The organism is Christiangramia sp. OXR-203 (genome assembly GCF_034372165.1).
Classification (GTDB): domain Bacteria; phylum Bacteroidota; class Bacteroidia; order Flavobacteriales; family Flavobacteriaceae; genus Christiangramia.
Map to the genome: position 1 here is coordinate 634,386 of NZ_CP139698.1, position 230,686 is coordinate 865,071.

Sequence of the window (230,686 nt, forward strand, 5' to 3'; positions counted from 1 at the left end):
CAGATGAAGGAAATCAGGATCCGGTGGCGATCTCTAAAGCGGCAATCGCCTATGCTAAAGAGAATGGTCATAATGTAGTGATCATTGATACCGCGGGTCGCCTTGCTGTAGATGAAGCGATGATGACCGAGATTTCCAATATTCACAAAGCGATCCAGCCTCAGGAAACATTATTCGTAGTGGATTCCATGACGGGTCAGGATGCGGTCAATACGGCCAAAACATTCAACGAGCGCCTTAATTTTGATGGTGTTATCCTTACTAAACTGGATGGTGATACACGTGGTGGTGCGGCAATCTCCATTAAATCTGTTGTAAACAAGCCAATCAAATTTATTGGTACCGGTGAAAAAATGGATGCGATCGATATTTTTTATCCTTCGCGTATGGCAGACAGGATCCTTGGAATGGGGGATGTTGTTTCGCTTGTGGAAAGAGCTCAGGAGCAGTATGATGAAGAAGAAGCTAGAAAACTTCAGAAGAAAATTGCTAAAAATAAGTTCGGTTTTGATGATTTTCTGAATCAACTTCAGCAGATCAAAAAAATGGGATCCATGAAAGATCTTTTGGGAATGATACCAGGAGCTGGAAAAATGCTGAAGGATGTTGACATTGATGATGATGCATTCAAGGGAATTGAAGCGATCATTCACTCAATGACTCCGTTGGAAAGAAGTGAGCCTAAAGTTATCAACGCCAGTCGTAAGAAAAGAATTGCTAAAGGTTCTGGTACAACAGTACAGGAAGTAAATCAATTACTCAAGCAATTTAATCAAATGGGTAAAATGATGAAGATGATGCAAGGTGGCGGAGGCCGAAAAATGATGCAAATGATGAAGGGAATGAATTAATTCCCTTTTTTAATACAACGCAAACACAACACACAATGACAATACTCGATGGTAAACAGGTGAGTAGCGATATCAAAAATGAGATCGCTGCTGAAGTTACCAAACTAAAATCTCGTGGAGAAAAAGTACCACATCTTGCTGCGATCATCGTAGGAAAGGATGGAGCAAGTTTAACATATGTGAACAGTAAAGTAAAGGCCTGTGAAAGAGTAGGATTTCAATCCTCACTTTACAGAATGCCGCATACTGTAAGCGAGATCGAGCTGCTGGACAAGATCCAGGAATTGAACGACAATGATGATATTGATGGGTTCATAGTTCAGCTTCCTTTGCCACCACAAATTGACACTCAAAAGGTATTGAATGCAGTTGATCCAGATAAAGACGTAGATGGATTTCACCCTACGAACTTCGGAAAAATGGCACTGGATATGACCACCTTTATTCCTGCAACACCGTTTGGAATACTGGAACTTCTGGAGCGTTATGATATTCCTACTAAAGGGAAACATACAGTGGTGATAGGAAGAAGTTATATCGTAGGCAGACCTATGAGTATCCTGATGGGTCGTAGTGGTTTTCCCGGTAATTCCACGGTAACCTTAACTCATGAGTTTACAAAGAATATTACGCAGGTAACGTCTCAGGCAGATATCGTTATCATCGCAGTAGGAATTCCAGATTTTCTTAAGGCTGAAATGATCAAAGACGATGCTGTTATTATTGATGTTGGAATTACCAGAGTACCAGATGATAATACTGAAAAAGGTTATGTCATCAAGGGAGATGTAGATTTTGAAAACGTGAGCAAAAGAGCTTCATATATCACACCGGTTCCTGGTGGAGTAGGGCCTATGACGGTTTCAATGTTACTTAAAAATACACTTCTTGCAAGGGAGAGACATAAAAAAAGAGCAGATATTAAGTTGTTAGAACGATAAAAAAAAGGGAATTTAATTCCCTCTTTTTTTTAAGCTTCCTTCTCAATTTTCCAGTCGAGATAATTATGAAGATCAGACTCTATAAATCTCAATCCAAAAGTAAAGATTGCCATATCATCAATATATCCCAGACCTGGAATAAAATCTGGTATAATATCAAGTGGATTCAAAATATAAAGAAAAGAGAATGCGACAGTAGCAATTGTGAACCAAGGCACCTTGTTGTAAACACCTATTCTATAGTCTTTTAGCATCCCATACATTAACTTCGCTAGCTCGCTATATTTCTGTAATAACCCCGAATTGTTGATCTTATCATCAACTTTATCCTGGCTATCCATAGCGATGCTTACATCATTGTCGTCGATCTTTGTTACTTCAGTTTTAAAGTAATCTTCGTCTATTTTTTTCTTTAGGTTTCCAAACATAGTTTTTTCTTTTAGTTATAATCGGTGGTGAGCATTCCCATACTCTTTCTTGTAGATCTTCAGAATTAATAAAAACAAGGATACCAGTAATGGTCCAAATATCAATCCTATAAATCCAAATAGCGGTACTCCCACGATCACCCCAAAAAGCGTAATCAATGGATGAACACTTGCCAGTTTCTCAAGTACATAAAGCCGTATAATATTATCGGTTGAGCCTACAACGACTAGTCCGTAAATAAGTAGAGCTATTGCCTGGAAGTCATTTCCCTGTGCGAATAAAAGAATAACTGCGGGCAGTACTCCTATGGCAGTTCCTATAAAGGGTATCATCGAGCCAATCGCAGTAATCACAAACCAGAAGAAAGGATCTGGAACCCCAAATATCAAGTAACCTATAAGTGCTATTACACCCTGCACGATGGCTACCAGTGGAATTCCCAAAGCGTTACTTCTAACCAATTGATCACTTTCGTCGCCAATCACCCGAATATTATCCTTTCCTAACGGGATATATTCGATTAGGGAATGTCTCATTGACTTCTGATTCATAAGCATGTAGTACAGCATGAAATACATGATCCCAATCGCAATAAAGGCGTCAAATGTTCCGCCGGCAAGATTCTGAAGGTTGGAAGAAAGCCACCCGGTAATTGCTGAAGTATCTATACTCTCGCTAATGTTATATCCAATATATTCTTCAGCTATATTTAGTTGATCTTTAAGAGCACTAAGAACCCGTTCAGAATTTGCAACGGCTTTACCTATTTTACTGGTAAGCATAATTGCAATTAGAGTAACTGGGACTAAAATGCCAATGATACTTCCGGTCATTAAAAGCGTAGCTGCTAAAGCTGGTTTCCAACCTCGAAGCACCAGTTTTCTTTGCCAACCTTTCATAAGTACGTAAAGTGTAACCGCACCTAGAACCCCAGATAGGTAGGGAACGACCTCCTTGAAGATCAATACTGAAAGAAACAGTATTAATAGTAATACAAAAATTTGCCGTACAAGTGACGGTTTCAGTTTATCCATTTGGTTGGTTGGTGATGAATAAGGTTATTAACTCGCGAACAACTGACTCATATCCTTGAATGCCTTGAACTCCAACGCATTTCCGCAAGGATCTTTAAAGAACATAGTAGCCTGTTCGCCTGGTTTGCCTTCGAACCTGATATAAGGCTCTATGACGAAATCAACATTTTTTCGTTTTAGAAGACCAGCAAATTCATGAAAAACCTCCCATTGCAATACTACCCCAAAATGAGGTACTGGAACAGCCTTTCCATCTACAGGATTGGAAGTCGAACTGGCAGTTTCTTGTGGGTCCTGGTAATGTATTACCAACTGGTGCCCAAAAAAATTGAAATCCACCCAGTGATCACTACTACGGCCTTCGCCACAACCTAAAGTTTCTTTGTAAAATTTTCTACAGGACTCCAGATCAGATACTGGGATCGCTAAATGAAATGGCTGTACTTTCATAAAATTAAGATTGGTTGGTTCAAAATCGTGAACGCAAAAGGTTCATGATCTAAAATTAACAAGAACTACCAATATTAATACACGAAACAGCCTAATTCTGTGTTAAGATTTGGAAATTCTGGGACGCTTTTTCTTCCCAATTTGAATATCGTCAAGAAGAGAGCCCTCTTCAGTTTTGGTAGATTCGCCAGTAAGACCATTTATAGTATCAAGCTCTTCCTTCGTAAGATCACGCCATTCACCCACCGGAATATCCAGGGACACATTCATGATTCGAACTCTTTTTAAAGATGTCACCTCGTAGTCTAAATATTCACACATTCTACGAATTTGTCGGTTCAGACCTTGTGTAAGAATGATCTTGAAAGTGTATTTGCCAAGTTTTTCCACTTCGCATTCACGAGTTACGGTATCCAGGATAGGTATGCCGGAAGACATTTTCTTTATAAAATCTGATGTAACCGGTTTGTTGACGGAAACTACATATTCTTTTTCGTGATTATTACGTGCTCGCAAGATCTTATTCACGATATCACCGTCATTGGTAAGAAAGATAAGACCCTCACTAGGTTTATCTAAACGGCCGATAGGGAATATTCGCTTTGGATAATTGATATAGTCAACAATATTGTCTTTCTCGACTCTTGTGTCTGTAGTGCAAACGATACCTACAGGTTTATTGAAAGCGATATAAACATTAGGTTCTTTTAATTCGGCTTTGGAAACAGGTTCTCCGTTTACTTTTACCACATCGCCCGGTTTTACTTTAGTTCCCATTTCTGGAACTACGTCATTTATCGTGATGCGACCCTGGTCAATTAATTTGTCTGCCTCTCTTCGGGAACAATATCCTAACTGACTCAAATACTTATTAATTCGAACTTCTTCTGCCATGTCACAAAGATAATAGATACAATCGGGACGCCGGAATTTGAAAAAAAATAAAATCTTTAAAAGCTCAGGCAACCTTTCGTAACTTTCTCTCGTCTATATAAATAGAAGGCCTTTTGAAAATGGTAAAAGTAATACAGCTTTTTAAAAACGAATCCTCTCTCATTAAAAGAGCGAGTGCAGGTAACAGGGATGCCCAGAAGCAGATCTATGAAAAGCACGCTCCAAAAATGTTAAGTGTTTGCCGGCAGTATATAAAGGATCTGCATCATGCAGAGGATACAATGCTGAAAGGTTTTATGAAAGTGTTCGCTCACCTGGATACTTTCAAGGATGAAGGTAGTTTTGAAGGTTGGATTCGAAAGATCATGGTAAGAGAAAGCATTAGCTTTTTAAGGCAGTTCAAAGAACTACAGTTTCAGGAAGATGACGAATTTGGTCATGAAGTGGCAAATAATATAAATTCTGAAATGGACGTGGCAGACATACAATCGCTTATAGATAGTTTGCCAGAAGGTTATAAGGCGGTATTTGTAATGTATGCCGTAGAAGGATACAAGCATAGTGAAATTGCTAAGATGCTTGGGATAACCGAAGGGACCTCAAAATCCCAGCTGTTTAAAGCTCGAAAGATGCTTCAGCAAAAAATTAAATCTAATAATACATCTAGTTATGGCGCCAATTAAATTTGAAGAACATATCAGGGAAAAACTGGATAGCCGGGAGATTAGTCCATCAGCTGGAAGTTGGGATAAACTTAATGAACAGTTAGATAAAAAGGAAAGCTCGGGAAAGAATAATAAATGGTGGATTTCATCAATAGCTGCAATTTTTGTGCTTGCTCTCTGCGGAATCATTTACCTGAATATGAATAGAAGTGTTGAAAGCAATATAGTGAATACTCCGGAAATTCAGAGTCCTTCTGAAAATGCAGCCGAAGAATTCGAGAATCCCGTGCAAGTGGCAGAACAGCAAAAAACTGAAGAATCCCAGGCTCAGCCGCAATCAAAATCGCAATATATTCAGAAGGCAGCTTCCGAAGATTCAAGATCTACGTTAAACAATAAAGAGCAGATCGCATCAGTTGAAGTAGAGGAAATAATTAACAGGGAGCCTTTAAAAACTGCAACACCGGCTAGTTTTCAGGAATTGAAAATTTCCGAAGAGGTTAATAAAGTATTGGCTGAGGTTTCCAGGCTAGAGTCTCAAAACGGAGATGTGAGCGATACTGAAGTGGAAGCACTGCTCAACAGAGCCATTGCAACTATAGAAAATGAAAATATGCAAAAATCGAGTGAAATTTCAGCAGATGCTTTACTGGCCGATGTTGAAGCTGAAGTGTACGAATCATTTAAAGAAAAGGTTTTTGAGATCGTTAAAACAGGCTACCAGAAAGCTGCGGTGGCGGTGTCGAACAAACTTGATCATTCAGAAGAAAAATAATTATCCCTATCAGGGTCATTCATCAATCAATTCCTAAAAACCAAACATCATGAAATCATTACTAATTACATTCGCTTTATGCATTCTCAGCTTTAGTCCATGTGACGCACAAACTGTAGAGATCACCAACGGAAACAAGATCGAAGTTCTAAAGAAACAGCGAGAAAACATAATCAAACAGGAAAAGGAAGAGCTAAAGGCAGAAGTAGAAGCCATCAATGAGCGGCTGGACAATGAAGAAATTTCCATGCAGGAAGCTGATGAGCTGAAAGAGGAAGCCGCTAAAAAACATGCGCTGAACATCGAAAATCGTTTGGCTATCCTTGATAATAAGATCGCACTTCTGGAAAGAAACGAGGAGTCTAAAGTTGAAAGCGACAAAACATTTGTGTTTTCCTGGAAGGATGAGGACGATAAAGAAGATCCCAATTATGAGGATGAAAGAACTACTTCTACATTAATGATTGCTGCAGGATTCAATAATGCTCTATTAGATGGACAGTCTCTCAATGATTCAGATTTTAAGATAGGCGGTAGTCGGTTTTTCGAAATTGGTTGGGTTTGGAGAACAAGAGTTTTTGAGGAATCGAACTGGTTAAGACTTAAATACGGAGTTTCTTTTCAGTTCAACGGACTCAAACCTACAGATAATAGATTCCTGGTTGATAATAATGGAATTACAGAATTGCAAGAATTTGAATATGACCTGAACAAGTCAAAATTTAGAATGGATAACTTGGTTATTCCGGTGCATTTTGAATTTGGACCATCAAAGAAAATTGAAAATGATGGTGGCTATACGTTTTCAACTTATAAAAAGTTCAAGGTTGGTCTTGGAGGATATACCGGTTTCAGTTTAGGTGAAAGGCAGAAACTGAAATATAAAGAGGATGGTGACAGAACCAAGGAAAAATTGAAATCTGATTATAACACGAACGATTTTATATATGGATTGAGCGCGTATGTAGGATGGGGAAATACCTCGCTCTATGCAAAATATGATCTTAACCCGATCTTTGAAGATCCAAACCCAGAGTTGAATAATGTCTCTCTTGGAATTCGTTTCGACCTTGATTAATTAGCCAATATAGTTTAGTTTTGCAGGGCTTCAAAAGTATGTAATCGCTTTTGAAGCCCTTACTTTTTTGAAGCCTTTTCATTTTGTATTTTTCCATTAAATAGTTGTGAAAATTTGATCTCCAGAACCACCATAGATAACGTGTTTGAAACCGCCCGTGTAGAGGAGGTGATTGGGGATTTTGTACAATTAAAGAAGTCGGGTAGTAATTTGAAAGGGCTTAGTCCCTTTACAGATGAGCGTTCACCAAGTTTTATGGTTTCCCCGGTGAAACAGATCTGGAAAGATTTTAGTAGCGGAAAGGGCGGTAATGTGGTTGCTTTTTTGATGGAGCATGAACACTTCAATTACCCTGAAGCGATCAAATATCTCGCGAAAAAATACGGAATTGAAATAGAGGAGACGCAGCAGACAGATGAGCAGAAGGAGCAGGCCGATGAACGCGAAAGTATGTACCTGGTTTCAGAATATGCCAGTAAATATTTTCAGGCGCAAATGCATAAGACCGATGAAGGTCAGGCCGTAGGATTAAGCTACTTTAAGGAACGTGGCTTTACTTCTGAAACTATTAAAAAGTTTGATCTGGGATATTCTCCAGATGAATGGGATGCTTTCACGAAGAATGCGCTAGGTGATGGTTATAAACTGGAATTTCTAGAAAAAACAGGTCTCAGTATTGTTAGGGATGAGAAGACATTTGACCGTTTTAAAGGAAGAGTCATGTTTCCAATTCAATCAATGTCTGGACGGGTTCTTGGCTTTGGAGGAAGGATCCTTGGGAACACGAAAAAAGCAGCTAAATACCTCAACTCTCCGGAAAGCGATATTTACCATAAGAGTAAAGTTCTTTACGGGATCTACCACGCCAAGCAGTCTATTGCTAAAGAAGATAATTGTTACCTCGTTGAAGGGTATACCGATGTCATACAATTCCATCAAAGCGGTATAGAAAATACGGTATCCTCTTCCGGAACGGCTCTAACTTCAGAACAGATCAGGTTGATCAACAGGTTAACCAAAAATATCACGGTGTTATTTGATGGTGATGCCGCCGGAACCAGGGCTTCTATGCGAGGGATTGATCTAATTCTGGAACAGGGCATGAACGTAAAGGTTTGTCCATTCCCTGAGGGTGAGGATCCAGATAGTTTTGCCCGCTCGAATTCTGAAGCAGAACTGGAGGAGTTTCTAAAGGAAAACTCTTACGACTTCATTACGTATAAGGCTTCCCTGCTTATGGATGAAGCCAAAAATGATCCCGTAAAGAAGGCCGATCTTATTCGGGATATGGTACAGAGTATTGCGAAAATTCCTGATAATATTCAGAAGGAAGTTTATTTACAGGAATGCTCCCGGATCATGGATATTTCTGAAGACGTTCTGTTTGCAACCTTAGCTCAATTAGAAAAAAAAGACGGTAAAACTCCGGCAAGGGCTGAGAAAAAAACCATGCAGGTTGTTCGTAATGAAGAAGCTGCTCCAGTCAAAAAAGTAGATCAGCTTTATATTCTTGAGAGAAAAATCATTAGTCTCCTTGTTCTCTACGGAAGGCAGGAAGGTGAATTTCACGATGTTATTTTGAAACATAATGACCAGGGCGATCCGGTTTATGAATCTGAGGTGCAGGAGGCCAAGGTATTCGAAAAAATTTACCTGGATCTTCAGGATGATGAAATTGAATTTACCAATAAAGACTTCAGAGAACTATTTTCACTTCTTATAGAAAGACTAAATTCTGAAGATGAATTTGGAGTGGAAATGATTATCAATGACCTTGAGAAATCTCAGGCTGTTGAACTTACAGATATCCTAATGGAAGACGAGCAATATGAACTTCATGATTGGGAGCGGCATGATATTCCTGTAAAAAGCAAAACTCAGGGAGTTGCACAATTTGTTACCCAGACCATATTATCATTACGTAGGTTTTTGGTTGGTCGGAAGATCAACGAACTTATGGAAGAAATACGTGAAGTATCTTCAGAAGAAGAGCGTACAGAAAAGATCCAGGAGATCATGAGCTATACCAGTTTGAGTACGATTCTTTCAGACCGCCTGGGAAGGGTTATGTAGTGTTTAGTTGTAATAATCTGGATTGCGTGATAAGATCTGCAACATTATCCACTTTTAGTTTTTTCAGCAACCTGGTTTTGTAGGTGCTAACTGTCTTTTCGTTTATGTCAAGCGCTTCAGCAATATCCTTATTTCTTTTTCCGGAAGAAAGCAAATTTAATACTTCAGTTTCGCGGGTAGAAAGCTTCTTGAATTTTGTAATCAAACTCTTACCTCTGGTGATACCAGAATTTAGTTTCTCCGTGATCTTGCGATTTAAGTAGATTCCACCTCTTGCAACCTGGTAGATTGCCTTCTCCAGAGTCTCACTATCTGTATGTTTGGAAATATAACCTGCGGCTCCAGCTTTAATGGCGCTCAAGGCATACATTTCTTCTGGATGTGAACTGAAAATAAGTGTTTTTACCTCGGGAAATTCCTGTTTGATCCTTCTAATAGCGTTGATACCATTGATTTGGGGAAGATCCAGTTCCACGATCAAAACATCGGGAGCGTTCTTTTCTAACTGACTGAACAATTGGGTGCCACTGCTTACTCTGCCTGTAACCTGTAGTGCCGGATTGTTCTGAAGTACGCATTTGATCCCTTCAAAGATTATTGGATGATGGTCTGCAATTAATACTCGATACATGATTCTAAGTTAAAAACAAGTCCGGGGGTAACTCGTTGAGTTTGGTTTCTTTAACTTAAAAATACTGCTTTGACCCCTGATATGGGAAATCAGCTACACATATTCGACAAGATGATTATTTCAGCAGATGAACGGGTATGTCACAAACCGGTATTGGTACCATCTTATGTGTGTTTGCAGCATTCAAACGGGAATAGATCTGAAAGACTTCACGCTGCCTGCCTTCAAAATCTGAAGAAGTTTTTCCAGCTTCTTTTTGATTCATGGCCCATTCAAGTTCATCATACGATGCTCCTAATTGATCTTCATCACTTCGGCTGTCACCAAAAAGTCCGTCGGTTGGAGCTGCCGTCATAATATCATCGATGATGTTGAGGTGTTTTCCCAGCGCATAGACTTCACTTTTCATAAGATCTGCAATCGGACTAAGATCAACACCGCCATCACCATACTTTGTGTAGAATCCAACTCCAAAGTCTTCCACTTTATTTCCGGTGCCTGCAACAAGGTATCCATGTAATCCAGCGAAATAATAAAGAGTAGACATACGAAGTCTGGCTCTTGAATTTGCTAATGTAAGATCCAAAGAAGCAGATTGTCTTTCCTGGGGCATGGCAGATTTAAATTGTTCAAATACCGGGGTGAGATTTACTTCAAGATTACTAACGTTCGCAAAATTATGTTCCAGTTCGCTAATGTGTTTTCTGGCGCGGGTAACTTGGCTGCTCGCCTGGTGAATCGGCATTTCCAGACACAATGTAGGCATTCCGGTTTTTGCGCAAAGCGTTGAGGTTACTGCAGAATCTATACCACCACTCACTCCAACTACAAACCCATTCATATTCGCTTTTGTAGCGTATTCTTTTAACCAGTTTATGATATGATCAGCGACTTTTTCGGTTTGCATAATGTTGGGTGATTTAATTAGTAAGTAATACCTTTGCCTCACAAATCTAACACTAAAAGCCAATTTTTAAAAGATGGCTGCGTTAAAGCCTTCCTAATTGCCAGTTATGCTGAAAAAGATCCTATTCTTAATTACGATTATTTCGGTGTTTTCCTGTAATAATCAGTCAGAAACCGAAGAGAAGATCGATAAGATCGCTGTGGATATGGAAGTCATAAGATTTGAACAGGAATTTGCCAGTACAAAGCCTCAGCAGTTACCTAAATTAAAACAGAAATATCCATTTCTCTTTCCTGAGCAGTTTCCAGATTCGGTTTGGATAGATAAGTTATCTGATACCCTTCAGCTGGAGATCAATCAGGCTGTAGAAGATGAGTTTTCAGATTTCTCGAACCAGGAGGATGAATTATATGCACTTTTTCAGCATATGAAATACTACTTTCCGGAGTTTGAAGTACCTGTGGTGATCACGGTAACTTCCGAAGTAGATTATAAGAACAAAATAATTTATACGGGAGATTATTTATTTGTCTCTCTCGATACGTATTTAGGTACAGAGCACCAGTTTTATACCGGTCTTCAGGAATATTTGAAAAAGAACTTTAAAAAAGATCAGATCGTAGTAGATGCTGCGGAAGAGATTTCAAAAAAATACGTTCCACGTCCAGATTCCCGCACTTTTTTAAGTCATATGGTGTATTACGGCAAGATCCAGTATTTGAAGGAAAAGCTATTGCCAATGCTTGACCCTGCAAGAAGAATAGGTTATACTGAAGAAGAATTTGACTTCGCGGAAAGCAATGAATCTCAGATCTGGAGATACTTTGTAGAGAATGAACTAATTTACGATACAGATAACCAGTTGCAGACACGTTTTCTCTTTCCTGCACCATTTTCAAAATTCTATCTTCAGCTGGATGCTGAAAGTCCAGCCAGATTAGGTCAATATATTGGCCTTAGAATCGTGAAAGCATACATGGAAAAGAACGACGTATCTCTGGACAGAATGCTAAATACATTTGCTGAAGAAATTTTCAATAAAGCCAATTTTAAACCGAAGAAATAATGCCAGAATTTAAAAAATCTGAGATCAATATAGAAGTTGTAACAGACGATAATCACGTGCCTGAGAATATCACCTGGAGTGCTGAAGATGGGAATGTTTATAAAGAAGATGCAAAAGCACTAATGCTTTCTGTATGGGACAGTAAAGATCAGGAAACTTTAAGAATCGACCTTTGGACCAAGGAAATGCCGGTAGATGAGATGAAAAAATTCTTTCATCAGACATTAGTTTCTATGAGTGACACATATTATCGCGCTACACAGGATGATAAAATGCGTGATACCATGAAAGATTTCTGCGATTATTTTGCTGAAAAAACCGAAATCAAGAAGAGCTAATTGGAAAAACTGATCTTTGTTTATAATGCCGACTCGGGGAAGCTGAAATCGCTAATTGGAGCATTTCAAAAGATTGTGGATCCCGAGTCCTACGATTGTAATTTATGCAAACTTACTTACGGTGCTTTTGATGAAAAGAAGGCTTGGAGGGACTTTCGTAAAAATGGAGATCTTGATATGGAATTCTTGCACAGAGATGAGTTTTTGAAAAGCTATGCTTCAAAATTCGGACATAAGTTTGAATTTCCTATCATTCTCGCGCAGAACCAGAAAGGTCTGGAAGTCTTAGTGTCAACTTCAGAAATGACGGAAATAACGGAGGTTGAGGAGCTTATTTCGAGAATTAAGCAAAGAACCTAATTTTTCTGATTTTCTGGAAAAAATTGTGACCAGTTTGTTGGCTTAAGATGTTCTAATATTCCCTGCAATCCATATTCTCCGTTTCGAATGAGCATTTCTCCATTCGGTTTTATTATAGCGTATGAACCACATAAGCTTGGGTTCCTAAATATTTTTTTTCTCAAGAAATCATACTGATCCTTAAATATAAATTCAGACTGCTTTTCTTTGAGTTCAGGTAGCTTGATGCCATTTTCGAAATGACTGGAATATTTAACTTGAGGATACTCTTTTTCTAATTGTTTTATGTGTCTGGATATGTATCGATAACTATTACCAACTCGCTGAGAATTCCATTCATTTGGTGCTTGATTAGTGCAATAATCATCTTTGAAGGTGTAGTGTAAAATGAAGGTGGTTTTAGCAGTATATGTATTGCCGGTCAGAATAGTCATGGATTCCTTAAACTGCCGGTAATTGATGTTGTAGGTTTCGTAAACAGGATGACTGAATCTAATAACCATGCTGCTATCTCGAGCAGCATATTTCCATAATGCGAAATCCCCATCACCAGAAATCAATTTTGCATCAAAGGCTTCTTGAGAAATAGAATTCCCATTTTTATCGAGGTAGTAATTGGTCGAAGGAACTTTGTAGACACTGCAGCTATAGTTAATAAGAGCAATACCAAGAATTAATGCAATGTTGCAAATGTTTCCTGACATCTATTTATTATTCAACTGTTCATTGATACTTTCAATATAATCCAGTACTTCATCTTTTCCTAAACCTGCAGATGCTGAAGTAATAAAAAATTCCGGCATCTCTTCCCAGGTTTCCAGCATTTCAGCCTTATAGTTAGCAATATGCTTGTCAAGAACCTTCGGTTTAAGCTTATCAGCTTTAGTGAAAATGATACAGAATGGGATCGCGTTTTCTCCCATCCACTGCATAAACTCCATATCTATAGGTTGAGGGGAATGTCTTGAATCAATAAGAACAAATGCGCACACCATTTGTTTACGTTGCTCGAAATATGCGGTGATGAATTTCTGAAATACTTTTTTAGTAGATTTTGAAACCTGCGCATAACCATATCCCGGTAGATCCACCAGGTGCCAGTTCTTATTGATCAAAAAATGATTGATCAACTGGGTTTTTCCAGGTTTCGCTGAAGTTTTTGCCAGAGCCTTTCTGCCCGTAATCATATTGATAAGTGACGATTTTCCAACATTACTACGGCCAATGAATGCATATTCCGGCAGGGAGCTGTTTGGACAATGATCAACTTTGGAATTGCTTATAACGAATTCTGCAGTTTTGATCTTCATAATAAAAGATTTTTAGATAGCTCTTTCTTTAAGCCATGCGTGAAGCACTTCATTGAATTCCTGGGGATGCTCCATCATAGCTGCATGGCCGCATTGATCGATCCAGTACAGATCTGAATCTGGTAATAATCTCTGGAAATCCTCAGCAACTTCAGGAGGAGTGACAGTGTCATTTTTCCCCCAGATAATACAGGTAGGCGTTTTCATCTTTGGAAGATCTTTCGCCATATTGTGTCGAATTGCGCTCTTGGCAATAGCCAGTGTCTTTACAAGTTTATTTCGATCACTTACTGTTTCATATACTTCGTCCACGATTTCCTTAGTTGCAACCTGAGGATCGTAAAAAACGGCTTCAGCTTTTTTCTTGATAAATTCGTAATCACCACGTCTTGGATAACTCTCGCCCATGGCGTTTTCATATAATCCAGAACTACCAGTGATAACCAGGGCTTCTACACTTTCAGGAAACATTTTAGTAGCCAGCAATGCGATATGACCTCCAAGGGAATTACCAAGCAGAATCACTTTTTGGTAGCCTTTATGGTCCAGAAATTCCTTTAGATATTTGGCGAACGTACCTACACTGGTCTTGAGAAGAGACATTGAATAAAGTGGTAATTCCGGGATTAACACCTTATAGCCATTTTCCGGAAAGTAACTTACAACTCCGTCAAAATTACTTAGGCCTCCCATAAGTCCGTGAAGAATAACAATCGGGGTGCCTTCGCCTTTTTCTAGATATGTGAATTTCCCCTCCTGCCTTAAGTGATCTTTCATTGATAGCCTTTGCGGTTAGCAATCGCAAATATAGCGATTTCGATACAAGTATAATCATTTTTGATTAACTGCAAACTCATTTCTGGTAAGTGGGAATATAAGATTTCAGCGAAAATTTAAACTTATTGCTCCACTTTTTCCCACGAATTTTCAAGAGTCTGAATAATAAGGAAATAGAGCTATTTCGTAGGTTTTCAATCACATACGGTGGTAAAACTTATCAACATTGTGGTAGAAAGTGGTAAAATGTGGTATTATTTTCAATATATTTGACTTTATAAAGTCAAAGCGTGGTAAATCTCATTGGGACATACGAATGTAAAGTAGATGCTAAGGGCCGGTTAATGGTTCCTTCAGCATTGAAAAAGCAATTGTCTCCAATGTTGCAGGAAGGTTTCGTGATTAAAAGGTCAGTTTTTCAGCCTTGTCTGGAATTGTATCCTATGGAACAATGGAATATAATGATGGCGAAGATCAATAAACTGAACAGGTTTAAAAAGCAAAACAATGATTTTATAAGAAGGTTTACTGCCGGTGTTAAGACAGTGGAAGTGGACTCGAATGGTCGTCTCTTAATTCCGAAGGACCTAATGGGTTTCGCCGGTATTGAGAAGGAGATCGTCCTCTCGTCTGCGATTAACATCGTAGAGATATGGGATAAAGATAAATATGAAAACGCCATTGAAGGTTCTTCAGATGATGACTTTGCAAGTCTTGCTGAAGATGTGATGGGTAACGACGATCTTGATGGACTATCATAATCCTGTTCTTTTGAAGGAATCTGTTGATGGCTTGAATATCCAGCCAGATGGAGTGTATGTAGATGTAACTTTTGGAGGTGGTGGTCATTCCAGGGAGATTCTAAGCAGGCTTGGACCTTCGGGGAAATTATATGCCTTCGACCAGGACAAGGACGCGTTGGAGAATAAGATAGATGATGAGCGTTTTACACTTATTAATGAAAATTTCAGATTTCTGAAGAGATTTCTAAGATTCTATGGTGTTAAGGAAGTTGATGGAATTCTAGGTGATTTTGGTGTTTCCTCGCATCAGTTCAATGAAGCTGAAAGAGGGTTTTCAACCAGATTCGATGCCAGGCTGGATATGAGAATGAACCAGGGAGATAAGTTAAGTGCATACGAAGTCATTAATGAATACGAAGAGGAGCAACTAAAGAAGTTATTCTATGCGTATGCAGATTTGAAAAACGCACCCAAACTTGCCCGTACCATCGTGGAAGAAAGAAAGAACGGAGCTATAGAAACCAGTGAGCAGCTAAAGGATCTATTGAAGCCGCATTTATTCCGCGGAAAGGAAAATAAGATACTGGCACAGATCTATCAGGCAATTCGTATAGAAGTGAATCAGGAAATTGAAGTGCTCAAAGAATTTCTTCAGCAAACTGAAGAAGTGATCCGGAAAGACGGAAGGTTGAGTTTGATCTCTTACCACTCTCTTGAAGACAGGTTGGTGAAGCGATATATAAGGAGTGGACTGTTTGAGGGAGAACCAGAGAAAGACATGTATGGCAATATAGATGTTCCGTTCAGAAAAACCAGCGGACTCATCATTCCATCGAGAGATGAAATAAAACAAAATAACAGGGCGAGAAGTGCTAAATTAAGAGTGGCGCGTAAGCTTTAAGAATTATGAAGAAAGGGTTTTACAATATACTTAAGGCTAATTTTCTTATTAGCGAAGATGCTGTAAAAAACTGGCGGTTCATCGTTTACTGTACCGTTCTGGCAATTATCATGATCGCCAGTTCTCACAATGCAGAAAAGAAGGTGCACCAGATCGCAAGATTGAGCACAGAAGTCAAGGAGTTGAGAAGTGAGCATATTGAACGAAGATCAGATCTAATGAAGATCAAAATGGAATCCACTATCACCGAATCTATGTCGGGTAAAGGTATTGGGCCGTCTGATACGCCACCGAACAAAATTAGAGTCATCATAAAAGAATAAACCTTAAATGGCAACAACAGAAAAAAGCATCCTGAATCGTATGTATTTCGTGGCCGGCTGCCTGTTCCTCTTCGCAATTGCGGTAGGGGTGAAATTGCTAAATATTCAGTTTGTTCATGGTGAACATTACAAAAGTCTTGCGGAAGAGCGCACTCTAAGAAATTTCAAAATTCCTGCGAATCGTGGGAATCTTTATGATTCTAATGGAAATCTACTGGCTACTTCAGTTCCCAAATATGACATTCGATTTGATGCTGTAACTGTTTCAGACAAAAATTTTGAAGAGAACATAGGAGAGTTGTCCGCTAAACTTTCCAAAATGCTAGGACGTTCTGCTTCTTATTATTCCCAGAAATTAAGAACAGCGCGCGCAAACAAGCAGCGCTACGTATTGATCGCTAAGAATCTTGGATATTCAGAATACATGAAGATCAAGAGTTTCCCCATGTTCAATCTCGGTGCTTTCAAAGGTGGAATGATCACGGAACAAACCACGGTTAGAGAGCATCCACTTGGTAAAATGGGGGAACGAACCGTAGGCTATGAGCGTAGAGATGAGAATGGATATTTTACTCGCGTTGGTCTGGAAGGCGCATTTAGTAACTACCTGCGAGGAACAGATGGTCGTCGTTTAAAGCAGAAGATCGCCAAAGGACAATGGAAACCTATTAGTGATAATAACGAAATGGAGCCAAAAGATGGTTATGATGTTATTTCTACCATCGATGTAAATATTCAGGATATCGCGCATCATTCACTATTACGACAATTAGAATATTTTGAAGCAGATCATGGAACTGTAGTGGTTATGGAAACCGCAACTGGTGAGATCAAAGCAATGTCAAATCTGGGACGTACAGACGACGGTACTTATTTCGAAAAAAGAAATTACGCAGTTTACGAGGCCCACGAACCTGGATCTACTTTTAAATTAATGGCGATGGTGGCTGCACTCGAGGATGAGGTAGTGGATACCAGCCAGGTTATTGATACAGAAAAAGGTGTGGTGCGGTTTTACGGTCGCCCTGTACGTGATTCACATCATGGTGGTTATGGTGAAATTTCGGTTGCGAAGGCATTTGAATTGTCTTCGAACACCGCATTTACCAAAATGATCACTGAAGGCTATAAAAATGATCCGTCGAAATTTGTGGACAGATTATACGACATGGGTCTCAATGATAAGATTGGTCTTGAAATTAAAGGTGAGGGCTCTCCCCGAATTCCTCACCCTCAGGACAAATCATGGAATGGCTTAAGCTTGCCCTGGATGGCATTTGGTTATGGGGTGGCAATTACGCCTTTGCAAACGCTAACTTTTTACAACGCGATCGCAAATGATGGTGAAATGATAAAGCCGCGATTTATTAAGGCGGTGAAAGATCGAGACAAGTCTATTATAACTATGGATAAGCAGGTGATGAACCCATCTATCTGTTCTCCAGAAACTGCTGCCAAGGTTCGTGAGATGATGAAGAATACGGTTGAGCGCGGCACAGCTGCCAATATCTATACTGAAAACTTTTCGATGGCTGGTAAGACAGGAACATGTCAGACTGAATACTGGATAGAGCCTGGTAGATATATAGCTTCTTTCGCCGGATATTTTCCTGCGGAAGATCCTAAATACTCATGTATCGTAGTGATTCATAAGCCAAACAGAAGAAAAGGATATTACGGAAATATCGTAGCGGCACCGGTTTTTAAAGATATCGCCAGGAAGATTTATACCGATACACCAGTGATGGATGAGCTCGAAAATCTTGATTTTGAAGACGAGGATATTCAAGCCGACTTTGACACTTACTACGCAAGCATACAGGATGAAAAAATGCTGATGCCAGATGTTACCGGAATGCCGGCAATGGATGCGATCTCCATCCTGGAGAATCTTGGAATACAGGTTCGATTAAATGGAAAGGGTGTAGTGAAAAGACAGTCTGTTTCAGCAGGAAAAAAAATAGATAATAACGCCATCGTAAATCTTGAATTGAGTTAATGCAGGTTTTAAAAGACATACTCTATAAGGTGAATATTAAGTCGGTTTCCGGAGATACCGGGGTGACCATTCGTGATATTCATTTTGATTCCAGAAAAGTTTCTCTAAATGATGTTTTCATCGCGATTCGAGGAAGCTTAAGTGATGGTCATGACTTTATCAAAAATGCTGAAAATCAGGGTGCACTTGCTATTGTATGTGAGGAGCTTCCGAAGGAAAAAGTAAATGGCGTTACTTATATTGAAGTAGCAGACTCCAAGAGAGCGCTGGCGTATATTTCAGCTAATTATTACGAGAATCCTTCCGAAAATTTAAAATTAGTTGGAGTTACGGGTACCAATGGGAAAACAACCATTGCGACTTTGCTATATGACCTGTTTACCAAGGCTGGATTTAAATGCGGATTACTTTCTACCGTGAAGATCATGGTTGGAGATGAAGAACGTACTGCCATTCGAACGACTCCAGATTCCATAAGTATCAATTCTCACCTAAGCGATATGAACGATGCCGGTGTAGAATTTTGCTTTATGGAAGTGAGTTCACATGGAATTGATCAGCATCGTACGACTGCTCTTAAATTTAAAGGCGGAATTTTCACGAATCTCTCGCACGATCATCTTGACTATCACAAAAACTTTGCAGAATACCGTGATGTGAAAAAGAGGTTTTTTGATGAATTGCCAGCTTCAGCTTTTGCACTTACCAATATCGATGATAAGAATGGTGATATAATGCTTCAGAATACAAAAGCGAAGAAATACAGTTACGCTTTAAAATCCTATGCAGATTACCAGGCTCAGATCCTTGAAAATAACTTTACAGGGTTGCTTCTGAAGGTAAGAGATCAGGAATTATGGTCCAGACTGATAGGTACTTTCAACGCTTACAATGTACTTGCGATTTATGCTACTGCGGAATTATTAGGCTTAAAAACTCTGGAAACACTTCGAATTATAAGCGAATTGAGTTCTGTTAGTGGAAGGTTTCAGTATATAATTTCAGAAAAAGAAAAGGTAACAGCAATTGTTGACTACGCACATACCCCCGATGCATTGAAGAATGTATTGGAGACCATCAACAGTATTCGTACAAAAAATGAGAATTTGATCACGGTGGTAGGCTGTGGTGGTGATAGAGACAATACGAAGAGACCAAAAATGGGACATATTGCGTCTGCTTTAAGTACCAAAGTGATCTTTACCAGCGATAATCCAAGAACCGAAGATCCGGATAAGATCATCGAGGATGTGGAAGCAGGAGTAGAGCCACAGAACTTCAAAAAGATAATGAGTGTAACCAACCGAAAACAGGCAATTAGAACTGCCTGCCAAATGGCTACAAACAACGATATTATATTAATTGCCGGGAAAGGTCATGAGACCTACCAGGAGGTAAACGGAGAACGATTTGATTTTGATGACCTCAAAATTGTAAAGGAATTTCTAAAAACTCTGGATAAATAATGCTGTATTACCTGTTTAAATTTTTAGAAGATAGATATCAGCTGCCAGGAGCACAGTTATTTGAGTTCCTGTCATTCAGGTCTGCAATGGCGATCATATTATCGCTGGGAATTTCTACGATCTATGGTAAACATATTATCAATTACCTGAGAGCTAAACAAATAGGTGAAAGCGTTAGAGATCTTGGGTTAAAAGGTCAGACGGAAAAGGCAGGTACACCAACCATGGGGGGTGTGATCATTATAGTTGCGACGCTAATCCCTGTTTTATTGTTCGCCAAGCTGGAAAATATTTATGTCATTCTGTTGATCATTACCACACTTTGGATGGGTGCGATTGGTTTCCTGGATGATTATATCAAGACATTTAAGAAAGATAAAGAAGGATTAAAGGGCATTTTTAAAGTGATAGGCCAGATTGGACTTGGTCTTATCGTAGGATGTACCATGTATTTTCATCCACAGATAACTACAAAGGAAGTAATGACCGAAACCAATCCTACTGAAAATGTGATTGCCAGAGCTGAGGTTGTGGATATGGGGCCGGAAGTAAAGGATACCAGTACAACTATTCCGTTTGTTAAGGACAACGAATTTGAATACTCCAGTTTAATAAGCTGGATAGATGCAGACCTTGTAAACTATGCGTGGCTGATATTTATTCCTATCGTGATCTTTATAGTAACTGCAGTTTCTAATGGAGCGAATCTAACCGATGGTATCGATGGACTTGCCGCTGGATCATCGGCTATTATAGTGCTAACACTAGGGATCTTTGCCTGGGTTTCGGGTAACATCATATTTTCAGATTACTTGAATATAATGTACATCCCACGATCTGGTGAGATGACCATTTTTATAACGGCTTTTGCCGGTGCTTTAGTCGGTTTTCTTTGGTATAACACCTATCCAGCCCAGGTTTTTATGGGAGATACTGGAAGTTTGACCATTGGTGGAATTATCGCAGTACTTGCGATCGCCACAAGAAAGGAATTGCTGATACCATTACTCTGTGGAATTTTCCTGGTGGAAAATCTTTCAGTAGTACTACAGGTAGGCTGGTTCAAATGGACTAAGAGAAAATTTGGTGAAGGAAGAAGGATTTTTTTGATGTCACCTCTTCATCATCATTATCAGAAAAAAGGTAGACATGAAAGTAAGATCGTAGTAAGATTCTGGATTATCGGAATTTTCCTGGCGATACTTACCATCGTCACCTTAAAAGTACGCTAGGATGGAAAGACTGGTCATATTAGGAGGTGGAGAAAGTGGAGTTGGTACGGCAATTCTCGGGAAAGAGAAGGGCTACGAGGTTTTTCTTTCAGATAAAGGAAGGATCAAGGATAAGTACCGTGATGTTCTTACAAAACTGGAAATAGATTGGGAAGATGAGAAACATACAGAAGAAAAGATTCTGAATGCAAACGTGGTGATGAAAAGCCCTGGTATTCCAGAAACTGCTGCACTTGTTGTAAAACTTCGGAAGAATGATATTCCTGTTATATCAGAAATTGAATTCGCTTCCTGGTTTTCTGAAACTCCCGTGATCGGGATTACAGGAAGCAACGGTAAAACAACAGTGACCAACCTGATTCAACATTTACTGAAGAGTGGCGAGGTAAATTCAGGAATGGGTGGAAATATTGGAAACAGCTATGCGAAAATGGTTGCTGAAGACGAGCATGATTGGTTCGTTCTTGAATTATCCAGTTTTCAGCTGGATGGAATCGAGGATTTCAAACCGCATATTGCCATTTTAACCAACATTACGCCAGATCATTTAGATCGCTATGATTACAAATTTGAAAATTATATAGAATCAAAATTCAGAATAACAAAGAATCAAACAGCCGAAGATTATTTCATCTACGATGCAGATGATCCAGTGATCACAGAATGGCTTGAGAAAAATCCTGTGAAAGCACAAAAGTTGCCATTTTCAATGGAAAAGAAACTTGAAAACGGCGCTTTCTTAGAAGATACAAACATTGTTATAAAAATAAATAATACCGAGTTTACTATGTCAACATCAGATATATCCCTACAGGGCAAGCACAACACCAAGAATGCAATGGCTGCGGCCACCGTTTCTCAGTTGCTTAGAATTAGAAAGCAAACCATTAGAGACAGCATGGCTAATTTTCAGGGTGTGGAACATCGTCTTGAAAAGGTGCTAAAGATCAACAATGTGATGTATATCAACGATTCCAAAGCGACCAATGTAAATGCCACTTATTATGCATTGGAAAGTATGGAATCTGAAACTGTATGGATCCTTGGCGGTGTGGATAAAGGCAATGTTTATGATGATCTACTTCCTTTAGTGAACGAAAAAGTGAAGGCGATCATTTGCTTAGGAGTTGACAATGAGAAAATCAAAAGAGCTTTTGGAAACATCGTGGAAAACCTGGTAGAAACCGGATCTATGGATGAGGCAGTTAAAATGGCTTACAGATTAGCAGATAAAGGTGATAATGTGTTGTTGTCTCCGGCATGTGCGAGTTTCGATCTATTCGAAAATTATGAGGATAGAGGTAGACAGTTTAAGAATGCCGTGCGTAATCTATAAGAACTAATAAAATTATTGAATAGCGTATAATGAGCAACATATTTGCAAATTTAAAAGGTGATAAAGTGATCTGGGCGGTAGCAGCTTTGCTGGCGATCTTTTCCTTTTTGCCGGTGTACAGTGCCAGTAGTAATCTGGCCTATCTCCATGGAGATGGTAGTACTACTGGATTTCTTATCATGCACTTTTTTCACTTGCTACTTGGTTTTTGCCTGTTATTCGCGGTACATAAAATACCTTATCATTACTTTCGGGGAATAAGTATTTTACTGCTCCCTATTGTAATTATTTTACTGATTTTCACAATTGCCCAGGGAACTACCATTGATGGTGCTTATGCCAGTAGATGGATACGTATCCCGGTATTAAATGTATCCTTCCAGTCTTCAACTCTGGCTTCGGTCGTTTTGATGGTTTATGTTGCCAGATATCTCTCTAAGATTACCGAGAAAAAAGTAACATTTAAGGAGACAATAATTCCGCTATGGGCCCCTGTTTTCGCTGTATTAGTGCTAATTTTGCCGGCCAATTTCTCCACAACGGCGATCATTTTTGTCATGACGCTGATACTGATGTTTTTAGGAGGTTATCCTATCAAATACCTATCAGCCATTGTTGGTGTCGGTATTGTAATGCTGGGTATTTTCGTGCTTACAGCTAAAGCATTTCCAGGTTTATTACCCAACAGGGTGGATACCTGGTCCAGCCGAATTGAAACCTTTTTCGATGGAGAGGAAGCAGATGAGCAATATCAGGTAGAGAAAGCTAAAATTGCGATCGCTCAGGGTGGTATAACAGGAACTGGAATTGGTAAAAGTGTACAAAGAAATTTTTTACCCCAATCTTCTTCAGATTTTATTTACGCGATCATCGTGGAGGAAATGGGGCTGATAGGGGCTTTTGGAGTGATGCTAGCCTACTTGCTTCTGTTATTCAGGATTGTGATCGTTGCTACCAAAGCGAGTAGCATATTTGGTAAACTGGTGGTGATGGGTGTAGGATTACCTATAGTTTTCCAGGCGCTTATCAATATGGGTGTTGCGGTGGAATTATTTCCAGTAACGGGACAAACCTTGCCGCTGGTTAGTAGTGGGGGAACGTCCATCTGGATGACTTGCATCGCACTTGGAATTATACTGAGTGTAAGTGCTAGAAGAGAAGAAATTAAAGAATTTGAAAATGAGAGCCTGAATGGCGAGGAAGAGAATCCTCTGGATATTTTGAGCGAAGCGATATGAAGAAGAACATGCGAGTTATATTATCAGGTGGCGGAACAGGTGGACATATCTATCCTGCGATCGCTATTGCAGATGAGATCAAAAGTCGTCATCCAGAAGCTGAGATATTGTTCGTAGGTGCGAAGGATCGTATGGAAATGGAGAAGGTGCCTCAGGCTGGTTATAAAATCGAAGGTCTGTGGATCACTGGGATCGATCGTTCCCTAAGTCTAAGAAACTTATCTTTTCCTTTTAAGTTAATTAGCAGTATCTCAAAATCACGAAAAATCGTAAAGAGATTTAAGCCAGATGTAGTCATTGGTACTGGTGGATTTGCCAGCGGACCATTACTGCGTATAGCGATCTCCAGGAATATCCCAACGCTGGTACAGGAACAGAATAGTCTTCCAGGTATCACCAATAAAATACTGGCCAAAAATGCAAGTGTTATCTGTGCTGCCTATGAAAAAGTAAAAGATTATTTCCCTGCGGAAAAAACTGTCATCACCGGTAATCCGGTTAGACAGGATTTGCTTAAGGTGAATACGCTAAGGCAGGAAGCTCAGGAATACTTTAAACTGAAGCCTGGAAAGAAGACGGTGCTTATTCTAGGAGGGAGCCTGGGAGCCAGAAGGATCAATAAACTTATTGAAACCTATTTAAAAAGATTCGAACAGGAAAATGTGCAATTGATCTGGCAAATTGGGAAACTATATTATTCAGATTATAAAAAGTATGCTTCAGACAAGGTGGTGGCAAAAGAATATATCAATCGTATGGACCTGGCTTATGCAGCTGCAGATGTGATCATCTCCAGAGCTGGAGCTGGAAGCGTTTCAGAATTATGCATTGTGGGAAAACCGGTATTATTTATTCCGTCCCCTAATGTTGCTGAAAATCATCAGGCAAAAAACGCCATGGCGGTAACAGATCATGACGCGGCATTGATGATTACTGAAGATGAACTTACAGAAAAATTTGATCCATGCTTTTTTAGCTTTTTAAAAGATGAAAGAAGACTGGAAAGATTTTCAAGAAATATAAAACAACTTGCGCTGCCTAACGCAACATCAGATATAGTAAACGAAGTAGAAAAGCTTGTAGAAAGAAACTAATGAAGAATCCTGACCACATAGAACATTTTTATTTCATCGGTATCGGTGGAATTGGGATGAGTGCGCTCGCCAGATATTTCCAGGCGAAGGGTGCAACGGTTTGTGGTTATGATCGTACACCTTCGAAACTTACAGCAGAACTGGAGAAGGAAGGGATTGTTATTAGTTATGCAGATGAGGTTGAGACTATTCCACAGAATATTTTAGAGGATGTGGAAAATAGTCTCGTGGTGTATACTCCTGCAGTTCCAAAAGATCATAAACAGTTTGGTTATTTTCAGCAGGAAGGATTCCAGGTCGTGAAAAGATCTGAATTGCTGGGAATGGTTACCTCTAATAAATACTGCCTGGCCGTTGCTGGTACTCATGGAAAGACTACCACAACCGCTATTTTAGGTCATTTGCTTAAAGAAACTGGCGCGAAAGTAACTGCATTCCTGGGTGGCATTAGTGAAGATATTCAGTCAAACCTGATCATGCTGGGCGATGAGGTTGTAGTAGTAGAAGCAGATGAGTTTGATCGTTCATTTCTTCGGCTTTCGCCCAACATTGCGGCGATCACCTCTATGGATGCAGATCATCTCGATATCTACGGAAGTAAAGAAGAACTGGAAAAATCGTTTAAGGAGTTTGCTGCAAAAATACCTGAAAACGGCACTTTATTCGTTAATAATAAATTATCTCTAAGCGGAATGACACTTGGCATAAATGATGCGAGTGATTATTCAGCTAAGAACGTAAAAATTGAGAACGGCACTTATGTCTTTGATCTAAAGACTCCTTCTCAAACTATAGAAAATTTAAGATTTAATCTACCCGGCAATCACAATTTGCTGAATGCTATAACAGCCCTGGCGATGGCGATCGAATACGGATCCCCAACCATCGATCTGGCCAGGGCTTTATATTCTTTCAAAGGTGTAAGACGTAGATTCAATTATAAGATTAAAACCGATAAACTGGTGCTAATTGATGACTATGCTCATCATCCTACAGAGATTTCTGCAGTACATCAGGCGGTTCGTGCAATGTACCCCGACAAAATTGTTCTTGCGGTTTTTCAACCCCACTTGTTTAGCCGTACCCGTGACTTCGCTGAAGATTTTGCCTCCAGCCTTTCAGAATTTGATAAGGTCTTTCTCATGGATATTTATCCCGCGCGAGAAACCCCAATCGATGGCATCACTTCAGCCTGGTTACTGGAACAAATAGAAAATGATTACAAGAGACTTGTTAGCAAACATGATCTTATTGATTCTATAAGGTCTGAATATGCAGATGTTGTAGTAATCATGGGCGCTGGCGATATTGGAGATGAAGTTGAATCTGTTCAAAAAGCCTTACAGAATGAAGCGTAGTCTAAAGTTTATACAGCCTTTAATTTTAATCCTGCTAATAGGAGGGCTTTATGGTTTTGCAGAACATCGCCATAAGAACAGAAAATTAACCAATATCAAGGTTAGTTTTACCGAGACTGAGAACCTCTATGTGACTGAGGAAGTGGTTAATAAATTGTTAATACAATCTAATGACAGTGTCTCGAGCATAGATAAAGAAACTTTAGATTTGAATAGAGTGGAAGCTATGCTGAACGATCACGACATGATTGAAAATGCAGAAGTATTTCTAACACTCGACGGAAAATTGAAAGCGACCGTAAGTCAGAGAAAGCCAATAGGCAGGGTAGCTGGAAATTCTTCATTTTACCTGGATAGAAATGGAGAGATCATGCCATTATCAGAATATTACTCGGCTAGAGTGCCGCTAATGTTCGGATTTGATGGAAGTACTGTAGCTGAAGTTTACGGAATAGTAAGTTATATTCAGAATGATGATTTTCTAAGGAAACATATAACGGGAATTACTCGTTTAAACGCTGAAGCCTATGCTTTAGAACTTAGAGAGGATGATTTTCAAATTTATTTTGGAGATACTACGGAGATAGATCTCAAGTTTAACAATTTTAAGGCCTTTTACAAAAAGGCTACCAAGGAAAAGAAATTAAATACCTACAAAAAAGTGAACCTACAATTTGGAGATCAGGTTGTGTGCACGAAAAAATAGTTTATGGAACAGAACGATATTGCAGTAGGATTAGATATTGGAACTACCAAGATTGTGGCTATGATCGGCCGCAAGAATGAGTATGGAAAAGTAGAGATCGTAGGCATAGGAAAATCAAAGTCCCTGGGCGTACATCGCGGAGTGGTGAATAATATCACCCAGACGATCCAGTCTATCCAGCAGGCAATACAGGAAGCAGAAGCCGATAGCGGTTTAAAGATCAGTGAAGTGGTAGTTGGAATTGCAGGACAGCATATTCGAAGCCTTCAGCATAGTGATTATATTACCAGGCAAAATCCTGATGAGGTTATAGATTCTGAAGACATTCATACGTTATGCAACCAGGTTCATAAACTGGTTATGTTGCCGGGAGAAGAGATCATTCATGTGCTTCCGCAGGAATTTAAAGTAGACGGGCAGGCGGAGATCAAAGAACCTATCGGGATGTACGGTGGAAGACTGGAAGCTAACTTTCATGTCGTTGTAGGACAGGTTTCTTCGATCAGAAATATTGGTCGATGCGTGAAAAGCGCCGGACTTGAACTTTCAGCAGTAACGTTGGAGCCGTTAGCTTCAGCAAATGCAGTTCTTAGCCAGGAGGAAAAAGAGGCAGGTGTGGCACTTATCGATATAGGTGGTGGTACTACAGATCTTGCAATTTTTAAAGATGGTATCATCAGGCATACTGCGGTAATTCCTTTTGGTGGAAATGTGATTACTGAAGATATTAAGGAAGGATGTTCAATTATTGAAAAGCAGGCAGAATTACTAAAGATCAAATTTGGATCTGCATGGCCGGGTGAAAATAAGGATAATGAGATCGTTTCTATCCCAGGTTTACGTGGAAGAGAGCCGAAGGAGATCACTTTGAAGAATCTCTCCAAGATCATCCATGCACGAGTAGTAGAGATCATCGACCAGGTTTACCTGGAGATTAAGAATTACGGACACGATGAGCAAAAGAAAAAATTGATCGCTGGAATCGTTCTTACCGGAGGTGGTGCTCAATTGAAGCATCTTAAGCAACTGGTAGAATATATTACGGGAATGGATACCAGAATAGGATATCCTAACGAACATCTGGCCGGGAATAATGATTCAGAAACCACCAGTCCGGTATATGCTACGGCAGTTGGATTGGTAATGAATAGCCTTGAAAAAGGGAATAACAAGTATCAGGAGGAAGTTGTGCTCTCTAAAAACCAAATGGTAGAAGATGAGGTTGAAGAGCAAAATCATGACCAGGATGATGATGAACATGATACTTTCAGGGAAGAGCCCTCTTCCAATAAGGTTGCACGAAAAAGCATCTTTGATAAATGGGCAGAGAAATTCAAGGATTTCTTAGACAATGCAGAATAAAATAGATACAATACAACCAGTAAAACAGAGTTTATGAGCAGTACAGAATTTGGAGACATCTCATTCGATTTACCAAAGAACCAATCGAACGTCATCAAAGTGATTGGAGTTGGAGGTGGAGGAAGCAACGCCATTAACCATATGTTCCAGGCAGGAATTAAAGGGGTTGATTTTGTTGTTTGTAATACCGACTCCCAGGCTTTGGAGAACAGTTCGGTTCCAAACAAGATCCAGTTAGGGGTAACTTTAACTGAAGGACTTGGAGCAGGTGCAAATCCTGAGATCGGTGAGAAAGCGGCAGTAGAAAGCTTTGAGGAAATAAAGCAAATGTTGGATACCAATACCAAGATGATCTTTATCACTGCAGGTATGGGTGGTGGTACCGGGACTGGTGCTGCTCCAATAATAGCAAAACAGGCAAAAGAACTGGATATTTTAACGGTTGGTATCGTGACCATTCCATTTCAGTTCGAAGGAAGAAACAGAAACGAACAGGCACAATTAGGAGTTGAAAGATTGCGCAAGCATGTAGATTCGCTAATTGTGATCAATAATAACAAACTTCGTGAGGTTTATGGAAATCTTGGTTTTAAAGCCGGATTCTCGAAAGCTGATGAAGTGTTGGCAACTGCATCCAGAGGAATTGCAGAAGTTATAACGCACCATTATACTCAGAATATTGACCTTCGCGATGCGAAGACTGTATTGAGTAATTCTGGAACTGCGATTATGGGTTCTGCCCAGGCTTCAGGAGCCAGTAGAGCTACAGATGCGATCATGAAAGCACTTGATTCGCCATTATTGAACGATAATAAGATCACCGGAGCCAAAAATGTTTTACTGCTTATTGTATCTGGTAACGAGGAGATCACTATCGATGAAATTGGAGAGATCAATGACCATATTCAGCTTGAAGCTGGGCATAGCGCTAACATCATTATGGGTGTTGGAGAGGACGAATCTTTAGAAGACTCTATCGCCGTGACTATTATCGCTACTGGGTTCGATGTAGAACAGCAAAATGAGATCACTAATACTGAAACTAAAAAGATCATTCATACCCTGGAAGACGAGCAAAGAGCTGAGCAGGAATTGATCGCTAAAAGAACTGGTTCAGTTTCTGAAGTAGCTCAGGACAGGAATGATGACATTGAAGATGCTCAGATAGAATTTGAGGCACCGAAAAAGGAAGAAAAGATCGTTCACACTCTGGACGAAAATGTAGAGGAAGTAGACGAGGTTGGTAAAATTCAGAAAAAGGTAGAAGATATTTACAAAACACCAGATTTCGCAAGAAAGCTTGATGTTGTCTACGAGGAAGTGAATCCTGAAGAGTTTATCATCAATGATACTTCAGAAACACTGGATACTGAAAATTTCAAAGAATCTGAAGAAGGTAAATCTGAAAGCGAAGAACAGTTTATGTTTACTTTCGATATCCCAATGAATCAGAAGGAAGAGAAGAAGCAGCTTTCAGAAAAGAAAGAAGAGGTAAAGCGGCATTCTTTAAATGATGAAGAGGAAGAGTCTACAAGAAATATTCATGTGAACGAACATGTAGAGATCGTTCCCGTAACCGAAAATTCTGCCAAGGGAGTAAAGCGATATAGTCTTGATGATTATATGGAGATCGAGCAGAAACTTGAAAGTTCCAAGGCTCCGGAAAAGGAGGAAGAGAAGGACGAAACAGTAGCTTTTGAAAAAAAGACTGTAGCTCCGGCTCCTTCAAGAGAGAATGACAACGATGAGCATGATCCATTCGACAATCCAATTTCTTCTGAAGTTGTGCGTCAACGTACGGCAGAGCGTAAAGCGAAGATGAAGGAATTCAATTATAAGTTTAGAACTGGTTCAGCTCAGATCGATGAGATTGAAAAGCAGCCAGCTTATAAAAGAGCAGGAATTGAGTTGAATAATTCGAAGCATGGTGAAAGTAAACTTTCAAGAACCAGTATCGAGCAGGATGATAATAACGAATTACATTTTAGAAAGAACAACTCTTTCCTACACGACAATGTTGACTAAGAGTCAATATGGTTAAACAAAAAAAGCTGCCTAAGGGCAGCTTTTTTTTATGTTCATATTTTGCGAACTAATTACTTTCTTACTGGAACTTCATCTGTATCTCTTCGATATTTAAGCATGGAAATTCCTGCTACAAAGAATACAAATCCCAGGATGGTAAGTGCCCAGGGGCTTAACATAAGTGCTATACTGCCAAAGATTCCTAATACTCCCATTACCAGTGCGATCGCACCACCAATGGTCATAATCATTGCTAAAACTTTAATCATAATATGTCAAAATATTGGTTATCAGAATTAAAAGTATCTATTTAATGTATTCACAAATCAATATTAACAAACTTTACAATTTTAGCCGAAGCCTCTCAATTTCTTTAATTGCATCCGTTTCATCACCCCAACCTTGAATTACGGTATCGTCTTCCAGGTCATAATTTGAAAACCAATTCTCAAGAATATTCAGTGCTCCAGGATAATTCTCGTATAGTTGCTGGTAATTTTCAGCCTGTATTGTTCTTAATTCCATTCTGGCTGGGATGGCAATGATTTTAAAGTCTTCTTCGCCCGCATCTACCATTTTAATGATGCCAATTGGAATGAATTCCACGATATCCCCAGATTTCAGTGTGCTACTAAGTATCATGATGTCCAAGGCATCGCCATCACCTCCATTCGCTGGATCTGAATAAGTGGAAGGTATAAACCCATAGTTCGCAGGGTAAGCCAGGAAATCTATGATCCTTTCCTTACCATTACGAAGGGAAGTACTAAAAAGTCTTAAGTCCTTATCGTATTCTACTTTAGCATTAGTGCCTGCCGGTATTTCGATCACTGCCTGGTAATTCCCATTTTTTGAAAGTAAACTAGTAGCCAACAGGTCCTGCCTAGATTTGCAGGATGCAACCAATATGAAAATAAGAATAAGCAGACACTTTCTCATTCTAGTTCCAGTAGATCATAAAGTATTTGATCTTTGCATCATCTGGAATTTGCGAAGCCATGATCTTACTATCCGTATCATAACGGAGATTGGACGGTAACTGTGTCTTGTCTATTGTAATGTAAGCATTGATCTCATCCAGAAATACTACGGCAGAATTTATCGTATTCTCGATCCTTGAGATCGTATAGTTCTCCATGATATCCTTGAAGGTGCTATTCACATTAAGTCCGTTCTTAGTTTCGTAACGAGCATCAAGTATGCGAATATTTCCAATGGTACTGGTAGAGTCGAATTCCTGCAAGGGTTCCAGACTCATTAATGCTGCGCCATCCTCACCGAAAATCTTGATCTCGTCTGTAGAACGAAAGTCATCAGGACCGCTCGTTTGTCTTACGATACTGTCATTTTGAAAAATACTATCTAACTGGTTGATCTTAACCTCCTTTTTCAAGGGTCCCACTTGCGTTGGAGTTATTAGAAATGGATTTTCTTCATCATTCGTGCATGATACCATCGCGGCGCAAAGGCCTAGAAAGATTAGAGCTTTTTTATACATAGATTTCGGTTTCCTTTATTTTAAAAATTTATTCAATATTCCCATTACGCCGCGTATAAAAGTTGCACTGGTTAGCACTTTGATGATCGCACCTTCACGGGAACGTCCACTTTTACGACGGCTACTGGTTTTTGTTACTTTTTCTCGTTGTTCTTTAGCCTGTTGTTTAGCCTCTTCACGATCTGCTTCTTCGATCTTTTTATTCAGTATCTCGTAAGCACTTTCGCGGTCAATTTTCTCGTTATATTTTCGAGCAAGTTCAGAATTTTTGTTGATTTGTCTTAATTCTGAATCACTTAATATGTCCATTCTACTCATTGGTGCGCGCAACATGGTCGCTACCAGAGGAGAAGGTCTTCCTTTTTCATCTAATGCTGAAACCATGGCCTCTCCAATACCTAACGAGGTAAGCATATCTTTGGTATCGTAAAATTCGGAAATCGGGTAATTTTCAGCAGCAAGTTTAATAGCCTTTCGATCCTTAGCCGTGAAAGCCCTTAATGCATGCTGAATTTTAAGTCCCAGCTGTCCCAGAACTTCTTCAGGAACATCGGCTGGATTCTGAGTAACGAAGTAAAGTCCTACGCCCTTGGAACGTATCAGTTTTACGATACTTTCAATTTGATCAAGCAATGCATCTGAAGCTTCATCAAAAATGAGATGTGCTTCATCTATAAATAAGACAAGTTCCGGTTTATCCATATCGCCTTTCTCTGGAAAGGTTGAATAAATTTCAGCAAGTAATGAAAGCATGAATGTTGAGAATAACTTTGGCCTGTCCTGAATATCGGTAAGCCTCAAAATATTCACGTATCCCTTTCCGTCTGATGTTTTTCTTAGGAGATCGTTTACCTCAAAAGATTTTTCGCCAAAGAACTGCTCTGCGCCTTGTTGTTCCAGTGCAATGATCTTCCGAAGAATAGCACCTGTAGATGCGCTTGAAATTCTACCATATTCCTTACTGATCTCCTCCTTACCTTCCTCTGTGGTATACTGAAGCATCTTTTTAAGATCCTTAAGGTCCAGAAGTGGCAATTGATTATCATCACAATATTTGAATATGATCGCCATGATCCCGGATTGGGTATCATTTAAATCCAGTATTCTGGATAAAAGCACTGGGCCAAATTCACTTACTGTAGCTCTAAGTCTCACTCCATCCTGTTCTGAGAGACTTAGCATTTCTACCGGTGCAGCATCTGGAGTGAATGGAAATCCAAGTTTTTCATGACGTTCATCTATAAAAGTGGCACCTTCTGAAGCTTTCGCGATTCCACTCAGATCTCCCTTTACGTCCATCAGTAAAACCGGCACTCCTTTCTGAGATAGGTTTTCAGCAAGGATTTGCAGGGTTTTTGATTTTCCGGTTCCTGTAGCACCTGCAATTAGTCCGTGCCGGTTCATTGTTTTCAACGGAATCTTAACTGGAGCATCGGCAAAAACTTGTTCGTCAAGCATTCCTGCGCCCAGATAGATATAATCACCTTTAGTGTTATATTCCGAAGATATGTGATCTACAAACTTTTCTGATGTGTTCATTTAACTGCAGGTTTTAATATTTTGATAGTACCGGTGTTGCTGTTTATTTCAGCTTCAATTCCGTTAGGGATGGTGCTGTTATCGTCTATATGGCCAATCATTGCACCTGAGAATGCCGGGATATTTAAAGGTTTGATATAATGGTCTATAACTTCCTCCATGGTAAGTGAACCATAGCCACTTCCACCAGGATCACAGCCTGTACATTTTCCGAAGACAAATCCGGAGATCTTATCCAGTATACCTCCAAGTTTAAGTTGGGACATCATCCGGTCTACGGCATAAATCTTTTCTCCTATATCTTCGAGATACAGGATTTTATTCGACCAGTCAGTAGGAAAATAAGGTGTTCCCATGATCGAAGTAAGCACAGAGAGGTTTCCACCTAGTAATTCCCCTTTTGCGTAACCATTATTGATAGTTCTTATTCTATTGTTGGTTTGGACTTCCAGAAAATTCAGGTTTTCAGGATTGGTATATTCGATCTTTTTTCCTTCGAATAGCAACTGGCGAAAAATATCGTAATTAAATGTATTCCATGAAGAGCTTGCCATGGGTCCATGAAAAGTCACTAGACCCGTTTTTTCGTAGATCGCAAGATGCAATGCTGTAATATCACTGTAGCCTATGAAAATCTTCGGATTCTTACGAATGAGCTCATAATCAAGTTTATCTATGATTCTTGCAGCTCCCGAACCACCCCGAAGTGAAATGATTGCATCAATTGCAGGGTCACCAAACATTTGATTCAATTCTGAAGCGCGTTCTTCATCAGTGCCAGCGAGGTGACCATACCTGCTTTTAGCAAATTCTCCAAATCTTACTTTTAGTCCCATCGCTTCCAGGTTTTCCCGGGCGATCTCATAAGGTTCACTGTCAAAGATTGCTCCTGCAGGACTTGTTATTCCAATAGTATCTCCTTCAGAAAGTCTTTTCGGTAGAAGTTTCTTATTAGTTGAAATTTGCTGCTCTGCAGTTGCTGAAAGTGATTGTAGTGGAATACTTAAACCGGCAAGTCCCAGGCCGTAAACGAAATTGCGTCTTTTCATAGGTATATATACTGTCTCGAAAATAGGGAATATTTGGAACTTCTAAAATTCAATAGTTGTTTCTAATGTGAATAAGAAGCTTTAAAACTTCAGCTTTTATTTCTTCAGGAGAATTCATATGATTGGAATTCATTATACTGAAAATTAGAAGTCGGTCGCTATTCGTTCTCAGATAGCCGCTAAGGCTATAATTATTTTTTAAACTTCCTGATTTTGCAAATACAAATGCTTCTTCGTCCGTTAGTAAGTTTGTAAGAGTTCCATGCTTACCAGCTGTAGGAAAAATGGTCGAAACCCAGTCCTCACCTTTTTCATCCAACAAACGTTTCAAAATGCTCGATAAGTTAGCAGGAGTGTTCATATTATATCTTGATAATCCAGAGCCATCTACCCATTGAAATTCATCAGGCAGTCCTTTGAAAAAATTATTTTTAGCATAGTCTATAGCGATCTCTGTACTCATGGTATCCGATATTTTTTCTGAAATCATGATAAGTAATTGTTCCGCAATTAGATTATCGCTGGTATGCATCATTTGTTTGTAAAGACTATCGGAGGCTGTGGATTTTATAATATGACTGGCTTTTGGTCCTGGTGGAATGATTTTTATAGTTCGCCCAATTTCTTGTTCAATGATCCTGATGCTTAAGTCTTCTGAAGTTTCAAAAGGAATTCTTAGCGTATCGTTCTTCTGAAGTTTCTTTGGAACCCTGAATTGATTCGTGCCCTTAAGCTTTTCCAGTGTTTCAGAATTAATAGTTTGGGCGTAATTGGTAAAAATTCCCGGAGATACTTTTAGATCTTTATTCACCATCGTAAAACTTACTGTATTCCCATAAATCGGCATTGCAGATATTTGTGGTGAGAACGCGTATTCAAAATCATCCCAGCTCCATCCGGCACCATAAACCTCCTGCTTCCAGTTGGCTTTTTGATAATAGATAGAATCTTTAGAATTCCGTAGAAATTGCAAAGTTGTATTGGAAGACACTTCTGGATCCAGTAATCCGGGATCTCCGGTAGCTGAAAAAATGAGAGAATCTTCAGTTTTCCGGTATCTAAATGTAAAGATGCTGTCCTCGAGAGATTTTATGGCGGAATAGAGGCTCAATATTTTGGTATTGGAAGCTGGAGTAAAAGATTTGTGGGCATTATACTGATAGATATTCTTCCCTGATTCGGCATCTAAAAGTATGATCCCGGTAAATCCATGGTGAATCTTTTCAAACTCAGTTGTTTTCCGCAATAAACCTGAAGCACATGAACTCAGGCCGAGAATGGATAAAACTGCTAAGAAGACCTTCAGACGCATATTAAAAATTTTGATTTAAATATATACTTTCTCGTACTTAGAATTAAATCGATCGATCGCAAACTCAAAAAACAAAGGTTATTTATCCTGAAGTATAATGATTATCTTTGCCGGCTATGATTTCAGAAGAGACAAAGAGCCTGGTTGATAAAGGAATAATGCTTCCACTCATGGAAGAATTTTATACGATCCAGGGTGAGGGATTCCACAAAGGAACGGCTGCATATTTTATTAGGATTGGTGGTTGTGATGTAGGTTGTCACTGGTGCGATGTGAAGGAAAGCTGGGATGCCAGTACGCACCCGCCTACGCATATTGGGGAAATCGTCGAGAATGCTACCCGTCATAGTAAAACTATTGTGATCACGGGAGGTGAACCATTAACCTGGGATATGACAGCTCTAACTCAAAATCTTAAAAACCAAGGTTGTGATATTCATATTGAGACTTCAGGAGCTTATAAACTTACGGGTACCTGGGACTGGATATGTCTTTCTCCAAAGAAAATCAAATTGCCAACCGAGGAGATCTATCCTCTGGCCAATGAGTTAAAGGTTATTGTTTTTAATAGACATGACCTGAAGTTTGCTGAAGAGCAGGCAGCGAAAGTCAGTGAGAACTGTATCTTATACTTACAACCAGAATGGAGTAACCGCGATAAAGTGATCCCAATGATCGTTGATTATGTAATGGAGAATCCGCGGTGGAAAGTATCGCTACAAACCCATAAATATTTGAACATACCATAAAAAAAACGCCCGATAGGGCGTCTTTTCAATTATAAGCTGCCGTACTAAATTTTAGTTAGCATTCTTGAATGGAACTTTTACATAGCTGTTATCCCATCCAATCAGAAGGTCTGCACCGTTCTTAGCTTCCTGGAAAGCCATAGATAGAGATTCGATGGTATTAGGAGCCTTTCTTACCGGCACATTAATTCTTACCTTATCTTCCTTATCTGTGTATTCATAAGAACCCCATGTATTGGTTTTGCTGTTAAGAATAACAGTCCATTCCTTTTCGCCTGGGATCGTGTATAAGGTGTAATTCCCAGCTTTTACCGTAGCGTCTGCAACTTTCATGTCCTTATATAAAGTAACTTCAGTTGCTTCATTTGCGCCGGTTCTCCATACCTCACCATAAGGCACCAGTTTACCGAAGATCTCACGATTTCTTTTTTGTGGTCGGCTATAAATTACCCTCGCCACTGCGGCGTCATCCTGGTCTCTGTAAAGCGCAAGATCCATTGGACTGGCATCTACTTTGGAAAATTTAAGTTCTTCCTTTGAGTAGTTTACCTTATCGTCATCCTGTGCGTTAATAGGGCTTGCAACGAAGAAAAACATTGCACTTAAACCACCTATGATCAATTTTTTCATAATTCTAATATTTGAATTTTAGTTAGTATAAAGATAAGACGCATAGAGGTGTGAATTGTTAAAGAAGCACCAATATGCTGTTAAAATTTTAGCTGAGGTTTTCAAATGGAAGAAAAGTTTGAAATTTATAATGGTATACTACCATTTGGTATGTAATTTTTAGTTTAAACTTTTCAAATATTATTATTGTTAGCCATTATGTTTTCATTTAGATAGCTTCAGTCCATATTTGTCTCATAATAATAAACAAATTAAGTCATGTGTGGAATTTTAGCAGTTATCGGAAAAGATCTTGACAAGAAGAAGATCGCTGATCTTTCAAAAAGAATGTCTCATAGAGGCCCTGATGAAAGCGGACTGAAAATTACTGAAAAAGGTTATGTGTTAGCTCACGAACGCCTATCAATCGTAGATCTCACCACAGGTATTCAGCCTATACAAGGAACTGAATCTGCCTGGATGGTACACAATGGAGAGATCTATAACCACATGTCACTTCGAAATAACGAATTAAAGGATCATACTTTCAGAACTACCGGAGATTCTGAAGTAATCGTGCATTTGTATGAAAAGTATGGTCTTGAATTCGTAGACAAATTAGATGGCGTCTTCTCATTTGTGATCATTGATGGTGATGAATTTATGGTCGCCAGGGATCCAATTGGAGTAAAGCCACTTTATTATGGGAAGGACGAAGCAGGTACCATATGGTTTGCCAGTGAAATGAAATCTCTTGCAGATAGCTGTATTGAATTTCATGCTTTTCCTCCTGGACATTATTATACACCAGAAACCGGATTCGTAAGATATTATTCTCCAGAGTGGTTTGAATCTGAAGTTGCTACGCAGCCTGCAGACTTACAAAAGCTACGTGAAAGTTTGATCGAAGCGACCAGAAAGAGATTGATGGCAGATGTGCCTCTTGGAGTATTGCTTAGTGGTGGACTCGATTCTTCACTAACAAGTTCTATCGCGGCCAGATTGATGAAAGATAGTGGTCAAACATTGCATTCCTTTTCAATTGGTTTGGATGAAGCAGCACCAGATCTAATTGCTGCGAGAAAAGTTGCAGACTTTCTGGGTACCGAGCATCATGAAATTCATTTCACTGTAGAGGAAGGTATCTCTATTCTTAAAAAGCTTGTATGGCATCTTGAAACTTACGATGTTACTTCAATTCGCGCCAGCACTCCAATGTATTTTCTCTCTAAAGCAATTGCTGAAAAAGGGATTAAGGTTGTATTGTCTGGAGAAGGCTCTGATGAGATCCTTGGTGGATACTTATATTTCAAGAACGCTCCTTCTGCGGAAGAGTTTCAGAAGGAAACCATTAGAAGAGTACAGCGTCTGGCTACTGCAGATTGCCTGAGAGCAGATAAGTCAACGATGGCACACGGTCTTGAAGCAAGAGTGCCATTCCTGGATAAAGCTTTTTTGAAAACCGCAATGGAAATAGTTCCTGAAGAAAAAATGCCGGTTACTTATGATGGTATTGAAAAATTTATTTTGAGAAAGGCATTCGATACTCCTGAAGAACCTTTCCTGCCAGAAGAAGTATTATGGAGACAAAAAGAACAATTTAGTGATGGTGTGGGTTACAACTGGATCGATCAGCTAATTGATCATGCTTCAGAACAGGTGACAGACGTTCAAATGGAAACTGCGGCAACTAGGTTTCCGGTAAACACGCCAACTTCAAAAGAAGCTTACTTCTACCGTGAGATCTTTCAGCAGCATTTTCCTCAGGATTCCGCAGCGAAAACAGTTAAACGATGGATCCCAAAATGGCAGAAGGATCTTGATCCTAGTGGAAGAGCCAATGAAACTCACGTAGCTCCTGGAATGAAAAAAGTAGTTGTGTAAAATTCGTTCAAATATTTGATTTTCCTCAAAACCCGAAATGTGAAAATAATCTTAAACATTTCGGGTTTTTCCACATAATTTGTTGATAACTTCGAGCCTCATCGCAGGTCTACAACCTGTTAAAAGTATGCGAATTGTTATATTTGTTCGTTATCCAAAAGAGACAAAATTAATTAGCATAATATGAGCGAAGAAGCTAAGAAACATAATTATTCTGCCGACAGTATTCAGGCGTTGGAGGGGATGGAGCATGTTCGAATGCGGCCTTCCATGTATATTGGAGATACTGGGGTTAGAGGACTGCATCACCTGGTTTATGAGGTTGTTGATAACTCCATAGATGAGGCCCTTGCCGGTCACTGTGATAATATAAAAGTTACTATCAACGAGGATAACTCGATCACTACTGAAGATAATGGTAGAGGTATACCTATTGATCTACATAAAAAAGAAGGAGTTTCTGCACTGCAGGTTGTAATGACCAAAATTGGTGCCGGTGGTAAATTCGATAAAGATTCTTATAAAGTTTCCGGTGGACTTCACGGAGTTGGAGTAAGTTGTGTGAATGCACTTTCTGAGCATCTTACGGCAACCGTTTATCGTGATGGCCAGATCTGGCAGCAGGAATACGAACTTGGGAAGCCACTTTATCCTGTAAAGCCTACAGGGGAAACCGATTTAAGTGGAACGATCGTTACGTTTAAGCCAGATCCTAGCATTTTTCAACAAACTCTGGAGTATAATTATGATACTTTGGCCAGTCGTATGCGAGAGTTGGCATTTCTGAACAAAGGAATTAAAATTAGTCTTACCGATAAGAGGAATAAAGAAGACAATGGCGAGTATGTTCAGGATCATTTTCATTCTGAAGAAGGACTGAAGGAATTTATAAAGTTTCTGGACGGCAATCGTGAGCCAATTATCAGTCATGTAATTTCGATGGAAGGTGAAAAGAATGATATTCCTGTTGAGGTTGCCATGATCTACAACACTTCATTCAGTGAGAATCTGCATTCCTACGTAAATAATATTAATACTCATGAAGGTGGAACCCACCTTTCCGGGTTTAGACGTGGTTTGACAACTACACTTAAGAAGTATGCAGATGCTTCTGGTCTGTTGGATAAGATTAAATTTGAAATTACCGGCGATGATTTTCGTGAAGGACTTACCGCGATCATTTCTGTAAAAGTTGCTGAACCTCAATTTGAAGGTCAGACTAAAACAAAATTGGGTAACCGTGAGGTTACTTCAGCAGTATCTCAGTCGGTTTCTGAAATGCTGGAAAACTACCTGGAAGAGAATCCGAATGATGCTAAAACCATCGTTCAGAAAGTAATCTTAGCAGCGCAGGCTAGAAATGCCGCGAAAAAAGCCCGTGAAATGGTTCAGCGTAAAACTGTCATGAGTGTTGGCGGTTTACCTGGGAAATTATCTGACTGTTCCGAGCAGGATCCGGCACAATGTGAAGTGTTTCTGGTTGAGGGAGACTCGGCAGGTGGAACAGCCAAACAAGGTAGAGATCGTAAATTTCAGGCGATCCTTCCATTGCGAGGTAAAATTCTGAATGTTGAAAAAGCGATGTCTCATCGTGTTTTCGAGAACGAGGAAATCAAGAATATTTATACAGCACTTGGGGTAACTATAGGTACCGAAGAAGATAGTAAAGCTTTAAACCTTTCAAAACTGAGGTATCATAAGGTAGTCATCATGTGTGATGCCGATGTAGATGGTAGCCATATTGAAACGCTAATTCTCACTTTCTTCTTTAGATACATGCGCGAATTGATCGAGAGTGGTCACATTTATATCGCTACTCCGCCACTTTATTTGGTGAAAAAGGGGCAGAAGAAACGTTATGCGTGGAGCGAGAAGGAACGTGATGAAATCGCAGAAAGTTATAGCGGAGGTGTTCAGATCCAAAGATATAAAGGTCTTGGAGAGATGAATGCTGAACAGCTTTGGGATACCACAATGGATCCTGAATTCAGAAAATTAAGACAGGTGAATATCGATAATGGAGGAGAAGCCGACAGGATTTTTTCTATGCTAATGGGAGACGAAGTTCCGCCAAGACGTGAGTTTATCGAGAAGAATGCTAAATATGCGAATATCGATGCATAATTTTCACTAAATAATATGATCTTAACCCACACTAAAACTAAGTGTGGGTTTTTTTCGTTTAATATTTATGGGACTGCTATCTTTACAAACCTTAACACCTATAATTTAACCTAAATCAATTAACGTGAAAAATTTTAAAATTATAATGCTACTCCTAGCTGTTTTTAACGGCGGAATGGCACACGCTCAATCGGTACCTGCAGAAGGTCAGGAGATTATTGATGATCTTTTGTTTATTGCAGATGGATTCGCTACTCCTGCAGCAGAGAGTGCAGCTTATCAGGCAACAGCCAGCTGGTTTACTTCTGCGAAAGCTTTGGAGCCATGGAAGGTCGACGTTTCCTTGCATGCAAATGCTCTTTTCGTTCCTTCAAGTAAGAAAGAATTTACTATAAATAATAATGATTTTTCGAATTTGACTATCGCCGGCGGTGGTAATGGTGCGGTTGTGCCAACTGCCTTTGGTAGTGATTCAGATGTGATGTTTAATGGGAACTTTCTTGGTCAGGAATTTGCGTTTCAGGCGATTGAGGGGATAGACACCGGAGCTTTGATGTATCCATTCGCACAGGTTTCTGTTGGATTGCCTTTAGGTTTTCAATTAGGAGTAAGAGCTTTGCCAGCGTTAGAGGTGAGTGGATCTGAATTCAGCACTTATGGAGTTGGTTTAAAGCATAATTTGAGTCAGTATTTTGGTAGAAGAAGAACCAGAGATGATGATCTAGAAGTGGCAGCTATAGTTGCCTATGATATTTTTGATGTGAAATATGAGTTTGAGCAAATTTCTGTGCCTAATCTACTTAATCTGAATTTGATCGATGTAAGTTCAGGGGTATGGATGGCTGAGGTCATGGCTTCAAAAAAATACGAAAACTTTGAAATATTTGGTGCGCTTGGTATTGCACAATCAGACTTCGAATATGAATTCGGGGGTAGTGGATTAGCTTTAAATCTGGTGAATGATGAGATTTCCAGACTCAATGATTCACAAGCTCAGTTCAAAGGAGATATAGGATTCAATTTATACTTCAACAGTTTTAAAGTTAGTGCTATGGCTACTGCTGGAAAGTATGTAAATCTTAATGTTGGCTTGCACTTCATCCTCTAGGCAATACTTGATTTAACCATTCCTTATTATTAAAACTGCTTCGTAATTCGTAATTTCGCAGTCATTATTAATAGAAATTAAATATAATTTTAACATGAAAGTTACCATAGTAGGAGCAGGTGCAGTTGGTGCCAGTTGTGCAGAATACGTAGCCATAAAAAATTTCGCTTCAGAAGTAGTATTGCTTGATATCAAAGAGGGATACGCTGAGGGAAAAGCAATGGATCTAATGCAAACGGCGACACTAAACGGTTTCGATACCAAGATTAGTGGCAGCACAAATGATTATTCTAAGACAGCAAACAGTGATATCGCGGTAATTACCAGTGGTATTCCTCGTAAGCCGGGAATGACAAGAGAAGAGTTGATCGGGATCAATGCAGGAATTGTAAAAGAAGTATCTGCGAATTTGATTAAACATTCTCCAGATGTAACTCTAATCGTGGTTAGTAATCCAATGGATACCATGACTTACCTGGTTCATAAAACTACGGGACTACCTAAAAATAAAATTATTGGAATGGGGGGAGCATTAGACAGCGCTCGCTTTAAATTCAGATTAAGTGAGGCTCTTGAATGCCCACCATCAGATGTTGATGGTATGGTGATTGGCGGACATAGTGATACTGGAATGGTGCCGTTAACTCGTTTGGCTACAAGAAATTCTGTACCTGTATCGGCGTTTCTAAATACAGATCGTCTTGATCAGGTTTCAGAAGATACAAAGGTTGGTGGAGCTACCTTAACTAAACTTCTTGGAACCAGCGCATGGTATGCGCCTGGAGCAGCAGTTTCTGGTCTTGTACAGGCGATTGCTTGTGACCAGAAAAAAATGTTCCCGTGTTCGGCTTTACTGGAAGGTGAGTTTGGATTAAATGATCTTTGTATTGGAGTGCCTGTTATTTTAGGTAAGAACGGTATTGAAAAAATCGTTGAGATCGAGCTGAACGATGCTGAGAAAAACAAAATGAAAGAAAGTGCCGAAGGTGTAAAAAAGACCAACGGATTGCTAGACGTTTAAGTCTATATTAAACTTTCCCGACTTTACTCTAAAGCCACATTCTATGTGGCTTTTTTGATGCTTTTAAAAGTTAAAATTATCCAAAAAAAAATATTGGGATTTGAATTATGAAGTCCTATATTTGTCCGTTTTTAAAATAGACCTAATAATCAATAATTTGAGGAATAATGCAGAATAAAGGACTGATTAAAGTTTTTGCAATTTTGTTTGGGCTGGTATGTCTATATCAGTTGTCATTTACTTTTTTGACAAACAACGTTGAGAGTGATGCGGAGGAATTTGCCATGCAGAAGGTTGGCGAGGATGTAGAAAACTACTCAGAACTTCGTGACCAGGCAGAAGCAAGGTATCTTGATTCTATTGGAGATAATGAAATTATCGCCGGGATCACTTACGACTCAGCAAAAGACAAAGAACTGAACAAAGGATTGGACCTTAAAGGTGGTATCAACGTAATTCTTCAAATTTCAGTTAGAGATATTTTAAGCGGATTGGCGAATGATTCTCAGGATCCGACTTTTAGAAAGGCGATCGCTGAAGCAGATAAAGCTCAAACCGACAGCCAGGAGAACTATGTAGATCTTTTCTTCGAGGCTTTCAATAACATTCCTAATGCTAAGCTTGCATCTCCAGATGTATTTGCTAACAAAGCATTAAGTAGTGAGATCAACTTCAACATGAGCAATGAAGAAGTTGAACCAATTATCAGACAGAAAATTGACGAATCTATTACGTCGGCTTTTGAAGTACTTAGAAAGCGTATCGATAAGTTTGGTGTAACTCAGCCAAACATTCAGCGTTTAGGGAATTCAGGAAGAATTCTTGTTGAATTGCCAGGTGCTAAAGATATCAGCAGGGTGAAGAATTTACTTCAGTCTACTGCACAACTTGAATTCTGGCATACTTACAAAAGCAACGAGCTAGGTGGGTTCCTGGTTCAGGCGAACAATCGTCTTGCTGAAATGAAAAAGTCTGAGGAAGTTACTTCCGAAGAAGAAATAGATTCAGCAGCAACTTCAGGTGACAATGAGATCGATGATCTACTTGCCGATGCTGAAGACAGTACAAGTGTTGAAACTGGAAACAATCCGTTGTTTGACCTAATGGCTTCTCCAGGTTTTCAAGGCGGGCCGGTTCTTGCAAACTTCAATGTTCAGGATACTGCGCAGGTAATGGATTACCTTCAAATGCCTCAAGTAAGATCCTTACTTCCTTCAGAAATGCGTTATGCTAAATTTGTATGGGGTGTTGCAGATGAAGACACAGAGACTGCTGCATTATATGCATTAAAAGGTAACCGTAACATGGAGCCACCACTTAGTGGAGGTGTGATTACAGATGCACAACAAACTTACGATCAGTTAGGTCGTATTGCGGTGAGTATGCAAATGGATGGAACCGGAGCTAAGATCTGGGAAACCATGACAGGAAAAGCTTCTGCGGAACAAAGCCAGATCGCGATCGTTCTTGATAACATCGTATATTCTGCACCAGGTGTTTCTACCGGAGCTATTGCTGGAGGTAGAAGTGAAATTACTGGTGATTTCACAATTACTGAAGGGCAGGATTTAGCGAACGTACTTAGAGCAGGTAAACTTCCAGCTTCAGCAGATATTATTCAAAGTGAAGTTGTAGGACCATCTCTTGGTCAGGAAGCTATCGATAGTGGTATCATGTCATTTGGTATCGCACTTATTCTGGTATTATTATGGATGATCCTTTACTACGGTAAAGCGGGAGTTTATGCAGATATCGCTTTGATCGTGAACATCTTGTTCATCTTTGGTATACTTGCAGGTCTTGGAGCAGTATTAACACTACCTGGAATTGCCGGTATCGTATTGACCATAGGTATGTCTGTAGATGCGAACGTACTTATTTTTGAGCGTATCAAGGAAGAACTTGCCAAAGGTAAGGCTCAGAAAGAAGCAATAGCAGATGGATTTAAGAATGCATTGTCTTCTATTCTGGATGCCAATATTACTACAGGTTTAACCGGTCTTATCCTATTCTTATTAGGAACAGGTCCTATTAAAGGTTTTGCTACAACCTTATTAATTGGTATTGCTACTTCTTTATTTACAGCAATCTTTATTACCAGATTATTTATTGACGGATATGGAACCAGAGGGAAGTCTTTAGATTTCTCAACTTCTATAACTAAGAATTTGTTTACTAACATGAATATCGACTTTCTTAAGAAAAGAAAGATCGCATATATCGTTTCAGGAATATTTATTGTTCTCAGTTTAGGTTCTTTACTAACACAGGGACTTAACGAAGGTGTAGATTTTGTTGGAGGTAGAACTTATACAGTAAGATTTGCTGATGATGTAAATCCAACTGCCGTAGAGAAGGATCTTACTGAAGTATTTGGAAGTGCAGAAGCTAAAACTTTTGGTCCGGATAATCAATTAAAGATCACCACCAAGTATAAGGTTGACGAAGAAGGTGCTCAGGTTGATGAAGAGATTCAGAGATCTTTGTTTGATGCACTTGGATCATACCTTCCAGCTGACATTTCCTATGAAGAATTTGTTGATGGAGCTGATGATAAGCAAGTTGGTGTTATGCAGTCTATGAAAGTAGGGGCTACCATTGCAGATGATATTAAGAACGCTTCATTCTGGGCAGTATTAGGATCGTTAATCGTGGTATTCCTTTATATTTTATTGCGTTTTAGAAAATGGCAATTTAGTTTAGGAGCTGTGGCTGCGGTATTCCACGATGTGTTGGTAGTATTGGGTATCTTCTCTTTACTATACAAGGTGATGCCATTTAACATGGAAATAGATCAGGCGTTTATAGCGGCGATCTTGACGGTTATTGGTTACTCTCTGAATGATACGGTGGTTGTGTTCGATAGAATTCGTGAATTCGTGAACGAGCATTCTACATGGCCATTAGGAAAGACGGTAAATGCAGCGCTTAACAGTACTTTGAGTAGAACCTTAAACACCTCCCTTACTACCTTGGTAGTGCTTCTTGCTATCTTTATTTTTGGAGGGGAAAGTATTAGAGGATTTATGTTCGCATTGATTATTGGTGTAATCGTAGGTACTTATTCTTCGCTATTTATAGCTACTCCGGTAATGTTTGATAGTGTAAAAAAGAAAGCCTCTTTAGAATCTAAGAAAGAACCGGTTACTGAAGAAGCTACTACAGTTTAGAACTAACCGAATATATATCGAAAAAGGCTTCCAATGTGGAAGCCTTTTTTTATGCTGATTCATTGCTGAATTTTTTTATGCTAGATCATTGCTGAATCATTACTGAATTTTTTTAGTCTAGAATCACTTCTGAAGGCGAGCTTCAAACTTTCTTCTGAATCGCTAAGGAGAATTGAGATTTTGACTACGTTATAAGGTAGCCGATAGTTTTGAATATCCTTCTAATAACGTTTTATGCCTTCATTGCGAACGGAGCGTACTATTCTGATTTTGCTGGAAATGTATGAATACCAACATCACTTACGAAGATTTTGGGAGAAGCTTATCTGTTGACTTTGTAATAATTCGTAAAGTTAGATTAGTTGCATTCTTTAAAGCTGGTTGCTACCTTCTATTCAAGGTGGTAGTTTGCCTTCCTTTTCAGCGATAAAATTTTTCAGGTATAGTCAATTAGAAAATTTATGACAATAGTCATAATACCCACAATGATGGCTAGTCTTTTACATTTGAAGGAGTAAAGAAGCAACACCACTATCAAACCTGAAATATTGGTCAGTACATTTTTGAGAATAGGAGCGTTAAATTCTGCCTTTAATTCTTGGTCGATTAAAGGATTGTCAAGGTTTATATTGTTCCCTAGGACTTCGGCAAGTGATACTATGATTAGAACAATTATTGAACTGATTACAATTAAAAAGATCAATTTGATTGCTTTTCTGTCATTCACTCCAGAATTCGTATTTGAAGACGCATCCATTTTAGAGAAATTCTTTCGTTACGCGTCACTGCTCAGAAGCAATGAATAAATATTAGAAATCACTAGTCTCTAACTACACTAAACGTACTTTGTGAAGTAACTCCCCACTCATCGGCAAGACCGGCATTGATCTCTAGAACAAATTGTGCTGGTCCATCTGAAGGTAAATTAGTTTCATCACGCGGAGTCGCGTTCTTTTGTATACTCACTAGAGTACTGTCTTTGTTGTAATAGAGAATGTCCAGAGGTATATAAGTGTTTTTCATATAGAAGTTCCTTATACGCTCGCTATCATATACAAATAACATTCCCTGGTCGTTTCCCAGGCTTTCACGGTGCATCAGTCCCTTTTGCTTTTCATAATCAGTTTCTGCAAGTTCTACATCAATCTTTCGGAGCGTGTCACCATTAGAATGAATTAAGTACACTTCCGCTTCCTTATTAAATACTATAGGATCGGTTTCAATAGATTCTTCTTTTTCCGTAGAATGATCGCAGGAAACAAAACTAAAGCCAAGTGCCATAACTAGTATTCCAATACGAAAGAAGCCTTTTTCCATGATCTATTTCTTGACTGGACGATACATAAAGTAAAGCCCCGCGATTACGAATGGAATACTTAACCATTGCCCTGTATTTAATAGCCAGTTTGCGCGTTCACCTACTTGCGGTTCTTTAACGAACTCTACAAAGAATCTTACCGTCCATAGTAATACCAGGAAGAGTCCGAAAATGTAACCTAGCTTTAATCGCTTTTCAGTTTTCCAGTAAATGAACCAGAGAAGTAGAAATATAAGCAAGTAACAGCCAGATTCATAAAGTTGGGCAGGATGTCTCGCGAAATCCTCGCCTAATTTTTCAAATACGACTCCGTAATCTGTACCGGTTGGTTTTCCTATAATTTCAGAATTGATAAAGTTTCCAATTCTAACAAAGATAGCTCCACTGGCCACCGGAATTACGATCCTGTCCAGGATCCATAAAACTGGTTTCTGAAGTACTCTTTTAGCATATAGATACATGGCCACTATAATTCCTATGGCAGCTCCATGACTCGCAAGTCCTCTAAATCCTGTAAATTGAAATTCTGGTTCAAATCTTACCGGCAAGAAAATTTCCAGCGGGTTATTTTGAAAATACTCCCAGTCGTAGAACAAAACATGTCCTAATCTGGCACCTATTAAAGTTGCTAATACTGTATAGATAAATAAGGAATCCAGTTTCTCTATGTCTATTCCTTCACGTACATAGATCTTTTTCATGATGTACCAGCCAAGAGTAAACGCGATGATAAACATTACACTATAGTAGTGCAGATTGAAAAAGCCTAGATCCAATCCTTCTGATGGATTCCAGTGTATAGCATTAAGTAACATAGAGATTAATTTGAATAGCGGTAAATATACATATTTGAAGATTCTTAACCTTCTTTCGAGTCCGATTTTGGCGGTACGGGATCATAACCATGACCACCCCATGGATTGCAGCTAAAGATTCTTTTAATAGCTAACCAACCTCCATATACTGGTCCGTGAACTTCTATGGCTTTAACAGCATAGCTCGAACATGAAGGTGTGTATCTACAGGTAGCCGGAGTAAGTGGAGAAATGACAGCCTTGTAGAATCTGACCAGTGCGATCAAAAATGCAGACAAAGCTTCGCGTAACATTTTAATTTAAACTAAATGTTGTTCCTTCTTTTCCATCCTTCAGCTGAATACCCATCTCCAATAACTGATCCCTGATCTGGTCGCTCAAGGCAAAATTCTTATTTGCGCGTGCTTCAGCTCTCAGTTGGATCAGTAATTCGATCGTGCCACTCAGCTTATCGCCATCTGTTTCAGCTTCAGAATTCATTTCGCTTAAGCCTAGAATATCAAACATAAAGGCCTTCATTGTGTCCTTCAATTCCTTCCTGTCTTCCGAAGTAATACTTACAGAACCTTCCTTAATATTATTGATGATCTTAACTACATCAAAGAGTTTAGCGATGACGATCGGACTATTGAAGTCATCATTCATAGCATCATAGCAGGATTGTTTCCACGATGAAAGATCAAAATCAGTTTTATCTGAAGTTTGAATTTCATCAAGACTGTTATATGCATCCATCAGCCTATTGAAACCTTTTTCACTACCCATAAGTGCATCACTACTAAAATCGAGGATGCTGCGATAATGAGCCTGAAGAATAAAAAATCGAACCACATTAGGGCTGAACGCTTTTTTAAGCACATCGTTATTTCCACTAAAAATTTGTTCTGGTAGAATAAAATTACCCGTGCTTTTTGCCATTTTCTTCCCGTTAAGGGTCAGCATATTGGCGTGTAGCCAGTAATTTACCGGAGACTTACCGCTGGCAGCTTCTCCCTGAGCGATCTCACATTCATGATGTGGAAATTTTAAATCCATACCGCCACCATGAATATCAAATTCTTCTCCAAGGTACTTGGTACTCATGACAGTGCATTCCAGATGCCATCCAGGAAAACCATCGCTCCATGGTGAAGGCCATCGCATGATATGTTGTGGTTCAGCTTTTTTCCACAATGCGAAATCCTGAGGACTGCGTTTGTCACTTTGCGCGGCAAGTTCACGTGTGTTTGCAATCATATCTTCGATCGCTCTACCGCTCAATTTCCCGTATTGATGATCTTCATTAAACTTGATAACATCAAAATAAACAGATCCGTTTGCTTCGTAAGCATAACCCTTGTCAAGTATTGTTTTGATGATTTCTATCTGCTCCACAATATGACCTGTTGCAGTAGGTTCGATACTAGGAGGCAGGTTATTGAATTTCTGAAGAATATTGTGGAAATCGACAGTATACTTCTGGACCACTTCCATAGGTTCAATTTGTTCCAGTCTGGCTTTTTTCGCGATGCGATCCTCTCCGGTACTATCCGCTTCATTTTCTAAGTGCCCGGCATCGGTAATATTTCTTACATACCTAACTTTGTAACCAAGATGCTTCAAATACCTGAAAACAAGATCAAAGGAGATAAAAGTTCTGCAGTTTCCTAAATGTACATTGCTGTAAACAGTAGGTCCACAAACATACATTCCAACATTACCTTCGTTTATTGGTGTGAAAATCTCTTTTTCACCGCTCATAGAGTTGTAAAACTTAAGTCCTTGTTCCTGGTATAGCGCCATGAAGAAAAATTTTAATTCTTAGAAAGAAGTGTCTAGTTTAATGTAGTCAAGAAATTCCCTGCGAACCTCTTTTTCTTTGAAAGCTCCACCGAACTCACTGGTAACGGTGCTACTTTCGATATCACGAATTCCTCGGCTATTCACGCATAAATGTTTTGCATCAATGACACATGCAACATCTGGTGTTCCAAGAGCATTCTGCAATTCCTGAACAATCTGCATGGTCATTCTTTCCTGAACCTGTGGTCTTTTCGCGTAATAATCCACGATTCTGTTCATCTTAGATAGGCCTATGACTGTACCGTTCGATATATAGGCCACATGTGCTTTTCCTACGATGGGTAGAAGATGATGTTCGCAAGTAGAATAAACGGTGATATTTTTCTCCACAAGCATTTCTCCATATTTGTACTTATTTTCAAAAACTGAAGCTTTGGGTTTGCGCTTAGGATGTAGCCCTGAAAATATTTCGTTAACAAACATTTTGGCAACCCGCTGCGGAGTCCCTTTAATGCTGTCATCTTCAAGGTCCAGACCAAGAGTGTCAAGTATATTTCTTACATCCTTCTTGATAAGTTCGATCTTTTCATCGTCACTAACTTCGAAGGCGTCATCTCTAAGGGGGTTTACAGCGCTGCTACCAGCGTGTGCATCACCCATTTCATCTATATCGTTCAAAATTTTATCTACTTTCATGCGTTTTGCAATAATAGTCGGTCAAAACTGTTTTGGCTTGCAAAGATACATAATTTATAAGGTTTACAGAATCTGCAAAATCAAATGAAGGCGGGAGATTGTTTGCTTATATTTTCATATTTTGCACTAGTTTGGTTGAGGCAGCCCGAAGGTATGAACATCAGATTTCAGTTATTTATTTTTCTTTTTATTATTGCGGGTTTTTCGGCCTTTGCTCAGGGGTCAATTTGTTCGAATATTGAACCTTTCTGCGCAGGAGACCAACGCCTTACTTTCCCTAATTCAAATTCTACCAACAGCAGCCAAATTTCAGGGGAATTTGGTCCCGACTATAGTTGTCTGGAAGAACAGCCATATCCTGCGTGGTTCTTCCTTCAGGTAGAGGACAATGGAAATTTAAGATTCAGAATAAGTCAGAATAGTAGAGAGGATGGAAGGGGTGTGCCTCTGGATGTGGATTTTGTAGTTTGGGGACCATTTCAAAGAGGCGAGGATTATTGTAGTGCAGCAAACCTAAGTGCAATGAATCAGGTGGATTGTAGTTATTTGCCAGATTCAATAGAAACTATGACCATTCCCAATGCCAGGGAGAATGAGATATATGTCGTGGTTATCACTAATTTTGAACAGGTGCCGGGTTTTATAAGTCTGGAGCAAACAAATTCTGGAGAAGGTTCAACAGATTGTTCTATTCTTGAATTCGATCTTGGTGAAGATATTGCAGTTTGCGGAGAAGATGAATATTTGCTCGATGGAACTTCAGATGAGGATGCAGAATACCAATGGTTCAAATTTGATGAATCGACGATGAATTATGTTGAACTTACTAACGAAACCGGACCAACCTTATTGGTTACCGAAGAAGGAGATTATAAGCTGATTGTTACTGATGTTCTGGAAGATAAAACTGAAGAGGATGAGATCAATATTTCCTTTTATGATATTCCTGAAATTCTTCCTGCGGAAGATCTGGCTAAATGTGATTCGGGTGACACTATAGACCTAACATTGAGAAACTCACAGTTACTGGGCGATGATCTTGAAGTTTCTGCTTTTACAGTAAATTTCTACGAAAGTTCCGAGGCTGCAGGCGAAAATGATGCAATTTCAAATCCTCGAAACTTTCCGTTTGAGGAAGGGAAACAGGTATTTGCTCGGGTAATGCATAATGTGTCTGGATGTCTATCTGAAATTGAATCGTTTAACCTGACTATTTTTGATTTCCCTGAATATTCTTTAGCTGAAGAAACTGTCTTGTGTGTCAATCTCTCTGGGGCTGCCATCGGTAGTTCCATCGTGGGGGAAGATCTTGGTGAAGGTTATCAATATGAATGGATCCTGGATGGAAATATTGTTAGTACAGAAGCTCGCTATACTTTAAGTGAGTTACCTGGCAATAGCATACTGGAGCAGAATATCATTCATGATGAATCCGGTTGTTTTCAGTCGTATTCTACAACCATTCAGCCAGTTTCCCGACCTGAAACTCTTGAAGTAAACATTTCAGGATCAGATTTTGGAGATGGATATGTGATCAACCTTGAAGCAATTGGGGGTATCGGACAGGAATTTGCATCTTACGAATATCGTTTAGACGGAGGAGACTGGAGAAGTTCGCCAAGATTCAAAGACGTGCGACCTGGAAATCACGTAGCATATGTTCGAGAATCGAATGGCTGCGCAGAAACCAAAAGCGCTTCATTTTTTCTGGTTGGTTATCCACGATTTTTTACTCCAAACGGCGACGGATTCAATGATGAATGGCAATTAATAACAGATCAGAACATAGAGATCCACGAAGTGATGATCTTTGATCGCTATGGAAAATCTATAATAGAGCTCAAATCTGGAGAAGATTTTTCCTGGGATGGCACAACTAACGGTAGGCCACTGCCGGAAACTGACTATTGGTTCAAAGTAATTTTCAGTACTAGTGACAGAGACCGGGAAGAGTTTATGGCTAATTTCAGTCTTATTAGATAAAAAAAAGAGCTGGTCTTAAGACCAGCTCTTTTTTCCTGTCATAATATTTAAATGATTTTAAAGGCCTATCGTAAGAGTAGCAACAAACTGAGATAGATCTCTGTCTAAACTTACCGGATTAAGGACTCCAGAATTGAGTGGGCGAATCTGCTCTTCGTAATTTGAAGTCTCATAAGCTATATCGAGGTTTACCGAACCAAAGTTATACCCCAAACCAGCGCTGTAACCATTTAGGTCGCTACGAATCTCTTCATTTTCAAACGGACTGGCTTCATAGCGATATCCAGCTCGCAAACTTAATGCCTTCAGCCTGTATTCTCCACCAACTTTGAAAGCCGGTGCCATCTTCATTGTTTCAGATATAGCATCGTTCAAACTCTGGAAAAATAGATCGTTCTTTGGTTTAAACTGTACATTTCCATAATCTGTAAGGCTTAGATCTCCACTTATTAATCCATTCTTTCCGAATAGAAAGGCGACGCTACCAGTATGAGTAGAAGGAGTTTGAAAGTTATATTCAGGATAGACATTGATGATATTTGGAGAAACACTAACGAATTCACCAGTACTGCTATAAGTTTCCAGGTACTGCGAGGTCTCCTCGAACATGTTGAACCAGGTAGGTGATTGGTAGGTGTAACCAAGTCTTACATAATCACCAGCTTTTGCAATAGCACCTAATTGAAAACTAAAACCATCTCCATTGGTACGTAGATTGTTTCCGAAATCAATTCTGGAAGTGACATTAGGATCATTTGAGGTATTAGAATGTAGTTCAGAGATCTCTGTGAACTTATCGTAGTTAATAAAATGACTATTCAAATTTAGACCAAGATATAACCAATCTTCGTACTGAGTTGCGATATTAAAGCTCAATTTCCCATTAAGTCCGGTTGTATTGTAACGGTATTGCTGATCAAAGCTCCCGTCTTCTACAAGAGAAAAATACTCAGTATTACTGGGGTTGTCCTGGCTGGCTTCTATGACATAGCCCTGGTAACCTAAAAAGGCCTGTTGTTCATCAAAACCAAAGTTTTCTCCAAGGAAAGAATATAGATCGGCTATACTCTCATCATCTCTAAGCTGAAGCTGGTCCAGTGGAATTCCGTTAGCTTTTTGAAGAAAGTAGGTATCTACAGATTGACGGGATATCCCGCCGGTAACAAAATTATTATCAAAATTCGAGGTTGTATTAAAATTGAGACCAAGACTGAATTTACTTAGCTTTTTGTCTGAGCTTCCCTGGAAAACAAAAACTCCACCAACATTTCCTAAATCGATCTCGTCACTCTTGGAATATGAAGTGCTACCATGATACCTGAGATTATCATCTGTATTTCTGGATTTCAAACTAATAGTTGCATTGCTACTCAGGAAAACTGCAGATGAAGCGGGGTTGCTGGAGATTGCTGAAATATCTCCACCCAAAGCTCCAAACGTACCACTCATTCCTATATATCTTGCAGTTCCGTTAAGTTCTGATCTGGAGTATCGATAAGCATCATCAATACTCTGTGACCATAAATTTCCTGCAAAAGCTAACAGGAATATTAGAAATATCTTATTCATTTTGTATACTATAAAGGATAAAAAAAGCCTTGCTAAAATTAATTAACAAGGCTTAAATATTTTGAAATTTTATCTTCCGCCTCTACCACCGCGGGAGGTTCTACTAGAACCACTGGATGAGCTACGGCTTGAGCTTCCGGAACTTCTGGATGAGCTACTAGAACTACGAACACTTCTACTATTAGACGAACTTCTTCTAGAAGGCGAAGTAGTTTGTCCTGATCTGCTACTACTAGATCTCGTAGATCTATAAACCGGACTGGAAGTTCTTGTATTCGAAGTATTGTAGTATCCACTTCTTTCAGTTCTTCTACTAGTACGTGAATATACATTGTTGCGATCGTAACCATCACTGGTACCTCTCGCTCTAGATCTGGATCGAGTAGCATCTGCCTGAGCACTTCTAATACTTCTTATGCTTTGGGCATAACCGCTTCTTCTATCATTGGATGATCTATAATCATTAGTATTCCTTCTTCCGCGATTATAGGCAACATTATTACGATTTCTACCTATATAAGGATATCCATAACCGTATCTGTTATAAAAACCATTGTTGAACCATGGGTTCCCAAAACCGAAGTTGTACCCGTATGACCAGCCGTATCCAAATCCTCCATAACCCCAGGGTCCGCCAAAGCCTCCATAACCCCAAGGATTACCGAATCCAAAAGCCAAACCTCTGCGTGCGTAAGGATTAAAGAATGGATCGAAAAACGGATCATAGAAAGGATCATAAAATGAACCAAAATATGGGTGTCCAAATCCATAGCCCCATCCCAAGGGTCTTCCAAATCCAAATCCAAAGCCTGGACCATTATTTATAATATTAACGGTGTAAGTATCTGGATCATTACCCCATGGTGCATTCCCTCCAACATAAGCTACATCACCACCAACTTCAGAATAATTATCATATCCATCATTAGAAGAATAACTGTCAACATCTGTGAAAACATCATTCTCAAGTAATTCGCCAACCATTTCAGATTGCTGGGCGAACATATTTTTATAATAAGTGTTCTGATTATTCGGTTTTACCTGGGTTTGCTCGTTTTCTGCCTGTTCCCAAATACCTGGTCTAGATTCTCCATAAATCCCATCAGTTTCATATCCAGAATACTGGTAAGATGAACATGCTCCAAGACTCAAAATTATAGCAGGAAGAAACAGCAGTTTTAGCCGGTTTCTTAAGAGGTAGTAAGTTTTCATCGGTTATTCTTTTTATTGTTGGGCATTCTAAAAATGGTTAGTTTTGCCCGAACGGTTAGTACTTGACTAACCTTAAAAACACAAGTTTTGTGCCAAATTACGAACTATGGGTAAGAAGTTAACAAGCAGGAGCGAAGATTATTCAAAATGGTATAACGAATTGGTGGTCAGGGCAGATCTGGCTGAGAATTCAGCAGTTAGAGGCTGTATGGTTATCAAGCCCTATGGATATGCGATCTGGGAGAAAATGCAGGCCGAATTGGATAGAATGTTTAAAGAAACAGGACATCAGAACGCTTACTTTCCGCTTTTTGTACCTAAAAGTCTGTTTGAAGCAGAAGAAAAGAATGCTGAAGGTTTTGCCAAAGAATGTGCTGTCGTTACTCATTATAGATTAATGAACGATGAAGATAATCCTGGTAAATTAAAAGTAGATCCAAATGCAAAACTTGAAGAAGAGCTCGTTGTAAGGCCAACTTCAGAAGCGATCATTTGGAATACTTATAAAAACTGGATCCAGTCTTATAGAGATTTGCCTATAAAGATCAACCAATGGGCTAACGTGGTTCGATGGGAGATGAGAACCCGCTTGTTTCTAAGAACTGCTGAGTTTCTATGGCAAGAAGGTCATACCGCGCACGCAACCAAGGCTGAAGCGCTTGAAGAGACTGAATTGATGAATAATATTTATGCTGAATTTGCCGAAAACTTCATGGCAATTCCAGTGATAAAAGGTGCGAAAACTGAAAACGAACGTTTTGCGGGGGCGTTAGAGACTTATTGTATAGAAGCTCTTATGCAGGATGGAAAGGCTTTACAGGCTGGGACCTCTCACTTTTTAGGTCAAAATTTTGCGAAAGCATTTGATGTGAAATACGCTACTAAGGAAGGTGGTTTAGAGCATGTATGGGCAACGAGCTGGGGTGTTTCTACAAGGTTGATGGGAGCATTGATTATGACCCATAGCGATGATCATGGTTTGGTTTTACCTCCAAAGCTGGCTCCCACGCAAGTTGTGATCGTTCCTATATATAAGGGAGAAGAGCAATTAGTTCAAATTTCAGAAGTTGCAGATGAGTTGGTTAAAGATCTACGAGCAGCAGGGGTATCGGTAAAGTTCGATAATAATGATAACCAAAAACCAGGCTGGAAATTCGCTCAGTATGAATTACAGGGAGTTCCATTAAGAATTGCAATTGGTCCTAAAGATCTGGAGAAAGGTACGGTTGAACTTGCCAGAAGAGATACGTTATCAAAAGAATTCATGAACAGAGATGAGGTTGTAGGTAAGATTCCTGCATTATTGAATGAAATTCAGGAAACTCTACATACTAAGGCTAAGAACTTCCGGGATACTCATATTACCGAGGTAGAGACTTTTGATGAATTTAAAAAGCAATTAAAAGATAAGGGAGGTTTTATATCGGCACACTGGGATGGTAGCCCGGAAACTGAAAATAAGATCAAAGAACTTACGAAAGCTACTATTAGATGTATTCCTTTTGACAGGAAAGTGGAAGCCGGAAATTGCGTTTTGACCGGCAATCCATCTGAAGGAAGAGTGCTTTTTGCAAAAGCCTATTAAAAAATTTAAAAATTTTTGTAGAACATTTGCGGCATTCCAAAAAAGTTGTATTTTTGCATCCGCATTTGAAACAAAATGGTCCGTTCGTCTAGGGGTTAGGACGCCAGGTTTTCATCCTGGTAACAGGGGTTCGATTCCCCTACGGACTACTAAAGAAACATCGCAGTGATGTTTTGATAATAGCAACTTGAAAGTTGCGCTTTGAAATAGATAATGGTCCGTTCGTCTAGGGGTTAGGACGCCAGGTTTTCATCCTGGTAACAGGGGTTCGATTCCCCTACGGACTACTTTTAAAACTTATTTAAATAATAATTGTAATGGCAAATCATAAGTCAGCGTTGAAGAGGATTCGTAGCAATGAGACTAAGCGTCTTAGAAATCGCTACCAGCATAAAACTACAAGAAACGCGATCAAGAAATTGCGTGAGGCCGATAAGAAAGAGGCTGAGGCTATGTTGCCTTCTGTAATTTCTATGATAGATAAATTGGCTAAGAAAAATATCATTCATGATAATAAGGCTGCTAACCTAAAGTCTAACATGGCTAAGCACGTTGCAGCACTATAATTTTAGCAGTGTTCAATTCATAAAAAAATGCTTTTCGATCTTCGGAAAGCATTTTTTTGTGCATTAAACTTAAATTCTCTAAAAAACGGAAACTCCAGTAAGAGTGGTTAGTCTTTCCAACGCTTTCATTCCTAATTCTGAATTTCCTTTTTCATTAAGTATAGGGCTCCAGACGGCTACAGAGTAATTCTCTGGATGTATGGCTACAATGCCACCGCCCACGCCACTTTTTCCAGGTAATCCTACCTGAAAACTAAATTCACCCGCTTCATCATAAAAGCCGCAGGTTTGCATTAAGGCATTAATACGCTTTACTGTTTTCGGTTTCAGAATTTTCTTATCGGTTTCCAGAATACGGCCTCTATTGGCAAAAAGCATAAAAGCTTTTGATAGTTGTTCACAGGTCATGGCAAGTGAACATTGGTGGAAATAAAAGTCTACAATTGGTTGAACATCACACTTTATATTCCCAAGAGCCTTGATATAATTTACTAAAGCGACATTCCTGTATCCAGTTGCCTGTTCTGAAGCAGCTACGGTTTCATCATAATGAATATCGTCATCACCAGTAATTTCACGCACAAAATCTAGTAATTCCTGCTTTGGATCTTTTAATTGGTCTACAAGTATATCTGAAATTACCAGTGCGCCAGCATTGATAAATGGATTCCTGGGAATTCCACTTTCGTATTCAAGCTGAGTAAGACTATTGAAAGGATCACCTGAAGGTTCTACATCAACACGATCCCATAGATCTTCTCCCATGAGCCGCATACCCATCGCCAAAGTGAAGACCTTAGAAATACTCTGAATCGAAAATTTCTCTTTGCTATCTCCAAAATTGAAATTTTGATTATCTCCGCAATAAACATGCATTCCGAATTTGCGTCGATCTACCTTGGCAAGTTCCGGAATATAGGACGCGACTTTTCCTGAAACATCCCGGTAGCTCATCTCATCGTATATCGTATCTAAAATTTTCTGGTATTCCATATTAATTAAGGTCGCTAAGATCTGATTCTGTTTCTATTTCGAAAGGTACTTTATCCTTCTTGAAGATTCTGGCGGTGAGATCCCCTTTTAACGTAACTTTATTATCACTTAACTCTAGCCAGCTTCCCTCTCTAAGTCCCACTACTGGCGGTGAATTGAGATTATGAAATTCTTTAATTCGTATTTCGCGGGTTTCTCCTTTATGCTTTGTGTTTAGATCGGGATCAAGATAGTGCGGATTAATATTAAAAGGAACTAATCCTAAGGTTTGAAAGGAAGGAGGGTAAACAATGGGCATGTCATTGGTAGTTTGCATACTTAAGCCACCAATATTGGTTCCAGCGCTTGTTCCCATATAGGGAGTTCCGCTTTTTATCTTTTGCTTCAATACGGCCATCACCCGATTTCTGTATAATTCTGAAACCAGTAAAAACGTATTACCACCTCCGGTGAAAACGCCTTCAGCATTCTGGATGGCTTTTTCAGGATCTTCGAATTCATGAATACCCTTTATTAGAATATCAGCTTTTGCAAAAGCATCCTTTGCTCGTAATGTATACTCATCTAAAGATATTCCGCCTGGTCTGGCGTAAGGAATAAATATGACTTCCGGTACATCCTTATAAAGTTTGGGTAAATGCGGAATCAAGTATTCAAGATAGTCCTGAGAATGTAGGGTAGAGGTGCTGGCTAGTATTGCGTTCATATACCTTTTTAAGGTAAAAATAAAGAATCGAATACGTTAACAAAAGTTTACAGAGTTAATAAAGGCTAATTTTAGTTTTGGAACGTTATGATTAAACCGAAACCAACTAACCAACTTGAAAATTACTTTTTGTAGTAGAATGAGATACCTGCTATTGCTCTTCTTTCTGGGCTTTAGTCTGAATTGCTTTGCACAGGATCCCGCAATGATCAACGGTAGAATTCTAGCTGGAACCCGGCCACTGTCGGGAGTTCACGTAATTAATATTAATTCCAGGACCGGTACTACTTCAGATGATTCGGGAATTTTCAAAATTTCTGTACGCCAGAGCGATATTCTTTTATTTACTTCTGTACAGTTCGAAAAAATAGAAATAGAGGTTTCCGAAGAACATTTGAGGACCGGATCTATCGAAGTCATCGTCACAGATGCCAACAGACTGGAAGAAGTTGAAGTCGGTAAAAAGCAACTTAGCGGTTACCTTAACAACGATCTCAACCAAATAGAATATTTCGATAGAGATCAATATCATATTCCGCATCCAGAGAGAAAACTTACTCCTAACGAATTGAGGCTTTATACTGCGAGCGAAGGTATTACGAGCCGGTGGTCATACATTGGGATTCTTCTGGGCGGTGTATCACTCGATGTTTTAATAAACGATATCAATGGGAAAACCAAATACCTCCGGGAGATGATAGAACTGGACGAACTACAAGTGAAAGTGCAGGCGGCTATCGATCTCTTCGGAAGGGAATTTTTCAACGAACACTTAGATCTGTACGGCGACGAGATTATCAACTTTATCTACTATTCTTTTGAAGATGAAGATTTCAGTTTGATGTATGAACATAGAAAAGAGCTTGAAATGATCGAATATTTTCAAAATAATATTGTTGAATTCCGAAGAATGAGAACTCAGGATGAATAGAAGTAAAAGAAAAATTACGATGTATGCTCTGCTGGTTTTTCTTGTAGGCATTGCTTCCGAAGTAACAGCACAGGAAAGAAAAATTGTTTCAGGTATAATTGTTAGTGACAGTATCATTGATAAAAGCGGAGTTCACGTTATTAATATTACTGCGGAAAAAGGCACCGTGACCAATGAAAAGGGTGAGTTTGATATGATGCTGAAGTTAGGTGACAGTATTTATTTCTCATCGGTACAATTCGAGAATGAATTTAAAGTGATTGGAGAACAGCAGCTGAAGGATGGCTGGACCAAACTTTTATATCCTAAAATGAATGAACTTGCTGAAGTTCAGCTCGATAATATTAAACTTTCGGGAGTGCTTGATCAGGATATCACCAGGATGCCTAAAAGTATTTACGAAAAACTTGGTATTCCATTTCCCAAACCCAGGCGAACGAGTCTTGAGCTCGCTATGCAGGCGAATACGAATGATCCGGTTTCACAGGTAATCAACATGCTTAATGGAACCACCAAGCAACTAAAAAAGGCTGAAGAGAATACCGAATTGACTAAACTCGTTAACGGTGCAAGAAGCCGTATGCAGGAAGCCTATTTTGTAAACGGATTGGGATTGCCTGAAAATGAGGTCGTCAATTTCCTTTATTACTGCGTCGATTTCCCCACCTTTGAAGCCCTGCTTGATGAAACAAAAATATTCGCACTCATGGAATTTTTTGAAGAGAAACTACCCGAGTTTAAATCAAGAAGGCAGCTTGAATAATACTAATCTCAAATCCTGAACGTTGAAGTACGACACGAGAAAACATATGTTATATAAATACCTGGGTGCCGTTTTAATTATTTTCTTATTCTCTGTGAATCTGGAAGCACAGGAAACGGCCATGCTTAAAGGGAAAATTGTTTCTGAAAATAAAGATGTTCAGAATGTTCATATTGTAAACCTTACTCAGGAAACCGGAACTACCAGTGATGTAAAAGGGGAATTTTTTATTGGTGCTGCAATTAATGATAGTCTCTTTATATCCTCGGTTCAGTTTCAGAATAGAACAATAGTTGTACGTCAGAATATGATCGAAAGCGGACAAATTAAGATCGAGCTTTACGAAGCCATGAACGAACTTTCCGAAGTTTTTATCGACGATATTGAGTTAAGCGGTTACCTCGCAAATGATCTTAATTTAATTTCCATCAAGGAAGTGGAGACCAAAAACCGTTTACAGCAGAATCTTGATGACTTCATCCGGAAAGACAGGGAACTCAATCCCTATTACCAGCCTAGTATGACCGAAGGTATTCGAATCGATAAAATTGCCATGGCTATTGCTGATAAACTAACCAAAAATAAGGAGACTCCGATAGTTTATAGTCCGAAGGAACTGGCTAATCTTAGCCTGAAAATAGTAGGAGAGGAGTTCTTTAGAAAAGATCTTGATCTTGATGCGAATGAAATCTGTAACTTTCTATTATACTGCGATAGAGATCAGAATTTCGAGAAGTTGGTTCTTAATAATAATGCACTGGTTTTAATTGAATATTTTGAAACCAGAATCGAATCCTTCAGAAAACTTAGAGCTGAAAACCTCAACTCAGGAAGACAGCTTCCTGGCTAATTCTTCAAATTAAACCATTTACTTATTTCAAAGTCTAAAAGCTGACTGCTCAATCTCTATGGATGGCGCAGTAATTGTTTTATCTTCGGAAAAAAATATATGAAAAACCTCATTTTGAGTCTATGCTGCCTGTTTATATTCAGCTCCTTCAGCAGTGAAGATCATGAGACGTACTTAAGTGTTACCGAAATTGAATACCGGCAGGAAAGCAAGTCGGTGCAGGTGATTTCCAGGGTTTTTATCGATGATATGGAAGATGTGCTTAGCAAACGTTTTGGTAAGGATGTAAGTCTTGCCTATAAAAAAGATCTTTCAGCTAATAAGGATCTTCTGGAAAAATACTATTCCAAAAAATTAACTATCAAAGTAAAGAATCAGGATATTCCATTGAAATTGCTGGGGAGCAAATTTGATGCTGATCAAATTGTCTTATTCCTGGAAGGCAAAAACGTGGAAACTTTCAAAACCGTAGAAGTAGAAAATCTCGTGCTTACAGATCTATTCGATACACAGAAAAATATTGTTCACGTGAAGAAAGGTGATGTAATCGAAAGTATGTTGCTGGTGAAAGCCAAAGGTAGTGACACGGTTAATTTCTGAAAACTTTCTCATTGACGTATAAAATCTTATTTTTAGCAACCTATAAATTAAAATTTAGTAAATGAAGCGATTAAAATTGTTGACCTCCGTGTTCATGATGTTTGTCTTTGCAGGTATCAACGCACAGGAAACTGAACAAAAGGAGCCACGGCAGCAAGGCCATACCAATCAAAACAAATTCCGGCAAATGTACCAGGAAATGGCAACTCCAAACCAGTATAGAACTGCCTCTGGAGCTCCTGGACCAGCGTATTACCAGAACGAGGCAGATTACAAAATGGATATCGTTCTTGACGATAAGAACTCTGTGCTTACGGGTGAGGAAACTATCACCTACCATAATAATTCTCCACAGGACCTGGAATACCTATGGGTTCAATTAGACCAGAACATCAGGAAAAAAGATGCGCCTCAAAAAGATGGAGATGGAATGGCTCCGGTTGCAACTGCAGCTGGTTTCGCTAATAAATATCTGGAAACTCCTTTTGATGGTGGTTTCGACATTAAAGAAGTATCTGCGAATGGATCAGATCTTAAATATACGATCAACCAGACTATGATGCGAGTTGATCTTCCAAAGCCTTTGAAGGCTGGAGAGACATATACCTTTGATATCAAATGGTCTTACAATGTAAATAACCATGTAACTAATCGTGCTCGTTCAGGATATGAGTTCTTTCCTGAGGATGGCAACAAGGCTTATGTGATTGCTCAGTTCTTCCCGAGAATGGCCGTTTACAACGATGTTGAAGGTTGGCAGAACTACCAGTTCTGGGGGAATGGTGAATTTGCACTTCCTTTCGGGGATTATGAGGTAAATATTACTGTACCTGCAGATCATATCATGGAAGCTACAGGTGAACTTCAGAATAGAAAAGAAGTTTATTCTAAAGAAATGATGAAGCGTTATGAGCAGGCTAAGAAAAGTTACGACAAGCCGGTAATGATTGTAACTCAGGAAGAGGCTGAAAAGGCTGAAAAGAACTTTTCAGAAAAAACTAAAACCTGGACTTACAAAGCAGATATGGTTCGTGATTTCGCTTTTTCAACTTCAAGAAAGTTCATTCTCGATATGATGGCGGTAGACGTGATGGGTAAAGATGTTATGGCTGTTTCAGTTTATCCTAAAGAAGGGAATCCTCTTTGGGAAGAATGGTCTACTAAAGCTGTTGCCGCAACCTTAGAAAGCTACTCAGAACATACTTTCCAGTATCCTTATCACAAGGCAGTTTCTGTTCATGCTAAGAATCAAGGGATGGAATATCCAATGATTTGCTGGAACTATGGGCGTCCTGATGAGAATGGTAATTATAGTGACCGTACTAAGTTCGGGATGATAAGTGTGATTATTCACGAAGTTGGACATAACTTTTTTCCAATGATTGTAAATTCTGATGAAAGACAATGGGGTTGGATGGACGAAGGTATCAACACTTTTGTTCAGTATGTTGCAGAACAAGAATTTGGGAAAAAGCATCCGGAAGCTATTGCACCAGAATCAAATTATCCTTCTAGAAGAGGAGCGCCAAGTAAGATCGTTCCTTATATGAAAGGAAACCAGGACTATATTTCTCCAATTATGTCCAATCCGGAGCAAGTTTATCAATTAGGGAATAATGCTTATGGTAAACCGGCTACTGCATTGAATATTCTTCGGGAAACAGTGATGGGTAGAGAATTATTTGACTACGCATTTGCTACTTATTCTAAAAGATGGATGTTCAAGCATCCAACTCCGGAGGATTTCTTCAGAACGATGGAAGATGCTTCAGGCGTAGATCTTGATTGGTTCTGGAGAGGATGGTTTTATACTACAGATAATGTAGATATTGGGATTAAGGATGTTCAGAAGTATTACGTAACAGACAATCCTACTGAAGCAGGTAGAGAAATGCTAAAGAGATATGGAACAACTCCTGAAGAAACTAAAGCCCTATATGTAGTTTCCGAAGATGACGAAGCCTTTTCAGAAGAAATGAAGGGTAAATCCTTAATGGAAAATTCTGAAACTTTACAGGCTTACGTGATGGATAACTTTAGCGAGGAAGAGCGTAAAAATCTTCAGGCGCCTAAGTATTTCTACCAGGTGACTTTTGAAAAACCAGGTGGTTTGGTAATGCCTATCATTGTAGAATTGACCTACGAAGATGGGACTTCAGAAAAAGTTACTTATCCGGTTCAAATCTGGAGAAAGAATGATAGTAATGTAAGCAAGGTAATTCCTTCTAATAAAGAGATTACTAAGATCACATTGGACCCAGATCTTGAAACAGCAGATGTGGATGTGAACAATAACAGCTGGCCTAAGAATGAAAATAAAAGTGAGTTCGATGAGTATAAAGATTCCGCTCAGGACTAGGTTTTAAGCTAATAATATTTAAGCCGACTTTAACGAGTCGGCTTTTTTTATGCTTAGATTTGTATATATATTTGTTTTACTATGCATATGTTACCATTATTTATTAGCGGAGCTGAAATAGGCTTTATTTTGTTCATCCTGGTGATGGTTTTTGGAGCTGATAAAATTCCTGATATTGCCAAAGGGCTGGGTAAGGGAATGAAAGCGGTAAAAAACGCATCTAATGATATTAAAAGTGAAATTCAGCGAAGCGCTGAAAAACAAGGCATAGATACAGACTTCACGAAAGACGTTCGGGGCGAGATTGACAAGGTTAAGGAGGATATCGATGATATCACAGGTTCTGTTCGTCGTAAGCTATAATATGTAATCGATGTGGGACCAGATCGAAGAATGGGACAGGCAACTATTTGTATACCTGAACAACCTTGGAATAGAAAAGTATGATACTTTTTGGATCTTCGTTACCAATCCGGCACACTGGATCCCGGTTTTTATAGTTTTCTTTCTACTTTTCTTTATAGCATTTCACTGGAAAAAAGGACTTTTCACCAGTTTATTTCTACTACTAACTGTGGCTGTCACCTATGGTTTTACGAATCTGGTTAAAGCTCTGGCTGTGCGTAACAGGCCTAATAATACACCTGAATTAGCAGAACTTATTAGAATATTACAGGAGCCAACCAATTATAGTTTCTTTTCTGGTCATGCTTCAACTTCTTTTGCTGCAACAACCTTTATTGTTCTCGCACTGAGCAAATGGAGTAAATGGATATATCTTGCTTATATCTGGCCATTCCTTTTCGTAATGAGCAGGATTTATGTGGGAGTTCATTTTCCAGGCGATATCATCGTAGGGATGATCGTTGGAATAATAATGGCCTTTCTCTTCTTTAGTCTCTATAACCGAGCAGGAACCAGGATTTATTAGCTATTTAACTCTTGAAAGTGTGAGACCGTCACGAATTGGCAGGATCACAGTTTCTACCCGCGGATCCTCATTTAAGAGAGCATTGTATTCCAGTAGAGCCTTTGTAGAGAGGTCGTCTTTTTTAAGTTCTTCCACAACCTTACCACTCCATAGAACATTATCTGAAAGTATAATTCCACCGCTCTTCATTTTATCAATGATAAGCTCGAAATACTTCGGGTAGTTAGGTTTATCGGCATCAATAAATACCAGATCAAAATTTTCTTCAATATTGGGAATGATCTCTGTGGCATCACCAATATGCTGTACGATTCTATCGCTATATGGCGAAGCCTGAAAATGTTTCTTCTGAAAGTCTTCCAGTTCTTCATTTATATCTATCGTATGCAAGATTCCATCCTCTTTAAGACCTTCAGCCAGGCAAAGGGCAGAATAACCTGTATATGTACCAATTTCCAGTATAGATCGAGGATTTTTCATTTTGGAAAGTAAACTTAAAACCCTGCCCTGGTAATGACCACTTAGCATTCTGGGCTGCATGACCTTCTGGTTGGTTTCGCGATTTAATTTTTCCAGATGTTGAGGTTCTGGTTGAGAATGTGCTACTATATACTCGTCTATATTTTCTGGTAGGAAATGCATATTCAAAATTTGGGTAAAAATATGGATTTTCTCTTTCCTGCGGGTCCCGAAGTATTGAAAACGAAATTGTATTTTTACAAAAAACACAAGTTATGAAATTTGAAAATTCACTGGAATTTGCTCAGCGCCTGGATAAGGAAGATGAACTGGCAAATTACCGGAATGAATTTATCTTCCCGAAAATCAAAGGTAAGGACGCTATATATTTCGTCGGAAATTCATTGGGTCTGCAACCAAGATCTGCCAAAAAGTATGTAGATGATATCATGCAGGATTGGGCAGAACTGGGAGTTGAGGGTCATTTTAAAGCCGAAAAGCCCTGGTGGGATTACCACGAAAAATTTGCCGAAAAACTAGCTAAAGTAGTAGGTGCAAATCCTTCCGAAGTGACCGTCATGAATACGCTTACGGTAAATCTTCACCTTTTGATGGTAAGTTTTTACAGACCTGAAGGAAAACGTTATAAGATCATTTGTGAAGAAAAAGCATTTCCCAGCGATCAATATATGATCTCCAGCCAGGTTCGTTTTCATGGATTTGATCCTGAAGATGCCATCGTAGAGATCAAAAAGCGCGATGGAGAGCATAATTTTAGAACAGAAGATATTCTTAGTAAAATTAATGAAGTAGGAGAGGAGTGTGCTCTTGTGCTTATTGGTGGAGTGAATTACTACACTGGTCAGGTCATGGACATGGATACTATCACTAAAGCAGGTCACAGAGTTGGAGCCTTCGTTGGTTGGGATCTAGCTCATGCAGCCGGAAATATAGAACTAAAACTCAGCGAATGGAATGTAGACTTTGCTGCCTGGTGTAGTTATAAATATATGAATTCAGGCCCTGGAAATGCTTCAGGATGTTTTATAAACAAGAAGTATCATAACAAAAAAGATATTCCCAGATTTGAAGGTTGGTGGGGACATAATAAGGAACGCCGATTCTTAATGGAGCCAGAATTTCAACCGGAATCCAATGCAGATGCCTGGCAAATTAGCAATGCACCGGTTCTTGCGCTTGCGCCTTATCTAGCGTCTCTGGAAATGTTCGCGGAGGTTGGAATGAATAGCTTGCTAAAGAAAAGAGACAAAATTGTTGCATATCTTGAGTTCGTATTGCACGAAATAGACAAGGATGTAGACAGTACTTTTGAAATTATTACTCCTTCAGCACAGAAGGAAAGAGGAACCCAACTTTCAGTTTTTCTGCACGGTGAAGGGAAAGAGATCTTTAATTATCTAATGGAGAATGGAGTGATGCTGGATTGGCGGGAGCCGAACGTGATCAGGCTGGCACCGGCACCATTTTATTGTTCTTATGAAGATATTTATAGATTTGGTCAGATCTTAAAAGAGGGAATACTCTCAAAAAATAAGTCATAAAAAAAGGAGGCATTTGCCTCCTTTTTTTATGACTTATTTTTTTCTATTCTACGGAAATGTCATCAAAGAATAATTCAAAACTATCATCCTTGGATTTATGCATAGTAGCAATCTTGATTCCTTTAAAATCTTTATAGTCTTCCCAGGTTGTAGCCATTTCACGACCTCCATTTGAAGATTTGTAAACCCACTCGCGAATCATGAATTCATCATCGAAATAGATGTCGTAGCTATCACCTGGAGTGTAACCACCATCTTCTGGGTAACTTACTGTAAGCATCTGCATTTCGTCTCCACTAATTGGTGCTGTTGCTTTCTTTGGTTCACTAAGATCTGCCAGTGACCACTTTAATTGAAAAGGAAACAATAACCAGTAGGAATCATTTACAAAACGCTGATCTATATATTTTTTATCATCAGCCAGGCTGTCTTTTCTGGTATAACTCATCACTGAGTCATTTTCGGTTAGACTAATCCTGTCTGTATCAACATTCCAGTTCCATCGTCTTTCAGATCTTATAGAATCGTCCGCTTTTACATTGAAGGTAAATTTGATCTTTTTAATACTATCAAATTCTTCAAAGCCATTGACCATCGCGATCTTTTCGTGAACTTCCAGGTTTGGATTGTCTTCAGGAGTTACCTCTTTCTTTTTGTCTTCATTGCAGGAGATAAGGGTAATTCCGGCAAGAAATGTAAGCAGTAGTTTTTTCATAGTTTTAGTTTTTTAAATATAGTTATTCTTTTGTTTATAGTGCGTTTATGCTCATTCCACCATCAGCAACAATGTTTTGTCCGGTTACAAATGAAGAAGCTGGCATCGCTAAAAATGCAACGATACTGGCTATCTCTTTTGCTTCGGCAACGCGCTTAAGCGGAGTTCTGGAAATAATAGATTTCATCTTTTCGTCGTTATGCAGGTAGCCTTCAGTTAGTGGTGTTTTCGTAAACCACGGTGAAACTGCGTTTACTCTTATCCCTTCTGAAGCCCATTCTACAGCAAGACTTCTGGTTTGCTGTAACAAACCTGCCTTGGACATCGCATAAGGAGTTCCTGTGCCTACATCCTGAAGTGCTGCGGAAGATGCTACATTGATGATCGTTGATCCATCTGAAATTTTCAGAAGAGGAAATAGGAGTCGGCTGAGCGTAAAAGGAGCCACCAGATTGATGTCCAGAACTCTTTTGTACTCGTCTTCAGAATATTCATGAGCCTTTTTTCGGATATTGATACCGGCATTATTTACAAGTACATCCAATCTGCGCCAGTTTTCAGAAATCCATTTTAGAACACTTTGAGAATCAGATAATTTTGAAGCATCAGCGACCAGGCCTTTCACTTGATAGCCCTGATCTTTCAGTTCATATTCCAGATCATCCACTTCACTCGATGTTCTTGCAGTGAATAGTACCTCTGCACCCAACTCCAGAAACTGTTCGACACACGCTTTTCCAATTCCTTTCGTTCCACCGGTTACCAATACCTTTTTTGATTCTAATCTCCACATATTTCGATTTTAAACAAAAAACCCTTTGATCGCTCAAAGGGTTAGTATCAATTATATTAATTATTATAGTTTACGTCCTGTAAGTAACTTGTACAGGATTAATATTACAGCTACAACAATAAGGATATGTATAATGCTTCCTAGGTCTGGGAATGCAAAATATCCAATTAGCCAACCAATTACTAGTAATACGATAATAAGCCAAATTAAATCTCTCATAATGTTCTGGTTTTAGACTGGTTTTATCCTGCCTTTGGTTAATGATTCTTTAGGTGGTTTAATAATTCCAGAACTAAATTAGACAAAGCCTTGATCCACTCGTTTTCATTTAACCTTGATTTAACTATAAGTACTAAAAGCGTTCGGGATTTGAAATGATCTCTGCCGCGCGCTTCCTTATTTTTTGCATTTCTTCCGGAAGCTTCTTTTCCAGTAGGCTCATCATCATATTCATTCTCTGGTTTCCAGCAAAATGTTCCCGGTTGGAATCCAGAAAATTCCAATAAAGACTGTTAAATGGACAGGCCTCATCTTCGGTCTTTTTGCTTACTTTATAGTGGCAATCCGTACAATAGTTGCTCATTTTATTAATGTAACTACCGCTGGAAACGTATGGTTTCGTTGCTACAATTCCACCATCTGCAAACTGGCTCATTCCACGAGTATTAGTGATCTCTACCCATTCAATGGCATCGATATAAATTCCCAGATACCACTGGTCGACTTCGTCTGGGTGAGTTTCAGTTAACAAAGCATAATTACCAGTGATCATAAGTCGCTGGATGTGATGTGCATATGCGTTTTCCAGACTATTTTTGATCGCATGATGCAGGCAATTCATTTTGGTCTTTGCATCCCAGTAAAATTCAGCAAGTTTATTTTGATTTCGAAGTTTATTAGTACGGCGATATCCCGGCATTTCTTTCCAGTAAATACCTCTCATATATTCTCTCCATCCCAGGATCTGCCGTATAAATCCTTCTACTTGAGAAATATCGATCTCGTCTTTGTGGTCGTAATAGTAATCCAGAACAGAGTTTATGACTTCTTTTGGACTCAGCATTTTTGTATTCATGCTGAAGGATAATCGCGAATGGAAAAGGTAAGCTTCATCGGTATGCAAAGCATCTTGGTAATCGCCAAAATGCACAAGAAGGTTTTTACAGAAATAATTTAGTACTGACAGTGAGTCTTCGCGAGTGGTTGGCCAGTTATAGTTTTTCGATTCAATAGATCCAAAAGTTTCTACACCGGCATTTTTAATTTCTTCAACTAGATCAGATACATCTTTACGGAAACCTCTTTCGTGGGGAATTTCAGGCTTGCCTTTCCATTTCTGCCGGTTACTCTTATCAAAATTCCATTTCCCTCCTTCAGGATCTTTAGCATTGATCATTAAAATATCGTTTTTCTTCCGCATATCGCGGTAGAAATATTCCATGGTCATTTGCTTCTTGCCTTTATAAAACTTTTCCAGGTCAGTACGGGTTGTGAAAAAATGTTCAGTATCAAAATTGCTAGTTTCGATCTCAAGATCTTCACACAAATTTCTCAGTTGCTCATCAAGACGATACTCATCTGGTAATTGATACTGAAAACTTTCAAAATCATGTTTATCGATCAGGTCTTTTATGTTCTTTTCAAGATTCTGAGTATTATCCTCATGATCGATCTCATAATAGATGACGCGGTGATCTCTCTCTTCCAGATAGCTGGCAAAATTTCGCATGCTACTAAAAAAACCTACGACCTTCTGTATATGATGTTTCACATAATCGGTTTCCTGTCGCATTTCCATAAAAAGATATGTCACGTCTTCAAGGTCGTCCTTGAACCAGCTATGTTGATGATTTAGTTGATCACCTAAAATAAGTCTCAGCGTTTTTTTTACTTCAGCCATAAATTTTGATAGTCATTGTCGGGATCGTAGCGTTCTGCCTGACTTTTAATATTAAATTTTCTATCGCGAGGATCATTTCCAACTCCGCTATTATACATCCAGTTTCCCCAGTTGCTATGTACATCATAATCTATGAGCAAACTCTCAAAATATGCAGCGCCTTTTCGCCAGTCGTGTTTAAGTTCCTTCGCGAGATAACTATTCACATTCTGTCTTCCGCGATTGCTCATAAAACCGGTATGGGCGATTTCCCGCATATTGGCATTGACAAAATTTTCTTTAGTATTTCCATCGATCCAGTTTCTGAAAGTTTCAGTATCATCATTCCATTCATGAGATTTTCCTCGAATTCCTTCTAGCTGAAAGATCTTGTTATCATGCTTAAGGGAAATATACTTAAAGAAGTCGCGCCATATGAGTTCAAAAACAAGCCAGTATGTACTCTGATTACTTTTAACTTCTTTTTCATATTGCTTGACCTTGAAATAGATCTGTCTGGGTGAAATGCTTCCATTGGCCAGCCATGCTGAGAGTTTAGAGCTGTAATCTGTGCCAGTCAAACCATTCCTGGTTTCTTTGTACGTTTCAAGGTTCCTTTGTTCAAAAAAGTACTGTTCAACTCTTTTTAAAGCTTCATCTTCTCCACCGCGAAATGGGAAGGCAGATCGCTCGTCGGTTTCAAATTCGGTAAAATCGAGGTCCTTTAAACTCGGTATTTTAGTGTCATTTTCAAACTCAAATGCTTCAAGTTTCGAATTGGTAAGTAATTCTCTGACTTCTGTTTTCTTCTCACACTTTTTTCTGAATTCAGTAAAGACCTTTGGAATATCATTTAAGGAATCATAAGGGATATCATCAGGATGAAATAAAAATTGCTGATAATGATCTTTAAATTCAATATCCGGGATAGATTCCTTCAGATTTCTTTCAACTTCCTTCTCTTCATCTGTCCACTCTTTCTGAAAGTAAATGGTATCTATCTGATGCTTTTTTACGAGTTCCGCGATTTTAACTTCCGGTTTATTCTGAAAAACAAAAAGTGGAATATGCATCTTCTGAATATTATTCCGCAGTTGATGAATAGTTTCTATCAGAAATTTTGCTCTGAATTTTCCTGTTTTTCGAAAGCCTATGTCCAGTTCTTTATAATGCATGGGATCGAAAAAGTACACAGCGATTACTCTATCGTGATTGTCTGTTGCTTTTGATAATCCCTCATGATCCTGCGTTCTAAGATCATTTCTAAACCAAATTAACCCTGTACTCATTATTTGTTTTTTCTGCATTTATCACTGCAATAACGTACCTGTTCCCAATCTTTCTCCCACTTCTTACGCCACGAGAAAGGACGTTCGCAAACCGGGCAGATCTTTTGAGGTAAATCAGATTTCTTAACCGTTTTATTCGCCATCCTTACTAAAGAAAGATTTAACCTCCTGGCCCGGGCGGGCATAATGAAATCTGTCAAGCAGGCTTGGCAGGGAATAGCCATCCAGACCATTTACTGCTACTGTACCAGCGTCGTCCAATCTTAACCATCCATCTGGCATTTGAATACCCTCATCATAATAAATATGTTCAATGGATGCAACCATAAGTACAGTGTCATTTTCCTTGATATGATATTCATTGATATATTTACATCCTAGCTTTACTTCAGATTGCTTGACATATGGAGCGTTGAACCCATCGAGATATTCCTCATCCAGACCTGTTTTATTGAATTCTGAAATTTCCTCCTCATACTTTGCAGCAGTTTGATGAGCCTGCTCGATCATTTTATCCTTGATATGATTTACGGTGAAGTACTCAGTATCCCGAATGTTATTATAAGTATTTCGCGCAACACTCAGTGGCCTGGTCACGAACCCAAGCATTGCGGGATTGCTGCCAATATGAGTTACCGAGCTAAATACGGCTACATTGGGATTCCCAGATTTAGATCTGGTAGCTATAAGATTCGCAGATTTATATCCTGTACAACTGTTTACAAGGTTAAGGCGATAGATTTTTTCCATTTCCTCAATGTCTGAGGCTTTGATATGTTTCATAAAAAAAGGTCAGTTTTTTAGACTGACCTCAAGTTATTGATTGCTTTACTATAAAGCTGTTAATGGATTTTTAAATTAACTCTGATTTTCCATCTTATTGATGGCCATCTCATATTCTTCCATTGCCTCTCTTACCGCATCTATATTGTCTGACGCCTTTTGGTGAGCATCTTCCATAACCTTCTCCAGGTTTTTGTCTGGATGCTGGAACAAATCTGTGATCACATGGTTAATTTTATCGATAATACTACTTTGAGTATTCTTGATATCCTCCAGTTTGTTCAATGTAGACCTCATGTGGTCTAGTTTCTCCTGATCCATAATATTAAATTTAGTTTATCTAATATACTACCTCGCCTTAATGAAGCCTTGCCAGTTAACAGCTTTTAGAACAGCTTTATCAAAAAATTAGGATTCCTGTTGCTCTTCGTAAGCAGGGTAATCAATGTATCCTTCCTTCCCAGGCGTATAAAAAGTATCCTCGTTATATTCGGCCAGAGGCCATTTATTTTCAAATCTTTTTACAAGATCTGGATTGGAAATGTACCATTTTGCATAACTCACAAGGTCTGCATTCCCTTCTTCGATAACTTTGTTTCCAGATTCTCGGTCGAAACCAGCATTGATCATCAAAGTTCCTTTGTAGATCTTTCGATAGTGTTTCGCAATATCAGTTATAAGATAAGGCACGTCGCTAACATCTGAGAATGGTTCTGAAAGGTGAACATAAGCCAGGTCATAAGCATTAAGTTTCTCCATGATGTAATCAAAGGTTTCAATGCTTTCTTCTGAAGCTACAATTCCGAAGATTTTATGAAGAGAAGGATTGAATCTGCAACCAATTCTGTTTTCAGGCCATACTTCATTGATAGCATCCAGAACTTCAAAAAAGAATCTTGCTCTGTTTGGAATGCTTCCTCCATATTCATCGGTACGTTGGTTAGCATTTTTATTGAAGAACTGGTGTATAAGGTAACCATTGGAAGAGTGAATTTCAACTCCGTCAAAGCCAGCATCTTTGGCATTCTGAGCTGCAGATTTAAACTCCTGCACAGTTTCCTGAATCTCCTGTAGACTCATTGCTTTTGGGTCAACGGTTTTTTCCTGGCCATCTGGTGTGTATACATCTGCATTCGGATTTACAGCACTGGGAGCAAGTGGCTTGTCTCCGTTATGAAATTTAGGATGTGAAATTCTACCAACATGCCATAGCTGAATAAAGATTTTTCCACCTTCCTTATGAACTGCTTCAGTAACCTTCTTCCATCCTTCCACCTGTTCCGGAGAATGAATTCCAGCAGTATTTATATACCCAACAGCCCGGGATGATACCTGAGAACCTTCAGAAATAATTAAACCGGCACCTGCACGCTGTGTGTAATAAGTCACATGCATATCTGTAGGAGCATTTGCATCATTCTCGGCACGGCTTCTGGTCATTGGCGCCATGATTACACGATTCTTTAAATTCAGGTCTCCCATTTGGTAGGATTGTAGTAAAGCTTGTTTTTCCATAGTCATAATTCAATTTTTACTAAAATTACCAGTTTCAAGGTTTTTGGGGTGTTAATGAACTGGTAAATCAAAATTAGATGGTCAAAAGCGGCTCTAAGTCGTTGTGACTGCCAGTGAATTGAATATTATTAAGTAATTTCGTGAATCTAATTAATATATTACTGGAGAGTATTTTGCTTGCCAGGAATTAGTTTATACTTCATGCAAAATCAAAAAGAAGTAGCTATTGTAGGATCCGGACTCGTGGGATCTTTATTAGCCATTTTTCTTAGAAAACAAGGTCACAAAGTAACTATTTTCGATAGACGTCCCGATGTTCGTCTGGTAGAATTTTCTGGAAGATCTATAAACCTGGCTATGTCCAATCGCGGCTGGAAAGCTTTAAGAGAAGCTGGAATAGAAGATGAGATCAGGAAGCTGGCATTACCGCTGGATAAACGGGCAATGCATGTAGATGACAAACCAGTTTACTTCCAGAAGTACGGAGAAGATGGGGAAGCGATTTATTCGATTTCCAGAGGAATTCTTAATCGTAAAATGATAGATCTTGCTGAAGAAGCTGGGGCAGAATTCAGGTTTGAAGAGAAGATCTGGGATGTGGATTTGCCTAATGCAAAGTTGTATACAGGTGAATCTGAAAAAAGCGTCTGGAAAGAATATCAGTTCGATCTTATTTTTGGAGCAGATGGCGCGTTTTCAAGAACTCGTCACAAGATGCAGAGACAGAGCAGGTTCAATTATTCCCAACATTTTATTGATGTAGGATATAAAGAACTAACTATTCCGGCTAATCCCGATGGTTCCCATAAACTAGATAATGCTTCTTTCCATATCTGGCCTCGAGGTAATTTTATGTTGATCGCAATGCCTAATCTGGATGGAAGTTTTACCTGTACGCTTTTCATGCCTTTTGAAGGAGATATTTCTTTTGAAAGTATACAGACAGAACAACAGGCAGATCAGTTCTTCGAACAGTATTTTCCAGATATAAAGGACGAAATATCGAATTTAAAGCGGGATTTTTTCAAAAATCCTACCAGTGCAATGGTTACTATCAAATGTTATCCATGGTCTTATTTTGATAAGATCACTCTAGTGGGAGATTCGGCTCATGCAATCGTTCCATTTTACGGGCAGGGAATGAATGCGGGATTTGAAGATATTTCAGTTCTAAATCAAAAGATGAATCAGCATGGTGATAACTGGGAAATTATCTTCGAAGAATATCAAAGAGAGCGAAAACCTAATACAGATGCGATCGCAGAATTGAGTTACCGTAATTTTGTCGAAATGAGTAGTAAGACGGCAGATCCATCATTTTTACTGCGGAAGAAAATAGAAAAGAAGTTCGCTCAGAAATATCCTGAATTATGGGTGCCTTTGTACTCACGGGTAACATTTTCAGACAAAGCTTATTCAGATGCGTTGGATATCGGAGATTACCAGAGAGGAATCATGGATGAGGTCATGAAGATTCCTGGAATTGAAGAAACCTGGGATTCTGAAGAGGTCGAACTCAAGATCAAAGATTTACTTAACAAATAAAAAAAAGCTGCCATCTGGCAGCTTTTTTTTAATGTGCATCCTCCTTAAGAATGTTCGGGAACTTCTCCTTAAATCGATTCAGTCTTGGAATCGATACATTTTGAATGTATGGATTCTGAGGATTGTTTTTCTCGTAATTTTGATGGTAATCTTCCGCTACCCAGAATTTTTGAAAAGGGAGGATTTCTGCAGCTAGTGGTTTCTGATAATTTTTTGCAACTTCAGTCTTTACTTCATTTATAATATTTTTTTGTTCTTCTGTTTGAAAGAATATGATCGAACGGTATTGTGATCCATTATCTGGTCCCTGCCCATTCACCTGCGTTGGGTTTTGAGAGCCAAAGAACACCTGAACCAAGGTTCTGAAATCTACAACTTCAGGATCATAAATCACTTCTACTGCTTCTGCATGACCTGTTCTACCAGTATTGCTTTCTTCATAGGTGGGATTCTTGGTATGTCCGCCCGAGTAACCACTTATCACTTCATCCACTCCTTCAATACTTTCATAAATAGCTTCAACACACCAGAAACAACCGCTGGCGAAATAAGCCTTTTTCATCCCGTCCTGCATCTCAACTTCTACCGGAGTAGCATTTGCAATTTCAGGTTTAGTCACAGTTTGCTGTGTGTTTTGATTTCCACAAGCCAGAAGTACGAGGCTTACGAAATTAATAAATAATAGCTTCATGTTATTTAAGTTTATAAGTTCCTTCAAGAGTTTTCTTGCCTAACAAAGCATAGTCTACGGCAGTCTTACCGTCGATTTGAAAACCCTTCCAGTCAAGTTTGTATTGGTTTGCACTTACTTTGCTAAATGTTGCAACCGCTGTGCTAGTATCCAGATCATTCCATGGAATATCATTCTGTTTGCTTTTAACTGAAGCTCCCTTGTAGAAAACATGAATATCGTTACCTACTTTTCTAAAGTCGGCTTCCATATATAATTCTCCGGGCTTCAGGCAAATTTCTGAACTTTTTCCAGCTTCGATTTCCAGGCAATAGCATTCGCAGTTGCTTTCTTCCGCAAACGCGAGGTTGGTATAAGTTCCAGAGTAGTCTGTGTTCTTTTCCTTTGCTGTAGACGTAGTGTCCATGATACTAGCTTCTTCAGCTTGATCTGAACTTTGTTCGTTCAAATCCTTAAAACCATTTTTATGAGTAGTAATGGTGTCTTCTGCCTTATTCTCGTTTTCAGAATTGGTAGAATCCTTACAACCTGTAATAGTCAGCATAGTAAGACAGATGGTACAGGTTTTAAATGCAGTGAGTAGTTTCATAACGGGTTAAAGTTAGACTATAATTCAATGAAAATTGTAAAATGAATGTTAATCCAGGAGCTGGTGTAAATAGGAGAATGGCTTAAAATTTAGGCATAAAAAAACTGCCTGAAAAACTTTTGCTTCAGATCCTAAGATCTTACTGTTATTCTCCAGGCAGTTTAAAGTGTTGCTTAAGAAGTATTAGAACTTCTTGAACATAGACTCCATTTTTTCCTGCTCTTCTTTAGCTAGTTCTTCATCTACCAGAATTCTACCACTGTGCTCATCTGTGATGATCTTTTTACGACCAGCAATTTCCATGATCACCTGTGGTGGAATAGTGAAGAAAGATCCTCCAGATGCTCCTCTTTCTACAGGAACTACTGCTAAGCCATTCTTTACATTTGTACGAATTCTTTTGTAAGCAGTAACAAGCCTGTCTTCAATGTTCTTTTCGTATTCCTTAGATTTGTCTATAAGTGCTTGCTCTTCTTTCTCAGTTTCCTTCAAAATTTCGTCAAGTTCGCTCTTCTTATGCTTAAGGTGAGCTTCTCTTTCAGCTAGTTTCTCTTTTGTTTGAGCAATAACTTCTTTTTTCTGCTCGATCTTCACCTTGTACTCATTAATATGCTTTTCTGAAAGCTCTATTTCAAGTTCCTGGAATTCAACTTCTTTACTTAAAGCATTGAATTCACGGTTATTTCGAACATTCTTTTGTTGCTCAGAATATTTTTTGATCGTCGTCTTAGACTCCTCTATCTGGTTCTTCTTGTTCTTGATATCATTATCAATCACTTCGATATCCGCATCCAGTTTTTCCAGGCGTCTGTTCAAACCTGCTACTTCATCTTCAAGATCTTCAACTTCAAGAGGAAGTTCTCCACGTACATTTCTAATCTCATCAATTCGTGAATCCACCAATTGAAGATCGTACAGTGATCTTAACTTCTCTTCTACAGTAACATCGTTTTTTTTCGCCATATTATAAGTAATGTATTGGATTGGTATTTGTATCTGCTAAAATAAGTGCAAAACTACTAATTTTTTTGCTAAGAAAAGAATATAGTAAATTTTTTGTAAACTGTTCACTTTCATAGTGTCCGATATCTGCGACGACCAGCTTTTGCTCGGCTTTGTAGTAATCGTGATATTTTAGATCTGCCGTGATAAATATATCTGCACCAGCGCTTTTGGCATTCTCAATGGCAAAGGCTCCGCTACCTCCCAGGACAGCAACTTTTTTAATAGGTGCTTCGAGTATTTCAGAGTGACGAATTCCTTTGCTTTTAAATGTATCCTGAACTTGAGTTAAGAAACTTTTCCCGTCTACAGGAGTTTCGAGTTCCCCGATCATGCCCATTCCTAACTGTTGATTCCTGTTTTCAAGACTGTGAATCTCATAGGCAACTTCCTCGTAAGGATGACTTTGAAACAAAGCTTTCAATATCTCGGATTCGAGATGTTTCTTATAGGTAATCCCAATTTGTATCTCATCTTCAAAATGAATTGTACCTTTTTCACCAACTACGGGATTTGAATCTTCGTTTCCTTTGAAGCTTCCGGAGCCCTGAACATAAAAACTGCAATTCTCATAATTTCCAATATTACCTGCACCCGCCTGGAATAAAGCTTCTCTCACCTTAGCAGCGTCGGAAACCGGAACATAGGTTTGCAGTTTTTTGATGCTATCGCTACGAGGGATCAGGATTTGCCTGTTCACCAGTCCGAGCTTTTCAGCAATCATATCGTTGACACCCTTGTGCTGATTGTCTAGAGCAGTGTGAATCGCATAGATCGCAATATCATTCTTAATTGCTTTAAGAACGGTACGCTCCACATAATTTTTACCGGTTAGTTTTTTTAAACCTGAAAATATGATTGGATGAAAACTTATGATTAGGTTGCAGTTTTTAGCAATGGCTTCATCTACGGTAGTTTCCAGGGTGTCTAGAGTTATAAGTGCTCCTTTAACTTCTTCGGAAGCGTTACCTACCAGCAAACCTACATTGTCGAAATCTTCAGCATAATTAAGCGGTGCAAATTCTTCTATAATATTAATTACTTCTTTAATAAGCATATTTTGATAATTTTGCCTGAAGCCTGAAAAATGAATTGTTTGCATATTTCTTAGACTTCAGACTCAAAGATAATTATATTAAGCGTTTATGCCGAATCCCAGAAAATTGCTTTTGCCATTATCCATAGTTTATAAAACTGTGACTGGAGTTCGAAATCAATTATATGATCAGGGAATTTTCGATTCCATGAAATTTGATATTCCTGTGATCGCGGTTGGCAATTTAAATATGGGAGGTACCGGAAAATCTCCCATGATCGAATATTTAATTAATCTGCTTTCGAAGGATGCTAAGCTTGCGACTTTAAGCAGAGGTTATAAACGTGAGAGTTCAGGGTTCCAGATTGTAGAAATCAATGACGCTGCTAGTAAAAGCGGGGACGAGCCTCTACAGTTTAAGAATAAATTCCCAGAGATCACGGTAGCGGTAGATGCAAATAGGGTAGAAGGTATCAATAGATTAAATAAGTCCGGTTCCAATCTTATTTTGCTGGATGATGCTTTTCAACATCGAAAAGTTGAGGCGGGATTTTATATTCTACTTACTTCTTACAATGACCTATTCACGGAAGACTTTGTACTCCCGGCAGGTAATCTTAGAGAGTCACGGCACGGTGCGCGTAGGGCGAATGTTGTGGTGGTAACTAAATGTCCGCAGGATCTTGTTAAGGCTGAACAGGATGAGATCCGATCAAAGATCAAAACTTATTTCAATGGTCCTGTTTTCTTCAGTAGTATCATATATTCTGAAATGATCTTCACAGAGAAAGAGCATATGCTTCTGAAAGATATCGAACAGAAAGATTTCGTGCTTGTTACGGGGATTGCCAATCCCGTTCCAATGATTTCATACCTGGCTGAAATGGATATTGAACTGAAGCATTTTAAGTTTCCAGATCATCATAGTTTTTCCAAGGATGAAATTGAAAAGCTAAACACTTTCAAAAGGATACTAACAACAGAGAAAGATTATATGCGTTTGAAAAATACTAAACTTGCCGGCAAGCTTTACTATCTACCTATTCAAACCAGAATAATTTCTGATGCTGAAAGATTTGATGAACTTATTTTAAGTTACGCACAAAAAAAATGAGGTGCGAAGCACCTCATTTTATCGGCTAATTCAAATTATATGTGTTTGTTATCTTCAATATAATTCTACTAGCATATACTTTACAAAGGCTGTGCCATTCTTTTAAACTGTTGTCTCTCTGGCAGCTAGATACTTATTGATCTTGTGGAAGAACTCTTCGGTCTTATAAGGTTTGGGTATAATATCATTAAAACCGTTCATATAGAATTCGTCCAGATTATCGTCAAGAGTTACTGCAGTTAGCGCAATGATTGGAATATCAGGATTGAATTTTCTAATTTCTATAGTAGCTTCTATTCCTGAAATTCCAGGCATATGAATATCCATAAGAATTAGATCAAAATCATTGTTCTGAACCTTCTCGATCGCAATAGTACCATTGTCTGCCACATCACAGATAACTTTGTTCTTCTCCAGAATCTTGCGTGTGATCATTTGATTGATCTTATTATCCTCAACAATAAGGATGTTTTTATCCTTCATAATATCGTTGGTTAGAACGATATCTTTAGATGGAGCTACTGCTTGAGCTGGTTTAGTCTCCAGAGTTTCGGCTTCAAATTGCAATTCGAAAGTAAAAGTGGACCCTTTCCCAAGATCGCTCTCCAGTTCAATTTCAGAATTAAGAAGACTTAATAGGTTTTTGACAATGGATAAACCGAGTCCCGTTCCTCCAAATTTTCTATTGATCTGTGTAGAACCTTGTGTAAAGTTTTCGAATATAGCCTTTTGTTTCTCTTTACCAATTCCTTCACCATTATCTTTTATTTCAAATAGAAGAGAAACAAATTTCCCATCCTGTTGGGTTTTATTTACCGCGATCCAGATATCTCCATCTTCTGTAAACTTAATAGAGTTTCCTATAAGATTGATGAGAATTTGAGAGACTTTAAGAGGATCCCCGATCAGTTTAGCCGGAATGTCTTTATCATAAGAGAAATGTAATTTCGTGTTCCTGTCATCTGCGGAATTCTTCAGCGCGATCAACACATCTGAAATACGCTTTTCTAGATCAAAATTAGTCTTAACGATCTCCACTTTGTTCGCTTCAAGCTTATTGAGGTCAAGTATGTTATTGATCAGGGAAAGCAGATATTCTCCTGAAAACTTCAATGAATTAAGATGCTCTTTCTGACTTTCTGTAGGGCTTTCTTCTAATAATAAATGGGTTAATCCTGTCACCGCATATAATGGTGTTCTTAACTCGTGGGTTATGGTGGTCAAGAATTGTGCTTTTGCTAATGATGCTTTTTCAGCATTTTCCTTAGCCAGGATCAATTCTGAATTTTTCTTCTGAAGCAACTCGTTCGCTCTAGCACGAAGATTATTGTTCTTATATAGGCTTAAGGTAAGTAGAGATAGTATTGTAATAAGAGCTACACTAAGTATGGTGGTAAGCTTATTAACTTTTAAAGTTCTTTCATTTTCTGCCTGCTGTGCCGTAAGCTGATCTACCGTAGATTTTAGAGCAGAATTACCTAGCCTCGCGTTAGCTTCAGTAGCAAGGGCCTCTTTATTTACGTCAAAAATCGTTTCTCTAATTAGATTTCCCTGCTGAAGTAATTCGAGTGCGCTCGCATAATTCCCTCTTTCCTGAGCAATTTCACTTAGCAAATTGTAGCTGTACATGATCATGCCAGTATAACCAGCTGCTTTGGAGATGTCCAGAGAGTTTTTAGCTGACTGCTCTGCACGTTCATAATTTCCGTCGTTTAAAAATGCACGGGCGAGGAAGTAATTTAATCTGGACTTTTCGTATTGATTGTTCGAATCGTTAAGGTAGATCTCAGCGTTTCTCAATTCGGCCAGTGCTCTGGGTTTGGTTTGCTCATCGTTAAAGTAGATAACAGCCCTGTTCAGCGCAATGATTCCTAATTGTTCCCGGTTGTCTTGCTGGGTATAGTGTTTTTCTGCCAGCTCCAGGTAGTTTAAGGCACGGTCAAACTCTCTTTTAGATGTAAGTATTTTTGAATACAGCACATAGGAATAATTAAGGCCTGCATCATCATTGATCTCTCTTTGAATGGACATGGCCCTGTCAAGTTGCGTAATACCTTTGTCATATTCGTGTCTTACATGATACATACGACTAAGTATGGTGCTGGTAAGTGCAATGTAACTCTTAGCGTCTATACGTTTGGATAATTTTAGAGAAAGATCTAGTTGTTCCTGGGCTTTATCAAAATTCATGGTATTGATAGAAACCTCGGCTTGATTCAACAGCTTTTTTATCTGTTCCGGTTTTGGGTTTTCTTCATCTATCTTGGACTCCTGGAATCCAAAGATGGCGAAGCAACATACTAAGAGGATGAAACGCTTGAAGTTTTTCATTTATGGAAAAATAGCTGGCAGCTTTAATAAGTTGTTAAATATAGCTATTTATCGTTAACAAGTGAAATTAAATCGATAAGACGGTTAGAGTAGCCTATTTCGTTGTCATACCACCCTATTAATTTGATGAGTGTGCCATCGATGACTGAAGTCATTCCAGCGTCAAAAATACAGCTGTATTTATTGTCAAGGATATCTACAGATACTATAGGATCTTCTGTATACTCCAAAATTCCGGACATCTCATTTTCTGCAGCATTTTTGAAAAGTCGGTTTACTTCTTCAATGCTCGTTGATTTTTCAACATTAAGTGTCATGTCTGTTAGAGATCCGTTAGGAACTGGAACTCTAATTCCGCATCCACCAATAACTTCACTCAGGTCAGGGAAAATTCCTGTTAAAGCCTTTGCGGCTCCTGTGGTAGTTGGAATGATAGATTGTGCCGCTGCCCGACTTCTCCTTAGGTCCTTGTGCGGCTTATCATGTAAGCTCTGGTCTGAAGTATAGGAGTGGACAGTTGTTATGTAAGCCTGAGTAACTTTTAAGTGATCATGGATCACCTTGAGCATAGGAGCTGCATTATTAGTCGTACAGGAAGCATTCGAGATGATCTTCTCGTCACCTGTAAGTATATGTTCGTTCACCCCAAGTACGATCATCTTTATATCATCGTCCTGTGGCGGAACTGAAAGTATCACCTTTTTTACACCATCCTTCAAATGAGGTAGTAGTGCTTCAGAAGTTTTGAATTTTCCACTACTTTCCACGACTAATTCTACTCCAAAATTATTCCAGGGAATATCTGCGGGTTTTTCGAAATTCAGCAAAGGAATAGAGCGACCGTCAACAATTATCTCATTGTCGCCCGCAGAAATATCATTGAATATTCTTCCGTGGATACTATCATACCTAAGTAGATGTGCGAGACTGGCGGCATCATGAATATCATTGATGGCAACAACTTCGATCCCGGGATGACTAAGTAAAAGTCTGAAAAGGTTTCTACCAATTCGGCCGAAGCCGTTAATGGCAATTTTTACAGGACTCGCCATGTAAACTTCTTAATTTATGTGCTTTTGAGCCTTATAAGAAGATCTTACCAGGGCACTACTTTCAACATGTCTGAAACCTAGCTCGAGACCATATTCTTCATAACGCTTGAATTGATCTGGTGTGATAAATTGCTTAACAGGTAAGTGTTTCTTACTTGGTTGAAGATATTGCCCAATAGTCACAACATCAACTCCTGCGTCGCGTAGATCTCTAAGGGTCTGGAATACTTCTTCTTCCTTTTCGCCAAGTCCTAGCATGATTCCGGACTTGGTTCTTCGAATTCCATTGTCCTTAAGATATTTTAGAACAGCAAGGCTTCGATCGTATTTCGCTTGTATACGCACTTCTCTGGTAAGACGCTTAACGGTTTCCATGTTGTGAGAAACTACTTCCGGGCTTACTTCGATGATACGATCTATATTACGTTCGTTTCCCTGAAAATCGGGAATTAACGTTTCCAGTGTAGTTTCAGGATTCATTCTTCGAATCGCTTTGACAGTCTCTGCCCAGATAATTGAACCCATATCCTTAAGGTCATCACGGTCCACACTGGTAACTACCGCATGCTTGATTCCCATGATCTTGATGGATCTGGCAACCTTTTCAGGTTCATCCCAGTCTACAGTTTCTGGTCGGCCGGTTTTCACACCGCAAAATCCACAGGATCTCGTACATACATTTCCAAGAATCATAAAAGTAGCGGTCCCTTCACTCCAGCATTCACCCATATTCGGGCAACTACCAGAAGTGCAAATGGTGTGTAGATCGTATTTGTCAACCAGGCTTCTCAACTCGGTATATTTCTTACCGGTAGGAAGTTTCACTCGCAACCACTTCGGTTTTGGAGTTCTTTGTGTTTTGGTTTTAACTGGAGCAACGTCTGTATTCATAGCAATAAATCTCTGTTTCAAAGATACAATAATAAGCTGAACTGCATAAATTAGACTCCTGCCAATTCCATTCCTTACTTAGCTATTTCTGCTTTCAATTATAGCGGCGAGTAACTTCTTGGCACGCAGCAGCTTTACCTTAATATTATTCATGGGTTCGTCCAGGAATTCTGCGATTTCTTTATATGATTTCTCCTGAAAGAATCTAAGATTGATGACTTCCTGGTAATGAGGTTTCAATTGCTTAATGTCAAAGAGTAATTGCTCGAGATTTTGTTCCTTAATAAGCTTATCCTCAATTCCCGGCGTATCATCTGCGATCTGGTAGACCTGGTCTTCATCCTGCATGGAAGTTTTAGATCTAATGGAAGCTTTTTTCTTCCTTATTTGATCTATATGGATATTCTTGGAGATCGCAATAAGCCAGGTAGCAAAGGAATAATTGTCATCAAAGGTCTCTATACGATTAAAGGCTTTGGAAAAGGTTTGAATTGTAATATCTTCAGCTTCATACTCATTCTGGGTCTTTTTAAGCTGAAAACCATAAACATCTCCCCAAAACCTGTCTACCAGGTAATTGAATGCCGACTGACTTCCTTTCTTGGCTCCACTAATTTTCTCAGAGAGCTGATTGGGATTTACTTCCACTGTCCTGGTTTTGAAATGAGATTGGAGCTAAATATAGCTAATTGGAAAAATATTAAAAATATATCGAAGAATGGATAGAACCAGATCACATCCTTTTCATCTAGTTTTTCCGCAGCATTGTAATAGATAATTCCGTCAAGTATCAACTTTATAACGAGAATCGATAGAACAGCAATTGGGTAGATTTGAAGGACTGAAAGTAGAATGAAAAGTATCCAGAAAAGTAATCTTGCCGAGTAATATACGCCAAGCAAAACCTGATGCTTCTGTTGGTATTGTTTAGCAGTAGATACATGTCTGCGTTTTTGCCTGGTCCATTCTGAAAAACTTTTTTTGGGAACACTCCGTGTAATTGAATTTTCAGAAAAACATATGGCGGTATTTTCATCATTCGCAGCTTCATTGACGAATAGATCATCATCGCCAGATTTTATATGTAGATGACTTGCAAAGCCTTTCAATTCGTAAAATCTCTCAGAGGTATAGGCGAGATTTCGTCCCACGCCCATATAAGGTATCCCTAATTTTGCATAACTGAAATACTGAATAGCTGTTAATAGTGTTTCGAATCTAATTAACATATTCAGCAATGATTTCTTTTGTTTGAAGTAGCCACCATATCCAAGAACGATATCCTTGGTTGTGAAATGGCTTGTCATTTCTGTTATCCAATCCTTAGATTGAGGAACGCAATCGGCATCTGTAAATAATAAATATTTGTTCGACGCTTTTTTGATACCTAGAGTAAGTGCGTATTTTTTATTCGCCCAGAATGCTTCAATGTTCTGAACATTCACAATTTTTACTCTTGGATCAATATTCTGAAAATGCTCCATAACGTCCAGAGTATTGTCTGCGGAAGCATCATTAATAAGGATAAGTTCAAAATTTGGATAATTCTGCTCAAGAATTCCTGGTATAAAGTTTTGAAGATTGTCTTCTTCGTTTTTTGCACAAACAATTACTGAAACGGGAAGATTTAAAGCTTGTGACTTTTCCGAAGAAGCAGATGTAAATGAAAAAAAACTTAGGTTATAGAGGATATTGATTATACCGGTAAGTATAAACAGGCCAAATAAAATTATCTCCATTTAATCTAAGTAGTCTTGGCGGTATCTGAACAATTTTCCATTTCATCAGGTAACTTTCCACAAAAACTACATGGTTCACCAGATTTGTTAAGGTATGGATTCTGGCTCGCGCAGGTACCAGCGAACTTTCCATCTTTCTTACCCCAGATTTTAATTGCGATTCCTGCAAACGCGAGACCGAGCAGGACTAAACTGATAATAAATAGTTTCATAGACTTTGAATTCTGTTGCAAAAATAATAATAAAATCAGGCAACTGGAAATTGGTCGTATCATTAGTATATCGTTTACACTATTTAACTAAACTTTAATCGAATAAGTAGCGCTAACAGTTAATTCAGAGATATCTTGCAGCGTTAACCACGAAAAAAACTACAATATGAAATTTAAAATGTTATTTACAACTCTTGCACTTACAGCAGTCGTTTTCACATCATGTGAAGATGGTAACAAAAAAGAGCAGGAAGAAAAAGAGAAAATGGAGCAAATGGAAGCCGAAGAAGGAGAGGCTGAAATGCAAGCTGAAAAAGAAATGCAGGAAATGCAATCCAACAGCATTGCAGCTAAAGCTATGGCTACTGATACTTTAAGTACATTAATATCTGCTCTACAAGCTGCTGAATTAGCAGAAATGATGAAAACAGAAGAAGGTCCTTTTACTGTATTTGCACCTAACAATGCCGCATTCTCTAAAGTAGATCAGGCTACATTAGAAAGCCTAATGATGGAAGAGAATAAAGATAAACTAGCTGGTGTCTTAAAATACCATGTAGTGGAAGGTGAAGTTATGGCTGCAGATCTTGTAAAAATGATCCAGGATAATGATGGGACTTATGCAGTTTCTACCGTTGGTGGAGGAGAGCTTACAGCATCTTTAGAAGGTGAAAATGTAATCCTTACTGATGAGAATGGAAATAAAGCGACTGTAGTACAGGCTGATGTTGATGCTTCTAACGGAGTTGTACACATCATTGATGCAGTAGTGATGAAGAAAGCATAATTCGACAACGAATTTTAAGAAAAAAGGAGCGCATTTGCGCTCCTTTTTTTATTCTATAATATTGACTTCAGCTTCAAGAGGAACTCCAAATTTCTGAGAAACCTTATCCTGAATCATTTTAGCCAGCATTAAAATTTCCTCTCCTGTAGCTTCACCATAATTAACCAAAACCAGAGCCTGATTCTTATGAACCCCGGCATCTCCATTACGGTAACCTTTCAGCCCAGATTGATCAATTAACCAGCCTGCGGGGATCTTTATTTCATATTCAGATACATGATAAGAAGGAATTTCAGGATGATCCCGCTGTAATTCTTCAAATTGATCCTTGGTGATCACAGGATTCTTAAAGAAACTACCACTATTTCCAATTTCCTTAGGATCAGGTAATTTTGATCTTCTAATAGCGATAACTGCATTCGAAACATCCTTGATTCCAGGGTTTTTTATTCCAGAGTTCTCCAGTTCATTGCGAATTGCTCCGTAATCCAGATTTAACTGATGATCTTTTTTAGTTAGCCTGAAACGCACAGAGGTAATAATATAAAGACCTTTCAATTCATTCTTGAAAACTGAATTACGATATCCGAAATTGCATTCTTTACGAGTGAACTCTCTCTCTTCGAGGGTTTGAATATTCATCGCATGACAACTTATAAAGCTGTCTTTAAGTTCAACTCCATAAGCACCAATGTTCTGGATGGGAGAGGTTCCTACGTTGCCAGGAATAAGCGATAGATTCTCTAATCCACCGTAACCTTTTTCTATTGTATGAAGTACTAGTTCATGCCAGTTTTCTCCGGCAGCAACCTCCAGAATTACTTCATTTTCATTTTCTGAAACTACTTCTATACCCTTCAGGGCAATATGAACTACCGTTTTATGAATATCCTGAGTAAGGAGCATGTTGCTGCCACCGCCAAGAATAAACAATTCAGAAGAATAACTTTTTTTAAGAAGACGTCTCAGATCTTCGATGCTTGAAACCGATATAAATTTATCTGCTCGAACATCGATCCCGAAACTGTTGTAATCCTTCAGTGAAAAGTTACGAATAACCTGCATTAAGCTTTGTTGTTATACTGCTTTAATGCTTTCTCAAGAATCACAAGTGCACGTTCAAGATTTTCTTTTTTCAATACATATGCGATTCTAACCTGGTTTAGTCCGGTATTTGGGGTAGAGTAGAATCCTGCTGCTGGTGCAACCATGATAGTTTCATTGTCATCTTCGAAATCTTCCAGTAACCATTTTGCAAAATCATCTGCATTAGCGATAGGCAGTTCAGCGATACAATAGAAAGCGCCTTTTGGGTTTGCCACCTTAACACCTTCAATTTTTTCTAACCCTTTAACAAGAAGATCTCTTCTAAAAGTATATTGCTCGATCACCTCGTCAAAATAGCTCTGTGGTGTGTCAAGGGCAGCTTCACTCGCAATCTGAGCGAAAGTGGGTGGGCTTAGTCTTGCCTGCGCAAATTTCATGGCGGTTGCAATCACTTCGGTGTTTTTAGATACCAGGCACCCAATTCGTGCTCCACACATACTATATCTTTTCGAAACTGAATCTACCATGATCGCATGGTTCGCCAGCTCAGGAATGCTCATAATAGAATGGTGTTTCACACCATCATAAGCGAATTCGCGATAAACCTCGTCTGAAACAATGAATAGGTCGTGTTTTAGTGCAAGATCGGCAAGTTGTTGAATTTCTTCTTTTGTATACAGGTATCCAGTTGGATTGCCAGGATTACAAATAAGTATAGCTTTAGTTTTCTCAGTGATGAGTTTCTCAAATTCTGAAATAGGAGGTAATGCAAAACCATCTTCGATCTTAGATTGAATTGGTTTAATTGTTACTCCGGAAGCAGTTGCAAAACCATTGTAGTTCGCGTAAAATGGTTCTGGAATGATCACTTCATCCCCCTGATCTGTGATGCTTCCCATTGTAAATAGAAGCGCTTCAGATCCTCCGGTGGTAATGATAATATCCTGCTTTTCAACCGGAAGAGAGGTGTTATTATAATAAGAAGCTAGCTTCTCACGATAACTTTCAAACCCTGCGGAGTGACTGTAAGACAGTACTTCAATGGCATGATTTTTTACAGCATTAAGGGCTATCTCAGGAGTCTTAATATCAGGCTGGCCAATATTTAACTGGTATATAACTTTACCCTTTGCAGCAGCTGCTTCAGCATAAGGGACTAATTTTCTTATAGGTGATTCAGGCATTTGCTGCCCTTTATTTGAAATCTTTGGCATGATAGTTCTTTTATAGGTTTGCAAAATTGCAAAAATAAAGCCTGAATCAAGAATAAACAATCCTGAATTATTCTGCCTAAGCAGTTAAATTTCAGCATAAAAAAAGCCTCCATTACGGAGGCTTACGTACTTAATTACAGAAGCTACGATTCGCTTTCTGTGTCATCTATTATCTGACCCTTAATTTTCAATGCTTTTATAGGTTCTTCAGCATTAGAATAAACTGTAACAGTTTTCCTGATATGTCCAACTCTTTTGGTGTCATACTTCACTTCTATTTCACCCATTTCACCAGGCATAACAGCTTTCTCTGGTTTTTTAGGAATCGTACAGCCACAGCTCGATTTCACATCCTCAACGATAAGTGGTTCATCTCCAACATTTTTAAATTTGAAGACACGCACTCCGTCGCTACCTTTTTTTATAATACCATAGTCGATCGTCTCAGACTCAAACTCGAACTTAGCCGAGTTTTGCGCGTGGGTAGTAGCAAATCCTGCTAGTACGAAAACTACGATTGCAATCAATTTTCTCATAATTCAGTTATTTAATCGGATTAGTAAATATAAGCTGAAATGCCTTAACTCTCAAAATTTTAATCATTTCAGCAGCTTTCATAATCCTTCATTAATAATTACTTTTGCCATTATTTCAAAAACCAGACCAAGAAATGGCAATTGCTTCACAATACAATGCGAAAAAAGTAGAGGATAAGTGGTATGACTACTGGATGAAGAATAACTACTTTCACTCTGAAGTAGACGAGCGCGAACCTTATACGATAGTGATCCCGCCACCCAATGTTACGGGAGTTCTTCATATGGGACACATGCTGAATAATACCATTCAGGACGTGCTGGTTCGTAGAGCAAGATTGAAGGGCTATAATGCCTGTTGGGTGCCGGGAACAGATCATGCGTCCATCGCTACAGAAGCTAAGGTTGTAGCTAAATTGAAGGAGGAAGGTATTGATAAGAATGACTTAAGCCGTGATGAATTTCTACAACATGCCTGGGACTGGACTCATAAGCATGGTGGGATCATTCTACAGCAATTAAAACATCTTGGTGCCTCCTGTGACTGGGAGCGTACAAAGTTTACGATGGACGATAACATGTCTGCTTCAGTCATTAAAGTTTTTGTAGATCTTTACGAAAAAGGTCTTATCTACCGTGGTTACCGTATGGTGAACTGGGATCCTCAGGCAAAAACAACACTTTCAGACGAGGAAGTGAATTATGAAGAGCGCAATGGTAAGCTTTTCTATCTAAAATATAAAGTAGAAGGTAGCGATGACTATCTTACTATTGCTACGACAAGACCGGAAACCATCCTTGGAGATACCGCAATTTGTATTAATCCGAATGATGAGCGTTTTGCACATCTTCGAGGTAAAAAAGCGATCGTGCCAATTTGCAATCGAAGCATTCCAATTATCGAGGATGAATATGTGGACATGGAGTTTGGAACCGGATGTTTAAAAGTTACTCCGGCGCATGATGAGAATGATAAGAACCTGGGAGAAAAGCATAATCTTGATGTTATTGATATCCTGAACGATGATGCGACCCTGAACAATTATGGTTTACATTATGAAGGTAAAGATCGTTTCGTTGTTCGTGCAGAGATAGTAGAGGAACTGGAACTTTCTGGTAATCTTTCAAAAGTGGAAGATCACGTGAATAAAGTGGGAACCAGTGAAAGAACAGGTGCCGTGATCGAACCGAAACTTAGCGATCAATGGTTTCTGAAAATGAAAGAGATGGCAGAGCCTGCTATCAAAGCTGTAGTAGGTGACGATATTAACCTGGTGCCAGAAAAGTTTTTGAACACTTATAAGCACTGGATGGAAAATGTTCGGGACTGGAATATCTCCCGTCAGTTGTGGTGGGGACAGCAAATTCCAGCTTATTTCTACGGAACTGGAAAGGAAGATTTTGTAGTAGCTGAAACTGCTGAACTGGCACTGGAAAAAGCCAGGAAAGTTACTCAGAATGAATCACTTCAAGCTGAAGATCTTACTCAGGATAAAGATGCATTGGATACATGGTTCTCATCATGGTTATGGCCAATGAGCGTTTTTAACGGAATTCTGGAGCCGGAAAACAAAGAAATACAATATTACTATCCTACCAATGACCTGGTAACGGCGCCTGAAATTTTATTTTTTTGGGTGGCACGTATGATTATGGCTGGTTATGAATACCGTGGAGAAAAGCCTTTTAAGAACGTATATCTTACAGGAATAGTTCGGGATAAGCAGCGTCGTAAGATGTCTAAATCTTTAGGTAATTCACCAGATCCACTTGGTTTGATCGAGCAATACGGAGCAGATGGTGTTCGTGTGGGAATGCTATTGAGTTCTCCTGCCGGGAATGACCTTATGTTCGATGAAGATCTATGCAAGCAGGGTAGTGCCTTTACAAATAAAATTTGGAATGCTTTCAGACTAGTGAAAGGCTGGGAGATTTCAGAAGAGATCGAGCAACCGGAAACTGCTAAGAAAGCGATCGAGTGGTATAAAGCGAAATTTCAGCTTAGTCTTAGAGAGATCGAAGACCATTATTCGAAATACAGGATAAGTGACGCGCTTATGTCTACCTATAAATTGATATGGGATGATTACTGTTCCTGGTTCCTGGAAATGGTGAAACCTGGTTACGGAGATCCAATTGATGCGGTTACTTACAATCAGGTTATCGAAATTCTGGAAGACAACTTAAAAATACTTCATCCTTTCATGCCATTCGTTTCTGAAGAAATCTGGCAAACTATTACTGAAAGATCTTCAGAAGAAGCACTGATTATTGCAAAATGGCCGGAACAAACTTCTTTTGATGAAACTATTATCAAGGAGTTCGCTCACGCTTCTGAAGTGATTGCCGGAGTAAGAAAGATTAGAAAGGACAAGAATATTGCCTTTAAGAATCAGATAGAATTGATGGCTATGAATAATGAAAATACCAGCAATAGTTTTGATTCTGTTATATCAAAAATGGGTAATATATCTAGCTATAATTATGTAATGGAAGCTACTGAAGGTGCATTGTCCTTTAGAGTGCGAAGCAACGAGTACTATATCCCTATCGTTGGAGCGATCAATGTAGAAGCTGAAAAGGCTAAGATCCAGGAGGAATTATCTTATACTGAAGGTTTTCTGAAATCTGTAGATAAGAAATTATCTAATAAGCGATTTGTAGACAACGCTCCAGAAAAAGTGGTAGCTATAGAAAAGACCAAGAAGGCAGACGCAGAAGCTAAAATCGAGGCTTTGAAAGCCAGTCTTAAAAATCTAAGCTAGATATATATCAAACTATGTACAAAAAAAGAGGATCATTTGATTCTCTTTTTTTGTTTAACGCTAGTTGATCTTACCTATGTATTCTTCAACCAGTTCTATATATTTTTCTTCTGCTTCCTGTTTGCTAAGTTTTCTCACCTGTACCAGAGCATTAATCTTAAAAGCGCTTCTTAGATCACCCTGATTGCCTGGCGGAATATAAAAGCCATTCCTTTCCGTAGCTCGCTTGTATAGTGCGTAGAAATGCAGCATGACATCTGGAGGAAATTGCTCCTCAGTCTTACTAGCCATTTCATAGGCTTTAAGAAATTTCATATTTTCTTCTGCCATCTTTTGGTTATGATATAACATCAGCAATTACGCTTACGCCGCCTTTTACTTTATCATTAATTCCAACCTTGACATTGGTCCCAATAGGTAAAAATACATCTACGCGGCTACCGAACTTAATAAAGCCACTATCACTTCCCTGAACTACTTCTGTTCCCTCCTCAGCATAATTCACAATACGTTTTGCAAGTGCTCCCGCGATTTGTCTGTATAGAACTTCTCCAACAACTTCATTTTCTACCACCACGGTAGTCCTTTCGTTTTCTTCACTGGATTTAGGATGCCAAGCGACAAGAAATTTACCAGGATGATATTTGCTGAATTTCACTTTTCCTCCAACCGGGTGACGGGTAACATGCACGTTTAAAGGTGACATGAAGATCGAAACCTGTAATCGTTTATCCTTAAAGTATTCCTTTTCAAAAACTTCTTCAATTACTACAACTTTACCATCCACAGGCGAGACTACATGCTCATTATTATGAATTGTGGGTCTCTTTGGATTTCTAAAGAACTGAACGATCAATAAAAAGAAAAGTACCGAGGCTACCAGAATGGCGAATTTCAACCAATACAGGTCAATTAAACTATAGGTTACTACGTTGATCGCAATTAGGATCAACGCAGTAAGTATCATTATTTTGTATCCTTCTTTATGAAACATAATTCAATATATATAAATATGCATAGACGAATGGGCTTGCAAATATAATACTATCCAGTCTGTCAAACAATCCGCCGTGTCCTGGCATCAATTTTCCACTATCCTTTACCCCAGCCTGTCTCTTAAATTTTGACTGGATTAAATCTCCTAATGTTCCGAAAATACTCAATATGATCGCCATTCCTAACCATATGAGTGGTGTATTAAACTTGCTGAAGTCAGAGAGGGTGGTTGGAAATAAAGGGCTGTAATACCAGATTGCATAACTCATCAGGCAGCTAAATACCAGTCCACCCAGAAATCCTTCCACTGTCTTATTCGGACTAATCTTTTCGTAAAGCTTATGTTTTCCGAAGTTTTTACCTACGAGATAAGCGAAAGTATCGTTGGTCCAAATTAAAAAGAAAATTCCTATGACCAGCTTCGGAATAAATACTCCTTCTATCGTGGGAATGAGGGTTAGGAAAATCGTAGAGGAAATAAGGTAGAATATGATGATGATGTATTTCTTCTTCTCGAAGACAGGAATTTTTTTAACGATAATAAGATCCTTGACCAGGAAAAGATTTACAAAGATTGTAATGAATAATAACATTACGGTTGCATCCTGGTTAAACTTAAGGAAACTGAACAGGTAGAACAGTACCGCCTGTAAAATGAACAGAGCGTAGCTTTTGAGTCGGAGCAGTTTTTGCATCTCCACAAGGCAGACTAAGCTCAACAGATAAAAAAGAATTATAAATATTAGTTCTGAAGAGAGTATTGAAGCAACCAAAATGGCTGTATACAATAGTCCTGATACAGTACGTATAATGGTTTCCTTCATAAATTACAGGTCTTCCAGCAGTAGCAAGTATAAGTTCTTCGTACTACTTCCGTAACTCATGAAATCACCTTCTTTTTGAGTTTCAAAATTCTTTATAGTAGTAATATTTGAAGGGATTTGCTGCTTGTTTTTAAATTTGATTCCTCTTAGGCCTTCTCCGATAGTGTCAATTAACTGACTTGTACTCGAAAGGATGATGAAATTAGCAGGAAGGTCGTGTAGTTTTCTTTCCTTGATCTGGTTAGATGATATTAGAATAGAACCATCATTGGCAACAAGAAATTCACAAGTAGAGAGATAGAATTCTGCTTTCGCTGAATGGTTGAATTCAAGATTGAATCCCTTGAACTTTTCTTTCAGGTTATCATCAAAGCAACAGCATTCTGTTTCATACCAGTCGTTTTCAAGAAGTATATTGTCGAAAGCTTCCTGTACTTCAGCTTCATCAATGCAGTATAAGAATTTTCCCCCGTTATTCTTAAAATTGAGCATAAATCGCTCATCAGTAGGTAGTTTTACCTCTGGCATATATTTCCCGCGGTCTGCTTTCTCAGGCGTGTCCTGATCCTGCTCTGCTCTCGCCTTGGGATTAAGAAACCTTTTGAATAGATTCATGGGGTTGGGTTCTGATTCTTAGACATTTTATCAAAGTTAAAAAATCTGAAATTAACCCTTGTTCAATTTCAGATTTTTTAGCTATAGTTCTACACTACTTATTAACCGAATCCTGATCGAGGTGATCACTCGGTTTGGAAGCTGTATCATTAGAAGATATAGTTTCGTTTGAAACATCATTCCCCTCAGGCAGTGTATTTGTTTCTTTAACCGGTTTTCCAATTGGCTCTTCTCTTTCGTAAGGTCTTTTTCCGAAGATCTTTTCAAGATCATCTTTGAAGATCACTTCCTTGTCAAGAAGAATATCAGCCAGTTGAGATAGCTTGTCCTTGTGAAGTTCTAGAAGGTCAAGCGCACGTTTATATTGCTCTTCAATAAGATTTGAAATTTCCTTATCGATTAATTCTGAAGTTTTCTCACTGTAAGGCTTCGTGAAGTTGTATTCACCCTGTCCTGAACTATCGTAATAGGTAAGGTTTCCAACAGCATCATTTAAACCGTAAATGGTTACCATCGCTCTGGCTTGTTTTGTAACCTTTTCAAGATCACTAAGTGCTCCGGTAGATATCTTATTAAAAATAACTTTCTCTGCGGCACGACCACCAAGAGCAGCACACATTTCATCCAGCATTTGCTCTGGACGAACGATTAAACGTTCTTCCGGTAAATACCATGCTGCTCCAAGAGATTGTCCACGAGGGACGATAGTAACTTTAACCAGTGGGGCAGCATGTTCTAACATCCAGCTCACGGTTGCATGACCAGCTTCGTGGAATGCAATAGCTTTCTTCTCACTTGGAGTGATAATTTTATTCTTTTTCTCTAAACCACCTACGATTCTATCAACAGCATCTAGGAAATCCTGTTTTCCCACTGCTTTGTTTCCTTTACGAGCAGCGATCAAGGCCGCTTCGTTACAAACATTCGCAATATCTGCTCCAGAGAATCCCGGGGTTTGCTTAGCTAAGAATTCAGTATCAAGTTCATCAGCAACTCTTTTTAAAGGAGCTAAATGAACTTCGAATATTTCTTTTCTCTCGTTTAAATCTGGAAGGTCTACATAAATCTGTCTGTCAAATCTACCTGCACGCATTAATGCTTTATCAAGAACATCTGCACGGTTAGTTGCAGCAATTACGATAACATTCGTATTCGTTCCAAAACCATCCATTTCAGTTAACAGCTGGTTTAAAGTATTTTCTCTTTCGTCATTCGAACCCGAGAAATTGCTCTTTCCTCTAGCTCTACCTATAGCATCGATCTCATCTATAAATATAATAGAAGGAGACTTTTCTTTAGCCTGTTTGAATAGGTCACGTACTCTGGAAGCACCAACACCTACAAACATTTCTACGAAATCTGAACCAGATAAAGAGAAGAAAGGAACTTTGGCCTCACCGGCAACGGCTTTGGCTAATAAGGTCTTTCCTGTTCCAGGAGGTCCTACTAATAATGCTCCTTTTGGAATCTTACCTCCTAGTGCAGTATATTTTTCCGGTTGCTTAAGGAAATCTACAATTTCCTGTACTTCTTCTTTAGCTCCTTCAAGACCTGCAACATCTTTAAAAGATGTTTTAACATCTGTGTTCTGGTCGAATAATTTTGCCTTTGACTTTCCAATGTTGAAGATCTGTCCACCGGCTCCACCGCCACCTCCAGCGCTCATCTTTCTCATGATAAATATCCAGACACCAATAATCAAAATGAATGGAAGGAGAGTAAGGAATAGATCGCCCAGAATGTCGCTGCTTGTATCATAAGTAACTACAGTTGCTAGATTATTTTCATTTTTGATCTCATCAATATCGTCTTCAAAATTCTGAAGGTCACCAAATTGAAATGAATATACCGGAGAATCACCGGTTGAAAAAAGGTCTGGATCGATGTTTTTCTTGTGTACTTCTTTCTCTTTTGCTTCCTGAGTTAAATATACACGTGCTTGATTACGGTTGATGATCTCAACTTTCTCTACATCGCCGTTCTTAAGATATTCTTTAAATTGTGCCGGGTTCGTTTTTGCAGGTTCAGAGAAGCCACCGTCCCCGAATAAATTGAGACCAAGAAATATAATAATGATCGCAGCATAAATCCAGTAAGCACTGAATTTAGGTTTTCTGGGATCGAGTTTTTTCTTCGCTTTTTGATTCGCCATTATGTCTTGCTAAAAATTAAATTTAATAACTTGTTTGGATAGAAGTGATCTTCGCGTCACCCCAAAGGCTTTCAATATCGTAAAATTCCCGGATATGCTTCTGGAAAACATGTACAACAACGTTGACGTAGTCCATTAGCACCCATTCGGCATTTTCGCTACCTTCGATGTGCCAGGGTTTATCTTTTAATTCTTTACTAACCGTTTTTTGTATGGAATTGACTATGGCGTTAACCTGTGTGTTTGAAGTACCGTTACAGATTATAAAGTAGTCGCAAACTGTGTTTTCAATTTCTCTAAGATCAAGGATATCAATGTCATTACCCTTTACTTCCTCAATCCCTTTAATAATATGTGCAATAAGTTGATCGCTGTTTTTTTCCTTTTCTGACATTAATTTGATTTATTTATGCAAATTTATCATTTTTTGCTCTTTTCGAAGAGATTCTTACAGAAGATTTAACGCCTATATCTCTTATAACTAACATGCGTATAATCAAAGTTGATGCCATTGACTCTACGAACAATTTCGTGCGTAAGTTCTATGACAATAAAGGTCATTTTGAACCGGTGTGCGTAAGTGCAGCTCATCAAACAAACGGCAGGGGTCAGAGAGGTGCCAATTGGAATGTCCAAGCCGGTCATAATCTCACTTTTAGTATACTTTACCCACAACGCGATCTCAATATATCCAGATATTTCAATCTCAACATCTGCATATCTCTGGCTATTTTAGAGGTACTTGGATCTAGAAATATACCTCATCTTAAGGTTAAATGGCCTAACGACATTATGTCACAAAGAAAAAAGCTGGGTGGTATTCTTATCGAAAATATCGTCAAGACTGAAGGGATCGTAGCAAGTATCATCGGGATTGGTATGAATGTGAATCAGACCAACTTTGATAATCTGCCTCAGGCAACTTCTTTAAAGAACGTCACCGGGATTCATTGGAATGTTGATGAACTACTTCATTGGCTTTGCGAAACTCTTGACCTTCACTTGAAGGCATTAGGCAAAATGAGTGAAGAAAAACTTATGCGTCAGTATCAGCAGAACTTATTTCGAAAGGATGTTATTTCCACGTTTGAAGCAGATGGATCTAGATTTAATGGGATTATTAGAGGGGTCACTTCCGAAGGAAAACTGGAGGTAGAAAAGGAAGAAGAGTTATTCCAGACTTATAATCTTAAGGAAATCAAATTACTATATTAAAAAAGCCGGAATTGAATCCGGCTTTTAAAAATTTTAGAGCTTCCCAATATTCTCCGTAAGAGAATTGATGAACTTCTGCAGCGGGCCTTTGATCATCATACCCATCATCGCATTAAATTTTCCTACAAAATCCATGTGCACTTCACTGCTATTTTCACCAGCAGAAGAAATATGGGTGTTCAAACTAAATGGAAACTTATCTGAAGTTGATCCCAGAACCACTAATTCCGGTTCCTTAGTTTCAGTGATCTTTAATTTGATCTCCGGCATACCTTTTAGTTGAAAAATAAAGGTGTCTTCAGCAGTAACCACGAACTTTTCCTTGCTTTTAGGCATGATCTCTTCGTAGTTCTCAACATTGGTCAGGAAATTGAACATTTCCTGCTGACTTTTATTCGCTTGTACTTTTTGACTTTCTAATTTCATATTATGGTTTCCAGTTTGCCGGATCTTTTCTCCAGGTTCTAAGAATATCGGCTTCTTCAGTGTTTATATAATTGGTGTTATGAGCAGTGTCTATTAAATGATCGTAATCGCTCAACGTGTGTAGTTCTATTTCTGCTACTTTGAAATTTTCTTCGGAAGCATCAAAACCATAGGTGAAAATAGCGAACATCCCCTTAACATTGGCGCCAGCTTCTTTTAGTGCGTTAACCGCATTCAGACTGCTTTTACCGGTACTTATCAAATCTTCGATAACTACAACGCTTTGGCCAGGCTCCAGGTTTCCCTCGATCTGGTTTTTTCTACCATGGCTTTTTGGTTCAGGCCGCACATAGACAAATGGAAGACTTAGATATTCTGCTACCAGCATTCCAATTCCTATTGCACCAGTCGCAACTCCAGCAATAACATCTGCTTTGCCGTATTTCAATTCAATTTGCTTGGCGAAATGCTCTCTAACATAGTTTCTAATGCTAGGATAGGAAAGAATAATTCGGTTATCGCAGTAGATTGGCGACTTCCAGCCACTAGCCCATGTAAAAGGCTCTTGCGGTTCTAATTTTATTGCTTTAATTTGCATTAAAAGCTCAGCGGTCTTTTTTGCTGTTTCCTTATTCAAAATCATAGATACAAATGTATAAAGTTTTTGTGAATGATATCCCCATAATAATTTCTACGAGAAAGGATTTTGGAGGAAACTATAAGAACTATCGATTAAAAACAGTTCGTCTTAAAAAAATAGTCCGGAAGATCCTGGATGGCAGACTCACCCACGTAAATCTTTATAATAAGGATGAAACCAAATTGCTGGATCTTCTTCTGAAGAAAATGAAGGTAGTCACTGCTGCTGGCGGAATGGTGATCAATTCAAAGGAAGAAATCCTATTTATTTATCGCAATAATCGTTGGGACCTTCCAAAGGGGAAAACAGAAAAAAATGAAAGTATTGAGGACTCTGCGATTCGTGAGGTAGAGGAGGAGACCGGTGTTCAGGGACTCGAGATCAAACGTTTTATCACCAGGACCTTTCATATTTTTAAAAGGAATGGCAAACTTCGCTTAAAGGAAACTTACTGGTACGAAATGTATACTGAATATGAAGGTGACCTGGTACCGGAAGCTAAAGAAGGGATTAAAAAAGCTAAATGGAAGAATTATGAGAAGACCCAGAAGGCACTCACAAAATCCTATGCGAATATTTTAATGCTTTTTCCTGAACGTTATTTAGCGGGGCAATCTAAAGATAGGATAGCGTAAATGTGCCTCTTCGTAGTTTGTAGATTGCTTATGTAACCAATCCAGCTGCGCATACCAGTTATTTCTGAAATCTGCATCCTCCCTTTTCTTTTGATCGAATTCTTTCTGAAGATTAGCATTGTTGTCCAGCAATTCTTTCGCTTTATCTTCAAAAACATAAGGAGAAAATCCTTCTTTCTGTTGAAGAACGGTATCAAAGAAATTCCAGTTAAAGAAAGAATCTGTAGCAGAAGGTTCCAGAGTTTCCAGAAGGTATCGGGCTCCATCCTGAAAAGTGGTTACGAGGAAATCTCCTTTTCTAAAACGGACTTCTTCCACTGTCTTACTTACTTTCGTATTTTGATGTGGATAATGACCTTCATATGGGTTTTCTGAAGTATCGTAATCTTCGATCTTATAAACTTCAACCTGGATCAATGTATCACGATCCAGCGGTTCCATCTTAATATTATTCATTTTAAGGCGGTCCACAACCTGCCACCAACCTTGCGGAATTACGTAAGCTCGAGGGATCTCTACTTCTTCAGTAGCCTTGAAATTATCGTAATACTCTATCTCTTTAGTGAATTCTTTACTATTATCATACTTCAGGCGTTCTCCACCTGTGACTTCACTGGCAATATTTTCAGCTTCATAACCCTTAAAATCTCTTTTGCTTGGGTTTTCCTCGTCAACTTCAAACTTCAGGTTATAATGTCTGTCTGTCAAATACTTTCTTTTCGCCTGATTTCGTAAATCTTTGATCCTTGATGATTCTTTGTCTGTGATCCTGATCATGGACTGCATCAATTCATAGGTTCCATAAACTCGCTTGTCATATCTTTTCAGCATATGTGTCTCAACCATCATTCCCAGGGTATTCCATAAAGTGGTGTAACCTGTGCTGTATCTGGGAGAATCCATAAACTGGGAAAAACCTGCTTCTGGAACATCGTTGAAGACATTTACATAAGGCGTGATATCCCAATTTTTATTCTTTAAGGAATCTTCCAGAGCGGGCATCATGGTTTCATTTAAATATTTACCAAGATTCCCTCCAAGTTTGTCATGCTGAGTAAAAAGGTGGGTAAGCGTATACTGGTAATCTGCGCCATTGCTTACGTGATTATCTATAAATACTTCCGGGTCTACGTAGTGAAAAATCTCGTAGAAGGTTTGAGCATTTTTAGTGTCGGCTTTTATAAAATCCCGGTTAAGATCATAGTTACGGGCATTTCCGCGGAAACCGTATTCCTTTGGGCCATTTTGATTGGTTCTTGTGCCGGAGTTACGATTTAGTGCTCCACCAACATTGTAAATAGGTATTGTAGCAACGATCGTATTTTTTGGTGAATTTATGGAATCTCCAGCCATATCTCTGAAGAGCATCATGGTCGCATCGATACCATCACTCTCCCCAGGGTGAATACCGTTATTAATAAGAATAAAACTATGCGACTTGCGTATCTTATCCAGGTCAAATTCTCCATCAGCATTGTAAATGGCCAGGTGCAAAGGATAGCCGCTATCTGTGCTTCCAAATTCAATAAGGTCTACGGAAGGATATGCTTCAGCGAGTTTTTCATAATAGCTAATAACTTCCTCGTAAGTGCCAGTTTCCTTACCACCAGATTTTTCGAAACGCGTTTCGAAATCGTAATCTTTAACCAGTTTGTATTTCGAAAAGTCGCAAGAACTAAAGCTGATTGCCAGCCCCAATATCAACCACAATTTTTTCATAAATATTTCTAAAAATGGAAGCGTAAACTTAGTTAAAAACTGACACTATTGCTAAAAATGAGAGCATTTCTAGCAGGTTACAGGTTGATGTTAAATTAAAACTAATCCCTTCGCCAGTTTACTGCAGCTATTTAAAACGGGTTATTTTTGTTGAAAACTGAAAGATGAGAAAGAATATAAGAAATCTGTGTATAGCTGGAACCGTCCTGTTTTCGGTAAATATGATGGGTCAGGCTATCGAGAATCTAAGTGAGGAGAAAAAGAATGAGTTGGCTCAATCTGGACCAGATATCGTTAAAACAACCGTTGGGGAACTAAAACTACCAGCGCCGTTTTCAACTGAATCTGTAACTAAGGAGAGTAAGCTCGTTGAATGGCCGGAAGGTGAGATGCCTAAAGCACCAGCTGGTTTTAAGGTGACCAAATTCGCCGAAGGTCTGGAACATCCAAGACGAACTTATGTTGCTCCAAATCATGATATTTTCGTAGTAGAGTCTGATGATGCCAAGAAAAGTGCGAATAAGATTACGATGTTCCGTGATAAGGATCAGGACGGAGTACCTGATGAGAAATACAGTTTTCTTAAGAACCTGAATCAACCATACGGAATGCTGGTAATGGGAGACTGGTTTTATGTAGCCAATGTAGACGGCGTAGTTCGTTTTTCATATAAGGAGGGACAGAATGCTATTGATCAAAAAGGGGAAGAGGTTTATGCGCTTCCTGCAGGTGGTTACAATCACCACTGGACTAGAAATATGATCGCCAGTCCTGATAATAAGAAAATATACATCACTGTAGGTAGTTCCAGTAATGTGGGTGAACACGGGATGGAGAAAGAAGAACGCAGGGCCAATATTATCGAGATCAATCCTGATGGTAGTGGTGAAAGAATTTATGCTTCTGGTTTGAGAAATCCAGTAGGTGTGGATTGGAATCCAATTACCGGCGAACTTTGGGCAGCCGTAAATGAAAGAGATAAGATAGGTGATAATCTGGTTCCAGATTATGTGACCAGTGTGAAAGATGGTGGCTGGTATGGATGGCCATATTCTTATTATGGTGATGTTAAAGATCCAAGATGGGCTAATGATCCACATAATGAGCTGGTGGAAAAAGCTATTATTCCAGATGTGCCAGTGGGTGCTCATACAGCATCACTTGGATTGACTTTTTATACTCAGGAAGCATTTCCAGAGAAGTATCATAATGGAGCATTTGTAGGTCAGCATGGATCATGGAACAGATCGAATTTTGCAGGATATAAAGTGGTATTCATTCCTTTCGATGAGAACGGAATTCCGCAGGAACCGGAGGATTTCCTTACTGGTTTTATTGCCAGCAACGATTCAAGCCAGGTTTATGGTAGACCAGTTGGTGTAACAACGCTTCCTGACGGATCTTTACTTGTGAATGATGACGACGGGAATACAATTTGGAGAGTCTCCGCAGAATAATTAGAAAATTTGAAGAAACTACATTTAGTCCTTGCTTTCTTGCTATTCAGTTCTGCTATAGTAAGTTCACAGAATTTTAGAGCGAAAGTAAAGGACTCCGAATCTGGAGAAATTCTGAATGATGTTACGGTGACTGCTGTAAGATCAGGAAAAATCCAGGTAACAGATAGGAATGGAAATTTCAGTTTTGACGGAATCAGTTTTCCGCTGAAGCTGAAATTTTCATTTATAGGCTATAAGACCACTACTGAAATTTTTGATGCTTCAGAAGAAGTAAAAATTATTGAACTACAGCGAGATATAGATGTTCTGTCTGAAGTTGTTTTACGTAGTTCCAATATTCCGCAGAAATTACTGAAGGAATCAGCTGCGGTGAGTGTACTTTCAGCAGAAGACCTTAAGCGAGTAGATGATTTCAACCTGGTGCAAAATCTCAATTATGTACCCGGCGTTTTCGTAAGTCAGGGTGCGCTGAATACCAATAAGATCGATATTAGAGGAATTGGCGCTCGTGCTCAATACAGTACGAACCGTATCAAAGCTTATTTCAATGGAATTCCACTCACCACTGCTGAAGGTGAACTAACGCTGGACGATTTTGACAATTCGTACCTTGACCGGATTGAGATTTATAAAGGACCGGTTTCTTCCATATTTGGAGCAGGATTAGGAGGTGCCATCAATCTTTATACTCAACGAAACAGGCAGGATCAGCGCTCTGTAGAGACGAGTTTTAGCTACGGAAGTTTTAATACTATGAAAACGGGTGTAAATGTGAACTACGTAGAAGATAGTCTTGACATTGCGATCAATTATAATAAACTGGATAGCGATGGGTATCGTGATAACGGCGCTTACGATCGAAATTCATTCGTTGTAACAGCTGGTTTGCTAAATAAAAAAGGAAATCGCTGGGATCTTTTCTACAATTTCACCAATTTAAAAGCCTTTATTCCCAGTTCTCTGAATCAGGATGATTTCCTGAACTCACCCACAAAGGCTGCTTTCACTTGGGGAAGTGCTGAAGGTTATGAATCTTATGATAAAAATATCCTTGGTTTAGCCTATACCCACAATTTTTCCGAAAGTTGGAAGAATCAAACCACGGTTTTTCTGAATTCCCGGGATGGATATGAACCACGACCGTTTGATATTCTTGATGAAAACAGGAATTCTATTGGTCTGCGAACCAATTTCAATCACGAAACTTCTATCGCCAGTATGCCTGCGAAAATCAGTTTTGGAGCTGAAGGGATGCTGGAGTTCTACGGAGTTCAAACCTACCAGAACTTATATCAGGATTTTGAGGATCAGGGTAGTGTTCAGGGAAACAGTCTAAGTAATAATGAACAGGATCGGAATTATATCAATTTCTTCGGACAGGTTCAACTGGAATTGACCTCGAAATTAACTGCCGATCTTGGAGTGAATTTCAATACTACTTCCTACGATTTACAGGATAATTTTAATCAGGATTCAGAAGATCAGTCCGGGGATTATAGTTTTGATGCAGTGCTTTCTCCTAGACTGGGGTTAAGCTATGAAGCTTTTGCCGGGAAGCATTTTTATGCATCAGCAAGTCATGGTTTTTCTACTCCTACGGTAGCGCAAACCTTGACTCCGGAAGGAAATATCAATACAGATCTTCAAACAGAAACTGGCTGGAACTACGAAATAGGCTTTAAAGGTAACTGGCTCGAAAACAGGTTATATACTCAAATGAATGCTTACTCTATACAAATTCGGGACCTGCTAGTAGCCAGACGAATTGACCAGGATCGCTATGTAGGGGTGAATGCAGGAAAGTCTGATCACTATGGCCTGGAATTTACTTCAGTTTACCAACAACCAATTTCGAATGATGTCTCGTTGAACTTTATGCTGAATGCGAATCTAACCGATTATACATTTGACAAATTCGTGAATCTTGGGGAAAATTATTCTGGAAACGAATTACCAGGTGTTCCGGAATATATGGTGACACCAACAATTGGATTCGATTATAAGGACTTTTCAGCAAATGTAAATTACAAGATGTTTGGAGAAATGGCGTTGGATGATTCAAATTCCGGATTTACTGAAGCTTACGAATTGCTGAATTTCAGAATGAATTATAATACGAAATTAACCAGTTATTTGCAGGCAGGTGCGAGCTTTGGAATCAATAATATTACAGATGAGCTCTATGCTTCAAGTATTGTAACCAACGCGGTAGGTTTTGGAGGTTCTGCCCCACGTTATTATTACCCCGGAATGCCAAGAAATTATTACGCTGGTCTAAATTTAAAACTAAGCCTTTAAGAAGACTGGGTCTTTACGACTTCAGGAACCATAAATTCATAACTTCCACCGTGACGCATCACTTCTCTAACGACGGTGGAAGAAATATGAGCGAGACCAGAACTGGATATTAAAAATATGGTCTCAATACCCGCCATTTTGTAATTCGTTTGACCAATCGCTTTTTCAAATTCGAGATCCTGGGCATTACGCAAACCTCTCAAAATAAATTCTGAATCTTTGGATTTGCAGTAGTCTACGGTAAGTCCGCTGTAAGTTTCTACGAGTATTTTTGCTTCGTCTTTGTAAGTTTCTTTTAGAAAATGCAATCTTTCTTCCAGGCTGAACATATACTTTTTACTGGAATTTGTGCCTATAGCCAGAATGATCTTGTCAAAAAGAGGCAATGCTCTATCGATAATATCTGTATGACCTAAGGTTAGCGGGTCAAAACTACCTGGGAAAACTGCTATTTTCATAATTCGCGATTTGATTTCTATTGATTCAATGCTGCTTCCACGGCACTTCCAAATAGATCTTTTAATGTAATTCCTGCTTTTTCGGCTTGTTGAGGTAAAATACTTGCCTGGCTAATTCCAGGATTAGTATTCATTTCTATAAAATGTGGTTCTCCATCATGAAAGATAAATTCTGATCTTGAAAAACCTTTCATCTTCAGTCTACGATAGATCATTTTGGCAATTTCCTGTACTTTCAAAGTATCTTCTTCGGAAATTCTAGCTGGTGTAATTTCCTGGGATTTCCCGAGGTATTTGGCCTCATAATCGAAAAACTCCCCATCTGGAACGATTTCAGTAACCGGCAAAGCGACAATTTCGCCTTTGTACATGATCACGCCAACAGAGACTTCAGTTCCATCCAGAAATGATTCAATAATCGCCTCATCATCTTCAGTAAAAGCAGTTTTTGCCGCAGAAACTATTTCTTCTTCGGTCTTAACTTTAGTTACCCCAAAACTACTTCCCGCACGATTTGCCTTCACGAAACATGGAAGACCAACGCGATCTACGATAGCCTTTGTGTCGATATCCTCGCCTTTATTCAGGAAATAGTTTGTGGCAGTTTTGACTCCGTAAGGTCTTAATACCGAAATAAGATCCCGTTTGTTGAAGGTCAATGCCGACTGGTAGTAGTCACAACTAGTTTGCGGTACTCCAATAAGCTCTAAATATGCCTGAAGTAGTCCGTTTTCTCCCGGTGTACCATGAATCGTATTAAAAACGCAGTCAAAACTAATAACCTTGTCATCTATAGTGACTGTAAAGTTGCTTTTATTGATTGGATAGGGGGTGTCATCTTCTGTTACCACGAACCATTCGCTTTGCAGAATATGAACACGGTATGGCTCGTAAAGGTCACGATCAAGATTTTTATAAACGATGTTACCACTGTTTATCGAAATGCGGTATTCACTGGAATAACCGCCCATAGCGATGGCGATAGTTTTCTTCATATTCAATATTTCCGGTTTGAAGTCGTTAAACAAAAATATCACTTAATAGGGCAGTCACCAAAACCAAAGGGTTTTATATCTTTGTCCATTATCATGAAACTATGGGATTTTTTCGATTTATTTTCAGCAAGACCTTTTTAATTCAATTGGTGCTTGCCGGTATTGTATTGGTTGTACTTGCTTTTCTGGCTATGCAATGGCTGGATTACTCCACGAACCAGGATCAGCGGATCGAAGTTCCCGACCTCGCCAAGATGAATCTTGATATTGTGGAGGATCGCCTGGATGAACTTAATCTTGATTTCGAAATCCTCGATTCTGCGAATTTCAATCCGGATTTCCCGAGGTATTCTGTAATAGAACAAGCACCTGCACCGGGTAAATTTGTAAAGGAAGACCGTAAGATCTATTTAACCCTGAATCCTTCCGGATATCGTAAAGTTGAAATTCCAGAGAATTTGATCAGAAAAACCCGCAGACAGGTAGAACCAACCTTAAGATCTTTAGGTTTTGAGATTGGTGATGTTAGCTACAAGCCAGACATTGCTGAAGATGCTGTGCTGGAAATTAGACATAAAGGTAAGCTGGTGGAAGCTGGTGAAAAATTAATGAAAACTTCTGTATTAGACCTTGTATTGGGCGATGGTAGTGGAAGATATAGAGAACTTGAAGACGATAGTCTGGATGTTCAACAGGAAACTGAAAGCGAAGTAGATGAATTCTAATATAGATCAGAACGACGAAATTGAAGATAATGACCAGAATGAAAGTCTTTATGAACATCATAAGTTCGTAGCAGATTCCGGTCAAAAACCGTTAAGAGTAGATAAATTCCTGATGAATTTCATCGAGAATGCTACCCGTAATAAAATTCAGAAGTCGGCCAAGAGCGGAAACATCTATGTAAATGGGGAAACCGTAAAGCAAAATTTTAAGGTAAAAGCTGGAGACACCGTGCAGGTGATGTTCGAGCACCCTCCTTACGAATACTTACTGGTGCCTGAAGATATTCCACTTGATATTGAGTATGAAGATGATACGCTGCTGGTAGTTAATAAACCTCCCGGAATGGTAGTACATCCCGGTCATGGTAACTATAGTGGGACTCTTATCAACGCACTTGTACATCACTTTGATAATTTACCAAATAATAGTAGTGATCGCCCGGGATTGGTTCACAGGATCGATAAGGATACGAGCGGCCTACTGGTGATCGCCAAGACCGAAGAAGCGATGGCTCACCTGTCAAAGCAATTTTTTGACAAGACGAGCGAAAGAGAATATATAGCGATCGTCTGGGGGAATATAGAGGAAGATGAAGGAACAATAGAGGGAAATATTGGAAGAAACCCAAAGAATAGATTGCAGAACTTAGTTTACGTAGGAGACCTTGCAGAAGAAGGAAAACCAGCGGTAACGCATTTTAAAGTGATTGAAAGACTGGGATATGTAACCTTAGTTTCATGTAAACTGGAAACTGGTAGAACCCACCAGATACGGGTTCATATGAAATATATTGGACATACGCTTTTTAATGATGAGCGCTATGGAGGAGATAGGATCCTTAAGGGTACAACATTTACCAAGTACAAACAGTTTGTAGATAATTGTTTCAAGATACTACCAAGGCAGGCCTTGCATGCAAAAACTTTAGGTTTCACACATCCAAAAACTGGAAAATGGATGAGTTTCAATACTGAAATACCTGAAGATATTCAAAATTGCGTGGATAAGTGGAGATCTTATGCCAAAAGTCAGATTGAGAATCTTTAACATAAAAGCTCTCTATTGATCCATCGATAACTAATTTTAATAGGTTTCAGAAATTTTAGTGATTCGGCTTATATTTGGGAAAAACAGGAAAATGAAAATTGTTGTTTCCCCAGCTAAAAGTCTGGATTACGATTCAAAACTACCCAGCGATCGAGGTACACAGCCACAATTTCTGGAAACTACCGCTAAACTGAATAGAAAGTTATCTCGCCAAACTAAGTCAGATCTTTCAGAATTAATGAGCATTAGCGATAAACTGGCTGACCTGAATTATACGAGGTACCAGGAATTCGAAGAAGATCACACCAAAAAGAATTCAAGACCGGCGATGTATGCGTTCAATGGGGATGTATACACAGGTTTGGAGGCGTATACAATTCCTACAGATAAACTTGATAAACTTCAGGATACCTTAAGAATTCTTTCCGGGATGTATGGGATCTTAAGACCATTAGATTTAATGCAGCCTTACAGGCTGGAAATGGGTACTTCTATTGGAATCGAAAGAAAAGATAATCTTTATGAAGTCTGGAAAGAAAAGATCACGCAATCCCTCAATGATGAGTTGAAAGAAAATGAGTTGTTTCTTAATCTTGCCAGTAATGAATATTTCAAGGCAGTTGATACGAAACAACTAAAAGTTCCGGTTATTTCACCAGTTTTCAAGGATTACAAAAACGGTAAGCTCAAAATCATTAGCTTCTATGCGAAGAAAGCACGTGGTTCTATGGTAAGATATATCATCGACAAGGATTGTGAGACTCTGGAGGATATTAAAGGATTCAATTACGAAGATTATCGATTTAGTGAAGAACATACGGAGAAAGAAGATCAGCCAACCTTTATAAGATAATATTCTGAAGCTTTTTCATCACACACATCCATTTCCGCCATTCATTCCTGAAAACGCTACAAAACTAATTGTTGGTACTTTGCCGCCTCCGCGATTTACACGTAGAGAATTGAAGCCGGATGATGTCGATTTTTGCTATGGAAGCAGGGATGGTTTGTTGTGGCCAGTGCTGGATCGTATATTCCAGCTAGATCTGAAGTATGAGAACACTTCAGAAGCGATACAGCAACGGCAAAATTTTTTGAAAAGTAGAAAGATTGGGATTTGCGATATAGTGGAAAGTAGCCGGCGCGAAAAGATCGATGCAAGTGATCTGGGAATGCAAAAAGTGGAGCTGCGTGATATGCTTGAAATTCTTCGGAAGTATCCAAAAATTGATACGCTTCTATTTACTGGAGGTAATTCTAAAAACGGACCAGAATATTTCTTCAGAAAATATCTCAAAGAACAAAGAGCAGAGATTAAGCTAAAGATCGTGTCAAATAAATCACCCAGAGTTCATCAGTTTATTCTGGAAGGGCGATCAATTAAGACTGTATCGCTAATTGCACCTTCTGGTGCTGCGAATATTTCCATTGGCAGTTCTGAACTTTACAAAGAATTGAAAAAGAAAAACCCTGAATTCAATACTCTTGATTTCAGGGTTCTTCAGTATAAAGAATTTTTCTAGATCACTGCAATTCTTTTTTATCCTGGTTAGCCAGTGTAGTAGGTTTGATCTTAAATTTGCGACGTTTTGGTCTTAGCTTCCCACTGGTTCCTATCGCGATCTTACCTCTTTTAGTTTTCTTATCACCTCTACCCATTTATTTTTTGTTTTGCTGATCTTTGATGGTCTTTTCATCTATATCCACCTTATTGGTTTCCTCGTTGCGATTTCCGGTTGGATTTGTTGGATTTTTCTGCTCTTTCGTTCTTTCTCTCTTGTTATCTTCAATTGGTCCTCCCATAATTGTAATTTTTATGATTTACTCTAAGATAAGGACAAGTAGTCTAAAAAGCTGCCAAGAAGCTGTTACAATTAGGTTAAAGCTTGATAGGTTCAACGAATTTTAAAATCTTTGAGGTTCCCTCGCTATCAAGATGTTTTATAAAAGCACTACCAATGATTGCACCTTTGGCAAATTGAGTTGCTGCCTTGAAAGTCTCCCGGTCTTTTATACCGAAACCTACAATTTGAGGATTCTTTAAATCCATTTCATGAATTCTTCGGAAATAATCAGTAGTTTCATTTCCAAAGCCTGAAGTAGATCCGGTGACACTTGCACTACTCACCATATAGATAAATCCATTAGAAATGGAATCAATAAACCTGATTCTTTCTTCTGAAGTTTGAGGAGTGATAAGAAAAATATTGATCAATCCATATTTCTCGAAAAGCGCCTGGTATTCTTCATGGTAAACATCTACTGGAAGGTCTGGGATAATAAGTCCGTCAACTCCTATTTCTGCACATTTTTTACAAAATTCTTCCACTCCATATTGTAGCATAGGATTAAAATACCCCATAATGATCAAGGGGATTTCAACTTTAGACCTGATCTCTTTGAGTTGATCAAAAAGCTTTTGAGTGGTCATCCCATTTCGCAGAGCTTTGGTCGAACTTTCCTGGATAGTAGGCCCATCTGCCAGTGGATCGCTAAAAGGAAGTCCAATCTCAATAAAGTCAACACCGCTTTTTTCAAGGTCTACGATGATCTGTTCAGTATCATCAATGTTTGGAAAGCCTGCACTAAAATATATGGAAAGAAGTTTTTTGTCTTCTTTTAATTTCTCCTGAATTCTATTCATTTTCTATAAATTGAAATATTCAATATATGTGTTCAAATCCTTGTCGCCTCTGCCTGATAGATTAACCACAACGATATCATCCTTCTTAAATTTTCGGTTTTCAAAAACAGCCAGGGCATGGGAAGTTTCTATAGCGGGGATAATTCCTTCCAGTTTAGCTAGTTCTAAACCAGCTTTCATAGCTGCTTCGTCTGTAATGCTGATAAATTCTCCTCGTTTGCTGGTGAAAAGGTTGGCATGCATTGGTCCAACTCCTGGGTAATCCAGGCCAGCTGAAATACTATAAGGTTCAGTAATCTGTCCGTCGCCGGTTTGCATTAAAAGCGTTTTACTACCATGAATAATTCCGGGTTTTCCCAATGCTGATGTTGCAGCACTTTCCCCGGTATCAATACCTTTTCCAGCTGCTTCCACCGCGATAATGCCAACTTTTGGATTATCGAGATAATGGTAATAGGCTCCTGCAGCGTTGCTCCCACCACCAACACAGGCGATCACATAGTCAGGATCTTCTGTATTTTCCTTTTCCATTAATTGATACTTGATCTCTTCAGAAATAACACTTTGGAATCTCGCCACCATGTCTGGATAGGGATGTGGTCCAACTACAGAACCAATGATATAGTGGGTATCTACAGGATTATTGATCCAGTCACGAATTGCTTCGTTAGTTGCATCCTTCAAGGTACGGCTACCAGATTTCGCAGGAACCACCTTAGCTCCCAGCATTTTCATCCTGGCAACATTTGGAGACTGCCTTTCAATATCCACCTCGCCCATATAGACAATGCATTCCATTCCCATCAAAGCGCAAACTGTAGCCGTCGCGACACCATGTTGTCCTGCTCCGGTTTCAGCAATAATCCTCTTTTTTCCAAGTTTTTGCGCCATGAGGATCTGCCCAACTGTGTTGTTAACCTTATGCGCACCAGTATGGCACAGATCCTCACGTTTTAAATATACCTTGGTTCCATAATGCTCGCTAAAGCGTTTTGCATAGTATAAAGGGGTAGGTCTACCTACATATTCTCTCAATAGATCATGAAATTCTTCCTGGAATGAATCCTCCTGCATGATCTCGATATACCTTGAACGCAGTTCTTCTACGTTAGGATACAGCATTTCAGGAATATAAGCTCCGCCAAAATCCCCGTAATATCCTTTTTCATCTACCTGATAGCTCATCTTATGAATTTATCTTTTGTTTGAATTCTTTTAATTCTTTCAGTTTTTTTAATCCGGGTTTCAATTCGAATTTACTATTTACATCTACGGCATAAAGAAGATCTGGTTTTCCTTCTCTATAGAAATGATTTTTCAATTCGGCAATTGCTTCCCCATGTTCGGGTCCAATACCGCCACTAAGGAAAAATGGTGTGTTAGAAGGATATTCTTTTAAAATCTGCCAGTCGAATTCCTTGCCATTACCCCCTCGTAAAACTCCTTTAGTATCAAATAAGAAAAAATCTGCGATACCCTCAAATGCCTGCATCTTCTGAAAATCAAAATGGTCGCCAACACTAAAAACTTTTATCAACTCTGGAGTGCTGCCATGTTGCTGAAAATTATTCTTCAGCTTTTGACAGAATTCTGCCGACTCCTCTCCGTGCAACTGAATTGCATCAAGCTTGTGCTGCTTTGCAATATCCAGGATCCTGGAAACTTCTTCATTAACAAAAACTCCTGTTTTTTTGATCTCAGCAGGGAGTTCAGGAAGTTTTCCATCAAAATAGCGGGGAGATTTTTTGTAAAAAATAAAACCCATGTAAGTAGGTTTTAGATCTGCTACCTGCAACATGTTTCCAGGTTGCTGCATCCCGCAAACTTTAAGACTCAATCCAGTACTTTGTCCTGAGGCCGGTGTTGTTAAGTTTTGTTCCTGCATAATGTAACTTATCACTTCCTGTTAATTTCGTTTATAAAATCTTTCGCAGCCTTCCCGGGATCTTCTGTTCTCATAAAATTTTCTCCAACTAGAAAACCCTGATATCCATAATCTTTAAGTTCTGCGATTACATTTGGGTCGCTAATTCCACTTTCTGATACTTTCACGAATTCGTCTGGTATATGTCTGGATAGATCTTTGGAGTTTTGGATGCTAACTTCAAATGTTTTGAGATTCCTATTGTTCACCCCAATCATGTCTACGTTTGCTTCAATTGAATTCTCCAGTTCCTCAAGATCGTGTACTTCCAGTAAAACATCCATCCCAAGATTTCTCGCAAAAGTCGCCAGACGTTTCAATTCTTCAGTCGGTAATACCGCCGCAATAAGCAAAACTACATCTGCTCCAAAAGCCTTCGCTTCAAGAATCTGGTAGTCATCTATCATAAAATCCTTACGCAAGACCGGCATTTCCACAACAGCTCTGGCGTATAAAAGATCTTCCAAAGAACCTCCAAAATATTTACCATCGGTAAGGACAGACATACCGCAGACTCCGGCATCCTGATAACCACTCGCCACATCCTGTACGTTGAGATCGTGGTTGATGACATGTTTGGAAGGTGATCTTCTCTTATGTTCCGCAATGATACCGCTGCTTGAATTTCTTAGTTTGTCTGCCAGTGAAACCGGATTTCTTTGAAATAAGATCGAATTTTCGAGCTGTTCTACTGGGAAAATCGACTTTTTCAGGCTCACTTCCCTACGTTTATCAGCAACAATTTTATCTAGAATATTCATAATCTCAGCTTATTATTTACTTAAGTCCTGTAATTTTTTGAAACATTTAAACGCGTTTCCCGATGCAATGGATTCTTTTGCACGGGCGAAACCATCCTGGGCACTTAGATTTTCGACAGTAGCGATGGCCATACCGGCATTTGCGCATACGACATTCTCCTGGGCCTGTGTTCCATTGCCTTTCAGAATATCGGTTAAAATTTCTGCGGAAGATTTAATCGAACCACCTCCTGCAATTTGTGATTGTTGCAATTCTGAAACTCCAAAATCTTCTGGCTTCAACATACTTTCAGAATCGTTCCGAATGCTTTTGGTCTCACAGGTTAACGAAATTTCATCGTAACCATCGAGAGCATGAAGTATTGTGTAATTCTTATCGGTATTTTGATAAAGATACGCATACATTCGCGCCAGCTCCAAACTAAAAACGCCTACCAGTTGATTCTTGGGAAATGCAGGATTTACCATAGGACCGAGCATATTAAAGAATGTTTTTACAGCCAGACTTTTTCTTACCGGTGCAACGTTTTTCATCGCGGGATGGAATAGTGGAGCGTGTAAAATGCAGATATTGGCCTCTTCCAGAGTTTTCTGAAGAAATCCCTGGTCACTACTAAACTTGATGCCAAGATATTCCATGACATTGGAGCTTCCACTTACTGAAGATACACCATAATTACCATGTTTGGACACCTTAACTCCGGCGCCTGCAGTTACAAATGAGGCAGTTGTTGAAATATTGAAAGTATCTTTTGCATCACCTCCGGTCCCACAAAGATCCACGGTGTTGTAATCGTTGAGATCTACCTTTACACATAGTTCAAGCAATGCATCTCTGAAACCTTCCAGTTCCTGAATAGTAATGCTCCTCATCATGTAAACCGTTAGAAATGCTGCGATCTGTGTTTCTGAATATCTCCCTTCAGAAATATTAAAAATAGCCTGTTTTGCCTCGCTGGTCGTTATAGTTTCGTGACTAATTAGCCTGTTTAAAAGATCTTTCATGAAGTTTTTTGCTCGTTTTCCTTATTCTGAAGTGTTTCTGGTGAAGATTCATGTTCAACCCAGTTTTTTATCATCTTTTTACCATCTGGTGTCAATACAGATTCCGGGTGAAACTGAACTCCCCGAACATCAAATTCTCTATGTCTTAAAGACATGACCTCACCTTTTATATCATAACTGGTAGCCTCCAGCTGTGGTGGAAGCTCCTTCGCGACTACCCAACTGTGGTATCTTCCAACTTCCAGTTCTTTTTCCAGTCCTGAGTATAAATATTCATCTTCGACGAAAATCTCAATACTGGTAGCGACGCCATGATAAACCTCTTTAAGGTTCAATAGTGTGCCACCATAAACTTCGCCTATTGCCTGCATACCGAGACAAACCCCCAGAATACTTTTAGTAGCGCCATATTCCATGATGATTTGCTTTAAAAGCCCCGCCTCATCTGGAATACCCGGACCCGGGGAAAGCAATATTTTATCATAATCAGCCATATCCTCCAGGTAAAGCTGGTCATTTCTCTTTACGGTCACCTTACAATCCAGTTCTTCAAGATAATGAACAAGATTATATACGAAAGAATCGTAATTGTCTATAACAAGGATCTTTTTCATCTTTTCCATTCTAAATTTCTTCAGCTATTTCCAGAGCTTTGGTAAGTGCTCCCAGTTTATTATATACTTCCTGTAATTCATTCTCAGGTTTTGATTCGGAAACGACTCCGGCACCTGCCTGGTAATGCAATTCGTGATTTTTACTTACAAAAGATCTAATGATGATCGCATGATTGAAATTGCCTTCAAAATCCATAAAACCAATCGCGCCTCCATAAGCTGAACGATTCACATTTTCTAATTTTTCAATAAGTCGTAATGCCATTGGTTTTGGAGCACCGCTTAAAGTTCCCGCAGGAAAAGTGTCTGCAACGATCTGTGGTGTTGGAACATTGGCGGCGATCTTTCCGGTGACTTTGCTAACTAAATGAATAACATGAGAAAAGAATTGAATTTCGCGGTAATTCTCAACGACAACATCGCTTCCATTTCGGCTTAGATCATTACGTGCCAGATCAACAAGCATTACATGTTCCGAATTTTCCTTGCGATCTGCGGCGAGTTCCTTGGCAAGCTCTGCATCTTTTTCATCATTCCCGGTACGTTTAAAAGTTCCGGCAATTGGATGAATTTCAGCTCGACCCTCGTTTACTATTAACTGGGCTTCAGGTGAGCTTCCGAAGATTTTAAAATTTCCGTAGTCAAAATAGAAGAGATAGGGGGAAGGGTTCACATTCCTTAGCGCCCGGTAAACATTGAATTCATCTCCCTTAAATTTCTGAGAGAAACGTCTTGAAAGTACCAGCTGGAATACATCACCACGCTGGCAGTGTTCCTTAGCAGCTTCTACAACATCACGATATTGATCATCGTTCAGATTAGAGTATGGCTGCTCGGTTCTGGAAAAATTATACGATGCGAAATTCTTAACCTTCAGCAGTTGTTCAATCTCCTCCAGTTTGGATTCAGATTCATAACTATGGTCGAAGATATACGCTTCGTTCTTGAAATGGTTGATCGCGATAATGTTTTGATATACTGCATAATAAACATCCGGGATTTTTAAATCCTTTTCTTTACGGTTGATCTCAACATTTTCGAAATACCGAACGGCATCATATCCTATATAACCAAATATGCCATTATTGATAAACTTAAAATCTGAAGCATCAGCTTTAAAGCGCTTTGAGAACTTCTGAATCGCAGCAGGAACTGAAACAGTTTTATCGATTTTAGTTGTTTGAACCGTGCCGTCTGGCAGACTTTCAGTAATAACATCATTTTCTACTTTAAATGAGGCTATAGGATTACAGCAGATATATGAAAAGCTATTATCACTTGCGTGATAATCACTGCTTTCAAGCAAAAGACTGTTTGGATAACGGTCGCGAAGCTTCAAATAGATACTTACCGGAGTGATAGTATCTGCAAGGATCTTTTTTGAAGTTGTCTTTAATTCGAACATTGAATCTTAATTTTTTTAAATAAAAAAAAGGCTTGTCGTGAGACAAGCCTTATATATCTATATATGAAATGGCGTATCAGCTCACGATTTATTGCGTAAGTTGCTCCACCACCAGTTATGTGTATTCGTTATAAACATAGCTTCAAAGATAGAAATCAATTATTTCTTATCAAACTAAATTTTAATAAGAATCCCAAAGATTTACTTTGGGAGTTAATTTAGAATTTCAAATTGATATCAAGGTCAAAATTATCATAGATAGTTTTGTCTCCAAGATTGTCAAAGAAACTACCTGACCCGTAACGAACATCATATTTGGTTCTATCAATAGTTACCTTTGTGGTAGCTGTATCACCGTTCATGGAAAGATCAAAAGTTAATGGGTGAGTTTGTTCCTTGATAGTAAGATCTCCTACAATTCCGTATTTCCCATTACCTTTAGATGCAGCACTGGTAATTACAAGTTTTGCTTTAGGGTGATCACTGGTTCCAAAGAAATCATCAGACTTTAAATGACCTTCAAGTTTTTCTTTGCTGTCACCAGATAGGTCGGTCACTGTAATAGTACTCATATCCATTACAAACTCTCCTCCAGTGATCTTATCATCTTCCATCATCAGGTATCCGCTTTCCAGCTGAATAGTTCCTTCATGAGATCCAGTCACTTTCTCCCCGGTCCAGGTTATAGTGCTTTCAGAGGTTTTTACTTCTTTTTTTGAATTTGTAAATGCTACGGTAGTCAAAACTACTACCATAATTACTGCTGAATTAATTAATTTGTTTTTCATGATGTGAGTTATTAAATTATATGAAATGAATTAGATCTGAAGTTGATTTTCTAACCTTTGCAAGGTGCTGATACTGATCTTCAGCGCTACGATATCCAATAGGAGCGATTACTGCGGTAGTTAGATCTTTATTTTCAAGCTGAAGAATTTCATCAAACTTTTCAGCATTGAAACCTTCCATTGGGCAGGCGTCTATCTTCATATGAGCAGCTGCGGCAAGTAAGTTACCCAAAGCTATGTAAGCTTGTTTCGCAGCCCATAAGTCCTGCTTTTCCTGAGGCAATTGAAGCGTCGTGTTCTTAATCATGTCTTCCATTCCTTTAAGATCTTCCCGGAACATGTTGCGCGTTGCCGAAATATTATCTAAATAAGTGTCAACATACTTTTCAGTTACCTTAGTAAGATTTGCGAAAATTACAAGATGAGATGCTTCAGTGATCTGGGTTTGATTCCAGGCTTCGGCTTTTAGTTTTTCTCTCACCTCTGGATTTTCAACTACGATTACCTCATAAGGCTGTAAGCCATAGGATGAAGCGGTTAACTGAACACTTTCTAATAATTGATCAAGGTCTTCGCTACTAATTTTTTTCTCGCTATCAAATTTCTTTGTAGCATATCTCCAATTTAGGTCTTCGTTGAATCTTGTTTTACTCTGTGTTTCTAAGCTCATTTAATTTATTATTTAAATCTGTTATTTCCTTTGTTGTCAATTTTTCTGAAAATCTATTCTCCGTTGATTCTACCAATGGATCAATCTCTTTTAGAAGTTCCTGTCCAGTTTCAGTAATGGTAATCTCAACTTTCCTTCTATTAGACGGACAAGTAATTCTCTGGCAATATCCTTTTTCGATCAGTTTGTCCACAAGTCTAGTGGTATTGCTCATCTTACTCACCATTCTTTCCTGAATGGTACCTAAGTTGGCAGGTTTACCTTTTTGACCTCTTAAAATCCTTAGAACGTTGAATTGTTGTAGACTTATACCGAAAGGCTTTAAAACATCCTGCATTTGATCGCTCAAATGATTCGCAGTCACAATAAGATTAAGAACCAGTTTTTTGGTTTCAGGAATCTGATCGGAAGTTTTTAAAAGATTCTCTATTTTCATTTGTTGTTACAACATTTGTATGTACAAATATGATATTTTTTGTTCGTACATGATAATAAAATATTGTTAAAAGTAGGATGGAAGACTTTTTGGTTTTTAAGCAATCCTATCTTTACGGTAACCAAAAACTTAAGTAACATGAAAGAATTATCACAGGATGAATGGCAAAAGAAAGCCCAAAATGATGATAAGGCAGTTCTACTGGATGTGAGAACAGAAGAAGAAGTTGATGAGGGATTCATTCCAAATTCTAAGAATATAGATATATATAAAGGTCAGGAATTTGTTGATGAAGTGGATAAACTTGATCGTGACAAGCATTATTATATATACTGTCGTTCCGGAAAAAGAAGTTCTCAGGCCTGTACCTTACTAGATCAAATGGGCTTCTCGGAAACTTATAATCTTGCTGGCGGTTTCTCGGAATGGGAAGGTGAGAAGGAGACAAATTAAAATATTTAAAATCAGATTAAAAGCACCACTTGTTGGTGCTTTTTCATTTTCAGTAATACTGAAACACCTGTTTATGCGTTAAAAACTTAAACCGGATTATTTGATTAGTCTATTTAATTGATATATTTAACCCCGATTGACCTCGAATTAAAGCATCATGAATAAATCTTTATCTTTTTTAATTACAGCGCTATTGTTCGCTACGAGTCTAACTGCCCAGGATTTTAGCTTCGGAATAAAGGGAGGACCTAGTTACTCCTCAGGTGGTACTATCACCGGAAATAGTTCGAATGGATTATATTTTGACGGTGTAGTGGAAGCTGAATCTGAGATAACTTTTCACGCCGGAGCCTTTTTCGAAGTAAGATTCGGAAAATTCCTACTTAGACCAGAATTTCTTTACAGCACCATGGAAACGGAATTTCCTTTTCCAACAGCACCTTCAATATACGCAGTTGATAAAATTAGTGTACCCTTGCTGGTCGGTTATAACGTTTGGGGACCAATTGATATATACGCAGGACCGGCTTATCAGAACATTTTGGACTCATCCTTAGAAGGAACTGAACCGCCAGATCTGGAAATAGTAGCGCAGAACTCTCCGCTTAGTGGGCAGATAGGGATCAAAGGCTCATTCGGAAGATTTGAACTTGATTTGCGATATGATCGTTCTTTATCTTCACAAGAAAATCAGGAAGTAGATATAGTAAATGCCGATTATGGAATTAATCGAGCTACTTTTAATGATACGAGATTGAACCAGATCATGTTGAGTATCGGCTTTAAAATCTTCGATAGTTCAGCTAATCCTGGTAGAAGAAAAGGCGGTTGTTATTTCTAATTTGATAAAACATAAAAATTATAAAGGGCTCCATTGGAGCCTTTTTTTATAGTACCTGGGTTCGGATCTTAATCCAAAGCCTTCTTAAGACAAATGCCAGAATTAGAACAATACTAGTGGTAATACCTGCCTTGAAGTATTCGCCGTAGATCCAGTACCCGGTGCTGAATAGTGCGCTGTATACTACAAAACAACCAAGTATGGTAGCTAATATTCCGGATGGAACATTCCAGGAATTATTCTTACCATCTGCAATTCCATCCATACCTATTGCTTTCCATCCCGGTCCACCGGGCTGTGTACGTTTATAAAAGTTAATGAGGACCTCTTTTTTCTCAGGTTTTGTAAGGAATGTAATCAATAACCAGGATAAGGTAGTAATGCCAACCACAACGGGATATGTTGCCCAACCAGGGAGTAAACCTGCTAATTTGGTGTTTGTAGCATTATCCACACCTCCAAACATATAAATACCTACACCGGTAAAATTGAAAACTACCGAAATAACTCCTGAAACCAACATGGCTGTAATTTCACTCCAGGCATTGATTCGCCACCAGAACCAGCGGAGTAAGAAGATGAGGCCGGTTCCTGCACCAAACATTAGTATAATATTGAATAACTGTAGCGCATTCTGTAAAACCAGGGCCATGAATGCACTAATGAGCATGAGTATTACAGTACTTATTCTTCCAACGTTAACAAGTTCTTTTTCTGTAGCAGTCTTTTTAATATATCGGGAGTAAAAGTCGTTCACAATATAAGAGGATCCCCAATTTAAATGTGTGGAGATAGTAGACATGTACGCAGCAACCAAAGAAGCAATGACCAATCCCAATAGGCCTGCTGGTAATTTCGTTAGCATTGCAGAATATGCCAGATCCTGTCCAAGCTTATCTTCACTTACATTAGGAAAGGCCAACTGAATGCTATGCAGATCAGGATAAACTATCAAGGAAGCGAGAGCCACGAGAATCCATGGCCATGGTCTTAATGCGTAATGAAGTACGTTGAAAAAGAAGGTAGCACCAATTGCATGATTTTCATTCTTCGCAGCCAGCATTCTCTGGGCTACGTAACCACCACCTCCAGGTTCTGCACCAGGATACCAGGCGCTCCACCATTGAACTGCCAATGGAATAATTAATAAAGTGATCAGTGCTTCAGTGTTGGAAAAGTCTGGAAGCATACTAAGTTTACCTGAGACATTTTCGTGGGTTAGCAAATTTTCAAGTCCGCCCACTTCAGGTAAGTTCACACAATAATATGCTGCTCCAACACCACCGATAATTGCTGTGAAAAAAAGTATGAAATCTGTGTAAACCACTCCTTTAAATCCTCCAAGAGTACTAAATATCACTGTTACGATTCCGGCTAGTGCCAAAGTTTCGATGGCAGAAAGACCAAGCATCACCTGGCCAATCTTAATAGCAGCAAGACTTACTGCTGCCATGGCCATCACATTGAAAACGACCCCCAGATACAAGGCACGAAATCCTCTTAGAAACTTCGCAGGTTTTCCTCCATACCTCAATTCGTAGAATTCAATGTCTGTATCAACGTTGGATTTACGCCATAATCTGGCATAAACAAACACAGTAAGAAGGCCGGTTAGTAGAAATGCCCACCAGACCCAGTTACCGGAAACTCCGTTATTACGAACAATGTCAGTTACCAGGTTTGGGGTATCAGTAGAAAATGTGGTCGCCACCATAGAAACACCAAGTAGCCACCAGGGCATCGTCTTGCCAGATAGAAAATATTCTTTGGAACTTTTACCGGAGGTTTTAGAAACATAAAACCCAATTCCCAGGGTAAGCGCGAAAAAAGAGAAAATAAGGATATAGTCTATTGTAGCTAATTCTATCATTTTAAGAGCATCGTATTTGCTACAATAACGAAAATTAATTCGATATATGTAAGAGCTATATCAGCATACAATAAAAAAGGGATAACTATGTTATCCCTTTTTCGGTTGGTTAGTTAAAGAATAAGGTAATTATACACCTATGCTATACTTACTCGATAACCAAAACTTTAAGCTTTAAATTTAGACTTTTTTATGGAAATATCTAATAGTGGTTTACACTTAAAATATAATTGTTTGCGAACAGTTTGATACTTATAAAGTCTCTAAGTTTCAAAACTTCCAGGCTACAAATCTTGTCTTTTTGTTTCCTAAATTCATGGAAATTATCTCAAAATCTGCATTGAGTTTGTTTAACTGTTTTTCTATTCCTGGTAAGTTTTCCTGTTTTGAAACCAGTGAAGTGAACCACTGAACTTTTTTGTTCACGCTTACACTATCTCTTATCATTCTCTTTAGAAATAAAGCTTCTCCGCCACGGCACCAAAGCTCATTGGAACGTCCTCCAAAATTTAATCTTCTGGTCTTAATTCCAAGATTGGTATTTTTTCGGAAATTGGCTTTATTAGCTTCTTCTGCGGAGTCATGAAAGGGTGGATTACACATACTGAAATCAAAAGACTCTTTTTCTTTGATCACATTTTTCAAAATGGATCCACGGTCCTCCTGTAATCGAATTTCTATATAGGATTGAAGCTTGTTGTTGATGACGTTTTTCTTTGCTGCTTCAATAGATTTAATTTCGATGTCACTGCCGAGCATTTTCCAGCCCATATGTTTTGCAGCAAGAATGGGGTAAATACTGCTGGCTCCCACACCAATATCCAGTCCTGAATAGTATTCTTTACCAATCTTATTATCCAGAAAATCCTTGAGATGTAACAAATAATCCATTCTTCCGGGAATTGGAGGACAGAGATATCCCTGTGGAATACTCCATTTCTTCACCTGGTAATGGTAGCTTAAGAGTGCTTTGTTTAAATTGAGTACAGCTTCAGGAATACTGAAATCTATAGTTAGATTATCATATTTATTTCTGAAGACATAAGGTTTGAGTTCGCTATTGACCTTAACTAATTCGGTGAAATCGTATTGTTCCCTGTGAGGATTATCTGGATGCATAAATTCTTTTCAGAAGGTAAAAATAGGCGAAATAAAAGTGTCCTAACGGTAATTTGCCATTTATCCAAACCAAAGATCATTTTCCACCAATTCTTCAGTAGAACTTAATCTTACTGGAGAGAGATTTTTTTTTGTATTTAAATACCGACTTACAATGCGATCTGCATAGCTGGAAGTTTTAGCTGGAACCAAAAAGTTCCGGAATTCATCGGGATGGTTAAAGTCATCTGAGGGTCCAATGTACCCGTAGCCGGCATACTTTCCTTTATTTAAATAAATAAAACTTTTTTCACCTTTAGTTCGACCCTTTTCCATCAATAGGCATGACTCATCATAAGTACCAATAAAATCTACTGCTCTGGCCACGCGTGAATTATATTCGGTAACGGAAATTTCTTCTTTACAAACCCCGCTACAGGCTTCTAGTTTGTAATGATTACAAGCGGAAGTAGCGCTTTGCAATCCAGTATATTTTGGGCAGAGATTAAAATCCTTACACAAATTCTCTAAAAAGCTTACCGCTTCTTCACGGGTATAGAATTTCATCCAGCTTACCGGTGCAATTTTGTTTTTATGCAAGGCAAATACTTCAATGCCTTTTTGATTATGATAAGAGGTGAGCGTATAAGGTCTCGAAACTTTCTTCTGCGCCTTATTATATTTCGGATAAAACTTCAGAATCAATTCGGCTTCACGAAGAAGCGCGAGAAATTCAGAACCAGTCAGCTCATAATCGATGCTATAGGTTTCCTGCATCAATTGGTACTTGCGATTACTACGTTCCTGGAAGTGCGATTTTATTCGGGTTTTTATATTTTTTGCTTTTCCGATATACAATGGAATACCATCTTTATCTCTGAAAAAGTAAACTCCGGTAGATTTTGGAAGCTTTTCAAAATCGGCATTTTTAAAGTGTGGTGGTAAATATTCTGCACCGCTTTTTCTGTTCAAAAATTCGGTGACAACTTCGAGTTCCGGATCCAGCGAAAGACAACGTTTTAACAAGATTACCGTTGCTTCACAATCACCCTGAGCACGATGTCTATCGTAAAAAGGAATGTTGATTGAGGTACAGATATTTCCCAAACTGTAAGAAAACAAGCCTGGAATTAATTTCTTCGTAAGTCTTACGGTACAAAGACGCTTTCTTTTAAAATCCATGTCAAGCATCGCAAACTCAGCCCTCAGTATATTATAATCGAAGTTCACATTATGAGCGACGAAAATACAATCCTTTGTGATTTGCATGATCTCGTCTGCGACTTCAGAAAACTGCGGTGCACTGCTTACCATTTCATCATTGATTCCGGTAAGACTTTCTATATATAATGGAATGGACTGGCTGGGATTCACAAGGGATGTAAAGGTCTTTGTGATTTCACCATTCTCCAGAATGATCACGCATACCTCTGTGATCCTGTTTCCTTTGATACCGTTCCCGGTAGTCTCAATATCAACAACCGCGTATTTCAACTCCTCCATGGCTGCAAATTACTACAATCTTCAGAAAAAATAAAGGAAAATATCCAAACTAATGGAATTAATCCAAAAACGTTAATAATTCGAGCATTTGAGTTCAGCCTACAATTTTCGTTTTTTCCTCTTCATTTTATTCAGCCAGATTATGGTTCCAGTCACGGGTAGGGAAGTGGCAATCAGGCAAGCCAGGAAATAGATGATCTTTGATAGAGTTCCAAAAATTTCACCAGTATGCAAAGGTTTTATGAGAGATGCGACCTGTACATTTAAATCCTTATCATCGAAAAGTTCCTTTTTTAATACAGATCCATCCCTATCCAAAACTAGCAGATCTGAAGTTGATGGAGACCAGTTGTCATCACCATATTTTCTGATTTCGAACACGTTGGTATCTTCTTGCGGGATACTGATATTTGTTTTGCCCGCATATGTCAACTCTGAATTGGAAATAGTATAGGCTTCTGAAAGTGAAATTATCTCAGAACCTGGCTCTTCAGAAGTGATACCGGGACCACCTCTTCCTCCAAAGATCTTTGTTCCCAGAACCTGGCTACCTGCTTCCCGATACCATTCAAAAGACCAGCAAAGTCCTGTGAGGATCATAATCACTAAAAAAATACAGGAGTAGAAACCAAGAGTATTGTGAAGATCGTGATTAATTCTTTTCCAGTTTGCAGACCATTTAATCTTGAATCCTGGTTTGAAAGCTTTCCATTTCCATTTTTTCGGAAACCAAATAATAATTCCACTGATGGATAGAAATATAAAGATGATCGTCGCAATACCTACTATGGGTCTTCCAATGCTGGTATCTAAAAGAAGCCAGCGATGCATTCTAAACATTATACTGAAGAATCCGTCCAGAGGTGAAGGTTCAGGTTTTAGGATTTCAGCTGAATACGGATCCATCATAAATGTGGTTCCACGACGATCTTTCGGTGATGTTTTTACTCGAAATTCATAGGCTTCAGAAGCTTCAGTTGGGATCGAAACAGAGGAAACAGTACCTTTTTCCGACATTCTGGAGGTTAATTCATCAATTGATAACTTTTCCGAAGAAGGAACAACGCGAAGTTCTTCAGCAAAAATTGATTTGATCTCCTTTTCAAAAACCAGCATGGTTCCACTAAAACAAACCAGAAATAGAATAATTCCGCTAGCCAGACCCAGCCAGAGATGGACATCTGTCATAAACTTTCTAAAAGTATAGGCTTTCTTTTTTTTCATTTTTAATAATTATAGTTAGGAACCACGCTGATTAGATTGTTATTTATTTACATCGTTTAATTAGAACCTATAGGAAATTACTCCGCTAAAAGTTCTAGGGTCCGTTTGATTGATAAACCTGGTTCTATAGGCATTGTAACCAATTTCATCAAATATATTATTTGCGAGAATTCTTACATTCCAGTTCTTATCGATCCTGTATGCAGCCTGTAAGTTTACCTGCGTAAGGCTTTCCACATCGAAAGGTTTTTGATTTGGCACGATACCCTGGTGAGTTACTGCTCCGGCAGACCAGTCATTTACAGGTCTCTCACCCGTGTAATATACACCTCCACCAAGAGAAAGTCCTTCAAGATGCTTTGAAAATGAATAATTTGCATAGGTGTTAAAAGTATGCTTTGGTGTATTTAGAGGTGCAGAACCATATACGAAGGAAGTGTGATCCTTATATTGAGCATCTATATATGAATATCCCGCGATCACTTCCAGGTTTTGCAAAGGCCGTCCCGTAAGTTCTACTTCAATTCCCTGCCGTTGATCGTTTCCCCCTTGTTGATAAAAGCCAGTCGCGATCCAGTTTTCGTCATAAACCGGAAGGTTGATGTTCTTATTATTTATTCTGAAGAGGGTAAGGTTAAAACGCAACCTACTGTTGAGCCAGTTCGTTTTGATACCTGCTTCTACCTGATCGTAACGTTCATTCCCCAGTTCTTCTCCATCTTCTCCAATTCTTGCCGCTGTTCTCGGGTAAGAGCTATTGGTGTAAGAAGCAAATAGATTTACATTTTCAAAGGGAGAAAAAATAATTCCAGCAAGCGGATTAAAAGAATCACTTCTATTATTTTCTTCACCGGTAATGGTTTCTACGGAAGAGTAACGTACTCCTAAAAATGTCTTGAACCATTCAGTAAAAGTGATCACATCCTGGGCAACAAATCCTATTGCTTTAGACCTGGCGGCTCCTTCATTTGCTGCTGCGAAATTAATTCTCTGAGGTAATAAACGGCTATTTGAAATATTGAATACATCAATAGTGTCCACTGCTGAAGCAGATTTGCTGAAAGTTTCGTAATTGGTTGTACGATAATCAAAACCAACCTGAAAAGTGTGACTTATGGCGCCGGTTTCGATTTCGTCACCAATTAGATCAAATTGTACAACACTGTTCTTATCACTACGAGTGCTTATTCCGTAGCCACGAGTTCTTTGATTATAGACGGGTACATCGTTTTCCATTACCACATTTCCAAAACTGGCACCTTTGTTATCAAGATCCAGATTAGACCTGTAATAGGCGGCACGAAGGCTAAGTTTTTCACTTAGATCCCTATTGACTCTAATGGCGTAAGTAGTGTTTTCTGTATTATTGCGATCGCTTTCAAAACCTAAAAAGACATCGTATGGAAGGTCGTAAATCGCATTTTGATCATTTTCAGCAAGATTAACTGTTCCTACATCTGGAGTTCTGCTATCTGAGAAATAATCCATTTCAAGAGTTACCTCTGTTTTATCATCTGGCTTCCATTCCAGCGACGGATTGATGTAGAAGCTCTCGCCAGAAATTCCGCTACGGTAAGAATCTTTTCTTTCTAATGCTGCATTTATTCTGAAGGCAATATTTTTCTGTTCATTTAGAGGGCCATAAACATCGAAAGCTGGTCTAACCAAGCCGTAACTGCCAACTCTCATCGAAGCTTCGCCACCAAACTGATATTTTGGAGTTTTGGTAACAATGTTCACAACACCACCAGGACTTCCAAGGTCGGTGGCAACGCCTTGTGTAATGGAAGCGGCACCTTTAAGAACCTGGATGTTATCAACACCCTGCATATCGGTTAAAATTCCTGTTCCTCTAAAATCTGAATGTACGCGCACTCCGTTCTTTAAGATTGGAATTCCACGAAAACCTCTGGAAGAAATACTCTCACTTCGGTTTCCGTAAGTAGCAAATGTGTAAACTCCGGGAACATTCCTTGTTGCTTCTGAAATGCTTAGTGCTCCTTGTTGCTGAATAAGTTTATCTGAAATTACTGAGATACTTTGGATCTGTTCGTAAGGTTCTAAAGGTAATCGGGTAAGGGCCTCGATCTTATCTGGATGGCTAAACCTGTTTCCAAAAACCTCAACTTCCTGCAACTGATCATCAATTTCGAGATCAATATTCAATACAGCCGGTCTATCCCTGAAGTCAACTTTTACTTCGGTAGTCTGGTATCCAATGGCCGAAATAGTAAGTTGAAGCTCTTCATCAGGTAAATTGTAAAATCTGAATTCGCCCTTCGCGTTTGCCGAAGTTCCTTTATTTAATTTTTTAATAATTATGGTTGCAAATGGAACCGATTCAGAATTATGAAGTATTTGACCTTTGATATCTGGTTCGCTTTGAGCCCATGTTAGAAACGGTATTGCGAGCAGTAGAAGTAGTAGTTTTCGCACTGGTATTTATTTAGACTAATTATAAACAAGGCGCAAATGTATTTAGATTTTCAAAAAATAAAAAATTGTTTAGAATGATTTTAAATAAAATTTTGAGGCTTGTAGCTTAAGTGGTTGAGGTTCAAAAGAAAAAGCTTTCGCATTGCGAAAGCTTTTTCTTTTGATTTACTGAAACAAATAGAGTAGGATCATGATTCCTATCCCAGTACTTAGAATAGCATACTTCATTAGGTTGTAGCTTTTTTCTAAACGTTCGATCTTCTCAGTAAATTCATGGTCTTCGTTCAATCTGTCCATGATATTTAATTTGGGTGCTTCAATATTTAAATATTTTGTTAAAACCCCAAATTACTGCTTAAATTTATTACTGTTGTTCTATGATCTCCACTCGAATTCCGCTGGTATGTCCGGAAAATTCCGGAGCATACATAGATTCTATCGTGCTAATTCCATTCGAGAAGGAACCAGCATTATTGGCTCTTACGGTATATTCAAGAACATAAGTTCCCTTTCGTAATTTATCGAAGAAGAAATGAGTAGCAGCATCTCTGGTGCTTTCATAATAGCTGGCATTATTTTGATATTTGTGTTCACTAATCACGTTTGTTGGTTCAAAACCACTTGCACGCATATCCTTCAAATGAATAAACCCCATATCTGCCTCAGCTCGTACGACTAATCGAACACTTACCAGGTCTCCTACTTTTAGTGGTGTATCAGATTTTATTCTCTTTAGTTCATTATTTCCAGTATTCAGATATAACTCTTTTTCGATATTAAGCGGACTCTCAGAATGAGTTTTGATCTTATCCAAATTTTCAAAATATTGCCAGTAAGCGCCACCATATCCGGCGGTAGTATTATTGTTCTCTATTTCAATATTTCCAAAATCTTCTGAAAATTCTCCGGCTTTCCAGGTCGTCTTCACATAGCCAGACCCAGCTTCAGCAGATGTATTGCTTAATTCTTCCATATCCAGTTTCTCTCCGCCAATCATGAATTGAGTATTAGAGGACACTGGAAGTATATCCATTCCCTGCATTAGCAATGCATACACAGCTGCAGTTGTAGATTTGGTAGTTTCCCAGTAGTTGGTTCTTTTATTCTGAATTAACCAGATCTTAAGTTCTTCAATTATTTCTACATCTTTGGAAACTTCAGCAAAAGCCTGAATTACGAGGGCCTGCACTTCAACAGGAGTATTAAATGATCTCCAGCTCGCTGTATTTTCTTTCCAGTACATGCCGTAAGTTTTAGATTTTACTGCCGTCTGTTTCAGCGATTCAATGATCTCCAATGCTTTTGAGGAGTGCCCAAAACGATTTAATATTATTGCCAGTTCAGCCTTTTCTGAAAGATTATAATCTGTCCAGCGTTCCTTTTGATATTCCAGAGCTTTGTCAATGAGGTCTTTTTGTTCAGCCGGAATCGGAAACTCTTCCTGGTGCATGCTTCTGGTTTTTGCATAGGCAAGTACACTGTGACTTTTATAAAACTCGGTTGAATTTCCGGACTCTCTTCTTCTTTTCTGCTCCATCAATTCCTTATCCAGATAAGCAATCGCATTGGCAAAAATTCTGCGATCGTCCAGCTCAATTTTCATGTTCTTCAGTTTTCCGAAGCCCTCGATGATATGAGATGTGATATAATAATTATCTCTACCGCCGGCAAACCATGGAAAAGCTCCCGAAGAATTTTGCATTCTGCGCAACCTGGTCAACATAGAAGTTAGTTCTTTGTTGATTCTCCCGGTTTCGAACAATAAACCTACTCGTTGTTGCTGTAAACTTTCAGAATCAGCATCCTGTACCCACGGAGTTTCAGCAAGCAAAAGGCTCTTGAGTTCTTCATTTTTCTGAAGATTGCTCACCATACTGGAATCTTTTCTCCATGCTTCATAAACTTCAGCGATCTCAGGTTTTGAGTTCACAATTTTCTGACCAACGGAATTAGCGAAAATCTTCGAAAATATCTGTTCAGAACATTCATGCTCATATTCCATGAGATATGGTAAACTTTGCAAGGCAAACCACCCGGGATTGGAAGTATATTCAAATGTAAACTGATGATTTTCCAGGGTTTCAGAATCATTTGATTTCAGATTCTCAAATTCAAAGCTTTCAGTTTCTCCTGCTCTAACAAATAGCGGTATACTTTCATAAACCAACATCCTATTCTTTAAAACAGGAAGTAAATTTTCTTCTCCATCACTAAAATCTCCTGCTTTCGCAAGGATTCTATAGGTCACGGCAGGAATAGTTTCCGGAACATAAAGTTTCCAGCTTACCACCTTGGTCTTTCCTTCCCGAATCTGGAAAGCTTGCAGTGTTTCAGTATTTCCCATTGGAATATCTACCGGCTCCATCGTCACGGCATCAAACAACTTCAGTACAGCGTTACCGGTCATTGGTTCACTGGAAAGGTTGGTTACTTTCGCCTTAAAAATGATACTATCACCTTCTCTTAAAAATCGCGGTGCATTTGGTACTACATTTAGATCCTTGCTTGTGGTTACAATTTTCTCCAGTTCACCGGTGCTCCAGTTGCTGTTATGAGCCAGCAATCGTAATTTCCAGCTGGTTAGTGCTTCCGGAGTGGTGAAGCTAAAGGATAAACTTCCATTTTCATCCAGTTTTAGATCCGGGAAGAAAAATGCTGTTTCCTGTAGATTTGTTCTTGCATCAACATTTTCAAGGTCTTCCAAAGATTTGCTGGTGGTGATGATCACAACACCATCAGCCGCTCTGCTTCCATAAATTGCTGTAGCTTCTGCACCTTTCAGAATTTCGACGCTTACTATATCTTTTGAATCTAATTCGTAGTCTTCAACAGGTTTTCCATCTACGATAAACAGCGGACTTCCACTTATGCTTGAACTACCTCTAATTTTAAATTCGGTGCTCGCCCCAGTTCTGGAAACCTGTACTCCAGCGACATTACCTTTTAAAAAGGCAACAGATTCACTTTCCTGATCGGCATCTTCAACAACTTCTGCTGCTGCCTCACCATAACCTGTAACTATGACTTCATCCAGGCTGGAAGAATCTGCTTCAAGATCAATAAACACTTCGGTTTCATCACCAAGTTGGTATTCCTGAATTACATAACCTACGTAACTAAAGGTGAGAAGTGAGTTTTTAGGAGCATCGATTCCAAATTCACCATCATAGTCTGTCTGTGCGCCAACACTCGAACCTTTGACCGTCACATTTACTCCTGGAAGTGGTTCTCCATTCTCGTCTACTACTCTTCCCTGCACACGAGCTCCGGAATCCGCTTTATTGCTAACTTTTAATGTGCTCAGATAATTCCTGTACTGGTAACTGTTGGGCTGACCAAAATCAAAGCCAAATTGAGAAAGCTGATCAAAACGAAGATTAACTCGTCTATAATAATTATTTCTACCAAAATATCTATACAGGTTGGTGCTTCGACCTAAATTATCAAAATATAAGGATGGATAATTAGATCTGTAAGCACTAAAACCAGTATCCGTATTCCACTCATCCTTTTTAAATTGATCAAGCGAAATATCATACATAGAAGCCAGAACTTCAGCTTCCTTTTTCTCACCAGGAGTTGATACATTGAAACTCCAGGTTTCTTCAAGTCCAGGTCTTATTTTATTTCTGAAGGTTTCCGTAGAGATTTCAAGATCTTCGGAAGCTTTTCTGAAGTTTACCACCTCGCTGAATTCAATTTGCCTGTTGTTTATTACTGAGGAAACAACGAGTTTAAATTCCGGGTCTTCCAGAGATTTAAGCGGAATCTTTAATTTTAACTTTCCATCAAGCTTATAGTATTCTCTAAATATAGAAGTTCGACCGTTTCTGAATGCTGAAACACGAATTCGCAAATTATCTATAGGAGAGCTGATCTCAACCTGTGCGTGATCATTTGAAGCTAATGTTTCCTTATTGATAATAGTTACGAGAAGATCCTGATCGGTAAAGGCCTTATTACTTATAGGGTCCTGGATACTAATCACCTTAAGTAATTCTTCTTTTTTATTTTCATGTCGGAGTTCGAAACTTAATAAGTAACTACCGGCTTTCCAATTTCTGGTAGCGATCTCATCTTCAAAATTCCCATCTGAATCAAAACTGGATTCGTACACGGTCTCAAGTTTTTCCCAGTTTTCTGGTTTAGTCAGCTTTCGGTAAGGTTCAGTCGGAAATAGTTTTTCGAATTCATCTTTAGAAATAAGTTCGAATTCTGGAGCCTCCCACCATCTTTCCTGGTAATGCTTTTCAGGACTCTTGAGCCTATAGATCTTATAATTACCCGTCGCAGGCACCTTTTGGTCATTCAGATTTCTTGTAGCCAGATCAATTTTCAGCGTATCGTTAACATCGATCTTTTCTGCGATTTCAAGCTTTTGAAGAAAATTCTTATTCCCGATTTTAAGCGACTGCTGTGCATCTCTCGTTTCTCCACTCACATCGGTCACAGAAGCAGATATGGAGTAGCGATAAACAAGATCACTAAGATTATTGTTCTGGTCTGCCCTGGCTTCAAAAGGAATAATAAAATTCCCATTTTCATCTGTTTCAGTAGTATCAGATTTAATAATTACTGGATCTGAATAATAACTTCTCCACCACGAATAATTCATTCGCTCCCTGGTAACTGTGTAGGCAACTTTAAGATTTGGAAGCGAAGCACCAATATAGGCTTCAGCAGAACCCTTAAGTTTGATTTCTTCACCCAACTCGTAAGCTTTATTTATGGTGTCAAAACTTACCTCAAAAGTTGGTCGTTTATATTCTTCTACACTAAAATATTTGTAATCATCCTGAAAGTCATCCAATTCATCCCAGAATTTTGAATCGGTTTCATAATATTCTTCGGCATAAATGGAGAACTGGCCGGTAAGATTATTGACTGGCAGATCAAAACTACCGGTAAAAGATCCGTACTCATTGGTCTTGAATCTAAATTCATGAATTTCATTGTCGTTCGGGTCTTCTACGAATACATCTATATATTCATTAGGAACTATGCTGGTAGAATCATTTCTATGCTGAATAAAAACACCCTTAAAATGTACTTTTTGACCGGGACGGTAGATTGCACGATCCAGGAAGAAAAGTACCTTCGCCTGTGAATTATCATTTTCATTATTACTATTATTATAGCGATGACCACCGCGATTGTAAGAGGAGGAGTAGAAATCATTTCCTTTAGTAAATTCTATATGTTCTTCCCAATATCGATTCCCGGAATAGCTATCCATTACAATCTCCCCATTACGATCAGAAGTTCTGGAAAGAATGGTGGTATTGCCCTTTTTTACTCTTAGAACAACATCGCTTAAACTTTCTCCTGACTTTCGATCAACTACATGAAACAAATTTTCTTTCTCAAAATCTGTTCTGGAGACGGCGATGTTGGTCACCAGGTAAGTTCCGGAAGTATGATTGCCATCTGAATCGTATAAATGAACAAGATACCTTCCGAAGTCTTTTCCCGGAATTACAATTTCAGTAGAATGCTCATTATAATCTGTTTCACCTGGTAAAACGATCTGTAAACTATCTGAAATTTTAGCAGCTTCTTTCTTTATAATATCTGCTCTATCTCTATAATTTACATTATTCAGGAAATTCATACCAACCTTACCTATTTTCATATAGACGGTATCCATATTTTTATAAGTAAGCCTGGCACGACCTGGTTCATTTTGAGTGAGAATGTTTTGCAATTGCGCCTCCAGACTTGGTGTATTAAGTATCTTCAAAAGATTCTGAGCATTCTGCCGGGTAAGCGTATTGTTAAAGTTAGACTCAATAAGTTTTAAAAGATCGACCGCTTTAGCATTATATTGTGGATACTTCGGTAATCCCTCTTCATCTCTTTCTGAAGCTTTTTCAGCATAGGCATTAGCCAGTTCAAACATTAGCTGAGCCTTAATTTTCCGGTCTTTTGAGTTTTCTTCCAGCTTCTCAATTGCACTGATGTATTCCTGAAAATCATCATGAAATTCAGCATGAACAAACTCAACACGTTGTAGTTTCCAGTAATTCAGAGATACATCACCTTTGTCTTTTGAATGGATTCTTTCCAGTTCCTGATACTGTCGTAGAGCAAGCAGCTTGGAATTTTCAACATCAGTAATTTCAGCATTTACAAATCGCGAGTCTGTAGCAAAAAGCACCTCTTTGCTAACTTCTGTTTTCGCAGCTTCAAACTCTGAATTGAAAAAGCTACCATCCTTAAGAAACTCCAGATAACGTCCAGCCAGAAGATCATAGATAGAAGGTCTGAAATCTCTGGTTATCGTCTTTGCATTTAAAAGCACATCAATTTCAGAATTGGGAAATTTGACCAGTTTGCCGGGATTGGCAATAGAATTTTTATGTGCTGTATGTATACTGTCCTTGATAGTTTCCAGAGACCAGGTACTCAAATCCTTTTGATTTGGATCGTCGATTTGTTTCTGTTCCCGGCGACTCCATCGGTTTTGTCTATAATAATCACTTAATAACTCAGCTTTATAACTTTGAAGCACCTGATCAAATGGAAAAGGAATCTGTGTAATAGAATTATTGATATCCTGAAGTATGTAGCTCTCCGCATCCTCATGATTGATTTGGTATAGGCGATAAAGGTAGATCTTCGCCTTAATAAGCTCATCATAACTTTTATCACTTTTTGCGTGCTGCATTAAGTTATTGGTACGCTCTAGTGCAGTCTCAACTTTTCCATCTTTCTCAAGCGAATTGATCTGTAGCCAACTTTCTTTATAGCTTGGGTTTTGGGCGAATAGTAAACTTTGGGATATGATGAAGATCCCTAAAAGCAATTTTTTCATAGGTAGCAGGTTAGGTTGTATAGGAATTAAAAGGTACTAAAAGATTTAGCACCGCAATAGTTATGCCTGTAATTTTATAATCTTACAACTTTAACCGAACCTTGAATTTAATTGTTGAGTGACGTACGCAGCTTATGAAATTCTTCCTCTAAAAAACTCAGTTGTTGTTTAATATCGGTATTTCTACTATCTGGAATACGATGGTAAAAAGCATATTTGATCTCCCATAGCTCTTTAATATCGGTATATGGAATCTCAATATCTTCAATGCCTTTGTGATCTGCTTTCAGAATGAACTTTTTTGCCGACTGGTATATTCTTCTCAGGAATATTTTTTCTTCGGAAACTACCAGGAATAAACATGCGCTCGCGAGATTAGGGTATTGCTTCTTCTGAACTTTCATACCTATCACTACATCTTTCGGGTAAAATCCATCAGAATCTGTGCTCATTTCGAGGTCATGAATTACGAAAGCTCGAAGATCTGCTTCATTATAGATTGGTAAATGAATTTCCGGTAAATCTGCTATAAAATTATCTTTAGTGTGATGCTGAATATATTCCTGTTGTTGTTCCGGGATGATACAGGGCACTTTCCTGCAAATGTCTGGTTTAGCTTTCAAGTCATCATGTTCAGGTTTTCCTCTAAACTTCAGCAATTCATTTACCGTGAGTTCGCTGGTGAGCAGGTCATCTATAGGAATGCTAAAATAATTAGCAATCTTAATAATGGTTTCTATCTTAGGTTCGCTTCGTCCTTCCTCATAAGCGCCCAAAGTACCACGTTTCAGGTCGAATAGCTCAGCAAAAGACTGCTGACTCAAACTACGAACCGATCTTATTTTCCTGATATTTTTTCCGAATAATGACATTTATTGCTAATAATATTTGCAGAATTGATTATTTATTGTAAATTAGTCTAACAATATTAGCAAATATATTCAAGTATTGCTAATTTTTTTAGTCTTAAATGTTCGAACACTCAGAGATCTGTTATTAACCAACTAAAGAATTAGAATTATGATCTCATTTATTATCGATATAGCCACCGAGCTTATCACGTTTCTTTAACAAAGTCTTAATACTTTTTTGTATTATTAGGCTCTCAAAATAGTAGTACTAACCGTAATAACCACCTATGAAAAATCACTTTAATATTACGAGAGATTTTTTGCTGGAATTGAATTTTAATATCACCCGGGAGAATCCGGAAGATGGACTTTTAGTGATTCAAAAAGAAAATTCTGGAATTAGAAATCTCATCGTAGGCGTTGCTCCGCCAATCTTAATTATGGAGCAGTACATTTTCAAGATCAATAACCAGTCTGAAAAGATCTTTAAAAGTTTGTTGCAGAAGAATCGCGATATCGTTCACGGGGCTTTTGTACTGGACGAGTCTGGTGAAAAAGTCATTTACCGCGATACCCTTCAGATTGAGAATATGGATCTGAACGAATTGGAAGGGAGCTTAAACTCACTCAGCTTATTAATGAGTGAATATTCAGATCATATCATAGAATTCTCAAAATATTAAAATTCAGCATTATGAACATCTTTAAGAGATTATTTAAAATAGGAGAGGCAGAAACAAATTCTGCCCTGGACAAAATGGAGGATCCAATCAAAATGACCGAACAGGGCATTAGAGATATGAAACTTGACCTGGACAAAAGTCTGGAAGCATTGGCACAGGTGAAAGCACTTGCGATCAGAGCAAAGAACGACCAGGAGGAGTTTCAGAACAAAGTGGATGATTACCAGAATAAAGCGATCATCATCCTGAAGAAAGCCCATTCCAAAGACATGGAACAGGCAGAAGCAGATCGTCTTGCGCAGGAAGCTTTGGTGCAAAAAGAAGCAGCAGAGCAGCAAGTTCTAAGAGCTAAGGAAGAGTCGGTTAAATTCGATAATAATGTTGCTCAATTGCAAAAAAATATCCAGACCATAAAAGCAAATATCGGAAACTGGGAAAACGAACTCAAGACGCTAAAAGCAAGAGTTAAAGTATCGAATGCCACCAAGAATTTGAATAAGCAAATGACTGAACTTGATAGCACTGGTACGGTATCTATGCTGGAAAGAATGAAAGAAAAAGTAGCCCAGGAAGAAGCACTGGCTGAGGCTTATGGAGATATTGCCAATGCTTCTAAATCCATCGATGAGGAAATTGATAAGGCGGCAGATACCTCAAAAGCAAAAGCAAGTGATGAACTGGCGAAGCTTAAAGAACAACTTGGAATGAAAGATTCTAAAAACGAATAAACTTGGATAACCTAATCAACATACTTTTTTCAGAGGTAAACGTGATCCTGAGCGTGTTACTCATCATTCTAATTCTCTACTGGATCATCACCATGATAGGTGGTCTGGATTTCGATCCAGACTTCGATATCGATATCGATGTGGATGTGGATGCAGACGTGGATCTGGATTCCGGGATCGAAGGTGGAAATATGGATTTTGAAGATATTTCCAATACTGAGATCAACCAGGAGGACGTGGTTGGGAAGAGGCGAAAACCTTTAAAGTGGTGGCAGATATTTCTAATCTATTTCAATTTCGTGGGATTGCCATTCATGTTCACTTTTACATTCTGGATCTTTGTCTGGTGGTTCATAACTACCCTGGTTACGGCGATCACGGCAAGCTATGATAACTTTATAGGTTTTGGGATCATGCTGCTGGCTTTGTTTCCGGCGCTGTTCGTCACCAAGATTCTTACCACACCATTTAAAGGTTTCTTTAAAAATCTGAATAAGGATGGTGATGCACCCATCGACTATCTTGGTAGAAAGGCAACTTTGATGTCTAGTATTTCAAAAGACAGGATGGGAAATGCTGAGGTGAGCGTAAATGGTGATAGCTTATCTATTTATGTAAAATCACTTACCGGCGACGCGCTCCCTTATGGAAGCAGTGTCCTTATTATCAAGCGATCTCCAGATCGTAATTATTATCTCGTACAATCATATAACGAATAAAACTAATCTAACCACAATGGAATCAATCTTACCAATTATTGGAATTGGAATAGGCGTATTACTATTTCTAATCATCGTTTACTTCGCGATCATCGCGATGTTCTACAAAAAAATTCCCCAGGGACAGGCGCTCATCAGGACCGGTTTTGGAGGGACAAAGGTCGCTACAGATAAAGGTCTGTATACGGTACCGGTTTTTCATAAAACCGAGATCATGGATATTTCTGTTAAGAAGATCCAGATCGAAAGACTGGCGCATGAAGGTCTTATTTGTAGAGACAATATGCGTGCAGATATCAAAGTTGCCTTCTTCGTTCGGGTGAACAATGATATTGAATATATTAAAAAAGTAGCGCAGACCATAGGTGTGGACCGTGCATCTAAAATTGCCACGCTGGAAGATCTTTTTGAAGCAAAGTTTTCAGAAGCATTAAAGACAGTAGGTAAAAAATTCGATTTTATCGAGCTTTATGAAGCCAGACGTGAATTTCGTGATGAGATCGTAAATATTATTGGCACAGATCTTAATGGCTATACACTTGAAGATTGTGCGATCGATTTCCTGGAGCAGACTTCAGTAAAAGAATTAAAGCCAGACAATATTCTGGATGCAGAAGGGATCAAGAAGATCACCGAGCTTACGGCAGTTCAGAATATGAAAGCCAACCTTATCAAGCGTGATGAGGAAAAAACCATCAGAAAGCAGGATGTGGAAGCCAGGGAGGCAATTCTTGAACTGGATAAGCAATTGGCTGAAAAAGAAGAGCAACAGAAACGTGAAATTGCGAATATCAAAGCTCGTGAGAATGCAGAAACTCTTAAGGTGGATGAAGAAGAAAGACTAAAATCTGAAACTGCCAGAATTGCTACGGAAGAAAAAGTGAAGGTTGCAGAGGAAAATATGCAACGCCAGATCATTGTAGCGCTTAAAAATAAAGAGCGTACAGATGCTGTGGAGTCTGAAAGAGTTGAAAAAGACAGGTTACTGGAGGCTACCGAACGTGAAAGAGTGGTAACTCTTGCGCAGATCGAGAAAGAGAAAGTAGTAGAGGTTGAGAAGAAAAACATCCAGGATGTGATTCGTGATCGTGTGATGCTGGAAAAAGGAGTGGTAGAAGAGCAGGAGAATATGAAAGATATCCAGGCATTTAAAACTGCCGACAGGGATAAGCAGGTTAAAATTACTACTGCAGAAGCATCTGCCCAGGAAGAACTTATTAAAACGACCATTGCTGCTGAAGCTCAAAAAGAAGCTGCCAAGCAAAAAGCTGAAGAGATCAATATCGAAGCGCTTGCTCATAAAGAAGCCAGCCAGAAACAAGCCGAAGCGAGAAAAATACTTGCTGAAGCCCAGGCGAAAGAAGAAGCAACTGTTGGTATGTCTGAAGCACAGGTAATGCATGCAAAAGCTGATGCTAACGAGCGTCAGGGACTTGTAGAAGCGAATATCATCGAGAAAAAAGCACGTGCTGAAGCGGCCGGTATGGAAGCCAAAGCAGATGCCAAACGTAAAGATGGACTTGCCGAAGCCGATGTAATTAAAGAGAAAGCGATAGCTGATGCTTCAGGAATCGAGGAAAAAGCTGCTGCAATGAAGAAACTGGATGGTGTTGGAAAAGAACACGAAGAGTTCAAATTAAGACTGAACAAAGATCTTCAGGTAGACCTTGCCAATATCAATATTCAGAAGGAGATAGCAGATGCACAGGCGCAGGTAATTGGAGATGCGTTGAAAGCTGCTAAGATCGATATCGTTGGAGGAGAAACTATGTTCTTCGATCAAATCGTGGGTCAGATTACCAGAGGTAAAGGATACGATAGACTTGTGCAAAACTCTACGAACATCCAGGACGTAAAAACTGCCATTCTTGGTAGTGAAGATGTAAAAGGGAATCTGCTTGAAAAAGTAAGAGACTTCGCTTCTAAATATGGAGTAAGTACCGAGGATATTAAAAACCTTAGTATTGCCTCTCTTATTACAGATCTTAAAATAAAATCTGATGATAAGGAAGAGCAAACCATGCTCGGCAATCTTCTGAACCTGGCGAAAGGCCTGGGAATTCAGGATAAACCGATCTCAAAACTTAGATAAATGGAAATGCCGGTGCCTGGCACCGGCTTCTTTTTTAATCTACATCAATTACATCACAAACTTCAGGAAGAGAACATGGCAAAGGAACCCATAAAGGAAGAGAATGCGCAAAAACTGGATGTTGGTACCTACGAGGTGATCCAGGGCAGACTGCAAAAGCAAAAAACTGAGTTACAATCCCGACTTCAGAAATTAAATGAAGAGCGGCAGAAAGTTTTTGGTTCTTTGGAAACAAGGCTTATCGCCAATGACCGCATCAATACCGAAAACAACTGTATCGCGAGGGACATCGTTTCGCTTGGCAATACCTGCATTTTTGGTTACAATGTGCATTTTGGTTTGCGTACAGAAATTTCTTTGAACGATGTGATGAGTATTTACAGGTTTGAGAATAATTCTTTTGAAGCCATCGATACAGATCTACTGAAAAACGATGTTTTCGAATCTGATTTCAAAAATCTTTACAAGTATTACAGAAACACCATTTTCTCCAAATTCGCTGTAATTGGAAACTATCTTTATATGGTTTTCCGGTTAAGTGAGAGTGTAACCGATATTAAGACCTTCAAATGGCTTATTAAAGATGAAGGTTTGCAATATGTGGACAGTCGTAGTGACCACGAATACAAACTACCCTCACAACATGAATTCAACTGGCAGGAAGTATCCAGGGATCAACACAGGCAGGGAGTTCATGCGCATGTTTCTATTCTGGATCGTGTTTTTGTAGAGACAATTGGCGGTGATCTTACGATCAAGATCGAGGATAATACCAATGATGGAAAAGGAATCTTTTCCGAAGAAGTAGAGCACCGGGATCAAACGCTGGATGACGCACAGTATAGATTTGCAAATCTTGGTAACCTGATAATTCTTGAGATTAAACCATTTCAGGAAGGTCCGCGTTATTTTGTGTACAATCATAAACTTCGGGAAGTTCAAAAGATCAGCAGTATCAAGGATACCTGTGTATTGTTACCAGACGACCAGGGAATAATTTTCCCAACCGGGTATTACTTACAAACCGGGGAATATCATTTGTTCGATCATAGCATTCCGAATCTAAGATTTCAGGAAAAGATAAGTTCTCCAAATGGCGAGGATTTTCTGTACGTATTCTACGCTCCGGAAAACGGACTCTACAACCTGATGAGTTATAATGTGATCTCCCAGGAAATCCAGACTCCCATTATTTGCAATGGTTTTACCATCCTTGAAAAAGGTGAACTATGCTATTTCAAGAACGAAAATGAACAAACCAAACACCATGTGATCCAGATCTGGCAAACGCCATATCTTAAAGGTGATTTTATGCCTTCCAGTCATGAGGATAGCATGTTATATAAGATCGGGAACAAGGATATCGTAAAAGCAATGGCTGAGGTAAACGGACTCGTAAATCTTCTAAATAAAGAGGATAATTATGATGGTTTGTATGCAGATCTTTCCAAGCGTTCCAAGGATATTCTGGATGCTTATTACTGGCTGAAAGAAGAGGAAACTCAGCTTCTAAATGAGCCACTTCGGGAAATCAACCAGGCTGCAAATGCTGCGATGGATGAATTTCAAAAAGTGCTGGAACTCAAAAAGAATGCCAGGCAGAAAACTAACGAAATAGGGAGAGAAGCGGAGCAGATCTTTAATAAGATAAAAAGTTCAGGTTTTCGAAATATCAATGATTTCGTAATTGCATTGACGCAGCTCAGGTCATTAAGAGGAGAAGCGATAAGTCTTAAAGAAGTACGTTATGTAGATGAACAATTCATTGAAAACCTTGAAGAGCAGATAGCGGAGCAAACTACAAAGATCTCACGAAGATGCGTGGATTTCTTGCTGGATGAGAAAGCTCTGAATCCATATCATAAAGCAGTAAGTGATAAGGAAGAGCAATTATCTGAAATCAAAAAGGTAGTTGATGCCCGGAAACTGGAGGAAGAAGTCAACAAAATTTCTGAGGATCTTGAATTATTAATTGATATTGTTTCAAATCTTGAAATAGAGGATACTTCGCATTCTACCAAGATTATCAATAATATTTCACTGATTTTTTCTTCGATCAACCAGTTAAAAGCAGAGATCAGGAAAAAACGAAAGTCTCTTGGAAGTGCAGAAGCTCAAGCCGACTTTGCCGCGCAATTGAAGCTTATCGATCAAAGTATCATCAACTACCTGGATATCGCCGATACTCCGGAAAAATGTGATGATTTTCAAACCAGGATTTCTATTCAGCTGGAAGAATTGGAAGGTAAGTTTGCCGATTATGAGGAATTTATTGAGCTGATTATTGAAAAAAGGGAAGAAGTTTATAATGCTTTTGAAGCGCGTAAGAATACACTCGTAGAAAAACGGAATAAACGTGCGGTAACTTTACAAAATTCCGCAGAAAGAATTCTGAAAGGTGTGCGTAAGAAATCTGAATCCTTTGATGAGGTTTCTGAGATCAATGCTTATTTCGCATCAGATATCCTGGTGAACAAAGCCAGAGATATTGCCTCGCAATTACAGGAAATGGACGACAGTGGTAAGGCTGAAGAGATACAGTCTATGCTGAAGTCTGCCCGCGAGGATGCTCTCCGAAAACTGAAGGATAAGAAGGAAATTTACGAGGATGGCGATACGATCATCAAGCTTGGAAAGCACAAATTTGGCGTTAATAAACAGGAGCTTGATCTTACGATCTTATTCGTGGACGATGCTTTGCATTATCATATTACTGGGACAGATTTCTACCAGAAGATTGAGAACGAAACACTTGTAAAATCTGAACAATACTGGAGTCAGGATTATATTTCAGAAAATAAGAATATATACCGAGCCGGTTTTCTTGCTTATAAATTATTCCGAAGATTTGGTGAAGAACTAAAGGACCATACGGAGGAAGATTTGATCAGGCTGGTGCAGGAGGAAAGCAGTAAAGATTATTCTGAAGGATACGTGAAAGGAATTCATGATCTGGATGCGGCAAAAATACTTTCTGTGCTTCTGGAAAAGCATGAGTCTTTGGATCTGCTTCGGTTTCACCCCGTAATCAGGTCCTGCGCACAATTCTTCTGGAAATTTTCTTCTTCGGAAATCCGGTCAAATTTAGATCAGAATATAAAAGCCGCAGGAGAAGTATTGCAGGTATTTCCAAATTCCAGAGAATACCAGTCTTTGCTGAAAATACTAACCAAAGAGATTTATGAATTTGGACAGGTTTCAGGAATATTTGAACCAGAACTGGCTTCTGAAGTTGCTGAATATTTGTTTGAGGAATTGCAAAATGATGATGATTTTCAAAAAAGCGGAATAGCGATAGGGATCAAAGAAGATTTCCTGAATATGCTGAAGTCTGAAAATGCCGATCTAAAATTTAAAGATAGTCTCAAAAGCCTGAGTTCAAATCAGGCAAAAGTAGCCTTGATCGAGCAGTGGTTGAAAGCATTTTTGCAAAGTAAGTTAGATGAGCAAACGAGCTTGAAAAGCAAGTATGTAAGCGAGGCAGCAGCGCTTATACTTTTTGAAGACGAATCTGTTTTAAATACAAAATTTACTTCACCATCTCAGCGCATTGAGAACTTAAGAGGTGAACATCGGCTGGTTCAAGCAGGAGTTTTCGATTTTAACTATCATGATTTTATATCGACTTACAAGCGCTATTTTGAGATTGATGTTCCGGCTTACCAGGAATTTAGAAAAGCTAGGCATGAAGTGACTCTTCAGCTCAAAGAAGATCTAAAACTTGAAGAATTCAAGCCAGGAACACTAAATTCTTTCGTTCGAAATAAATTGATCGATCAGGTTTATTTTCCTCTATTTGGAGATAACCTGGCCAAACAGCTGGGCACCGTTGGAGATCAAAAAAGAACAGATCGAATGGGATTGTTGTTGCTTATTTCTCCTCCAGGTTATGGAAAAACTACCTTGATGGAATATATCGCCAACAGGCTTGGACTGGTTTTTATGAAGATCAATGGCCCGGCGATTGGTCATGATGTAACTTCAGTAGACCCATCTTCAGCTACAAATTCGGCAGCCCGGGAAGAGCTTAAAAAACTGAACCTTGCTTTTGAAATGGGTAATAATGTAATGCTGTATCTTGACGATATTCAGCATTGTAATCCTGAATTCCTTCAGAAGTTTATATCTCTTTCCGACGGAACCAGGAAAATTGAAGGGATTTATAATGGTAGATCCAGAACCTATGATATGCGTGGGAAGAAATTCTGCGTGATCATGGCCGGGAATCCTTATACAGAAAGCGGCGAGAAGTTTCGAATCCCAGATATGCTGGCGAACCGTGCAGATATCTACAACCTTGGTGATATTATTGGTGATAGCGCTCACCTGTTCAGGTTAAGTTTGATCGAAAATTCATTAACCTCTAATCCTGTTCTACATCAGCTTAGTAGCAAGAACTTTGATGATGTTTATAGATTACTGGATAGAATCGAGAATAATAACCAGGAAGTACAGCTGGAAGGAAATTACTCGAACCAGGAAGTACAGGAATACGTGTCGGTTCTGGAAAAGGTCATACAAATACGGAACAGTGTTCTAAAGGTAAATGCAGCGTATATAAAGAGTGCGGCGATGGAAGATGAATATCGAACAGAACCATCGTTCAAATTACAGGGTTCCTATCGTGATATGAACAAACTGGTGGCAAAAGTGGTTCCGGTAATGAATGATGCGGAACTGCAAACGCTCATTCTGTCGCATTATGAAAGTGAATCTCAAACGCTTACTTCAGCTGCGGAAGCAAACTTGTTAAAGTACAAAGATCTTATTGGTAGTTTGAATGATGAGGAACGGAGAAGATGGACTACAATACAAAAAACTTTTCAGAAGAATAATAAGCTAAAAGGTTTTGGGAACAAAAATGAGATGGCGCAATTGCTTTCTCAAATGATGGATTTCACCGATAATCTGGAAGGAATCAGACAGGTGTTGCAAAATGGATTTAATAAATAAAAGTGTCAATTGCTGAGAATTTAAATAAACAATTGTTAATTAAAATCGGTCTTTATAGTTAAAGTGTGGATACAGTTAAGATATAGTTTCTTTGAGTCAAGTTGGATGTGGGTAGGTCGATATAGAATGATACATTCGTCTCAATCTTAATAAAAACTTAAAATTATATTATGAAGAAGACTTACCTACAAAACTTCTCACTTATCGCTTTATCTGCTGCTTTTCTGGGGCTAGGATCCTGTTCGAATGATTCTGCAGAATCTATGGATACTGATAGTATGAATCCAAGTGCAACTTCATTCGAGCTTGCGCATAATGAGAATGATTTCGTACAACTATCTGGACAGAAAGGTGCATTTGAAAATGGATTGAAGACAACTACTGCTCCAGGTGATGATCGAGGGAGATATAATATCAGTCTAAGGTATTTAGTACCACCAACTGAAAGACAGCAGGATGTTTTTGAATCTGCTGCCGCAAGATGGGAAAGAATTATAATTAAAGATGTACCATCGATTACTGGTACAATTCCTTCAGCTTTCTCAGGTGTGCCGCCAATTGTCGAGAATGGAACTATTGATGATATCGTAATTGAAGTGGTGATCGATTCCATTGACGGACCAGGAAAAATTCTTGGACAGGCAGGACCAAGGTTTACCAGGAATTCAGATGGACTAACGGTAACTGGTTTGATGTTCTTTGATGAAGCAGATCTTGACACTCTTGACAGACTGGATCTATTTGAAAACGTCATCGTACATGAAATGGGACACGTATTAGGTATCGGAACACTTTGGGGTAGAAAAGGATTGCTTGCAGGAACAGCCGCTGAGCCTTATTTCGCAGGTCGTAAAGCGAATGTATTCTGGAATGCTGAAGGAGGAGTTGGAGAACTTCCAATAGAAAATACAGGTGGCCCAGGAACTGCTTACGGTCACTGGAGAGAATCCATCCTTAGAAATGAGCTAATGACTGGTTATATAAATCTTGGAGAGAATCCTCTAAGTAGAATTACTGCTGGTTCATTAAAAGATCTTGGATATGGAGCTGCATCTATAGGAGAAACTTATGACCTTGTGAAAGGAGCGCCAGGAGTAGATCTTGATGATTTAAATACAACATCTAAAGAAGGTCTCTACATAGCTAAGATGGAAGAAGTTCTTCTACCAATTGGTGTTATTGAAGATAACTAATATTTAAAATTACTATTGTGGTTTTTGAAAAATCCTGCCGCCGGCAGGATTTTTCACTTTATAAGTTAATCCAAGCGAAATTTAATTTTCAGTTTTCAATTAAATGACAGAACTTTCGAAGTTCTAACCAAACCAACTTTTTATGGCCTCAGGATTTTTTGCTTTACTGGATGATATTGCTACGTTGATGGATGATGTTGCGGTAATGAGTAAGGTTGCCGGAAAGAAAACAGCAGGATTACTAGGTGATGACCTTGCTGTAAACGCAGAAAAAGCCAGCGGATTTATTTCTGATAGAGAATTGCCGGTTTTATGGGCGATCACTAAAGGTTCCCTTTTAAATAAGCTCATTATTCTACCAGTGGCATTTTTACTTAGTGCCTTTGTTCCGGTGGCCATAAAGATCATACTCCTTATTGGGGGATTATACCTGGCTTATGAAGGAGCAGAGAAGATTCATGAATACTTGTTTCCTCACAAACATGCAAAATCGACACCTGTTCCAGAAAATCTTTCAAAAGAACAGATGTTAGAACGAGAAGACGAGAAAGTAAAATCGGCTATACTTACAGATTTTATACTTTCTGTAGAGATTGTAATTATTGCTTTAGGAACCGTAAGCGGAGAGGAGTTGCCAACTCAAATTGGAGTAGTAAGTGTTATTGCACTTGTAGCTACTGTTGGTGTTTATGGAGTAGTCGCTCTAATTGTAAGAATGGACGAATTCGGAGCGAAGCTTATTAATATGAATGAGCAAACAGACAGTTTTTCAGATAAAGTAGGGCAATTTTTAGTGAATGCACTACCATGGGTGATCAAAGGACTGGCGCTAATTGGTACGATAGCATTGATGCTGGTATCTGGAGGGATCTTCGTACATAATCTGGAATTTATTCATGATCTGGTGCATTCTTTACCTACCATTCTAGGAGAATTCTTAGTTGGACTGGTTGTAGGAGCAATAGTTTTACCTCTAGTTGGATTGGGGAAAAAGATATGGAAGTCGGTTTCTAACAAATAGGAGCGTGTACATTGTCTTTGTTTTGAGCTGAAGGGTTTATTTGTCTTTTAAAATGAATAACAGCTAGAATCTCATAGAAGTATTTCTATAGCCCACAACTATATTTATCTGTGAAAAATAAAAAACCATGGCCAACCAAAAAAGCAATGGAGCAGGTGTATGCTATGAACTTATGGGGGGAAGGAGAAACTGCTTTTTACTCCGGAAATGGTTCACATGATGAGGTTCTGGTGAAGCCATACATAGAAGTTGTTGGAAATTTTTTAAAGACACATCGCAGCAACCTTAGTGTTTGTGATCTTGGTTGCGGTGATTTTAATATTGGAAGGCAGCTGCTGGAGTATGCAAAGCATTATATAGCTGTAGATATCGTTCCAGCTTTGATAAACAACAATAAGACTCGTTTTAGGTTTGATCATCTGGAGTTTCGATGTCTTAACATCGCGGAAGATGAGCTTCCGGAAGGAGATGTGGTGATTCTGAGACAGGTTTTGCAGCATTTATCCAATTCTGAAGTGCGAAGTGTGCTTAATAAGATTAGAGCTTATAATTATCTATTATTAACGGAGCATCATCCTGAATCAGATTTTATTCCGAATAAGGATATTATTTCTGGTCAGGGGATAAGATTAAAGAAGAATAGTGGTCTGGAAATTACTAAATCGCCTTTCAATTTTAAATTTGAAACCAGAATGGAGCTTCTATCGATTCCAGATCCAAATGGAAAAGGTCTTATAAAAACTACTCTTTACCGAGTGCAGTAAAAATAATAGAAGATTGCCCTTTTCGAGGCCCTGATAGAAAATCTTGGGTAAAATCGTTTATTCGCTCTCAAGTATTTTAATAATCTAAAACCAAGATTACTTCACAATTTGGAATTCGATATTTAGGGTCTGATAATCAATAAGTTGGATAGAAGATAATCGGAATTACACGTAAAATCTGAGTAGAATGGGAAAGAAAGGAATTACTATACCAGGAACAAATGTAAGGTTGCTTCGGAAAGTAGGATTGAGCGAGTAGTAACAAGTTGTTTAACTCGCTCAATTATCTTTTGAAATTCTGTTTATCTGAAGGCTTTCAGATTAGGATTCAAGTCCTGGGATAGGGCTGAACTTACCATTAGTGGATTTCCCAAGAATGATCACATCTTTGATATCGCGGTACTCTTCAATCGCCAATTTTAGTTGATCTACTGTATCCCGGCGTACTTTAACTCCTCCTGTTTTTTTATTTTTGTTTCTAACTTCAATATAATAACCGTCTCTGAGATCTTTCGGTTTTGTAGAAGGTCTGCCCATAATAATTTTGATTATTCGAGATTAAATTAATTTAGTGATACGTATGTAAAACTAAATAGTTATAAACTAGCAACTTGAGTGAATATATAAAATTCAGATCAATTATTCAGCATTGATTTTCAAACAATAAATTAGCGGCTTGAATTGCTAAATATATGAACGCCAACCAATGTTAATAGCAATAACTACATTATTCTATAATTAGGCAAAGGTAAGGAGTCTAAAAATTTATTAGATGAAAATTGCAAAATTTTTACTCAAATAATTCAGAACTTTTCAATTTTTATCCCATAATCTCCTTTAAAGTCAGAATTTAATTTGGAGAATTCCACTTTTTGAAGATTTTCAAAACAAGATAATTTGATTCAGGTCATTCAGAGCGAGCAGAATTTCAGAAACGTCAATTTCCTTAGCATGAAAAATTATAGAGAAAGTTATATCTCTATGAGGCGAACGGAAAAAATATGCAATATCAACTTATTCAACAGGAATAAATTTCGGCTTTTGTATCAACAATTTGACTCATGATAATATAAAAAAGCTCCATACATCCTAATAAAATGTATGGAGCTGTCTATTATATAGTTTAAAAATTAGCTTACCAGTTCAAGTTTTTTCCCGGCAACTTTTTCGCTAAACTGATTGCTGGTGTTCTTTTCTCCTCCAGCTTTCAAGGCCTTTTCTCCCGCAAAGAAACTTTTGTGATCATCTCCATGGTCAGATCCTGCCATTCTCTGGTGTTTAACGCAGGATACACCTTTTCTGATCTCTTGTCGCTGTACACCTTCTACATAGGCTAACATCCCTTCTTCGGAAAAATATCCTTTTGTAAGATCATTCGTATGTAAAGCAGTAGTATGATATGTTGGTAGCGTGATCAAATGATGGAAAACCCCGGCTTCTTTAGCGGCATCCTTTTGAAATGTTCTGATCTTCTCGTCTGCACGATGGCATAATTCAGATCCATCATATTCTGAAGCCATCAGGTTATTTCTATCGTAAGCAGTCATATTTTCACCTTCTGCAAGCATTTCTTCATAGGCCTGGTTTCTGAAGTTCAATGTCCAATTAAAGGAAGGGGAATTATTATAAACCAGTTTTGCATTTGGAACAACCTCTCTTACACGGTTTACCATATAGGCGATCTGTTTTACATTAGGAGTTGGTGTTTCTATCCATAATAGATCTGCGCCATGCTGCAAACTAGTAATACAATCCAGAACAACCCTGTCTATATTAGATCCTTCCTTGAATTGATATAATCCGTTTGGTAATCGAACAGGACGTACCAGCTTTCCATTTCTTTTAAGAAGGACATCGTCTTCTTTTGCTTCACTGATATCAATGCTATCAGCTTCCACAAAAAGCAAGGTATTTTGAAGCCAGATCTCCTGGTTCATTACTTATCGGTAACTTCTGAGTTAGACCGGCACCTTCAGAATCTGTGCGGGCTACGATCACTCCATCTTCCATTCCCAATTCGAGAAATGCATATCTTACGGCGTTGAGCTTGGCTATAAAATCTTCATGAAGCACAGTTACTTTTCCATCCTGATGTCCGCATTGTTTTGCATCTGATTTTTCTTGCTATTCCAGAATACTTGGCATGACTAAAAAAACTTTTCTAGATTCTAAGGTGGTAATATCAGAACCTTGAACTTAATTTTGACTTTTCATTTAGAAAAATTTGGTATAAAGTTCATAGTTTGAGAATTTTTAATGAATCAAAATTAAAACTATGGGAAAGGAAAAACTTAAAAGGTCATTAGGCTTTTGGGACATTTTGATGTTTGGAGTAGGAGGTATAGTTGGTGCTGGAATATATGCAATTATTGGTCAGGCTGCCGGTTTAAGTGGAAATATGCTTTGGGCCAGCTTTGCAATAGCTGCGTTAGTTGCTCTTCTTACGGGGCTATCTTATGCTGAATTCGTAAGCAGGTTTCCTGATGCCGGGGGAAGTTTTGAATATATTAAACAGGGCATGAACGAAAAGACGGCTTTAATCATGGCCTTTTTCATAGCTTTTACTGGTATAGTTGCACCCGCTGCAATAGCAATTAGTTTTGCGGAATATCTGAGCAGATTAGTGGAAATTCCAAATTGGATCTCAGTTATTACCATCGTAGTTGCCATGGCTCTCTTTAATATTATTGGATCAAAAGTAAGCTCTTATTTCAACAAATTTGCTACCATAGTTACTTTGCTCGGTTTAGGTCTGGTTATAGGTTTTTGTATTCCAGATTGGAGCAGCGTAAGTTATTTTAAAATGGGAGAGAACGGTTTCAACGGTATTTTAGCCGGTGCAGCCCTTATATTTTTCAGTTACGTTGGTTTCGAAGATCTAGTAAAACTTGCTGAGGAAACAAAAGATGCAAAAAAAGTGCTGCCAAAAGGAGTCCTTTTAAGCGGAATTATAGTGTTCTTACTATATGTCATGATCGCTATAAGTGCTATTAGCACATTCAGTGCTGAGCAATTATCCCAGAAGGATGGACCATTAGCTGCCATTATTGAATCTCAGTGGTCAACGATTGGTGGAACCATTATAGTAATAGTAGCACTTTTTGCTACTAGCAAAACGATCTTGAGTAACATTCTAGGAACATCAAGGGTTCTGTATGATGTGGCGCGGGATAGTGATATTATATGGCTTAAGAAATTTACCACTCTTAACGGAATGGGCGAGAAGACACCGAATTATGCGATTGTAGCTGTGGCTGTGATGACTATTATTTTTGGTTTAATTGGTAATTTAAAAGTCGTAGCTTCCATTAGTAATATATTTGTATTCTGTCTTTTCGGAATGGTAAATATTGCTTTACTAAGATTCCGTAATAAAAATAAAGTACTGGACGAGAAAGGGATTTTCAAAATCCCGTTGAATATTAATAATATTCCTATTCCCACCGTCATTGCATTAGTGACCATATTGATTTTATTCACTTTTAATATCTATAATTTATTCCAGGGGACCGCTTAATTCGTAACGAGGGCGGTTAAACACTATGTATTAGAGTAAATTCAATTAGGAGTGAAAATTTAGATTGTAAATTTAATTCGAAATCTTGAAAGTCTGCGAATTCCCAAGACATGGGACTAATTTGGATATAAATTTAGTGAACTTATAATTGATTAGATCTCTTGGGAATTCCGCGCATCATCTTTTTATTGAATATCTGTTTAATGAATAAGTATCATCTATGGAAAGAAGTACCATAATCTTAATTGTCACCTTTGTCTTATTATGGAATTCTGGTTTTATTGGTGCGGAGTATGGATTGCCATATACCGGTGCTTTTACTTTGATATTTTTCAGGTATCTGGCAGTATCTGTATTGTTAGGAATATATTTAATATTCAGTAAAAAAATAAAATGGTTTGGATGGAAGGCAACTGGTTTAAATATGCTGGTAGGCTTTTTAGCCCATGGAGTCTGGTTAACTTGTGTGTTACTGGCCTTGGAAAGAAAAGTTCCGGCAGGAATTGTTGCCTTAATCGTAGCATTGCAACCATTGGCTACAGGTGCACTATCTAATTATGTAACTAAAGAAGATACGAATAAATCTCAGTGGATAGGGCTTATAGTAGGCTTTATTGGTGTGGTGATTACTGTCGCATTCCGAATCGATTTCACTAAGCCAGGTTCATTCATCGGATATTTTCTGCCTTTAGTTTCTGTTGTTGCGATCACATTTGCAACACTAATTCAGCGAAGATTGAATGTTAATGATCAGAAAGAAAAGTTACCTGTAGATCAAACGCTGTTTTATCAAAGTTTAGCCACTATGTTAGCCTTGGTACTACCTGCTTTTTTTATTGAAAGCTTTGCAGCAGAATGGGTTCCAGAATTTACACTAACCATGATATGGCTAGTATTAGCGGTTTCAATTTCATCCTATTTTATTATGTTACTTTTAATTGAACGACTTGATGCCACTAGGGTTGCCAGTTTATTTTATCTAGGCCCACCTATAACGATGCTAATGGCATGGTTAATATTTGGAGATATTATAAAAATCATGGATATAGTGGGAGTCGCAATTGTTTTTGTGGGTGTGTACTTAAGCAATCGAACACAGAATGCTAAGTAGCAGTATAATTGCAATTAAAGATTTTAATAATATACAGTAAAAAATGATATATTAATTTTAATAATACAGGGAAGCTAATATCTAATGAATTTATTGAGTAAAATTAGATAATTCTTCAGAATAGAGAATACATGAGTTTTTTGCTATAGCATAAAAAGGTGACTCTGCAAATGGTTTCTTCAAATCTCATTTTATTGTTATAATTATCATATCATAAAAAAACCTTGAATAACACTTTTTACAATTTAAATAAGTTCATGCACAGATTATTTCCTATTATTAAAGCGCAATGAGAACGAAAAAAATCCGGAAAGAATTTTCCCGGATCTTTTCTGAAAATCATTAAGCTTATTTTTTATTACTTCTTGATAAAAGAATAGCTGTAGCTGAAGCAATAGCAATACCTGTTGCAATTTTTAGCACAAAATTCTTTCGATTATATTCCCATTCAGATTTCCAACCTCTTTCTTTAATAATATTAGGAAGTTTTCCGTGTTGCAAATCATCTAATATGCCTTCAGCAATACCAATTCGATCTGCCAGTACTAAAGGTAACCATCTACCGTAGCTTGATTCACTTTTCGAGAATGCATATCTTCTTATCATCCCGCTAAGTCCAGATGGTGGAGCTGCTGTACCAAATACTGCCGTTATATTTGGTCTTTCTATGGAGTGCAATACTTCAATATCTGTTTCTTGTTGCTCAGGTCTATCCCAAGTGTAACCTTTTATTTCTTCATCGCTACGATGTTTCATAGGATAAGTAGGATCATTTTTGGGATTAGCATCAATACCCCAACCTTTAATATGGCTGTGGTCTCCACCTCTTTTATTAACAAAACTGTCTATATTATTTTTTTCAGTCATAATCTTCAATTTTACATTATTATACTATTCCTTCTTATGCCGATGGAGGAATAAGAACCGGTTTAATACAATTGTCAAGTTTTTTGGAGAATATATGATATCCTTCAGCAACCTCTTCTAAAGGAATACGGTGGGTAATAATAGCTTTTGGATCTAATACACCGGATTCTACATGCTTAATCATTCTGGGTAAAAGTCGCTTGACTGATGCTTGATTTGCACGAATAGTTATTCCTTTGTTCAATACATTACCTATGGGAATAAGTGCATCAATAGGTCCATATACTCCAACTATTGAGACAATTCCTCCTTTTTTGACAGAATTTATAGCCCAATGCAGAGCAGTAGTAGAACCACCTTGCAGTAGAAGTTTCCTGCCCAGTAAAGAATTTAATTTATTACCATCTGCTTCGGCACCTACTGCATCTATACAAACATCTGCCCCCAGGGAGTCAGTTTGTTTTTTTATGAAAACTACAGGATCTTCGAGGGATTTGAAATTATAAACTTCACACTGGGCATATTTTTCTACGAATTCTAAACGATAATCTAATTGGTCTATTACAATAACCCGTCCTGCTCCAAATAGCCAAGCGCATTTTGCCGCCATTATTCCAATTGGACCGGCTCCAAAAACAACTACGGTATCTCCTTTTTGAATTCCACCCATTTCCGCAGCCTGATATCCTGTAGGAACTACATCCGTAAGCAGCACAGCGTCGTCTAGATCCATCCAATCGGGGATTACCGTAGGACCAACATCGGCATAGGGTACCCGCACATATTCCGCCTGGCCACCGTTGTATCCTCCAGCGGTATGAGAGTATCCAAAAATTCCACCAGCCGCGGTAGACTGAGAATTCGCTTCATGACAATTCCCATATAATTCTTGTTTGCAAAAGGCACATTTTCCACAGGCAATGTTAAAAGGCACCATGACTTTGTCGCCTACTTTTACGTTTTTTACAGAAGTACCGACATCCACAATTTCACCAATGAATTCATGGCCAAACGTAGAACCCACTCGGGTATCTGGTACAAGGCCATGGTAAAGATGAAGGTCTGATCCGCAAATACAGGATCGTAGTACTCTGACAATTGCATCCTCTGGATGCTCAATTTCTGGGTAAGGTTGATCATGATCTGCTCGAACCCGAAATGGGCCCCTAAAATTCATTGCTAACATAGTAATTCAGTTTTTAGTTTTTTAAATATTTTGAGGTAGGGAACTCAAGCAGATTTAAATTACAAAATCATTCCGCCGATGGTTTTAAATTTAACAGATGTTTAGAGCAGATTTGATGTTGCTTTAAGAGTTTAGATACATTAATATATTCTACTACATTTTGAGTGTTATTGTACCATAGAAGATAGATTATAGAATAAAACGGCGGGAGAATTTTCTAATTAGAACTAATGCAGATCTTGCCTTAAGTTTCTGTTGGAGGGTGTGTTATAGAGTTTAAGAATTAAAAATTGAACGAATTAGATGTTATCTACTACTCTACAAAATCATTCCGATTTTTAATTTATTCTGCTAATATTTGGAAGTAGTGAAATGCTAAATCCTGCTCGTATAAATTTGACAGGATCTTATTGTTTCAAATCACTACACAGTTGCTAGTGATAGTGGATTACAGGCGTAACGACTATATGTTTATAGTTTGAGTGTTTATTGATAGAACGTAGACACTACAGGATTTTAGGTCTCGGTTTCACATAGTTTAAAAAATGGTCAATTTGTACAGCAGGCTTTTTACGTCTAAAATAAATAGCTCTATAAATTATTCTGAACAAAAAATTGGATTATGCACAAAAGTTTCCGGGTACAAATATTTTAACCCTTAATAGATCGAGACTACTATATAGAGTGATTCAAAAATCTCACTGCCAATCATTTAAGGATGAACTTTTTATTTAACGAACCCTCAGTATCAAGTACTTTTATAATATATACTCCTGTTGGATATATTTTCATTTCAAACTCAAAGAATTCCTGAAGTGGTATTTCATTAAATTCCTGAAGTAATTTTCCGCCTATATCAAAAATCATAATTTTGGAGATCTCAACATGGTTGGGATTTTTTAGCATGAAATTATTACCTCTTGAATAGTATTCTATTTCTAATAGGTCGTTTTTTAATTCAGGTATTTCTGGTTTAGGAATCGTAGCTTGTCTAAATACAACTTCAAATCTATCTGTTACTTCTCCGGGCACTGCCAAAGATTCGTAAGTTGATTTAAGCAGATTATGTATACTATCATTCAATTTGTCTTTTAAGAAAATAATTTTATTAGAATCCCAGTTTTCAAGGCTGTCGATTTTAATGCTGAATTTTTCTTCAGAATTTACTTTTATGCCTAGCGGAAGCACCTTGTCATCATTAAAATTAGGAACTGCCTGTATCACAAATTGATTCTCATCGATAAACCAGTACATATCCTCAGCGTTCTTATCGATCATCGGAGCGTCGTAACCTAAATCAAAATTGGTTGAAGATAGTACATCTGCGGTAGCTAAAATCTGACGGTGATAACCTCCTGCCGATTCATATTTCAGCCTTAATTTTGGCCGTGGATCAATTGGATTGATGATGATATTGTCCTTTTTTAGAGGTTTCTCCTGTTGTAGAAACTGTGAAGTACCCGGGTTCTCACGGACATAATAGCGCTGACTATTTTTAAAGGTTGCCTCTCCTCCCTGAACAGAAAAGATGTTATTTGTGTTTTGATCTATCACTGTATTTATAAAAAATGCCTGTCCAACCGGAATATATTTTGCTGGTATTTTTGAACCTCCATTACCATTTCCATTGATTCTCGAATCATTAGATATGCCGGGTACACCTCCAGATAAATTTAAGGCAGCATAACCACCTACATATTCAGCAAGAATATGGGTGTCTTCTTTCCCGAAGTGATCCCAGAAGTACAGAGTTCCATTAAAAACGTTTCTGGAATTTCTACCTCCGGAAATATCTTTAAGGTTATCCCTTAAAAATTCTGTAGCATCTATTGCCGAAGGGTATGGATTTCCCACAAGTCGGTTTTCACCCGGTGAAACAGATAATTGAATGAGTCCATTATTTGGTTTTCCTACAAATGTATAGTTTTGAAGATCTTGAATGGGCACATAGCCTTTTGTTCCTTTCATACTAAAACCTTCACCCGTTTCTAATTTGGAATTGGCGTAAACTGCTTCCCATGATGAATAATCATTTGCAGGACCGTGAAATTTATAAAGCCAATATTCGCTTATTCTTAAGGCCCCATTGTAATTTCCATCGGCATAATGATACTGTTCATTAAAAGAAATATCTTTATAAGTAGAAAGATCACTTCCATCTTTGATTACTTCTGAAATTTTGAATCCGAAATTATTCGCTTCACCGGTCAAACTTACAGGTACCGTCCAATAATTATAATTAAAACTATTTAGCGTGCCTTGTTGATCTTTTTCAATACGCCCGGTACTTGTTTCTTCCAGCACACTATTTTCATACTGAATAAGCTGGGATTCCCCGTTAAGATCTATCACTCCGTTTAGCTTGAGGTAATGACTTAATTCCAAAGAGTTGCCACTAAAATTGTTTTCACCCATCATATTTAAGGTGCCACTTTCTGAAAGCAATCCTAGAAGTTTTATATTATTCTTATTATTTGGGGTGCCTGAGTTTTTAACGTTACCCCGCAAGATCACAATATTCCAGTTAATGTCTTCTGAAGGTGAAATGCTTCGGGAATTTGGAGCATCCCAAACATTCCGCTGGCTTATATTATTGCCATTATATACTGCCGGCAAAGTCCAGGTAGATTTGTCAAACCATTCTCCGTTGGCATTTGATTCTAAGATATAGGGAAGAGGCGCGCTATTTTCCTGTTCCGTTTGAATATTTCTTAGTTCGCCTGGAATAGCACTCACAGCAAGATCTGCAGTTAAGCCATTTTGGACTTCAGCAGTGATCAGCCTGTAATAACCTTCCAGATTATTCCACGCAAGATTACCCGGTACATTCATAGGTAAGATTTCACCTTTAGTAAGAGAACCATTTTTTTGAATTCGCTGGTTCATCATAAACCTTAGCTGTTCTTCAGTAAGACTGGTGTTCCAGATCCTCAGTTCCTCGATCCAGCCATGAAAATGATTTTCAGGAATTGCAGGCGTTACACTGTTGTACATTCCTCCAACTAAAAAAGGACTCGTAACCGTATTTGGACTGCCACCTGCTCCTGTCCTTATTTCGATGCCATCTACATATAGTTTTATTTCAGTAGAGCTGGCAATTAAAGCTAGATGATACCAACGATCTGTGTCAATTTTGAAACTTGAAGTGACCGATTTGTTGTTGTACCTAAATGATGGTTTTCCATTATCTACAATAAGATCATAACCTCCGGAATTTAGGTTAGCAGCATCTCTTTTAGAAATAACGGTTTTAATTCCATTTAAGGAATGAGGTTTTACCCAGGCTTCGAGCGTGAAATTATTCCCAAGTGAATAGGCATGACCCATAAAGACATAATCATTATCGCCATCAAAATCCAGTTTGCTGCAGCCTCCTGGGAATGTTATTTCTATGGTTTCAGTTAAATCAGGACAACCATTTAAAGGACTAACCGTCCATTGAAGTGAATAGGTAGTAGTAGGCAATCCGGTGAAGGTTGGGTTGGGTAAGGTAGGATCGTTAAAAGTTCCTCCTTCTCCTGCTAGAATTTGCCATTGCCCAACAGCCAGATTTTCGTCAACAGGTTCAGCTGAAAGTTGTGTGGAAGTAATTCCGCAGGTGGTAAAATTCTGAGATTCGCCGGCCGAGATCGTAATTTCTTCCGGTTGGGTTAATGTAAAAGCTTTCGTCAATGTTATACAATTGTAGACAGTGCTAACCGAAAATAGGAAGTTTCCTGCGTTGAGGTCATCAAAGCTTTCAATCCCCGTTGTACTTAGTATTTCTCTAATAATTTCTCCCGAATCATTTAAAATTTGAATAGTATATTCAGGAGTTTCTTCTGGCATAAAACCTCCTGCAAGTTCAATACTGGCGAAACCATCTGCCGAGTCAAAACAGGTCAATTCAGAAAAATCTGTCGCGATGATTTTCAGTGGTTCTGGCTCAAAAATTTCAACTTCAGCAAACGCAGAACAACCATTGCTATCGGTAACAGTAACCGAGTACATTCCCTGTTCTAAATCGCTTGCCTCTGGAGTGGTCTGCCCATCACTCCATAAATAAGTAAAAGGAGCAGTCCCACTAATAATACTAACCTTCGCCAGTCCGTTACTGCCGTTGTTACAAACGTTATCAGTAGTTGTGACTTCAATTACCGGGGTTGGATTGATCGTAATATTCAGAGTATCGCTTACTGCTTCACAGGGTGCGTCTGGTGCATCTGAGGTAAGGATTAATTCAATAATACCAGCTTCAATTTCAGATGCACTCGGGGAATAGATCGCATTTAATGTAGAAGGATTAGGATTAAAAGTTCCTGAACCTCCGCTCCAAAACCCGTTAGTAACAGAGCCTGATACGGTCCCGTTCAACTGAACTTCACCTGTTTCGGCACAGATGTTTGCATCTTCTCCCGCATTCACGATTGTTTGGGGAATGACAGTTACTTCTGTAGTTTTTGATGGGTTAGAACAACCGTAGAAATCGGTAATTGTTAGCTCATAACTTCCCGAATTTTCAGGTGTAGCGTTTTCTATAATTGGATTTTCTTCGGAAGAAGTGAAATTGTTCGGACCTGTCCAACGGTAGGTGATTGGTTCCCTTCCGCCTTCAAGGTTTGCGTTTAACTGAATAGTACCACCCTGGCAAACTGGACCATCATTTGAAGGATCAAACTGAAACTCCACCGCGCTTATTTCAGCAAAGGAAATATCGTCTATCCCAAAATCATTCCCATCACGAATAGTATTCTCATTGATGATCTGGAGTCTTACCCGGGTATTGTTACCTGAGTTCCAAACCTGGGGATTGAAGAATTCGATCCATTCACCCACATTCTGAAAACGTAAATCTCCAAGTGTAGACTCAGAAGATACCTGATCCTGTCCATTATTTCCGGGAGTTAGAACAATTAACCGTAAGCGTGCATATTTATTTGCTTCTGCACGGGAAACAAGATTGGTGGTCCATGCTCCGAAGTAATAGTCGGTATTTCGTTTTACATCCAGATACCCATTTGTTTCCCATACTACATTTCCAAGATTGGGGTCCCCGTTAACGATCATAAAGTTTCCGTTTCCGGTAGTGTGGTCCCCATTGTCGTTAAATTGATTGTGATAATCATTAGAACTTTGGTCTACAGCATATAGACCTTCAGGATACAACTCATTTCTTACCGATGGATTATCAGATCTAAATCCATACTGCGTTCTAAATCCAGTATTTCCCTGTTCAAAATCGCCATTTTCCACCAAATTTTCAGAAATATCTATAGTTGCGGAACCTTCACATCCGTTTTCCCAAACTCGCACGGTATAACCCTGTGCAGAAGTAACGTCTATAGAAGAAGTATTACCTACAACTTCTCCAGAAGAGGTCCATTCATATTGATCATAATTTCCATCTACTTTTAATTTAATTTTATTGGGTTCATTAGGATAGGCACAATAATCTGCAAGGATATTGGGTTGTGGTGGTTTTTTAACCACTATTTCTATGGTTTCTACACCGGGACATTCAAGATCTGGATTACTGTAGGTTACTGTATAAGTGGTAGTTTCGGTTGGAGTTACATTTTCAGGATTTTGCTTAGTAGAAGTCCAGTTGCTGGTGCTGGAGGTCCAGGTAATCTCCAGGTCCTGTGCGGCCTCTCCTGTTAAACTGACGTTATCTAAGGTCCACCAGTAACCCCAGTTCGCCCTGTATCTAAATCGAATATAAAGTGCTGCCTGCCCTACATATCCGTCCAGGTTTACGCTTACCCTGCCATTGTTCGAAAAATTAATGTCGTACACGGTTTGCCAATTTTGATTGTTGGTAGATACCTGCACTTCTGCCAGACTACTATAATGCTGGTAATATTGCCAGAAGGAAAGTTCAAGGCTGGAATACCCCACGGTGTTAATAGGCTTATTGTATTTCAAGATCGTTTCAGTGTAACCGCCCTGGCCTTGCGCATCACTATTGGACATGATGAATTGAGAGTTATCATCTGAGCGTATATTTACGTTATAACCCGGAGAATACCTATCAGGTCTTAATGTCCAGTTGGCAGCAGAAGCGTTCCCGTTTACAGAATTGTTCGTTCTACTCCAGTTGCTTAGACCATTGTTAAAATTTTCTTCAAAAAGAATAGGATCTGCACTAACGCTAGACTCGATTTCAGAAAATAAATCTACCGATTCCCCCTCACAAATTTCAATTTGTGAAGCTGAAGCCGTTACTTTTGGACCAGATAAAAGAGAGAAGCTTACATTGTCTTCAGTAATACAGCCTGCCGGAGTTTCTATTTTTATAAAGTAGGTAACTCCTACTTCCACACCTGTATCATTGTACAGGGTTTCATTAATAGATCCTGTTCCTGAGGCAGTCGAATTTCCCACAATCGCATTTCTGCTCCAGGTAATTATAGAACCATTAATATTAGATTGAGGGATATATGAAACAGATTCTCCATTACATTTATCGGGAATAGGATTATTTATAAGTTTTGGTTCTGGTTCAACATCAACTTTAACTTCCTGAGTCTTCGAGCATCCATTGGGAGTAGTCAAGGTAAAGATATAGGTAGCGCTGATAGTGCTTGAGGAAGTATTTATTAGCGTTTCATTAGGATTATTAGAATTTCTGTTATTAGATTCACTACTGGCATTTTCGCCCACAGCTGCTCTGTTCCAGCTAAAGGTGGTGCCTTCAACATTGCTGGTAGGAGCAAAGTTGAAATTAGTACTACTACAAATAGAAGAAGGAGCTTCAGCCAGATTCGTCAAAGTCGGTTGAATTTTATCTATAACTACTTCTTCAATTACTGAACAGCCTGAAGCGCTTGTTCCCTGAATATAATAGGTCCCTAATCCTACTTCGGTTGGATCTGAAATACTAGTGCTTCCCTGGACATCTTCCCAATAACTGAAACTTAAACCAGAACTAGAGCCAGCGGTTATCGCCGGTGCTGTTAAATCTACATGAGGAACACATTCCGGTACAGTGATCTGTAATTCTGGGGTTGGATTAACTTGAACTTTAACTGAGATTGGGGTTCCGGAACATCCATTTGCGCTTGGTATGACATTATACGTAACGGTGGCAGTATTGTTGGTGTCGTTTAATAAAGTTTGCTGAATTTTATCTCCTTCTCCATTCGACGCCCCAGCAACACTACCCGAAGGTGTAATATCTGTAACCGTCCAATTAAAAGTGGTTGTTGGAACCGAGCCAGAAAGATTAATATTAGTAGTTTCTCCAGTACAAATATCCTCAGAAGAAGGAGATATGGCTACATTAGGAGTAGGGTCTACGGTTATTTCGAAGGTTGTTATTTCTCCTATACATCCATTCGCTTTTGGAAGTATTTCAATGATGGCGGTGATAGGTTCATTAGTATTGTTTACCGGTGTAAAAACGGGAATCTTTGTAATATTATTTTTGTTGTTTAAACCTATGGCCGCTCCCCCGGAAATGTCAAATTGAATTCCTGTGGGTACCCCAGACAGTATAATTTCATCTGTTTGAATCCCATTACAATACAGTTTATCCTCTACAAATTCTACTTCGGGTTTGGGCTTCACTTCTATACGGAAGGTTTTTGAATTACCTGTACAATTTTTGGCAGTTGGAGTGATTGTGATAGTAGAGATCTGACTTTCATTTGTACTATTGATTGCTGTAAAAGCCGGAATATTTCCCGTTCCGCTTGCTGAAAGTCCGCTTGCCGTATTATCGTTATTCCAGGATATACTGGTATTTGAAAAAGTAGTGATGAAATCTATTGCATTTACAATCTCCCCTTCGCAAACCACAATATTTTCCACGGAATTTACTTCAGGCGTTGGGTCAACTGTAATAGTAAATGTTTCTGACGATCCCTCACAACCATTGGCTACAGGTGTTACAGTAATCTCTGCATTTACAGGACTGTTGCCAGAATTTATTGCATTAAATGATCCAATCGAACCGGTACCGTGGGCAGCTAGTCCAATAGATGTATTGGAATTCGTCCATTTATAAGAGGTTCCATTCATATTACTGCCAGAAAATGAAATATTACCCGTAGACTCTCCATTACAAAGCACAAAATTTTCAACGGAATTTACTTCAGGCTCCGGATATACTTGGATTTCAAAAAATTCAGAATCACCTGTACATCCATTAAAATAGGGTGTAACGGTTATAGTTGCTGTTTTTATTTGAGCAGTATTATTTGTCGCGGTAAATTCAGGTACAGAACCATTCCCAGATGTTCCTAAACCAATAGAAGTATTATTATTCTGCCATTTATAAGTGGCTGAATTATTGGAACTCTGAAAGTTGATAGCAGGGATTAAAGCTCTCTCACAAAAATTGAGATTCTCCGGTTTGGTTACTTTTGGATACTCGAAAACAGTAATGTTAATGTTATTACTGAAACCCTCTTCTACCGTTCCATTACAGGTAAAGCTTGCTTTTAAACTAATTTTGTCGTCGTTATTCAAGGATGAACTGGCAAAGTTTGAGGAAGTTGCTCCTGAGAAATTCGAATTATTGATCTGCCACTGGTAAGAGACTTCCCATCCGTTTCCGCCAGAAATATTTGATTGAAAAGATACTTCCTCTCCTTCACAAATACTTTCTGTAGTTGCACTAATAGTTACAGACGGAGTAGTTTCACACTGCCCGGAAACACCTAAAGACAAGATTAATAAAAGCAGAGAAAAGATAAGCTTATGCAAGGCTAATAAAATTTTAAAGCATCGATAAAAATAATAAAATAATCGGTAAGATGCGTTGAATATGGATAATGTGTAAATAGTTTTAGAGGATTAATTCTTCTACTTACTTGATTTAAATTTAGTGAAATTGTTTTGTCTTAAAAGAAGAATGTACAACTGCGTTTTGAGCTCCAAGATGATTTTGTAAGCAAAGAGTCTTCTATTGGGCCTAGAAATAAAACGAGATCTTTCTGGTCTGTCAATTTTGTCTGGAGGTAACTTCGATAAAAGAAACATAGCTATTTCCAGAGCATATGTAACTAAATATATTGCTTCCTATGATATAAGAGAAGATTTTCTGCTTAGGTAGTTAGAATTGGAAAAATACTAAGAAGACAGGAACATAATTATGTACTAATTCAAGATTTTATACTCACAAATCAATTCAGAAACGATTTAAAACTATATCGAGCGAGCAGGCCTCTGAACTTGAAGAGTAGAGTTTCGATATCGAGCTACTAATATTTCCGAAAACCACGTTGTTTTTTTGAATACTCTTATAAAGCTTCAATACAAAAACTCAGGTACGATTCGATTTTACACTACAGCAGGGATAAAAGCTGGCATAGTTTTGAGTACGAAATATCAAAGTTCAGCATCTTCGCTTGAAACCAGCGGATATTATTCTCAGTATGATATTGAACTAACCAGTCCTGAGTTTGCAGGTTTTGGTGAATTCAAAGAACTTGGTACTTCATGGTCTGAACCTAAATAGCCTACTAATTTCGTAGCCCATATGGAAAGTGGAATGAAACTTATGCTAGAGAATAACAATTCACTTTATATGGGATTTTTTCTAGACTACGGACTCAACAAAATTCAACCTGATCGTACAAGGGCGAAGCTTGTAAAATACAATAATCGAAACCCTACTGATTTCACATTAGGGAGTATACTTACAGCAAGCCGTGATGGTAATTCATCACAGTTTGTAAACGAGGTCAGAACTATAGCCTTTGGGTTAAAGATTCGGTATGGATTTCAATTTTAAACCATTCTTTGAATTAACAAAAGAGTCCTTTCAATCTATGGGAGGACTTTTTGAATATATTACAAATGCTGAAAAGTATCCCAGAATGGCTGTTGTAATATAATTTGTAGGCTAAGTAACAGGATATAGTTATTGAATTGTTTTCGGTCCTTGTTGAGAATGAAAATTATGAACTAGCTTTAAATACTTAAAGTAAGCGCGGAGCAATAAGAATATAAACTAAGCCCTACATGACAAATTATGCTGTAAATACCTAAATAATTTGTCACCCATTTTGTCACCTAAAAATAAAAAGCCCCATAATCACAAGTGATTCGGGGCTATAGAGTGGAGTCGGAGGGGTTCGAACCCTCGTCCAAACAAGCAATTCAGATGCTTTCTACACGTTTAGTTTTCACTTGATTGTCGATGCAAAGCCGGCCGAAAACCACCAACTTTACACGTATTCTCAGTTAAGTTTCAGAAACTCATCAAGACCCTGAGCTTCCTATATTTACTTTATCGGTGCCTCTGTTGTGGATGCCGTAAATCAAGGCCTCCACGAGACATCTCGGCTCCCTGCCTTGCAGGGACTAAGTATAACCTACTGTAATTCGGTTACGCAGCCAAGGCGTAGTTATTCTCGCCGTTTGAAAAAGTGTGAAACATGAGATTTAAGAGCTATATTCCGGCGCTCTACGTGCTTACAACTCAATTAGACTCGCTGTCAAAACCAAGTCGACCCCATAAAATAATGAACATTTCCTTTGTAATTTTCTGAGCGTTTCGCTTCTCCCTTCGACAAGCTCAGGGCGTCGCGGCGGGCTATTCGCTTCAATCTTTTTGCTCATAATTCACAAAAAGGATTTCCGCTGCTATCCCTAACGCAACTACTATTTATTTCAAATAATAGTACTCAGAATTTCAAAGAATAACCGATCTCTAAAAGAGTTCGGGCCTGCAAAGATACTCATTTTAATTTATATCTTTGAAACACGTCAAAATCTACAAAAGCTATACCACAATGATAAAATTTGCCCTAATCAGGGAACGAAAAACTCCACCAGACAGGCGTGTGGTTTTTTCTCCTCAAATGCTACAGGAAGCTCAGAAACAGTTTCCGCAGGCAGTATTTAAAGTCGAAAGTTCTGATATCAGGAAATTTAGCGACCAGCAATACAGAGAGGCTGGTTTTGAGGTAAGCGATGATGTGACAGATTGTGATGTGCTAATTGGGGTAAAGGAAGTTCCGATTCCCCATTTGATACCTGACAAAAAGTACTTTTTCTTTTCTCATACGATCAAAAAGCAGCCATATAATCGTGATCTGCTTCGTGAAATTCTAAATAGAAGAATCGAATTGTATGATCATGAGGTTATCACGAATAAGAACAATGGCAGGTTGATAGGCTTTGGACGTTATGCTGGTTTAGTTGGAGCTTATAATGGGATTCGAATGATTGGTAAGAAGGAAGACCTATTTGATCTTCCCAAAGCAGAAGATCTTCAAGATCTCGATTCACTTTTAAACGAACTCGATAGGATACAACTACCTAAGTACAAATTTGTACTTACTGGAAGCGGGAAAGTAGCGCACGGGGCCAGAGAAATACTGGAGCATTTAAACATAAAACAGGTCGAGCCAGAAACTTACCTTGTCAATGAGTTCGATGAAGCGGTGTTTTGTCATATCGATGTGCTGGATTACGCCAAACGAAAAGATAAGGCTGAAGGCAGCCGAATGGAATTTTATAAAGTTCCGCAGAATTATGATCCTGATTTTATGAAATTCGCCAAAACCAGTGATGTCTTTATTGCCGGTCATTTTTACGGAGAAGGCGCCCCTATATTTTATTCCGAAGAAGATATGCAGCATAAAGATTTCAGAATAAAATATGTGGCAGATATTTCGTGTGATATTGCCGGACCAGTTGCAAGTACCATACGACCTTCCACGATAGCGGAACCTTTTTATGGTGTTGACTTAAATACAAATGCGGAGGTAGATTTTAAAAGTGCTAATGCTCTAGCGGTTATGGCTGTGGATAACTTGCCATGTGAATTGCCCAAGGATGCCAGCGAAGGTTTTGGAGAGATGTTTCTCAAACACGTAATTCCATCATTCTTTAATGATGACAAGGATACTATTCTTGGAAGGTCTAAAATGACCGAAAATGGAAAATTAACCCCATTGTATTCTTATTTACAGGGTTTTGTAGATGGAAAAGAATAAAACTATGACTAAAATCTTTAGTAGTTTCTTAATAATTCTCGTAAGTGCAATTTGTAGTGCACAGGAAGTAAGCGTGATGGGCTATAATATTAAATATGCCAATGAAAATGATGGCGGGAATAGCTGGTCCAAGCGAAAAGATTTTATTACTAATCAAATCCAGTTCTACGAACCTCAAATCCTGGGACTACAGGAAGCTGTAAAAACTCAGATCGAGCATTTTCTTGCTGAGGTCGATGGTTATCACTCGATTGGAGTAGCCCGGGAAGATGGCCGTGATAAAGGTGAATATACCGCGATACTTTATAAAACGGAAGATTTTGAAGTTGAAGAATCCAGTACTTTCTGGCTTTCAGAAACTCCGGAAGCAGTTTCAACTGGATGGGACGCAGCACTACCCAGAATCTGTACGTATGCTCTTTTCAAAACTAAGAACAGCGGGAAAAGATTCTGGGTGTTTAATACTCATTTTGATCACATTGGTAAGGTCGCCAGGACTAAAAGTGCTGAGTTGATCCTGAAAAAAATTGCAAAACTAAATACGAATGAACTGCCAGTAATTTTAATGGGAGATCTCAATTTAGAACCTGATGCAGAAGGAGTGATTAAAATTCTGAAACAACTTCAGGATTCCAGAAAAATTGCAAGAAATACCTTTGGACCGGAAGGAACTTTTAATGGATTCCAATTCGATAAACCAATCAATCGCCGTATAGATTATATCTTCGTGAATGACCAGATTAGTGTCAATAAGTATGCTGTATTAACAGATTCGAAGAATTTTAAATATCCTTCAGATCATTTCCCGGTATTTATAGAAGCAGAATTCTAATATATCCAGTAGACAATACATTTTACTTTTGTTATTAAGGATGTTACTATAATTCCTACACTTCGACTATTCCAGGGCGGGAATTAACTACCAGCGAAAGGGGTGCCAAGGATTCCTACCGCCAGTTCTGCCCAGATAATAAAAAGTACTAAAAGAATCGCCGAGCTTGCGATAATTCTGCTTTTTCGGGTTTTTAATCTATAACGCACAAACTGAAGAGCAAGTCCGCTCACAAATAATAGACTTCCCATCACTAAAAAATCAGAACCACTCCAATTTACTTCATTGGTAAATTGCATAGCCAATAAGGGAATGAGTAAAATTGTTGCTACTATAAACAGGATGACAGATAGATCTTTAGTTCTCATTTTGCTGATATTATAATTCCCTTTATTAAAGATAGGTAATTATGCATTGCTTTACGAAACAAAAAACCCGCAAAATTTGCGGGTTTTATATTCTAAATCTGGATTATAGGTCCAACCTGTTTTCATCAGACCTTCCCGGTGAAGGATTATCTGGTCTGTTTGAATTTGCGGGATCATTGATATTTCCTGGTCATGTTCCAGTATGTTCATCCTGACTGGTATTTTCAGTAATTCCGCCTGTTCCTGGAATATGAGAAGGATTCGTATTTCCACTATGTTGAATGTTGGAATTATCATCCTTCAGTTTCTGCACGATTTCTTTAAAATGCTAGCCGGCAGCTTCACGTCCACCAAGTCCATAACTCAGCGCTACCGCTACGGCAATTGCTCCAAGCGTAACACCAAAAGCAAGTTCTACGATCTCATTGGCGATACCCATAGTTTCCAATGCGATTGCAAGGAACAATGCAAAAGAAGCCCCAGCGAACTATCTTTGCTACGAAATTGCTTCCGTTCGCCTTACTCATACTGTTGTAAATAAGCAGCGAGATATAATTCCCTACCGCAAGAATGATTAATCCGAATAAGATCTGTCCTGTTAGAACAAGGATCTGGTCAAGGATCTCTGTTAATTTCGTAAGGCCTATGGTTTCAACAGCGGTGATAATTCCGAAGAAAACAAGATAGAAATAAACCAGGTTAGCCACCATCTTAGAAAGTGACTGGTCTTTTCCGATCATGTTATGGATCTGTATTTTTTCCGCAGCGCGGTCCAGTCCCATACTTCTAAAGAGATCTTACAGGAAGTTAGCAAGGTATTTTCCACCCCAGATAAACACAGCCAGAATAATTCCAGCGATCAGGATCTCACCTATAAGTGCTGTAAAGTCTGCAAGAATATCATTTGCAGGACCCGAAATCGCGTCCAGTCCTAAAGCATTAAATGCCTGGATGAGGAATGGAATAAAGATTAGGATAAATACAACCTTCTTAAGAATATTGATCAGTTTATCGGTATCCTTAAAACCTGTTTTATCTACCATTCTATCCAGAAAAGTTTCTCCAATATTGATTAGATTGGAGATAAATTTAGCCAGGATATAACCAATAATTCCAAAAAGTATGGCTGCTACCAGGTTTGGGAGAAAGCCTAGGAATTCGCTAACCATACTTTACAGCGGAGTCAGCACCTGGTCTACACCTAAAATTTCCAGGACAATCAGGATCACAAAGACCATGATGACATAGTACACAATGTTGGCAAGAAAGACGTTCGTATCCTCAATCTTACCTTTTTCGAAGACGCGCTCATCCCAGCGAGTTTTTTTCAGTAAGCGTACAAGAACCGCTTTGATACCTTGGCTATAAGCTAACCAATCAATAAGACCATCAAAGCACTCAATAAATCTGGCAGGAAGTCGCTAATTCTATCTGCAATAATTTCCAATTCGTTTCTCATAATTTATTTGATTAATTATACCAAATGATATTAGGAGAAGTGCAAGCGTGTTGTTGGCTGATTAACAATGGCTTAGATGAAGAAATGTATAAAGCGTAATGAAATAACTGATATTGTTAAATCAATATGCTTTATTCTATTAAAATATATAAATCTATTTCGAGATCCAGACTGGGATATTTCGCTTCATTTTGAAAAGTTCTCCTGCGACACTTCCTACAAGCAATGATGAAAAGACATTGTTCCCTTTACTGGCAATAATCAAAAGATCTGCCTGTTCCTTGTCAGATTCCAGCACCAGACGTTCTGCGACACTTGCATCTTTTGCGCGAAAGATCTTCGTAGTAGTATCCGTAATAAGGTATCTCTTCAGGAATTTATCAAACTTTTCCTGGCTATGCTTCTGGATCTTTGGCAACATCGCATCCTTCTCAATATATGGTGTAAACTGAATTGGAATAGAATACACATGAACAGACGAAACTCCGGCTCCGGTGTAATTTGCGAGCATAGAAGCTGTTTCAAAAGATTTAGCCGACTCGCGGGAAAAATCTGTTCCCACCCAAATATTATTCATGCTGCCTAAAGAGTTCTCAGGAACTGAGACGATGTCACATTTTAAAGTTTTCATCAGTTTTTCTGAAATTCCTCCTGAACCTTCGGTAATTTTTTTCTTCCCAACAATCACGAGATCGATGGCGTATTTATGAACTACGTAGCTCATCAAACTTTCGGTATAAGGATCTTCGGAAATTAAAACTTCAAATTCAGTTGAAGCTGAAAAATGCTGCGCAACCTTCTCGTCCAGCTCATCACTAATCATGGTCTCCAGATCCAGATCCTTCAGTTGCTCCTGAAAGATTTCAGAAATTTCATATTTCTTGATATTATGTACAAAATATATCTTTTCAGGCTTTAGAGTATCGGCCAGGAAAGATGCATATTGAATGAGGGTGTCATCTATTGTGCTCAAATCCAGAGCTACCAGAATGTTGTTGACTTTCTTCATTACTGATTGTTTTTATTTTCATTCTTAACATTACGCTTCTGTACAATTTCAGAAACGATCTCTTCATAATTCTTCATCTGCTTTTCGGACTTCTTTTCTTCCATTTGCTCAAGATCTTCCTTCAGTCCTTTGTATAAAGAATAGCACATGACCATAAGAATAATGGCGAAGGGAAGCCCGGTGACAATGGTTGCGGTCTGTAATGCCTGCAAACCACCTCCAATAAGAAGCACGGCTGCCACAGCACCTTCAGTCACTGCCCAGAAAATTCTTTGTCCTACCGGAGCATCTATTTTTCCACCGGTGGTTAAACTATCGATCACCAATGATCCAGAATCTGAAGACGTGATAAAGAAACCTGCAATAAGTAAAATCGCGACTACATTAATTACCATGGATAATGGGTAGTCCTGGAAAAATACAAATAGGGCAGTAGCAATATCTGCATTCACTGCTTCGCTTAAAACATTATTACCAGACATGATCTGTTCAATAGCTACACTTCCAAAGGCTGACATCCAGAAGAAGGTGACAATTGCCGGTACCAGTAACACACCTAGAATGAACTCGCGAATCGTTCTACCTTTAGAAATTCTGGCGATGAACATTCCTACGAAAGGAGACCATCCAATCCACCAACCCCAGTAGAACACGGTCCAGTCATTTTGCCATGTTCCATTGGTATAGGTTTCACTCCACGTGGAAATTTCAAGGAAGTTATATAAGTAGCTTCCTGTGTTCTCTACAAAACTTCTGAATATAAATAATGTAGGTCCTAATATAAGTGCAAGTACTAACAGAACGACCGCAATTCTCATATTCCATTCACTCAGAATTTTTACTCCTTTATCCACGCCCAGAACTACGGAAGTAGTGGCGATTAATGTAACTATACCTATTATTATAACCTGAGTAGTAATGCCATCTGGTAGTCCAAATACGTGGTTTAAACCTGATGCGATCTGCTGTACTCCAAAACCTAGCGAGGTCGCCAGGCCAAATAAAGTGGCGAGAACAGCGAAAATATCGATCACATCCCCAATTCTACCATAGATCCTGTCTCCAAGAAATGGATAGAAAATAGATCTAATGGTAAGTGGTAATCCACGAGAATAAGTGAAATAAGCCAGCGATAAACCTACAAGTGCATAAACTGCCCAGGCATGGAATCCCCAGTGCAAAAACGTAAAGTTCATCGCTTCCTGTGCTGCGGCGGCAGTCCCCGCTACTTCAGTAGGCGGACTATTAAAGTGCATCACAGGTTCACCTACTCCAAAGAAAAGAAGTCCAATTCCCATCCCTGCGCTAAATAACATAGCAAACCAGGAACCGGTTTTAAATTCTGGTTTCGCGCCCTGTCCACCAATTCTCATATTTCCAAACTTTGATGCTGCCAGATAAATAAGGAACACCAGGAAAATATTAATGGAAAGAATAAAAAACCAGTCGGCATTTTCAGCAACTCCAAGCTGGAGATCACTGAAAAAACTTTCTGCTTGTTTATTGAAAATAAGCGTGAGCGTAATAATTGCAATAATAATAGCGGTAGAAGTAAAAAATACCGGACCGTTCACTTCAAGTCCAAATATTGATTTCTTTTCGTCGCTTCTGGTAACTTTTTTAGCCATAAATTAATTTAAGTCTGATTAAAAGTAATATCCTATGTTAATATTAAATCGGGCTTCCCATTTTGCATCGGGACTCCCTGTGGAAAAGTCATCTACAAAATTTCCTCCCAGCCAGGATTGATTATAACCGGCGGCGTAATCTACATACGTATAGACCTGTCCTGCGGTGATAAGCATTCCTGTAACATTCATAAATGAATCTTCAAAACTATCTACTTTTTTATCCTGGTATCCAAAATCATTATAGAACTGGATATTGCTAATGGGTCCAAGTTCTACCGGAATGCTTTTAGAAACCGCAATCGTGTAAATATTAAAGTCTGATGCTACTTCATAAGGAAAGCCGTAGGCTCCCATTTTGATGATCTCTCTAGATTCACCTGGTAAATTTTCAGGATCATGGTCTATGTTCATCGCCTGTAGCTTCAGGTTCCAGTTCTTATAGAACATTTCGTAATGTAAAGCTAACCCGTAATGAGATCCTGTTTTTTCTGTGTCAAGATTATATAAACCTCCATATTGAACGGAAGTTCCCAGTCTATTCTTGATGGAATCACCTAATTTATAGATTAGCTTTCCGTTGAATTGATTTACCTCTTTATTTCTACCAACTACATCATAAGAATATCTATCTGGAGAAACTTCAGAAGTTCCACCAAAACGTAATTCTTCAGCATTTTTAAAGAAAGCCAGATTATATTCGAACTTATCATCAATATGAACATATTTCACTCCCATGTCGTGGTCGTCTTCTAATCCGAAGTAATAGGTAAGGTTGAAAAACCAGTTGTGAGAATTATATTGCTGTATTCCGAAGGGAACCTGTGTTAATCCAACCTGAATTTCCTCTTTTTCATTAAAACGGTATCCAAGCCAACCTTGCTTCAGAAAACCTCCACCAAAGGACCGGGAATACAATCTATATTCAGCATCCACATAAATTCCCTGGTAAGATCCGTTTACGTTAACTCGGAACATGTCATACCCAAAATCACCACCACGGTCTTTCTGTCCTTCTTTCCATGAGGATAGATTATAATTAAATCTAAGCGCACCTCCAATCTTCAATTCCGGATCTTCCTGAGCATAAAATAGCTCGCTGCTTAGGAATGCAAATAGCATCATGAATAGAAAGCTCGAAGAAGTAGTTTTTAACATTCTGTAATGGTTATATCTTAATAGTTAATTCTGATATTCTAGAAGTAATATCCAATGTTGATATTGAATCGCGCTTCCCATTTAGCATCAGGATCTCCAACCCCAAAATCATCGACGAAATTTCCTCCCAGCCACGAATGATTGTAACCTGCGGCGTAGTCAACAAAGCAATAAATAGGACCGGAGCTGAATAATACACCTGTGACATTCATAAAGGAATCTGTGAAACCTTTTTCTCTTTTATCCATGAAGCCGAAATCATTATAAATTTCCAGGTGTTTAAAAAGCTTTGTGTCGATGTCTATATATCTGGAAATCCCGAGAGTGTAGATCTCGAATTTGGCTGCAGTATCATAAGGGACACCATAAGCTCCAAGTAATAGCTTATTTCTTGGTTCACCGGGTGCATTAATCGGATTGAATCCGGCAGTTAAAATTTGCGTTTTTATAAGCCAGTCTTCAGTATGATACTGGTGATGGATCGCAAAGGCATACCGGTCACCAATTTCTTCGGTATCCAGATTATAGATGCCACCATATTTTGCAGAAGCACCAACCCGGTGTGTTTTGTTACCTAAAGGTTTCCAGATGAATTTACCATTTACCTGGTTGATCTCTTTATTTCTACCAACGATGTCATAAGAATACCTGTTTGAAGAATTTTCAGAATTACTTCCAAATCGCAATTCTTCAGAATTTTTGAAGAATCCAAGATGATACTCATAGTCATCATTCTCATAGGTATAGGTGATTCCCATATCGTAATCATCTTCCAGACCCACATAATATGGTAGATTCAGAAAGAAGTTGTTGGAATTATAGCGTTCGATTCCAAAAGGAACTTTAGCAAGACCTGCTTCTATCTTACTATTTTCATTCAATTCATAGCCAACGACTCCGTGTTTCAGGAAATCTCCTCCGAAGGCTTCAGAATAAAATCTGTATTCAGCGTCCACATAAATTCCCTGATATGCTCCATTGACATTTAATCTGAAAAGGTCATATCCAAAATCTCCGCCTCGATCTTTCTGTCCTTCTTTCCAGGAAGAGAGGTTGTAATTAAAGCGTAATGCCCCACCAATATCAACTTCAAGTTTTTCCTGTGAATAACCTGAGCTGAAAAAACATAAGGTAAGTGCTACCAGCAAACTCTGATAGAATTTCGTGTAAACCATTGATCTATATTTATTAGGCTATCCTAAGTTACAGGAATATCTGAAGATTTTCCGCTTATGATTTAAAAAAAAGAAACCGCTGTAGGGCGGTTTTCAAAGTTTTAGAATGAATTAATGGTTTTTCGAATACTTACCAGATTGCTCAAAAGATTCTCCAGGTAAGCCAGATCAAGCATATTCGCACCATCGCTTTTTGCATTTGCAGGATCAAAATGAGTTTCGATGAAAAGTCCGTCAACATGATTCACCACTCCGGCACGAGCGATCGTTTCGATCATATCTGGTCGGCCTCCGGTTACACCACTGGTTTGATTTGGTTGTTGTAAGGAATGGGTAACATCAAGAACTGTTGGAGCAAATTCTCTCATGGTAGGAATTCCTCGAAAATCCACGATCATATCCTGATAACCGAACATGGTTCCACGATCTGTGACCATCACCTGCCCATTATTACAATCGGTTACCTTGGTAACGGCATGCTTCATGGATTCCGGACTCATAAACTGTCCTTTCTTTAAGTTCACCACTTTGCCGGTTTCTGCCGCTGCAACTACCAGATCTGTCTGTCTAACCAGAAATGCAGGAATTTGTAGTACATCCACATATTCTGCAGCCATCTGGGCATCGCTTACTTCGTGAATATCGGTAACTGTAGGGATCTCAAAAGTTTCAGAAACCTTGCGTAAGATCTTCAAAGCCTTCTCATCTCCAATTCCGGTAAAACTATCTATTCGACTCCGGTTTGCCTTTTTAAAAGAACCTTTAAATATATAAGGGATCTCCAGTTTAGAAGTGATCTCCACCACCTTTTCGGCAATTCGTAAAGCCATTTCTTCTCCTTCGATCGCACACGGACCTGCAAGTAGAAAGAAATTGTTAGAATCACTATGTTTTATCTGCGGAATTTTACTCAGTTCCATTTCGTTGGTTTTTTGCAAAGATAGTTCAATTAATTCCGCATCAAAAAATTGGGAGAACCCGATTTTGCTCAATCTTAGCCGGAAAAGCTTTAATTTAGAAAGAATTAACTATTAAATTAAGCATATGAAGATCCATGAATTTCTCATTCCGCAGTTAAAACAGGAAACGGCACTTACACTAAAATTTCTTAAGCGCATTCCAGAAGATAAAATGAACTGGAAACCTCATGACAAATCTATGAGCATCAATGCGCTCGCAAACCATCTAGCGGAAATCCCGACCTGGATTAGCGGTACTATGGATCATGGCAGTATGGATCTTTCAGGATATAAAGCACCTTCAGAATCTACCGTTTCAGAAATCATCGCGACCCTTCAGCAAAATTCCGAAGAAGCTATAAAAGCTTTACAGAAACCAGACGAAGCTTATCAGGAGAACTGGAAAATGACCAAGGATGGTGCGACTTTGATGGAGATGCCAAAGTTTAATGTGTTGCAAACTATCGTGATGAATCAATTCCCGCATCACAGGGCGCAACTGGGTGTTTATTTTCGACTACTAGACTTGCCGGTACCATCCACATATGGACCTTCTGCAGATGAGCAGTAAACTGAATGAATTTTGCCTGAAATTGTCATTTCTGGAATATTTATGCTTTTTCCATATTTCAGAAGAAGAAATTCAGAATAGTATACTGATTAAAATAATTGATAATCAGCAAATTAAAATCTTCTAAAGATACGATGTATTCGCGAAAAATAGACGTACATTTGCAGCCTTAAAAATAAGGCTTCATGACAGCTATTAGAAATATCGCGATTATCGCACACGTTGACCACGGTAAGACGACCCTGGTTGATAAAATAATGTATCACTGTGAATTGTTCCGTGATAACCAATCTACAGGTGATCTTATCCTGGATAACAATGATCTTGAAAGAGAACGTGGAATCACGATTACTTCCAAGAACGTTTCTGTTGTTTATAAAGACACGAAGATCAATATCATTGATACTCCTGGTCACGCCGATTTTGGTGGTGAGGTAGAACGTGTTTTAAACATGGCAGATGGTGTTCTTCTATTAGTAGATGCCTTTGAAGGTCCTATGCCACAGACAAGATTCGTTTTGCAAAAAGCGATCGATCTTGGTTTAAAACCTTGCGTGGTTGTAAACAAAGTGGACAAAGAAAATTGTACTCCGGAGGAAGTTCATGAGAAAGTTTTTGATCTAATGTTCGAACTTGGTGCTGAAGAGTGGCAGTTGGATTTCCCAACGGTTTACGGATCTGCCAAGAACAACTGGATGAGTGACGACTGGAGAAATGAAACTGAAAATATCGAGCCGCTGCTTGATATGGTAATGGAACATATTCCTGCACCTAAAGTAGATCTTGAAGGTTCTCCTCAAATGTTGATCACTTCTCTGGATTTCTCTTCATTTACAGGTCGTATTGCGATTGGTAGATTGCAAAGAGGAACTTTGAAAGAAGGTCAGCAGGTTTCTTTAGTGAAGCGTGATGGAAGCATTAAAAAAACAAGAATTAAAGAATTACATACTTTCGAAGGTTTAGGCCGTAGAAAGATCGAAGAAGTGCAGGCCGGTGATATTTGTGCTATCGTTGGACTGGAAGGATTTGAAATTGGTGATACTGTTGCTGATCTTGAAAATCCTGAAGGACTTAAGACGATCGCTATCGATGAGCCTACAATGAGTATGCTTTTCACAATTAATGATTCTCCTTTCTTCGGAAAAGACGGAAAGTTTGTGACTTCAAGACATATCAAGGAAAGACTTTTCAAGGAACTTGAAAAAAACCTTGCGCTTCGTGTTCAGGAAACTGATAGTGCAGATAAATTCATGGTTTTTGGTAGAGGTGTACTTCACTTATCTGTTCTTATTGAGACAATGAGACGTGAAGGTTATGAGTTGCAAATTGGTCAGCCACAGGTAATTATCAAAGAAATTGACGGAGTGAAATGTGAGCCAATTGAAGAGCTTACGATCGATCTTCCGGAAGATGTTTCTGGAAAAGCCGTGGAAATGGTAACAATGAGAAAAGGAGAGATGCTTTCTATGGAATCAAAAGGAGAGCGAATGAATATTCAATTCCTTATTCCTTCCAGAGGTATTATTGGTCTTAGAAACCAGTTGCTTACTGCTACTGCAGGTGAGGCGATCATGGCGCACAGATATAAAGAATATCAGCCGCTTAAAGGTGGAATTCCTGAAAGACAGAACGGATCTTTAGTTTCTATGGAGAAAGGAAAAGCAATTCCTTATTCTATCGATAAACTTCAGGACCGAGGTAAATTCTTCGTAGATCCAGGAGAGGATATTTACGAAGGTCAGGTAATTGGTGAGAACTCACGTCAGGATGATATGGCGGTGAATATCACTAAAACGAAAAAGCTTTCTAACGTACGATCTTCAGGAGCAGACGATAAAGCGAAGATCGTTCCTGCGATTAAGTTCTCTTTAGAAGAAGCTTTAGAATATATTCAGAAGGATGAGTATGTTGAGGTTACTCCACAGCACTTAAGACTTAGAAAGATCTACCTTACTGAAAACGAACGTAAGAGAAATAAGATCGTATAATCTTATCAACTATATTTTTGAAAAGCCTGCCGTAAGGTGGGCTTTTTCATGCAAAATTTTCGCCTGAAGTTTAAAATGAGCTGTCTGCGGGAGTTTTCTGCGAACTATGGAATGCACTAAACTTTATTGTTTAAAAAACACATGGATAAATCTGTACTAAAAGGATCAATTCTGGTAGCGCTTGGAGCCTGTAGCTATGGGATGCTTACCACTTTCGTAAAATTAGCCTATGAAGATGGTTATACTTCTCATGAAGTTACATTTTCACAAATGGCACTTGGTCTACTGGGGCTTTTACTTATAAATCTTTTTGTACGCAAGAAGGCTAATGCTGAAACCGGAACATCCAGGAAACGCAGTAAATTGAAATTGATCGCGGCAGGGACAACATTAGGCCTAACCAGTTTTTTCTATTATCTCGCGGTAAAATATATACCGGTTTCTATCGGGATCGTGATGTTGATGCAAAGTGTGTGGATGGGTGTTGTACTGGAAGCCATCATGAAACGGAAAAGGCCAGGTACTAAAAAGATTCTTGCAGTTGTAGCGATTCTTGCAGGGACGCTACTAGCTACAAATGTTTTCAAGGATTCATTCGAGATAGACTGGAGAGGAATAGGCTGGGGAGTTCTGGCTGCGATGTCCTACACAGGAACGATCTATTGCTCTAACACAGTTTCTTTGGAAATGCATTCCCTGAAACGAAGTTTATGGATGATGCTAGGTGGTTTTATCGTAGTAAGTATCATTACGCTGCCGTACCTGATTGTTGAGTTCAATACCAGTATCTTCCTGAACTGGGGATTAGTATTAGCCTTGTTTGGAACTATCCTGCCTCCATTATTATATACCGCAGGAATGCCGAAAATTGATGTTGGCCTTGGAGCTATAATTTCTTCTATCGAATTGCCTGCTGCTGTTTTAATGGCATATTTTTTACTGAATGAGCAGGTTGATCTAGTACAATGGCTGGGAATTGGTTTGATTTTACTTGCTGTAGTTCAAATGAATTTAAAGAAGAGTCAGCACGCAAAGGCAACGGAGTAATCTTTCTTCGGAATTAAATAAAAATCTTCTTTTTCTCCTGAAGTTTTTGAAATTAGCAAGATTTCGAAATATTGCCGAAAGAGATTTACCTCGCGTATTTCAGATATGCTGCGAGTGCTGCACCCAGAATACCGGAATCATTTCGAAGTTCAGCGGGGATCAGAGGGACTGCGATCTTTAGGTGATCTTTGAACTTATCCCAGTCATTTGAAATTCCGCCACCAATAATAATCGTGTCTGGATTAAGGATCTTTTCGACGTATTCCAGAAAGGTATTAAATCTTTCACCCCATTCCTGGTAGCTAAGTCCTTCTTCGGTCTTAATGGAAGAAGCCGCCCACTGCTCAATTTTCTCGAATTCTTTATAAGGGATCTGCCCCAGTTCAAAATTTGGAATGAGTTCGCCTCGCAGGTATGCACCACTGCCCAGGCCTGTTCCTATGGTAATCATTAAAACAAATCCATCAAGATCTTTTCCTGCACCAAAATTGATTTCAGCCAGTCCGGCGGCATCCGCGTCGTTGATCACACTAAATTCAAGTCCTGTAGCACTCTCAAATAAACGATCCACATCTTTTTCTACCCAGTCGGGGTGTAGATTTCCTTCGTGTTGACAAATACCTTTTTTGACTATGGTAGGAAAACCACAGCCTACAGGTCCTTTATGTTTGAAATAAGAAACCATTTGAGAAACGGCATTTACAATACCTTCCGGTTTGCGGTCCTTTGGAGTCGGAATTTTGTGAACAGCAGTTTTCAAAGATCCGGTTTGCATGTCTACAATGGCTCCTTTTAAACTGGAACCGCCAATATCTATTCCTAAAATATCCATGAATTTATTTGAGAGGATACAAGTTAATAAAAATGAAGTTTTTACTCAGCTCTTTCCTGAAAATTATAATCTCTGAAATTCTTATGGACGATGTCTAATTCTGAGTCAGTTGAATTTATGCTCTATATCTTAAATTTGGAGTTGATCTGAAATGTAAAAATAAAAAAGCCACCCTAAGGTGACTTTTAAAATATGGTAGATTTTATGAGCTTTATAATTCGGGAACCAGTACTTCATCGATCACGTGAATCACTCCATTGCTAGCTGGAATATCGAATAAGCCAGCACCTACAAGAATTGAAGCGTCTGTATCCATATCACTATCGTTAGTATCAATTCCAGCAGAGCTGTTGACATAGATTGAAGGACCTAGCAAAGTCTCAATTTCTCTTGGTTTATTCTTTGGCACCACAATATTGCTGAAACGTCTCCCTTCAGTAACATGATAAGAAAGAATTGCAGCGACCTGTTCTGGTGTAAAGTCTGTTAAACTATTATCTCCCAGAAACCTCTCAAAAGCAGCATCGGTAGGAGCGAAGACTGTATATTGATCAGATTCTGCGAAAAGGGAAGTGATTCCAGCGTAATTCAAGGCAGCTAAAAGCAGGGTGAACTGTGCGTCCTCTTCAGCTGAAGCAAACTGTACTACGATAGCGGCAATGCTTTCGTCACTTTTCTGAGCAGCAACAGAAGCTTTTGCACTTGCATCTGCGGTGTTCAGTTCATCTGAAACTGGATCCTGTTGGCAGGAAATGAAAAGAATCATTAGTAGGGCAATTCCGAAGGAAGATAAAATTCTCATAATATTTAAGTTTTTGATTATGAGATAAATATAGAGTCAAAAACAATATCGTCTAACGTTGCTAACTAAACTTTAAACAAAGTTTAATCTATTGATAATGAAGGTTTTATGCTTAAGGGTTATATATGGCTATATTAGTAAAGCTTAGGGTGAACAAGGGGTATTGGTGAAATTGCAATTCTAAAATCTGGTTCCATCAGCCCTGTTTTTTCCGCTTCCTGATGCTAATATTGGATGTAATTAGAATAAACAGATTCGATATGGTAAGCAGGTAATAAACAATATCAAAACTATCGGGGTAAGCGAGCCAGAAGTTTGCCGCTATCAAAATCACTGCAAGTACAGCAAGTATATATTCCTAATTTCATTAAACCGATTTCTGAACTACTTCGAAGACTCTCTGGCCATCGCATTTCAGGGTTTTGGAAGGATACTTCAGCAATAAGGCGTAATCGTGAGTAGCCATAAGGATGGTATTACCATTCTTGCTAATTTCCTGTAAAACTTCCATTACTTCTACAGAAGTTTGTGGATCCAGGTTTCCGGTAGGCTCATCTGCAAGGATCAGTTCAGGATCGTTCAACAATGCGCGGGCAATGGCTACACGCTGCTGTTCTCCGCCAGATAGCTGGTAAGGATATTTAAATCCCTTAGTTTTCATACCCACTTTGTCCAGTACTTCATCGATCTTACTATCCATTGCTTTTTTGTCTTTCCAGCCAGTAGCCTTCAGTACAAAAAGCAGATTGTCTTTTATATTACGATCTGTCAGCAATTTAAAATCCTGAAAGACAACTCCCAGTTTACGTCTCAAAAACGGAATATCCTTCTCCTTTAATGTTCGAAGATTATAATCTACAATGCTTCCTTCACCTTCAGTTAAAGGCAGGTCTCCGTACAATGTCTTCATAAAGCTACTTTTACCAGTACCTGTTTTTCCTATCAGGTAAACGAAATCACCTTTGTAGACGGTGACATCCACTTCAGATAAAATAAGACTTTCGCGTTGATAGATCGCGGCGTTTTTTAGTTCAAGTACAGTTTGAGACATGGGTTGCTAACGTTGAATATTCGGGTAAAATTATGCTCAAATATACATTTTTCAAGGTGCAGCAACATACTTTTTTTACCATTAACATAATTATAGAAGTTAAACAACGTTATAGAATCAAGCTTTAAATTATCTTTGATTTCCAATCTAAAACATCATAAATGACACTGAAAAAAGCTTACCTGCTAGTCGTTTTCATATCCTTCTCATTTTCCGGTATTTGTCAGCAATCTGCTGCCTATACGCATGACCTGGTTGACTTCAATCGGGCTCTGGAATTGTATAATAATGAGCAATATCTCGCCGCTCAGAATCTATTTGATGAGGTGATGGACGAGACCGATGATGAAAAGATCAAGGGAGATGCTGCGTATTATATCGCTAATGCTGCCGTGAGACTTAATCAACCGGGAGCCGACAGGCTTATGGAAAATTTCGTGACCAGGTATCCTACCAGCACAAAAACGAATTCGGCTTACCTTGATGTAGCCGATTATTATTTCCAAACCGGTAAATATGCACTTTCGAGAAAGTGGTACGACCGAGTGGATGAAAATGCCATGAGCAAAAAAGACAGGGAGAGATATTACTTCAATAATGGGTATACATACTTTCGCTCCAATCAATTCGAGGAGGCTCAAACTTACCTGAACCGCGTTCGTGATTCCAAAGAATATGGAGCTCAGGCTAAATATTACCTTGGTTATATCGCCTATGAAGGGGATGACTATGAGGAAGCGAACGAATATTTCGAAGAAGTAAAAGGGAACGATCGGTACACTGAAGATCTATCTTATTTCCAGGCAGATATGAACTTCAAACTTGGAAACTTCGAAAAAGCAATTGAACAAGGACTTCAGCAGTTGCCGAAAGCTAACCGACAGGAGATTCCGCAGTTGAATAAAATAATAGGAGAAAGCTATTTTAATCTAGGGAACTACCAGGAAGCAATTCCTTACTTAAAAGGTTATAATGGCCTTCAAGGTAAATGGAATAACACAGATTATTACCAGCTTGGTTACGCTTATTACAAACAGGGTGATTATGAAGCGGCGATCAGTGAATTTAATAAGATCGTTGATGGTAAAAATGCGATCGCACAGAACGCTTACTACCACCTTGCGCAATCATACCTTGAGAGTGACCAGAAGCAACAGGCTTTAAACGCTTTCAAAAATGCTTCTGAAATGGAGTTTGATGCGAAGATCAAAGAAGATGCTCTTTCCAACTACGCTAAACTTAGTTACGAGATCGGGAATTCTTATGAGAGTCCGTCGCAGGTTCTAATCAATTACCTGAACGCCTATCCAGCATCAGAACACAAGTCTGAAATGGAATCACTGCTTATTGATTCCTTTATTACTTCAAAAAATTACGAAGAAGCGATGAGATTGCTGGAAAATAACAGAAACTTCAGCGACAAGCAGGCTTATCAGAAAGTTGCTTATTTCTACGGACTGGAACTTTTCGAAGAAGCTGAGTATTACGAAGCGATCAAGAATTTTGATAAGGCTTTAAAAGAACCTAGAAACCAGGATATCACTGCGAAAGCTACTTACTGGAAAGCTGAAAGTGAGTATAATATTAATAGAATGGATGACGCCATTCTTGGATATCGTGAATTTAAAGGAATGAGTGCAGCACGAAATACTCCGGAATACGAAGATCTGGACTATAACATTGGGTACGCATATTTCAAGAAGAACGATTATACCCAGGCGGTGAACTACTTTAAATCATTTGCCTCTTCAGCTTCTGCGGAAGGAGCTAAGAAGAACGATGCACTTTTAAGACTTGGGGATACCTATTATGTAACCAGCCAGTACTGGCCAGCGATGGAAGCTTATCAAAAAGCTATTGATAACGGAGTGAGCAATGCAGACTATGCTGCTTTTCAGAAATCCATAAGCTACGGTTTCGTGAATAGAAATGATACCAAACTGGAAGAATTGAATGGGTTCATTAATCGTTACCCGCGCTCACCATATCGTGATGATGCGATGTATGAGTTAGGAAATACGTATGTAGCTGCAAATAATACAGACCAGGCGATACAATCCTATAATAGACTTATTCGTGATGTGCCGGAAAGTGCACTGGTTCCAAAAGCGATGCTAAGACAGGGGCTTATTTATTACAACAATAATGATGGGAATAGAGCTTTGGAGAGACTGAGAAAAGTGGTTGCTGAATTTCCTAATACACCGGAAGCTAAGCAAGCAGTATCTACCGCAAGAAATGTATATGTAGATTTAGGTAGAACTGATGAGTATGCAGATTGGGTTAGAAATATTGACTTTGTGGAAGTAAGTGATTCAGATCTTGATAATGCTACTTATGAGGCAGCAGAAAATCAATATCTGAACAACAATACTGCGAAGGCAATGGCGAATTTTGAAAAGTATGTTCAGAATTTCCCGAACGGGATTCACTCGATTAATGCTAATTTCTACCTCGCTCAGCTATATTATCGTGATGGAAAAGTGGACAGATCGATTGCTAATTATCGATATGTGACTTCCAAACCTAAAAACGAATTCAGCGAACAGGCACTTACTCGTTTATCTGAAATTTACCTGGAGAAGAAGGATTATGCACAGGCACTTCCTCTGCTGGAAAAACTTGAAACACAGGCAGATAATAACAAAAATGTAGTGTTTGCTCAGCAAAACCTGATGAAGTCTTATTATGAGACTGGAAACTTTGCAAAAGCCAATGTTTATGCTGAAAAAGTTTTAAGTAATGCTACAGCAGATACTGAAGCTAGAAACGATGCGAGAATTATGGTTGCGAGAGCAGCTATTAAATCGGGTGATGAATCAAAAGCAAGATCTGCTTACAAAGAGGTTCAGAAAACTGCCACAGGAGAACTTGGTGCGGAAGCATTGTATTATGATGCTTATTTCAAGAACAGGGATAAGAACTTTGAAGCTTCGAATGCTGCTGTACAGATCCTGGCAAAAGACTTTTCAGGATACAAAATGTGGGGAGCAAAAGGCCTCGTATTAATGGCTAAAAACTTCTACGCGCTAGGAGATGCTTACCAGGCAACTTACATTCTGGAAAATGTGATCAAGAACTTTCAGAAGTACCCGGATATTGTTTCTGAAGCAAAAGCTGAACTAAGTAAGATCAAAGCTCAGGAAGCAAAAACGAATTCTTCAGTAGAAACCAACAACTAAAAATAATCTATTAGATTCACTGCTATATGCGATTTCAAGCAATTAAGAAAAAACTGTTTTTCGGTCTAATCCTTTTTGGTGGGATATTATATGCCCAGGACCCTTTAGGTAGCGAAACGGTAACCGTAGTTAAACCTTATACACCATCTGTTCGCGATGCAAGTAAAATAAAGGCCAGTCCGGTTAGAAATGACTCGGTGACCTTGCAAAAAAAGCCCGTACGATATTCTATATTTTCTGTTCCGGTAGCATCAACATTTACTCCGGTAAAAGGTCGGGCGGCCACCGTGGAGCGCGTTAGACCTCCAAAGGTCTACGATAATTATGCAACTCTTGGATTTGGAAACTACTCCAATGTTCTGGCGGAGTTCTACTCTAATATCGAAATTGATCGTAGTAAGAACTTTGGTGTTTTCCTAACTCATAATTCATCTCAGGGTGGTATCGATGATGTTTACCTGGATGATAAATTCTACGATACCGAGTTAAACTTAAATTATAATACGAGGAATCGTGATCTTTCCTGGATTGCCGAGTTTGGAGCTGAGCATCAATTGTTCAACTGGTACGGACTTCCGGAATACAATGTACCGGCAAATCCTGATACTTCTCAATTTCTGGCTAATCTGGATCCTCAGCAAAACTACTATTCGGTATATGTTGGAAGTGAGATCGAACTATATGATAGCTTCTTCGAAAAGGCGAAGGCCAAATTCAGACATTCCGGAGATGCATTTTCCACTGCCGAAAATCATTTTAATGTAGATGGTCTTTTTGAAGTGGAGATCGCTGAAGAGTTGATCACCACCAAAGCTGGAGCAGATATTCTAAATGGGAAGTTCGAGCAACGTTATGACTCTAATGAAGGGTATGATTATACTTATATGATCTTCAATGCAAACCCAAGTTTATTGATACTGAGAGATGATCTTAGTATTAATCTGGGTGTGAATTTCGTGTATGGTTCAGATGTGGAGAACAGCGATGGGGACATTTATATCTATCCTACCGTGAATGCGAGTTATAAACTTGCCGGAGATTACTTTACGGCCTATGCTGGTCTGGATGGTGATCTTGAACAGAATACGTATTATAATTTCTATCAGGCGAATCCATATATTTCACCAACGCTTACGATCAGGCCAACCGATAGTAAGTATAAAGGTTATGTAGGTGGAAAAGGAAAGTTATCCAACACGATCTCTTACAATCTAAAAGCTAGTTATCAATCTCAGTTTGACAAACCATTGTTCCGAAGAAATTACGATGCGATGGTACTTGATGGGGAACCATATACTAATGGAAACAGTTTTGATGTGGTGTATGATGATGTAAAAACTCTCGCTTTTGCTGCGGAATTAAATGTGGATATAAACAGAAACTTCAGACTGGGGATCAATGCTGAATTTTTAAATTATAACACAGATGATCAGGCAGAAGCATGGAATTTGCCAAATATGACGGCTAGTCTGAATGCAGATTATCAAATCACTGAAAAATGGTATTCTGGAGCGAATCTGTTTTTTGTAGGGGAGCGTAAAGACGAAAACAGGTCTCTAAGCCTAACATTTGCAGATCCAATAGTTACTCTAGATAGTTATTTTGATGCCAACGCTCATGTTGGTTATAGATTTAATGATCAATTATCTGCTTTTGTAAAAGGAAGTAACCTGCTGCACAATAATTACCAGAAATGGATGGACTACAACGTTCAGGGTATTCAAGTTCTGGGAGGAGTGACCTATAAGTTCGATTTTAATTAGAAATTAATCTAAATACAAGCAAAAGGAACCTAAAAAGGTTCCTTTTTTTATTCTACTGTAAATCTAAACAAATCGGGTTCATCTGAATTTTTGAAAGTGGTGAGTAGATAAACTATTACTCCGTTATTGGTATCTACATAAAGGTTGAGAGGTTGCTGATAGTAACTGCTAATAAAAAACTCCCCAGGCTGTTTTAGAACAATACCAAATTCACTTTGAAAGTTCTGTCCGTTTAAAAAAGCGGTAGCAATAAGCGCACTACTGGTAGAAACTTCCCCTTCACGAATTATTACTTCATTTTGGCTAAGGCTCAGTAGCGTAGGATTCTCAAATCCTGTTTGCTGGTATAGATCCAGATATGCATATAGCCTGTCTGAATTTCCAGCTACTTCAGAAATATCAAGGAGCTCACCATTATGTTCCAGATTCACGGGAACTTCAGTTTTGATCCATATCGTATCGTTCAATGCATAGCTCGTCCTTGAATCTTTAATTTCAATAAGGCCCGGAATTTCTAAAGTGTAGGTGGCGGGTTCGATATAATCATCTTCTTCAGGACAGCAGAAACCTGCGCAAAGAAAAACAAGTGACCAGCTAAATGTGCTTAATTTTATCATAGTAGTAGGAAGATACAGATTTATATATTTGGTTGCGTGCTGCTACTTGCATTTCCTTAATTTTCCGTGAATTACACTTCAGGCTTATGCTTCTTTGATTATTTTAGTTGAAAATTTAAAATATGAGAAGATTATTACTGGTTTTTGCCATTTTTCTTACGTTTTCCAGCGTAGCACAAAAACAGAAGGCAGATCTATTAGTGTTCAATGGCGTAGTTTATACCGTCGATGCTGAATTTAATACTACGGAAGCTTTTGCCGTCAAAGATGGTAAGTTCCTTAAATTTGGAACTGAAGCAGCCTTAAGAGAAGAATTCGATTTTTCTGAAGAATTAGATGCTAAAGGAAAGGCAGTATATCCAGGCCTTATCGATGCTCATGCACATTTCTACGGTCTTGGGATGCAGCAGCAGCGTGTGGATCTTACCGAAACTAAAAGCTTTACTGAGGTTGTTGCCAGAATTGAGGAATTTCAGAAAGAAAATAAAACAGAATTTATCGTAGGTCGTGGATGGGATCAAAATGACTGGGAAGTAAAGGAATTTCCTGTAAAAGACACCCTTGACCAATTATTTCCTGATACACCAATTGCAATCACCAGGATAGATGGTCATGCGATGCTGGTAAATCAGGCGGCACTTGATAAAGCTGGAATCACTACGAATACAGAATTTGATGGTGGCGATATCGAGCAGAAAAACGGGAAACTAACTGGGATCCTTGTCGATAATCCAATGATGCTTGTTGAAGAGATCACCGAACGCGCAGATATTGAAACCCAGAAGAAAGCATTACTGGATGCTCAGGAAATCTCATTTTCTTATGGATTAACTACAGTGGATGATGCAGGACTGGACAAGCAGGTAATTGAGCTTATTGATAGTCTTAATAAAACCGGGGAATTGAAAATTCGTTTGTACGCGATGCTGAGTAACAGCGATAAGAATCTTGATTATTATCTGGAAAGGGGACCTTATAAAACTGATCTACTTAACGTGCGTTCAGTAAAATTCTACGGAGATGGAGCACTTGGTTCTCGTGGAGCAGCTTTGAAAGAACCGTATGCAGATCGTGATGGTCATTACGGTGCATTGCTTTCACCGGTTTCAGAATTTAAAGCCACAGCTGAACGTATTGCGAAAACAGGTTTTCAGATGAATACGCATGCCATTGGTGATTCTGCTAATTATATGGTTCTTAAAACCTATGATTCACTTTTAAGTGATTCTGAAGACAGAAGATGGAGAGTGGAGCATTCGCAGGTGATCGATGCAGATGATTTTAAATATTTCAGTAAAAATATCCTTCCATCTATCCAACCCACTCATGCAACCAGCGATATGTACTGGGCTGAAGAAAGACTTGGGGAAGAAAGGATCAAAGGTGCCTATGCATATAAAAAACTTTTAAACCAGGCGGGAATGGTAGCTCTTGGAACAGATTTTCCTGTAGAACAGGTTAATCCATTTCTTACTTTCTACGCTGCTGTAGACAGGCAGGATACCAAAAACTTTCCTGAAGGAGGATTTATGAGGGAAGAAGCGCTAAGTAGGGAAGAGACCTTACGCGGTATGACCATCTGGGCGGCTTATTCAAATTTTGAAGAAGACGAAAAAGGAAGTATAGAAGCAGGTAAATTTGCAGATTTCGTGATTCTGGATCGTGATCTTATGAAAGTAGAGATCGATAAAGTTCCAGATACGAAAGTGATCTCAACTTTTGTAGCAGGGGAGCAGGTCTATAAGAACTAAAGCAATTATCTTTGTAGCTTATTAAAATTTAAAACAATGAACGACGGATTATACGCAAAATTCCATACTTCTAAAGGAGAAATCCTCGCTGAACTGGAATTTCAAAAAACACCTGGAACTGTAGGGAACTTTGTAGGTCTTGCAGAAGGGAAGATAGAAAATGACCCGAAAGATAAGGGAGTTCCTTATTACGACGGACTTAAATTCCACAGAGTGATTCCAGATTTTATGATTCAGGGAGGAGATCCTCAGGGAACCGGAGCTGGTGGACCTGGTTACAATTTCGATGATGAGATCCATGCAGATCTTAGACACGATGCGCCAGGGAAATTATCTATGGCAAATGCCGGACCGGGTACTAATGGGAGTCAGTTTTTTATCACCCACGTGGAAACGCCTTGGTTAGACGGTAAGCATACAGTCTTCGGAAGTGTGGTTGAAGGACAGGATGTAGTGAATGAGATTCAGCAGAACGATACGATCGAAAAGTTGGAGATTGTAAGAGTTGGTGCAGAAGCTGAAGGATTCGACGCTGCTGAGGCATTTAATTCTTTCAATGCTCAAAAGCAGGAAAAAGAAGCTGAAGCAAAGAAAAAAGCTGCTGCTGAATTAGATAAGCTTGCTGCAGGTTTTAAATCTACAGAAAGTGGTTTGCGATACCAGATCATTCAGAAGGGTGATGGTGTGCAGGCTGAAAAAGGTAAGAACGTATCGGTACATTATAAAGGTCAGTTAGCAGATGGTACTGTTTTCGATTCTTCTTATAAAAGAAATCAGCCTTTGGAATTTCCAGTAGGTGTAGGCCATGTGATCCCGGGATGGGATGAAGGTATACAATTGCTACAGGTTGGAGATAAAGCGAGAATGGTAATACCATCAGACCTTGCTTACGGAGAGCGTGGTGCAGGTGGTGTAATTCCACCAAACGCTGTACTTATTTTCGATGTGGAATTGATGGATGTAAAATAATATAGACTTATATATTTCTTAAAAACGCCCTGATTCTTCGGGGCGTTTTCTATTTTTAGATATGAGTACAGAAGAAGAGATAGAAAATTTGAAATTTCCTATCGGGGAATTTCAAATTCCGGAACAGGTTTCCGTAGAAAACATAAGAAATTATATTGATGAAGTGGCGAGATTACCACAAGCATTGATCGAGGAAGTCGAACATCTTGATCAGGATCAATTACAAATGGTCTATCGTCCTGAAGGCTGGAACATCCGGCAATTAGTGCATCACATTGCCGATAGCCATATGAGTGCATTTATGCGCTTTAAATGGGCGCTTACTGAAGATGAACCAACCATCAAGGCATTCAATGAGAAAGGTTTTGCAGAACTGGCAGATTCAAAATTCACACCGGTAACGCTATCCCTAGGGTTCCTTAAAGCTTTGCATGCGAAATGGATCATCCTGCTGGAAAATATGAGCACAGAGGATTTCGAGAGAACTTTTATACATCCGGAATCTGGCTTTCGTTATAGTTTAAAACAAAGCCTGGCGAATTATGCCTGGCATGGGAAACATCACCTGGAGCATATCATAGAACTTAAAAAAAGAAAAGGCTGGGATTAACCAGCCTTTTCTTTTTTATAAATCGGAATATTACTTTTTTAGTTCCGGTTGAGCAGTTGTTCTCAGGTAAGGTTTTACCGTTTTGTAGCCTTTTGGGAACATTTTATCTGCTTCCTCATTGCTTACCGATGGACTAATTACTACGTCATCTCCATGTTTCCAGTTCGCTGGCGTTGCTACTTTATTATAAGCAGTAAGTTGTAAAGAGTCAATTACTCTAAGTAATTCTTCAAAATTTCTACCTGTACTCGCGGGGTATGTAAGCGTCATTTTAATCGACTTATCTGGCGCGATCACGAATACAGAGCGTACGGTAAGGGTACTATCAGCTTTGGGATGGATCATACCGTATAGATCTGAGACCTTTTTGTCCTCATCTGCAATGATCGGAAAGTTCACCGTGGTATTCTGAGTTTCATTAATGTCCTTGATCCAGTCTTTGTGAGACTTTACTCCGTCAACACTAAGTGCCAGTACTTTGACATCTCTTTTCTTAAATTCTTCGGCGTAATTCGCGGCAGCTCCCAATTCAGTTGTGCAAACTGGGGTATAATCTGCAGGGTGAGAGAATAGGATTCCCCAGCTATCGCCTAGAAATTCATGAAAACTAATTTTACCTTCAGATGTATCTGCAGTAAAGTCTGGTGCTATATCGCCTAATTTTAAATCACTCATAATCAGTCTGTTTTATATTGTTAAATCCTACTGAAATAGTAGGTTATTCAAATTTAAAAAATTGCAGGGAGTCAGATGAAAAGATCAAGTTAAATTAAGTTTTCCATTTGATATTACAACCAATCGATGGCTTTTGATCTTTATTGACCTTACGATTATTCAGCACCGCATCCATCGCTTCCCTGATGTCTCTTCCATTGGAATGTAGTCCATTATTTGGTCTGCTGTCATCCAACTGTCCACGATATATCAATTTAAGTTCTGCATCAAAAAGGAAAAAATCTGGAGTGCAGGCTGCCTGGTATTTTCTGGCGATCTCCTGAGTGCCATCGAATAAATAAGGAAATGAATATTGATTTTTCGATGCAACTTCTGTCATCAGGTCTGGATGGTCTTCTGGGTAACTTTCGGGATCATTACTACTTATACCCGCGAAGCCAAAGCCCAGTTGCCTGTATTCATTAGCGAGTCTCACAATTTCACCGTTTACATGCTTTACAAAAGGACAGTGATTAGAAAGAAACATGATAAGCGTTCCTTTTTCGCCTTTGATATTCTTAAGATCCAGCAGATGTCCGGTTCTGGTATCCATCAGTTTAAAGTCTGGGGCATCGCTTCCAAGCGGAAGCATTTTTGAGGATGTAAGTGACATCTTTTTCTTTAAAATTAATTATTAATGCTCAATATTCTCTATTTTTCCATCTTTAAATTCTGAATATGATGAGTGAAATTAGCTGGGAGGATTTCGAGAAAGTTGATATGCGTGTAGGAACAATTCTGGAAGTTGAGGAACTTCCGAAGGCTAAAAAGCCAGCCTACAAGATGCTGATAGATTTTGGAGAAGAAATTGGTACGAAGCGAACATCTGCACAGATCACCAGAAGATATACCAAGGAAGAACTTCCAGGGAGACAGGTCATCGCGGTTGTAAATTTTCCGGTTAAAAGAATTGCCGGCTTTAAAAGCGAATGCCTGGTGATGGGAGTGGTAGGTGATGAAACTGATGTTGTATTGCTCTCACCAGATCAAAAAGTACCAAACGGACTCAGGATCGCTTAACTCTGGGCTTCTTTAAACTTTTTATGCTGATCCAGTAACTTGCGGATGTCTTTATTGTGGCCATACAGCACCATGATATCGTCTTTATATAATTTGGTATCTGCATGTACAATTCCCTGTACGGTATTTCTTTCAGTTGTAGCTCCAAGTTCATTTTTACCTTCAGAAACATTCATGGTCGTAAGTATAAGAATATTGAATTCTCCTTTGATGTCCAGTTCCTTTACGGTTTTGTCATGATACTCTTCAGGTATTTTAGTTTCAACAATGCTAAAATTACTGTCCAGCTCAAAACTATCCACCACGCCTTCAAGATTTAATCTTTGTGCCCAGCGGTGAGCAGTTTCTTCTTCAGGGTGAATAATTTCTGTAATACCCATCGTTTGCAACACCGTTCGCTGTAGTGGATCTATTGCGCGGCTAATGATTCTTCTCACCTTCATTTGCTTCATAAGCGCCGCGGCCATGATATTTGCACCTTTATCTTCTCCAATCCCAACGATCACCACGTCGCAATCCTTCAGCGGTAAGTTCTTTACTGCTTCCATATCTGTCGCATCTAGACTAATAGCATGAGTTATTTTCTCCTTCATGCTCTCAACCTTGCTCATACTAATATCCACACCAATAACTTCGTTGCCCATTTCTGTAAGCTGTTCTGCAATGGACGATCCAAAGTTTCCAAGACCAATTACGATATATTTCATGTTTTAGTTTATTAAAATTTCATCTGTAGGGACTCTGTAATTAAGATGTTTAGCCTTCCGAAGCATAGCAATTAAAAGGGTGAGCATGCTAACTCTTCCAATAAACATCGTAAAGATAAGGATGATTTTAGACGAGGATGAAAGGCTGGAAGTAATTCCTGTGGAAAGTCCCACGGTACTATAAGCCGAAAATGCTTCAAAAGCAATATCTATGATCGCGATATCTTTTTCGAAGATCGTCATCAGGAATATAGCGATGCTAATCACCATCAGGGAGAGCGATATAATGGCAAATGCCCGGCGAATGGAATTACTTGATACTTCTCTTTTATATACCTCGATACGATCCTTGCCTTTTCCAAGACTTACAAAATTTAATGCGGCAATGGCAATGGTACTCGTCTTAATCCCACCACCAGTAGATGCAGGAGAGGCTCCAATCCACATGAGCATAAAAATAAGCATAAGCGTACTTACATTTAATGCCTGCATGTCTACGGTATTAAAACCGGCTGTACGCGGCGTAGCAGCTCCAAAGAATGCAGTGACGATCTTTCCAAACCAGTTATGCTCTGCCAAAGTGTTGTTGTATTCCAGAATATAGAAACCTAAAGTTCCTAGACTTAAGAGAATTATTGTGGTTACAATGACGATTCGTGTATTGAGATTGATCACCCATGGTGAGTAAGGTAAAGGCCTTTTATTATTGAGCTTGAGCAGTAGATTTGAAAAAGTATATTTCAGATATTTATAAATATTCAGAACAATAGGAAAACCGATACCTCCAAGAATGAATAATACTGCAATTACCAGATGTAGCGGATAATTAAATCTGAAAATTGGTTCATAAAGACTGCTTTCAAGGGTAGAGAATCCTGCATTGCAAAAGCCGCTTATCGCATGAAATACTGAGAAGAATATACGATCACTAATATGGCTCAATTCATTTTCGCTTAAACTGAAATATATAAATATCGCTCCCAGCAGTTCAGTAACAAAAGTGATGGAAAGAATTTTTTTAAGTACGCCGAAAACTTCACCAATACGTTCTGAATTGGTAGCATCTTTAAGTAAAAGCTGATTCTCGAAACTGGTCTGTCCCCGAAAAAAATAGCTAAAATAACTGGCAAAGGTCATGATCCCGAGTCCGCCCAACTGCATTAAAAGTAGAAGGATGGACTGCCCGAAAGTGGTGAAATAAGAACCGGTATCTACAACGATAAGACCGGTTACGCAAACTGCGCTGGTAGAAGTGAAAAGTGCATCCAGAAGTCCGATTCCCTCATGTGTGGCTTTAGGTAGCATCAGTAAACCAGTGCCGACTAATATAATTCCCAGGAAACTGCTTATAAATAGCTGAGCTGGATTTAAGTATGCTTTATTAAACCTGAAATTGATGGTGGCAAGCTCGCGTATAAAGTAAACGAGCGATGCGAAATACATGTAAGCCATCTTATTGAGGAATTGCAAACCAGGAAAATTCTCCATAAGAACATCAGTCTTCACGATACTTAACAGGAGAATAAGAGTCCCAAGGATGGCATCGAGGATCCGTATTTTTGCAGGAACCTTGACCTTGAGAACAAAATACCGACACAGGATCGCAGCGATCCCTATCAATAAGACTACATAATAAAAACTGTTTAACTGGGCTTCCTGGGAATCTTCCTGTTTGAATCCCAGATCGTAAAGAGCTACGAGCAATGCGATGCAACTGGCAAAAAAGGAGAGCCGGTTGAGGTAACTTAAAAACCTCTCGTTCCTTAACCATGATTTAAATCCGGAGAATTTCAATAATTGGAATTTAGAAGCATGAATACTGGATTAAAATAATAGGTCCGGTAAGTTTGAAACTACCGGACCTATTTTCCTTAACAAACCGGTACAAAGTTATGTAACCGACTATATAAGATTGCTAAAATTTACCCAAACTATCGGTTACATTTCTGTTCCGAAGAAGATAGCGTTCATCAGTAATTTATTAGTACCGTACCAGAATGCTCTAAAGTTTGTGTTGTCTGTAAATAGCATTACTTCCCCGCGGCCCAGTCTGTCATGTTTAAACGGAACTGTTCCGGCAAGAGAATCCAGGTTTGGTTTGCTTATATATCCACTCAGTAAAGGTTTTTCAGTATAGCGAATAGGATTTTTGTAGCTCTGCTTATCTGCTTCCATAAAAATAGTCGTGTTTCTGAAAATCGCGATTTTATCTCTATTGTATCCAAAAGCGATTGGATGAGTTCTGTCCAGATCTGCTTCAAAAATCGCTCCTCCAATTACCTGTGCACCACGAAAGTCACCACGTTCTCCAAAACTGACGTCCTTTGCGGTATTTTCGGTTTTTTTAGTCTCAAAGTCTATAAAATCATTACTTTTTAGCCAGTTTACTGCACTTCTAAACCCTATGATGGTTCCTCCGTTTTTAGTCCAATCCTTCAGCTGAGTCGCAATTCCATCGTTCAATCCACCGCCCCAGGTACTTGGTACGATGATATCGGTATATCTGCTCAAGTCACTTCCGGAGAGGTCCTTGAGATCAAGTTTGGTAATTTTCATGTCGTAACGTTGGTCGAATAAATGCCAGATCTCCCCGGCATCATAGGAAGATATGGATCCACCCACCAGAATAGCAACCTTTTGAGGTTCGATTGCTCGAAACTGGTTGCTTCCAAGATTAATTCCACCAGTCATTCCAGTTGGAATTCCTTTAATGGCAATATGACTTGTTTCAGAAACTTCACTAATAAAATTAAATAGCTCATCCTGTTCTAGTTTTTGATTCTGAACTGGGATCATGATCGTTCCGGCAGCAAACTCATCTCCTTCGAAGGTAAATGCTTCCATGGAAACTTTTGCTCGAAGCCCTTTCTCCAGGATCATATTCAGAGCTTTTGGAGCCAGGTAATTGTGCCAGTCCAGTAAATAGGCATAAGAACTTTTCTCAGGTTGCTCTGGTGCAGGTATTTCCAGTTCCTGGATCTTCTCTCCGGCATTTTTCATCGCAATATCTTCAGAAAAATCAAGATTGAACGCTAAAGGGAATGTCCATGCAGATATATCGTAAAACAGGCTATCCTGAAACTCAGTTCTACGTTCGAACATGGCTTTTAATAGTCGGTGTTGCCTTTGATTCTTAGGTACTACATAAGAATTACCTTTTTTGAATGTCAGGCCCGCTTCCGTAAAATCTTCATCCACTTTGTGAACTTCGATCTGGTGGCGTTTCAATATTTTTGCAAGTTCATAAGCCTTAATTGGATCATGTTCGCTACCAAAAGCATAGGCACCGTTAGAGGCACTATTTCGAGACTCTTTGAAGAAATCACGTTGATAGTTTAGCAATCTTTCACGCATGTTTTCAGCAGCTTTTAAGGTTGAAAGTGCCGCTGTGAATTGATTGCGGATCGTAAATGGAAATGTAAGAATGCCATTATCAGTTTCCTGCGCGTGGCCCCGAGAACTTCCCTGTTCGAAAAGAATTCCTATACTTCCATTAATATCTGGGAAGGTAGAGCCTTTTCCGTAGTAGAAATCGTCGTAATTTTCTTCGGTATAATACAGAGATCCAATTTCATCGAATGCCTGAGCATGATAAGTTCCAATTTCTTTAGTCAGATCCTGGTTTAGCTGCGGAGTAAGTGGGTGTGTACGTGAAGGAATTCCAGGCTGAAAGAAGAAGGATGAATTTGATCCCATCTCATGATGATCTGTTAGAACATTAGGATACCAGTCATGAAATGTTTTGATTCTTGCCTGGGACTCCGGTAATTGCACAGGTAGCCAGTCACGATTCATATCGAACCAGTAATGATTGGTTCTGCCGCCCGGCCAGATCTCGCTGTATTCCCTGTCCTGTGGATCTGGATTGATGTTTTTGCTCTTATTCGTATTTGCCCAGTAAGCAAATCGTTGAAGCCCATCTGGGTTGAAGGCGGGATCCAACAGAATTACTGTGTTCTTTAATGTTTCTTCAATTCCGGGACCTTCAGCTGCGGCAAGATAATAAGCGTAAAGGAGGGCAGCATTGGATCCACTGGCTTCATTCCCATGGATGGAGAATCCCTGGTTGATCACAACGGGCATGTTCGACAGGTCTTCCGAAGAATTTTCAGAGACTAAACCAATATGTTTTTTTCTGATTTCTTCAAGATTAGCAATATTTTCTTCTGATGAAACAGTAAGCAGTATCAAAGGCCTACCTTCATAAGTAGTTCCACGGTTTTCAATTTTCATTCGGGGAGAGGCCGCTGCCAGGGTATGCATATATGAAACCAGGCGGTCGTGGCTTACATGCCATTCGCCGGGAATAAAACCGATATTCTCCTCAGGCGTAGGAATAGATTGGTTATATGAAATATCAGCAGGTAAATAGTAGCTCATAGACAGATCATCCTCCTGAGCGAGGCTTATCTGGAATACTAGAAAAAGAGAAAAAAGTAATAGTTTGCGCATTGGTTTATTTTTGAAAAGCCCTAATATAAAAAAAACCGTCCTGATAGGGACGGTTTGTATAGTGTATAGACGTTTTATCTAGATATCATCAAAACTTACATCTGTAAATTTCTCTGCTGCCGGAGATGCTGTTTGCTCAACTGGCTGCTCATCATATTCCTTTTTGAAATCTTTCTGGTGACGTTCGCTGATCACTTCCTCACCTTTTTCATTAACGATAAAGTTCGTCATTTCCTCAAGGATCTCTCTAAATCCATCAAAATCTTCTTTGTATAGGTAGATCTTGTGTTTTTTGTAGTAGAAAGAACCATCGTCGTTCGTGAACTTCTTACTCTCTGTAATCGTAAGATAATAATCATCTGCACGGGTACTTCTTACATCGAAAAAATAAGTTCTTCTACCTGCTCTTAAAACTTTAGAGAATATTTCCTCTTTCTCCATCATTCCCTTGTCGCTCATAAAATAGATTCTTTAATGGTTGTTATTAACGAGCTCAAAAATCTAAAAATTTTTAACATCTAGCAAAAAATTTTCACATTTCTTTTTCATTTAGTTGTTTAGCGTAGAGTTCTTTGTAGTATCCTTCAGTAGTAATCAGTTGCTCATGACTGCCTTCCTGTACTACCAGTCCGTCTTCAAGGATAATGATCCTGTCAGCATTTTTAGCTGAAGAAATTCTATGACTCACGATGATCGTAGTTTTCTCCTTCGTTATTTCGAAGAGATTATTCAGAATTTCTTCTTCGGTTTCAGTATCAACTGCAGATAAACAATCATCAAATAAGAGAATTTCGGGATCATGTATAATTGCCCTCGCAATAGACACCCGTTGCTTTTGTCCGCCAGAAAGGGTAATTCCTCGTTCACCTAGAACAGTGTCGTAACCTTTGCTGAAAGCCTGAATATTTTTATGTACTGATGCATTTTTTGCCGCTGTAATAATTTCTTCCTCGGAAGCGTCTGTTTTTCCGAATTTGATATTATTTCTAATACTGTCACTAAATAGGAAAGCATCCTGTGGGACGTAACCAATATTTTCCCGAAGACTTTCCAGGTTCACAGTATCTATTTTGCGACCATCAACTAACAACTCACCCTGATCAATATCGTAAAGACGACCAATCAATTCCAGAATGGTCGATTTACCAGAACCAGTCTTTCCAATCACTGCCAGTGTTTCCCCTTTTTCAACTTTAAAACTTACATTCTTAAGAGCAGTAATATTAGTATCATCGTAAGTAAAGCTCACATTCTTAAATTCAATACTACCATTGATCGTATCCTGTTCGGCCTTGGGATTGGTAATTTCAGGTTTCTCACTAAGAAATTCATTGATCCGTTCCTGGGATGCTTCCGCCTGCTGAACCAGGGAGGTTACCCATCCAATAGCTGCAACCGGCCAGGTTAGCATATTTACATAAAGTATGAATTCTACGAGCACGTCGATATTCTCGATCTCTCCGGAAATGATCTGCCTACCTCCAATATAGATCACGATAATATTACTAATCCCGATTAAAAGGATCATAAGCGGGAAGAAAAATGCCTGTACCTTTACCAGGTCAATATTCTTATCTCTGCTACCGTTAGAGAGCTCTGTAAAGTTGTTGTTGGTTTGAGGTTCCAGCCCATAAGATTTAATAACAGCGATCCCGCTAAAACTTTCCTGGGTGAACGTATTAAGTTTTGAAAGATATTGCTGTACAACCGTACTTCTTTTATGGATCGCGACGCTTAACTTATAAATAGAGAAGGCCAGGACCGGTAGTGGGATTACCGTGTATAAAGTAAGTAAAGGAGCGGCCTGGATCATAAAGATCAAAACCACGACCGTAGAGGTGAATGTCGTTACACTATACATGATAGCCGGACCTAAATATAGCCTCACTTTAGAGACATCTTCGCTAATCCTGTTCATAAGATCTCCGGTTCTGTTCTTCTTGTAGAAGTTTAAAGAGAGATCCTGGTAATGACGATAAACTTCGTTCTTAAGATCATATTCCATATGCCTCGAAACCACGATAAAAGTTTGCCTCATCAGGAAAGTAAGGAAGGCAGATATAAGTGTAGTTCCTATTATAAGCAGGATATTGTAAAGAAGTTCATCTTTGAGCACAGAGACATCGGTCACTTCGCCATTGATATATTCTTCAATAATAACCGTACTTTCACCAATTAAAGGAATATAGTAGATCCCAAAAATTCTGGCGGCAATCGTAATAACCAATCCAATAAGTAGTTTCCATTTGTATTTGTAGAAATATTTATTGAGATGCTGAAGGTTCTTCATTCAGTGAAATTCTATAAAGTTGAGGATTCTGTAATTTAACACGTTTAGAATCCGTGCTTTTTAAATAATTATTATTTTTGCGGCGGATTTTTGACCAAATTCAAAATCTGAATAATTTAAAAATCAACAAATTATGCAAGTTGACGTTCTAAATGCAAATGAACTAAAAAAAGCTGCTCCGGTTTTTGGACAGGTGTCTTTTGACGAACACGAACAAATCGTTTTTTGCAACGACAAAGATACAGGTTTAAAGGCAATAATTGGTATCCATAATACGGTTTTAGGACCAGCTCTGGGAGGAACCAGAATGTGGAATTACACCAGTGAATGGGAGGCTGTAAACGATGTATTGCGTCTTTCTCGTGGTATGACCTTTAAGAGTGCGATCACCGGTCTAAATCTTGGTGGTGGGAAAGCTGTTATCATAGGTGATGCTAAAACAGATAAAACTCCTGCGCTCATGAAGCGTTTTGGAGAATTTGTACATTCTTTGGGTGGTAAGTATATCACTGCAGAAGATGTAGGTATGGAAACTTCAGATATGGATACTGTACGTGAAGTGACCCCTTATGTGACAGGTATCTCAGAATCTCAGGGTGGAGCAGGGAATCCTTCTCCAATTACTGCCTATGGTGTATTCATGGGGATCAAAGCTTCAGCTAAGTTCAAGTATGGAACAGATGATCTTGAAGGTAAAAAAGTACTGGTTCAGGGAATTGGTCATGTTGGAGAAACTCTGGTAGAATATCTAACCGGTGATGGGGCTGAAGTTTATATCACAGATATCAACGAGGACAGGCTTGCAGAAGTAAGTAAGAAATACGGAGCACATGTATTTACAGATAGAGATATTTATGCTGCTGATGTAGATATCTATGCACCTTGTGCACTTGGAGCGACGATTAATGATGATACCATAGACAGACTGAAAGTTGATATAATTGCAGGGGCTGCGAACAATCAACTTGCAGATGAGGTAGCTCACGGGCAGATCCTACAAAACAGAGGTATTGTTTACGCACCAGATTTCCTTATCAACGCAGGTGGAATTATTAATGTGTATGCTGAATTGGAGAATTATGACAAGCAGGAGATCATGCGCAAGACGGAGAATATCTATAATACAACTTTGAGAATTCTTGAAAAAGCTTCTAAAGACGATATTACTACGCACTTCGCAGCTTTACAAATAGCGAAGCAACGTATTGCCGACAGAAAAAAACAGAATTTAAATTAGTCAGTTCTAATTTATTAATATTTTTGCAGGGCGAAAGCGAAAAGCTTTCGCCCTTTCTAATTCCTAAAAAGTTCTTTTACAATTATGTTGACAAGAAGACATATCAGGGTTAAAGTAATGCAGTCACTGTATGCATTTAACCAAAGCCAGAATGACAACCTTGCCACTGAAGAGAAATTCCTGCTGAAGAGTATGCAGGAAATGTATGACCTTTTTCTGCTTCAGTTGAGTTTGATCACCGAGATAAGAGAACATGCTGAAGTGTACCTGGAGAAATCTCAGCAAAAACACCTTGCTACAAACGAGGAAAAAGATCCCAATAGAAAATTTATCGATAACCAGATCTTCCAGATCCTGAATGAAAACGAAAGTATTCAGAAGGCATTAGAAGACCACAAAATTAATCACTGGAAACAGGATGATGAATATGTGGCGATCATCTGGAATGAGATTAGAAACAGCGAGCTTTATTCAGAATATATGAATACTCGTGAAGGTAGTTTTAAAGATGATAAAGAGCTTATTATCCAGATCTTCAAGGAGATTATAGCTCCTAACGAGAAATTATACGATTATCTTGAGGATAAAAAGTTAACCTGGGTAGATGATCTTCCGTTGGTAAATACCGCCGCTCTTAAATTTCTTCAGAAGTTAAAAGAATCTACCGGTAGAGAAAAGCAGATCGCTCGTTTGTTCAAAAACGATGAGGATAGAGAATTCGCCTTAAAATTATTTCAGAAGACCTATCTTAATGATGAGGATCTTTCCGAAGAGATGCTGGGGAAAACTCCGAACTGGGATAAAGACAGGATTGCCGAAGTAGATATGGTTCTTATAAAGATGGCGATCTGTGAGTTTTTAAAATTTAGTAGTATCCCTGTAAAGGTTACTATCAATGAATACCTGGAGATCGCAAAGGAATATAGTACTCCAAAAAGTAGCATTTTTATTAATGGTGTGCTGGATAAACTTTCTAAGGAATACCAGGCAGAAGGCAAGCTAAATAAAATGGGCAGGGGCCTGATGTAGTAAAGATTTTTTAGTATTTTTACCTATTAGAAATTAAACAAAATAACTTCGTCATGAAAAGAACAATTTTGATGTTTGCAGCTGCAGGGGCTATGCTGTTAACCGGATGTCAAGACAACGCCTCAGATAAAGTAAAAGCAGAGAACGTAGAAGCTTCAGCTGAACGTGATGCGCAGGCGACTGTTTATCCTGAAATCTCTTTCGAAGAAACTGAATTTGATTTCGGAAATATTGCTAAGGGAACAAACGTTGAGCACGTATTTAAATTCACGAACACAGGAAAAGCTCCTTTAGTGATCACCAATGCTTCAAGTTCTTGTGGATGTACGGTACCAACCTATCCTAAGAATGAAACTATCCAACCGGGCGAATCTGGAGAGATGCTTGTAAAGTTCAACGGTTCTGGTAATGGACAGGTAACTAAGACTGTAACAGTATCTGCAAATACTGAAGCTGGAAAAGAACAATTAAAAATCAAAGCTTTTGTAGAAGCTGCGGAAACAGAAACAGCTAGCTAAAAGCATATATGGATCAATTAACCCAGTTTGCACCGATTATATTGATGTTTGTGGTTGTGTATTTTTTTATGATACGACCACAAATGAAAAAAGCGAAACAGGAAAAAACATTTGCCGCTGAACTTAAAAAAGGAGATCGCATCATTACCAAAAGTGGAATGCACGGTAAGATTATTGATTTCAGCGAAAAGAATAATTCGGTAATTATTGAAACAGGCGCCGGTAAGATCACTTTTGATCGTTCATCCATTTCTATGGAAATGAGTCAGAAACTGAATGCTCCGGTTGTAGAGAAGAAATAATTTTCGAAGACATATCAAACGAAAAAGCAGCTCATTGAGCTGCTTTTTTATTTTCTATAGCGATCATTAAGTCCTTTTCCCTGTAAAATTAGAGGTTCGATCTTTTTAATTCTATTTGTTCGAGTTGCTTGTTTTTTAGCCTCAGCAATATATTGAGCGTACTCTTTCTGTTTCCCAGGGCTTAGATCATAAAATGCTGTTTTTAGCAACTTATTGCCATTTAATATAGCTGCAAGTTCTTCAGGAATTTCAAGCGACTTTAATTTCGCTTTTAATTCCAAACCCGCTTTTTGGTTAGCTATCGCTTCTTCTATATAAGGAATAATCGCATCATTGTTTATACTATCATTTTGCCCAAACTTGATCTGCCTGAGGGCTTTTGTCTTGCCTTCCTGAGCATTGACCAGCAGCGCTTTGTTCTTCTTGAGAAATATGCCCTGAAAAAACCAGATGGCAATATGGTTTTTAAAAGCTCCAAGACCAATGACATTTTTGCCATCCAGGCTATATACCGGTGCTCCCCATTTGATGGAAGCTGTTAAACCAGTTTGTTCCATTACGCCTATAAGTTGCCTGAGTTGTGCATCCCATTCGGCGTGCAGTAGTACATATTCTTTAATGGAACTTATCTTACTCAATTCTTCTATTCGTATTTCTTAGCGGTAAGTTCCGCAAGTTTTACGATCACTTCTGCGGCTTTCTGCATACTCTCTACCGGTACATATTCATATTTTCCGTGGAAATTGTGACCACCTGCAAAGATGTTAGGGCAGGGAAGTCCCATAAAGCTCAGTTGAGCGCCATCGGTCCCGCCACGAATTGGTTTGATAATAGGTTCGATATCCACTGCTTCCATCGCATCACGAGCGAGGTCTACGATATGCATTACCGGTTCTACTTTTTCACGCATGTTCCGGTACTGGTCAGTAATTTCAATAGTAATAAGATCCCGGTCGTATTGTGAACAGATCTCACTGGCCAGATCCTGCATCATTTCCTTACGCGCCTGGAAGTGCCCGAGGTCATGATCTCTTATAATATATTCCAGAACAGTTTCTTCCACATCTCCCTTAATGCTACTCAAATGGAAAAAACCCTGCCTGTCTTCAGTATGCTCCGGGGTTTCCATTCTTGGTAAGGAATTGATGAAATCCTGAGCGATATACATACTATTCACCATTTTATCTTTGGCATAACCAGGATGTACGCTTTTCCCTTCAACTTTTACAACTGCGCGAGCGGCATTGAAATTCTCGTATTCGAGTTCTCCAATCTGGCTACCATCCATGGTGTATGCCCATTCTGCTCCAAACTTTTCTACATCAAATTTATGTGCTCCACGACCAATTTCTTCATCTGGTGTAAAACAGACTCTTATTTTTCCATGCGGAATTTCAGGATTATTAACAAGGTATTCCATAGCTGTCATGATCTCTGTGATCCCTGCTTTATCATCTGCGCCCAGTAGGGTTGTACCATCTGTAGTGATAATCGTCTTGCCTTTATATTGTAATAAGTCGTCAAAGTATTCCGGAGAAAGAATAATGTTTTTCTCTTTATTAAGAACAATGTCCTTACCATCATAATTTTCGATGATCTGCGGATTCACATTTGTACCGGAGAAATCTGGAGTTGTATCAAAGTGTGAGACAAAACCGATCACAGGAACTTCATGTGGAACATTTGCAGGCAGACTTGCCATAACATAAGCATGCTCATCTATGGTTACATCCTGCATCCCAATAGCTTTCAATTCATCTACAAGCTTATTCGCCAGGTCCCATTGTTTCATGGTACTGGGTGTCGAAGTACTTTCAGGATCACTTTGTGTGTCTATCCTTACGTAGCTTAAAAATCTGTCTATGATATGTTGTTTGTTGGTCATCTTAACTTAATGATTAGGTAAATCTATAATTTGTAGAATGTTGCAAATATAATTTTCGAATATCTCTTTTTTCTTAATCTTTTTAAAATAATATGGAAAATCCTGCTGGTTCGTCTTCAGTTTAATTGTAGCCTTTGTATAGTTTAATTTTAAAATTCAGGCTATATGTCTTGAGCTTAAAATGCTAATTATAAATGAGTTATATTTAATGAAACCAAAAAACCATTATTATGAAGAACTATTACTTTTTAATTTTATCGTTTTTTATATGTTCGGTCTTGCAGGCACAGGAGCGGACTATTGAAGGATTAGTAATGGACGAAAATTCCCAGCCGCTCGGCGGAGTTTCTGTTGCTATTAAGGATACCAACAAGGGGACTATTACAGATTTTGATGGAAAATTCATGTTGGAGGCTGAATTTGGTCAAACCTTAGTTTTCACCTTCGTAGGGTATGATGCTCGCGAAGTATTAATTGATCAGGAGCAAATTAATGTCACCATGGTGTCCGGTATGGCGCTAGGAGAGGTAGTTCTTGTAGGTTCGAGAAACCGAAGCCGTACTGTTGTTGAAAGTACAGTTCCTATAGATGTACTCGATGTAAAAGAGATGGCTACCGCAGGACCACAGGTTAATCTTAATCAAATGCTTAATTACGTAGCGCCATCCTTTACTTCTAATACTCAAACTATTTCTGATGGAACAGACCATATAGATCCGGCTTCTCTTCGAGGTCTTGGTCCAGATCAGGTGCTTGTATTAATTAATGGAAAGCGTAGACATAACTCTTCCCTGGTAAACGTAAATGGTACTTTTGGTAGAGGTAGTGTGGGAACCGATCTTAATGCGATTCCGGCTTCAGCCATCAAAAGAATTGAAGTTCTACGGGACGGGGCAGCAGCTCAGTATGGGTCTGATGCCATTGCAGGGGTGATTAATATAGTTCTTGAAAATCAAACAGATCAACTAAATTTGAACCTTACCACCGGTGCCAATTTTTCTAAGAATGCCAATGAGCAAACTGGTGGGGTAGATGGTGAGACCGTAAACGTAGCAGCAAGTTATGGAATAGGTTTAGGAGATAAAGGTGGTTATCTCACATTCTCTGGTGATTTCGATTACCGGGAAGATTATAACCGGATGAAAGAATGGGAAGGGTCTATTTTTAATGCATATAATGCAATTGAAAACCGTGCCGCTAACTCAGGAGCCAACATTGCCAATCTTTCTGATGATCAAATAAAGGATTTTGCTCAGCAGGTTTCTTACTTTACCAACGATTTTCAGGATGATATTAGTAATGCTCCAGATAGAGCTACACTACAGTCACTTCTTAGCCTTGATGTCACAGAAAATGAACTGGATGCACGTGGTTTGGAGAGAACAGACTTTAATATGAGAGTTGGTCAATCTGGTCTAAGAGGAGGTAGATTTTTCGCAAATATGTCTTTGCCACTAGATGAAGAGGGAACTGAACTATATTCGTTTGCAGGTATAAGTTCCCGTAGAGGAAATTCTGCTGGTTTCTATAGGCTGCCAAACCAGAGTCGTACATACACTCCAATATATATCAATGGTTTCCTTCCCGAAATCAATTCCAAGATCAAGGATCAGTCTTTTGCAGTAGGAGTTAAAGGAGAAATTAGTGATTGGGGAGTTGACTTTAGTAATACCTGGGGACAGAATGAATTCCAGTATTTTATTTCAAATACTGCCAACGCATCTTTACAGAGAGCAAGTCCAACAGCATTTGATGCCGGTGGATTCTCCTTTATGCAAAACACTACTAATTTAGATGTAAGCAGATTATTTGAAGATGTTTTTATGGGAATGAACGTTGCATTTGGAGCAGAACATCGATTTGAAAATTATGAGATTATGGCAGGTGAAAAAGGGTCATATGAACAGTACACCGCTAATGGTGATGTAGTAGTGAGATCAGATCAGGAGCCGGCTACCGACTTTTTTGGAAGTGCAAGACCAGGTGGTTCGCAGGTGTTCCCTGGATTTAGTCCAAAGAATGAGCTTTCCAGAGAGCGAAGCAGTATCGCAGGATATTTCGATGTTGAAATAGATTTCAGTGAAAAAATGCTGGTTACCTTCGCATCGAGATTTGAGAATTACTCCGACTTTGGTTCTACTCTCAACTTTAAATTATCTTCCCGATATAAGCTCACCGATAATATCAATATTAGAGGTGCTGCGAATACAGGATTCAGAGCTCCATCTTTGCACCAGCTTTATTTTAATTCTACATCAACAATTTTTGATAATGCCGGGAATCCACAGGAAGTTGGTACTTTTTCAAACGATAGCCGTCCAGCACAATTACTGGGGATTCCTCAGCTAAATGAAGAAACTTCCAGAAGTATAAGTTTAGGTTTCACAGCTAAAATTCCTGATGCGAACCTTTCACTTACTTTAGATGGCTATTTGGTAGCGATAGACGATCGTATTGTTTATACCGGGCAATTTCAAGGCCCTGGAACAGGAACTGAACTTGACAACCTTCTGGCTCAGGCAAATGCTACTGCAGCTTCTTTCTTTGCAAATGCAATTGATACAGAATCTAAAGGTTTGGATATTGTATTAACGCACAGTGCGATCTTCAATGATGATGTAAGTCTTAAATCTGATCTTGCAGCAACTTTGTCCAAGACCAAACAAGTTGGAGATATAAATGCTTCTGATGTTCTAGAAAGAGCTGGTTTAGTAGATACTTATTTTCCGGAAGATAGCCGTGTGTATCTTGAAGAAGCAGTGCCAAGAACTAAAGTGAATCTAACTAACAGTTTGACAGCCGGGGACTTTAATGTATTTCTAAGAAACGTTTATTTTGGTGAAGTGACAGAAGCTTCAACAACATTGGCAAATCAGCAGGTTTTTAGTTCAAAAGTGGTGACAGACCTTTCTGTTGGATATAAGGTCACAGATGCTCTTACCTTTACAATTGGAGCAAACAACCTGTTCGATATTTATCCTGATAGAGCAGAAGAGGCATTCAACAACCGTAGTTCAGGAAGATTTGACTGGTCTCGTAGAGCTCAGCAATTTGGAATTGGAGGACGATTTATGTTTGCGAGAATGAGTATAACTCTTGATTAAATAATTCGATTTAAGGCGTAATAGGCAGCCAGATGGCTGCCTTTTTTATTTTCGATAGCATAGAAGTAACCCGATTGAGGTTTGCTTTTATAGAATTTCAATTACTTTTGCATAAACCTACCTAGATGTATAAGTCACTCATAAGACCAGCGCTTTTCAAGTACGATCCTGAGCAGATTCATTATTTCACTTTTAATTTTCTTCGGAAATTTTGCAGGATCCCTGGAGCATTATCCTTCCTAAGATCAAGATTTAATATTTCTGATAAACGTTTGGAACGGGAAGTCTTCGGACTGAAGTTTAAGAATCCTGTAGGTCTGGCCGCAGGTTTTGATAAAGATGCAAAACTTTACAAAGAACTTTCAGCTTTAGGTTTTGGTTTCGTGGAAGTAGGAACTGTAACACCAAAGCCTCAGCCAGGAAATGAGAAAACCAGGTTATTCAGGTTGCCCGAAGATTCAGCCATTATAAACCGTATGGGTTTCAATAATGAAGGGGTGGAGCAGATGGTCGCCAGATTAAAGGAAAATACGAACGTTCTTATTGGTGGTAATATTGGAAAGAACAAGCTTACTCCAAATGATAAAGCGGTAGATGATTATGTTTATTCTTTTAATGCACTCTTTAATTATGTAGATTATTTTGTGGTGAATGTAAGCTCGCCAAATACTCCGAATCTAAGGGAACTTCAGGATAAAGAACCACTAAAATTACTGCTGAACACTCTTCAGAAGAAAAATGAACTTAAAGATACTTCGAAGCCTATCTTATTGAAAATCGCACCGGATCTTACAGACGAGCAACTTTTGGATATTATTGAGATCGTTCAGGAAACCGGAATCGCCGGGGTGATTGCTACTAATACCACAATTTCACGTGAAGGACTGCAGTCTGAGAACAAAAGCGAAATGGGCGGACTTAGTGGAAAACCTCTCACTAAAAGGGCTACAGAAGTGATACGTTTTCTTTCTGAAAAAAGCGGTCGTTCCTTTCCTATTATTGGTGTTGGAGGAATACATTCTGCAGAAGATGCTCTGGAAAAACTCGAAGCCGGAGCAAGCCTGGTTCAGCTATACACAGGTTTTATTTATGAAGGTCCTCAGCTAATAAAAGATATTAATAAGAAGATTCTGGAGAAAGGATTATAGTTAAGATGCTCGAACAACTAATTCCATTTCTTACAGCTTCCATACTACTTACATTTTCACCGGGACCAGATATCATCTATGTGCTGGTAAGATCGATCGCATATGGAGCAAAACAGGGAATAGCTACGGCGTTCGGACTTGTTTCTGGAATAATTATTCATACCAGCCTCGTTGCTTTTGGAGTTTCAGCGATCATTCGGCAATCTAATACTACTTTCCTCATCATAAAAATACTCGGAGCTTTGTATTTGTTATACCTCGCTTACCAGGTATACAGATCTAATCCTGAAATTGCCTTTTCTTCGGAAGGAATTAAACATAAAAGTCTGTGGTCATTATTCCGACAGGGATTCATCATGAACGTCCTAAATCCAAAAGTTGGAATTTTTTTCCTCGCATTCTTTCCTGGATTTCTGTGGGAACCTGATGGCGATACCGTTTGGCAATTTTATGTTCTTGGTTTTGTTTTCATGTTACAGGCACTGGTCATTTTCTGTCTGGTGGCTTTTGCCGCAAACAGGATTTCCGGCTGGGTAAGATCTCATCCTTCTTCTGGTATATTTCTGAAATGGTTACAGGTGGTCATATTTATTCTTATAGCGATTCTAATTCTTATCTAATTGTAGAATCCTTAGCTATCCTGGGAATAATTGATTCTGAAATTTCAGATTATCAATGAAACTATATTCTTTTTAAATTTTCTTTAAAATACTATCTTTGACCATATGGCTCAAGTGAAACTAATCGAATGTCCCCGCGATGCGATGCAGGGAATTAAAGAATTCATTCCTACAGAGAAAAAGGCGCAGTATATTCAGTCCCTTTTAAGATGCGGATTTGATACTATCGACTTTGGAAGTTTTGTTTCACCCAAGGCTATCCCCCAAATGAAAGATACGGCAGATCTGCTTTCAAGATTGGATCTTTCTAAAACGCAGTCCAAATTACTTGCCATCGTAGCCAATACTCGCGGAGCACAGGATGCTTCAGAATTTGAAGAAATTGATTACCTGGGATATCCATTTTCGATTTCTGAAAATTTTCAAATGCGGAATACTCATAAAACCATTGCTGAATCTGTAGAAGTGTTGCAGGAGATCCTTGATATTGCAAACTCTTGCAATAAAGAAGTAGTCGCTTACCTGAGCATGGGCTTTGGGAATCCATATGGAGATCCATGGAACGTGGAAATCGTTGGAGAATGGACAGAAAAGCTGGCGGGAATGGGAGTAAAGATCCTGAGCCTTTCAGATACTGTTGGAACATCTTCGCCAGATATCATTGAATATTTGTTTTCAAACCTTATTCCCAAATATCCTGAGGTGGAATTTGGAGCCCATTTACATACAACTCCGGCAAAATGGCATGAAAAGATCGACGCTGCCTACAAGGCTGGATGTAGAAGGTTTGATGGTGCAATTCAGGGATTTGGCGGTTGCCCTATGGCTAAAGATGAACTAACAGGGAACATGCCTTCAGAAAAAATGCTTTCCTATTTCAATGCTGCCAAAGTAGATAGTAATATTAAAATGACCAGTTTCGAGTCATCTTATAACGAGGCTTCAAAGATCTTCAACGCCTACCATTAATACTCTTTATTGATTTCTAAAGAGGTATTAATAAAACCTATTTAAAATTAATCTAAATAAACTTGCGGTAATTACAACCTCATATTATATTTGCGCTGGAATTAGTTATTTTAAACCAGTCTAAATAAAACTATATGAAAAAGCTGTTCGTTTCAGCCTTTGTTGCAGCCCTTACTTTAAGCTCATGTTCATCTGATGATGATGCTGATATTCTAAACGAGAAAAATATTGAAGTTCCGGTTTCTTACGATTTTACGAGAAACGGTGAATCTACTGTAAACTTTGAAGGACAAACTACCAGACTACAAATGTCTGCTGAACTTCTATCAAACTTTACCGATTTTGACAACGCTTCAGAAGAAATGTTGCTGAATATGTTCGCGAATGAAAATTCACCTTTCGATAATGAAGATCTTAATGCTTCCAGTAAAAGTATCAAATCCAAAGTAGCAGCTTCAAACTTGTATTTTTCTACCAATAATGTAGAAGCCAGTGAGATCAAATCTGATTTTGAATCCTGGATCACCGAGCAAATGACTACTGTTAAAGCTAATAAAGATATGCTTGCAGAAGCAGGTCAGGCAGGACAGATTGCACAGGGAACGCGTGTAAGATACGTGAACGGAAAAGGTCTGGAATTGAATCAGGCATTTGCAAAGTCACTTATTGGTGGTCTTCTTGCAGATCAAATTCTTAATAATTACCTATCTCAGCCAGTTCTTGACGAAGCAGATAATAGGTTGAATAATGATGATGAGCTTCCGGAAGAGGGTAAAAATTACACTACAATGGAGCATAAGTGGGATGAAGCTTATGGTTACTTATATGGTGATCCATCAATTCCTGCTTCCAATCCAAATTCTATCCTGAATGAAAGCGATGACAGATTATTGTTCAGCTATTTAGGACAGGTTGATGAAGATGAAGATTTCGCCGGAATAGCTGAAGAAACTTTTGAAGCCTTTAAAACTGGTAGAGCAGCAATCGTTGCAGGGAATTACGTAGTACGTGATGAGCAGGTTGCTATTATTCGTGAGAATATTTCCAAAACTATCGCGGTAAGAGCAGTTTACTATCTGCAGGATGGTAAGAACCTTCTTGCAAATGGTGAGTTTGGAGCAGCATTCCATGCGCTATCTGAAGGTTATGGTTTCCTTTATAGCTTAAGATTCACCAATGATCCTATGACGAATATGCCTTATGTAAGCGTGTCTGATATCAATAATTTTAAAGATCAATTATTAAGCGGAAATGGTTTCTGGGAAGTAAGTCCTGATACTCTGGACAGTATTTCAGAAAAGATCGCTGCAGAATTTGATTTTAGTGTAGCTGAAGCAGCAGAATAATAATTTACCGGAGTCTTGTGCTCCGGTTTCTCAATTAAACGATATGATTAAATTTTCAAGACTATTCATTGTATTTGCACTGATCTTCGCTGCTTGTTCTTCTGAAGATGACGGCACAGAGACAGGTGGGGAAACTGGAGGAACAGATTCTTTTGATCGTGGCGCAATGCTTGTAAACTGGGCAGATAATATCATTGTCCCTGCTTACAATAACATGGCTGCTAAGACGCAGAATGTGGAAACGGCAGCTACTGCTTTTACCACAGCTCCAGATGCTGCAGGTTTGCAGCAACTTCGTGAGGCTTATGTAGATGCATACAAGAGCTTCCAGTCGGTTTCTATGTTCCAGGTTGGAAAGGCAGAGGAAATTAACTATCGTAGTTATCTAAATACATATCCGGCAAATACCTCGAATATCGATTCTAAAATAAGTTCAGGTTCTTTCAATCTGGAATTACCTTCCAGTTTTGCAGAACAGGGACTGCCAGCTTTGGATTACCTTTTATTCGGTATGGGAACTTCGGAAGAAATCGTTGCTATATATAGCTCAAACGAGAACTACCGTACCTATTTAAATGCTGTAGCCTCAAGAATGAATGCTCTTACTACTGAGGTTTCAAATTCATGGAATGGAGACTACAGAGATACTTTTGTAAGCAATACTTCTTCATCAAGCACAGGATCTGTTGATAAATTTACGAATGACTATGTAATGTACTTCGAGAAGATTCTTAGATCTGGAAAGATAGGATTTCCGGCAGGTGCATTTACAGGGACTGCGTCTCCTTCTAATGTAGAAGCGCGTTTCAATGCTGAGATTTCAAGAGAACTTTATCTGGAAGCGGTACAAAGCTTTGAAGACTTTTTCTACGGAAGACATTTTTCAGGAAATGGAACTGGAAGCAGCTACAAACAGTATCTTGAGTATCTGGATAGTATGAAAGACGGAGCAGATCTGGCTAGTTTAATTGAGGATCAATTAGATGCCATCCAATCTCAAAGTTCATCTCTGGAAACGAATCTGAAATCACAGGTAGAAAAAGATAACACTAAAATGCTGGAAGCTTATGACGAATTGCAGAAGGCTGTGATTCTACTAAAAGTTGATATGATGCAGGCATTATCGATTAGTGTGGATTATGTAGATTCAGATGGGGATTAATATCTGAATGCTGTTTTCTGCAAATAAATATCTAAAAAAGTATACGGAAGCTGCCCCTTTGGCGGCTTTTCGTTTATTTTTTGGTTTGATGATGTTTGCCAGTATCGTGCGTTTCTGGGCCAACGGCTGGATCGAGAAACTTTATATTGCCCCAAAATTTTTCTTCTCTTATTATGGATTTGAATGGGTACAGCCAATAGGTGAGTATACCTATCTAATATTTATCATCTGTGGGCTTTCTGCCCTGGCTGTCGCAGCAGGTTTCAAATACCGACTATCTATCATCGTGTTTTTCCTGAGTTTCACTTATATCGAGCTCATGGATAAGACAACGTATTTGAACCACTATTATTTTATTAGTATCCTGAGCTTTTTGATGATCTTTCTTCCCGCGAATGTCTATTTTTCTATAGATGCCTGGAGAGATAAAAAGAAATCCTTTCAAAAAGTACCGGCCTGGTGCGTGGATTCTTTAAAACTGCTTCTAGCGATCGTATATTTCTATGCGGGACTGGCAAAACTAAATTCAGATTGGTTGTTGAGAGCCATGCCTTTGAAAATCTGGCTACCCTCCAAATATGATCTGCCGTGGCTGGGCGACATCATGCAGCAGGAATGGTTGCATTACGCCTTTAGCTGGAGCGGGATGTTATACGATCTTTTCATACCATTTCTATTACTGTGGCGTCGCACAAGATTTGTAGCTTTTATCATGGTGATCATTTTTCATGTACTCACCCGTGTACTTTTTCCTATCGGAATGTTCCCTTACATCATGATCGTAAGCGCCTTGATATTTTTTAGTCCGAAGCTGCACCACAGGATCCTGAAGTTTATTGCTGAAATATTTAAGATCGATAAATCAAAATTCGATACTTCTGAAGTATACCAATTTCCTGATATTACTGGTAAGATCGTGAGAACTGTCGTAGTGATATTCTTTACAGTTCAGCTTTTACTACCATGGAGATATTTAGCATACCCGGGAGAATTATTCTGGACTGAAGAAGGTTTTAGATTCAGCTGGCGGGTGATGCTTATGGAAAAAGCTGGTTACGCTCAGTTTAAGATAGTAGATGCTGAAACCGGAAATCGTTTTTACGTTAATAATTCAGATTTTCTGACTCCTTTCCAGGAAAAACAGATGTCCTTCCAACCAGATTTTATTTTGCAATACGCGAAATTTCTTGAAGATCATTTCAGCAAAGATGGTCATAAGAATATAGAGATTTACGTAGAGAACTACGTGGCGCTTAACGGCAGAAAGAGTGCGCCTTACATCGATCCTGATGTAAATTTGCTTAATTTTGCCGACTCGTTTGAACACAAAGAATTCATATTACCATTCCAGGATGAAATTAAAGGTCTTTAGTATCATATTCTTGTTTACTTCACTGGCTCAGGCTCAGTTCACGGTTAGTGGAACGGTTACTTCAGTTGAAGACGGTTCTGCTATTGCTAATGCTGAAGTATGGAACAAAACAGTTTCAGAAATGGTACTTACCAATGAAGATGGGATTTTCAGAATAGAGAATCTTCAGGAGGGTAATTACGAATTTGCAGTTTTCAGTTTTGAATATGCGATCGCAGATAAAGAGATCTTTATAAATGCTGATACCCAAGTGAATTTTGAGCTTGCAAAACTTTCCAATAACCTTAGTGAAGTAATGATCACTAATCGCAGGGAAGAGGTATTCGCGCTAAGAAAACTACGTAAGGTAGAAGGAACTGCAATTTATGCAGGTAAGAAAAGTGAGGTGGTTCTGCTTGATAAAACAGTAGGAAACCTGGCGGCTAATAATGCCAGACAGATCTACAATCAGGTGGTAGGACTCAATATCTATGATAATGGCGATGCTGGATTGCAATTAAATATTGGAGGTCGCGGGCTTGATCCTAACCGAACCCAGAATTTTAATACCAGGCAAAACGGTTACGATATTTCAGCAGATGTTTTGGGATATCCTGAAAGCTACTACACACCTCCTGCAGAAGCTCTTAAAGAGATTCAGGTGGTTCGTGGAGCCGCATCCTTGCAATACGGGACACAGTTTGGCGGGATGATCAACTTCAAATTCAAAGAACCGGTAAAGGATAAAAAGATAGAGCTTATTTCCAGGCAGAGTGTAGGCTCGTATGATCTTTTTACCAGTTTCAACAGCCTTAGTGGAACTGTAGGTAAATTGAGTTATTACACTTATTTTCATTATAAAGGCGGGGAAGGTTTTCGGCCAAATTCTGGTTACGATTCCAGGAATGTATTCGCTCATCTTGGTTACCAGTTAAGTGATCGCACCAATATTAGTTTTGAGTATACGTACCTGGATTACCTTGCACAACAACCGGGAGGGCTTTCAGATTTTCAATTCTATGAAGATCCGGATTTTAGCAATCGGGAAAGAAACTGGTTCGATGTTAACTGGAATCTTTATGCCTTCAAACTACAACACAAACTTACAGACAGAACAGATGTTAGCGTTAATTTCTTCGGGCTGGATGCGACAAGAAAAGCGCTTGGATTTAGAGTAGATAGAGTTTCCCAGGTAGATGATCTGGATGCACCAAGAGAATTGCTGGTAGACAATTTTTCAAATTGGGGAATCGAAACGAGGTTTTTAACAAGGTACGACCTGCTTAATGATCAGTCGGTTTTCCTAATTGGAGCAAAGTATTATGATGCCAATAATGACCAAAGACAAGGACCTGGCAGTAATACGACCGGTCCCGATTTCTCCTTTGCAGATGCAACATATCCAGATTACGCGAGACAGGCTGAGTTTAACTTCCCAAATAAGAACCTTGCAATTTTTGGAGAGAACATTTTTAATATTTCTGAAAGATTATCGGTTACTCCCGGCTTTAGATTTGAATATATAAACACTGCTTCTGAAGGGTCTTACAAAAATATTATTTTGGATCTGGCAGGAAATCCACTTCAGAATGAAACTGTAGAAGATAGTCGTGATTTCGAGCGTTCTTTCGTCTTACTTGGTGTTGGATCCAGTTATTCCCTGAATCCTAAGAACGAACTCTACGCAAATATCTCCCAGAATTACAGGTCTGTTACCTTTAATGATATTAGAGTTGTGAATCCCAATCTTGTCATAGATCCTGAAATTACCGATGAAGAAGGTTTCACTGCAGATGTTGGTGTGCGTGGAAGACTTGCCGATAAGGTTTCTTATGATGTAAGCGTTTTTGGATTAAGGTATAATGACAGGATAGGGGTTGTGGACGTGGCTACAGCTACAGATTATTACCGATATAAATCCAATATTGGTGATGCCTTTATATACGGTTTGGAAACATTCGCTGACTGGGATCTGAAGAATACTTTTTTTGAAGCTTCTGAAGATCATAAGCTCAACTATTTTGTGAATGCTGCCTTTACGAGTTCTGAATATGTGGATTCTAATGAGATCAATGTAGAAGGAAATGAGGTTGAATTTATTCCAAAGGTAAACCTGAAAACCGGTCTTAACTTTGGTTATAAAAACTTTCTCGCAGGTCTTCAATATACCTATTTATCTGAACAGTTCTCAGACGCTACGAATGCTCCTCAGGATGTAGATGATAGGATCAATGGAATTCGAGGTTCCATTCCATCTTATGGAATTATGGATGTATCTGCTAGCTATACCCTTGGCAAATTTAAGCTGGAAGCAGGGATCAATAATCTGTTGGATAATAGTTACTTTACACGTAGGGCCACAGGATATCCCGGGCCTGGGATCATTCCCGCACAGCCGCTTACCTGGTATTCAAGTCTGCAGATAAAATTATAGATCACGCAGTAGCTTGCGGTGCCCAGTGACTGCATAACATTCCTGGTGCTGCTTTTTGGGGATTCGCACAGGTTGGACTTTCATATCTGGCACAATTAAGGCAGTTCTTCTCATTTTTGATAGCCGCTTTCATTTCAAAACTGTCGCATGTATGCTGAACGTTTACCGCGGTTTCATGTTTAGTGCAAAAGTTATTCTGAAAATTGTCGCAATTAGTGCAGCTGTTTCCTAGTCTAATACTCATAATCGATTCATTTTAAACTAAAGATAATACGCTATTCATTAAGAATGAATTTAAATACCTGCAGACCATGTGATTAGATGAAGGTTTAAACTTTTGCGGTTTCCTATTTCAAAAAGGATATTTATGTTTTGTTAAGTGGAATACTTCATTGATTGTCACTTATAAACCATATCTTTGCATGCAATTAAATCTCTAATTGCAATGATCGCACACGATTCCAAAATTCTAGGTGACGGACTCACTTATGACGATGTACTTTTAGTACCGGCATACTCTGAAGTTCTCCCAAGAGAAGTAAGCATTCAGTCAAAATTTACACGCAATATTCCAATTAACGTTCCTATCGTTTCCGCAGCGATGGATACCGTGACCGAATCCAGAATGGCAATTGCCATGGCTAGAGAAGGAGGGATTGGCGTACTTCACAAGAACATGACGATCGAGCAGCAGGCTTTGAAAGTTAGAAAGGTAAAGCGTGCAGAAAGCGGGATGATCATTGATCCGGTTACCTTGCCAATTACAGCCAAGGTTGGAGATGCTAAAGATTCCATGAAAGAACATAGCATTGGAGGAATTCCAATTGTAGATGATGCCGGGAAACTTATTGGAATTGTAACCAATCGTGACCTAAGATTCGAAAAGAATACAGGAAGACCTATACAAGAGGTAATGACCTCAGAAAACCTGGTAACCGTTTCTGAAGGAACTTCATTGGAGGATGCAGAAGTTATTCTACAGGAAAACAAGATTGAAAAACTTCCAGTTGTAAACGCTGAGGATAAACTGGTTGGTTTGATCACTTTTCGTGATATCACTAAACTTACCCAAAAGCCCATGGCTAATAAGGATACCTACGGAAGACTTCGCGTAGCCGCAGCAGTGGGTGTCACCGGAGATGCAGTGGACCGCGCTGAAGCTTTAGTAAATGCAGGTGTGGACGCAATCATTATTGATACCGCCCATGGTCACACTAAAGGTGTGGTGCAGGTGCTTAAAGAAGTAAAGAAGAAATTCCCAGATCTTGACGTAGTTGTTGGAAATATCGCTACCGGAGAAGCTGCTAAATACCTGGTTGATGCAGGTGCAGATGCTGTTAAAGTAGGGATTGGACCAGGTTCTATTTGTACAACGCGAGTTGTGGCTGGAGTCGGTTTTCCACAATTTTCAGCAGTGCTTGAGGTTGCAGCAGCAATTAAAGGTTCTGGCGTGCCGGTAATCGCCGATGGAGGAATTCGTTATACCGGAGATATTCCGAAAGCGATAGCAGCAGGTGCAGATTGTGTGATGCTTGGTTCGCTGCTGGCAGGAACTAAGGAATCACCGGGTGAAACGATCATATATGAAGGTCGTAAATTCAAGTCTTACCGTGGAATGGGATCTGTTGAAGCTATGGAAAAAGGTTCGAAAGATCGATACTTCCAGGATGTAGAAGATGATATTAAGAAACTTGTTCCAGAAGGAATTGTAGGAAGAGTTCCTTACAAAGGAGACCTGGAAGAAAGTATTCACCAGTTCATTGGTGGGCTCAAAGCCGGAATGGGTTATTGCGGTGCAGGTGATGTAGAAACCTTGAAGGAAACTGGGAAGTTTGTTAGAATTACAGCTGCTGGAGTCCACGAAAGTCATCCCCATGATGTGACGATCACAAAAGAATCTCCTAATTACAGTAGATAATCTAAGAAATTGAAATAAAAAAAAGCCCTGCAATTTGTAGGGCTTTTTTGTTTGAAATAACTGGAGTTTCTAGTTTTCTGTGGTAGTAGATCCAGCAGCCTGTTGAGTAGTTTTAGGTTTTACTTCTATACCCATTTTTTCCATCACTTTAAGCGTGATATCATCCTGTTCTCTTGAGAATGCAAGTCCGCCAGAACCAGAATGAAAAATCTGAGTGTAACCTTCTTCCTGGATCACTTCTTTCATTGCTGTATCGATCTTTGCATAAAGCGGGCCGGTTAGTTCACTTCTTTTCATTTGAAGCATTACAGATGCTTTCTGTCTGAAGCCTTTGATCTCATTCTCCATTCCAATGATCTCGTTTTCCTTTTCTTTTTTAACATCATCGGTAAGACCTACATTGGTTTCCTGGTATTCCTTTACCGCTGTTTCGTATTTTCCAATAGTGTTCTTAAGGTCGCCCTGAAGCTCTTCGTTGTAAACTTCCAGAGATTTATTTACTTCAGCATTTTCTGGCATTTGAGCCAGAATATATTCTGCATCAATAGTTCCAATTTTTGATTGTGCGTTTGCAGAAATTACTACAAATAGCATTAAAATGGCAATACTTAATCGTTTCATTCTAAATATTTTTTCGCAAATATAACAGGCTGAGGAAAATATCAGCTATTCTACAGAAAATTAATTATTTATCGAGCACACTTTTACCTTCTTCAGCAAAAGCTTTGAAATCTGTCATGAATTGTTTTGATTGTTTCTTGAACGCTCCGGGCATCAACATTCCAATAGCTTTCATAAACCCTGAGAATCTGAACTCATTATGCGCACGCCACAGCGTTTTCCCAGGTTCGATCTCCTCGAAATAATTAGCCTGTTGGTTAAATACTCCTTTAGCAATATAAGTAGCTTCATATTTTAGAGGAAGTTCGTTGGCAAGTATGGTCTCGGTCATTTCGATCTCACGACCATTCATCTTGAACTTCAGAAGATTTTGAGAGCCTTTTTCTCCAAGTACTCCGTTTATGGGTTTCATGAAAATAAAACCTTCCTGCCAGTGTTTAAGACTTTCCGGATCTGAAAATTTTTCTATGACCTCATTAAGAGGTTTGTTTATCACAATTTTCTGTTCGTATTTCATATGATGTTGCTTTAGCTTCAGTCTAAAGATACTACGGAAATAAAAATCTTTCAGAATTTATAATTTCGTAGGTTGCTTATTCGTTATGCCTTTAGCTTGCAGAACCTCAAGTAATTGTTATTTTTGCGCGGATAGTAAGTTTAGTAAGAGCTGAAGGTGTTTTCAGCTTAATAAAAGAGGTGCTTAAACGATTGATTTTGAATAGACGTTTTTATTGGTTTTACCTTGGATTGTGCTCCTTGCTTTTTGGCAGTTGTGAGTATTTTCAGCAAACCGATAACAGGGTACAGGTAGTAAGAGTCAATGATTCTTATTTGTACGAGGAGGATATACAGTCTCTTATTGATGAAGATACCTCTCCAGAAGACAGTGCGATTATTGTTGGTAATTATGTGACTCGTTGGGCTACTCAGCAATTATTGATCGACCGGGCTAAGCTTAATTTACCCGGAGAACAACAGGCAGAATTCAATGCCCTGGTGGAGAACTATAAGAATGAGTTGTATACCAATGCTTATACAGATGCCATTGTCACCCGGGATCTTGATACCTCCCTCAACAAGAACGAGATCGAGGCTTATTATGAGAAGAATGGGGAAAATTTTATTCTGAATGAGGACCTTGTAAAGCTCAGGTATATTAATCTTCCGAAGAATACGAACAACCTTGATGAAATAAGAACTAAATTTCGCCGCTTTGATGCTGAAGATCAGGAAGCATTAAGCAATATGGCGATTCAGTTTAAAAATTATAGCATGAACGATTCTGTTTGGGTTAAAACAAAATCTGTTTATGATAAAATTGGTCCGCTTTCTGTTGAGGATCGGTCCAAGCTATTGCGAAAATCAAATTTCCTGGAGTTAAAGGATTCATTAAATGTGTACCTTGTATATGTGAATGATGTACTGGCAAGAAATGAACAGGCTCCTTTAGATTATGCTTCAGCAACCATTCGCGAGATTTTGCTGAATAAGAGAAAGCAATCGCTTATTAAAGAATTAGAAAAGGATATTACTAAAGATGCAATTAAAAATAATGAATTTGAAATCTACAATTAAACCGCTATTTTCAGGAGTGTGCATGATGTTCACGGCTCTTGGTTTTTCACAGGAAGTGATCGTAACAGATAGTACGTCGATCCAGCCAGATGCTGAGGTGAAGCAAGTGGAAAACGAAATGCAGGGGAAACAGCGTATGAAGGTTGATGGTATCGCTGCAGTAGTTGGAGAATATATCATTCTTGAAAGTGATATCGACTTGATGTATAAAGATATGCAGTCACAGGGGATGACTACGGCAGAGGTGAATGATTGTAAACTGGCAGGTTCTCTAATGGAGAACAAATTGTACGCCCATCATGCGATACAGGATAGTATCATTATTAACGACAACCAGATTAATGGAATTGTTGATCAACAGATACAGGGATTGCAGCAACAGGCTGGTTCTATGGAGAAAGTGCTTGAATTCTACAAAAAAGATAGCGAAGCTGAGTTAAGAGATGAGATCTTTACTCTTACCAAGCAAAGACAGCTTGCGCAGCAAATGCAGGAAAAGATCATCGAGGATCTGGAAGTTACTCCGGAAGAAGTAAGACAGTATTACGTGCAAATGGAGGAAAAACCAATGTTTGGTACTGAAATTGAACTTTCTCAAATCGTGATCGAACCTGAAATTCCTCAGGAAGAAAGTCAGAAAGTTATAGATAGACTGAAAGGTTTTAAAGCTGATATTGAAGAGAATGGTTCAAGTTTTTCTACCAAAGCAGTTTTATATTCACAGGATCCTGGGACTGCTCCAGATGGTGGTAGAATTACACTTACCAGAAAAGATGCCTTTGTAAAAGAATTTAAGGATGTAGCCTTTAGTCTCCAGGAAGGTGAGGTTAGTGAACCTTTTGAAACTGAATTTGGTTACCATATTATCCAGATCGACAAAATTCGTGGGCAAACCGTAGAACTTAGACATATATTGTTGATCCCAGATGTAACAAATGCATCTGTGCAGGCAGCGAAAGCCGAAATCGATACTTTAAGAAGTAAGATCGTAAAAGGAGACTTAGAGTTTGCGGCGGCTGCTCGAGAAGCTTCAGATGAAGAAGAAACTAAAACTGAAGGTGGGAAATTGATCAATCCAAGAACCGGTGACACCAGATTTGAACTGACCAAGATCGATCCTAAATTATTTGAGCAGGTGGAATCTTTAGATGAAGGTGAAGTTTCCCTTGTTCTTACACAACAGGACAGAACAGGAAGACCGCAATTCAAGATTATCAAGGTTACTAAGAAAATTGAGGAGCATGAAGCAGATTATGCAACAGATTACCTTAAGATCAAGGAACTTGCATTAAGAGATAAACAACTCGACGTTATCGAAAAGTGGCAAAAAGAGAAGATCGCAGATACTTACATTAAAGTGAACGGAAAATACCGTGATTGTGATTATGCTAACGACTGGTTAAAACAATAATGAATGTCTGACGTTGCCCTGATAGCAAACCTGGTAAAGAAACACGCCGAACTAAGAACAGAGATCGCGAAAGTGATCGTTGGTCAGGATGAGGTTGTGCAACAGGTTCTACTTTCTATATTTTCGGGGGGACACTCGTTATTAATCGGAGTTCCAGGCCTTGCTAAAACATTGATGGTCAATACCATCGCAAAAGCGCTTGGTCTGGATTTCAAAAGAATACAATTCACCCCAGATCTTATGCCCAGCGATATTCTGGGATCTGAGATCCTAGATGAAAATCGCAAATTCAAGTTCATAAAGGGTCCGGTTTTCACCAATATACTACTCGCAGATGAGATCAACCGTACTCCTCCAAAAACACAGGCAGCATTACTTGAAGCCATGCAGGAACGAGCTGTAACGGTAGCCGGTCATCATTACAAGCTAGATAAACCCTATTTTGTTCTGGCTACGCAAAACCCGATTGAGCAGGAGGGAACCTATCCATTGCCTGAAGCTCAGCTTGACAGGTTTATGTTTGCAATAAATCTTGAATATCCAAGTTTTCAGGAAGAAGTGGATGTTGTGAAATCTACGACCACAGATGTTCAGAAAACAGTGAATCCATTATTTAATGCTGCAGAAATATCAGAAATTCAACAAGTGATTCGGCGTATCCCTGTGCCAGATAATGTTATTGAATACGCTGTGAGACTGGTAGGGAAAACTAGACCTGAGAAAGAAGCTTCAGATTTTGTTCAGAATTATATTGATTGGGGTGCTGGACCTAGAGCTTCTCAGAATTTAATTCTGGCTGCAAAAACTCATGCCGCAGTTCATGGTAAATTCTCACCAGATATTGAAAATGTTCAGGCGGTTGCCATTGGAATTTTAAGACATCGAATCATCAGGAATTACAAGGCAGAAGCTGAAGGTATTTCTGCTGAACAAATCATCAAAAATTTATTCTAGTGATCAATTTTCTAGAGCGTTATAAAATTCTCTTTTCCATACTTTTCTATCTCGCTTTTGGTAATAAGTTTCTTGCGAACATGGCAGGACTGGATGAATCTTCAGCTTTTATATTAAAATTTATATCCTCTGTATTTTTATTTGGATTTTGGGTTATCGTTCTGCTGGATATGATACTGAATAAACTTCGCGACAAAACATTCTGGATCCTATCCATGTTTTTTATTGCTTTTATGGCTCCTGTAGTTTATTTATTCCGAAGACAAAAGACACTCCGTGAACCTGCCAGATATTCGATATAGACTTCAAAGATTATCGAATTCTTAGAAATCGAACCTAAAATTCATTTTTATTGAATTTTCTATCGTAAAAATTACAATTTCAGAAATAATTTACAGTGATTTCTGACTATTGCTCCTTATTTTTAAAATCGGTCTAAATTTCCTATTTTTGCAAGACTTTTTTAGAATAAAAACAAAACAGAATATGGCATACGATATTGATATGATTAAGAAGGTGTATAGCCACATGGCGGAACGTGTGAATACAGCACGTGAAGTTGTTGGTAAACCTTTGACGCTTTCAGAAAAGATCCTTTATTCTCACTTATGGGATGGGAGTGCTAAAGAAGCATTCCAAAGAGGTAAGGATTATGTAGAATTTTCACCGGATAGAATTGCTTGTCAGGATGCGACCGCGCAAATGGCATTATTGCAATTTATGCAGGCAGGTAAGAAGCAGGTAGCTGTTCCTACAACTGTACATTGTGATCACCTTATTCAGGCGAAAATGGGAGCTGCGATAGATTTGCAATCTGCAAACAAAAGTAGTAGTGAGGTCTTTGATTTTCTGGAATCAGTATCAAATAAATACGGAATTGGATTCTGGAAACCAGGTGCAGGTATTATTCACCAGGTTGTTCTTGAAAACTACGCTTTTCCAGGTGGAATGATGATTGGAACCGATTCTCACACGGTGAACGCCGGTGGATTAGGAATGGTTGCTATTGGAGTAGGTGGAGCAGATGCTGTAGATGTTATGGCGGGAATGCCGTGGGAACTTAAATTTCCAAAACTTATTGGAGTGAAGTTAACCGGAAAACTTTCTGGATGGACTTCTTCTAAAGATGTGATCTTAAAAGTTGCAGGTATTCTTACTGTAAAAGGTGGGACCGGAGCAATCATAGAATATTTTGGTGAAGGTGCGCGTAACCTGTCCTGTACAGGTAAAGGTACTATTTGTAATATGGGTGCTGAAGTAGGAGCAACTACTTCTACATTTGGTTATGATGACTCAATGGAGCGTTACCTGAGAGCTACGAACCGTGCAGATGTTGCAGATGCAGCTAATGAAGTACGCGAGCACTTAACTGGTGATGATGAAGTATACGCAAATCCAGAGCAGTATTTTGATGAATTGATCGAGATCAATTTAGATGAATTGAAGCCTCACTTAAACGGACCGTTTACTCCAGACCTTGCAACTCCTATTTCTGAAATGGGAGCGAAGGCTAAGGAGCATGACTGGCCAATCAATGTTGATTGGGGACTAATTGGTTCCTGTACGAACTCTTCTTATGAAGATTTGACCAGAGCGGCTTCTATCGCAAAACAGGCGGTGGATAAAAAAGTAAAAGCTAAGTCCGACTTCGGAATCAACCCGGGATCTGAACAAATTAGATTTACTGCTGAAAGAGATGGATTACTTCAGATCTTTGAAGATCTTGACGCAACGATATTTACCAATGCCTGTGGACCATGTATTGGTCAGTGGGATCGTTCAGATAGAAAAGGTGAAGAGAAGAACACGATTGTTCATTCTTTCAACCGTAACTTCTCTAAACGTGCAGATGGAAACCCAAATACACACGCTTTTGTAGGTTCTCCCGAAATGGTTGCAGCAATTGCAATTTCTGGTAGACTGGATTTCGATCCAACCCGTGATAAGTTGATAAATGAGGAAGGTGAGGAAGTAATGCTGGACGAACCTCAGGGAATTGAACTTCCTACTAAAGGATTTGCTGTTGAGGATGCTGGATATGTTGCTCCAAATGAAGATGGAAGCAGTGTAGAAGTTAAAGTAGCAGAAGATAGTGAAAGACTTCAATTGCTTACACCTTTCGAGCCTTGGGATGGTAAAAATCTTACTGGCGCTAAATTATTGATCAAAGCATGGGGTAAATGTACTACCGACCATATTTCTATGGCAGGACCATGGTTGAGATATAGAGGACATTTAGATAATATTTCTAATAACTGTCTTATTGGAGCTATTAATGCTTACAACGAGAAGACTAATTTTGTAAAGAATCAGCTTACTGGTGAATACGATGGTGTACCGGCAGTACAGAGAGAATACAAAAAAGCAGGAATTCCAACAGTTGTAGTAGGAGATCATAACTACGGTGAAGGTTCTTCAAGAGAGCATGCAGCTATGGAGCCAAGACATTTAGGTGTTAAGGTGGTACTTGTGAAGTCTTTTGCTCGTATCCATGAGACAAACCTTAAGAAACAGGGAATGTTAGGTCTTACTTTCGCCAATGAAAGTGATTACGATCTAATTCAGGAAGATGATACTTTTAACTTTATAGATCTTGAAAACTTTGCACCAGATACGCCTCTTACTATAGAGATCGTTCATGCAGATGGAAGTAAGGATACCATTAAAGCTAATCATACTTATAATCAGCCACAGATAGAGTGGTATAAGCATGGATCTGCATTAAACCTTATTAAAAAGGAAAACGCAGCTTAAGTGATTAATTATATAGTTCTAAAAAACCTCAGGAGTGATCCTGAGGTTTTTTTAATTTTAGAATATTTGTATTGGGATTAAATCAATAATCAAATGATTTTTAGGTTAGAATTTTCAGCTTCTATTCAAATTGATTTAAAATGATCACTGTCCAAAATTGTAATTTTTCCGTTCTTTGCAGGACTTAAGCAATGCTATGAAATTATTCAAAAATCAGTGGTCAAATATTATCATCATCGTGATAATTCTGGTGATGGTGATTCCTCAAACCAGGAAGCCGGTTCAGATCTTTGTGAACAAACTTATTTCCTTCGCGCCCTCTGTAAATGATGAAGAGAACCAGGAAAAACTAGCCAGTTATGATTGGATACTGGAAGATAAGAGAGGTAAGAGAATAGAATTTTCTGAATTTCAAAATGAAGTTATCGTAGTCAATTTTTGGGCAACCTGGTGTCCGCCATGTATTGCCGAAATGCCAAGCTTCCAGGAAGTCTATGAGGATTATGGTGAAAAGGTGCGTTTTGTATTTGTTTCCGGAGAACAACATCAAACCACTGATAATTATATAAAGCGTAAACGCTTTACCTTACCTTCCTATAAGATGCGCACAAAAGCACCGGAGCCAATGCTGGGTAAAACATTGCCAACTACTTATGTGATCTCAAAATCTGGAAACATCGTTATAGACAAGGTTGGTTCTGCCGACTGGAACTCGGACAGCTTCCGAAGCACTCTTGATAAATTGCTGCAAGAGTAATTATAATTTATTGAAGAAAGATTGCAGGAACTGCGGGTGAAACATACTTTGCATGATCTTGATCTCTTCGGAAAATGTGGTTTCTTCATCCAGAAATTTGAATATATTCTGAATACTGTTTTTAGTATAGAACTTAGTGAACAATGATTCACCAAGATCATTCCGTTTTTCCAGAACATCCAGAAATATAGCATCATACCGCTGAAATCTCTTGCTGAACAAACCTTGCGACGGCCTCTTACCACTTTTGATATTTGCCAGCAGTTTGCTTACTTTTCGTTCAGTACTCTTAAATGAATACCCTGAAGATGCCTTTACCCAACCGCCGGCCGTTCCTATCTTCGTAATATGTTTAGAATTGTGCTTATGGAAAGGGTAGTCGGTCATTGGGATAATGCCAGTTTCACTTTCAGCAATTTTATAATTATCGATTTTTAAAACTTCTCGAATATATTTTTCCAGTTGCTCATCATATACTTTTCCTTCAGTTAGGAAGGGAGTAAAAAAGGTGAACTCTATAAGAGCGGATTTAGTAGATACGGGCAGAACATAAGTGAAACAAGTACTGTTCCTGTACTTGACCCGATAATCCATCATAGTAAAGCGTTCAGGGTCAAATCGAGCTTCCTGCGTTTCAATACTAATACCTTTAAAATGCTGGTATATTTTAGCACATCCAGAATCATCTCTGTATGAATCTGGTGGTCTGCTATCAAAAAAATGCGTGGCAGTGTAAGAGTCCTTTATACCTAAAGCTGTTCGTGTAACTTCATCGATCCTGCTAATCTTATCCTGGATGAAGTACGTGTCAGGATCCTTTGTTAATTCGCTTTTCGCATATTCATAAAAGTCGATGGACCTTAGCATCTTATAGGAATAAGGTGCAAAATCCAGTTCTTTCTCTACGGAATCTGCTATAAATGATCCTTGCTGCCATTCCTTCTGAATAAGCTCGTCCCATTTACCTGAACCTTCTTCCCAGAAGCACCAGGTTTTGTCGTTATCATTTTTAAGTGAAGGGTCAATAATTGCAATCTTTTTTCCTTTAAAAAAAATGTCCTTCCTGATTTCTAGAGCAAGCTGTAGCCCAGCCAGTCCACCACCAACGATGATGTAGTAATAGTCTGGCGTGATCATTTAGGGGTAGATTTTATTTTCTGAAATATTTAAAAGGTACGAATAACATTCCGAAGCATTCGCCGTCATCTTTTCCAAGATGTTTATGGTGCATTTTATGCGCTCGTCTTATACCCTTTGCGTATTTATTATTCGCATTTCTAAAGATCTTAAACCTTTGATGTATAAAAATATCGTGGACTGTAAAATATGTGATCCCGTAAGCGAGAATCCCAAGTCCAATAGGAAGGCCAAACCATACATCTTCATACCTCCAGAGCAGGAAACATCCAATACTTACAAGAGCGTAAAAAACGAAAAAAAGATCGTTTCGTTCCCACCAACTACTATGGTCTTTGTGGTGGTGATCCTTATGTAATTTCCACAAGAAACCGTGCATCACATATTTGTGCGTGAACCACGCCATTCCCTCCATTATCATAAAGGTTCCAAAAAATACTAAAAGCCATAATATCACTTGCATCATCATCAATTATATTAAATTCAATCTATAAGAAATATAAGATTTTGCCAGTAGTCCTGCTTTTTGATAATTCGGAACCCGAACCCGGCAATTTTTAATCTCCAAAGATGGGACGTTTTTAAGTTTCTGAAGTAATTTTCTGTAATATATATAAGCAGTATACACACCAAACTTAGCTTCAACCGGAAGATGAGCGATCCCGCTTAAGCCTTTACTGAAGTCTTCTTCAATTTCAGCAACGATCTGTTGTTTATTTACTTCGTCTAATTTTGAAAGGTCCACATTTGGGAAGTAGGATCTACTAAGATCTTCATAATCTGCTTTTAGATCCCGTAAGAAATTCACTTTTTGGAAAGCCGAACCGAGACTCATGGCGGAAGATTTTAATTCCTCGTACTTCGCCTGATCACCTTTTACAAAAACTTTTAAACACATAAGACCAACAACATCTGCGCTACCATAGATATATTGGCGGTACTCTTCCATGCTCAGATATTCAGATTTATGAAGATCCAGTCGCATGCTATCCATAAATGCCTTGTAAAGTTGAGGTTCTATTTCGTAACGGTGTACCGTTTCCTGAAAAGCATTCAGAATAGGATTAAGAGATATCCTTTGATCCAGCGCTTTATATAGATCGGCTTCAAAATCTTTAAACAATAGTTCCTTGTCATAATCATGAAAGCTATCCACGATCTCATCTGCAAATCTTACAAATCCGTAAATATTATAAATATCCTGCCTGATAGAGGGGGCCAGCATCTTAGTGGCCAGACTAAAAGAAGTACTGTAGCTATTGGTAACAGTTTTGCTACAGGACCGGGATACCGTATCAAAAATCGCTTTCATAAATTAGTTTTGTTCATTTTGTTGTATCAGTCCAGCTGCAAGTTTCCCAGATATAAGGGATGGTGGCACACCTGGTCCGGGAACGGTTAACTGCCCGGTAAAATATAATTTTTCCACCTTTTTACTTCTAATTTTAGGTCTTAAAAATGCTGTCTGGAAAAGTGTATTTGCCATTCCATAGGCATTCCCTTTATAGGAATTATAGGCTTCCTTAAAGTCCTTTACGCAGAAGGATTCTTTAAATATAATAT

208 protein-coding genes, 2 tRNA genes, 1 other RNA gene and 1 pseudogene (2 of these 212 only partly in view) are annotated in these 230,686 nt (G+C 38.8%); 97 read left to right on the forward strand and 115 right to left on the reverse strand.

The genetic code is table 11. From position 1 onward, the window contains the following. Both ffh and T8I65_RS02920 read left to right on the forward strand, forming a co-directional pair. Positions 1 to 851: the 3' portion of a signal recognition particle protein gene (ffh, locus tag T8I65_RS02915; RefSeq protein WP_295178098.1), read on the forward strand. 478 nt of this gene lie to the left of the window's left edge; only the last 851 of its 1,329 coding nucleotides appear in the window; its start codon lies off the left edge, out of view; it ends in the stop codon at positions 849 to 851. A gap of 35 nt (positions 852 to 886) precedes the next feature. Next, positions 887 to 1,792, forward strand: a complete 906-nt coding sequence (locus T8I65_RS02920; protein ID WP_322301959.1) for a bifunctional 5,10-methylenetetrahydrofolate dehydrogenase/5,10-methenyltetrahydrofolate cyclohydrolase — start codon at positions 887 to 889, stop codon at positions 1,790 to 1,792. Between the two features lie 29 nt (positions 1,793 to 1,821). Here the strand turns inward: T8I65_RS02920 and T8I65_RS02925 are convergent, their stop codons facing one another. The 4 genes from T8I65_RS02925 to rluF all read right to left on the reverse strand — a co-directional run bounded on the left by T8I65_RS02925 (position 1,822) and on the right by rluF (position 4,599). Next, entirely contained in the window at positions 1,822 to 2,220 is a 399-nt protein-coding gene (locus T8I65_RS02925) for a YkvA family protein (RefSeq protein ID WP_298525424.1), read from the reverse strand. 15 nt (positions 2,221 to 2,235) lie between these two features. After that, positions 2,236 to 3,255, reverse strand: a complete 1,020-nt coding sequence (locus T8I65_RS02930) for an AI-2E family transporter (RefSeq protein ID WP_322301960.1) — start codon at positions 3,253 to 3,255, stop codon at positions 2,236 to 2,238. A 27-nt stretch (positions 3,256 to 3,282) separates the two neighbouring features. Continuing rightward, positions 3,283 to 3,705: a VOC family protein gene (locus tag T8I65_RS02935; RefSeq protein WP_322301961.1), complete on the reverse strand. Its 423-nt coding sequence runs from the start codon at positions 3,703 to 3,705 to the stop codon at positions 3,283 to 3,285. Positions 3,706 to 3,807: 102 nt separating this feature from the next. Next, a complete protein-coding gene (gene rluF / locus T8I65_RS02940; RefSeq protein ID WP_322301962.1) occupies positions 3,808 to 4,599 on the reverse strand; it encodes a 23S rRNA pseudouridine(2604) synthase RluF in 792 nt (263 codons plus the stop codon). Between the two features lie 119 nt (positions 4,600 to 4,718). On the opposite strand from rluF, the gene T8I65_RS02945 reads away from it, so the two are divergent. The 4 genes from T8I65_RS02945 (at position 4,719) to dnaG (ending at position 9,190) form a co-directional block, all read left to right on the forward strand. After that, complete coding sequence (locus tag T8I65_RS02945; protein ID WP_322301963.1) at positions 4,719 to 5,282, forward strand: RNA polymerase sigma factor; 564 nt, start codon at positions 4,719 to 4,721, stop codon at positions 5,280 to 5,282. Beyond that, on the forward strand, positions 5,269 to 6,039 hold the full coding sequence (locus tag T8I65_RS02950; RefSeq protein ID WP_322301964.1) for a hypothetical protein: 771 nt from the start codon (positions 5,269 to 5,271) through the stop codon (positions 6,037 to 6,039). Before T8I65_RS02945 ends, T8I65_RS02950 begins: the two co-directional genes overlap by 14 nt. Positions 6,040 to 6,088: 49 nt before the next feature. Further along, the gene (locus T8I65_RS02955) at positions 6,089 to 7,117 is read left to right on the forward strand and encodes a hypothetical protein (RefSeq protein WP_322301965.1); all 1,029 of its coding nucleotides are present in this window, start codon (positions 6,089 to 6,091) and stop codon (positions 7,115 to 7,117) included. Between the two features lie 114 nt (positions 7,118 to 7,231). Next, positions 7,232 to 9,190: a DNA primase gene (gene dnaG / locus T8I65_RS02960; RefSeq protein ID WP_322301966.1), complete on the forward strand. Its 1,959-nt coding sequence runs from the start codon at positions 7,232 to 7,234 to the stop codon at positions 9,188 to 9,190. Here the strand turns inward: dnaG and T8I65_RS02965 are convergent. Further along, positions 9,183 to 9,821: a response regulator gene (locus T8I65_RS02965; RefSeq protein WP_141876873.1), complete on the reverse strand. Its 639-nt coding sequence runs from the start codon at positions 9,819 to 9,821 to the stop codon at positions 9,183 to 9,185. The two genes, dnaG and T8I65_RS02965, sit on opposite strands and share 8 nt — an antisense overlap. Positions 9,822 to 9,936: 115 nt before the next feature. Further along, positions 9,937 to 10,728 carry an NAD(+) synthase gene (nadE, locus tag T8I65_RS02970; RefSeq protein WP_322301967.1) on the reverse strand — a complete coding sequence of 264 codons (792 nt, stop codon included), beginning with the start codon at positions 10,726 to 10,728 and terminating at the stop codon, positions 9,937 to 9,939. A 106-nt stretch (positions 10,729 to 10,834) separates the two neighbouring features. Between nadE and gldB the strand changes: the two genes are divergently transcribed. Genes gldB through T8I65_RS02985 form a run of 3 tightly spaced genes read left to right on the forward strand, consistent with a single transcriptional unit; the run spans position 10,835 to position 12,492 of the window. After that, positions 10,835 to 11,794 (forward strand): gliding motility lipoprotein GldB, encoded by a 960-nt coding sequence (gldB, locus tag T8I65_RS02975; RefSeq protein WP_322301968.1) that lies wholly within the window; start codon positions 10,835 to 10,837, stop codon positions 11,792 to 11,794. Continuing rightward, entirely contained in the window at positions 11,794 to 12,132 is a 339-nt protein-coding gene (gene gldC / locus T8I65_RS02980) for a gliding motility protein GldC (protein WP_322301969.1), read from the forward strand. Before gldB ends, gldC begins: the two co-directional genes overlap by 1 nt. Next, a complete protein-coding gene (locus tag T8I65_RS02985; protein ID WP_322301970.1) occupies positions 12,133 to 12,492 on the forward strand; it encodes a GTPase in 360 nt (119 codons plus the stop codon). Here the strand turns inward: T8I65_RS02985 and T8I65_RS02990 are convergent. From T8I65_RS02990 to T8I65_RS03000, 3 genes are read right to left on the reverse strand one after another with little or no spacing between them, the layout of a single operon-like run. Next, on the reverse strand, positions 12,489 to 13,196 hold the full coding sequence (locus T8I65_RS02990) for a hypothetical protein (RefSeq protein ID WP_322301971.1): 708 nt from the start codon (positions 13,194 to 13,196) through the stop codon (positions 12,489 to 12,491). The two genes, T8I65_RS02985 and T8I65_RS02990, sit on opposite strands and share 4 nt — an antisense overlap. Further along, positions 13,197 to 13,802 carry a ribosome biogenesis GTP-binding protein YihA/YsxC gene (gene yihA, locus T8I65_RS02995; protein WP_322301972.1) on the reverse strand — a complete coding sequence of 202 codons (606 nt, stop codon included), beginning with the start codon at positions 13,800 to 13,802 and terminating at the stop codon, positions 13,197 to 13,199. It lies immediately after the preceding gene. Positions 13,803 to 13,814: 12 nt separating this feature from the next. Then, positions 13,815 to 14,579 (reverse strand): alpha/beta hydrolase, encoded by a 765-nt coding sequence (locus T8I65_RS03000; RefSeq protein WP_322301973.1) that lies wholly within the window; start codon positions 14,577 to 14,579, stop codon positions 13,815 to 13,817. A 290-nt stretch (positions 14,580 to 14,869) separates the two neighbouring features. Between T8I65_RS03000 and mraZ the strand changes: the two genes are divergently transcribed. From mraZ to ftsZ, 13 genes are read left to right on the forward strand one after another with little or no spacing between them, the layout of a single operon-like run. Continuing rightward, positions 14,870 to 15,340 carry a division/cell wall cluster transcriptional repressor MraZ gene (mraZ, locus tag T8I65_RS03005; RefSeq protein WP_322301974.1) on the forward strand — a complete coding sequence of 157 codons (471 nt, stop codon included), beginning with the start codon at positions 14,870 to 14,872 and terminating at the stop codon, positions 15,338 to 15,340. Then, a complete protein-coding gene (gene rsmH, locus T8I65_RS03010) occupies positions 15,327 to 16,223 on the forward strand; it encodes a 16S rRNA (cytosine(1402)-N(4))-methyltransferase RsmH (RefSeq protein WP_322301975.1) in 897 nt (298 codons plus the stop codon). The genes mraZ and rsmH overlap by 14 nt, the downstream gene beginning before the upstream one ends. 5 nt (positions 16,224 to 16,228) lie before the next feature. Continuing rightward, positions 16,229 to 16,546, forward strand: a complete 318-nt coding sequence (locus T8I65_RS03015) for an FtsL-like putative cell division protein (protein ID WP_141876881.1) — start codon at positions 16,229 to 16,231, stop codon at positions 16,544 to 16,546. Between the two features lie 7 nt (positions 16,547 to 16,553). After that, on the forward strand, positions 16,554 to 18,545 hold the full coding sequence (locus T8I65_RS03020; RefSeq protein WP_322301976.1) for a penicillin-binding protein: 1,992 nt from the start codon (positions 16,554 to 16,556) through the stop codon (positions 18,543 to 18,545). Then, positions 18,545 to 20,011, forward strand: coding sequence for a UDP-N-acetylmuramoyl-L-alanyl-D-glutamate--2,6-diaminopimelate ligase (locus T8I65_RS03025; RefSeq protein WP_322301977.1), 1,467 nt, complete (start codon positions 18,545 to 18,547; stop codon positions 20,009 to 20,011). The genes T8I65_RS03020 and T8I65_RS03025 overlap by 1 nt, the downstream gene beginning before the upstream one ends. Further along, entirely contained in the window at positions 20,011 to 21,243 is a 1,233-nt protein-coding gene (mraY, locus tag T8I65_RS03030) for a phospho-N-acetylmuramoyl-pentapeptide-transferase (protein WP_322301978.1), read from the forward strand. Before T8I65_RS03025 ends, mraY begins: the two co-directional genes overlap by 1 nt. A gap of 1 nt (position 21,244) precedes the next feature. Then, on the forward strand, positions 21,245 to 22,579 hold the full coding sequence (gene murD, locus T8I65_RS03035) for a UDP-N-acetylmuramoyl-L-alanine--D-glutamate ligase (protein WP_322301979.1): 1,335 nt from the start codon (positions 21,245 to 21,247) through the stop codon (positions 22,577 to 22,579). Positions 22,580 to 22,608: 29 nt separating this feature from the next. After that, entirely contained in the window at positions 22,609 to 23,817 is a 1,209-nt protein-coding gene (locus tag T8I65_RS03040) for an FtsW/RodA/SpoVE family cell cycle protein (protein ID WP_322301980.1), read from the forward strand. Next, positions 23,814 to 24,911, forward strand: a complete 1,098-nt coding sequence (gene murG / locus T8I65_RS03045; protein WP_322301981.1) for an undecaprenyldiphospho-muramoylpentapeptide beta-N-acetylglucosaminyltransferase — start codon at positions 23,814 to 23,816, stop codon at positions 24,909 to 24,911. Before T8I65_RS03040 ends, murG begins: the two co-directional genes overlap by 4 nt. Beyond that, on the forward strand, positions 24,911 to 26,269 hold the full coding sequence (gene murC / locus T8I65_RS03050) for a UDP-N-acetylmuramate--L-alanine ligase (RefSeq protein WP_322301982.1): 1,359 nt from the start codon (positions 24,911 to 24,913) through the stop codon (positions 26,267 to 26,269). Before murG ends, murC begins: the two co-directional genes overlap by 1 nt. After that, the gene (locus T8I65_RS03055; RefSeq protein WP_322301983.1) at positions 26,259 to 26,975 is read left to right on the forward strand and encodes a cell division protein FtsQ/DivIB; all 717 of its coding nucleotides are present in this window, start codon (positions 26,259 to 26,261) and stop codon (positions 26,973 to 26,975) included. The genes murC and T8I65_RS03055 overlap by 11 nt, the downstream gene beginning before the upstream one ends. A 3-nt stretch (positions 26,976 to 26,978) precedes the next feature. Beyond that, positions 26,979 to 28,337 carry a cell division protein FtsA gene (gene ftsA / locus T8I65_RS03060; RefSeq protein WP_322301984.1) on the forward strand — a complete coding sequence of 453 codons (1,359 nt, stop codon included), beginning with the start codon at positions 26,979 to 26,981 and terminating at the stop codon, positions 28,335 to 28,337. 33 nt (positions 28,338 to 28,370) lie between these two features. Beyond that, positions 28,371 to 30,362: a cell division protein FtsZ gene (gene ftsZ / locus T8I65_RS03065; RefSeq protein WP_322301985.1), complete on the forward strand. Its 1,992-nt coding sequence runs from the start codon at positions 28,371 to 28,373 to the stop codon at positions 30,360 to 30,362. A 71-nt stretch (positions 30,363 to 30,433) separates the two neighbouring features. On the opposite strand, the gene T8I65_RS03070 is transcribed toward ftsZ, so the two are convergent. The 6 genes from T8I65_RS03070 to T8I65_RS03095 all read right to left on the reverse strand — a co-directional run bounded on the left by T8I65_RS03070 (position 30,434) and on the right by T8I65_RS03095 (position 35,760). After that, complete coding sequence (locus T8I65_RS03070) at positions 30,434 to 30,631, reverse strand: hypothetical protein (RefSeq protein WP_322301986.1); 198 nt, start codon at positions 30,629 to 30,631, stop codon at positions 30,434 to 30,436. 73 nt (positions 30,632 to 30,704) lie between these two features. Beyond that, on the reverse strand, positions 30,705 to 31,301 hold the full coding sequence (locus T8I65_RS03075) for an inorganic diphosphatase (protein WP_322301987.1): 597 nt from the start codon (positions 31,299 to 31,301) through the stop codon (positions 30,705 to 30,707). A gap of 1 nt (position 31,302) precedes the next feature. Then, complete coding sequence (locus T8I65_RS03080; protein WP_322301988.1) at positions 31,303 to 31,860, reverse strand: hypothetical protein; 558 nt, start codon at positions 31,858 to 31,860, stop codon at positions 31,303 to 31,305. Positions 31,861 to 31,875: 15 nt separating this feature from the next. Then, a complete protein-coding gene (locus T8I65_RS03085; protein WP_322301989.1) occupies positions 31,876 to 33,399 on the reverse strand; it encodes a helicase HerA-like domain-containing protein in 1,524 nt (507 codons plus the stop codon). Next, positions 33,396 to 34,448: an LD-carboxypeptidase gene (locus T8I65_RS03090; RefSeq protein ID WP_322301990.1), complete on the reverse strand. Its 1,053-nt coding sequence runs from the start codon at positions 34,446 to 34,448 to the stop codon at positions 33,396 to 33,398. The genes T8I65_RS03085 and T8I65_RS03090 overlap by 4 nt, the downstream gene beginning before the upstream one ends. Positions 34,449 to 34,497: 49 nt before the next feature. Next, on the reverse strand, positions 34,498 to 35,760 hold the full coding sequence (locus T8I65_RS03095; RefSeq protein ID WP_322301991.1) for a D-alanyl-D-alanine carboxypeptidase: 1,263 nt from the start codon (positions 35,758 to 35,760) through the stop codon (positions 34,498 to 34,500). A gap of 116 nt (positions 35,761 to 35,876) precedes the next feature. Here T8I65_RS03095 and T8I65_RS03100 point away from each other — a divergent pair, with 116 nt between their 5' ends. Beyond that, positions 35,877 to 36,509 carry a 7-carboxy-7-deazaguanine synthase QueE gene (locus T8I65_RS03100; protein ID WP_322301992.1) on the forward strand — a complete coding sequence of 211 codons (633 nt, stop codon included), beginning with the start codon at positions 35,877 to 35,879 and terminating at the stop codon, positions 36,507 to 36,509. Between the two features lie 51 nt (positions 36,510 to 36,560). Here the strand turns inward: T8I65_RS03100 and T8I65_RS03105 are convergent, their stop codons facing one another. After that, a complete protein-coding gene (locus tag T8I65_RS03105; RefSeq protein WP_322301993.1) occupies positions 36,561 to 37,139 on the reverse strand; it encodes a DUF2911 domain-containing protein in 579 nt (192 codons plus the stop codon). A gap of 258 nt (positions 37,140 to 37,397) precedes the next feature. On the opposite strand from T8I65_RS03105, the gene asnB reads away from it, so the two are divergent. From asnB to secDF, 5 genes are all read left to right on the forward strand, one after another. Then, entirely contained in the window at positions 37,398 to 39,002 is a 1,605-nt protein-coding gene (gene asnB / locus T8I65_RS03110) for an asparagine synthase B (RefSeq protein WP_322301994.1), read from the forward strand. Positions 39,003 to 39,185: 183 nt separating this feature from the next. Continuing rightward, on the forward strand, positions 39,186 to 41,126 hold the full coding sequence (gyrB, locus tag T8I65_RS03115; protein WP_322301995.1) for a DNA topoisomerase (ATP-hydrolyzing) subunit B: 1,941 nt from the start codon (positions 39,186 to 39,188) through the stop codon (positions 41,124 to 41,126). A gap of 124 nt (positions 41,127 to 41,250) precedes the next feature. Then, complete coding sequence (locus T8I65_RS03120) at positions 41,251 to 42,234, forward strand: DUF6588 family protein (protein WP_322301996.1); 984 nt, start codon at positions 41,251 to 41,253, stop codon at positions 42,232 to 42,234. A gap of 94 nt (positions 42,235 to 42,328) precedes the next feature. Then, complete coding sequence (gene mdh / locus T8I65_RS03125; RefSeq protein WP_322301997.1) at positions 42,329 to 43,255, forward strand: malate dehydrogenase; 927 nt, start codon at positions 42,329 to 42,331, stop codon at positions 43,253 to 43,255. 167 nt (positions 43,256 to 43,422) lie between these two features. Continuing rightward, positions 43,423 to 46,425, forward strand: coding sequence for a protein translocase subunit SecDF (gene secDF / locus T8I65_RS03130; RefSeq protein WP_322301998.1), 3,003 nt, complete (start codon positions 43,423 to 43,425; stop codon positions 46,423 to 46,425). A gap of 436 nt (positions 46,426 to 46,861) precedes the next feature. On the opposite strand, the gene T8I65_RS03135 is transcribed toward secDF, so the two are convergent. The 6 genes from T8I65_RS03135 to folE all read right to left on the reverse strand — a co-directional run bounded on the left by T8I65_RS03135 (position 46,862) and on the right by folE (position 51,036). Continuing rightward, positions 46,862 to 47,182 carry a hypothetical protein gene (locus T8I65_RS03135; RefSeq protein ID WP_322301999.1) on the reverse strand — a complete coding sequence of 107 codons (321 nt, stop codon included), beginning with the start codon at positions 47,180 to 47,182 and terminating at the stop codon, positions 46,862 to 46,864. A 62-nt stretch (positions 47,183 to 47,244) separates the two neighbouring features. After that, positions 47,245 to 47,742: a DUF192 domain-containing protein gene (locus tag T8I65_RS03140; protein ID WP_322302000.1), complete on the reverse strand. Its 498-nt coding sequence runs from the start codon at positions 47,740 to 47,742 to the stop codon at positions 47,245 to 47,247. Between the two features lie 3 nt (positions 47,743 to 47,745). Then, positions 47,746 to 48,558, reverse strand: coding sequence for a prolipoprotein diacylglyceryl transferase (lgt, locus tag T8I65_RS03145; RefSeq protein ID WP_322302001.1), 813 nt, complete (start codon positions 48,556 to 48,558; stop codon positions 47,746 to 47,748). Between the two features lie 44 nt (positions 48,559 to 48,602). Beyond that, positions 48,603 to 48,851 carry a membrane protein insertion efficiency factor YidD gene (gene yidD, locus T8I65_RS03150; RefSeq protein WP_322302002.1) on the reverse strand — a complete coding sequence of 83 codons (249 nt, stop codon included), beginning with the start codon at positions 48,849 to 48,851 and terminating at the stop codon, positions 48,603 to 48,605. A gap of 1 nt (position 48,852) precedes the next feature. Then, positions 48,853 to 50,340: a cysteine--tRNA ligase gene (cysS, locus tag T8I65_RS03155; RefSeq protein ID WP_322302003.1), complete on the reverse strand. Its 1,488-nt coding sequence runs from the start codon at positions 50,338 to 50,340 to the stop codon at positions 48,853 to 48,855. Between the two features lie 18 nt (positions 50,341 to 50,358). Beyond that, a complete protein-coding gene (gene folE / locus T8I65_RS03160; RefSeq protein ID WP_322302004.1) occupies positions 50,359 to 51,036 on the reverse strand; it encodes a GTP cyclohydrolase I FolE in 678 nt (225 codons plus the stop codon). Between the two features lie 153 nt (positions 51,037 to 51,189). On the opposite strand from folE, the gene T8I65_RS03165 reads away from it, so the two are divergent. Further along, positions 51,190 to 53,019, forward strand: a complete 1,830-nt coding sequence (locus tag T8I65_RS03165) for a T9SS type B sorting domain-containing protein (protein WP_322302005.1) — start codon at positions 51,190 to 51,192, stop codon at positions 53,017 to 53,019. Between the two features lie 57 nt (positions 53,020 to 53,076). Here the strand turns inward: T8I65_RS03165 and T8I65_RS03170 are convergent, their stop codons facing one another. Both T8I65_RS03170 and T8I65_RS03175 read right to left on the reverse strand, forming a co-directional pair. After that, a complete protein-coding gene (locus T8I65_RS03170) occupies positions 53,077 to 54,588 on the reverse strand; it encodes an OmpP1/FadL family transporter (protein WP_322302006.1) in 1,512 nt (503 codons plus the stop codon). Positions 54,589 to 54,657: 69 nt separating this feature from the next. Further along, complete coding sequence (locus T8I65_RS03175) at positions 54,658 to 55,800, reverse strand: hypothetical protein (protein ID WP_322302007.1); 1,143 nt, start codon at positions 55,798 to 55,800, stop codon at positions 54,658 to 54,660. 106 nt (positions 55,801 to 55,906) lie between these two features. On the opposite strand from T8I65_RS03175, the gene proS reads away from it, so the two are divergent. The 4 genes from proS (at position 55,907) to rpsT (ending at position 57,951) form a co-directional block, all read left to right on the forward strand. Continuing rightward, the gene (gene proS, locus T8I65_RS03180) at positions 55,907 to 57,385 is read left to right on the forward strand and encodes a proline--tRNA ligase (RefSeq protein ID WP_322302008.1); all 1,479 of its coding nucleotides are present in this window, start codon (positions 55,907 to 55,909) and stop codon (positions 57,383 to 57,385) included. A 77-nt stretch (positions 57,386 to 57,462) separates the two neighbouring features. Beyond that, positions 57,463 to 57,534 (forward strand) — tRNA-Glu (locus T8I65_RS03185). A 66-nt stretch (positions 57,535 to 57,600) separates the two neighbouring features. Beyond that, positions 57,601 to 57,672, forward strand: a tRNA-Glu gene (locus tag T8I65_RS03190). A gap of 30 nt (positions 57,673 to 57,702) precedes the next feature. Beyond that, positions 57,703 to 57,951, forward strand: a complete 249-nt coding sequence (gene rpsT / locus T8I65_RS03195) for a 30S ribosomal protein S20 (protein ID WP_026915233.1) — start codon at positions 57,703 to 57,705, stop codon at positions 57,949 to 57,951. 78 nt (positions 57,952 to 58,029) lie between these two features. Here the strand turns inward: rpsT and T8I65_RS03200 are convergent, their stop codons facing one another. Next, on the reverse strand, positions 58,030 to 58,944 hold the full coding sequence (locus tag T8I65_RS03200; RefSeq protein ID WP_322302009.1) for a glutaminase: 915 nt from the start codon (positions 58,942 to 58,944) through the stop codon (positions 58,030 to 58,032). Position 58,945: 1 nt separating this feature from the next. Continuing rightward, positions 58,946 to 59,650 carry a dipeptidase PepE gene (gene pepE / locus T8I65_RS03205; protein WP_322302010.1) on the reverse strand — a complete coding sequence of 235 codons (705 nt, stop codon included), beginning with the start codon at positions 59,648 to 59,650 and terminating at the stop codon, positions 58,946 to 58,948. Positions 59,651 to 59,765: 115 nt separating this feature from the next. On the opposite strand from pepE, the gene T8I65_RS03210 reads away from it, so the two are divergent. The 7 genes from T8I65_RS03210 to T8I65_RS03240 all read left to right on the forward strand — a co-directional run bounded on the left by T8I65_RS03210 (position 59,766) and on the right by T8I65_RS03240 (position 66,084). After that, positions 59,766 to 60,581: a hypothetical protein gene (locus tag T8I65_RS03210; protein ID WP_322302011.1), complete on the forward strand. Its 816-nt coding sequence runs from the start codon at positions 59,766 to 59,768 to the stop codon at positions 60,579 to 60,581. Then, the gene (locus tag T8I65_RS03215; RefSeq protein WP_322302012.1) at positions 60,574 to 61,344 is read left to right on the forward strand and encodes a hypothetical protein; all 771 of its coding nucleotides are present in this window, start codon (positions 60,574 to 60,576) and stop codon (positions 61,342 to 61,344) included. Before T8I65_RS03210 ends, T8I65_RS03215 begins: the two co-directional genes overlap by 8 nt. 22 nt (positions 61,345 to 61,366) lie before the next feature. After that, positions 61,367 to 62,194 carry a hypothetical protein gene (locus T8I65_RS03220; protein WP_322302013.1) on the forward strand — a complete coding sequence of 276 codons (828 nt, stop codon included), beginning with the start codon at positions 61,367 to 61,369 and terminating at the stop codon, positions 62,192 to 62,194. Between the two features lie 99 nt (positions 62,195 to 62,293). Beyond that, positions 62,294 to 62,794, forward strand: a complete 501-nt coding sequence (locus T8I65_RS03225) for a DUF6702 family protein (RefSeq protein WP_322302014.1) — start codon at positions 62,294 to 62,296, stop codon at positions 62,792 to 62,794. 61 nt (positions 62,795 to 62,855) lie between these two features. Next, a complete protein-coding gene (locus T8I65_RS03230) occupies positions 62,856 to 65,153 on the forward strand; it encodes a M1 family metallopeptidase (protein ID WP_322302015.1) in 2,298 nt (765 codons plus the stop codon). Positions 65,154 to 65,234: 81 nt separating this feature from the next. Continuing rightward, positions 65,235 to 65,516 carry a Sec-independent protein translocase subunit TatA/TatB gene (locus T8I65_RS03235; RefSeq protein WP_141876922.1) on the forward strand — a complete coding sequence of 94 codons (282 nt, stop codon included), beginning with the start codon at positions 65,235 to 65,237 and terminating at the stop codon, positions 65,514 to 65,516. A 10-nt stretch (positions 65,517 to 65,526) separates the two neighbouring features. Then, complete coding sequence (locus T8I65_RS03240) at positions 65,527 to 66,084, forward strand: phosphatase PAP2 family protein (RefSeq protein WP_322302016.1); 558 nt, start codon at positions 65,527 to 65,529, stop codon at positions 66,082 to 66,084. Here T8I65_RS03240 and T8I65_RS03245 read toward each other — a convergent pair whose 3' ends face one another. Continuing rightward, on the reverse strand, positions 66,085 to 66,726 hold the full coding sequence (locus tag T8I65_RS03245; protein ID WP_322302017.1) for an O-methyltransferase: 642 nt from the start codon (positions 66,724 to 66,726) through the stop codon (positions 66,085 to 66,087). It abuts the gene before it with no gap. A 92-nt stretch (positions 66,727 to 66,818) separates the two neighbouring features. Between T8I65_RS03245 and kynU the strand changes: the two genes are divergently transcribed. Continuing rightward, positions 66,819 to 68,105, forward strand: a complete 1,287-nt coding sequence (gene kynU / locus T8I65_RS03250; protein WP_322302018.1) for a kynureninase — start codon at positions 66,819 to 66,821, stop codon at positions 68,103 to 68,105. A gap of 43 nt (positions 68,106 to 68,148) precedes the next feature. On the opposite strand, the gene T8I65_RS03255 is transcribed toward kynU, so the two are convergent. The 9 genes from T8I65_RS03255 to T8I65_RS03295 all read right to left on the reverse strand — a co-directional run bounded on the left by T8I65_RS03255 (position 68,149) and on the right by T8I65_RS03295 (position 75,079). Continuing rightward, positions 68,149 to 68,820: a hypothetical protein gene (locus tag T8I65_RS03255; RefSeq protein WP_322302019.1), complete on the reverse strand. Its 672-nt coding sequence runs from the start codon at positions 68,818 to 68,820 to the stop codon at positions 68,149 to 68,151. A gap of 34 nt (positions 68,821 to 68,854) precedes the next feature. Further along, positions 68,855 to 69,613, reverse strand: coding sequence for an SDR family oxidoreductase (locus T8I65_RS03260; RefSeq protein ID WP_322302020.1), 759 nt, complete (start codon positions 69,611 to 69,613; stop codon positions 68,855 to 68,857). A 63-nt stretch (positions 69,614 to 69,676) separates the two neighbouring features. Continuing rightward, positions 69,677 to 69,832 (reverse strand): lmo0937 family membrane protein, encoded by a 156-nt coding sequence (locus tag T8I65_RS03265; RefSeq protein WP_141876928.1) that lies wholly within the window; start codon positions 69,830 to 69,832, stop codon positions 69,677 to 69,679. 133 nt (positions 69,833 to 69,965) lie between these two features. Then, positions 69,966 to 71,513, reverse strand: a complete 1,548-nt coding sequence (locus T8I65_RS03270; RefSeq protein ID WP_322302021.1) for a cryptochrome/photolyase family protein — start codon at positions 71,511 to 71,513, stop codon at positions 69,966 to 69,968. After that, positions 71,501 to 72,781, reverse strand: a complete 1,281-nt coding sequence (locus T8I65_RS03275) for a DASH family cryptochrome (RefSeq protein WP_322302022.1) — start codon at positions 72,779 to 72,781, stop codon at positions 71,501 to 71,503. Before T8I65_RS03275 ends, T8I65_RS03270 begins: the two co-directional genes overlap by 13 nt. Then, complete coding sequence (locus T8I65_RS03280; protein WP_322302023.1) at positions 72,781 to 72,924, reverse strand: DUF2256 domain-containing protein; 144 nt, start codon at positions 72,922 to 72,924, stop codon at positions 72,781 to 72,783. The genes T8I65_RS03275 and T8I65_RS03280 overlap by 1 nt, the downstream gene beginning before the upstream one ends. After that, entirely contained in the window at positions 72,914 to 73,564 is a 651-nt protein-coding gene (locus tag T8I65_RS03285; protein WP_322302024.1) for a flavin reductase family protein, read from the reverse strand. Before T8I65_RS03285 ends, T8I65_RS03280 begins: the two co-directional genes overlap by 11 nt. 75 nt (positions 73,565 to 73,639) lie before the next feature. Next, positions 73,640 to 73,885 carry a hypothetical protein gene (locus T8I65_RS03290; RefSeq protein ID WP_141876933.1) on the reverse strand — a complete coding sequence of 82 codons (246 nt, stop codon included), beginning with the start codon at positions 73,883 to 73,885 and terminating at the stop codon, positions 73,640 to 73,642. 87 nt (positions 73,886 to 73,972) lie between these two features. Then, complete coding sequence (locus tag T8I65_RS03295; protein ID WP_416173203.1) at positions 73,973 to 75,079, reverse strand: alkene reductase; 1,107 nt, start codon at positions 75,077 to 75,079, stop codon at positions 73,973 to 73,975. Positions 75,080 to 75,280: 201 nt separating this feature from the next. Between T8I65_RS03295 and T8I65_RS03300 the strand changes: the two genes are divergently transcribed. Next, entirely contained in the window at positions 75,281 to 76,624 is a 1,344-nt protein-coding gene (locus tag T8I65_RS03300; RefSeq protein WP_322302026.1) for an NAD(P)/FAD-dependent oxidoreductase, read from the forward strand. A 28-nt stretch (positions 76,625 to 76,652) separates the two neighbouring features. Here T8I65_RS03300 and msrA read toward each other — a convergent pair whose 3' ends face one another. From msrA to T8I65_RS03320, 4 genes are all read right to left on the reverse strand, one after another. Beyond that, positions 76,653 to 77,315 carry a peptide-methionine (S)-S-oxide reductase MsrA gene (gene msrA, locus T8I65_RS03305; RefSeq protein WP_322302027.1) on the reverse strand — a complete coding sequence of 221 codons (663 nt, stop codon included), beginning with the start codon at positions 77,313 to 77,315 and terminating at the stop codon, positions 76,653 to 76,655. Between the two features lies 1 nt (position 77,316). After that, positions 77,317 to 77,904 (reverse strand): hypothetical protein, encoded by a 588-nt coding sequence (locus T8I65_RS03310; protein WP_322302028.1) that lies wholly within the window; start codon positions 77,902 to 77,904, stop codon positions 77,317 to 77,319. Positions 77,905 to 78,087: 183 nt separating this feature from the next. Continuing rightward, positions 78,088 to 78,867 carry a zinc ribbon domain-containing protein gene (locus tag T8I65_RS03315; RefSeq protein ID WP_322302029.1) on the reverse strand — a complete coding sequence of 260 codons (780 nt, stop codon included), beginning with the start codon at positions 78,865 to 78,867 and terminating at the stop codon, positions 78,088 to 78,090. Between the two features lies 1 nt (position 78,868). Beyond that, on the reverse strand, positions 78,869 to 79,963 hold the full coding sequence (locus T8I65_RS03320) for a Nif3-like dinuclear metal center hexameric protein (RefSeq protein WP_322302030.1): 1,095 nt from the start codon (positions 79,961 to 79,963) through the stop codon (positions 78,869 to 78,871). 88 nt (positions 79,964 to 80,051) lie between these two features. Between T8I65_RS03320 and lpxK the strand changes: the two genes are divergently transcribed. Next, positions 80,052 to 81,056 carry a tetraacyldisaccharide 4'-kinase gene (gene lpxK / locus T8I65_RS03325; RefSeq protein WP_322302031.1) on the forward strand — a complete coding sequence of 335 codons (1,005 nt, stop codon included), beginning with the start codon at positions 80,052 to 80,054 and terminating at the stop codon, positions 81,054 to 81,056. Between the two features lie 102 nt (positions 81,057 to 81,158). Here the strand turns inward: lpxK and T8I65_RS03330 are convergent, their stop codons facing one another. From T8I65_RS03330 to T8I65_RS03355, 6 genes are all read right to left on the reverse strand, one after another. Next, the gene (locus tag T8I65_RS03330; RefSeq protein ID WP_322302032.1) at positions 81,159 to 83,387 is read right to left on the reverse strand and encodes a hybrid sensor histidine kinase/response regulator; all 2,229 of its coding nucleotides are present in this window, start codon (positions 83,385 to 83,387) and stop codon (positions 81,159 to 81,161) included. 44 nt (positions 83,388 to 83,431) lie between these two features. Then, a complete protein-coding gene (gene gap, locus T8I65_RS03335; RefSeq protein ID WP_322302033.1) occupies positions 83,432 to 84,439 on the reverse strand; it encodes a type I glyceraldehyde-3-phosphate dehydrogenase in 1,008 nt (335 codons plus the stop codon). 9 nt (positions 84,440 to 84,448) lie between these two features. Then, positions 84,449 to 85,330 (reverse strand): lipoyl synthase, encoded by an 882-nt coding sequence (gene lipA, locus T8I65_RS03340; protein ID WP_322302034.1) that lies wholly within the window; start codon positions 85,328 to 85,330, stop codon positions 84,449 to 84,451. Positions 85,331 to 85,408: 78 nt separating this feature from the next. Then, on the reverse strand, positions 85,409 to 85,978 hold the full coding sequence (locus T8I65_RS03345) for a sigma-70 family RNA polymerase sigma factor (RefSeq protein ID WP_322302035.1): 570 nt from the start codon (positions 85,976 to 85,978) through the stop codon (positions 85,409 to 85,411). Beyond that, positions 85,969 to 87,069, reverse strand: coding sequence for a glycosyltransferase (locus T8I65_RS03350; protein ID WP_322302036.1), 1,101 nt, complete (start codon positions 87,067 to 87,069; stop codon positions 85,969 to 85,971). The genes T8I65_RS03345 and T8I65_RS03350 overlap by 10 nt, the downstream gene beginning before the upstream one ends. 5 nt (positions 87,070 to 87,074) lie before the next feature. After that, complete coding sequence (locus tag T8I65_RS03355; protein WP_141876946.1) at positions 87,075 to 87,281, reverse strand: membrane or secreted protein; 207 nt, start codon at positions 87,279 to 87,281, stop codon at positions 87,075 to 87,077. Positions 87,282 to 87,447: 166 nt separating this feature from the next. Here T8I65_RS03355 and T8I65_RS03360 point away from each other — a divergent pair, with 166 nt between their 5' ends. Continuing rightward, a complete protein-coding gene (locus tag T8I65_RS03360) occupies positions 87,448 to 88,068 on the forward strand; it encodes a fasciclin domain-containing protein (RefSeq protein ID WP_322302037.1) in 621 nt (206 codons plus the stop codon). Positions 88,069 to 88,116: 48 nt separating this feature from the next. Here the strand turns inward: T8I65_RS03360 and murB are convergent, their stop codons facing one another. The 3 genes from murB to T8I65_RS03375 form a co-directional block, all read right to left on the reverse strand. Then, the gene (gene murB / locus T8I65_RS03365) at positions 88,117 to 89,133 is read right to left on the reverse strand and encodes a UDP-N-acetylmuramate dehydrogenase (protein ID WP_322302038.1); all 1,017 of its coding nucleotides are present in this window, start codon (positions 89,131 to 89,133) and stop codon (positions 88,117 to 88,119) included. Further along, the gene (locus T8I65_RS03370; RefSeq protein ID WP_322302039.1) at positions 89,133 to 90,329 is read right to left on the reverse strand and encodes a pyridoxal phosphate-dependent aminotransferase; all 1,197 of its coding nucleotides are present in this window, start codon (positions 90,327 to 90,329) and stop codon (positions 89,133 to 89,135) included. The genes murB and T8I65_RS03370 overlap by 1 nt, the downstream gene beginning before the upstream one ends. A gap of 143 nt (positions 90,330 to 90,472) precedes the next feature. Beyond that, the gene (locus tag T8I65_RS03375; protein ID WP_322302040.1) at positions 90,473 to 90,865 is read right to left on the reverse strand and encodes a DUF1573 domain-containing protein; all 393 of its coding nucleotides are present in this window, start codon (positions 90,863 to 90,865) and stop codon (positions 90,473 to 90,475) included. Between the two features lie 134 nt (positions 90,866 to 90,999). Between T8I65_RS03375 and T8I65_RS03380 the strand changes: the two genes are divergently transcribed. Beyond that, entirely contained in the window at positions 91,000 to 93,630 is a 2,631-nt protein-coding gene (locus tag T8I65_RS03380; protein WP_322302041.1) for a valine--tRNA ligase, read from the forward strand. Positions 93,631 to 93,690: 60 nt separating this feature from the next. Here T8I65_RS03380 and T8I65_RS03385 read toward each other — a convergent pair whose 3' ends face one another. The 6 genes from T8I65_RS03385 to rsfS form a co-directional block, all read right to left on the reverse strand. After that, positions 93,691 to 93,960 (reverse strand): acyl-CoA-binding protein, encoded by a 270-nt coding sequence (locus T8I65_RS03385; RefSeq protein WP_141876952.1) that lies wholly within the window; start codon positions 93,958 to 93,960, stop codon positions 93,691 to 93,693. Positions 93,961 to 93,967: 7 nt separating this feature from the next. Next, positions 93,968 to 94,624, reverse strand: a complete 657-nt coding sequence (locus T8I65_RS03390; protein WP_322302042.1) for a phosphatidylserine decarboxylase family protein — start codon at positions 94,622 to 94,624, stop codon at positions 93,968 to 93,970. Further along, positions 94,614 to 95,450, reverse strand: a complete 837-nt coding sequence (locus T8I65_RS03395; RefSeq protein WP_141876954.1) for a phosphatidate cytidylyltransferase — start codon at positions 95,448 to 95,450, stop codon at positions 94,614 to 94,616. The genes T8I65_RS03390 and T8I65_RS03395 overlap by 11 nt, the downstream gene beginning before the upstream one ends. A gap of 3 nt (positions 95,451 to 95,453) precedes the next feature. Then, positions 95,454 to 96,065: an LUD domain-containing protein gene (locus T8I65_RS03400; RefSeq protein ID WP_141876955.1), complete on the reverse strand. Its 612-nt coding sequence runs from the start codon at positions 96,063 to 96,065 to the stop codon at positions 95,454 to 95,456. A 94-nt stretch (positions 96,066 to 96,159) separates the two neighbouring features. Then, entirely contained in the window at positions 96,160 to 98,217 is a 2,058-nt protein-coding gene (ftsH, locus tag T8I65_RS03405) for an ATP-dependent zinc metalloprotease FtsH (RefSeq protein ID WP_322302043.1), read from the reverse strand. Between the two features lie 22 nt (positions 98,218 to 98,239). Then, positions 98,240 to 98,611 (reverse strand): ribosome silencing factor, encoded by a 372-nt coding sequence (rsfS, locus tag T8I65_RS03410; RefSeq protein WP_141876957.1) that lies wholly within the window; start codon positions 98,609 to 98,611, stop codon positions 98,240 to 98,242. Between the two features lie 92 nt (positions 98,612 to 98,703). On the opposite strand from rsfS, the gene T8I65_RS03415 reads away from it, so the two are divergent. Next, positions 98,704 to 99,432, forward strand: a complete 729-nt coding sequence (locus tag T8I65_RS03415; protein ID WP_322302044.1) for a biotin--[acetyl-CoA-carboxylase] ligase — start codon at positions 98,704 to 98,706, stop codon at positions 99,430 to 99,432. 33 nt (positions 99,433 to 99,465) lie between these two features. Here the strand turns inward: T8I65_RS03415 and T8I65_RS03420 are convergent, their stop codons facing one another. After that, positions 99,466 to 99,858 carry an SRPBCC family protein gene (locus tag T8I65_RS03420; protein ID WP_322302045.1) on the reverse strand — a complete coding sequence of 131 codons (393 nt, stop codon included), beginning with the start codon at positions 99,856 to 99,858 and terminating at the stop codon, positions 99,466 to 99,468. 1 nt (position 99,859) lies between these two features. Further along, positions 99,860 to 100,501 (reverse strand): orotate phosphoribosyltransferase, encoded by a 642-nt coding sequence (pyrE, locus tag T8I65_RS03425; RefSeq protein ID WP_322302046.1) that lies wholly within the window; start codon positions 100,499 to 100,501, stop codon positions 99,860 to 99,862. 8 nt (positions 100,502 to 100,509) lie between these two features. Here pyrE and T8I65_RS03430 point away from each other — a divergent pair, with 8 nt between their 5' ends. Next, the gene (locus T8I65_RS03430) at positions 100,510 to 101,133 is read left to right on the forward strand and encodes an NUDIX hydrolase (RefSeq protein WP_322302047.1); all 624 of its coding nucleotides are present in this window, start codon (positions 100,510 to 100,512) and stop codon (positions 101,131 to 101,133) included. On the opposite strand, the gene T8I65_RS03435 is transcribed toward T8I65_RS03430, so the two are convergent. Further along, on the reverse strand, positions 101,101 to 102,852 hold the full coding sequence (locus tag T8I65_RS03435; protein WP_322302048.1) for a M14 family metallopeptidase: 1,752 nt from the start codon (positions 102,850 to 102,852) through the stop codon (positions 101,101 to 101,103). The two genes, T8I65_RS03430 and T8I65_RS03435, sit on opposite strands and share 33 nt — an antisense overlap. Before the next feature lie 164 nt (positions 102,853 to 103,016). On the opposite strand from T8I65_RS03435, the gene T8I65_RS03440 reads away from it, so the two are divergent. Both T8I65_RS03440 and T8I65_RS03445 read left to right on the forward strand, forming a co-directional pair. After that, positions 103,017 to 104,309: a PQQ-dependent sugar dehydrogenase gene (locus T8I65_RS03440; RefSeq protein WP_416173204.1), complete on the forward strand. Its 1,293-nt coding sequence runs from the start codon at positions 103,017 to 103,019 to the stop codon at positions 104,307 to 104,309. Between the two features lie 9 nt (positions 104,310 to 104,318). Further along, on the forward strand, positions 104,319 to 106,610 hold the full coding sequence (locus T8I65_RS03445; RefSeq protein ID WP_322302049.1) for a TonB-dependent receptor domain-containing protein: 2,292 nt from the start codon (positions 104,319 to 104,321) through the stop codon (positions 106,608 to 106,610). Here T8I65_RS03445 and coaD read toward each other — a convergent pair. Together coaD and T8I65_RS03455 are read right to left on the reverse strand one after the other, a co-directional pair. Beyond that, a complete protein-coding gene (gene coaD, locus T8I65_RS03450; protein WP_322302050.1) occupies positions 106,607 to 107,068 on the reverse strand; it encodes a pantetheine-phosphate adenylyltransferase in 462 nt (153 codons plus the stop codon). The genes T8I65_RS03445 and coaD overlap by 4 nt on opposite strands. A 17-nt stretch (positions 107,069 to 107,085) precedes the next feature. Then, complete coding sequence (locus tag T8I65_RS03455; protein ID WP_322302051.1) at positions 107,086 to 108,063, reverse strand: D-alanine--D-alanine ligase; 978 nt, start codon at positions 108,061 to 108,063, stop codon at positions 107,086 to 107,088. A 101-nt stretch (positions 108,064 to 108,164) separates the two neighbouring features. On the opposite strand from T8I65_RS03455, the gene T8I65_RS03460 reads away from it, so the two are divergent. The 4 genes from T8I65_RS03460 (at position 108,165) to T8I65_RS03475 (ending at position 111,359) form a co-directional block, all read left to right on the forward strand. Then, positions 108,165 to 108,788 (forward strand): PASTA domain-containing protein, encoded by a 624-nt coding sequence (locus T8I65_RS03460; RefSeq protein WP_295178882.1) that lies wholly within the window; start codon positions 108,165 to 108,167, stop codon positions 108,786 to 108,788. Beyond that, a complete protein-coding gene (locus tag T8I65_RS03465; protein ID WP_322302052.1) occupies positions 108,778 to 109,836 on the forward strand; it encodes an RluA family pseudouridine synthase in 1,059 nt (352 codons plus the stop codon). Before T8I65_RS03460 ends, T8I65_RS03465 begins: the two co-directional genes overlap by 11 nt. Before the next feature lie 91 nt (positions 109,837 to 109,927). Next, positions 109,928 to 110,689 carry a peroxide stress protein YaaA gene (yaaA, locus tag T8I65_RS03470; protein ID WP_322302053.1) on the forward strand — a complete coding sequence of 254 codons (762 nt, stop codon included), beginning with the start codon at positions 109,928 to 109,930 and terminating at the stop codon, positions 110,687 to 110,689. Positions 110,690 to 110,693: 4 nt separating this feature from the next. After that, positions 110,694 to 111,359, forward strand: coding sequence for a uracil-DNA glycosylase family protein (locus T8I65_RS03475; protein WP_322302772.1), 666 nt, complete (start codon positions 110,694 to 110,696; stop codon positions 111,357 to 111,359). A 1-nt stretch (position 111,360) separates the two neighbouring features. Here the strand turns inward: T8I65_RS03475 and T8I65_RS03480 are convergent, their stop codons facing one another. From T8I65_RS03480 to T8I65_RS03535, 12 genes are all read right to left on the reverse strand, one after another. Beyond that, the gene (locus T8I65_RS03480; RefSeq protein ID WP_141876970.1) at positions 111,361 to 111,495 is read right to left on the reverse strand and encodes a 30S ribosomal protein THX; all 135 of its coding nucleotides are present in this window, start codon (positions 111,493 to 111,495) and stop codon (positions 111,361 to 111,363) included. Beyond that, entirely contained in the window at positions 111,496 to 111,639 is a 144-nt protein-coding gene (locus T8I65_RS03485) for a hypothetical protein (protein WP_185739462.1), read from the reverse strand. 76 nt (positions 111,640 to 111,715) lie between these two features. Next, on the reverse strand, positions 111,716 to 112,480 hold the full coding sequence (trpA, locus tag T8I65_RS03490; protein ID WP_322302054.1) for a tryptophan synthase subunit alpha: 765 nt from the start codon (positions 112,478 to 112,480) through the stop codon (positions 111,716 to 111,718). Positions 112,481 to 112,483: 3 nt separating this feature from the next. Next, on the reverse strand, positions 112,484 to 113,665 hold the full coding sequence (gene trpB / locus T8I65_RS03495) for a tryptophan synthase subunit beta (protein WP_322302055.1): 1,182 nt from the start codon (positions 113,663 to 113,665) through the stop codon (positions 112,484 to 112,486). 1 nt (position 113,666) lies between these two features. Continuing rightward, positions 113,667 to 114,380: a phosphoribosylanthranilate isomerase gene (locus T8I65_RS03500; RefSeq protein WP_322302056.1), complete on the reverse strand. Its 714-nt coding sequence runs from the start codon at positions 114,378 to 114,380 to the stop codon at positions 113,667 to 113,669. Further along, on the reverse strand, positions 114,377 to 115,165 hold the full coding sequence (gene trpC / locus T8I65_RS03505; RefSeq protein ID WP_322302057.1) for an indole-3-glycerol phosphate synthase TrpC: 789 nt from the start codon (positions 115,163 to 115,165) through the stop codon (positions 114,377 to 114,379). Before trpC ends, T8I65_RS03500 begins: the two co-directional genes overlap by 4 nt. Positions 115,166 to 115,177: 12 nt before the next feature. Beyond that, on the reverse strand, positions 115,178 to 116,170 hold the full coding sequence (gene trpD / locus T8I65_RS03510; RefSeq protein ID WP_322302058.1) for an anthranilate phosphoribosyltransferase: 993 nt from the start codon (positions 116,168 to 116,170) through the stop codon (positions 115,178 to 115,180). Continuing rightward, positions 116,167 to 116,784, reverse strand: coding sequence for an aminodeoxychorismate/anthranilate synthase component II (locus tag T8I65_RS03515; protein WP_322302773.1), 618 nt, complete (start codon positions 116,782 to 116,784; stop codon positions 116,167 to 116,169). Before T8I65_RS03515 ends, trpD begins: the two co-directional genes overlap by 4 nt. Positions 116,785 to 116,794: 10 nt before the next feature. Further along, positions 116,795 to 118,189 (reverse strand): anthranilate synthase component I family protein, encoded by a 1,395-nt coding sequence (locus T8I65_RS03520; RefSeq protein ID WP_322302059.1) that lies wholly within the window; start codon positions 118,187 to 118,189, stop codon positions 116,795 to 116,797. A gap of 218 nt (positions 118,190 to 118,407) precedes the next feature. Then, complete coding sequence (locus T8I65_RS03525) at positions 118,408 to 118,977, reverse strand: YceI family protein (protein ID WP_322302060.1); 570 nt, start codon at positions 118,975 to 118,977, stop codon at positions 118,408 to 118,410. A 16-nt stretch (positions 118,978 to 118,993) separates the two neighbouring features. Then, the gene (locus tag T8I65_RS03530; protein ID WP_322302061.1) at positions 118,994 to 119,647 is read right to left on the reverse strand and encodes an NAD(P)H-dependent oxidoreductase; all 654 of its coding nucleotides are present in this window, start codon (positions 119,645 to 119,647) and stop codon (positions 118,994 to 118,996) included. Then, positions 119,625 to 120,083 carry a MarR family transcriptional regulator gene (locus T8I65_RS03535; RefSeq protein ID WP_322302062.1) on the reverse strand — a complete coding sequence of 153 codons (459 nt, stop codon included), beginning with the start codon at positions 120,081 to 120,083 and terminating at the stop codon, positions 119,625 to 119,627. Before T8I65_RS03535 ends, T8I65_RS03530 begins: the two co-directional genes overlap by 23 nt. Before the next feature lie 138 nt (positions 120,084 to 120,221). On the opposite strand from T8I65_RS03535, the gene T8I65_RS03540 reads away from it, so the two are divergent. Then, a complete protein-coding gene (locus T8I65_RS03540) occupies positions 120,222 to 120,536 on the forward strand; it encodes a rhodanese-like domain-containing protein (RefSeq protein ID WP_322302063.1) in 315 nt (104 codons plus the stop codon). A gap of 157 nt (positions 120,537 to 120,693) precedes the next feature. Further along, a complete protein-coding gene (locus tag T8I65_RS03545; protein ID WP_322302064.1) occupies positions 120,694 to 121,377 on the forward strand; it encodes an outer membrane beta-barrel protein in 684 nt (227 codons plus the stop codon). Positions 121,378 to 121,423: 46 nt separating this feature from the next. Here T8I65_RS03545 and T8I65_RS03550 read toward each other — a convergent pair whose 3' ends face one another. The 8 genes from T8I65_RS03550 to T8I65_RS03585 form a co-directional block, all read right to left on the reverse strand. After that, positions 121,424 to 123,247, reverse strand: a complete 1,824-nt coding sequence (locus T8I65_RS03550) for a sodium:solute symporter family protein (RefSeq protein WP_322302065.1) — start codon at positions 123,245 to 123,247, stop codon at positions 121,424 to 121,426. A 270-nt stretch (positions 123,248 to 123,517) separates the two neighbouring features. Next, positions 123,518 to 124,366 (reverse strand): 23S rRNA (adenine(1618)-N(6))-methyltransferase RlmF, encoded by an 849-nt coding sequence (gene rlmF / locus T8I65_RS03555; RefSeq protein ID WP_322302066.1) that lies wholly within the window; start codon positions 124,364 to 124,366, stop codon positions 123,518 to 123,520. Between the two features lie 60 nt (positions 124,367 to 124,426). Further along, positions 124,427 to 125,848: an exonuclease domain-containing protein gene (locus tag T8I65_RS03560; RefSeq protein ID WP_322302067.1), complete on the reverse strand. Its 1,422-nt coding sequence runs from the start codon at positions 125,846 to 125,848 to the stop codon at positions 124,427 to 124,429. A 99-nt stretch (positions 125,849 to 125,947) separates the two neighbouring features. Next, a complete protein-coding gene (locus T8I65_RS03565) occupies positions 125,948 to 127,072 on the reverse strand; it encodes a PepSY-associated TM helix domain-containing protein (protein ID WP_322302068.1) in 1,125 nt (374 codons plus the stop codon). A gap of 60 nt (positions 127,073 to 127,132) precedes the next feature. Next, a complete protein-coding gene (locus T8I65_RS03570) occupies positions 127,133 to 129,508 on the reverse strand; it encodes a TonB-dependent receptor (protein ID WP_322302069.1) in 2,376 nt (791 codons plus the stop codon). 165 nt (positions 129,509 to 129,673) lie between these two features. Beyond that, positions 129,674 to 129,805 carry a hypothetical protein gene (locus tag T8I65_RS03575; RefSeq protein WP_322302070.1) on the reverse strand — a complete coding sequence of 44 codons (132 nt, stop codon included), beginning with the start codon at positions 129,803 to 129,805 and terminating at the stop codon, positions 129,674 to 129,676. Between the two features lie 67 nt (positions 129,806 to 129,872). Further along, a complete protein-coding gene (locus T8I65_RS03580; protein WP_322302071.1) occupies positions 129,873 to 136,322 on the reverse strand; it encodes an MG2 domain-containing protein in 6,450 nt (2,149 codons plus the stop codon). A gap of 107 nt (positions 136,323 to 136,429) precedes the next feature. Continuing rightward, a complete protein-coding gene (locus T8I65_RS03585) occupies positions 136,430 to 137,194 on the reverse strand; it encodes a helix-turn-helix transcriptional regulator (protein ID WP_322302072.1) in 765 nt (254 codons plus the stop codon). Positions 137,195 to 137,460: 266 nt separating this feature from the next. Here T8I65_RS03585 and T8I65_RS03590 point away from each other — a divergent pair, with 266 nt between their 5' ends. The 8 genes from T8I65_RS03590 to T8I65_RS03625 all read left to right on the forward strand — a co-directional run bounded on the left by T8I65_RS03590 (position 137,461) and on the right by T8I65_RS03625 (position 149,326). Continuing rightward, positions 137,461 to 137,856 (forward strand): YbjN domain-containing protein, encoded by a 396-nt coding sequence (locus T8I65_RS03590; protein ID WP_141876988.1) that lies wholly within the window; start codon positions 137,461 to 137,463, stop codon positions 137,854 to 137,856. Positions 137,857 to 137,867: 11 nt separating this feature from the next. After that, positions 137,868 to 138,584: a PspA/IM30 family protein gene (locus T8I65_RS03595; RefSeq protein ID WP_322302073.1), complete on the forward strand. Its 717-nt coding sequence runs from the start codon at positions 137,868 to 137,870 to the stop codon at positions 138,582 to 138,584. Positions 138,585 to 138,586: 2 nt separating this feature from the next. After that, positions 138,587 to 139,303: a hypothetical protein gene (locus T8I65_RS03600; protein ID WP_322302074.1), complete on the forward strand. Its 717-nt coding sequence runs from the start codon at positions 138,587 to 138,589 to the stop codon at positions 139,301 to 139,303. 16 nt (positions 139,304 to 139,319) lie between these two features. After that, the gene (locus T8I65_RS03605) at positions 139,320 to 141,395 is read left to right on the forward strand and encodes an SPFH domain-containing protein (protein WP_322302075.1); all 2,076 of its coding nucleotides are present in this window, start codon (positions 139,320 to 139,322) and stop codon (positions 141,393 to 141,395) included. A gap of 75 nt (positions 141,396 to 141,470) precedes the next feature. Then, positions 141,471 to 146,348 (forward strand): DNA repair ATPase, encoded by a 4,878-nt coding sequence (locus T8I65_RS03610; protein WP_322302774.1) that lies wholly within the window; start codon positions 141,471 to 141,473, stop codon positions 146,346 to 146,348. Between the two features lie 170 nt (positions 146,349 to 146,518). Then, positions 146,519 to 147,541, forward strand: coding sequence for a leishmanolysin-related zinc metalloendopeptidase (locus tag T8I65_RS03615; RefSeq protein ID WP_322302076.1), 1,023 nt, complete (start codon positions 146,519 to 146,521; stop codon positions 147,539 to 147,541). A 142-nt stretch (positions 147,542 to 147,683) separates the two neighbouring features. After that, on the forward strand, positions 147,684 to 148,562 hold the full coding sequence (locus tag T8I65_RS03620) for a DUF808 domain-containing protein (protein ID WP_322302077.1): 879 nt from the start codon (positions 147,684 to 147,686) through the stop codon (positions 148,560 to 148,562). Positions 148,563 to 148,672: 110 nt separating this feature from the next. Then, on the forward strand, positions 148,673 to 149,326 hold the full coding sequence (locus T8I65_RS03625; protein WP_322302078.1) for a class I SAM-dependent methyltransferase: 654 nt from the start codon (positions 148,673 to 148,675) through the stop codon (positions 149,324 to 149,326). Positions 149,327 to 149,647: 321 nt separating this feature from the next. On the opposite strand, the gene T8I65_RS03630 is transcribed toward T8I65_RS03625, so the two are convergent. Beyond that, positions 149,648 to 149,863 (reverse strand): hypothetical protein, encoded by a 216-nt coding sequence (locus T8I65_RS03630; protein ID WP_322302079.1) that lies wholly within the window; start codon positions 149,861 to 149,863, stop codon positions 149,648 to 149,650. A gap of 593 nt (positions 149,864 to 150,456) precedes the next feature. Continuing rightward, a pseudogene (locus tag T8I65_RS03635) lies at positions 150,457 to 151,441 on the reverse strand (isocitrate lyase); the annotation flags it as partial. Between the two features lie 160 nt (positions 151,442 to 151,601). On the opposite strand from T8I65_RS03635, the gene T8I65_RS03640 reads away from it, so the two are divergent. Further along, positions 151,602 to 152,843: an APC family permease gene (locus T8I65_RS03640; protein WP_322302080.1), complete on the forward strand. Its 1,242-nt coding sequence runs from the start codon at positions 151,602 to 151,604 to the stop codon at positions 152,841 to 152,843. A gap of 220 nt (positions 152,844 to 153,063) precedes the next feature. Further along, positions 153,064 to 153,954 (forward strand): DMT family transporter, encoded by an 891-nt coding sequence (locus T8I65_RS03645; RefSeq protein WP_322302081.1) that lies wholly within the window; start codon positions 153,064 to 153,066, stop codon positions 153,952 to 153,954. A 348-nt stretch (positions 153,955 to 154,302) separates the two neighbouring features. Here the strand turns inward: T8I65_RS03645 and T8I65_RS03650 are convergent, their stop codons facing one another. The 3 genes from T8I65_RS03650 to T8I65_RS03660 all read right to left on the reverse strand — a co-directional run bounded on the left by T8I65_RS03650 (position 154,303) and on the right by T8I65_RS03660 (position 164,695). Further along, complete coding sequence (locus tag T8I65_RS03650; RefSeq protein WP_322302082.1) at positions 154,303 to 154,821, reverse strand: hypothetical protein; 519 nt, start codon at positions 154,819 to 154,821, stop codon at positions 154,303 to 154,305. 34 nt (positions 154,822 to 154,855) lie between these two features. Continuing rightward, complete coding sequence (locus tag T8I65_RS03655; RefSeq protein WP_322302083.1) at positions 154,856 to 156,007, reverse strand: zinc-dependent alcohol dehydrogenase; 1,152 nt, start codon at positions 156,005 to 156,007, stop codon at positions 154,856 to 154,858. Positions 156,008 to 156,715: 708 nt separating this feature from the next. Then, complete coding sequence (locus T8I65_RS03660) at positions 156,716 to 164,695, reverse strand: PKD-like domain-containing protein (RefSeq protein ID WP_322302084.1); 7,980 nt, start codon at positions 164,693 to 164,695, stop codon at positions 156,716 to 156,718. Between the two features lie 526 nt (positions 164,696 to 165,221). Between T8I65_RS03660 and T8I65_RS03665 the strand changes: the two genes are divergently transcribed. Both T8I65_RS03665 and T8I65_RS03670 read left to right on the forward strand, forming a co-directional pair. Continuing rightward, a complete protein-coding gene (locus T8I65_RS03665; RefSeq protein ID WP_322302085.1) occupies positions 165,222 to 165,449 on the forward strand; it encodes a hypothetical protein in 228 nt (75 codons plus the stop codon). Between the two features lie 69 nt (positions 165,450 to 165,518). Then, positions 165,519 to 165,725, forward strand: coding sequence for a hypothetical protein (locus T8I65_RS03670; RefSeq protein WP_322302086.1), 207 nt, complete (start codon positions 165,519 to 165,521; stop codon positions 165,723 to 165,725). A gap of 325 nt (positions 165,726 to 166,050) precedes the next feature. Here T8I65_RS03670 and ssrA read toward each other — a convergent pair. Beyond that, positions 166,051 to 166,450, reverse strand: a transfer-messenger RNA (tmRNA) gene (ssrA, locus tag T8I65_RS03675). Between the two features lie 278 nt (positions 166,451 to 166,728). Between ssrA and T8I65_RS03680 the strand changes: the two genes are divergently transcribed. Both T8I65_RS03680 and T8I65_RS03685 read left to right on the forward strand, forming a co-directional pair. Continuing rightward, a complete protein-coding gene (locus tag T8I65_RS03680) occupies positions 166,729 to 167,937 on the forward strand; it encodes an NAD(P)-dependent oxidoreductase (protein ID WP_322302087.1) in 1,209 nt (402 codons plus the stop codon). A gap of 4 nt (positions 167,938 to 167,941) precedes the next feature. Next, positions 167,942 to 168,769 (forward strand): endonuclease/exonuclease/phosphatase family protein, encoded by an 828-nt coding sequence (locus T8I65_RS03685; RefSeq protein WP_322302088.1) that lies wholly within the window; start codon positions 167,942 to 167,944, stop codon positions 168,767 to 168,769. Positions 168,770 to 168,852: 83 nt separating this feature from the next. Here the strand turns inward: T8I65_RS03685 and T8I65_RS03690 are convergent, their stop codons facing one another. The 9 genes from T8I65_RS03690 to kdsA all read right to left on the reverse strand — a co-directional run bounded on the left by T8I65_RS03690 (position 168,853) and on the right by kdsA (position 176,486). After that, complete coding sequence (locus tag T8I65_RS03690; protein WP_322302089.1) at positions 168,853 to 169,137, reverse strand: hypothetical protein; 285 nt, start codon at positions 169,135 to 169,137, stop codon at positions 168,853 to 168,855. A 190-nt stretch (positions 169,138 to 169,327) separates the two neighbouring features. Then, entirely contained in the window at positions 169,328 to 169,450 is a 123-nt protein-coding gene (locus tag T8I65_RS03695) for a hypothetical protein (protein WP_322302090.1), read from the reverse strand. A 109-nt stretch (positions 169,451 to 169,559) separates the two neighbouring features. Continuing rightward, on the reverse strand, positions 169,560 to 169,919 hold the full coding sequence (locus T8I65_RS03700) for a hypothetical protein (RefSeq protein ID WP_322302091.1): 360 nt from the start codon (positions 169,917 to 169,919) through the stop codon (positions 169,560 to 169,562). Positions 169,920 to 169,934: 15 nt separating this feature from the next. Then, positions 169,935 to 170,306, reverse strand: a complete 372-nt coding sequence (locus T8I65_RS03705) for a mechanosensitive ion channel family protein (protein ID WP_322302092.1) — start codon at positions 170,304 to 170,306, stop codon at positions 169,935 to 169,937. 444 nt (positions 170,307 to 170,750) lie between these two features. Continuing rightward, positions 170,751 to 171,605: a universal stress protein gene (locus T8I65_RS03710; protein ID WP_322302093.1), complete on the reverse strand. Its 855-nt coding sequence runs from the start codon at positions 171,603 to 171,605 to the stop codon at positions 170,751 to 170,753. After that, on the reverse strand, positions 171,605 to 173,233 hold the full coding sequence (locus T8I65_RS03715; protein WP_322302094.1) for a BCCT family transporter: 1,629 nt from the start codon (positions 173,231 to 173,233) through the stop codon (positions 171,605 to 171,607). Before T8I65_RS03715 ends, T8I65_RS03710 begins: the two co-directional genes overlap by 1 nt. A gap of 18 nt (positions 173,234 to 173,251) precedes the next feature. Further along, positions 173,252 to 174,358 carry a hypothetical protein gene (locus T8I65_RS03720; RefSeq protein WP_322302775.1) on the reverse strand — a complete coding sequence of 369 codons (1,107 nt, stop codon included), beginning with the start codon at positions 174,356 to 174,358 and terminating at the stop codon, positions 173,252 to 173,254. Positions 174,359 to 174,429: 71 nt separating this feature from the next. Next, positions 174,430 to 175,566, reverse strand: coding sequence for a porin (locus T8I65_RS03725; RefSeq protein WP_322302095.1), 1,137 nt, complete (start codon positions 175,564 to 175,566; stop codon positions 174,430 to 174,432). Between the two features lie 101 nt (positions 175,567 to 175,667). Continuing rightward, entirely contained in the window at positions 175,668 to 176,486 is an 819-nt protein-coding gene (gene kdsA / locus T8I65_RS03730) for a 3-deoxy-8-phosphooctulonate synthase (RefSeq protein WP_322302096.1), read from the reverse strand. A gap of 124 nt (positions 176,487 to 176,610) precedes the next feature. On the opposite strand from kdsA, the gene T8I65_RS03735 reads away from it, so the two are divergent. From T8I65_RS03735 to T8I65_RS03745, 3 genes are all read left to right on the forward strand, one after another. Next, positions 176,611 to 177,096: a DinB family protein gene (locus T8I65_RS03735; protein ID WP_322302097.1), complete on the forward strand. Its 486-nt coding sequence runs from the start codon at positions 176,611 to 176,613 to the stop codon at positions 177,094 to 177,096. Positions 177,097 to 177,281: 185 nt separating this feature from the next. Beyond that, positions 177,282 to 179,084 carry a translational GTPase TypA gene (gene typA, locus T8I65_RS03740; RefSeq protein ID WP_322302098.1) on the forward strand — a complete coding sequence of 601 codons (1,803 nt, stop codon included), beginning with the start codon at positions 177,282 to 177,284 and terminating at the stop codon, positions 179,082 to 179,084. A gap of 141 nt (positions 179,085 to 179,225) precedes the next feature. Next, positions 179,226 to 180,131, forward strand: coding sequence for a DMT family transporter (locus T8I65_RS03745; protein ID WP_322302099.1), 906 nt, complete (start codon positions 179,226 to 179,228; stop codon positions 180,129 to 180,131). 85 nt (positions 180,132 to 180,216) lie between these two features. On the opposite strand, the gene ppgK is transcribed toward T8I65_RS03745, so the two are convergent. The 3 genes from ppgK to T8I65_RS03760 form a co-directional block, all read right to left on the reverse strand. Continuing rightward, positions 180,217 to 180,963 carry a polyphosphate--glucose phosphotransferase gene (ppgK, locus tag T8I65_RS03750; RefSeq protein ID WP_322302100.1) on the reverse strand — a complete coding sequence of 249 codons (747 nt, stop codon included), beginning with the start codon at positions 180,961 to 180,963 and terminating at the stop codon, positions 180,217 to 180,219. A gap of 211 nt (positions 180,964 to 181,174) precedes the next feature. Beyond that, positions 181,175 to 181,765, reverse strand: coding sequence for a fasciclin domain-containing protein (locus T8I65_RS03755; RefSeq protein WP_322302101.1), 591 nt, complete (start codon positions 181,763 to 181,765; stop codon positions 181,175 to 181,177). Between the two features lie 367 nt (positions 181,766 to 182,132). Continuing rightward, on the reverse strand, positions 182,133 to 182,816 hold the full coding sequence (locus T8I65_RS03760) for a cell division ATP-binding protein FtsE (RefSeq protein ID WP_322302102.1): 684 nt from the start codon (positions 182,814 to 182,816) through the stop codon (positions 182,133 to 182,135). A 161-nt stretch (positions 182,817 to 182,977) separates the two neighbouring features. Between T8I65_RS03760 and T8I65_RS03765 the strand changes: the two genes are divergently transcribed. After that, complete coding sequence (locus T8I65_RS03765; RefSeq protein ID WP_322302103.1) at positions 182,978 to 185,998, forward strand: tetratricopeptide repeat protein; 3,021 nt, start codon at positions 182,978 to 182,980, stop codon at positions 185,996 to 185,998. Between the two features lie 26 nt (positions 185,999 to 186,024). After that, complete coding sequence (locus T8I65_RS03770; RefSeq protein WP_322302104.1) at positions 186,025 to 187,761, forward strand: TonB-dependent receptor; 1,737 nt, start codon at positions 186,025 to 186,027, stop codon at positions 187,759 to 187,761. A gap of 47 nt (positions 187,762 to 187,808) precedes the next feature. Here T8I65_RS03770 and T8I65_RS03775 read toward each other — a convergent pair whose 3' ends face one another. Next, positions 187,809 to 188,378 carry a hypothetical protein gene (locus tag T8I65_RS03775; RefSeq protein WP_322302105.1) on the reverse strand — a complete coding sequence of 190 codons (570 nt, stop codon included), beginning with the start codon at positions 188,376 to 188,378 and terminating at the stop codon, positions 187,809 to 187,811. Between the two features lie 122 nt (positions 188,379 to 188,500). Here T8I65_RS03775 and T8I65_RS03780 point away from each other — a divergent pair, with 122 nt between their 5' ends. The 3 genes from T8I65_RS03780 to T8I65_RS03790 all read left to right on the forward strand — a co-directional run bounded on the left by T8I65_RS03780 (position 188,501) and on the right by T8I65_RS03790 (position 191,708). Continuing rightward, complete coding sequence (locus T8I65_RS03780; protein WP_322302106.1) at positions 188,501 to 190,129, forward strand: amidohydrolase; 1,629 nt, start codon at positions 188,501 to 188,503, stop codon at positions 190,127 to 190,129. 36 nt (positions 190,130 to 190,165) lie between these two features. Then, positions 190,166 to 191,098: a peptidylprolyl isomerase gene (locus tag T8I65_RS03785; RefSeq protein WP_322302107.1), complete on the forward strand. Its 933-nt coding sequence runs from the start codon at positions 190,166 to 190,168 to the stop codon at positions 191,096 to 191,098. Positions 191,099 to 191,159: 61 nt separating this feature from the next. After that, entirely contained in the window at positions 191,160 to 191,708 is a 549-nt protein-coding gene (locus T8I65_RS03790) for a YfiT family bacillithiol transferase (protein WP_322302108.1), read from the forward strand. 30 nt (positions 191,709 to 191,738) lie between these two features. Here the strand turns inward: T8I65_RS03790 and T8I65_RS03795 are convergent, their stop codons facing one another. Continuing rightward, positions 191,739 to 192,383 carry a peroxiredoxin gene (locus T8I65_RS03795; protein ID WP_322302109.1) on the reverse strand — a complete coding sequence of 215 codons (645 nt, stop codon included), beginning with the start codon at positions 192,381 to 192,383 and terminating at the stop codon, positions 191,739 to 191,741. Between the two features lie 94 nt (positions 192,384 to 192,477). After that, positions 192,478 to 193,035 (reverse strand): thioredoxin family protein, encoded by a 558-nt coding sequence (locus T8I65_RS03800; protein ID WP_322302110.1) that lies wholly within the window; start codon positions 193,033 to 193,035, stop codon positions 192,478 to 192,480. Positions 193,036 to 193,103: 68 nt separating this feature from the next. On the opposite strand from T8I65_RS03800, the gene T8I65_RS03805 reads away from it, so the two are divergent. Continuing rightward, positions 193,104 to 193,442, forward strand: a complete 339-nt coding sequence (locus tag T8I65_RS03805) for a tRNA-binding protein (RefSeq protein WP_322302776.1) — start codon at positions 193,104 to 193,106, stop codon at positions 193,440 to 193,442. Here the strand turns inward: T8I65_RS03805 and T8I65_RS03810 are convergent. From T8I65_RS03810 to T8I65_RS03830, 5 genes are all read right to left on the reverse strand, one after another. Continuing rightward, positions 193,439 to 194,149 (reverse strand): TrkA family potassium uptake protein, encoded by a 711-nt coding sequence (locus T8I65_RS03810; RefSeq protein ID WP_322302111.1) that lies wholly within the window; start codon positions 194,147 to 194,149, stop codon positions 193,439 to 193,441. The two genes, T8I65_RS03805 and T8I65_RS03810, sit on opposite strands and share 4 nt — an antisense overlap. 3 nt (positions 194,150 to 194,152) lie before the next feature. After that, complete coding sequence (locus T8I65_RS03815; RefSeq protein ID WP_322302112.1) at positions 194,153 to 195,943, reverse strand: TrkH family potassium uptake protein; 1,791 nt, start codon at positions 195,941 to 195,943, stop codon at positions 194,153 to 194,155. Positions 195,944 to 196,087: 144 nt separating this feature from the next. Continuing rightward, entirely contained in the window at positions 196,088 to 198,601 is a 2,514-nt protein-coding gene (locus tag T8I65_RS03820; protein ID WP_322302113.1) for a M14 family metallopeptidase, read from the reverse strand. Between the two features lie 78 nt (positions 198,602 to 198,679). Continuing rightward, positions 198,680 to 199,060 (reverse strand): PUR family DNA/RNA-binding protein, encoded by a 381-nt coding sequence (locus T8I65_RS03825; protein ID WP_141877035.1) that lies wholly within the window; start codon positions 199,058 to 199,060, stop codon positions 198,680 to 198,682. Positions 199,061 to 199,133: 73 nt separating this feature from the next. Further along, the gene (locus T8I65_RS03830) at positions 199,134 to 200,891 is read right to left on the reverse strand and encodes an ABC transporter ATP-binding protein (protein ID WP_322302114.1); all 1,758 of its coding nucleotides are present in this window, start codon (positions 200,889 to 200,891) and stop codon (positions 199,134 to 199,136) included. Positions 200,892 to 201,024: 133 nt separating this feature from the next. Between T8I65_RS03830 and T8I65_RS03835 the strand changes: the two genes are divergently transcribed. The 4 genes from T8I65_RS03835 (at position 201,025) to yajC (ending at position 203,977) form a co-directional block, all read left to right on the forward strand. Beyond that, positions 201,025 to 202,128, forward strand: a complete 1,104-nt coding sequence (locus tag T8I65_RS03835) for a Glu/Leu/Phe/Val dehydrogenase (protein WP_322302115.1) — start codon at positions 201,025 to 201,027, stop codon at positions 202,126 to 202,128. Positions 202,129 to 202,212: 84 nt separating this feature from the next. Further along, on the forward strand, positions 202,213 to 203,157 hold the full coding sequence (gene nusB / locus T8I65_RS03840) for a transcription antitermination factor NusB (RefSeq protein ID WP_322302116.1): 945 nt from the start codon (positions 202,213 to 202,215) through the stop codon (positions 203,155 to 203,157). A 53-nt stretch (positions 203,158 to 203,210) separates the two neighbouring features. Beyond that, on the forward strand, positions 203,211 to 203,675 hold the full coding sequence (locus T8I65_RS03845) for a DUF1573 domain-containing protein (protein ID WP_322302117.1): 465 nt from the start codon (positions 203,211 to 203,213) through the stop codon (positions 203,673 to 203,675). 8 nt (positions 203,676 to 203,683) lie between these two features. Then, on the forward strand, positions 203,684 to 203,977 hold the full coding sequence (yajC, locus tag T8I65_RS03850) for a preprotein translocase subunit YajC (protein ID WP_295179343.1): 294 nt from the start codon (positions 203,684 to 203,686) through the stop codon (positions 203,975 to 203,977). A 47-nt stretch (positions 203,978 to 204,024) separates the two neighbouring features. Here yajC and T8I65_RS03855 read toward each other — a convergent pair whose 3' ends face one another. Then, complete coding sequence (locus T8I65_RS03855; protein WP_322302118.1) at positions 204,025 to 204,615, reverse strand: YdeI/OmpD-associated family protein; 591 nt, start codon at positions 204,613 to 204,615, stop codon at positions 204,025 to 204,027. Positions 204,616 to 204,620: 5 nt separating this feature from the next. After that, positions 204,621 to 205,862, reverse strand: a complete 1,242-nt coding sequence (pepT, locus tag T8I65_RS03860; RefSeq protein WP_322302119.1) for a peptidase T — start codon at positions 205,860 to 205,862, stop codon at positions 204,621 to 204,623. Between the two features lie 230 nt (positions 205,863 to 206,092). Here pepT and T8I65_RS03865 point away from each other — a divergent pair, with 230 nt between their 5' ends. The 8 genes from T8I65_RS03865 (at position 206,093) to T8I65_RS03900 (ending at position 217,996) form a co-directional block, all read left to right on the forward strand. Continuing rightward, positions 206,093 to 208,966 carry a TonB-dependent receptor gene (locus tag T8I65_RS03865; protein WP_322302120.1) on the forward strand — a complete coding sequence of 958 codons (2,874 nt, stop codon included), beginning with the start codon at positions 206,093 to 206,095 and terminating at the stop codon, positions 208,964 to 208,966. 125 nt (positions 208,967 to 209,091) lie between these two features. Continuing rightward, entirely contained in the window at positions 209,092 to 210,114 is a 1,023-nt protein-coding gene (locus T8I65_RS03870; RefSeq protein ID WP_322302121.1) for a quinone-dependent dihydroorotate dehydrogenase, read from the forward strand. A 5-nt stretch (positions 210,115 to 210,119) separates the two neighbouring features. Continuing rightward, positions 210,120 to 210,734, forward strand: a complete 615-nt coding sequence (locus tag T8I65_RS03875; protein ID WP_322302122.1) for a LysE family translocator — start codon at positions 210,120 to 210,122, stop codon at positions 210,732 to 210,734. 105 nt (positions 210,735 to 210,839) lie between these two features. After that, positions 210,840 to 211,703, forward strand: a complete 864-nt coding sequence (locus T8I65_RS03880; RefSeq protein WP_322302123.1) for a hydroxymethylglutaryl-CoA lyase — start codon at positions 210,840 to 210,842, stop codon at positions 211,701 to 211,703. Positions 211,704 to 211,837: 134 nt separating this feature from the next. After that, complete coding sequence (locus T8I65_RS03885) at positions 211,838 to 213,049, forward strand: DUF4856 domain-containing protein (RefSeq protein ID WP_322302124.1); 1,212 nt, start codon at positions 211,838 to 211,840, stop codon at positions 213,047 to 213,049. A gap of 43 nt (positions 213,050 to 213,092) precedes the next feature. After that, on the forward strand, positions 213,093 to 214,211 hold the full coding sequence (locus T8I65_RS03890) for an imelysin family protein (RefSeq protein ID WP_322302125.1): 1,119 nt from the start codon (positions 213,093 to 213,095) through the stop codon (positions 214,209 to 214,211). A 7-nt stretch (positions 214,212 to 214,218) separates the two neighbouring features. Further along, positions 214,219 to 215,583 (forward strand): HTTM domain-containing protein, encoded by a 1,365-nt coding sequence (locus T8I65_RS03895; protein WP_322302126.1) that lies wholly within the window; start codon positions 214,219 to 214,221, stop codon positions 215,581 to 215,583. Continuing rightward, the gene (locus tag T8I65_RS03900; RefSeq protein ID WP_322302777.1) at positions 215,564 to 217,996 is read left to right on the forward strand and encodes a TonB-dependent receptor domain-containing protein; all 2,433 of its coding nucleotides are present in this window, start codon (positions 215,564 to 215,566) and stop codon (positions 217,994 to 217,996) included. The genes T8I65_RS03895 and T8I65_RS03900 overlap by 20 nt, the downstream gene beginning before the upstream one ends. A 1-nt stretch (position 217,997) precedes the next feature. Here T8I65_RS03900 and T8I65_RS03905 read toward each other — a convergent pair whose 3' ends face one another. Next, a complete protein-coding gene (locus T8I65_RS03905; RefSeq protein WP_035695904.1) occupies positions 217,998 to 218,240 on the reverse strand; it encodes a hypothetical protein in 243 nt (80 codons plus the stop codon). Positions 218,241 to 218,441: 201 nt separating this feature from the next. On the opposite strand from T8I65_RS03905, the gene guaB reads away from it, so the two are divergent. Continuing rightward, on the forward strand, positions 218,442 to 219,914 hold the full coding sequence (gene guaB / locus T8I65_RS03910; protein WP_298246353.1) for an IMP dehydrogenase: 1,473 nt from the start codon (positions 218,442 to 218,444) through the stop codon (positions 219,912 to 219,914). A gap of 69 nt (positions 219,915 to 219,983) precedes the next feature. Here guaB and T8I65_RS03915 read toward each other — a convergent pair whose 3' ends face one another. After that, positions 219,984 to 220,535 carry an OmpH family outer membrane protein gene (locus T8I65_RS03915; protein ID WP_322302127.1) on the reverse strand — a complete coding sequence of 184 codons (552 nt, stop codon included), beginning with the start codon at positions 220,533 to 220,535 and terminating at the stop codon, positions 219,984 to 219,986. Positions 220,536 to 220,599: 64 nt separating this feature from the next. After that, positions 220,600 to 221,052 carry an SRPBCC family protein gene (locus tag T8I65_RS03920; protein ID WP_322302128.1) on the reverse strand — a complete coding sequence of 151 codons (453 nt, stop codon included), beginning with the start codon at positions 221,050 to 221,052 and terminating at the stop codon, positions 220,600 to 220,602. Between the two features lie 197 nt (positions 221,053 to 221,249). On the opposite strand from T8I65_RS03920, the gene T8I65_RS03925 reads away from it, so the two are divergent. The 6 genes from T8I65_RS03925 (at position 221,250) to T8I65_RS03950 (ending at position 227,986) form a co-directional block, all read left to right on the forward strand. Further along, positions 221,250 to 222,110 (forward strand): peptidyl-prolyl cis-trans isomerase, encoded by an 861-nt coding sequence (locus tag T8I65_RS03925; protein WP_322302129.1) that lies wholly within the window; start codon positions 221,250 to 221,252, stop codon positions 222,108 to 222,110. Then, the gene (locus tag T8I65_RS03930; RefSeq protein ID WP_416173205.1) at positions 222,073 to 223,521 is read left to right on the forward strand and encodes a peptidylprolyl isomerase; all 1,449 of its coding nucleotides are present in this window, start codon (positions 222,073 to 222,075) and stop codon (positions 223,519 to 223,521) included. Before T8I65_RS03925 ends, T8I65_RS03930 begins: the two co-directional genes overlap by 38 nt. Positions 223,522 to 223,524: 3 nt before the next feature. Beyond that, the gene (locus T8I65_RS03935) at positions 223,525 to 224,475 is read left to right on the forward strand and encodes a MoxR family ATPase (RefSeq protein WP_322302131.1); all 951 of its coding nucleotides are present in this window, start codon (positions 223,525 to 223,527) and stop codon (positions 224,473 to 224,475) included. Next, positions 224,475 to 224,777: a hypothetical protein gene (locus T8I65_RS03940; RefSeq protein WP_322302132.1), complete on the forward strand. Its 303-nt coding sequence runs from the start codon at positions 224,475 to 224,477 to the stop codon at positions 224,775 to 224,777. Before T8I65_RS03935 ends, T8I65_RS03940 begins: the two co-directional genes overlap by 1 nt. Before the next feature lie 184 nt (positions 224,778 to 224,961). After that, positions 224,962 to 227,229 (forward strand): aconitate hydratase, encoded by a 2,268-nt coding sequence (locus T8I65_RS03945; protein WP_322302133.1) that lies wholly within the window; start codon positions 224,962 to 224,964, stop codon positions 227,227 to 227,229. A 196-nt stretch (positions 227,230 to 227,425) separates the two neighbouring features. Further along, the gene (locus T8I65_RS03950) at positions 227,426 to 227,986 is read left to right on the forward strand and encodes a TlpA disulfide reductase family protein (protein WP_322302134.1); all 561 of its coding nucleotides are present in this window, start codon (positions 227,426 to 227,428) and stop codon (positions 227,984 to 227,986) included. Here T8I65_RS03950 and T8I65_RS03955 read toward each other — a convergent pair whose 3' ends face one another. The 4 genes in view from T8I65_RS03955 to T8I65_RS03970 are tightly spaced (at most 13 nt apart) and all read right to left on the reverse strand, a layout consistent with a single transcriptional unit that may run on beyond the window. Further along, on the reverse strand, positions 227,987 to 229,123 hold the full coding sequence (locus tag T8I65_RS03955) for a lycopene cyclase family protein (RefSeq protein WP_322302135.1): 1,137 nt from the start codon (positions 229,121 to 229,123) through the stop codon (positions 227,987 to 227,989). 13 nt (positions 229,124 to 229,136) lie between these two features. Beyond that, on the reverse strand, positions 229,137 to 229,586 hold the full coding sequence (locus tag T8I65_RS03960) for a sterol desaturase family protein (protein ID WP_322302778.1): 450 nt from the start codon (positions 229,584 to 229,586) through the stop codon (positions 229,137 to 229,139). Positions 229,587 to 229,595: 9 nt separating this feature from the next. Then, positions 229,596 to 230,435 carry a phytoene/squalene synthase family protein gene (locus tag T8I65_RS03965; RefSeq protein ID WP_322302136.1) on the reverse strand — a complete coding sequence of 280 codons (840 nt, stop codon included), beginning with the start codon at positions 230,433 to 230,435 and terminating at the stop codon, positions 229,596 to 229,598. Between the two features lie 3 nt (positions 230,436 to 230,438). Then, positions 230,439 to 230,686: the 3' end of a phytoene desaturase family protein gene (locus tag T8I65_RS03970; protein ID WP_322302137.1), read on the reverse strand. It continues 1,219 nt past the right edge of the window; 248 of the gene's 1,467 nt are visible here — the last part of the coding sequence; the start codon falls outside the window, past its right edge; the stop codon is at positions 230,439 to 230,441.

Excerpts from the sequence above, each read along its gene's own strand:
- T8I65_RS02920 (WP_322301959.1), top strand. The coding sequence starts at position 887 with ATGACAATACTCGATGGTAAACAGGTGAGTAGCGATATCAAAAATGAG.
- T8I65_RS02925 (WP_298525424.1), bottom strand. The coding sequence starts at position 2,220 with ATGTTTGGAAACCTAAAGAAAAAAATAGACGAAGATTACTTTAAAACT.
- T8I65_RS02930 (WP_322301960.1), bottom strand. The coding sequence starts at position 3,255 with ATGGATAAACTGAAACCGTCACTTGTACGGCAAATTTTTGTATTACTA.
- T8I65_RS02935 (WP_322301961.1), bottom strand. The coding sequence starts at position 3,705 with ATGAAAGTACAGCCATTTCATTTAGCGATCCCAGTATCTGATCTGGAG.
- rluF (WP_322301962.1), bottom strand. The coding sequence starts at position 4,599 with ATGGCAGAAGAAGTTCGAATTAATAAGTATTTGAGTCAGTTAGGATAT.
- T8I65_RS02945 (WP_322301963.1), top strand. The coding sequence starts at position 4,719 with ATGGTAAAAGTAATACAGCTTTTTAAAAACGAATCCTCTCTCATTAAA.
- T8I65_RS02950 (WP_322301964.1), top strand. The coding sequence starts at position 5,269 with ATGGCGCCAATTAAATTTGAAGAACATATCAGGGAAAAACTGGATAGC.
- T8I65_RS02955 (WP_322301965.1), top strand. The coding sequence starts at position 6,089 with ATGAAATCATTACTAATTACATTCGCTTTATGCATTCTCAGCTTTAGT.
- T8I65_RS02965 (WP_141876873.1), bottom strand. The coding sequence starts at position 9,821 with ATGTATCGAGTATTAATTGCAGACCATCATCCAATAATCTTTGAAGGG.
- nadE (WP_322301967.1), bottom strand. The coding sequence starts at position 10,728 with ATGCAAACCGAAAAAGTCGCTGATCATATCATAAACTGGTTAAAAGAA.
- gldB (WP_322301968.1), top strand. The coding sequence starts at position 10,835 with ATGCTGAAAAAGATCCTATTCTTAATTACGATTATTTCGGTGTTTTCC.
- gldC (WP_322301969.1), top strand. The coding sequence starts at position 11,794 with ATGCCAGAATTTAAAAAATCTGAGATCAATATAGAAGTTGTAACAGAC.
- T8I65_RS02990 (WP_322301971.1), bottom strand. The coding sequence starts at position 13,196 with ATGTCAGGAAACATTTGCAACATTGCATTAATTCTTGGTATTGCTCTT.
- yihA (WP_322301972.1), bottom strand. The coding sequence starts at position 13,802 with ATGAAGATCAAAACTGCAGAATTCGTTATAAGCAATTCCAAAGTTGAT.
- T8I65_RS03000 (WP_322301973.1), bottom strand. The coding sequence starts at position 14,579 with ATGAAAGATCACTTAAGGCAGGAGGGGAAATTCACATATCTAGAAAAA.
- rsmH (WP_322301975.1), top strand. The coding sequence starts at position 15,327 with ATGGACTATCATAATCCTGTTCTTTTGAAGGAATCTGTTGATGGCTTG.
- T8I65_RS03015 (WP_141876881.1), top strand. The coding sequence starts at position 16,229 with ATGAAGAAAGGGTTTTACAATATACTTAAGGCTAATTTTCTTATTAGC.
- T8I65_RS03020 (WP_322301976.1), top strand. The coding sequence starts at position 16,554 with ATGGCAACAACAGAAAAAAGCATCCTGAATCGTATGTATTTCGTGGCC.
- T8I65_RS03025 (WP_322301977.1), top strand. The coding sequence starts at position 18,545 with ATGCAGGTTTTAAAAGACATACTCTATAAGGTGAATATTAAGTCGGTT.
- mraY (WP_322301978.1), top strand. The coding sequence starts at position 20,011 with ATGCTGTATTACCTGTTTAAATTTTTAGAAGATAGATATCAGCTGCCA.
- murD (WP_322301979.1), top strand. The coding sequence starts at position 21,245 with ATGGAAAGACTGGTCATATTAGGAGGTGGAGAAAGTGGAGTTGGTACG.
- T8I65_RS03040 (WP_322301980.1), top strand. The coding sequence starts at position 22,609 with ATGAGCAACATATTTGCAAATTTAAAAGGTGATAAAGTGATCTGGGCG.
- murG (WP_322301981.1), top strand. The coding sequence starts at position 23,814 with ATGAAGAAGAACATGCGAGTTATATTATCAGGTGGCGGAACAGGTGGA.
- murC (WP_322301982.1), top strand. The coding sequence starts at position 24,911 with ATGAAGAATCCTGACCACATAGAACATTTTTATTTCATCGGTATCGGT.
- T8I65_RS03055 (WP_322301983.1), top strand. The coding sequence starts at position 26,259 with ATGAAGCGTAGTCTAAAGTTTATACAGCCTTTAATTTTAATCCTGCTA.
- ftsA (WP_322301984.1), top strand. The coding sequence starts at position 26,979 with ATGGAACAGAACGATATTGCAGTAGGATTAGATATTGGAACTACCAAG.
- ftsZ (WP_322301985.1), top strand. The coding sequence starts at position 28,371 with ATGAGCAGTACAGAATTTGGAGACATCTCATTCGATTTACCAAAGAAC.
- T8I65_RS03070 (WP_322301986.1), bottom strand. The coding sequence starts at position 30,631 with ATGATTAAAGTTTTAGCAATGATTATGACCATTGGTGGTGCGATCGCA.
- T8I65_RS03075 (WP_322301987.1), bottom strand. The coding sequence starts at position 31,301 with ATGAGAAAGTGTCTGCTTATTCTTATTTTCATATTGGTTGCATCCTGC.
- T8I65_RS03080 (WP_322301988.1), bottom strand. The coding sequence starts at position 31,860 with ATGTATAAAAAAGCTCTAATCTTTCTAGGCCTTTGCGCCGCGATGGTA.
- T8I65_RS03085 (WP_322301989.1), bottom strand. The coding sequence starts at position 33,399 with ATGAACACATCAGAAAAGTTTGTAGATCACATATCTTCGGAATATAAC.
- T8I65_RS03090 (WP_322301990.1), bottom strand. The coding sequence starts at position 34,448 with ATGAAAAGACGCAATTTCGTTTACGGCCTGGGACTTGCCGGTTTAAGT.
- T8I65_RS03095 (WP_322301991.1), bottom strand. The coding sequence starts at position 35,760 with ATGCGTCTGAAGGTCTTCTTAGCAGTTTTATCCATTCTCGGCCTGAGT.
- T8I65_RS03100 (WP_322301992.1), top strand. The coding sequence starts at position 35,877 with ATGATTTCAGAAGAGACAAAGAGCCTGGTTGATAAAGGAATAATGCTT.
- T8I65_RS03105 (WP_322301993.1), bottom strand. The coding sequence starts at position 37,139 with ATGAAAAAATTGATCATAGGTGGTTTAAGTGCAATGTTTTTCTTCGTT.
- asnB (WP_322301994.1), top strand. The coding sequence starts at position 37,398 with ATGTGTGGAATTTTAGCAGTTATCGGAAAAGATCTTGACAAGAAGAAG.
- gyrB (WP_322301995.1), top strand. The coding sequence starts at position 39,186 with ATGAGCGAAGAAGCTAAGAAACATAATTATTCTGCCGACAGTATTCAG.
- mdh (WP_322301997.1), top strand. The coding sequence starts at position 42,329 with ATGAAAGTTACCATAGTAGGAGCAGGTGCAGTTGGTGCCAGTTGTGCA.
- secDF (WP_322301998.1), top strand. The coding sequence starts at position 43,423 with ATGCAGAATAAAGGACTGATTAAAGTTTTTGCAATTTTGTTTGGGCTG.
- T8I65_RS03135 (WP_322301999.1), bottom strand. The coding sequence starts at position 47,182 with ATGGATGCGTCTTCAAATACGAATTCTGGAGTGAATGACAGAAAAGCA.
- T8I65_RS03140 (WP_322302000.1), bottom strand. The coding sequence starts at position 47,742 with ATGGAAAAAGGCTTCTTTCGTATTGGAATACTAGTTATGGCACTTGGC.
- lgt (WP_322302001.1), bottom strand. The coding sequence starts at position 48,558 with ATGTTACTTAATGCTATACACTGGAATCCATCAGAAGGATTGGATCTA.
- yidD (WP_322302002.1), bottom strand. The coding sequence starts at position 48,851 with ATGTTACGCGAAGCTTTGTCTGCATTTTTGATCGCACTGGTCAGATTC.
- cysS (WP_322302003.1), bottom strand. The coding sequence starts at position 50,340 with ATGGCGCTATACCAGGAACAAGGACTTAAGTTTTACAACTCTATGAGC.
- folE (WP_322302004.1), bottom strand. The coding sequence starts at position 51,036 with ATGAAAGTAGATAAAATTTTGAACGATATAGATGAAATGGGTGATGCA.
- T8I65_RS03165 (WP_322302005.1), top strand. The coding sequence starts at position 51,190 with ATGAACATCAGATTTCAGTTATTTATTTTTCTTTTTATTATTGCGGGT.
- T8I65_RS03170 (WP_322302006.1), bottom strand. The coding sequence starts at position 54,588 with ATGAATAAGATATTTCTAATATTCCTGTTAGCTTTTGCAGGAAATTTA.
- T8I65_RS03175 (WP_322302007.1), bottom strand. The coding sequence starts at position 55,800 with ATGAAAACTTACTACCTCTTAAGAAACCGGCTAAAACTGCTGTTTCTT.
- proS (WP_322302008.1), top strand. The coding sequence starts at position 55,907 with ATGGGTAAGAAGTTAACAAGCAGGAGCGAAGATTATTCAAAATGGTAT.
- rpsT (WP_026915233.1), top strand. The coding sequence starts at position 57,703 with ATGGCAAATCATAAGTCAGCGTTGAAGAGGATTCGTAGCAATGAGACT.
- T8I65_RS03200 (WP_322302009.1), bottom strand. The coding sequence starts at position 58,944 with ATGGAATACCAGAAAATTTTAGATACGATATACGATGAGATGAGCTAC.
- pepE (WP_322302010.1), bottom strand. The coding sequence starts at position 59,650 with ATGAACGCAATACTAGCCAGCACCTCTACCCTACATTCTCAGGACTAT.
- T8I65_RS03215 (WP_322302012.1), top strand. The coding sequence starts at position 60,574 with ATGAATAGAAGTAAAAGAAAAATTACGATGTATGCTCTGCTGGTTTTT.
- T8I65_RS03225 (WP_322302014.1), top strand. The coding sequence starts at position 62,294 with ATGAAAAACCTCATTTTGAGTCTATGCTGCCTGTTTATATTCAGCTCC.
- T8I65_RS03230 (WP_322302015.1), top strand. The coding sequence starts at position 62,856 with ATGAAGCGATTAAAATTGTTGACCTCCGTGTTCATGATGTTTGTCTTT.
- T8I65_RS03235 (WP_141876922.1), top strand. The coding sequence starts at position 65,235 with ATGCATATGTTACCATTATTTATTAGCGGAGCTGAAATAGGCTTTATT.
- T8I65_RS03240 (WP_322302016.1), top strand. The coding sequence starts at position 65,527 with ATGTGGGACCAGATCGAAGAATGGGACAGGCAACTATTTGTATACCTG.
- T8I65_RS03245 (WP_322302017.1), bottom strand. The coding sequence starts at position 66,726 with ATGCATTTCCTACCAGAAAATATAGACGAGTATATAGTAGCACATTCT.
- kynU (WP_322302018.1), top strand. The coding sequence starts at position 66,819 with ATGAAATTTGAAAATTCACTGGAATTTGCTCAGCGCCTGGATAAGGAA.
- T8I65_RS03255 (WP_322302019.1), bottom strand. The coding sequence starts at position 68,820 with ATGAAAAAACTACTGCTTACATTTCTTGCCGGAATTACCCTTATCTCC.
- T8I65_RS03260 (WP_322302020.1), bottom strand. The coding sequence starts at position 69,613 with ATGTGGAGATTAGAATCAAAAAAGGTATTGGTAACCGGTGGAACGAAA.
- T8I65_RS03265 (WP_141876928.1), bottom strand. The coding sequence starts at position 69,832 with ATGAGAGATTTAATTTGGCTTATTATCGTATTACTAGTAATTGGTTGG.
- T8I65_RS03270 (WP_322302021.1), bottom strand. The coding sequence starts at position 71,513 with ATGGCTGAAGTAAAAAAAACGCTGAGACTTATTTTAGGTGATCAACTA.
- T8I65_RS03275 (WP_322302022.1), bottom strand. The coding sequence starts at position 72,781 with ATGAGTACAGGGTTAATTTGGTTTAGAAATGATCTTAGAACGCAGGAT.
- T8I65_RS03280 (WP_322302023.1), bottom strand. The coding sequence starts at position 72,924 with ATGGCGAATAAAACGGTTAAGAAATCTGATTTACCTCAAAAGATCTGC.
- T8I65_RS03285 (WP_322302024.1), bottom strand. The coding sequence starts at position 73,564 with ATGAAACATATCAAAGCCTCAGACATTGAGGAAATGGAAAAAATCTAT.
- T8I65_RS03290 (WP_141876933.1), bottom strand. The coding sequence starts at position 73,885 with ATGGATCAGGAGAAACTAGACCACATGAGGTCTACATTGAACAAACTG.
- T8I65_RS03295 (WP_416173203.1), bottom strand. The coding sequence starts at position 75,079 with ATGGAAAAACAAGCTTTACTACAATCCTACCAAATGGGAGACCTGAAT.
- T8I65_RS03300 (WP_322302026.1), top strand. The coding sequence starts at position 75,281 with ATGCAAAATCAAAAAGAAGTAGCTATTGTAGGATCCGGACTCGTGGGA.
- msrA (WP_322302027.1), bottom strand. The coding sequence starts at position 77,315 with ATGAAGCTATTATTTATTAATTTCGTAAGCCTCGTACTTCTGGCTTGT.
- T8I65_RS03310 (WP_322302028.1), bottom strand. The coding sequence starts at position 77,904 with ATGAAACTACTCACTGCATTTAAAACCTGTACCATCTGTCTTACTATG.
- T8I65_RS03315 (WP_322302029.1), bottom strand. The coding sequence starts at position 78,867 with ATGGCGAAAAAAAACGATGTTACTGTAGAAGAGAAGTTAAGATCACTG.
- T8I65_RS03320 (WP_322302030.1), bottom strand. The coding sequence starts at position 79,963 with ATGCTTATTAAAGAAGTAATTAATATTATAGAAGAATTTGCACCGCTT.
- lpxK (WP_322302031.1), top strand. The coding sequence starts at position 80,052 with ATGCCGAATCCCAGAAAATTGCTTTTGCCATTATCCATAGTTTATAAA.
- T8I65_RS03330 (WP_322302032.1), bottom strand. The coding sequence starts at position 83,387 with ATGAAAAACTTCAAGCGTTTCATCCTCTTAGTATGTTGCTTCGCCATC.
- gap (WP_322302033.1), bottom strand. The coding sequence starts at position 84,439 with ATGGCGAGTCCTGTAAAAATTGCCATTAACGGCTTCGGCCGAATTGGT.
- lipA (WP_322302034.1), bottom strand. The coding sequence starts at position 85,330 with ATGAATACAGACGTTGCTCCAGTTAAAACCAAAACACAAAGAACTCCA.
- T8I65_RS03350 (WP_322302036.1), bottom strand. The coding sequence starts at position 87,069 with ATGGAGATAATTTTATTTGGCCTGTTTATACTTACCGGTATAATCAAT.
- T8I65_RS03355 (WP_141876946.1), bottom strand. The coding sequence starts at position 87,281 with ATGAAACTATTTATTATCAGTTTAGTCCTGCTCGGTCTCGCGTTTGCA.
- T8I65_RS03360 (WP_322302037.1), top strand. The coding sequence starts at position 87,448 with ATGAAATTTAAAATGTTATTTACAACTCTTGCACTTACAGCAGTCGTT.
- murB (WP_322302038.1), bottom strand. The coding sequence starts at position 89,133 with ATGCAGGTTATTCGTAACTTTTCACTGAAGGATTACAACAGTTTCGGG.
- T8I65_RS03370 (WP_322302039.1), bottom strand. The coding sequence starts at position 90,329 with ATGCCAAAGATTTCAAATAAAGGGCAGCAAATGCCTGAATCACCTATA.
- T8I65_RS03375 (WP_322302040.1), bottom strand. The coding sequence starts at position 90,865 with ATGAGAAAATTGATTGCAATCGTAGTTTTCGTACTAGCAGGATTTGCT.
- T8I65_RS03380 (WP_322302041.1), top strand. The coding sequence starts at position 91,000 with ATGGCAATTGCTTCACAATACAATGCGAAAAAAGTAGAGGATAAGTGG.
- T8I65_RS03385 (WP_141876952.1), bottom strand. The coding sequence starts at position 93,960 with ATGGCAGAAGAAAATATGAAATTTCTTAAAGCCTATGAAATGGCTAGT.
- T8I65_RS03390 (WP_322302042.1), bottom strand. The coding sequence starts at position 94,624 with ATGTTTCATAAAGAAGGATACAAAATAATGATACTTACTGCGTTGATC.
- T8I65_RS03395 (WP_141876954.1), bottom strand. The coding sequence starts at position 95,450 with ATGAAGGAAACCATTATACGTACTGTATCAGGACTATTGTATACAGCC.
- T8I65_RS03400 (WP_141876955.1), bottom strand. The coding sequence starts at position 96,065 with ATGAATCTATTCAAAAGGTTTCTTAATCCCAAGGCGAGAGCAGAGCAG.
- ftsH (WP_322302043.1), bottom strand. The coding sequence starts at position 98,217 with ATGGCGAATCAAAAAGCGAAGAAAAAACTCGATCCCAGAAAACCTAAA.
- rsfS (WP_141876957.1), bottom strand. The coding sequence starts at position 98,611 with ATGTCAGAAAAGGAAAAAAACAGCGATCAACTTATTGCACATATTATT.
- T8I65_RS03415 (WP_322302044.1), top strand. The coding sequence starts at position 98,704 with ATGCGTATAATCAAAGTTGATGCCATTGACTCTACGAACAATTTCGTG.
- T8I65_RS03420 (WP_322302045.1), bottom strand. The coding sequence starts at position 99,858 with ATGAAATTAGAAAGTCAAAAAGTACAAGCGAATAAAAGTCAGCAGGAA.
- pyrE (WP_322302046.1), bottom strand. The coding sequence starts at position 100,501 with ATGATTTTGAATAAGGAAACAGCAAAAAAGACCGCTGAGCTTTTAATG.
- T8I65_RS03430 (WP_322302047.1), top strand. The coding sequence starts at position 100,510 with ATGTATAAAGTTTTTGTGAATGATATCCCCATAATAATTTCTACGAGA.
- T8I65_RS03435 (WP_322302048.1), bottom strand. The coding sequence starts at position 102,852 with ATGAAAAAATTGTGGTTGATATTGGGGCTGGCAATCAGCTTTAGTTCT.
- T8I65_RS03440 (WP_416173204.1), top strand. The coding sequence starts at position 103,017 with ATGAGAAAGAATATAAGAAATCTGTGTATAGCTGGAACCGTCCTGTTT.
- coaD (WP_322302050.1), bottom strand. The coding sequence starts at position 107,068 with ATGAAAATAGCAGTTTTCCCAGGTAGTTTTGACCCGCTAACCTTAGGT.
- T8I65_RS03455 (WP_322302051.1), bottom strand. The coding sequence starts at position 108,063 with ATGAAGAAAACTATCGCCATCGCTATGGGCGGTTATTCCAGTGAATAC.
- T8I65_RS03460 (WP_295178882.1), top strand. The coding sequence starts at position 108,165 with ATGGGATTTTTTCGATTTATTTTCAGCAAGACCTTTTTAATTCAATTG.
- T8I65_RS03465 (WP_322302052.1), top strand. The coding sequence starts at position 108,778 with ATGAATTCTAATATAGATCAGAACGACGAAATTGAAGATAATGACCAG.
- yaaA (WP_322302053.1), top strand. The coding sequence starts at position 109,928 with ATGAAAATTGTTGTTTCCCCAGCTAAAAGTCTGGATTACGATTCAAAA.
- T8I65_RS03480 (WP_141876970.1), bottom strand. The coding sequence starts at position 111,495 with ATGGGTAGAGGTGATAAGAAAACTAAAAGAGGTAAGATCGCGATAGGA.
- T8I65_RS03485 (WP_185739462.1), bottom strand. The coding sequence starts at position 111,639 with ATGGGAGGACCAATTGAAGATAACAAGAGAGAAAGAACGAAAGAGCAG.
- trpA (WP_322302054.1), bottom strand. The coding sequence starts at position 112,480 with ATGAATAGAATTCAGGAGAAATTAAAAGAAGACAAAAAACTTCTTTCC.
- trpB (WP_322302055.1), bottom strand. The coding sequence starts at position 113,665 with ATGAGCTATCAGGTAGATGAAAAAGGATATTACGGGGATTTTGGCGGA.
- trpC (WP_322302057.1), bottom strand. The coding sequence starts at position 115,165 with ATGAATATTCTAGATAAAATTGTTGCTGATAAACGTAGGGAAGTGAGC.
- trpD (WP_322302058.1), bottom strand. The coding sequence starts at position 116,170 with ATGAAAGATCTTTTAAACAGGCTAATTAGTCACGAAACTATAACGACC.
- T8I65_RS03515 (WP_322302773.1), bottom strand. The coding sequence starts at position 116,784 with ATGAAAAAGATCCTTGTTATAGACAATTACGATTCTTTCGTATATAAT.
- T8I65_RS03520 (WP_322302059.1), bottom strand. The coding sequence starts at position 118,189 with ATGTTCGAATTAAAGACAACTTCAAAAAAGATCCTTGCAGATACTATC.
- T8I65_RS03525 (WP_322302060.1), bottom strand. The coding sequence starts at position 118,977 with ATGAAAAACAAATTAATTAATTCAGCAGTAATTATGGTAGTAGTTTTG.
- T8I65_RS03530 (WP_322302061.1), bottom strand. The coding sequence starts at position 119,647 with ATGAGCTTAGAAACACAGAGTAAAACAAGATTCAACGAAGACCTAAAT.
- T8I65_RS03535 (WP_322302062.1), bottom strand. The coding sequence starts at position 120,083 with ATGAAAATAGAGAATCTTTTAAAAACTTCCGATCAGATTCCTGAAACC.
- T8I65_RS03540 (WP_322302063.1), top strand. The coding sequence starts at position 120,222 with ATGAAAGAATTATCACAGGATGAATGGCAAAAGAAAGCCCAAAATGAT.
- T8I65_RS03545 (WP_322302064.1), top strand. The coding sequence starts at position 120,694 with ATGAATAAATCTTTATCTTTTTTAATTACAGCGCTATTGTTCGCTACG.
- T8I65_RS03550 (WP_322302065.1), bottom strand. The coding sequence starts at position 123,247 with ATGATAGAATTAGCTACAATAGACTATATCCTTATTTTCTCTTTTTTC.
- rlmF (WP_322302066.1), bottom strand. The coding sequence starts at position 124,366 with ATGCATCCAGATAATCCTCACAGGGAACAATACGATTTCACCGAATTA.
- T8I65_RS03560 (WP_322302067.1), bottom strand. The coding sequence starts at position 125,848 with ATGGAGGAGTTGAAATACGCGGTTGTTGATATTGAGACTACCGGGAAC.
- T8I65_RS03565 (WP_322302068.1), bottom strand. The coding sequence starts at position 127,072 with ATGAAAAAAAAGAAAGCCTATACTTTTAGAAAGTTTATGACAGATGTC.
- T8I65_RS03575 (WP_322302070.1), bottom strand. The coding sequence starts at position 129,805 with ATGGACAGATTGAACGAAGACCATGAATTTACTGAGAAGATCGAACGT.
- T8I65_RS03580 (WP_322302071.1), bottom strand. The coding sequence starts at position 136,322 with ATGAAAAAATTGCTTTTAGGGATCTTCATCATATCCCAAAGTTTACTA.
- T8I65_RS03585 (WP_322302072.1), bottom strand. The coding sequence starts at position 137,194 with ATGTCATTATTCGGAAAAAATATCAGGAAAATAAGATCGGTTCGTAGT.
- T8I65_RS03590 (WP_141876988.1), top strand. The coding sequence starts at position 137,461 with ATGAAAAATCACTTTAATATTACGAGAGATTTTTTGCTGGAATTGAAT.
- T8I65_RS03595 (WP_322302073.1), top strand. The coding sequence starts at position 137,868 with ATGAACATCTTTAAGAGATTATTTAAAATAGGAGAGGCAGAAACAAAT.
- T8I65_RS03605 (WP_322302075.1), top strand. The coding sequence starts at position 139,320 with ATGGAATCAATCTTACCAATTATTGGAATTGGAATAGGCGTATTACTA.
- T8I65_RS03610 (WP_322302774.1), top strand. The coding sequence starts at position 141,471 with ATGGCAAAGGAACCCATAAAGGAAGAGAATGCGCAAAAACTGGATGTT.
- T8I65_RS03615 (WP_322302076.1), top strand. The coding sequence starts at position 146,519 with ATGAAGAAGACTTACCTACAAAACTTCTCACTTATCGCTTTATCTGCT.
- T8I65_RS03620 (WP_322302077.1), top strand. The coding sequence starts at position 147,684 with ATGGCCTCAGGATTTTTTGCTTTACTGGATGATATTGCTACGTTGATG.
- T8I65_RS03630 (WP_322302079.1), bottom strand. The coding sequence starts at position 149,863 with ATGGGCAGACCTTCTACAAAACCGAAAGATCTCAGAGACGGTTATTAT.
- T8I65_RS03640 (WP_322302080.1), top strand. The coding sequence starts at position 151,602 with ATGGGAAAGGAAAAACTTAAAAGGTCATTAGGCTTTTGGGACATTTTG.
- T8I65_RS03645 (WP_322302081.1), top strand. The coding sequence starts at position 153,064 with ATGGAAAGAAGTACCATAATCTTAATTGTCACCTTTGTCTTATTATGG.
- T8I65_RS03650 (WP_322302082.1), bottom strand. The coding sequence starts at position 154,821 with ATGACTGAAAAAAATAATATAGACAGTTTTGTTAATAAAAGAGGTGGA.
- T8I65_RS03655 (WP_322302083.1), bottom strand. The coding sequence starts at position 156,007 with ATGTTAGCAATGAATTTTAGGGGCCCATTTCGGGTTCGAGCAGATCAT.
- T8I65_RS03670 (WP_322302086.1), top strand. The coding sequence starts at position 165,519 with ATGGGATTTTTTCTAGACTACGGACTCAACAAAATTCAACCTGATCGT.
- T8I65_RS03680 (WP_322302087.1), top strand. The coding sequence starts at position 166,729 with ATGATAAAATTTGCCCTAATCAGGGAACGAAAAACTCCACCAGACAGG.
- T8I65_RS03685 (WP_322302088.1), top strand. The coding sequence starts at position 167,942 with ATGACTAAAATCTTTAGTAGTTTCTTAATAATTCTCGTAAGTGCAATT.
- T8I65_RS03690 (WP_322302089.1), bottom strand. The coding sequence starts at position 169,137 with ATGAGAACTAAAGATCTATCTGTCATCCTGTTTATAGTAGCAACAATT.
- T8I65_RS03700 (WP_322302091.1), bottom strand. The coding sequence starts at position 169,919 with ATGGGACTGGACCGCGCTGCGGAAAAAATACAGATCCATAACATGATC.
- T8I65_RS03705 (WP_322302092.1), bottom strand. The coding sequence starts at position 170,306 with ATGGTTAGCGAATTCCTAGGCTTTCTCCCAAACCTGGTAGCAGCCATA.
- T8I65_RS03710 (WP_322302093.1), bottom strand. The coding sequence starts at position 171,605 with ATGAAGAAAGTCAACAACATTCTGGTAGCTCTGGATTTGAGCACAATA.
- T8I65_RS03715 (WP_322302094.1), bottom strand. The coding sequence starts at position 173,233 with ATGGCTAAAAAAGTTACCAGAAGCGACGAAAAGAAATCAATATTTGGA.
- T8I65_RS03720 (WP_322302775.1), bottom strand. The coding sequence starts at position 174,358 with ATGATGCTATTTGCATTCCTAAGCAGCGAGCTATTTTATGCTCAGGAA.
- T8I65_RS03725 (WP_322302095.1), bottom strand. The coding sequence starts at position 175,566 with ATGGTTTACACGAAATTCTATCAGAGTTTGCTGGTAGCACTTACCTTA.
- kdsA (WP_322302096.1), bottom strand. The coding sequence starts at position 176,486 with ATGGAACTGAGTAAAATTCCGCAGATAAAACATAGTGATTCTAACAAT.
- T8I65_RS03735 (WP_322302097.1), top strand. The coding sequence starts at position 176,611 with ATGAAGATCCATGAATTTCTCATTCCGCAGTTAAAACAGGAAACGGCA.
- typA (WP_322302098.1), top strand. The coding sequence starts at position 177,282 with ATGACAGCTATTAGAAATATCGCGATTATCGCACACGTTGACCACGGT.
- T8I65_RS03745 (WP_322302099.1), top strand. The coding sequence starts at position 179,226 with ATGGATAAATCTGTACTAAAAGGATCAATTCTGGTAGCGCTTGGAGCC.
- ppgK (WP_322302100.1), bottom strand. The coding sequence starts at position 180,963 with ATGGATATTTTAGGAATAGATATTGGCGGTTCCAGTTTAAAAGGAGCC.
- T8I65_RS03755 (WP_322302101.1), bottom strand. The coding sequence starts at position 181,765 with ATGAGAATTTTATCTTCCTTCGGAATTGCCCTACTAATGATTCTTTTC.
- T8I65_RS03760 (WP_322302102.1), bottom strand. The coding sequence starts at position 182,816 with ATGTCTCAAACTGTACTTGAACTAAAAAACGCCGCGATCTATCAACGC.
- T8I65_RS03765 (WP_322302103.1), top strand. The coding sequence starts at position 182,978 with ATGACACTGAAAAAAGCTTACCTGCTAGTCGTTTTCATATCCTTCTCA.
- T8I65_RS03770 (WP_322302104.1), top strand. The coding sequence starts at position 186,025 with ATGCGATTTCAAGCAATTAAGAAAAAACTGTTTTTCGGTCTAATCCTT.
- T8I65_RS03775 (WP_322302105.1), bottom strand. The coding sequence starts at position 188,378 with ATGATAAAATTAAGCACATTTAGCTGGTCACTTGTTTTTCTTTGCGCA.
- T8I65_RS03780 (WP_322302106.1), top strand. The coding sequence starts at position 188,501 with ATGAGAAGATTATTACTGGTTTTTGCCATTTTTCTTACGTTTTCCAGC.
- T8I65_RS03785 (WP_322302107.1), top strand. The coding sequence starts at position 190,166 with ATGAACGACGGATTATACGCAAAATTCCATACTTCTAAAGGAGAAATC.
- T8I65_RS03790 (WP_322302108.1), top strand. The coding sequence starts at position 191,160 with ATGAGTACAGAAGAAGAGATAGAAAATTTGAAATTTCCTATCGGGGAA.
- T8I65_RS03795 (WP_322302109.1), bottom strand. The coding sequence starts at position 192,383 with ATGAGTGATTTAAAATTAGGCGATATAGCACCAGACTTTACTGCAGAT.
- T8I65_RS03800 (WP_322302110.1), bottom strand. The coding sequence starts at position 193,035 with ATGTCACTTACATCCTCAAAAATGCTTCCGCTTGGAAGCGATGCCCCA.
- T8I65_RS03805 (WP_322302776.1), top strand. The coding sequence starts at position 193,104 with ATGAGTGAAATTAGCTGGGAGGATTTCGAGAAAGTTGATATGCGTGTA.
- T8I65_RS03810 (WP_322302111.1), bottom strand. The coding sequence starts at position 194,149 with ATGAAATATATCGTAATTGGTCTTGGAAACTTTGGATCGTCCATTGCA.
- T8I65_RS03820 (WP_322302113.1), bottom strand. The coding sequence starts at position 198,601 with ATGCGCAAACTATTACTTTTTTCTCTTTTTCTAGTATTCCAGATAAGC.
- T8I65_RS03825 (WP_141877035.1), bottom strand. The coding sequence starts at position 199,060 with ATGAGCGACAAGGGAATGATGGAGAAAGAGGAAATATTCTCTAAAGTT.
- T8I65_RS03830 (WP_322302114.1), bottom strand. The coding sequence starts at position 200,891 with ATGAAGAACCTTCAGCATCTCAATAAATATTTCTACAAATACAAATGG.
- T8I65_RS03835 (WP_322302115.1), top strand. The coding sequence starts at position 201,025 with ATGCAAGTTGACGTTCTAAATGCAAATGAACTAAAAAAAGCTGCTCCG.
- nusB (WP_322302116.1), top strand. The coding sequence starts at position 202,213 with ATGTTGACAAGAAGACATATCAGGGTTAAAGTAATGCAGTCACTGTAT.
- T8I65_RS03845 (WP_322302117.1), top strand. The coding sequence starts at position 203,211 with ATGAAAAGAACAATTTTGATGTTTGCAGCTGCAGGGGCTATGCTGTTA.
- yajC (WP_295179343.1), top strand. The coding sequence starts at position 203,684 with ATGGATCAATTAACCCAGTTTGCACCGATTATATTGATGTTTGTGGTT.
- pepT (WP_322302119.1), bottom strand. The coding sequence starts at position 205,862 with ATGACCAACAAACAACATATCATAGACAGATTTTTAAGCTACGTAAGG.
- T8I65_RS03865 (WP_322302120.1), top strand. The coding sequence starts at position 206,093 with ATGAAGAACTATTACTTTTTAATTTTATCGTTTTTTATATGTTCGGTC.
- T8I65_RS03870 (WP_322302121.1), top strand. The coding sequence starts at position 209,092 with ATGTATAAGTCACTCATAAGACCAGCGCTTTTCAAGTACGATCCTGAG.
- T8I65_RS03875 (WP_322302122.1), top strand. The coding sequence starts at position 210,120 with ATGCTCGAACAACTAATTCCATTTCTTACAGCTTCCATACTACTTACA.
- T8I65_RS03880 (WP_322302123.1), top strand. The coding sequence starts at position 210,840 with ATGGCTCAAGTGAAACTAATCGAATGTCCCCGCGATGCGATGCAGGGA.
- T8I65_RS03885 (WP_322302124.1), top strand. The coding sequence starts at position 211,838 with ATGAAAAAGCTGTTCGTTTCAGCCTTTGTTGCAGCCCTTACTTTAAGC.
- T8I65_RS03890 (WP_322302125.1), top strand. The coding sequence starts at position 213,093 with ATGATTAAATTTTCAAGACTATTCATTGTATTTGCACTGATCTTCGCT.
- T8I65_RS03895 (WP_322302126.1), top strand. The coding sequence starts at position 214,219 with ATGCTGTTTTCTGCAAATAAATATCTAAAAAAGTATACGGAAGCTGCC.
- T8I65_RS03900 (WP_322302777.1), top strand. The coding sequence starts at position 215,564 with ATGAAATTAAAGGTCTTTAGTATCATATTCTTGTTTACTTCACTGGCT.
- T8I65_RS03905 (WP_035695904.1), bottom strand. The coding sequence starts at position 218,240 with ATGAGTATTAGACTAGGAAACAGCTGCACTAATTGCGACAATTTTCAG.
- guaB (WP_298246353.1), top strand. The coding sequence starts at position 218,442 with ATGATCGCACACGATTCCAAAATTCTAGGTGACGGACTCACTTATGAC.
- T8I65_RS03915 (WP_322302127.1), bottom strand. The coding sequence starts at position 220,535 with ATGAAACGATTAAGTATTGCCATTTTAATGCTATTTGTAGTAATTTCT.
- T8I65_RS03920 (WP_322302128.1), bottom strand. The coding sequence starts at position 221,052 with ATGAAATACGAACAGAAAATTGTGATAAACAAACCTCTTAATGAGGTC.
- T8I65_RS03930 (WP_416173205.1), top strand. The coding sequence starts at position 222,073 with ATGCAATTAAAAATAATGAATTTGAAATCTACAATTAAACCGCTATTT.
- T8I65_RS03935 (WP_322302131.1), top strand. The coding sequence starts at position 223,525 with ATGTCTGACGTTGCCCTGATAGCAAACCTGGTAAAGAAACACGCCGAA.
- T8I65_RS03945 (WP_322302133.1), top strand. The coding sequence starts at position 224,962 with ATGGCATACGATATTGATATGATTAAGAAGGTGTATAGCCACATGGCG.
- T8I65_RS03950 (WP_322302134.1), top strand. The coding sequence starts at position 227,426 with ATGAAATTATTCAAAAATCAGTGGTCAAATATTATCATCATCGTGATA.
- T8I65_RS03955 (WP_322302135.1), bottom strand. The coding sequence starts at position 229,123 with ATGATCACGCCAGACTATTACTACATCATCGTTGGTGGTGGACTGGCT.
- T8I65_RS03960 (WP_322302778.1), bottom strand. The coding sequence starts at position 229,586 with ATGCAAGTGATATTATGGCTTTTAGTATTTTTTGGAACCTTTATGATA.
- T8I65_RS03965 (WP_322302136.1), bottom strand. The coding sequence starts at position 230,435 with ATGAAAGCGATTTTTGATACGGTATCCCGGTCCTGTAGCAAAACTGTT.